The organism is Flavobacterium hydrophilum (genome assembly GCF_003202405.1).
GTDB classification, from domain to species: Bacteria; Bacteroidota; Bacteroidia; order Flavobacteriales; family Flavobacteriaceae; genus Flavobacterium; species Flavobacterium hydrophilum.
In genome coordinates, this window is sequence record NZ_QJHL01000002.1 from 1 (window position 1) to 230,686 (window position 230,686).

General features: G+C 33.9%; 198 protein-coding genes, 1 tRNA gene and 1 pseudogene (1 of these 200 cut by a window edge). 89 read left to right on the forward strand and 111 right to left on the reverse strand.

The window, feature by feature from the left end:
* The 6 genes from DMB68_RS09185 to DMB68_RS09210 all read right to left on the reverse strand — a co-directional run.
* The coding region (locus DMB68_RS09185; RefSeq protein ID WP_110346404.1) for a SprB repeat-containing protein at positions 1-11,537 on the reverse strand (11,537 nt) is incomplete at its 3' end.
* Between the two features lie 132 nt (positions 11,538-11,669).
* A complete protein-coding gene (locus tag DMB68_RS23735) occupies positions 11,670-15,476 on the reverse strand; it encodes a PorP/SprF family type IX secretion system membrane protein (protein WP_110346405.1) in 3,807 nt (1,268 codons plus the stop codon).
* A 1-nt stretch (position 15,477) separates the two neighbouring features.
* On the reverse strand, positions 15,478-16,944 hold the full coding sequence (gene sprC, locus DMB68_RS09195; protein WP_110346406.1) for a gliding motility protein SprC: 1,467 nt from the start codon (positions 16,942-16,944) through the stop codon (positions 15,478-15,480).
* Positions 16,941-17,360, reverse strand: a complete 420-nt coding sequence (locus DMB68_RS09200) for a hypothetical protein (RefSeq protein ID WP_110346407.1) — start codon at positions 17,358-17,360, stop codon at positions 16,941-16,943. The genes sprC and DMB68_RS09200 overlap by 4 nt, the downstream gene beginning before the upstream one ends.
* Positions 17,361-17,463: 103 nt before the next feature.
* Positions 17,464-18,756 carry a hypothetical protein gene (locus DMB68_RS09205; protein ID WP_110346408.1) on the reverse strand — a complete coding sequence of 431 codons (1,293 nt, stop codon included), beginning with the start codon at positions 18,754-18,756 and terminating at the stop codon, positions 17,464-17,466.
* A gap of 189 nt (positions 18,757-18,945) precedes the next feature.
* Complete coding sequence (locus tag DMB68_RS09210; RefSeq protein ID WP_110346409.1) at positions 18,946-19,398, reverse strand: hypothetical protein; 453 nt, start codon at positions 19,396-19,398, stop codon at positions 18,946-18,948.
* Positions 19,399-19,846: 448 nt separating this feature from the next.
* On the opposite strand from DMB68_RS09210, the gene DMB68_RS09215 reads away from it, so the two are divergent.
* The 4 genes from DMB68_RS09215 to recA all read left to right on the forward strand — a co-directional run bounded on the left by DMB68_RS09215 (position 19,847) and on the right by recA (position 23,105).
* Positions 19,847-20,995, forward strand: coding sequence for a DNA polymerase III subunit (locus DMB68_RS09215; protein ID WP_110346410.1), 1,149 nt, complete (start codon positions 19,847-19,849; stop codon positions 20,993-20,995).
* A 7-nt stretch (positions 20,996-21,002) separates the two neighbouring features.
* Positions 21,003-21,386, forward strand: a complete 384-nt coding sequence (locus DMB68_RS09220) for a DoxX family protein (RefSeq protein ID WP_110346411.1) — start codon at positions 21,003-21,005, stop codon at positions 21,384-21,386.
* A gap of 28 nt (positions 21,387-21,414) precedes the next feature.
* Positions 21,415-21,924, forward strand: coding sequence for an acyl-CoA thioesterase (locus tag DMB68_RS09225; RefSeq protein ID WP_110346412.1), 510 nt, complete (start codon positions 21,415-21,417; stop codon positions 21,922-21,924).
* 173 nt (positions 21,925-22,097) lie between these two features.
* Positions 22,098-23,105: a recombinase RecA gene (gene recA, locus DMB68_RS09230; protein WP_110347063.1), complete on the forward strand. Its 1,008-nt coding sequence runs from the start codon at positions 22,098-22,100 to the stop codon at positions 23,103-23,105.
* 533 nt (positions 23,106-23,638) lie between these two features.
* Here recA and DMB68_RS09235 read toward each other — a convergent pair.
* Entirely contained in the window at positions 23,639-24,400 is a 762-nt protein-coding gene (locus tag DMB68_RS09235) for a lysophospholipid acyltransferase family protein (protein ID WP_110346413.1), read from the reverse strand.
* A 205-nt stretch (positions 24,401-24,605) separates the two neighbouring features.
* Between DMB68_RS09235 and trpS the strand changes: the two genes are divergently transcribed.
* Entirely contained in the window at positions 24,606-25,580 is a 975-nt protein-coding gene (trpS, locus tag DMB68_RS09240; protein ID WP_110346414.1) for a tryptophan--tRNA ligase, read from the forward strand.
* Positions 25,581-25,624: 44 nt separating this feature from the next.
* Here the strand turns inward: trpS and dprA are convergent, their stop codons facing one another.
* Positions 25,625-26,725, reverse strand: a complete 1,101-nt coding sequence (gene dprA / locus DMB68_RS09245; RefSeq protein WP_110346415.1) for a DNA-processing protein DprA — start codon at positions 26,723-26,725, stop codon at positions 25,625-25,627.
* Between the two features lie 243 nt (positions 26,726-26,968).
* Between dprA and DMB68_RS09250 the strand changes: the two genes are divergently transcribed.
* Both DMB68_RS09250 and DMB68_RS09255 read left to right on the forward strand, forming a co-directional pair.
* Positions 26,969-27,931, forward strand: a complete 963-nt coding sequence (locus DMB68_RS09250; RefSeq protein WP_110346416.1) for an HU domain-containing protein — start codon at positions 26,969-26,971, stop codon at positions 27,929-27,931.
* A 61-nt stretch (positions 27,932-27,992) separates the two neighbouring features.
* On the forward strand, positions 27,993-28,394 hold the full coding sequence (locus DMB68_RS09255; protein WP_110346417.1) for a hypothetical protein: 402 nt from the start codon (positions 27,993-27,995) through the stop codon (positions 28,392-28,394).
* Between the two features lie 36 nt (positions 28,395-28,430).
* On the opposite strand, the gene DMB68_RS09260 is transcribed toward DMB68_RS09255, so the two are convergent.
* The 8 genes from DMB68_RS09260 to DMB68_RS09295 form a co-directional block, all read right to left on the reverse strand.
* A complete protein-coding gene (locus DMB68_RS09260; RefSeq protein WP_231131632.1) occupies positions 28,431-29,159 on the reverse strand; it encodes a hypothetical protein in 729 nt (242 codons plus the stop codon).
* Positions 29,160-29,248: 89 nt separating this feature from the next.
* Positions 29,249-31,528: a helix-turn-helix domain-containing protein gene (locus DMB68_RS09265; protein ID WP_110346419.1), complete on the reverse strand. Its 2,280-nt coding sequence runs from the start codon at positions 31,526-31,528 to the stop codon at positions 29,249-29,251.
* A gap of 100 nt (positions 31,529-31,628) precedes the next feature.
* On the reverse strand, positions 31,629-32,204 hold the full coding sequence (locus DMB68_RS09270) for an OmpH family outer membrane protein (protein WP_031453815.1): 576 nt from the start codon (positions 32,202-32,204) through the stop codon (positions 31,629-31,631).
* Positions 32,205-32,449: 245 nt separating this feature from the next.
* The gene (locus tag DMB68_RS09275; RefSeq protein ID WP_031453816.1) at positions 32,450-33,298 is read right to left on the reverse strand and encodes a class I SAM-dependent methyltransferase; all 849 of its coding nucleotides are present in this window, start codon (positions 33,296-33,298) and stop codon (positions 32,450-32,452) included.
* Positions 33,299-33,382: 84 nt separating this feature from the next.
* Positions 33,383-33,859 (reverse strand): hypothetical protein, encoded by a 477-nt coding sequence (locus DMB68_RS09280; RefSeq protein WP_031453817.1) that lies wholly within the window; start codon positions 33,857-33,859, stop codon positions 33,383-33,385.
* Between the two features lie 153 nt (positions 33,860-34,012).
* Positions 34,013-35,884, reverse strand: coding sequence for a tRNA uridine-5-carboxymethylaminomethyl(34) synthesis enzyme MnmG (gene mnmG, locus DMB68_RS09285; RefSeq protein WP_110346420.1), 1,872 nt, complete (start codon positions 35,882-35,884; stop codon positions 34,013-34,015).
* Between the two features lie 408 nt (positions 35,885-36,292).
* On the reverse strand, positions 36,293-36,712 hold the full coding sequence (gene ybeY / locus DMB68_RS09290) for an rRNA maturation RNase YbeY (RefSeq protein ID WP_110346421.1): 420 nt from the start codon (positions 36,710-36,712) through the stop codon (positions 36,293-36,295).
* The gene (locus tag DMB68_RS09295; protein WP_110347064.1) at positions 36,709-40,095 is read right to left on the reverse strand and encodes a DUF4175 family protein; all 3,387 of its coding nucleotides are present in this window, start codon (positions 40,093-40,095) and stop codon (positions 36,709-36,711) included. The genes ybeY and DMB68_RS09295 overlap by 4 nt, the downstream gene beginning before the upstream one ends.
* Positions 40,096-40,257: 162 nt before the next feature.
* Here DMB68_RS09295 and gltX point away from each other — a divergent pair, with 162 nt between their 5' ends.
* Positions 40,258-41,763: a glutamate--tRNA ligase gene (gene gltX, locus DMB68_RS09300; RefSeq protein WP_110346422.1), complete on the forward strand. Its 1,506-nt coding sequence runs from the start codon at positions 40,258-40,260 to the stop codon at positions 41,761-41,763.
* A gap of 124 nt (positions 41,764-41,887) precedes the next feature.
* Positions 41,888-42,868 carry an SPFH domain-containing protein gene (locus tag DMB68_RS09305; RefSeq protein WP_110346423.1) on the forward strand — a complete coding sequence of 327 codons (981 nt, stop codon included), beginning with the start codon at positions 41,888-41,890 and terminating at the stop codon, positions 42,866-42,868.
* Between the two features lie 21 nt (positions 42,869-42,889).
* Here DMB68_RS09305 and DMB68_RS09310 read toward each other — a convergent pair whose 3' ends face one another.
* From DMB68_RS09310 to DMB68_RS09325, 4 genes are all read right to left on the reverse strand, one after another.
* Positions 42,890-43,144, reverse strand: coding sequence for a DUF6327 family protein (locus DMB68_RS09310; RefSeq protein WP_110346424.1), 255 nt, complete (start codon positions 43,142-43,144; stop codon positions 42,890-42,892).
* Positions 43,145-43,147: 3 nt separating this feature from the next.
* The gene (locus DMB68_RS09315) at positions 43,148-43,498 is read right to left on the reverse strand and encodes a competence protein (RefSeq protein WP_110347065.1); all 351 of its coding nucleotides are present in this window, start codon (positions 43,496-43,498) and stop codon (positions 43,148-43,150) included.
* Positions 43,499-43,615: 117 nt separating this feature from the next.
* The gene (locus DMB68_RS09320; RefSeq protein ID WP_031453825.1) at positions 43,616-43,942 is read right to left on the reverse strand and encodes a YtxH domain-containing protein; all 327 of its coding nucleotides are present in this window, start codon (positions 43,940-43,942) and stop codon (positions 43,616-43,618) included.
* 651 nt (positions 43,943-44,593) lie between these two features.
* Positions 44,594-46,711 (reverse strand): glutamine--tRNA ligase/YqeY domain fusion protein, encoded by a 2,118-nt coding sequence (locus DMB68_RS09325; protein ID WP_110346425.1) that lies wholly within the window; start codon positions 46,709-46,711, stop codon positions 44,594-44,596.
* A gap of 106 nt (positions 46,712-46,817) precedes the next feature.
* Here DMB68_RS09325 and folB point away from each other — a divergent pair, with 106 nt between their 5' ends.
* A complete protein-coding gene (folB, locus tag DMB68_RS09330) occupies positions 46,818-47,177 on the forward strand; it encodes a dihydroneopterin aldolase (protein ID WP_110346426.1) in 360 nt (119 codons plus the stop codon).
* Positions 47,178-47,271: 94 nt separating this feature from the next.
* Positions 47,272-47,342: transfer RNA gene (locus DMB68_RS23360), tRNA-Cys, on the forward strand.
* Positions 47,343-47,579: 237 nt separating this feature from the next.
* On the opposite strand, the gene DMB68_RS09340 is transcribed toward DMB68_RS23360, so the two are convergent.
* Genes DMB68_RS09340 through rnr form a run of 3 tightly spaced genes read right to left on the reverse strand, consistent with a single transcriptional unit; the run spans position 47,580 to position 51,145 of the window.
* A complete protein-coding gene (locus DMB68_RS09340) occupies positions 47,580-48,257 on the reverse strand; it encodes a LysE family translocator (RefSeq protein WP_110346428.1) in 678 nt (225 codons plus the stop codon).
* Positions 48,258-48,271: 14 nt separating this feature from the next.
* The gene (locus DMB68_RS09345) at positions 48,272-48,940 is read right to left on the reverse strand and encodes a head GIN domain-containing protein (protein ID WP_110346429.1); all 669 of its coding nucleotides are present in this window, start codon (positions 48,938-48,940) and stop codon (positions 48,272-48,274) included.
* A 24-nt stretch (positions 48,941-48,964) separates the two neighbouring features.
* Positions 48,965-51,145 (reverse strand): ribonuclease R, encoded by a 2,181-nt coding sequence (gene rnr, locus DMB68_RS09350; RefSeq protein ID WP_110346430.1) that lies wholly within the window; start codon positions 51,143-51,145, stop codon positions 48,965-48,967.
* Between the two features lie 197 nt (positions 51,146-51,342).
* Here rnr and DMB68_RS09355 point away from each other — a divergent pair, with 197 nt between their 5' ends.
* Positions 51,343-51,576: a DUF2007 domain-containing protein gene (locus DMB68_RS09355; protein WP_110346431.1), complete on the forward strand. Its 234-nt coding sequence runs from the start codon at positions 51,343-51,345 to the stop codon at positions 51,574-51,576.
* Positions 51,577-52,351: 775 nt separating this feature from the next.
* Positions 52,352-52,783: a ribose 5-phosphate isomerase B gene (gene rpiB / locus DMB68_RS09360; RefSeq protein WP_110346432.1), complete on the forward strand. Its 432-nt coding sequence runs from the start codon at positions 52,352-52,354 to the stop codon at positions 52,781-52,783.
* 145 nt (positions 52,784-52,928) lie between these two features.
* Here rpiB and DMB68_RS09365 read toward each other — a convergent pair whose 3' ends face one another.
* Positions 52,929-53,198, reverse strand: coding sequence for a DUF1294 domain-containing protein (locus DMB68_RS09365; RefSeq protein ID WP_110346433.1), 270 nt, complete (start codon positions 53,196-53,198; stop codon positions 52,929-52,931).
* A gap of 136 nt (positions 53,199-53,334) precedes the next feature.
* Here DMB68_RS09365 and DMB68_RS09370 point away from each other — a divergent pair, with 136 nt between their 5' ends.
* The 3 genes from DMB68_RS09370 to DMB68_RS09380 are packed head-to-tail and all read left to right on the forward strand — an operon-like array spanning position 53,335 to position 59,266.
* A complete protein-coding gene (locus DMB68_RS09370) occupies positions 53,335-55,197 on the forward strand; it encodes a DUF3857 domain-containing protein (protein WP_110346434.1) in 1,863 nt (620 codons plus the stop codon).
* Entirely contained in the window at positions 55,197-57,101 is a 1,905-nt protein-coding gene (locus tag DMB68_RS09375; protein ID WP_110346435.1) for a hypothetical protein, read from the forward strand. Before DMB68_RS09370 ends, DMB68_RS09375 begins: the two co-directional genes overlap by 1 nt.
* A 41-nt stretch (positions 57,102-57,142) precedes the next feature.
* Positions 57,143-59,266, forward strand: a complete 2,124-nt coding sequence (locus tag DMB68_RS09380; protein ID WP_110346436.1) for a Tex family protein — start codon at positions 57,143-57,145, stop codon at positions 59,264-59,266.
* 93 nt (positions 59,267-59,359) lie between these two features.
* On the opposite strand, the gene DMB68_RS09385 is transcribed toward DMB68_RS09380, so the two are convergent.
* Positions 59,360-61,882: a T9SS type A sorting domain-containing protein gene (locus DMB68_RS09385; protein WP_110346437.1), complete on the reverse strand. Its 2,523-nt coding sequence runs from the start codon at positions 61,880-61,882 to the stop codon at positions 59,360-59,362.
* A gap of 150 nt (positions 61,883-62,032) precedes the next feature.
* Between DMB68_RS09385 and DMB68_RS09390 the strand changes: the two genes are divergently transcribed.
* On the forward strand, positions 62,033-62,680 hold the full coding sequence (locus DMB68_RS09390; RefSeq protein ID WP_110346438.1) for a hypothetical protein: 648 nt from the start codon (positions 62,033-62,035) through the stop codon (positions 62,678-62,680).
* Positions 62,681-62,743: 63 nt separating this feature from the next.
* On the opposite strand, the gene DMB68_RS09395 is transcribed toward DMB68_RS09390, so the two are convergent.
* From DMB68_RS09395 to tatA, 9 genes are all read right to left on the reverse strand, one after another.
* Positions 62,744-64,144 carry a glycosyl hydrolase family 8 gene (locus tag DMB68_RS09395; RefSeq protein WP_110346439.1) on the reverse strand — a complete coding sequence of 467 codons (1,401 nt, stop codon included), beginning with the start codon at positions 64,142-64,144 and terminating at the stop codon, positions 62,744-62,746.
* A 103-nt stretch (positions 64,145-64,247) separates the two neighbouring features.
* Positions 64,248-67,964 carry an Ig-like domain-containing protein gene (locus tag DMB68_RS09400; RefSeq protein ID WP_110346440.1) on the reverse strand — a complete coding sequence of 1,239 codons (3,717 nt, stop codon included), beginning with the start codon at positions 67,962-67,964 and terminating at the stop codon, positions 64,248-64,250.
* A gap of 28 nt (positions 67,965-67,992) precedes the next feature.
* Complete coding sequence (locus DMB68_RS09405) at positions 67,993-68,292, reverse strand: DUF6916 family protein (protein ID WP_110346441.1); 300 nt, start codon at positions 68,290-68,292, stop codon at positions 67,993-67,995.
* A 22-nt stretch (positions 68,293-68,314) separates the two neighbouring features.
* Positions 68,315-68,809: a GNAT family N-acetyltransferase gene (locus DMB68_RS09410; RefSeq protein WP_110346442.1), complete on the reverse strand. Its 495-nt coding sequence runs from the start codon at positions 68,807-68,809 to the stop codon at positions 68,315-68,317.
* 13 nt (positions 68,810-68,822) lie between these two features.
* Entirely contained in the window at positions 68,823-69,341 is a 519-nt protein-coding gene (locus tag DMB68_RS09415) for a phage tail protein (RefSeq protein ID WP_110346443.1), read from the reverse strand.
* A 33-nt stretch (positions 69,342-69,374) separates the two neighbouring features.
* Positions 69,375-69,896, reverse strand: a complete 522-nt coding sequence (locus tag DMB68_RS09420) for a phage tail protein (protein ID WP_110346444.1) — start codon at positions 69,894-69,896, stop codon at positions 69,375-69,377.
* Positions 69,897-69,918: 22 nt separating this feature from the next.
* A complete protein-coding gene (locus DMB68_RS09425; protein ID WP_110346445.1) occupies positions 69,919-70,431 on the reverse strand; it encodes a phage tail protein in 513 nt (170 codons plus the stop codon).
* Between the two features lie 36 nt (positions 70,432-70,467).
* A complete protein-coding gene (locus DMB68_RS09430) occupies positions 70,468-71,136 on the reverse strand; it encodes a hypothetical protein (RefSeq protein ID WP_110346446.1) in 669 nt (222 codons plus the stop codon).
* A 238-nt stretch (positions 71,137-71,374) separates the two neighbouring features.
* Positions 71,375-71,551 (reverse strand): twin-arginine translocase TatA/TatE family subunit, encoded by a 177-nt coding sequence (tatA, locus tag DMB68_RS09435; RefSeq protein ID WP_110308155.1) that lies wholly within the window; start codon positions 71,549-71,551, stop codon positions 71,375-71,377.
* 209 nt (positions 71,552-71,760) lie between these two features.
* Here tatA and DMB68_RS09440 point away from each other — a divergent pair, with 209 nt between their 5' ends.
* The 7 genes from DMB68_RS09440 (at position 71,761) to DMB68_RS09470 (ending at position 79,362) form a co-directional block, all read left to right on the forward strand.
* Positions 71,761-72,249, forward strand: coding sequence for a peptidase (locus tag DMB68_RS09440; protein ID WP_110346447.1), 489 nt, complete (start codon positions 71,761-71,763; stop codon positions 72,247-72,249).
* 11 nt (positions 72,250-72,260) lie between these two features.
* Complete coding sequence (locus DMB68_RS09445; protein ID WP_110346448.1) at positions 72,261-73,745, forward strand: GH3 auxin-responsive promoter family protein; 1,485 nt, start codon at positions 72,261-72,263, stop codon at positions 73,743-73,745.
* Between the two features lie 39 nt (positions 73,746-73,784).
* Entirely contained in the window at positions 73,785-74,390 is a 606-nt protein-coding gene (locus DMB68_RS09450; RefSeq protein WP_110346449.1) for a hypothetical protein, read from the forward strand.
* Positions 74,391-74,511: 121 nt separating this feature from the next.
* On the forward strand, positions 74,512-76,191 hold the full coding sequence (locus tag DMB68_RS09455) for a DUF6909 family protein (RefSeq protein WP_110346450.1): 1,680 nt from the start codon (positions 74,512-74,514) through the stop codon (positions 76,189-76,191).
* Positions 76,192-76,259: 68 nt separating this feature from the next.
* A complete protein-coding gene (locus tag DMB68_RS09460) occupies positions 76,260-77,243 on the forward strand; it encodes a UDP-glucuronic acid decarboxylase family protein (RefSeq protein ID WP_110346451.1) in 984 nt (327 codons plus the stop codon).
* Positions 77,243-78,595, forward strand: a complete 1,353-nt coding sequence (locus DMB68_RS09465) for an exopolysaccharide biosynthesis polyprenyl glycosylphosphotransferase (protein ID WP_110346452.1) — start codon at positions 77,243-77,245, stop codon at positions 78,593-78,595. Before DMB68_RS09460 ends, DMB68_RS09465 begins: the two co-directional genes overlap by 1 nt.
* Positions 78,595-79,362: a glycosyltransferase family 2 protein gene (locus DMB68_RS09470; protein ID WP_110346453.1), complete on the forward strand. Its 768-nt coding sequence runs from the start codon at positions 78,595-78,597 to the stop codon at positions 79,360-79,362. Before DMB68_RS09465 ends, DMB68_RS09470 begins: the two co-directional genes overlap by 1 nt.
* Positions 79,363-79,394: 32 nt before the next feature.
* Here the strand turns inward: DMB68_RS09470 and DMB68_RS23660 are convergent, their stop codons facing one another.
* Genes DMB68_RS23660 through DMB68_RS09480 form a run of 3 tightly spaced genes read right to left on the reverse strand, consistent with a single transcriptional unit; the run spans position 79,395 to position 81,267 of the window.
* Positions 79,395-79,577: a hypothetical protein gene (locus DMB68_RS23660; protein WP_231131633.1), complete on the reverse strand. Its 183-nt coding sequence runs from the start codon at positions 79,575-79,577 to the stop codon at positions 79,395-79,397.
* Positions 79,578-79,580: 3 nt separating this feature from the next.
* Entirely contained in the window at positions 79,581-79,916 is a 336-nt protein-coding gene (locus DMB68_RS23665) for an ORF6N domain-containing protein (RefSeq protein ID WP_231131634.1), read from the reverse strand.
* A gap of 40 nt (positions 79,917-79,956) precedes the next feature.
* Positions 79,957-81,267: a phenylacetate--CoA ligase family protein gene (locus DMB68_RS09480; RefSeq protein WP_110346454.1), complete on the reverse strand. Its 1,311-nt coding sequence runs from the start codon at positions 81,265-81,267 to the stop codon at positions 79,957-79,959.
* Between the two features lie 134 nt (positions 81,268-81,401).
* Between DMB68_RS09480 and purD the strand changes: the two genes are divergently transcribed.
* Positions 81,402-82,676: a phosphoribosylamine--glycine ligase gene (gene purD, locus DMB68_RS09485; protein WP_110346455.1), complete on the forward strand. Its 1,275-nt coding sequence runs from the start codon at positions 81,402-81,404 to the stop codon at positions 82,674-82,676.
* Between the two features lie 42 nt (positions 82,677-82,718).
* Here purD and DMB68_RS09490 read toward each other — a convergent pair whose 3' ends face one another.
* Positions 82,719-82,949 (reverse strand): DUF6341 family protein, encoded by a 231-nt coding sequence (locus DMB68_RS09490; RefSeq protein ID WP_025571310.1) that lies wholly within the window; start codon positions 82,947-82,949, stop codon positions 82,719-82,721.
* Between the two features lie 132 nt (positions 82,950-83,081).
* Here DMB68_RS09490 and DMB68_RS09495 point away from each other — a divergent pair, with 132 nt between their 5' ends.
* Positions 83,082-84,011, forward strand: a complete 930-nt coding sequence (locus tag DMB68_RS09495; RefSeq protein ID WP_110346456.1) for a DUF6427 family protein — start codon at positions 83,082-83,084, stop codon at positions 84,009-84,011.
* Here DMB68_RS09495 and upp read toward each other — a convergent pair.
* Positions 84,006-84,659: a uracil phosphoribosyltransferase gene (gene upp / locus DMB68_RS09500; RefSeq protein ID WP_110346457.1), complete on the reverse strand. Its 654-nt coding sequence runs from the start codon at positions 84,657-84,659 to the stop codon at positions 84,006-84,008. The two genes, DMB68_RS09495 and upp, sit on opposite strands and share 6 nt — an antisense overlap.
* Before the next feature lie 112 nt (positions 84,660-84,771).
* On the opposite strand from upp, the gene DMB68_RS09505 reads away from it, so the two are divergent.
* The 4 genes from DMB68_RS09505 to DMB68_RS09520 all read left to right on the forward strand — a co-directional run bounded on the left by DMB68_RS09505 (position 84,772) and on the right by DMB68_RS09520 (position 90,242).
* Entirely contained in the window at positions 84,772-85,377 is a 606-nt protein-coding gene (locus DMB68_RS09505) for a DUF4254 domain-containing protein (RefSeq protein ID WP_110346458.1), read from the forward strand.
* 40 nt (positions 85,378-85,417) lie between these two features.
* Positions 85,418-86,419 (forward strand): glycosyltransferase family 9 protein, encoded by a 1,002-nt coding sequence (locus DMB68_RS09510; RefSeq protein WP_110346459.1) that lies wholly within the window; start codon positions 85,418-85,420, stop codon positions 86,417-86,419.
* 186 nt (positions 86,420-86,605) lie between these two features.
* Positions 86,606-89,380: an outer membrane beta-barrel protein gene (locus DMB68_RS09515; RefSeq protein ID WP_110346460.1), complete on the forward strand. Its 2,775-nt coding sequence runs from the start codon at positions 86,606-86,608 to the stop codon at positions 89,378-89,380.
* 100 nt (positions 89,381-89,480) lie between these two features.
* Positions 89,481-90,242 (forward strand): GLPGLI family protein, encoded by a 762-nt coding sequence (locus DMB68_RS09520; RefSeq protein WP_110346461.1) that lies wholly within the window; start codon positions 89,481-89,483, stop codon positions 90,240-90,242.
* A 143-nt stretch (positions 90,243-90,385) separates the two neighbouring features.
* Here DMB68_RS09520 and DMB68_RS09525 read toward each other — a convergent pair whose 3' ends face one another.
* On the reverse strand, positions 90,386-91,438 hold the full coding sequence (locus DMB68_RS09525; protein WP_110346462.1) for a ferredoxin--NADP reductase: 1,053 nt from the start codon (positions 91,436-91,438) through the stop codon (positions 90,386-90,388).
* Between the two features lie 128 nt (positions 91,439-91,566).
* On the opposite strand from DMB68_RS09525, the gene DMB68_RS09530 reads away from it, so the two are divergent.
* The 18 genes and pseudogenes from DMB68_RS09530 to DMB68_RS09620 all read left to right on the forward strand — a co-directional run bounded on the left by DMB68_RS09530 (position 91,567) and on the right by DMB68_RS09620 (position 111,423).
* Positions 91,567-93,027, forward strand: a complete 1,461-nt coding sequence (locus DMB68_RS09530; RefSeq protein WP_110346463.1) for a DUF5687 family protein — start codon at positions 91,567-91,569, stop codon at positions 93,025-93,027.
* A gap of 83 nt (positions 93,028-93,110) precedes the next feature.
* Entirely contained in the window at positions 93,111-93,806 is a 696-nt protein-coding gene (locus DMB68_RS09535) for an ABC transporter ATP-binding protein (protein ID WP_110346464.1), read from the forward strand.
* 88 nt (positions 93,807-93,894) lie between these two features.
* Positions 93,895-96,519 carry a type IX secretion system periplasmic lipoprotein PorW/SprE gene (gene porW, locus DMB68_RS09540; protein ID WP_110346465.1) on the forward strand — a complete coding sequence of 875 codons (2,625 nt, stop codon included), beginning with the start codon at positions 93,895-93,897 and terminating at the stop codon, positions 96,517-96,519.
* 2 nt (positions 96,520-96,521) lie between these two features.
* Entirely contained in the window at positions 96,522-96,932 is a 411-nt protein-coding gene (locus DMB68_RS09545) for a bactofilin family protein (protein ID WP_110346466.1), read from the forward strand.
* Positions 96,898-97,125 carry an AtpZ/AtpI family protein gene (locus DMB68_RS09550; RefSeq protein WP_110346467.1) on the forward strand — a complete coding sequence of 76 codons (228 nt, stop codon included), beginning with the start codon at positions 96,898-96,900 and terminating at the stop codon, positions 97,123-97,125. The genes DMB68_RS09545 and DMB68_RS09550 overlap by 35 nt, the downstream gene beginning before the upstream one ends.
* 569 nt (positions 97,126-97,694) lie before the next feature.
* Positions 97,695-98,858: a F0F1 ATP synthase subunit A gene (atpB, locus tag DMB68_RS09560; RefSeq protein WP_110346469.1), complete on the forward strand. Its 1,164-nt coding sequence runs from the start codon at positions 97,695-97,697 to the stop codon at positions 98,856-98,858.
* A gap of 111 nt (positions 98,859-98,969) precedes the next feature.
* Complete coding sequence (atpE, locus tag DMB68_RS09565; RefSeq protein ID WP_163396160.1) at positions 98,970-99,161, forward strand: ATP synthase F0 subunit C; 192 nt, start codon at positions 98,970-98,972, stop codon at positions 99,159-99,161.
* 119 nt (positions 99,162-99,280) lie between these two features.
* The gene (locus DMB68_RS09570; protein WP_110346470.1) at positions 99,281-99,781 is read left to right on the forward strand and encodes a F0F1 ATP synthase subunit B; all 501 of its coding nucleotides are present in this window, start codon (positions 99,281-99,283) and stop codon (positions 99,779-99,781) included.
* A 4-nt stretch (positions 99,782-99,785) separates the two neighbouring features.
* A complete protein-coding gene (gene atpH, locus DMB68_RS09575) occupies positions 99,786-100,319 on the forward strand; it encodes an ATP synthase F1 subunit delta (protein WP_110346471.1) in 534 nt (177 codons plus the stop codon).
* Between the two features lie 38 nt (positions 100,320-100,357).
* Positions 100,358-101,935 (forward strand): F0F1 ATP synthase subunit alpha, encoded by a 1,578-nt coding sequence (atpA, locus tag DMB68_RS09580; protein ID WP_110346472.1) that lies wholly within the window; start codon positions 100,358-100,360, stop codon positions 101,933-101,935.
* Positions 101,936-102,027: 92 nt separating this feature from the next.
* Positions 102,028-102,888: an ATP synthase F1 subunit gamma gene (atpG, locus tag DMB68_RS09585; RefSeq protein ID WP_110346473.1), complete on the forward strand. Its 861-nt coding sequence runs from the start codon at positions 102,028-102,030 to the stop codon at positions 102,886-102,888.
* Between the two features lie 1,456 nt (positions 102,889-104,344).
* Positions 104,345-104,794: pseudogene (locus tag DMB68_RS09590) on the forward strand (GNAT family N-acetyltransferase).
* A gap of 89 nt (positions 104,795-104,883) precedes the next feature.
* Positions 104,884-106,344 (forward strand): lipopolysaccharide biosynthesis protein, encoded by a 1,461-nt coding sequence (locus DMB68_RS09595; protein WP_110346474.1) that lies wholly within the window; start codon positions 104,884-104,886, stop codon positions 106,342-106,344.
* Positions 106,345-106,369: 25 nt separating this feature from the next.
* The gene (dut, locus tag DMB68_RS09600) at positions 106,370-106,804 is read left to right on the forward strand and encodes a dUTP diphosphatase (protein WP_110346475.1); all 435 of its coding nucleotides are present in this window, start codon (positions 106,370-106,372) and stop codon (positions 106,802-106,804) included.
* A 142-nt stretch (positions 106,805-106,946) separates the two neighbouring features.
* Positions 106,947-107,963, forward strand: a complete 1,017-nt coding sequence (locus DMB68_RS09605; RefSeq protein WP_110346476.1) for a sugar phosphate nucleotidyltransferase — start codon at positions 106,947-106,949, stop codon at positions 107,961-107,963.
* A gap of 33 nt (positions 107,964-107,996) precedes the next feature.
* Complete coding sequence (locus DMB68_RS09610; protein ID WP_110346477.1) at positions 107,997-109,346, forward strand: tetratricopeptide repeat protein; 1,350 nt, start codon at positions 107,997-107,999, stop codon at positions 109,344-109,346.
* Between the two features lie 2 nt (positions 109,347-109,348).
* The gene (locus tag DMB68_RS09615; RefSeq protein WP_110346478.1) at positions 109,349-110,125 is read left to right on the forward strand and encodes a DUF4292 domain-containing protein; all 777 of its coding nucleotides are present in this window, start codon (positions 109,349-109,351) and stop codon (positions 110,123-110,125) included.
* Between the two features lie 23 nt (positions 110,126-110,148).
* Complete coding sequence (locus DMB68_RS09620; protein WP_110346479.1) at positions 110,149-111,423, forward strand: murein hydrolase activator EnvC family protein; 1,275 nt, start codon at positions 110,149-110,151, stop codon at positions 111,421-111,423.
* Between the two features lie 98 nt (positions 111,424-111,521).
* On the opposite strand, the gene DMB68_RS09625 is transcribed toward DMB68_RS09620, so the two are convergent.
* From DMB68_RS09625 to DMB68_RS09635, 3 genes are read right to left on the reverse strand one after another with little or no spacing between them, the layout of a single operon-like run.
* Complete coding sequence (locus tag DMB68_RS09625; protein WP_110346480.1) at positions 111,522-112,466, reverse strand: transglutaminase family protein; 945 nt, start codon at positions 112,464-112,466, stop codon at positions 111,522-111,524.
* A gap of 4 nt (positions 112,467-112,470) precedes the next feature.
* Positions 112,471-113,412 (reverse strand): alpha-E domain-containing protein, encoded by a 942-nt coding sequence (locus DMB68_RS09630; protein ID WP_110346481.1) that lies wholly within the window; start codon positions 113,410-113,412, stop codon positions 112,471-112,473.
* 26 nt (positions 113,413-113,438) lie between these two features.
* Positions 113,439-114,875 carry a circularly permuted type 2 ATP-grasp protein gene (locus DMB68_RS09635; protein ID WP_110346482.1) on the reverse strand — a complete coding sequence of 479 codons (1,437 nt, stop codon included), beginning with the start codon at positions 114,873-114,875 and terminating at the stop codon, positions 113,439-113,441.
* Between the two features lie 367 nt (positions 114,876-115,242).
* Between DMB68_RS09635 and rbfA the strand changes: the two genes are divergently transcribed.
* The 3 genes from rbfA (at position 115,243) to DMB68_RS09650 (ending at position 118,436) form a co-directional block, all read left to right on the forward strand.
* Positions 115,243-115,635: a 30S ribosome-binding factor RbfA gene (gene rbfA, locus DMB68_RS09640; protein ID WP_110346483.1), complete on the forward strand. Its 393-nt coding sequence runs from the start codon at positions 115,243-115,245 to the stop codon at positions 115,633-115,635.
* Between the two features lies 1 nt (position 115,636).
* Positions 115,637-116,836 carry an ABC transporter permease gene (locus tag DMB68_RS09645; protein ID WP_110346484.1) on the forward strand — a complete coding sequence of 400 codons (1,200 nt, stop codon included), beginning with the start codon at positions 115,637-115,639 and terminating at the stop codon, positions 116,834-116,836.
* Positions 116,837-117,008: 172 nt separating this feature from the next.
* Entirely contained in the window at positions 117,009-118,436 is a 1,428-nt protein-coding gene (locus DMB68_RS09650; protein ID WP_110346485.1) for an MATE family efflux transporter, read from the forward strand.
* A gap of 43 nt (positions 118,437-118,479) precedes the next feature.
* On the opposite strand, the gene dusB is transcribed toward DMB68_RS09650, so the two are convergent.
* The 35 genes from dusB to DMB68_RS09825 form a co-directional block, all read right to left on the reverse strand.
* The gene (gene dusB / locus DMB68_RS09655; protein ID WP_110346486.1) at positions 118,480-119,472 is read right to left on the reverse strand and encodes a tRNA dihydrouridine synthase DusB; all 993 of its coding nucleotides are present in this window, start codon (positions 119,470-119,472) and stop codon (positions 118,480-118,482) included.
* Positions 119,473-119,620: 148 nt separating this feature from the next.
* Positions 119,621-120,907 carry a phenylacetate--CoA ligase family protein gene (locus tag DMB68_RS09660; protein WP_110346487.1) on the reverse strand — a complete coding sequence of 429 codons (1,287 nt, stop codon included), beginning with the start codon at positions 120,905-120,907 and terminating at the stop codon, positions 119,621-119,623.
* Positions 120,904-122,571: a C45 family autoproteolytic acyltransferase/hydolase gene (locus tag DMB68_RS09665; RefSeq protein WP_110346488.1), complete on the reverse strand. Its 1,668-nt coding sequence runs from the start codon at positions 122,569-122,571 to the stop codon at positions 120,904-120,906. The genes DMB68_RS09660 and DMB68_RS09665 overlap by 4 nt, the downstream gene beginning before the upstream one ends.
* Positions 122,572-122,574: 3 nt before the next feature.
* The gene (locus DMB68_RS09670; RefSeq protein ID WP_110346489.1) at positions 122,575-124,092 is read right to left on the reverse strand and encodes a phytoene desaturase family protein; all 1,518 of its coding nucleotides are present in this window, start codon (positions 124,090-124,092) and stop codon (positions 122,575-122,577) included.
* Between the two features lies 1 nt (position 124,093).
* Complete coding sequence (locus tag DMB68_RS09675) at positions 124,094-127,768, reverse strand: 1-acyl-sn-glycerol-3-phosphate acyltransferase (RefSeq protein WP_110346490.1); 3,675 nt, start codon at positions 127,766-127,768, stop codon at positions 124,094-124,096.
* A gap of 51 nt (positions 127,769-127,819) precedes the next feature.
* Positions 127,820-128,989: a DUF2062 domain-containing protein gene (locus tag DMB68_RS09680; RefSeq protein WP_110346491.1), complete on the reverse strand. Its 1,170-nt coding sequence runs from the start codon at positions 128,987-128,989 to the stop codon at positions 127,820-127,822.
* Between the two features lie 18 nt (positions 128,990-129,007).
* The gene (locus DMB68_RS09685; protein WP_110346493.1) at positions 129,008-129,493 is read right to left on the reverse strand and encodes a hypothetical protein; all 486 of its coding nucleotides are present in this window, start codon (positions 129,491-129,493) and stop codon (positions 129,008-129,010) included.
* Positions 129,490-129,867, reverse strand: coding sequence for a 3-hydroxyacyl-ACP dehydratase (locus DMB68_RS09690; RefSeq protein WP_110346494.1), 378 nt, complete (start codon positions 129,865-129,867; stop codon positions 129,490-129,492). Before DMB68_RS09690 ends, DMB68_RS09685 begins: the two co-directional genes overlap by 4 nt.
* 5 nt (positions 129,868-129,872) lie before the next feature.
* The gene (locus tag DMB68_RS09695) at positions 129,873-130,475 is read right to left on the reverse strand and encodes an outer membrane beta-barrel protein (protein WP_110347066.1); all 603 of its coding nucleotides are present in this window, start codon (positions 130,473-130,475) and stop codon (positions 129,873-129,875) included.
* Positions 130,476-130,480: 5 nt separating this feature from the next.
* A complete protein-coding gene (locus DMB68_RS09700) occupies positions 130,481-131,068 on the reverse strand; it encodes a porin family protein (protein ID WP_110346495.1) in 588 nt (195 codons plus the stop codon).
* A gap of 27 nt (positions 131,069-131,095) precedes the next feature.
* Positions 131,096-131,731: a hypothetical protein gene (locus DMB68_RS09705; RefSeq protein WP_110346497.1), complete on the reverse strand. Its 636-nt coding sequence runs from the start codon at positions 131,729-131,731 to the stop codon at positions 131,096-131,098.
* Positions 131,697-132,332, reverse strand: coding sequence for an outer membrane lipoprotein carrier protein LolA (locus DMB68_RS09710; protein WP_110346498.1), 636 nt, complete (start codon positions 132,330-132,332; stop codon positions 131,697-131,699). Before DMB68_RS09710 ends, DMB68_RS09705 begins: the two co-directional genes overlap by 35 nt.
* Complete coding sequence (locus tag DMB68_RS09715) at positions 132,322-133,098, reverse strand: polysaccharide deacetylase family protein (RefSeq protein ID WP_110346499.1); 777 nt, start codon at positions 133,096-133,098, stop codon at positions 132,322-132,324. Before DMB68_RS09715 ends, DMB68_RS09710 begins: the two co-directional genes overlap by 11 nt.
* Positions 133,095-134,156 carry a beta-ketoacyl synthase N-terminal-like domain-containing protein gene (locus DMB68_RS09720; RefSeq protein ID WP_110346501.1) on the reverse strand — a complete coding sequence of 354 codons (1,062 nt, stop codon included), beginning with the start codon at positions 134,154-134,156 and terminating at the stop codon, positions 133,095-133,097. The genes DMB68_RS09715 and DMB68_RS09720 overlap by 4 nt, the downstream gene beginning before the upstream one ends.
* Complete coding sequence (locus tag DMB68_RS09725; protein WP_110346502.1) at positions 134,156-135,352, reverse strand: beta-ketoacyl-[acyl-carrier-protein] synthase family protein; 1,197 nt, start codon at positions 135,350-135,352, stop codon at positions 134,156-134,158. Before DMB68_RS09725 ends, DMB68_RS09720 begins: the two co-directional genes overlap by 1 nt.
* A 117-nt stretch (positions 135,353-135,469) precedes the next feature.
* The gene (locus DMB68_RS09730) at positions 135,470-135,727 is read right to left on the reverse strand and encodes a phosphopantetheine-binding protein (RefSeq protein WP_110346503.1); all 258 of its coding nucleotides are present in this window, start codon (positions 135,725-135,727) and stop codon (positions 135,470-135,472) included.
* Positions 135,728-135,729: 2 nt separating this feature from the next.
* Complete coding sequence (locus tag DMB68_RS09735) at positions 135,730-136,347, reverse strand: beta-ketoacyl-[acyl-carrier-protein] synthase family protein (RefSeq protein WP_110346504.1); 618 nt, start codon at positions 136,345-136,347, stop codon at positions 135,730-135,732.
* A 9-nt stretch (positions 136,348-136,356) separates the two neighbouring features.
* Positions 136,357-137,040, reverse strand: coding sequence for a hypothetical protein (locus tag DMB68_RS09740; protein WP_110346505.1), 684 nt, complete (start codon positions 137,038-137,040; stop codon positions 136,357-136,359).
* Between the two features lies 1 nt (position 137,041).
* On the reverse strand, positions 137,042-138,181 hold the full coding sequence (locus DMB68_RS09745; RefSeq protein WP_110346506.1) for a beta-ketoacyl synthase N-terminal-like domain-containing protein: 1,140 nt from the start codon (positions 138,179-138,181) through the stop codon (positions 137,042-137,044).
* 150 nt (positions 138,182-138,331) lie between these two features.
* Positions 138,332-138,781 carry an acyl-CoA thioesterase gene (locus DMB68_RS09750; protein WP_110346507.1) on the reverse strand — a complete coding sequence of 150 codons (450 nt, stop codon included), beginning with the start codon at positions 138,779-138,781 and terminating at the stop codon, positions 138,332-138,334.
* Complete coding sequence (locus tag DMB68_RS09755; protein ID WP_110347067.1) at positions 138,756-140,021, reverse strand: ABC transporter permease; 1,266 nt, start codon at positions 140,019-140,021, stop codon at positions 138,756-138,758. Before DMB68_RS09755 ends, DMB68_RS09750 begins: the two co-directional genes overlap by 26 nt.
* 7 nt (positions 140,022-140,028) lie before the next feature.
* A complete protein-coding gene (locus DMB68_RS09760; RefSeq protein ID WP_165830117.1) occupies positions 140,029-140,727 on the reverse strand; it encodes an ABC transporter ATP-binding protein in 699 nt (232 codons plus the stop codon).
* Between the two features lie 61 nt (positions 140,728-140,788).
* Positions 140,789-141,787 (reverse strand): BtrH N-terminal domain-containing protein, encoded by a 999-nt coding sequence (locus DMB68_RS09765; RefSeq protein ID WP_110346509.1) that lies wholly within the window; start codon positions 141,785-141,787, stop codon positions 140,789-140,791.
* The gene (locus tag DMB68_RS09770; protein ID WP_110346510.1) at positions 141,787-142,191 is read right to left on the reverse strand and encodes a hypothetical protein; all 405 of its coding nucleotides are present in this window, start codon (positions 142,189-142,191) and stop codon (positions 141,787-141,789) included. Before DMB68_RS09770 ends, DMB68_RS09765 begins: the two co-directional genes overlap by 1 nt.
* A gap of 25 nt (positions 142,192-142,216) precedes the next feature.
* Positions 142,217-142,681 carry an ABC transporter permease gene (locus DMB68_RS09775; protein WP_110346511.1) on the reverse strand — a complete coding sequence of 155 codons (465 nt, stop codon included), beginning with the start codon at positions 142,679-142,681 and terminating at the stop codon, positions 142,217-142,219.
* 6 nt (positions 142,682-142,687) lie between these two features.
* Positions 142,688-143,119, reverse strand: a complete 432-nt coding sequence (locus tag DMB68_RS09780; protein ID WP_110346512.1) for a hypothetical protein — start codon at positions 143,117-143,119, stop codon at positions 142,688-142,690.
* Positions 143,119-144,252 (reverse strand): beta-ketoacyl-ACP synthase III, encoded by a 1,134-nt coding sequence (locus DMB68_RS09785; RefSeq protein WP_110346513.1) that lies wholly within the window; start codon positions 144,250-144,252, stop codon positions 143,119-143,121. Before DMB68_RS09785 ends, DMB68_RS09780 begins: the two co-directional genes overlap by 1 nt.
* Positions 144,253-144,269: 17 nt before the next feature.
* Positions 144,270-145,172 carry an NADPH-dependent FMN reductase family protein gene (locus DMB68_RS09790; protein WP_110346514.1) on the reverse strand — a complete coding sequence of 301 codons (903 nt, stop codon included), beginning with the start codon at positions 145,170-145,172 and terminating at the stop codon, positions 144,270-144,272.
* Between the two features lie 53 nt (positions 145,173-145,225).
* Entirely contained in the window at positions 145,226-146,107 is an 882-nt protein-coding gene (locus tag DMB68_RS09795) for an LpxL/LpxP family acyltransferase (protein ID WP_110346515.1), read from the reverse strand.
* On the reverse strand, positions 146,107-146,361 hold the full coding sequence (locus DMB68_RS09800; protein ID WP_110346516.1) for an acyl carrier protein: 255 nt from the start codon (positions 146,359-146,361) through the stop codon (positions 146,107-146,109). Before DMB68_RS09800 ends, DMB68_RS09795 begins: the two co-directional genes overlap by 1 nt.
* Positions 146,354-147,589: a beta-ketoacyl-[acyl-carrier-protein] synthase family protein gene (locus tag DMB68_RS09805; protein ID WP_110346517.1), complete on the reverse strand. Its 1,236-nt coding sequence runs from the start codon at positions 147,587-147,589 to the stop codon at positions 146,354-146,356. Before DMB68_RS09805 ends, DMB68_RS09800 begins: the two co-directional genes overlap by 8 nt.
* Positions 147,590-147,608: 19 nt before the next feature.
* Positions 147,609-148,340 carry a 3-oxoacyl-ACP reductase FabG gene (gene fabG / locus DMB68_RS09810; protein WP_110347068.1) on the reverse strand — a complete coding sequence of 244 codons (732 nt, stop codon included), beginning with the start codon at positions 148,338-148,340 and terminating at the stop codon, positions 147,609-147,611.
* 13 nt (positions 148,341-148,353) lie between these two features.
* Positions 148,354-149,469 (reverse strand): WG repeat-containing protein, encoded by a 1,116-nt coding sequence (locus tag DMB68_RS09815; protein WP_110346518.1) that lies wholly within the window; start codon positions 149,467-149,469, stop codon positions 148,354-148,356.
* A 35-nt stretch (positions 149,470-149,504) separates the two neighbouring features.
* Positions 149,505-150,698: a WG repeat-containing protein gene (locus tag DMB68_RS09820; protein ID WP_110346519.1), complete on the reverse strand. Its 1,194-nt coding sequence runs from the start codon at positions 150,696-150,698 to the stop codon at positions 149,505-149,507.
* 89 nt (positions 150,699-150,787) lie between these two features.
* Positions 150,788-152,308, reverse strand: a complete 1,521-nt coding sequence (locus DMB68_RS09825; RefSeq protein WP_110346520.1) for an HAL/PAL/TAL family ammonia-lyase — start codon at positions 152,306-152,308, stop codon at positions 150,788-150,790.
* Positions 152,309-152,409: 101 nt separating this feature from the next.
* Here DMB68_RS09825 and DMB68_RS09830 point away from each other — a divergent pair, with 101 nt between their 5' ends.
* Together DMB68_RS09830 and DMB68_RS09835 are read left to right on the forward strand one after the other, a co-directional pair.
* Entirely contained in the window at positions 152,410-153,663 is a 1,254-nt protein-coding gene (locus tag DMB68_RS09830) for an NAD(P)/FAD-dependent oxidoreductase (protein ID WP_110346521.1), read from the forward strand.
* 10 nt (positions 153,664-153,673) lie between these two features.
* Positions 153,674-154,726 (forward strand): hypothetical protein, encoded by a 1,053-nt coding sequence (locus tag DMB68_RS09835; protein ID WP_110346522.1) that lies wholly within the window; start codon positions 153,674-153,676, stop codon positions 154,724-154,726.
* 24 nt (positions 154,727-154,750) lie between these two features.
* On the opposite strand, the gene DMB68_RS09840 is transcribed toward DMB68_RS09835, so the two are convergent.
* Positions 154,751-155,356, reverse strand: coding sequence for a hypothetical protein (locus tag DMB68_RS09840; RefSeq protein WP_110346523.1), 606 nt, complete (start codon positions 155,354-155,356; stop codon positions 154,751-154,753).
* A gap of 208 nt (positions 155,357-155,564) precedes the next feature.
* Here DMB68_RS09840 and DMB68_RS09845 point away from each other — a divergent pair, with 208 nt between their 5' ends.
* Complete coding sequence (locus DMB68_RS09845; RefSeq protein ID WP_110346524.1) at positions 155,565-156,839, forward strand: Y-family DNA polymerase; 1,275 nt, start codon at positions 155,565-155,567, stop codon at positions 156,837-156,839.
* On the forward strand, positions 156,830-157,270 hold the full coding sequence (locus DMB68_RS09850) for a LexA family protein (protein ID WP_110346525.1): 441 nt from the start codon (positions 156,830-156,832) through the stop codon (positions 157,268-157,270). The genes DMB68_RS09845 and DMB68_RS09850 overlap by 10 nt, the downstream gene beginning before the upstream one ends.
* Positions 157,271-157,998: 728 nt before the next feature.
* Here DMB68_RS09850 and DMB68_RS23240 read toward each other — a convergent pair.
* Positions 157,999-158,367, reverse strand: coding sequence for a hypothetical protein (locus DMB68_RS23240; RefSeq protein WP_124019412.1), 369 nt, complete (start codon positions 158,365-158,367; stop codon positions 157,999-158,001).
* A gap of 153 nt (positions 158,368-158,520) precedes the next feature.
* Between DMB68_RS23240 and DMB68_RS09860 the strand changes: the two genes are divergently transcribed.
* The 3 genes from DMB68_RS09860 to DMB68_RS09870 all read left to right on the forward strand — a co-directional run bounded on the left by DMB68_RS09860 (position 158,521) and on the right by DMB68_RS09870 (position 160,742).
* Complete coding sequence (locus DMB68_RS09860; RefSeq protein ID WP_124019413.1) at positions 158,521-158,757, forward strand: hypothetical protein; 237 nt, start codon at positions 158,521-158,523, stop codon at positions 158,755-158,757.
* Positions 158,758-158,928: 171 nt separating this feature from the next.
* On the forward strand, positions 158,929-159,252 hold the full coding sequence (locus DMB68_RS09865) for a hypothetical protein (protein WP_110346528.1): 324 nt from the start codon (positions 158,929-158,931) through the stop codon (positions 159,250-159,252).
* 482 nt (positions 159,253-159,734) lie between these two features.
* Positions 159,735-160,742, forward strand: coding sequence for an IS110 family RNA-guided transposase (locus tag DMB68_RS09870; RefSeq protein WP_110346529.1), 1,008 nt, complete (start codon positions 159,735-159,737; stop codon positions 160,740-160,742).
* A gap of 274 nt (positions 160,743-161,016) precedes the next feature.
* Here DMB68_RS09870 and DMB68_RS09875 read toward each other — a convergent pair whose 3' ends face one another.
* From DMB68_RS09875 to DMB68_RS09935, 13 genes are all read right to left on the reverse strand, one after another.
* Positions 161,017-161,265, reverse strand: a complete 249-nt coding sequence (locus DMB68_RS09875; RefSeq protein WP_110346530.1) for a hypothetical protein — start codon at positions 161,263-161,265, stop codon at positions 161,017-161,019.
* Entirely contained in the window at positions 161,252-161,656 is a 405-nt protein-coding gene (locus DMB68_RS09880) for a hypothetical protein (protein WP_110346531.1), read from the reverse strand. The genes DMB68_RS09875 and DMB68_RS09880 overlap by 14 nt, the downstream gene beginning before the upstream one ends.
* A gap of 209 nt (positions 161,657-161,865) precedes the next feature.
* A complete protein-coding gene (locus DMB68_RS09885) occupies positions 161,866-162,303 on the reverse strand; it encodes a hypothetical protein (RefSeq protein WP_110346532.1) in 438 nt (145 codons plus the stop codon).
* Positions 162,304-162,316: 13 nt separating this feature from the next.
* The gene (locus DMB68_RS09890; protein WP_110346533.1) at positions 162,317-163,597 is read right to left on the reverse strand and encodes a hypothetical protein; all 1,281 of its coding nucleotides are present in this window, start codon (positions 163,595-163,597) and stop codon (positions 162,317-162,319) included.
* Positions 163,598-163,602: 5 nt separating this feature from the next.
* The gene (locus DMB68_RS09895; protein ID WP_110346534.1) at positions 163,603-165,141 is read right to left on the reverse strand and encodes a T9SS type A sorting domain-containing protein; all 1,539 of its coding nucleotides are present in this window, start codon (positions 165,139-165,141) and stop codon (positions 163,603-163,605) included.
* Between the two features lie 69 nt (positions 165,142-165,210).
* Positions 165,211-166,485 (reverse strand): hypothetical protein, encoded by a 1,275-nt coding sequence (locus DMB68_RS09900; RefSeq protein WP_110346535.1) that lies wholly within the window; start codon positions 166,483-166,485, stop codon positions 165,211-165,213.
* 75 nt (positions 166,486-166,560) lie between these two features.
* Positions 166,561-168,126: a transglutaminase domain-containing protein gene (locus DMB68_RS09905; protein ID WP_110346536.1), complete on the reverse strand. Its 1,566-nt coding sequence runs from the start codon at positions 168,124-168,126 to the stop codon at positions 166,561-166,563.
* A gap of 47 nt (positions 168,127-168,173) precedes the next feature.
* Positions 168,174-169,679: an O-antigen ligase family protein gene (locus DMB68_RS09910; protein ID WP_165830118.1), complete on the reverse strand. Its 1,506-nt coding sequence runs from the start codon at positions 169,677-169,679 to the stop codon at positions 168,174-168,176.
* Positions 169,680-170,216: 537 nt separating this feature from the next.
* Positions 170,217-171,902, reverse strand: a complete 1,686-nt coding sequence (locus DMB68_RS09915) for a sodium/sugar symporter (protein ID WP_110346538.1) — start codon at positions 171,900-171,902, stop codon at positions 170,217-170,219.
* A 277-nt stretch (positions 171,903-172,179) separates the two neighbouring features.
* Positions 172,180-173,172: a UDP-glucose 4-epimerase GalE gene (gene galE, locus DMB68_RS09920; RefSeq protein ID WP_110346539.1), complete on the reverse strand. Its 993-nt coding sequence runs from the start codon at positions 173,170-173,172 to the stop codon at positions 172,180-172,182.
* A gap of 1 nt (position 173,173) precedes the next feature.
* On the reverse strand, positions 173,174-174,223 hold the full coding sequence (locus tag DMB68_RS09925) for a UDP-glucose--hexose-1-phosphate uridylyltransferase (RefSeq protein ID WP_110346540.1): 1,050 nt from the start codon (positions 174,221-174,223) through the stop codon (positions 173,174-173,176).
* Positions 174,224-174,225: 2 nt separating this feature from the next.
* Positions 174,226-175,395: a galactokinase gene (gene galK / locus DMB68_RS09930; RefSeq protein ID WP_110346541.1), complete on the reverse strand. Its 1,170-nt coding sequence runs from the start codon at positions 175,393-175,395 to the stop codon at positions 174,226-174,228.
* Between the two features lie 36 nt (positions 175,396-175,431).
* The gene (locus DMB68_RS09935) at positions 175,432-176,487 is read right to left on the reverse strand and encodes an aldose epimerase family protein (protein ID WP_110346542.1); all 1,056 of its coding nucleotides are present in this window, start codon (positions 176,485-176,487) and stop codon (positions 175,432-175,434) included.
* Positions 176,488-176,590: 103 nt separating this feature from the next.
* Between DMB68_RS09935 and DMB68_RS09940 the strand changes: the two genes are divergently transcribed.
* The 4 genes from DMB68_RS09940 to fsa all read left to right on the forward strand — a co-directional run bounded on the left by DMB68_RS09940 (position 176,591) and on the right by fsa (position 181,960).
* On the forward strand, positions 176,591-177,589 hold the full coding sequence (locus DMB68_RS09940) for a GntR family transcriptional regulator (RefSeq protein ID WP_110346543.1): 999 nt from the start codon (positions 176,591-176,593) through the stop codon (positions 177,587-177,589).
* 100 nt (positions 177,590-177,689) lie between these two features.
* Positions 177,690-178,832, forward strand: a complete 1,143-nt coding sequence (locus DMB68_RS09945; RefSeq protein WP_110346544.1) for a geranylgeranyl reductase family protein — start codon at positions 177,690-177,692, stop codon at positions 178,830-178,832.
* A 406-nt stretch (positions 178,833-179,238) separates the two neighbouring features.
* Entirely contained in the window at positions 179,239-181,281 is a 2,043-nt protein-coding gene (locus tag DMB68_RS09950; protein WP_110346545.1) for a transketolase family protein, read from the forward strand.
* 22 nt (positions 181,282-181,303) lie between these two features.
* The gene (gene fsa, locus DMB68_RS09955) at positions 181,304-181,960 is read left to right on the forward strand and encodes a fructose-6-phosphate aldolase (RefSeq protein WP_031453962.1); all 657 of its coding nucleotides are present in this window, start codon (positions 181,304-181,306) and stop codon (positions 181,958-181,960) included.
* A gap of 136 nt (positions 181,961-182,096) precedes the next feature.
* On the opposite strand, the gene DMB68_RS09960 is transcribed toward fsa, so the two are convergent.
* Positions 182,097-182,786 carry an NUDIX hydrolase gene (locus DMB68_RS09960; RefSeq protein WP_110346546.1) on the reverse strand — a complete coding sequence of 230 codons (690 nt, stop codon included), beginning with the start codon at positions 182,784-182,786 and terminating at the stop codon, positions 182,097-182,099.
* 542 nt (positions 182,787-183,328) lie between these two features.
* Here DMB68_RS09960 and DMB68_RS09965 point away from each other — a divergent pair.
* The 15 genes from DMB68_RS09965 to DMB68_RS10035 all read left to right on the forward strand — a co-directional run bounded on the left by DMB68_RS09965 (position 183,329) and on the right by DMB68_RS10035 (position 203,794).
* A complete protein-coding gene (locus DMB68_RS09965; protein ID WP_110346547.1) occupies positions 183,329-186,391 on the forward strand; it encodes a SusC/RagA family TonB-linked outer membrane protein in 3,063 nt (1,020 codons plus the stop codon).
* Between the two features lie 26 nt (positions 186,392-186,417).
* Positions 186,418-187,998, forward strand: a complete 1,581-nt coding sequence (locus DMB68_RS09970; RefSeq protein ID WP_110346548.1) for a RagB/SusD family nutrient uptake outer membrane protein — start codon at positions 186,418-186,420, stop codon at positions 187,996-187,998.
* A 129-nt stretch (positions 187,999-188,127) separates the two neighbouring features.
* Positions 188,128-189,129, forward strand: a complete 1,002-nt coding sequence (locus DMB68_RS09975) for an arabinan endo-1,5-alpha-L-arabinosidase (RefSeq protein WP_110346549.1) — start codon at positions 188,128-188,130, stop codon at positions 189,127-189,129.
* A 145-nt stretch (positions 189,130-189,274) separates the two neighbouring features.
* Positions 189,275-190,822 carry an alpha-N-arabinofuranosidase gene (locus tag DMB68_RS09980; RefSeq protein WP_110347069.1) on the forward strand — a complete coding sequence of 516 codons (1,548 nt, stop codon included), beginning with the start codon at positions 189,275-189,277 and terminating at the stop codon, positions 190,820-190,822.
* A gap of 12 nt (positions 190,823-190,834) precedes the next feature.
* Complete coding sequence (locus tag DMB68_RS09985) at positions 190,835-192,454, forward strand: arabinan endo-1,5-alpha-L-arabinosidase (protein ID WP_110346550.1); 1,620 nt, start codon at positions 190,835-190,837, stop codon at positions 192,452-192,454.
* 99 nt (positions 192,455-192,553) lie between these two features.
* Positions 192,554-193,492 carry a glycoside hydrolase family 43 protein gene (locus DMB68_RS09990; RefSeq protein ID WP_165830134.1) on the forward strand — a complete coding sequence of 313 codons (939 nt, stop codon included), beginning with the start codon at positions 192,554-192,556 and terminating at the stop codon, positions 193,490-193,492.
* 251 nt (positions 193,493-193,743) lie between these two features.
* On the forward strand, positions 193,744-194,721 hold the full coding sequence (locus DMB68_RS09995) for an arabinan endo-1,5-alpha-L-arabinosidase (RefSeq protein ID WP_110346552.1): 978 nt from the start codon (positions 193,744-193,746) through the stop codon (positions 194,719-194,721).
* A 62-nt stretch (positions 194,722-194,783) separates the two neighbouring features.
* Entirely contained in the window at positions 194,784-195,899 is a 1,116-nt protein-coding gene (locus DMB68_RS10000) for a glycoside hydrolase family 43 protein (RefSeq protein ID WP_110347070.1), read from the forward strand.
* A 310-nt stretch (positions 195,900-196,209) separates the two neighbouring features.
* Positions 196,210-197,901 carry a ribulokinase gene (locus tag DMB68_RS10005; protein WP_110346553.1) on the forward strand — a complete coding sequence of 564 codons (1,692 nt, stop codon included), beginning with the start codon at positions 196,210-196,212 and terminating at the stop codon, positions 197,899-197,901.
* Positions 197,885-198,586 carry an L-ribulose-5-phosphate 4-epimerase gene (locus DMB68_RS10010; RefSeq protein WP_007808585.1) on the forward strand — a complete coding sequence of 234 codons (702 nt, stop codon included), beginning with the start codon at positions 197,885-197,887 and terminating at the stop codon, positions 198,584-198,586. The genes DMB68_RS10005 and DMB68_RS10010 overlap by 17 nt, the downstream gene beginning before the upstream one ends.
* A gap of 160 nt (positions 198,587-198,746) precedes the next feature.
* Positions 198,747-200,255 carry an L-arabinose isomerase gene (araA, locus tag DMB68_RS10015; protein WP_110346554.1) on the forward strand — a complete coding sequence of 503 codons (1,509 nt, stop codon included), beginning with the start codon at positions 198,747-198,749 and terminating at the stop codon, positions 200,253-200,255.
* Between the two features lie 138 nt (positions 200,256-200,393).
* Complete coding sequence (locus tag DMB68_RS10020) at positions 200,394-201,575, forward strand: aldose epimerase family protein (protein WP_110346555.1); 1,182 nt, start codon at positions 200,394-200,396, stop codon at positions 201,573-201,575.
* Between the two features lie 533 nt (positions 201,576-202,108).
* Positions 202,109-202,684, forward strand: a complete 576-nt coding sequence (locus DMB68_RS10025; RefSeq protein WP_110346556.1) for a hypothetical protein — start codon at positions 202,109-202,111, stop codon at positions 202,682-202,684.
* A 178-nt stretch (positions 202,685-202,862) separates the two neighbouring features.
* Positions 202,863-203,321 (forward strand): GNAT family N-acetyltransferase, encoded by a 459-nt coding sequence (locus tag DMB68_RS10030; RefSeq protein WP_110346557.1) that lies wholly within the window; start codon positions 202,863-202,865, stop codon positions 203,319-203,321.
* A gap of 2 nt (positions 203,322-203,323) precedes the next feature.
* Positions 203,324-203,794 (forward strand): OsmC family protein, encoded by a 471-nt coding sequence (locus DMB68_RS10035; RefSeq protein WP_110346558.1) that lies wholly within the window; start codon positions 203,324-203,326, stop codon positions 203,792-203,794.
* An 85-nt stretch (positions 203,795-203,879) separates the two neighbouring features.
* On the opposite strand, the gene DMB68_RS10040 is transcribed toward DMB68_RS10035, so the two are convergent.
* The 4 genes from DMB68_RS10040 to DMB68_RS10055 all read right to left on the reverse strand — a co-directional run bounded on the left by DMB68_RS10040 (position 203,880) and on the right by DMB68_RS10055 (position 206,551).
* Complete coding sequence (locus DMB68_RS10040; RefSeq protein WP_110307718.1) at positions 203,880-204,536, reverse strand: aspartate kinase; 657 nt, start codon at positions 204,534-204,536, stop codon at positions 203,880-203,882.
* Between the two features lie 120 nt (positions 204,537-204,656).
* Positions 204,657-205,028: a YraN family protein gene (locus DMB68_RS10045; RefSeq protein ID WP_110346559.1), complete on the reverse strand. Its 372-nt coding sequence runs from the start codon at positions 205,026-205,028 to the stop codon at positions 204,657-204,659.
* 85 nt (positions 205,029-205,113) lie between these two features.
* Positions 205,114-205,476 carry a hypothetical protein gene (locus DMB68_RS10050; protein WP_124019414.1) on the reverse strand — a complete coding sequence of 121 codons (363 nt, stop codon included), beginning with the start codon at positions 205,474-205,476 and terminating at the stop codon, positions 205,114-205,116.
* Positions 205,477-205,654: 178 nt separating this feature from the next.
* A complete protein-coding gene (locus DMB68_RS10055; protein ID WP_110346561.1) occupies positions 205,655-206,551 on the reverse strand; it encodes a S66 peptidase family protein in 897 nt (298 codons plus the stop codon).
* 226 nt (positions 206,552-206,777) lie between these two features.
* Here DMB68_RS10055 and DMB68_RS10060 point away from each other — a divergent pair, with 226 nt between their 5' ends.
* A complete protein-coding gene (locus DMB68_RS10060) occupies positions 206,778-207,869 on the forward strand; it encodes an endonuclease/exonuclease/phosphatase family protein (RefSeq protein WP_110346562.1) in 1,092 nt (363 codons plus the stop codon).
* 73 nt (positions 207,870-207,942) lie between these two features.
* Positions 207,943-208,482, forward strand: a complete 540-nt coding sequence (locus DMB68_RS10065) for a 3-hydroxyanthranilate 3,4-dioxygenase (RefSeq protein WP_110346563.1) — start codon at positions 207,943-207,945, stop codon at positions 208,480-208,482.
* Positions 208,483-208,693: 211 nt separating this feature from the next.
* Here DMB68_RS10065 and DMB68_RS23365 read toward each other — a convergent pair whose 3' ends face one another.
* Entirely contained in the window at positions 208,694-208,870 is a 177-nt protein-coding gene (locus tag DMB68_RS23365) for a hypothetical protein (protein ID WP_165830119.1), read from the reverse strand.
* 4 nt (positions 208,871-208,874) lie between these two features.
* Positions 208,875-210,218 carry a serine hydrolase domain-containing protein gene (locus DMB68_RS10070; protein WP_110346564.1) on the reverse strand — a complete coding sequence of 448 codons (1,344 nt, stop codon included), beginning with the start codon at positions 210,216-210,218 and terminating at the stop codon, positions 208,875-208,877.
* A gap of 225 nt (positions 210,219-210,443) precedes the next feature.
* Here DMB68_RS10070 and DMB68_RS10075 point away from each other — a divergent pair, with 225 nt between their 5' ends.
* The 6 genes from DMB68_RS10075 to DMB68_RS10100 all read left to right on the forward strand — a co-directional run bounded on the left by DMB68_RS10075 (position 210,444) and on the right by DMB68_RS10100 (position 214,619).
* Complete coding sequence (locus DMB68_RS10075) at positions 210,444-211,658, forward strand: aminotransferase class V-fold PLP-dependent enzyme (protein ID WP_110346565.1); 1,215 nt, start codon at positions 210,444-210,446, stop codon at positions 211,656-211,658.
* Between the two features lie 10 nt (positions 211,659-211,668).
* Complete coding sequence (locus DMB68_RS10080) at positions 211,669-212,094, forward strand: putative periplasmic lipoprotein (protein WP_110346566.1); 426 nt, start codon at positions 211,669-211,671, stop codon at positions 212,092-212,094.
* 2 nt (positions 212,095-212,096) lie between these two features.
* On the forward strand, positions 212,097-212,522 hold the full coding sequence (locus DMB68_RS10085) for a SufE family protein (protein WP_110346567.1): 426 nt from the start codon (positions 212,097-212,099) through the stop codon (positions 212,520-212,522).
* A gap of 138 nt (positions 212,523-212,660) precedes the next feature.
* Positions 212,661-212,984, forward strand: a complete 324-nt coding sequence (locus DMB68_RS10090) for an SUF system Fe-S cluster assembly protein (protein WP_025570977.1) — start codon at positions 212,661-212,663, stop codon at positions 212,982-212,984.
* Between the two features lie 113 nt (positions 212,985-213,097).
* A complete protein-coding gene (locus DMB68_RS10095; RefSeq protein WP_110346568.1) occupies positions 213,098-213,607 on the forward strand; it encodes a DUF2480 family protein in 510 nt (169 codons plus the stop codon).
* A gap of 79 nt (positions 213,608-213,686) precedes the next feature.
* Positions 213,687-214,619, forward strand: a complete 933-nt coding sequence (locus DMB68_RS10100; protein WP_110346569.1) for a DUF3078 domain-containing protein — start codon at positions 213,687-213,689, stop codon at positions 214,617-214,619.
* A gap of 266 nt (positions 214,620-214,885) precedes the next feature.
* Here DMB68_RS10100 and DMB68_RS10105 read toward each other — a convergent pair whose 3' ends face one another.
* The 3 genes from DMB68_RS10105 to DMB68_RS10115 all read right to left on the reverse strand — a co-directional run bounded on the left by DMB68_RS10105 (position 214,886) and on the right by DMB68_RS10115 (position 218,103).
* Positions 214,886-215,215, reverse strand: coding sequence for a DUF4870 domain-containing protein (locus DMB68_RS10105; RefSeq protein ID WP_110346570.1), 330 nt, complete (start codon positions 215,213-215,215; stop codon positions 214,886-214,888).
* A gap of 121 nt (positions 215,216-215,336) precedes the next feature.
* On the reverse strand, positions 215,337-216,077 hold the full coding sequence (locus DMB68_RS10110) for a LytR/AlgR family response regulator transcription factor (protein ID WP_110346571.1): 741 nt from the start codon (positions 216,075-216,077) through the stop codon (positions 215,337-215,339).
* A 4-nt stretch (positions 216,078-216,081) separates the two neighbouring features.
* Positions 216,082-218,103: a sensor histidine kinase gene (locus tag DMB68_RS10115; protein WP_110346572.1), complete on the reverse strand. Its 2,022-nt coding sequence runs from the start codon at positions 218,101-218,103 to the stop codon at positions 216,082-216,084.
* Positions 218,104-218,338: 235 nt separating this feature from the next.
* Between DMB68_RS10115 and DMB68_RS10120 the strand changes: the two genes are divergently transcribed.
* Genes DMB68_RS10120 through DMB68_RS10135 form a run of 4 tightly spaced genes read left to right on the forward strand, consistent with a single transcriptional unit; the run spans position 218,339 to position 220,331 of the window.
* Positions 218,339-218,806 (forward strand): hypothetical protein, encoded by a 468-nt coding sequence (locus DMB68_RS10120; RefSeq protein WP_110346573.1) that lies wholly within the window; start codon positions 218,339-218,341, stop codon positions 218,804-218,806.
* 2 nt (positions 218,807-218,808) lie between these two features.
* Positions 218,809-219,276, forward strand: coding sequence for a hypothetical protein (locus DMB68_RS10125; protein ID WP_110346574.1), 468 nt, complete (start codon positions 218,809-218,811; stop codon positions 219,274-219,276).
* The gene (locus DMB68_RS10130) at positions 219,254-219,784 is read left to right on the forward strand and encodes a hypothetical protein (protein ID WP_110346575.1); all 531 of its coding nucleotides are present in this window, start codon (positions 219,254-219,256) and stop codon (positions 219,782-219,784) included. Before DMB68_RS10125 ends, DMB68_RS10130 begins: the two co-directional genes overlap by 23 nt.
* Before the next feature lie 4 nt (positions 219,785-219,788).
* Positions 219,789-220,331 (forward strand): hypothetical protein, encoded by a 543-nt coding sequence (locus DMB68_RS10135; RefSeq protein ID WP_110346576.1) that lies wholly within the window; start codon positions 219,789-219,791, stop codon positions 220,329-220,331.
* Between the two features lie 65 nt (positions 220,332-220,396).
* Here DMB68_RS10135 and hflX read toward each other — a convergent pair whose 3' ends face one another.
* The 8 genes from hflX to DMB68_RS10175 form a co-directional block, all read right to left on the reverse strand.
* Positions 220,397-221,626, reverse strand: coding sequence for a GTPase HflX (gene hflX / locus DMB68_RS10140; protein WP_110346577.1), 1,230 nt, complete (start codon positions 221,624-221,626; stop codon positions 220,397-220,399).
* Between the two features lie 158 nt (positions 221,627-221,784).
* Positions 221,785-222,648 (reverse strand): hypothetical protein, encoded by an 864-nt coding sequence (locus DMB68_RS10145; protein WP_196783697.1) that lies wholly within the window; start codon positions 222,646-222,648, stop codon positions 221,785-221,787.
* 137 nt (positions 222,649-222,785) lie between these two features.
* Entirely contained in the window at positions 222,786-224,135 is a 1,350-nt protein-coding gene (locus tag DMB68_RS10150; protein WP_110346578.1) for a DUF5689 domain-containing protein, read from the reverse strand.
* 12 nt (positions 224,136-224,147) lie between these two features.
* Positions 224,148-226,982, reverse strand: coding sequence for a peptidase associated domain and porin domain-containing protein (locus DMB68_RS10155; RefSeq protein WP_110346579.1), 2,835 nt, complete (start codon positions 226,980-226,982; stop codon positions 224,148-224,150).
* A gap of 317 nt (positions 226,983-227,299) precedes the next feature.
* Complete coding sequence (locus tag DMB68_RS10160) at positions 227,300-228,517, reverse strand: MFS transporter (protein ID WP_110346580.1); 1,218 nt, start codon at positions 228,515-228,517, stop codon at positions 227,300-227,302.
* A gap of 111 nt (positions 228,518-228,628) precedes the next feature.
* Positions 228,629-229,192: a DUF4256 domain-containing protein gene (locus tag DMB68_RS10165; protein WP_110346581.1), complete on the reverse strand. Its 564-nt coding sequence runs from the start codon at positions 229,190-229,192 to the stop codon at positions 228,629-228,631.
* 14 nt (positions 229,193-229,206) lie between these two features.
* Positions 229,207-230,250 (reverse strand): Gfo/Idh/MocA family protein, encoded by a 1,044-nt coding sequence (locus tag DMB68_RS10170; RefSeq protein ID WP_110346582.1) that lies wholly within the window; start codon positions 230,248-230,250, stop codon positions 229,207-229,209.
* A 43-nt stretch (positions 230,251-230,293) separates the two neighbouring features.
* On the reverse strand, positions 230,294-230,686 hold the 3' portion of the coding sequence (locus tag DMB68_RS10175; RefSeq protein WP_110346583.1) for an NADH:flavin oxidoreductase/NADH oxidase. It continues 681 nt past the right edge of the window; only the last 393 of its 1,074 coding nucleotides appear in the window; its start codon lies beyond the right edge, outside the window; its stop codon occupies positions 230,294-230,296.

Below are 230,686 nucleotides of genomic sequence, written 5' to 3' on the forward strand. Positions count from 1 at the left end.
GGTAAATATCTGTTTACTGTAGTGCTTCCGTTAACAATACAGCCATTGGCATCCTTAACAGAATAAGCAATAATCTGGTCTGTGCCGTTATCGCTTACAACTAAAGTGTTAACGCCGCTATAAGTAGTCGAGCCGTTAAAACTATAAGTATAAGGGAAGGTACCTGTACCGGATGTAGCTGTTACCGTAACAACTGCAGGCTGGGCAACATTGCCTGAGTTACAGCCAAATGGCGTAACTGAAGCTGTAGCTGCCAATAATACAGGCTCGGTGATCGTTACCGGTAATGAATTTAATGTACAATTTCTTGCGTTACGCACAGTTACAATATAAGCTGTACCAGCAGATAAACCAGTAAACGTATTCGTTGTTTGTTCAGTTACACCACCATCTAAACTATATTTATATGGACCTTCTCCAGCAGTAACATTTACTGTGATTGTACCATCGACACCTCCATTACAACTAACATTAGTAACTGTTGTTCCAAATACTGTGGTTGGAATTGGATCTAAATCGAAACTAGTTGTTGTTCGACACACCGTAGCATTATTAGCATCTGTAACTCTAAACACATAATTTCCGGCTGTAGTAGCAGAATATGGATTTGTAGCAGAAACAAAACCTCCGTTATTGAAATTTACTTCATAAGTATAATTAGACGCTGGTATTGTATTTCCACCAGTTGTATTTAAAGTAATTGTCGCAGCAGGTGAAGTTGTACAATCTAATTCTTTTGTTAATGATGCAGATAAATTTAATTTAGGATATACTTCATAATCAACGTTAGCAGTACAACCGTTTCCATCTTTAATAACTAAATTATAAGTCCCCGCTGCATTAAATGTAAAACTTGGTGAAGCCTGGAAAGCACTTCCATTTACACTATAAGTAGCACCGCCTACTATATCCGGATCTACTGTTCCTGAAAAAGTAATGGTAAAAGGTGTTCCATCATAACAAACTGAAGTTGCTGGCGGAGTAACTATAGGTGCATCATCTGCGTCTAACGTTACAGCTGCAGTTTTAATACAACCGTAAGCATCTTTTGCGTAAACAATATAATTTCCTGTTATACTTGTTGCAAAAGTTGTATTTCCAGTCCAACCTGCTGTACTTGCTGTTGGTGCTGTAGCTGATGCTAACAAATATTGATAGGTGTAAGGTGCTGTACCATCTTTCGCTAAAGCAGCAATCACACCATCTGCGTTACAATTTACATTTTTAATTTTTGAAGCTGTAACTGATAAATCAATAGCAGATTGTGTAATACTAAATGGAGCTGAAGATACACTACACCCTGCATTTGTTGCACCTGTATCTTCTGTAATTAAAACGAAATAATTACCAAATGGCAATGTACCAAAATTATTTACAGTTAATGATCCAGCAGCAGGAATAGTAGCACTTACTACACCTCCAATAGGCGTAACATTTTGAGAATTATAGATTTGATACTTAACTGGGGTATCTACACCATAAGTCTGATTCATTGTAAATGTTACATTACCATTTGCAGCACCTTTACAAGTAATGTTACTTTCCACTAAAGGATTAACCGTAATAGTAGAACTTGTTCCAATTGGAAACTCAGCTGTTTCATAATAGTAACATCCTGTACCTGTACCCCCATGGATAGGAGCAGCATCATATACCACAAATGTATAAGTAACTCCAGGTATTAAATTATTAAATGTCGTTTGTTTGCTTCCTGCCGGAGTTTCAGCCAGCCAAGTACCAGTTGGATAAGAAGGAGCACTGCCTGTATATAAGCTAAAATAAAATGGCCCAGTACCAATAGTACTTGTCGGAGAAGAACTTACTGCAACAAGGGCTGATCCTAGTCCAGAACAAACTCCCGGAGCAGCAGAAACCGTAATATCAAGATCATTCGGTGGTGAGGCTACTAATACATTTTGAACTAGTTTTGAACAACCATTTGCATCAACTACATTAATTTGATATAAACCAAAATCAACTACATTAAAACTAACCGAAGTCGTACCTGCATTATTTAATTCAGAATTATTATAACCGTTGACACCTGTAACAATATAATCATAAGGCCCTACACCTCCTGTTACACTATCAACGATTACAGATCCTTTTGAAATACCTGAACCATTACAAGTAATTGGTACGGCATGACTTGTAACAACAATATCAAAAGGCTGTGTTATAGTAATATCCTCAGTATCCGTACATCCTCTTGCGTCAGTTAATGTTACGGTATAAACTCCTGCAGCCAATCCTGACGTTTGAGTACCGTAATCAAATCCTGTTGTGTTATTTTTTATATTGAATACAAATGGAGCTAAGCCTTTTGTATTATCAATTGCAATTGCAATTGCCGCAGTATCGTCTCCATTACAATTAATAGATTGTATTTGAGTAACCCCAATGTTTCCTGGTAAAGTTGTATCATCAATTACAGGATTAACCGTTGGTGTAACAACGATTGCAGTTGTTGTAGATGCTGAACAAGTATTTGTATCAGTAACTGTAAAAGTATAGTTTCCTGGAGTACTTGTTGAAAATACATTTCCTGCGAAAGTTCCAGTATTTGGGGAACTTGTATAAATAAATGGTCCTGCACCACCAGTTGGTGTTAATGTAATTTGTGCAGCCGTTGGTGCCGGATTACAAGTAATATCTTTATTTAAAACTGCACTTAGAGTTAATTGTGGAGCTACTGTAACTGAGTTGCTATCTGCAGTACAGCCGTTAGCGTCTTTTACACGGATAGTGTATGTACCTACCGATGTTATTGTAAAAATATTAGATGACTGATAAGAACCACCATTAATACTGTAAGATAAAGTTCCCGTTCCTCCTGTTACCGATGTGCTAATGGTGTATCCTCCAGGAGTACCTAAACAACCAGATCCAGTAGCAACAACTGCTGTTGGCGCATTATCTGTTGAAACAGCAACATCTACTTTAACTGTACAGCCATTGGCATCTTTTACCCAAACATCCCAGTTGGCATTTGTTAACGGATTTAAATCAGCACTATTGCTGGCAACGTAATCTGCTGCCACAGGAGCAACTCCGTCTTGTTTATAAGCATAGGTATAGGTTGGCGTACCTCCTGAAGCAGTTATGGTAACCTTAGAGGTAGCAACATTACAATTCGCATTCACTGCTGTATAACCAGCCGATAAAACTGTTGGCTGTGTAATGGTGATAGAAGTAGATGCTGTACATCCTGTAGTCTCATCTGTGAAAACAACAGCATAAGTACCTACACCAAGGTTTGGCAGGGTAAACGAAGCCGCGCTCTGAGCCGTAACGGCAGGGTCTGTGTTTACTTTATAGCTGTAAGTAGAAGTAAACTGGCTCACATCGTATCTGATAGAACCTGTAGAACCTCCATTACAATATACATCGTTCAATTTAGTAGCTGTCGCTGCAATTGGATTAACCACCGGAACTGTATGAGATCCTATGGAATAACAGCCACTTGCATCGGTTACTTTGAAACTATAAGTAACTCCTCCGGCCAATCCACTGAAAATACCTGTAGTATTTGATGTAACAGAAGCTGCAGGTGCTGTAATTTCATAAGTAAACGTCGTACCAACTCCTGTACCTGCTGCTTTGGCAACAGTAACGGTACTGGTAGTACGAGAAGCTGGCGCACAGTAAATATCCGTATGGGTAATACCTGAAATTACTGGTGGATTTAATCTGTTGATAACAACTGAATCTGAATAAGTACAGCCATTATTGTCTTTTACGATATAATGTATCGTTTGGTCTGTTCCATTATCGGAAACCGTGAAAGTTCTCGTACCTGTAAAAGCACTTCCCTCAAAACTATACGTATAGGGAGCAGTTCCTGTAGTTGGCACTGCAACAGTAACAACTGCAGACTGTTTAACATTGGTAGTATTACAGCTAAAAGCAGTCGCTGATGCCGTAGTAGTCAAGGCTGTTGGCTGGGTAATGGTTACATTTACCAAACCTGTACAACCCTTGCTGTCCTTAACATAAAAAGTATAAGGACCTGCAGCCAATCCTGTAAAGGTAGCCGTTGCAGTAAAGCCGCTTGTAGCATTATTACTGTAAGTATAACCACCTGAACCCCCAGCCCCTGTTAAGGTAACTGAACCATTGGATGCTCCTCCGTTACAGCTCACATTTACCTGTGTAGCTGTTACTGTAGGATCTGAAATCGTATTTACTGTAGCTGTAGTGGTAACTCTACACCCTGGAGTATTAGAATCTGTAACTCTAAAAGTATAAGTACCTGCTGTAGCTGTCGTATAGACATTACTTGCCATTGCTGTGTAGGTAGAACCTCCATTGGCAGAAACTTCATAACTATAAGCCGTTCTGCCTCCTGAAACCGTAAGGGTAATCTGCGCCTCTGGTGTCGTTGGCGAACAGCTAAGCTCTCTGGTAACGGCTGATGTAGCAGTCAACTGTGGGTAAACCGTAACTGCTGCTGATGGAACAGTACAGCCGTTGGCATCCTTAATATGAACCGTATAAGTGCCTGCAGAAACCGTAAAGACAGGGCTGGACTGGAATGTGCCAGTAGCACCGCCAATACTATAGCTCAATGGAGCAAGACTTGTCGATGATGGCGTAGCGGTAATAGTAAAGCCACTGCCTGAACCTGTACACTGGTTGTCTACTGATACAGTTAATGATGGGGTGTTGTCGCTTATAATGTCAACTCTTCTTTTTGCAATACATCCATTAGCATCTTTTACATAAATATCCCAAGCCAGATTCGCTCCTGAGTTTGTATCAATCGTGAAAACTGAACCTGAGGCATAAGCTGATGTAGGAACTGCCGATGGGTTTATTGCATAAGCATAAGTATATGCCGGTGTACCTCCTGTAGCTGTTACTGTTATTTGTGAATTATCATTGTTGCAATTTACATTTGTACCAACCGCACTTGTAATAGATACTGCCGCTGAAGGCTGTGCAAGGGTTACGCTATAAGTAGCCGGACATTTTGTTTTTATATCGGTAACTGTAATGGTATAACTACCCGCAGATAAATTATTCAAATTAACAGTATTTGCCGTTTGATTAGTATTAGAATCAACTGTTACATTTGCTGAGTTTCTAACTACATAGTCGTAACCACTAGTACTAACTCCTGAAACTGTAAACTGAATATTTCCAGTCCCACCATAACATGAAATTGGGGCAGTAACAGAACCTCCGGCTGTAATAGCAGGAATTCCGCTAATAGTATGTGGTTTTGCAAACGTACAATTCGTTTGGGTATCCGTAGCCTGGAAAACATAACTTCCAGCAGCTAAACCTTGGAAAATTCCTGTAGAATTTGCCGTTGCATTATATCCTGAAGGACCTGATATAATTTGATAACTGAAAGGGTTTGCAACACCTGTTTTTACAGCCGTAACTGTTACTTGACCTCCTACTGGATTAGTTGAACAATCATAACCATTATCAACAATTGTTATATCTGTAATTGGTTCTAATACCCCAATAGTTACAGATAATGGTCCAAATTGACAACCATTTGCATCCTTAATATATGCAGTAACTGTTCCAGAAACTGAAGTAGAATAAGTATTAGCATTTGTAAAATTAGAAGTACCGTTAAAACTATATTGATAAGAACCTGAACCTCCTGTAGCTGTAATAGTTACTACTGCAGGAACAGTACCGGTAGCACTACATTTTAACTCTGTAGCCCCAATATTTCCCCCAACAGCCATTGGATTTATGATAGTAACATCACTCACTGCAGATTCACAGCCCTTACTGTCAATTACTTTAATATTATAAGTACCCGCTGCTAAACCGGTAAACTGGTTTGTTGACTGAGTTGTATAAGTAGCCGCAGAACTTAATTTAATTGCATAAGTATAAACAGTTGTAGCTCCATTTGAAGCCGTAACCGTAATAGTACCATCGTTAGCATTATAACAGGTAATATCAGTTTTATTAGATGTTAAAGTTGGTGTTGTTTTTGCAGAAACCACAACTGTGCTTGTTGCCGGGCAACTTTTACTGTCTGTAACTGTAAATACATAACTTCCAGACTGAGTTGCTGTATAAGGGAAAGATGTAACAGTAACAGCTGTTGCTCCATTACGGGAAACTGTATAAGTATATGGTCCGTAACCACCTGTTACAACTGCATTAATTGAAGCATCTGCCAGACATGTCAGGTCCTGAGCTAAACTTGCATTTAATTGCAATTGAGGTTCAATAATAATGTTTGAAATTGTTGCTGTACAATTATTGCTGTCTGTAACTAAAATAGTATGCGTCCCAGGGGCAACATTATTAAACGTATTAGTTGTAATTGGAGTATTATTATCTAATTTATAGGTATAAGGACCAACACCTCCAGATGCAGTAACAACCAAACTGGCAGGATTAGAAGGTGTGTAACACCAGTCTGTTGAAGCAGCCAAAGTTGCAGTTGGTGCAGTTGGATTTGTAATTGTTATTGGTGCAGATGGCTGAGACAAACAATCATTTGCATCTTTTACCTGAACCCTATAAGTTCCCTGAGCTACATTAGAGAAAGTTTTATTTGTTTGAAATGGAACGACAATTCCTGAAGAATTGCTCAATTGATACTGATAGCTTCCAGTTCCTCCTGTAACTGTCGTAGCCGTTATGGTTCCTCCTGTTGTACAAGTTGGATCTGTTTTATCTACCTGAAAAAGAATTCCCTGAGGAGACTTAATTTCTGAATCAAATTTGAACTCACATTTTCCTGCGGAATCTGCAGAATTATATTTTACTATTACATTATACATTCCTGCTCCTAACCCTGAAATTATTCTTGGTGAAGTTGTTGAAGTATTCCATGGACCATTATTAATCGAATAATAAAATCCTGTAGTCGTATTAAAATTGGTTGCAGTAATGGTAATACTTCCGTCATTTGAAGTGCTACATTTTGTGTCCTGAAAGATCGGTGTTGGTGCATTAAAAGCACTGTTACTATTAATAACTACTGGAACACTTTTTTCATTTCCACATGATTTTGGTAATTGACGAACCCAGATATCATCAATTATTAAGTCATTTCCTCCTCGTTCAGTACTTCCGGAACGAATTCTAAATGTTAGATTTGTATTGTTCTTAGGGTCTAACGAAATACTTATTGGTACCCATTTTGTTCTATTTGGGTCATTTGTTGCTTCAGCAATTTTTCCGGTATCTTGTGTAGCAACAACATTTCCGGAACCATCAACCAATTCAAATCGAACAATTGGAGCTGCTCCACCATAATTTATATTTAACAAATTGGCAACATATAAATCAACTATAATTGGCTGATTAGGAATAACATCTACAATTGGTTTACTGTATAAAATTCCATTAACACCAGCTGCCTCACCAATATTTACTAATAAATATCTTCCGTTTGGATCTACTCCATTAGTAGTATGATCTTTAAATGGATACCATGCTGTATCATTTCTCCAGAAGAAACTTGCAACAGAATATTGATTATCTTCAACAGAACGAGTTGGTGTACCATTTAAAGAACATGTATAAGGTGGATTTACTCTTTGGTCATTAAAACAATAAGCAGCTGCAATACCAGGAGAAGTAGTAGGTGCTCCTGAACCAAAATTTTCTTGCAATAAATTACTATAACTAGAAACTGTTTCTACCTTATACTTTACAATTACTGTATGATTTCCAGAAGGAACATTGTAAAAAGTACCACTTGTTATCGGCGTGTTTGCAACTGGAGTACCCGTTCCGGTTTGCAGATAATATTCATAACTATAAGTTGCACCGGATGAAGTTGGTGTATTTACAACCACAGTAGCTGTAGCCGTACCATCACAATTGTATACCGGATTAATATTACTATCAATTACCGGGTCTGCCGGTTTAGGATCCAGAATTACATCGTAAGGAATTTTATAAATACATCCTTTAGAATCTCTTACGCGCAAATCATAAGAAGCAGTTGATGCTACCACATATTTTTCAAATGAAGCCTGCCAATTAGCCCCTCCATCAAAACTATATTGATATGGAGCTGTACCTCCCTGAACATTGGTAATTCGTAACAAACCTGTTGGCTGTCCTCCTTGTAAAGGTCCACAACCCGCAAGTTCACCAACACCAGCCGAAGCAGTTAATGCTGAAGTTGGTCCTGTTATAATATATTGTTCAGCCGGGTTTTGACACTCTACACCACCTAAAGTATATTTTACAACCAAATTATAAGTTCCTGCTGCAAGGTTTGAGAAAACAGGACTTGATTGGAATGCTCCACCAATACTATAAGACATTGTATGTCCATTTGCAACGATATCGATTATTCTTATTTCTGCCTTATCCTCATAACAATTAATATCAGTTTTCGTAACATTATAAGTAGGTTTAGCATTATCCGGAACTACAATCGAAACTGTTTTTTCACAGTTATTTGTTCCTACAACTCTTATAGAATAAGTACCCGGAGTTGTAACATCTATTTCATTAGAAGTTTGAAAAGTAGCAGATCCATTAACAAAATAATAAAAAGCATTACTATTATTTCCCGACTGAGATGTTGTTATCAAAATCTTACCTGCACTACATGAAGTTAAAGGTGTCTTAATTGACGGTGTCGCTTTAATCTCCCCCGCAGGACTATTTATTCTAACAGTATTACTAGTATAAGTACATCCATCGTCTGTTCTTACTGTAAAAGAATAATTGCCTGCATCTAAATTATTAAAAAGTTGATCTGCATTGGCAACCGGACCTACTTTTTGAACTGAAGTACTTCCTCTGAAAAGTTCGTAGTAATACTGACCTCTTACTCCTGAAGTATTAACTTTTATACTTCCTTTTTCTCCAAAACATATTGGATGAGTTGGAATTGTTTCAACCACTAACTTTCTGTCTACTATACTAACAGAAACTTCAAAAATACAAGGGTTTGTTGTAACGTTTTTTTGCTTGATGTAAACTGTATAGTTTCCAGCCGTATTTATTGGAGAAAAAACATTACTGTCCTTATAAGTTCCGTTTTTCGTTAAACTATATTCATATCCGGCAGGAACTCCATTTACGGTAATTCTTCCTTTTGTATTACAATAAATATCGTTATAAGTTACGGTCGGATTTAGTTCGTTTTTATAAACATTGAAATAGAACTGATTGAAACAATCATTTTGATACCTAATAGTTAAGCGATATTGTCCTTTTGTATCTGCTTTATAATCAGGTCCTGTTGCTACTTGCTTCCATGTACAAAATTCGCCTTCATTGGCACATTTATCATTTGCTACAGCAGGGCATTGAGGCTCGCCTTCAACCAGCTTTTCCCAAACTATTGTAGTCCCCGTTGCAGATATACCTGTTTTAATGTCCCTAAAATCACTGGCACCACATAAAAACAAATTAGGCAAAAATTTACCACTATCCGGACATTGGGTAATATTCCCTGCATATGGAGCTCTCGCATATGGCAATACAGGATTTTCCAATAAATTATTTGGCAATGTAACTGTAAATTTTTCGGCTATAGACAAACAAGGTGCAGGAGCCGTGTTTTTTACATAATAGACTCCCTCTTTTACAACTGTAAGTGTTTGACTCGTTCCTATTACAGGTGTCCCTGTTGGGCTTGTTGACCAGGAATAGCTGCTGTATCCGTTAGCTGCTTTTATCTGAATACTGGTTCCACATAAAATTTCAGTTTTTTCAAACTTACAATCATCAACATCTACTAAAAAGTTAGTAGATTGCGGAATACCAATATTACAGCTTGTATAGGACGACAAACTGTCATCTCCAAATACTGACTTATTTTCCTCACCTGAATAACTTGATGTTGCTTTATTCGCAATAATATTAGAACAAACATCACTAATCTCATTACAAGATTCTACAACTTTAACTTTAAATCGGATAGTATATCTAGGATCATTTTTTTCAACAAACTGATTTGGAATAGTAAATGTAATAATACGGTTTGCTGCATCGTATGTATGAGTAACTTTGTATGTAACACCAGCAATAACAATATCGGGTGGCAAAGAAATTATATCAGCCGGATAATTGAATTTAGTGTTAATAGGTAACTTATCAACTATCGTAAAATTGACAGCATGATCATTACCCTGATTCTGAAACCCAATAACATAATTAAGTTCTTTCCCTAAAGTAACATCCTTACCTTCCATATTAGTTGGAGGACTGGTAGAATAATCAAAAACTTGTTTGGTTAATGTTATTTTTGGTTCAATAATGTCTACGGCAAAAGTCGCTAAGAAAGCCGCATAACCATCTCCTCCTGTAGTATTGGTAAACATTCGGAAAGTTCCATCTGTAGCACCATTGGGGATAACCGAGTTTGTTGGATTAGGAATTTCTAAATAATCAATATCAAAACCCAGATTATTTCGGTTAGTAGGATTACGATTGGTTACCTGAGCATTATCGACTGTAATCGTTGCGTTGAAAAAATTTGAATCTGTTTCAGGCGTAAGCGTAGTGGGATTAAGCGTATTGGTAATGGGTGTAAAAGCGCTATTGGCTGTAGAAGTAGGAACTAAGCCATTTTTAAATAATAAACCATCTCCATTTTTGCTGTAATCACCATCTAAGGCAGCTACTCCAATTTTTGCTTTTACAGAAAATGGGGCTGGTAAAGTCTTAAATCCACTTATTGGAATATCTACAGACAATAATTGATCTGTGCCTTGATCAACATTGGTCATTTGTGCTCCGTCAAAAACCGAGATATATTTACTTGAAACTGTTGGGCTTTCATAAATAACAACTAATGTCCACCCTCCGGCACTTCCTCCTCGTCTAATTCCTCTGGTTGCTCTTATATTTCCAACAGTGTATGTTCCGTCTGCATCGGTTAACGATTGCAATTTAGCCGTCACATCTTTAAAACAAACATAAACGCTATTATTAAAATCATTAGCATTCGAACCTTTAAAAATTACTTCTTTAGGATTTGCTTTATCTGCTGTTAATGTTTCGTAAGCTTTACCCGGCATTTTAAACTTTACCTCATTCCAATCACTTCTGGCATTTGTCCCACAATTAAAACAATTACCATCTGTGCTGGTTTCATTAGGATACATGGCGGACCAATACAAACCTGCAAATACAATTCTCTTACAACCATTGTTAATTAATAAATTGGCACTACTTGAACTTACTGTGCTGTTATCACCATCTATATCTACATAAACAGCATCCAGATCATTGTTGTTACCCGCATCATTAAAAGGTAACGCTTTATCTTTTGGAGTCAGAATTGTGTTCCCTATTAATTTAATATCTCCCTGAACTTTAAGATATTTATTATTATCCTTATCAACGAGTCTACCAGAGAATTTTGTTCCAACCTGCGCTTGTACGACATTAAAAGCAAAAAACAACAAAAACACAAGAATTGCTGTACTCTTGATTTTTATTGCTTTTAAATAATTTACTCCTTTTTTATGGAAAAAAAGATTGCTAAAATCATTAAATTGATTTTTTGCAAAGAAAACAAGATTTGTAATCATTGCTACAACCAAATCTGCAGGTTTAAAAGTAGTAGGGTTTTTCATGGTATTTACTTTTTTTGGGGCTTACTTTTTATCATCTAAGGGGCATTAGAAAATAAAGTCTGGGCGCTTTAAAAATATTTATTTTTCAGTCCTTCTTAATTTTTAAAAAGGACTGTATTTCTTATTCTATTATTAATTTTCAACTTTCACAATAACCATTCTGCTATTGTAAGGTTTGCTTCCTTTTGCTTCTAATGCTTTAGTTGCTCCGGATAAATCTTCATGTTTTTCATAATAAATGTAATATTTACTTGTCGTCACATTATAAAAGAAATTAACATCTGAGCGTCCTGCAGCAACAGCTTTGGTTAAAAATTCATCTCGTTTTTCAACACTGTTATGAACTGCAATAATTAGATAATAACCACTTTCAGAATTTTTAATGTTCTTAATAATTTGCATGTTCGACTGATCTTCACCAAAATCAAAGTCGCTTTCTGTCAATGGTGTACTGCTTAATTTTGTTGTTTCTTTTATACGTTTAAGAGCCGCAACATCCTGTGCATATCTTCCTTCATCATTTTCATAAGCTGCACGTTTAATTCTACGTTTTTTCTCGATTTCTGTTTCAGTCTTAATACGCTCTAAATTTGCAATTAAGGCTATATTGTCTTGTTCTGCCTTAATTTGAGCTGCTTTTAATTCATTGATTTTTTCTAAATAAGCCCTGTTTAAAGCGTCGTTTTTATTAGGAACTTTTTTAAGTCTTTCGTTATATAAATTTGTCAAATTAGCTATTGCATCCTTTTGGGCTCTATTCGCATCTGCTATTTGACTTTTTAGTGATTCTATCTGAGCATTCTCTGCACTAACACTCTTAAATGGTTTTGGCTCTTTATAAATTCCTTTTTCACTCAAATCATTTTCTTCCTTCATATCATTCAGGTCTTTTTGCTTATTAGCAACAGTAGTATTAAACTGAGCAATTAAGTCTGATTGTGCCTTACCTGAATTTTCAACTAATTGGGTTAGGTTATCAAGTTCTTTAGCGGTTTCATCTTTTTGAGCTGCAGCTGCTTCAGCATCGGCTTTTGCTTTTGCTTCTGCTGCAAGTTTTGCCTGAAGCGCTTCCGCATCAGCTTTTGCTTTTGCTTCTGCTGCAAGTTTTGCCTGAAGAGCTTCTGCATCGGCTTTCGCTTTTGCTTCCGCTGCTAGTTTTGCCTGAAGAGCTTCTGCATCGGCTTTTGCTTTTGCTTCTGCTGCAAGTTTTGCCTGAAGAGCTTCCGCATCGGCTTTCGCTTTTGCTTCTGCTGCTAATTTTGCCTGAAGAGCTTCCGCATCGGCTTTCGCTTTTGCTTCTGCTGCTAATTTTGCCTGAAGAGCTTCTGCATCGGCTTTCGCTTTTGCTTCTGCTGCTAATTTTGCCTGAAGAGCTTCTGCATCGGCTTTCGCTTTTGCATCTGCTGCAAGTTTTGCCTGAAGGGCTTCTGCATCGGCTTTCGCTTTTGCTTCTGCTGCCAGTTTTGCCTGAAGAGCTTCCGCATCGGCTTTCGCTTTAGCATCTGCTGCCAGTTTTGCCTGAAGGGCTTCTGCATCGGCTTTCGCTTTTGCATCTGCTGCAAGTTTTGCCTGAAGGGCTTCAGCATCGGCTTTCGCTTTTGCATCTGCTGCAAGTTTTGCCTGAAGGGCTTCAGCATCGGCTTTTGCTTTGGCTTCTGCTGCAAGTTTTGCCTGAAGGGCTTCTGCATCAGCTTTTGCTTTGGCTTCTGCTGCAAGTTTTGCCTGAAGGGCTTCTGCATCAGCTTTTGCTTTTGCTTCTGCTGCTAGTTTTGCCTGAAGAGCTTCTGCATCGGCTTTCGCTTTTGCTTCTGCTGCTAATTTTGTCTGAAGGGCTTCTGCATCGGCTTTTGCTTTGGCTTCTGCTGCAAGTTTTACCTGAAGGGCTTCTGCATCGGCTTTTGCTTTGGCTTCTGCTGCAAGTTTTACCTGAAGGGCTTCTGCATCAGCTTTTGCTTTAACATCGGCAGCTAATTTTATTTTAAGAGCTTCTGCATCGGCTTTCGCTTTAGCATCTGCGACTAATTTTGCCTGCAATGCTTCTGCATCGGCTTTTGCTTTCGCCTCAGCTGCAAGTTTTACCTGAAGGGCTTCTGCATCAGCTTTTGCTTTAGCATCGGCAGCTAATTTTATTTTAAGAGCTTCTGCATCGGCTTTCGCTTTAGCATCTGCGACTAATTTTGCCTGCAATGCTTCTGCATCGGCTTTTGCTTTCGCCTCAGCTGCAAGTTTTACCTGAACTGCTTCTGCATCAGCTTTTGCTTTGGCATCAGCAGCTAATTTTATTTTAAGAGCTTCTGCATCGGCTTTCGCTTTAGCATCTGCAACTAATTTTGCCTGAAGAGCTTCTGCATCGGCTTTTGCTTTAGCCTCTGCCGCAATTCTGGCTTGTCTTGCTTCTGCATCGGCTTTTACTTTCGCCTCAGCAGCCAATCTTTCTTTTTCTGCAGCTAATGCAGCTGTTCTGGCTTTAGCATCTGCTGCAGCTTTTGCTTTAATAGCAGCATCTCTTGCCGCTTTCGTTTTAGCTTCTGCGGCAGCTTTTGCTTTAGCTTCGGCAGCTAATCTCGCTTGTAAGGCATCTGAATCGGCTTTTGCTTTTGCATCGGCAGCTATAATAGACTGTAAATCGGCAGCCTCAGTTTTTGCTTTAGCTTCAGCTTTACGTTTGGCTTCTTCTGCATCAGCTTTTGCTTTAGCATCAGCTAATAGTTTTGTTTTTGTTGCCTCAGCATCCGCATTTACTTTTGCGTCTGCCGCTAATTTAATTTTTAATGCTTCGGCATCAGCTTTTGCTTTAGCATCAGCAGCTAATTTTTCTTTTGCGGCTTCTGCATCAGCCTTAACTTTTTCAGCTGCAGCTAATCTTGCCTGTAATGCTTCAGCATCAGCTTTTGCTTTGGCGTCAGCAGCTAATTTTGCTTTTGTTGCACCATCAACTCTGGTAATTGGAGTGGTTGATTTTTTTGCAATAACTGGTTTTGGCTTAGAAGTATCTACTAAAGAACCTTCATCATCATCACCATAATAATAATTTGTGTTTTTAAATTTATAAGCTAAAGTAAACTCATGCGAAGCTCCCAAATTGGTGAAATTTCCAAGACCTCTTTCATAACTATATTCTATCGCAATGTTCTGTGTTATATTAACTCCTAAACCTGCTGAAATTCCATATAAAGTATTATAACCTGCTTGTGCCCAAATACCTTGTGGTATAGTAAGCATAGCAAGTCCTGAAATTATTGTATTATCTTTTTCAATTTCTGTCTTAACAATTCCTGAAAATTTACTTTGATCAAAGAAACCGTAGCTATCAAGATATCCCGTATACATAGCATGTAGCTCAATTGCTTTTTTAGGATCGTCTTTTACTATTCCGGAACCAAAATTATACAGAAATAAATTGTTCATGGATATTCCAAAGTCAAGGAAAGCAGTTCCGTAATTGATTCCCGGATTTACTGTTAATAAAGTATTTGATGGGTAATCTCCCTCAATGGGATCATCAGAAATTATTTTTCCTTTGTCTAAACCACTTTGATATGCCCCGACATTTAATCCAAAAGTTAAATTACTGTCCTCTTGTAAAACAATATTGTGTGCGAAATTGAAAACTCCGCCAAAAACAGTCATTAAACCATAATTTTGCTGAAACAAACCTACAGCATATGCATCATTTTCTTTTAAACGACCTGAATAATTAAAGAGATAAGTATTTGGAGCGTCGTCAAATTGTATGTATTGTCTTTTATTATAAAAACTTATCATTGGGTTTTGCTCACGTACAAAACTAAATGTTGGGTTAATTAAATATCTATTAAACTTTAATGAATTTCGGATAGGTAATGAAAACGAAACAACTCCATTCTCATTTGTATCCTGAGAATAGAGTAATTGTGATGTACCGTAAAATAAAGTTAAGAATAGTAAAAATTTCTTCATATTATTTTAGCACCGTTATTGATCCTTTTTTTTCACCTGCATTGCCTTTAATGACATAGTAATATACCGGATTTACATTTTTAATATCTAATCCTGTCTGTGGCCAATCACCCTGATAATTGACAACATCCAGAACCTTTTCTCCATTTGAGCTTATAATTATAACACTCGTATTTTCATTTCTATACTCATCAGGAATATTCCAATATGGCGAGGTACTTAGTTTAATGATATTTGGAATTACTGTAGCGAGACCTGGAGGTCCATTAACTTTAAAATTAAATTCTTTTGTAGAAATACATCCACCTGCCTGAGAAATTTTTACCTTATAATTTCCTCTAAAAGAAACTAAATAAGTATCACTAGTAGCTCCTGCAATTACATTACCATTCAAAAACCACTCATAAGTTGGACTTGAAGCATCATCAGTTACTGTAACACTTAGAGTTTGACCTTCTTCAATAGTTGTTTCTTCAGCAACATCAATACTCGCATCAAAACTATTACTTACCAGATTTATATTTCCTGAAGCAGTACATCCTCCAAAATTAACATCAACAGTATAAACACCGCCTTCGCTAGTTGCATAAGTACGGGTTGTTACACCACTTATTACTACACCATCTTTTTTCCAAACATAGCTGTTTCCAGAAGTTGCGGTTAAAACTGTATTACCTCCGCTTGCGCAAAAAGGATTTCCTAAACTTGAAGATATTGTAGTTGTAGATCCTGATCCTGATATGCTTGTAACGGTGACACGGTTAGAGCTGAAGTTATTATCTGAACATGGACCATAATCAATTTTTGCATAGTAAAACCCAGGAGTATTTACAGCTAAACTGGCTGCAGTTTGCCCGGGAATAACAACATCATCTTTATACCAAATGTATTTTAAATTCGGGTAATTTATCGGAGAAGATTCTTTTATAGCAGGAGTAGGGTTGTCGATAGAAAGTGTTAGGCCACCTCCGCTACAAAAAGCAGCATTAGCCCCTTGATTATTGATAGAAAATGAATCTACATAATTTTCATAATAAACTGAAAAAGTGTCATTATTAAGGAAATTTTTAATTCTTTGACTATTAACATTTTTATTACTCCTAATTCTTATACTACAAGTATTTGAACCTTTCAAATCAACAGGGACAGCAAACTTTATTTTTTGTTGCGTGGAAGAGATATTTGTAACTTCTAACTTTGTTGCTAGAAGTGGTGTCGCTAAAAAAACTCCGTTTTCATCTGATATTTCTACGTCAAAAGTTACATCAGCAGTAAAATTGCTATATGTAAATGTTACATTATACTCATTAAAAGGTTGGCCATTTACTAAGGCTCCTGCACAAATATTAACAAAATCAAACTTACTGGCTGAGATTGTTGTCTGGGCATTAGACTGGTAAAAGGTAAAGAAAAATACTCCTAAAAAAAGTAATGATTTTATCAGAGAAAGAGTAGTTTTTTTCATCATATAGTACGAATTCTTGCTAAGTCTATATCTTCAAAAAACAAAATATCTATAAAGGTTTCAGAAAAATCATATTTATAATTTTCAATAATATCTTTTGCGAGTGCAGAATATGCAGCGATACTTCTTGACTGATTTTCAGAGTTGACAACTGTATTTCCTTCATCAGTTCCTACAGCTTCTACAGCAAAGCTATCCTTGGGGATGGATAGCTCTACTATAAACTGTTTAGAATACTCTAAATTAATTACAGGTGTAATTATTGCGGTTGTTTGGTTTGATTTTTTTAACACGTTAACCTTACCAATAGCAAAATTTGAATTTGTTTTTTCAATTTTACATTGGGAATATAAGCTTAATGTCAAAGGGGAAACCAAAAATATTGTATATATAAAATACTTTTTAATACTTGGGGCCATATTCTTTTTTGATCTTTATTTGGGTCCTGTATAAGACGTATACATAAATTGTCTGGGGACTTTATTAATAAAATTTACGCTTTGAAATAAAAATCTAAATCTATTATCTGTTACCGCTTGAAGCAGTAATTTTTCCTAATTGAAGTCTGAAGTCTGGTTTTTTTGGATTAAAAATATCTATAAAAGTTTCTTTATTGTCGCTTTGAGAGTATACGTTAAAGAATACACTATTACCATACCAGCTCTCTAAATCTTCGTTATTAGAATTGAATTCTGTAAAGATATTTCCTTTACATAAGTTGAAATACATTTCTTCAAACTTAATTTTTTTAAGATTCGCATCGTTAATTTCTGTTTTACTATCTAATAAAACTGCAGGATTAAAACCTGAAATTACGCTACGTTTTATTTCAAGAGAAGCATTTTCAGCAATATAAACAGCTTCTTTCACTAATCCGGACTGGATATCAGCATTAATGTTTTCACTGTCATTAAGCATCGTTATATTTGATGCTACAACTAAAGTTTGTTTTTTAGTAAAATCTGTTTCGCTTTTTTTCTCATATGAAGCAACCTCTAAACAACGAGATCCGTCTTTATTACTTGATAAATAAGAAGATCTTACAGCAAGAGAATTGTGCAAACGACATTGTACTCCCTGAGTAAATTTATAATCATCATTGATAGATTTATACGAAACTAATTTGGTTGCATTAAGGTCACCTCCAAAAAATCCAAATGAATCTCCTGCAGAATAACTAACCATAATGTTTTCTAGGATTGTCTTGTTTCCAACACCTGCAAGGGTTAGACCATTAAAAGAACCGGCACCTTTTACTTTTTTACCAGCAAATTCGATTCTCACAAATCTTAAAACTCCTGAACTTCCTGCAACATTATCCCCACCATAAGTAGTACGTGTAGGATCAAGATCTAAATTGTAAGAAGCTACATTTCCAAATTTATTAATCGGAGCATCACCAAGAATCACAATTCCTCCCCAGTCACCAGCTTTTTTCTGACTTCTGTTAGAAGTAAATACGATAGGATCTGTCTCTAAACCGTCTGCTACAATTGATGCACCTTTTGTGACTACCAACGTTCCTTTTGTTTCGAAATCACCAATAATTAATGTTCCCGGTTCAATTGTTAAAACAGCGTTATTAGTTACGTAAACATTTCCCTGTAAAACATAAACATTTCTCTTAAGCAATTTTGTGTTTGTTGAAATGTTACCAGCTAAAATTTGGTTGGCTTCACCATATTCAACTTTGTTAGGCTTAAATTCGGTCCAGTTATTCAACCAATTGTTGTAGCCCATAATTCCTTTTTCTTGCTGAGCACTCATACTGGCAACTGTCAAAAGAACGCAGATAATTTGAGTAAATTTTTTCATGATAAGGGGGTATTAGGGTTAATAATAAATTTGGGGATGCGTAAATAATAAAAACTCATCCCGCGTTTTCCAAAAAAAATCAGAATACATCGAAAACGAGTTGTTTTAAAACCCTTTTTAAAATGCCGGAATGAAATTTAATTCATATTTAGGTAAGCATTTTAAAAAAGGTATTAAAATATTCAAAAATTACATTTCGTTCAATTCGTTGAATTCATGTAAAGATTTCAATGTTCCTTCGTAAAATAAAATTGCTGCTATTAAATTTGCCTTGTCTGAATATGGCATCATTTTTCTTTGAAAATCTACAGTAGTATCTAAAAATGCACTAGTTCCTAAAGCTTGATTTTCTAAAGATTTTTTATGTTCATTGTCATCCGGAATACCTAAATCTGCCATGGTAACTCCAGGTTTAGTAACTAAAGCAATGTATGGGAGAGTTTTTACCAGCACCTTAATGCGTTCAATGTATAACTCTAATAATTCTCCTTTTTGCATTCCACTCAATTCTTTTTGATCGTGATATTTACGAATAAGAGCTGTAGTACTAATGATACTGCGAGGAGCATTTTTAGCTTGGGCTGATACAGCCCCTGTAGTCAATAAAAAAAATACACTTAAAAAAATAATTTTCCCTTTCATAGATTCTTATTAAAAGTTTGTTGTTGATGAAAACAAAAATATATAAATTAACTTAATTTGCAACTTTAATATTTTTTTTTTTAGAAAAAAGACTTAAAAAAAACTTAAAATCATTTTTATATGTCAGTAAAATATGGCGTTAACCACTGTTAAGATTAATTTGATCAAAGTATATTTCTGTAAGATTTTTATCTAAATTAAAATAAAAAACAGATTTTTGTGATGCAAAATAATAACCAAAAAAAACTCACTTTTGTCTAAGATTTCAAAAAACTATTAACAAAAAACTCTTAATATCTCTTCTAAATAATATCAATGTTAATAAAACTTAGCAGAATAAAAATTAACATTTAAGTTAAAAACTGAATATGAAATAAAAAATAAAATGACAATTTAAAGTTTAATTTATAATATTTTTGACTCTCTCATTTTCTTATATCTTTGCTCTATGCAATTTTCACAAATTTTAGGTCAGGACTATATTAAAAGTCACTTAATTAAAAGTGCTTCTTCCGGAAGAATTCCACATGCACAATTATTTATTGGGCCCGAAGGAAGCGGTACATTATCAACTGCTATTGCCTATGCACAATACATTTTATGCAATAATTCAGGCCATGAAAATTCAAACGGAAATGATTCCTGTAATCTAAAATTTCAGAATATTTCGCATCCGGATTTGCATTTTATTTATCCTACTGTAACTACAGAAGATGTAAAAACAAAACCTAAAAGTTTAGATTTTATTCAGGACTGGCGAACATTTATTCAGGAAATGCCTTATGGAGGTTTGTTTGACTGGTATAAAATTTTGGGTGTGCAGAACAAGCAGGGTGAAATTCGGGTCGAAGATGCTCAGGAAGTTTTAAAATCTCTTTCGTTAAAATCATACGAAGGCGGTTATAAAATTATGATTATCTGGATGGCCGATAAAATGAATATTGCTGCCTCAAATAAATTATTGAAGCTTTTAGAAGAGCCATCTGATAAAACCATTTTCATTCTGATTTCTGAAAATGAAGAAGATATCATTCAAACCATCCGATCCCGCTGTCAGGTAATTCATTTTAACGGACTTCCTGAAAAAATTATTGTTGAAGCTCTTATTTCACAAGAAAATATAGACCATAATCTGGCCAAGAAAATCGCTCATCAGGCACAGGGAAACTTTAGTAAAGCCCTTCATTTGTTAAAAGAAGACGATTCAGAATATCCTTTCGAACAATGGTTTGTCAATTGGGTTCGTGCCGCATTCAGAGCCAAAGGAAATGCTGCTGCTATTCAGGATTTAATTTCCTGGAGTGAAGAAATTGCAGCTCTTGGACGTGAAAGTCAGAAAAAATTTATCCAGTTTTGCATCGAAATGTTCAGGCAGGCGCTTTTGTTAAATTATCAGGCACCCGCTTTGGTTTACATTCAACCAAAAGTAGACAAATTTAAACTTGAAAATTTTGCGCCTTTTGTAAACGGGAATAATATTCATGAGATTTTTAAAGAACTTTCAGATGCCATGTATCATATTGAAAGAAATGGAAATGCAAAAATAATCCTAACCGATTTGTCTATAAAACTTACGCGTTTAATTCATAAAAAATAGTTTTCAAATGAATAATGTTGCCTCAATTTTACTGTTAGTTTTTTTAGCCTTGACCTTTTTACAATCTGGTTATGAAAAAATTTTTTACTGGAAAGAGAATGTCAACTGGCTAAAAGAACATTTTTCAAAAACCATTCTAAAAAATCAGGTTGGGCTTGCACTTCTGCATCTTTTGATTTTAGAACTAATCTCCGGAATTTTATGTGTAGTTGGTGCTATACAATTAGTAACAAAAAGTGGTCGTGAATTTGGTTTTTATGGTGCTGTTTTTTCTTGTATTTGTTTATTAATGATGCTTTTCGGACAACGATTAGCTAAAGATTATGATGGTGCAAGAACTATTGTTATCTATTTTATACCAGCTGTAATGGCTGTTTATTGGCTGAATTAAATCTGCACAATTATTTAAATTTTAAAAAATGAATCCTAAACATCCTTCAGAATCTCTGACTATATTAACTGATTTAGTTTTACCGAGTGAAACAAATCCTTTAAACAATCTTTTTGGTGGCGAATTATTAGCCAGAATGGATCGAGCCGCAAGTATAGCAGCCCGAAGACATTCTCGCCGGATTGTAGTTACAGCTTCAGTAAATCACGTAGCTTTTAACAGGGCCATTTCTCTTGGAAGTGTTGTTACTGTTGAAGCAAAAGTGTCCAGATCATTCAAAAGTTCGATGGAAGTTTTTATTGATGTTTGGGTTGAAGACCGAGAATCCGGAAACAGAACCAAAGCCAACGAAGCAATTTATACTTTTGTGGCTGTTGATGATACTGGCAGACCTGTAGAAGTTCCTCCAATAATTCCGGAAACTGAACTGGAAACACAAAGATTTGATGCTGCTTTACGCCGTAAACAATTGAGTTTATTGCTTGCAGGCAAGATAAAACCATCTGATGCTACAGAATTAAAAGCTTTATTTTTATAGTATAAATTGTCTCAATTTGTAACAATTGGAAACAATGAACTTCAAAAAAAAGAAGTATTTTTACAAAATTATAAGCCTGATACAAATCTAAATCATGAAATTGTAATTTCCTGATTTGTTTTGAGAATGAAAAAATTTTAATAATTTACATGAAAGAAAAAGAAAAAGAAAAGATGAGTTCAGATAAAGATGCCAAATTAAAAGCGTTACAGCTTACACTTGATAAACTAGATAAAACCTACGGAAAAGGAACCGTAATGAAAATGGGCGACAAAGCCATTGTAGAAGTTGAAACGATTTCTTCAGGTTCTCTGGGCGTTGATTTGGCATTAGGAGTAAACGGATATCCTAAAGGAAGAATTATCGAAATATACGGTCCGGAATCATCTGGTAAAACGACTTTAACTTTACACGCAATTGCAGAAGCTCAAAAAGCGGGAGGAATTGCTGCTTTTATTGATGCTGAACATGCATTTGATAGAAATTATGCTGAAAAATTAGGTGTTGATATTGAAAATCTGATCATCTCTCAGCCAGATAATGGTGAACAAGCTTTAGAAATCGCTGAAAATCTTATTCGTTCAGGAGCAATTGATATTGTGGTAATTGACTCTGTTGCAGCTTTAACGCCGAAAAGTGAAATTGAAGGTGAAATGGGAGATTCTAAAATGGGTCTGCATGCACGTTTGATGTCACAAGCTTTAAGAAAACTTACCGGGACTATCAGCAAGACAAATTGTACTGTTTTCTTTATCAATCAGTTGAGAGAGAAAATTGGAGTTATGTTTGGAAATCCTGAAACTACAACCGGTGGTAACGCTTTGAAATTTTATGCCTCTGTGCGTTTAGATATTCGCCGTTCTTCACAAATTAAAGATGGTGAAAACGTAATCGGTAACAGAACTAAGGTTAAGATTGTTAAAAATAAAGTAGCTCCACCATTTAAAACTGCCGAATTTGACATTATGTACGGTGAAGGAGTTTCTAAAACCGGAGAGATTTTAGATTTAGCTGTTGAATTTGATATCGTTAAAAAAGCAGGATCATGGTTTAGCTACGGAGACACAAAATTAGGACAAGGCCGTGATGCAGTAAAATCTTTAATTAAAGATAATCCTGAATTAGCTGATGAATTAGAAGTAAAAATTAAAGAATATATAAAAGAACTAGCTAACGCTTAAAACTTTAAAAACCTGTAACTTACAGACTTTCTAACCCCGACAATTAAAAAATTGTCGGGGTTTTTTCATTTAAAAATAAGACAATCACGCAACCTTTTCTAAATAATAACATCTTCTAAATAACATAAAATCTCGAATGGTGTTTGCCATAACACCTCGATACTTTTTAGAATAAATTTGGTTGGTTATTTTCAATAAAATCCGTTAGTTTTTAGTTTTGGTTACTAACGGGTTTTTATTAATTTCAGATTATTCTTGTTTTTTACGCAACCTTTTCGATTTTAAATTATCTATAATATTACAGTTAATGGAGTTCTAATTAAACTCTTCTTTATCAACCGTTAATATTTCAAATCATGAAAGAAAAAAAAGAAGTTCAGTTGAATAAAAACCGTAAAAAAAACAAATCAAAAATTAAAAAAATATTACAATTTATTTCAGATAAAATTATTCACAGATAAGTTTTTGAATATAAAAGGGGTTTTAATTCAAAACTAAAACCCGGCAAATTTTCATTTTTGCCGGGTTTAATTTTAAATATTATTTGTCTGATTCTTTTTCTTAAATTCAAGCAAACCTTTGTAAATCAATTGTCTTGTCTGATCCCGAAGATCTTTTCTATTCTCACTTGTTAATCCTTTAGTTTCAATAAAAGGGAAAATCTTCCCTCTCATTTTTCCGGGACTTCCACTTAAAAAAGTGTATGAAAACCTTTCTTTGTTATCAGCGAAAACAATTGGAACAATTGGAATTTGATGGTCTATTGCTAGTCTAAAAGCGCCATCTTTAAATTCATCCAGTAAAATTGTTTCATCATCAGGAACTCCACCTTCCGGAAAAATGCAAATACTCAGTCCTTGATTTAGTCTATCCTGAGCCCTTTTAAAAACTTCATTTTTGCTTTTAGAAGAATTTCTATCCACTAAAATACAGGTCCTTTTATAAAAAAAACCAAACAACGGAATCTTTACCAATTCTTTCTTTCCAACAAAAACAAATGGATTTCTGACTACTGCTAGCATGAGCATAATATCCGTCATTGAAGTATGATTCGCTACAATCATATAACTTTTTCCTTTTTCCAATTTTTGCAGACGTTCAATTTTATAATAAAAACCCATCCCGAAAAGGATAAATTTAGCCCAAATGCGGGCCATTTTAAAAAAATAAGGGTATCCGCTTTCAGTTATAATTGAAGCTACTAAAAATGGCAGCATAATCAATATTGGAATGGCCATTAGGATGTAAAACCAAATACGCCAAAAGATCCAAAAAATAATTTTAATTCCTTTCATAGCTTCAAATGTAAGAAAACAGAAGTGAATTTAGATTTTTACACCATTAGATTTTTAGAATATTTAAACTTTTAGAAAATAAAACTTGAAATCTAAGAGAACTTTTAGAAAAACTTTCTAATTTTTGCAGAAGAAAAAAATAAACCTTGCAAGCTTTGCGAAAAACTTTGCGAACTTTGCGGTTAAGAAATAAGAAAAAACTAGAATGGCAAAAATACTTACCGGCGTTCAGAGTACAGGAACGCCACATTTAGGCAATTTATTGGGAGCAATCATTCCGGCAATCGAATTATCAAACAATCCGGCAAACGAACCTTTTTTGTTTATTGCTGACTTACATTCGATTACACAAATAAAAGATGGCAAAACATTACGCGAAAATACGTATAGTACAGCAGCTGCATGGCTTGCTTGTGGTTTGAATCCTGATAAAGTTACATTTTACAGACAATCTGATGTAGCACAAACGGCTGAATTATCTTGGTATTTAAGTTGTTTTTTCCCGTTTCAGCGTTTGACTTTGGCACACTCTTTCAAGGATAAATCCGATCGTCTAGATGATGTCAATGCCGGGCTTTTCACTTATCCTATGTTAATGGCGGCTGATATTTTACTGTATGATGCCGAATTTGTACCGGTTGGAAAAGACCAATTGCAGCATTTGGAAATCACACGTGATGTGGCTTCTCGTTTCAATCATCAAATGGGAGAAACTTTTGTTCTTCCTGAAGCTAAAATTCATGAAGACAGCATGCTGATTCCAGGAACTAATGGCGGAAAAATGAGTAAATCAGCCAATAATATTATCAATATTTTTCTGGATGATAAAGTTTTGCGTAAACAGGTTATGAGTATTGAAACTGATAGTACACCGCTTGAAGATCCTAAAAACCCGGATACCTGTAACGCTTTTGCTATTTATTCTTTACTGGCAAATGAAACTCAAATAGCTGAAATGAGAGCCAATTATTTAGGCGGAAATTACGGTTACGGTCACGCCAAACAAGCTCTTTTTGAATTAATTACAGAAAAATTTAAAACAGAAAGAGAAAAATACAATTACTACATAAACAACCTTGAAGAAGTCGATGCCTTATTGAAAAAAGGTGCCTCAAAAGCTGGTGTTGTCGCTGATGGCGTTTTGAAAAGAGTTCGTGAAGTACTTGGATTTGGAAAGTAAATATTATAAACCCGACAGCTTGAAAATTTTGTCGGGTTTTAATTCTAAATCGCCTCAAATAACTTCCCTGGTAAAGGCCTAATCACTCCTTTTAGCTCCATATTTAAAAGAATTCCTGATATTTTATAAATTGGAAATTCGCATTCAAGTGCAATTATATCCAGCAGTTCTTTTCCGTTTTTAAGCAGGAAATCGTAAATTTTTTGCTCGTCTGATTCTAAATCTACAAACAATTGTTTTTGCACCGGTTTTGACTTGTTTTCGATATCCCAATTGAGCATATAAACCAAATCGGCAGCATTTGTGAGCACGTTTGCTTTTTGTGTTTTAATCAATTGATTACAACCCTGACTGTATTTATCTGTTACACGGCCGGGAACGGCAAAAACATCCCGATTATAATCATTGGCCAGATTGGCTGTAATAAGAGAACCTCCCCTGTCTGCAGATTCTATAACAATGGTTGCTTCACTCATGCCGGCAACAATTCTGTTTCGTCGAACAAAATTCTCTTTATCAGGATTGGTTGAGCTCCAGAACTCAGTTATAAAACCACCATTCTCCTCCATTTTTGACATATATTTTTTATGTACTTTGGGATAGATTTGATTTAATCCATGTGCTAAAACACCAATAGTCTGCAATTTGTTTTCTATCGCAAGTTGGTGCGCCACTATATCGACACCATATGCAAAACCACTAACAATTATGGGGTTTAAAGGAGCCAGATCTTCAATCAATGTTCTGCAAAATTCAATTCCGTATGAAGTAATTTGCCTTGTACCGACTATACTAATGATTCTTTTATTTTCTAAATTAATATTTCCGGCAGAAAAAATTAAAACCGGGCAATCAATACAATGTTTTAGACGTTCGGGGTAATCATGATCTCTAAAAAAAGATACTTTTATATTGTTTTTATTGATGAATTCAAGTTCCCTATTTGCTTTTTCAAAAACAGTTTTATCTTTTAGATTCTTCAATAGCACTGAACCAACTCCATCTGTAGCAGCAATTTGATTCGTTTTTGCACTGAAAATTTTTTCGGCACTACCAAAATTTGCTAATAATTTTTTAGCCATAATATCTCCCACACCCTCAACTCTGAGCAAGGCTAATAAATAAAATAAATCTTGTTCTGACATGGCTTATATACTTTTTTAAAGGATGAAATTCTTAAAAACAAGATCTGCTTTCATTATGGCAAATATAATAATTAGAAGTAAATTCTTTCAAAAAATAAATTTTTGAAAGACAAAAAGAACATATATTAAATTCATAAATCTTTTAACTTACTGAAAAATAAATAGCTGCAAAAATATATGGATTGTTAATAAAAATTGTGAATAAAATTTTGATAACTATATTGGATGCATAACTTTGTTACTATGAAAATCGAAACTTACATCTCGCAGTTATTATATCGTTATCAGTGCGTAACGGTTCCTGGATTTGGTGCATTCTTGACCGAAACTCAGTCTGCACAGCTTAATGAAAGCACAAATTCGTTTTCTCCGCCTAAGAAAATGATCTCTTTCAACAGTCAAATCAAAAATAATGATGGGCTACTGGCAAATCATATTGCTAATACAGAAAAAACATCTTACGGTTTTGCAGTTAGTGCCATTGCTTTTGAAATTTTAAATTGGCAAAAAGCATTAGAAGAAGATAGAATTTTACATTTAAAAAATATTGGTGAAATTCGTTTAAACAGTGATAATAAATTAGTTTTCAGTCCTATACAGCAAAATAATTATTTAACCACCTCGTTTGGACTTAGTCCTTTTGTTTCTCCTTTGGTAAAAAGAGAAAATTTTGAAAAGGAAATAGAAAGAATCGAAAAGAATGAACCAGTTCCATTATACACTGACCAGGAAAGAAAATCTTCAGGTTCTTATTTAAAATATGCTGCCATTTTTGTTTTGGGATTAGGAATAACAGGAAGTATTGGTTATCCTTTATATCAAAAACAAATTGCTGCAGAAACACTTATTGTTGAAGGTACAGTTCAGAAAAAAGTACAAAACAAAATTCAGGAAGCTACCTTTTTGATACAAAATCCTATGCCTGCTGTAACACTTTCTGTTGATACCTCAAAAACTGAGGCTATAGAAAAAACAATGCCTTATCATATTATTGCAGGAGCTTTCAGAAGTCAACAGAATGCAAAAAAAGCCTATAACCAATTAATTAAAGATGGTTATGAAGCAAGAATGTTGGGTGAAAATAAACATGGGTTATTTCCTGTTTTGTACGGAAGCTATGCTACAATGGCTGAAGCTGAAAAAGCACAAAAAGAAATTCAAAAAGGAGAAAATCCGGATGCCTGGATTTTAGTTGAAGCTTTATAATCAAATTTCGTTACTTTAAAACAACAACATTTAGTTTATTGATTTTTATATAAAAAAGATTATGAAATTTACTATTCGAGTATTTATTATTCTTAGCCTTCTTTTATCATCGCAGTCTTTTTTTGCACAAGAAGTATCTTCTCCATCAGAAAAATCAATTCAGGAAGCTAAAAAAGCGTCTGAACATCAAAAGAAAATAGACAAAGAGCAAAAAAGAATTGAAAAGCATCAGCGAGAGGTAAAAAGTGCTGAAAAATCTATTGAAAAAACAGAAAAGAAAATAGAAAAACAAAAAGCTGTAAATGAAAAAATAGCCAGCAAATTTACATCTAAATCAAATTCTGAAGAAGAAACTCAGAAACTAAAAATAAAATTAAGTGAGCAAGAGCTTAAAATTCATAAACTGGAACTCAAATTAATTGAACAGAAAAAAGAATTAGACAAGCTTAGAGCATCATTTTAACTTTTCAAAAACCTAATCTAAAAACGATTAGGTTTTTTATTTGGAAACTATTTTTGCATCTTGTGAAAGTATTTCCTTTTTATTTTGATAAATGATCAAACGAGCTGGAGCTGCTCCTTTTTCACGTAATGGAGCGATATAACATTCATAAACATATTGCCCCTTTTTAAATTCGAAACTATGATTGCCACCAGTTCCATCTGGTAACCATTTTCCATTAGTAATTACTAAATCAGGTTTTTCACTTATGCTCTTTTTAATTGACCAGGAAGCATATCGGTAATTTCCATTTCCTAAATCGTCAATTCTGATTCTGAATTTACTGGTTTCTAAAACACATTCAGGAGTTTTAAACTTTGCAATTGAGGGATGCAGCTTTGTTTTTTCACTCGCAATTATTTTGTTTTTAAAATCCTTTTCGAATTTGGATTGGTAGTTTATAGCTGTCAATTTTCCATCAGTATCCATCCAAATTGTACCCTGATTCAGCATAATTCCTCTCCAACCTACTTCAGACCAATCTTTTGCCGGATCTGATTTAATGATTTCACTTTTCAATATGGCATCAAAAATCTCATTATATCGTTTTATAAACTCCGCTTTATTTTTAATTGTCGGAATAGGATATTCCCTTTTAAACGGATAAGAAATCATAGCACCAATTGCTTCTTTTTTGTCATTTTTTACATTAGCTATAAATGCCTTTATAAACTTTTGATATTCTGGCTTTAAATCCTGTCCTGCAACTAAATTAATTGAATGCATTGTTAGAAACAGGCATATAATTTTTAATTTCTTCATAATCAAATTCAGTATTATCCATGTTTTACGTGGAACATTTGTCTTAAAGATACTTAATTAATACTTGCTTTAAACATTTTTAACTCATCCCATGTAAATTCATCTCCGTGTTTTTCCTTAAGTCCGTTTAAGGATTCCTCCTGATAAAATTCAAAAGCCTCACGCAAAGCTAAAATCTTGTCATAAGGCAGAACATCAGAAATCTCTATTTTTTTTGCCTGAATAAGCTTTATCAAATGCGTTTCGACAGTTTGAACTGTAAGAGTGCGTAAACGGGCTATATCCTGAACAGAACGCTTTTGAATCCATAAGTCGTAAGTTTCCTCCACCGTAGTTTTTTTGGCTGTTTTAGACTCGTTTTTATCCAGCTTTTTTGATGAGTAACGAATTACTGGCTCATCTGCCTTAAAAATGTCAGTATTGCTCATTTTATACTCTTCCCGGATCTTCTCAAGCTTATTTGATTTAAAGTTTTTTATAGCCGATGATGTTAGCTTTTCTTTACAGATGGTTTCGCCGGTAACAACAATTTCAATCAATAATTTAGCTTTCATCAAGCGTAAAACAGCTTTAGTCTGCAAATCGTCCAAAAAAGCTAGTTCTTCGTAATATTCTTTTACTTTTTTAAACTTTTGAATTTCAGCCATTTTTTGTAAAATATCAGTCACCAATTTGTCCATAGGCTTAAAGAAATAATCGTAAGCCGCCTCTACCCTTTCTTTAACAAAAAATAAATCTACCGTTTCTTTATTGAAAATTTTGTTAAGCTGATTAATGAATTTCTGCGAAGGATCTATAAGTTGATCAATCGTTTCTAATCGTTTGTGAGCCCAAATTGCATGTTTCGATTTTTCTGAAGCCACAGCATTTTCATTATAACTAAAACGATGATTACGCCATTCCTGGGCTAAATCTGTCCAATTAAAACTGTTTATCAAATAATTATGAATAAAATTTTTGGTTTCGAAATGCAATGATTTTTCTAAAATGTCTTCAGTTGCTTTATTCAAAGCATAATCCATTACATCCTGATCGTTAGAAATACCATTCATCTGCATCGGAGAAAGCAAAATAAGCCCGTTTAAGGAACGCAAACGAGATAATGCAACATAGGCTTGTCCGGGAAGAAAAACTTGTGATACGTCGAGCGCAGCTTTATCAAAAGTTAAGCCCTGACTTTTATGAACCGTAATTGCCCAGGCTAATTTTAGAGGATAATGTGCAAAAGTGCCTAAAACCTCCTCTTCAATCTCTTTTGTAAGTTCGTTTACTTTATAACGGATATTTTTCCATTCATATTTTTCAACTTCGATGGTTTTATTCTCTTCAGGAAAATGGACAAAGATTTCTTCCGGAGAAAGTGATTTGATGACACCCATTTTTCCATTGAAATAGCGCTTTTCAAACGATAAATCGTTTTTTACAAACATTACCTGTGCACCTACTTTCAGTTTCAGATTTTCTTCAACAGGAAATATTTTTTCAGGAAAATCACTAACAATAAATGGTAGATAAGAGTATTCATTTCCTGCTAAATCATTTATTGACTGTTCATTGATAGAATCTGCTTTTGCATTATGCGTTGTTAAAGTAATATAACCAGGATTATTTTTTAAATCAAAATCGGGCTTCACATATTGGTTTAAAAACTGAACATCCTGTGGAGAAATCTGATTATTCCGCAAATTATTCAAAACCGAGATAAAAGAGTCATCCGTTTGGCGGTAAATCTTAGATAATTCAATATAAAGCGGCGGGTTTTGCTGAATTACATGCGAATGAAAAAAGAATTTTCCTTTGTAATAATTGCGCAAAGTTCGCCATTCTTCATCCCTAATTACGGGAGGTAATTGTAATAAATCGCCAATAAAAAGCACCTGAACTCCACCAAAAGCGTGTGAATTTCTGCGAACAGTCTGCATCATAAAATCTATTGCATCCAGTAAATCAGCGCGTAACATACTGACTTCATCAATAATTAGCAACTCCATGTTTTTGATTACATTTCGCTTCACATTGTTCATTTTGAAATGCCTGCGTAAAGACTCTTTATTCTCAAATTTCACAGTATCAGTAAACTGCGGATTTGCTTCATAAGACGGAATAAAGGCCGAAAATGGCAGCTGAAACATAGAATGAATGGTAACACCACCGGCATTTAAGGCCGCAATTCCGGTTGGTGCCACAACTACAGTATTTTTGTGTGTCGTGGCTATTATTTCGCGCAAAAGCGTAGTCTTTCCTGTTCCGGCTTTACCCGTCAGGAATATCGATTTCTGCGTTTGATTGATGAATTGTAAAGTGTAAGCTGCTGCTTCTGAAACGTTTTGCATCTGGCGTATATTGAAAACTAAAAGTATCGCATTTTTATAAATAAAAAAACCTAAATCTGTTAATAGATTTAGGTTTTAAAATAGTTAGTTATTTTGGTTGTTATTTCTTAGCCTCTTCTTTAGTTGCAGCTTTGTCATCTGCTTTTGGCTCAGCCTTGTATTTATCGTTCAAAGCTTTGATAATTTCTTTTGTAATGTCATATTTATCTTCAGCATACAAAACAGTTGCAGCATCACCTGTACCGTAGATATAAGAATATCCGTTTTTCTTGCCATAATCTTTTATGAATTTTTTCACTCCGCTTACAAGAGAATCCATTTCAACTCCGCTTTCTTGTTGCAGTTGCTGAGCTAATTGCTGTTGAGCATAACCCAATTGTTGTTCTCTCTTTTGTAATTCAGCACCTCTTTGTTGTGCCCAGGCCTGACCGTTAGCCTGTGCCTGACTTTGAAAATTAGCAGCATCTTGTTTGAAACGATTTATCTCAGCTTGCAGTTGTCTTCCTTTTTCTTCTGATTGTGCTTTGTATTTTGCTTCAAGGTCTTTTGCTTCAGTGTACTCTTTCATCAAAACCGAAGTATCTACGTAAGCTGTTTTTACTTCCTTTACTTCAGCTGTTTTATTACATGAAACAACTAAAACCGAAAGCGCGATAATTACTAATGCTTTTTTCATTTTCTGAATTTTCTATTTTTTATGTATGAAAGACAAAAATATAAAAAAATAAATAGCATAGACATAAAGTTCAAAAAATGCTATAATTTTATGATATTAGTTTTATTTATGGACTAAAAATCAACAATAAGATATCACTATTGAAAGCGGCTTTCATATCTTTTCTTAGAGCAGTTTTCTCAAAAAAGACAACACAAACCCTCACATTGTTTAAGAAAACGCTTTAAATAAGCTTATTTTACGTTTTAGCTGTTTTTTAAGACATAAATGTGAGATGAATACTCTTTTGTTGAAGACGCTTTTAAATTTGATCGTAAACCGATAAAAAATGCGCTAATGAAATTCATTTTTCCTGTTTTATACTTTTCTGACAAAAGACTCACATAAAAAGAATCAAATTTCATCGGAAGTACTTTTTCCAATTTCATGTCTACTTTTTCGAACAGCGATTTTATTGCTTTTTTCGAGAAATGCCAAAAATGAATCGGTACATCAAAAGCTGCCCAAAATTCTCCATAATGTTTTGCATCGTAGGATTTGAAATTTGGAACCGCAACAATTAATGTTCCAGTTGGCTTTAATAAACGCTTCAATTCCTGGATTTGCAATTCTAAATTTGGAACGTGTTCCAAAACATGCCACATCGTAATTACGTCAAAAGAATTATTTTCAAGTTCGCTGATTTCTTCTACAAATGAAATTCCTTTTCCTCTTGCAATTTCTTTTGCTCTTACGCTTGGTTCTACTCCAACCGTTTCCCAGCCATCATTTTTTGCAGTTAATAAAAAATCTCCGGTTCCGGCGCCAATATCTAAAATTTTTCCTTTTTGAGATTGTTCTGAATTAATCAGATTCAGTTTATTTTTTAGCGCTATGTTTTTTACAAAATGATACGCTTTTTCAAAAACAGAACGTTTGTTATCTGTGTGCGAAATATAATCTTCGCTTTCGTAATATCTTCCAAGATTTTCCAAATCCGGCTGCGGAGATGTAATCAGCATATCCAGATTTTCATCATAATACAAATCGAAAATTTCTTTTGAAACTGAATGGTCTTTTACAGTCAGAAAATGTTTTTTGTTTAAAACGTCCATTTTTAAATTATAGGTATTTTGGTTTAATTTCATAGTAAACCCTAAAAGTAAAATTTCACTTTTAGGGTTTCTCTTTCTTAATATTTATATTTTCTTTTCAGCTTTCCAATTAATTTTTACAGCTGATAATTTTTCATTTTCAATTCGTATTTCCGGAATAATTGTAAAACCATTTTTGAAATAAAACTGCATCGGAGATTTATAAAATAATCCATTTTGTTTTACGTCATTTTCTCCATCGCTTACCCATCCATTCAAGCTATTGTTTTTGCTTTTAATTAAATTAATCAAAAGAGAACCGTTTCCTTTCCCCTGAAATTTATGATTCAAAATTAATCCAAACCAATCTTCATTTTCTCTTAAAAAAGTATAAGCCCAACCATTAATTTTATTTTCATCATCAAGCAGCAAATAATGTTTTGTATTTAAAAGACCGTTTAAGTACAATTCAAAATCCTGCATCGTTTTGCAATTTAATCGTGCCGGATATTCCTCGTTCCAGAGTTCTCTCAAAACTTTTTTTTCTTCTTCAGATAAAATCTCTTTACTAATGATTTTCATTAAAATTAAATTCAGTGTTTCACGTGGAACAAATTTAAAGTTGTTTCAGGTTTTCTTTGTTTCAGGTTTCAAGTTTCACATGGAACGAGAAACAAATAAAAACAAGTTTCAGATTCCAACAAAACTTGAAACCTGAAACTTGAAACATTTATTTTATCTTCCCATATAAATCAAAAGCACTGAAATATCACTCGGAGAAACTCCGCTGATTCTTGATGCCTGAGAAATTGTAATCGGACGAATTTTACTTAATTTTTGTTTCGCTTCGATTGACATAGATTTAATTTTATTATAGTCGAAATTTTCAGGTATTTTCACTTCTTCTAAACGAGTAAGTTTGTCTGCATTATTTCTTTCCTTTTCGATATAACCAGAATATTTAACCTGGATTTCGGCCTGCTCTAAAATTTCCTGATCAAGTTCATTTTCTTCAGCATAAGCTTTCACTTTTTCAAATTTCATCATATCCTCCAAATCTAATTGCGGACGTGAAAAAACTTTAAACATTTTATCACCCTGAGAAATTGGTGCACTATCTTTCGCTTCTAAAATCGGATTCGTTTCTGCTACCGAAACACTTGTTTCTTTAAAGAACTGAACCATCTTTTCAGACTCATTTAATTTACGTTCCATTCTGCGCAAACGAGCTTCAGAAGCTAAACCAATTTCATGCGACATTGGTGTCAATCTGAAATCGGCATTATCTTGTCGCAACAATGTTCTATATTCTGCTCTTGATGTAAACATACGATAAGGTTCTTCTGTTCCTTTCGTAATTAAGTCATCAATCAAAACTCCGATATAGGCTTCATCACGTTTTAAAATTAACGGCGCTTTTTCATGCACTTTTAAATGCGCATTTATTCCGGCCATCAAACCTTGCGAAGCTGCTTCTTCATATCCTGTTGTTCCATTTATTTGTCCGGCAAAATATAATCCTTCAACTAACTTCGTTTCCAAAGTATGTTTCAATTGTGTTGGCGGAAAATAATCATATTCGATTGCATAACCCGGACGAAGAAATTTTACATTCTCAAAACCGGCAACCGAACGCAATGCTTTAAATTGAATATCTTCGGGAAGCGAAGTTGAAAATCCATTAACGTAAACCTCACAAGTTTTCCATCCTTCCGGTTCAACAAATAATTGATGTCTTTCTTTATCTGCAAAACGATTTATCTTATCCTCAATCGAAGGACAATATCTCGGACCGATACTTTTTATTCTTCCGTTGAACATTGGAGAACGATCAAATCCTGATCTCAAAATATCATGAACATCCAATGACGTGTATGTCATGTGACAAGATCTTTGTTCGGTCAATGGAACGGTCAAATCAGAATACGAAAACTTATCCGGTTTCGTATCTCCTTTTTCTTCGTTCATTTTAGAATAATCCAAAGAACGTCCATCGACTCTCGGCGGCGTTCCTGTTTTCATTCTTCCAGATTCAAAACCTACAGCAACCAAATCTTCGGTAATTCCGAAAGCGGCACTTTCGCCCGCTCTTCCTCCACCGAATTGTTTGTCTCCAATATGAATCAATCCGTTCAAAAAAGTTCCGTTTGTCAGGACAACAGATTTCGAACGAATCTCAACTCCTAGCGAAGTTCTGATTCCTTTTATCTTTCCATTCTCGATAATCAGACCTTTTACCATCTCTTGGTAAAAATCTAAATTTGGAGTTCCCTCCAACATCATTCTCCATTCTTCAGCAAAACGCATTCGATCACTTTGAACTCTCGGCGACCACATTGCTGGACCTTTCGATTTATTCAACATCTTAAACTGAATTGCCGTTCTGTCTGAAACAATTCCGGAGTAACCTCCAAGCGCATCAATCTCACGAACGATCTGTCCTTTTGCAATTCCTCCCATCGCTGGGTTACAAGACATCTGTGCAATGTTCTGCAAACTCATTGTAACCAATAAAGTTTTTGATCCCAAATTTGCAGCCGCAGCTGCAGCTTCAGATCCTGCATGGCCGGCACCGACCACAATAACATCGTATTCTTCTAAAAACATTTTATTTTATTATTCTCTGGAAACCGGTTAAGTCAGTTCACAGAATTAACATTCTTTATCTTGTTTCAGGTTTCAAATTTATCCCTGAACTATGTTCCACGTGAAACATATATTTTATCTCCATTATTTATATTTCATCTTTTCGGTAAACCTGAGACATGTTCCACGTGAAACATTTTTATCACTTTCTGATTTACTAACTACGAATTAAAACTGTTTCACGTGGAACAACGAACTAATTAAGCATTAAATTTGAAACAAAGATTTACATGTTCCACGTGGAACGAATTCAATAAAAACCTAAAACTTAAAAAACGTTCCACGTGGAACGTTTAATTGTTTATGTAAAATTTAGAACAATGTTTCACGTGGAACATAAATTCTAAACTTTAAAAAGAGCTGTTTAAGTTAACGTTTCACGTGGAACATTATTATTTTTTCATCTTCTTTGGAACGCATTAACTCTGCATCCTTGTCTGTTTTATCTTTATATCCGCAGTAATGTAATATACCGTGAGCAAGAACACGTTTCAATTCTTCATCAAAAGAAACATTGAAATCCTTTGCATTGTCTTCTACTCTTTCAATAGAAACAAAAATATCACCGTTTAATTCGTTTCCAACTGTATAATCAAAACTAATGATATCCGTTAATGTATCGTGATTCAGATATTCAACATTGATCTTATGAAGATATTCATCATCACAAAAAATGTAATTTATTTCTCCTTCGTTTTTCTTTTCAGAAACAATTACAGCGCTCAACCAATCAGTAAAGGCTTCTTCGTTTTCTAAATTAAAATCTGTTTCGTAATTAAAATTGATCATTTGGTATTAAAATATTCTTGAACCTTTTGGTTAAAATTTGAGCGCAAAGGTAGCGATTGTCTATTTAAAATCTCTACACTATTTAAATAATCCAATAATGAGCTTGGCAACGCATTACTTCTATTAGTGAATTCAGCCTTGTTTGTTTCAGATTGACGCTTCGTATCCTGACCTTGTTGCTGAACTGCATTATTTAATTTTAATAATTCTTGTTGGATATTTAAGATTCTTTGCAGGTTCTCATTCTTAAATCCTTTATTCAAAAGTTGCTTTTCAGATTGTTTCATTTGTTCAATAACAGATCTTCCCTGAGAATCTAATCCTTTTTTAGCTAACTCTTTTTGCAACTCTTCACGAAGTTTAACTTGCTCTTTGTAAATCTCCATTATCTTTTCAGCGTCCCCTTCTCCATCTTCTCCTTCATTATTATTCTTTTCTCCTTTCCCATTTTCCCCATCTTTCCCAGATTGTCCATCTTTGCCTTGTCCATTTTGAGATTGGCCCGATTTTCCACCTTGTCCTTGTCCTGGTTTTTCTCCCGGTTTATCACCTGGTTTTTCTCCCGGTTTTTCTCCTTGCTTCATTCCTTCTTTCATTTTATCAGCTAAACCTTTTTGCTTTTGAATAATATCCGGCAACTGCATTCCTTGTCCGTCTCCTGGTTTTGGTTTTCCTGCGCCCGGTTTAGACATAGACATCTGCATGTTATTTAATAAATCACTCAAAAAATCAGCTAATTTATTAGCAGATGAAACAGCATATTGTTGGTGCGAAACTCCTTTTGGAACCTGAACGTCTGTCAAAGATTCAATTGCCTTGTCTACATTATATTGTACATTTCCAATTTCCTTAGTTACATCTTCTGCTACTTTTGGGTTACGTAAAGACAAAGCAAACAAACTATCATCTACATGTTTGAACTGTTGTTTTAAATTCTGTTGTAGTTTAATGTTCTTCGTATATATAGAAGAACCAAGTTTCATGGATTTAAATTGTTTCATTACATTTTCCTGAGATAATGAATAAGCCAGAAGATTATCCAGAATCTGACGAAGCATTGCTACATCTTCTTCCAATTTTTCTTGTTCTCCACTTTCCATACTGGAGTCCATTTGTTGAGCTATACTCTTCATTTTCTTAGAAGCGCTTTTCTGTTTTTGCTTAGCCGAAGAAGTGTTTTTTTTATTCAATTCATCAGATGCTTTTTGTAAATCATCTTTCAAATCTTTTTCTTTAGAAGCATCAGAAGGAATATCCAAAGGAGATTTTAACGTTTTGTTTTCCTCTTTTAAGTCTTTTAAATCTTCCTGAATTTTATCAAAAGCTTTATTAATTTCTTCCTGCTTGTCCTGAGTGTTTTCTTTTTCTTTATTAGAAAGCTGTTCCTGTTTTTCTGCCAGTTTATTTAATTTCTCAGCAACCTGCCCTGCTTTCTTTTCTACATAAAAACGTTTGGTCAATTCAACTAATTGTTCTAAATTTCTGGATTGATTTTTACTGATTTGTTTGAATTTTTCCATTTTATCAAACAACTCTTCGCTGTTTAATTTATCATTTAAGTTCTTTAGTTCGTCTAATAATTTTTGATTTTTCTCTAAATCCTTATCAGCATTCTCTAAACGCTTTTGTAAATCTTCTGCTGTTTTATCCTTTTTATCATCTTTGAATTTATCCAGATTCTTATTCATTTTCTCAGCAAACTGTTTCATCATTTCGTCTTGTTGTTTCTGACGTTTAATAAAATCATTAATCTTTTGCTGGTCTTTAAATTCCAGATTATCTTTTTCTTTTCCTGTATTCTGGATTTTATCCATTTCAGAAATTTGCTTGGTTTGATTTTTTAATGATTTAGATAAACCATTTATGTTTTGATTTTGCTGTTCCAATTCCAAATCATGAACTTCATCAGTGGTAGAAACTCTGTCTGAAAAAACAGAAGACTTAGTACGCTTAAAACCATGTGGTGCATCGTTATCAAAAACTTCAAAATAGTATTCATAAGATACTCCTTCTTCTACAGGTAAATTACTTGGGAAAGAAAAAACGAACTGATCGAACACAGCTTGCTTTACCGGAATAGTTCCACGCTTTGCCGTTTGTGGTTTGTTGCGCTCGTAGAAAACTACTTGCAATTTTGATAATCCGTAGTCATCTCCTAATCTTCCTAAGACATAATTTTTATCTAATTTCAAACTGTCCGGAGCTGGTGCAACTGTAATTGTTGGATGCTGATCTTTGATAACAGACAGCTGATAATCCAGTTTTTCATAGTTTTTAACCTTCTTATTAGAAGTAAGAATTTGATATTCTGTATTTTGAGCGATATTTTTACTCAATTTAAACTCATTTTCAGCTTTATTAAACTTCAAAGTTGCGTTTTCATCCTTCCAAACAATCTCCTGAGTCGACTGTGTATTCATTTTCCAGGTTACCAAAGTACCTTCAGGAACGATTGCATTTCCGGTTCCCTGAATAGTTTCTGATTTCTTTTTTAAGTAAGAAGGAAAATTCAAAACCATTTCGAAGTTGGCAATTGATGGAACCGTGATAACTTTTAATTCATATTCCTGAGAGGAAACTGAATTTCCTTCAAAAGAAAATGAAACATTATCAACTGGTTTTTCAATTTTGAATTCGAACTTTCCTGGTTGAGAAGATTCCATAAAATAACTTTCATCACCAATGTGAATCATGACATTTTCGGGAACGATGTTTCCAACAGATTCCATTTTTACAACAAAATCTTTGTTCTGTTCTGTTTGTAAATTTTGATTTAGAACTACAAATTTGAAAGGCGCCGGAGGTAAAAATGTAGCATTAAAATGCACTACTCTATTTAAACTTTGAGAAATAATATTGCTATTTCCTGAAATATAAAACACTACAAAAAGTAAAATTGGAATAATTGCTAATGGCAAATACTTTCTGTTTGAATTAAAATTGATGGCATTGCTGAACGGAATTGGCTGCAATGAATTTGCTTTTTGCTCTATAGAAGCCAACATCAACTCTGAACTTTCTGCTGAATTCTCAGAAGCCGAAAGCTGTAAAAAGTTCGTTAGTTTATCACTTACTTCTGTAAAATGATTTCCAATAATAGCCGAAGCCTGATTATAATCAATTCCTTTTTGAAGTTTGAACAACTTAAATATTGGAAACAGAATAAATCGAAACAAAAGAAAAACTTCTACTCCTATAAAAACCCAAAATAAAAGTGTTCTTCCGAAAGGTTTTAACCAAAGGAAATACTCAATAAAAAGCGTAAATAAAAAATACAAAAGTCCAAAACCGGTAAAAAGAAGTATTCCTTTTATCAATTCATTCGTATAATATTTTTTAATAAAAGCTTCCAGCTTTTGATATATGGCAGACGTTGTTTTCAAAATGAATCTGTTTGATTTATAACCTATAAAAGTAGTAATTTTAATTAGAAAATGACCAATTAGAAAATTAGTCAATTAAGCTACAAACAAGACATTATCTCATTATACACATTTTCTAATTTTCTAATTCAGAGTTGTATCTTTGCATCAAAATTTAAACAAATGTCAAAGCAAGTTCGTGTGCGTTTTGCACCAAGTCCAACAGGACCTTTACATATTGGCGGCGTTCGTACTGCCTTATTTAATTATTTATTTGCCAAAAAAAACAATGGTGTTTTTTATCTAAGAATTGAAGATACAGATCAAACGCGTTTTGTTCCGGGAGCTGAAGCTTATATTATGGAAGCTTTGGAATGGTTAGGAATTGCTCCTGAAGAAACCGTTGGGAAAAATGAAAAATTTGGTCCGTATAGACAAAGTGATCGTGCAGCATTATACCAACAATATGCAGATCAGCTGATCAATTCTGGTTGGGCGTATTATGCTTTTGATACTCCGGAAGAGCTTGATGCTTTAAGAAAAGAACAAGAAGCAGAAGGAAAAACATTTATTTACAATCATACAAACCGTGAAAAATTGCAAACCTCTTTGGTAATTTCTGCTGATGAAGTTTCAAAGAGAATTGCAAATGGAGAACATTATGTGATCCGTTTTAAAACTCCGGTGGATGAAACTTTACATTTAAAAGATATCATCCGTGGTGATGTTAAGTTCGAAACGAATCTACTTGATGATAAAGTTTTGTTTAAAAGTGACGGAATGCCAACGTACCATTTGGCCAATATTGTTGATGATCATTTGATGGAAACTTCACATGTAATTCGTGGTGAAGAATGGTTACCCTCTATGCCACTTCACATTTTATTGTACAGAGCTTTTGGCTGGGATGCTCCGGAATTTGCACATTTGCCTTTGATTTTAAAACCGGTAGGAAATGGCAAATTATCTAAAAGAGATGGTGATAAATTAGGATTTCCAGTGTTTCCATTAGAATGGAAAACGGAAGAAGGCATTTCATCTGGTTACAGAGAGAATGGTTTTTTCCCAGAAGCAGTTATAAACTTCCTTGCATTATTAGGCTGGAACGATGGAACAGACAAAGAATTATATTCTTTAGAAGAATTAGTAGAAGCTTTTGACTTAAACCGAGTGCATAAAGCGGGAGCAAAATTTGATCCTGAGAAAAACAAATGGTTCAATCACCAATATTTAATTAAACAAAATGATGCCGATTTAGCGAAAAGCTTCACTCCTATTTTAGTAGAAAAAGGTGTTGACGTTTCTAAATATGACGCTACAAGAATTGTTTCGTTGATTAAAGAAAGAGCTAATTTCGTTTCTGATTTTTGGGATTTAACAGATTTCTTTTTCCATGCACCAACATCATACGATGAAAAAGCAAGCAAAAACTGGAAAGAAGAAACACCGGCTTTAATGCAGGAATTGATTTCAACGCTAGAATATATTGATGGTTTTGATTCAGCAAATATTGAAGCAATTGTAAAAGACTGGTTAACTAAAAACGAAATCGGAATGGGCAAAGTGATGCAGCCTTTCCGTTTGAGTTTGGTTGGAGCTTTAAAAGGTCCTCACCTATTTGACATTGTAGAAATCATCGGGAAAGAAGAAACTATATCTAGGATTCAGAAGGCAATAAGTTCTTTGTAAAAAAATATACTTTCAAAATGCAAACGCTAAGTAACATTAATAAAATGTTCTTAGCGTTTTTTTATATTCAAACCCGAAGAAATTTCGTAATTTACCAAACCTAAAAACTTAAATCAATATCACTATGAGTATCCCATTCATTATCATTTTTGTAATTGCATTCTTTATTTTCCTATCGTCATTCTTTACAGTAAAACAACAATCCTCTGTAATTATCGAAAGATTTGGAAAATTTCAGAGTGTTAGAAATTCAGGTTTGCAACTTAAAATTCCGGTTGTTGACAGAATTGCAGGACGTGTAAATCTTAAGATTCAACAATTAGATGTTATCATTGAAACCAAAACCAAAGACAACGTTTTTATCAAAATGAAAGTTTCTGTTCAATTTAAAGTGATTCAGGAAAGCGTTTATGAAGCTTTTTATAAACTTGAATATCCGCATGATCAAATAACTTCTTATGTATTTGATGTGGTTCGTGCCGAAGTTCCGAAACTAAAATTAGATGATGTTTTTGAAAGAAAAGATGATATCGCAGTTGCTGTAAAACGTGAATTAAACGAAGCAATGTCTACTTATGGATATGATATTATCAATACTTTGGTTACTGATATTGATCCTGATATCCAGGTAAAAAATGCCATGAACAGAATCAACGCTGCCGACAGAGAAAAAACGGCTGCTGAATTTGAAGCTGAAAGCTCAAGAATCAGAATCGTTGCAAAAGCAAAAGCCGAAGCAGAAAGTAAACGTTTACAAGGTCAGGGTATTGCAGATCAGCGTCGTGAAATTGCCAGAGGATTAGTAGAAAGTGTTGAAGTTTTAAACAATGTCGGAATCAATTCTCAGGAAGCTTCTGCCTTAATTGTTGTTACGCAACATTATGATACTTTACAAGCAATTGGAGCTGATGCTAATTCTAATTTAATTTTGTTACCTAATTCTCCACAAGCCGGAAGTGACATGTTGAATAACATGGTTGCTTCATTCTCAGCATCTAACCAGGTTGGTGAAATGATGAAAAAACACAATAAAAAAGTCGAAAAACCAAAACCAATTCTGCCACAATCTGGTTACGAAGATGATATTCAACCAGAAATTAAATAATACAAAAAATGAAAAAGAGGCTTAATTGCCTCTTTTTTTATTTAAAAACCAATTGATTATAAAAGGTAAAATTGATGGCAAAATGCTTCCGTAAGAATTTGAAATGTAATCTTTGAATGAAGAAAAAATTCCACCAAGTACATTTTCTGGAGTAATGCTTTCCTTCGTTTTCTGAAAACTCAAAACTAATTTCTGATAATTGATCTCTTTTTGGAGTTTCAAAATTTCAAGATCCTTCTCTATTTCAGCATACGATGAGTATTTTTTTACTTCCATAAATTAATCGTTAAAAAAGATTTCTGAAAATTTCTCTAAAATCGGACCTTCAACAAACTTGTCTTTTATAAAAAAAAGTAAAATTGTAAACACAAAATAGATCCCTCCTACTGCTAAAAATCCGAGTGCATTACTTTTAAATAAAGAACCAAAAGCATACGCTGCGGCAAAAGATCCAAAAATAAGAACCATACTAAAACACAATAAAATCAAAGTAAATTTAAAAATTAAAGTTGTTGATTTCATCGCGACCTTAAATCCCCAGAGTTTATAATACGCTAAATTACTGTCAATATAAGCTTTGGTAGTTTCCTGAATATTCTCTGTATTTTCTTTTAATTCTTCAAAAGCCATAATTTTAAATTTCATTAAAAAAGAAACACAAAACAAACTGATTACAAATTGAATATCAAATATTATAAAAAAATTGTATCAACTATAAATCAGGTATGCTTTGTGTTGCCTGGATTATTACTTTTGATATTTAGCGTTTTGCGTCTTCAAATCAGCTAGTTTAGATTCTAAAAAAGAAATAACTTCTTCTGTTTTATGGCTTACATTTGAAAGTAATTCATCAAAAGTTCCATCAAGATTCTCTGTAGCACTTGCAAATTTTTCACGCAAAACTTCTGAACTTGCTTCTAAGGAGTCTTTTAAATTGTTGGCAGTATCTCCCAGATTTTCTTTAATTTTTGCTCTTGTGTTTGAGCCTTTATCAGGAGCTAACAAAATTCCTATCGCTGCACCTACAGCTGCACCGGCTAAAATCGCTGCAATCGTATTTGAATTGTTTGACATAATATTAAAATTTAAAGTGATTAATAAAGATACTCTTTTCTGAATTATAAAATTTCATATTTGACCTTTAGATAAAAATACTGACTTTATAAACAATTGAATGTTAACAACCCGTTAAACTGGCAAATTTGAGGTTAAAAATTAAAATTAGGTCATTAAATCAATAATAATTCAAAAGATGATTAATATGATAAAAGAAATTAAAAGTGGTCTTAAAATTAATTTATGGAGGTTAATTTCAATTAAAATAAACTATATATTTTTAAAATTTGATAGTTTTTATAAATAATAATTAAAATATTAAAATTTAAATTAATTGATAAATAAAATTGATATATATAAAAATAGATTTTTGAAGTTTTATATTCTGAATTAAATGAAAATAAAATCTCGTTTTAAACTTTATCAACAATTCAATGTTGATAAGCGTTAAAAGAGCATAAAATGGAAGTGAAAATTAAAATAAAGCTTTCTATTTAACTATTTTTAGAAAGATGATAAATGAATCGGAAGTAATTAAAAAATGTCTTAAAATCAGTTTATGAAGGTTATTTTTAATCTATTAAAATTATAATTTTTAACTTTATAATAGAAAAAATAAATAATAAAAAAAAGCGCTAATAAAAGCGCTTTTAATAAATAATATTGATATTACTTCTTCGTCATTTCAGCGAGAATTTCAATTTCTCTTTCCGAAGCATTTTTTGGTGGATTTGAATATGATTTCAAAATATCTTCTTCAAATTGATTTCTTAAATCTGAATTTTCAATATCTCTTAAATTCAAAAGTGCTTTCGATCTCACATAAGTCGATTCACTTCTGAGAGACATGGTATATAATTTTTTAATATCCTCATCTTCAAAATCCGAAGATTTCCAGTTTGAATATTTCAATAAAAATTGAGAAAACAACAATGAAGCTTTATTATTATTGATATTCTTCTTTAAAGAATTTTGCAATAATGAAAAACTAGAAACATTTTTTATGCTCTCCCCTATTGCATTTTCAATTGCAATTCTTTCCTGTTTCGTCTCAACTTTGAAATATTTGTTAATATCTTTCAAAGAATTATTAATGCTATTTTCTTCTTTTTTACCTTTTTCTTCCCAGGCATCTTTCAATCCAACAGTTTTATTAAATACTAATTTTGAAGGAGTTGAGTCTTTATCAACAGTAAAATAACCCAAACGCTGAAACTGAAATTTATCTTCATTTTGAGCTGTTGCTAAACTTGGTTCTACAAATCCCGTAACAATTTCTAACGAATTTGGATTTACAAAATCAAGGAAATTTTTATCCTTATAACTATCCGGAGCTTCATCAGTAAACAAACGATCGTACAAACGAACTTCTGCTTCTACAGCATGCTGAATTGAGACCCAATGCAATGTTCCGGATACTTTTCTCTGGCTTGCTTCAGTTCCGCTTCCGCTTAAAGAATCGGTATCATACGTAACGTGAATTTCTGTAATATTTCCTGCTGCATCTTTTACAACATTTTCTCCTTTAATAATATACGCATTTTTAAGACGTACTTCTTTTCCTAAAGTCAAACGGAAATATTTAGCCGGAGCATCTTCTAAAAAATCTTCTCTTTCAATGTATAATTCACGGGAAAAAGGTACTTTTCTGAAACCTGCATTTTCATCTTCCTGGTTGTTTTCAGCTTCAAGCCACTCTTGTTTTCCTTCCGGATAATTTGTAATTACTAGCTTAACAGGATCTAAAACAGCCATTACACGAGGTGCAATTTTGTTCAAATCTTCACGAATACAGAATTCTAAAACCGATACATTAATCAAATTATCACGTTTTGCAATACCAATTGTGTTAGCAAAATTACGCAATGAAGCTGCAGTATAACCACGTCTTCTTAATCCGGAAATAGTTGACATTCTAGGATCATCCCAACCTTTAACATGCTTTTCCTTAACTAATTGCTGTAATTTTCTTTTACTAACAACCGTATGAGATAAGTTGCGTCTTGCAAATTCTCTTTGCTTTGGACGAATCAGATTTTCATCAATAATCTGGTCTAAAAACCAATCGTATAATTCACGATGAGGCAAAAATTCCAGTGTGCAAAATGAATGCGAAATGGCTTCTAAATAATCGCTTTGACCGTGTGCCCAATCATACATTGGGTAAATTTTCCAGGTATCCCCTGTTCTATGATGATGTTTGTGCAAAATCCTGTACATGATGGGATCACGCATTAACATGTTAGTAGATTTCATGTCAATTTTAGCACGAAGAATATGAGTTCCAGCCTCAAATTCGCCGCTTTTCATTCTTTCAAACAAGTCTAGATTTTCTTCTACAGAACGATTTCTAAACGGGCTGTCAACACCTTCAGTCGATGGAGTTCCTTTTTGAATTGCCATATCTTCAGAAGATTGACTGTCAACATACGCTTTATCTTTTTTGATTAGTAAAACTGCCCAGTCATATAGCTGCTGAAAATAATCTGAAGCATAACGTTCTTCTGTCCAGTTATAACCCAGCCATTCTACATCTCTTTTTATAGCATCAACAAATTCCTGTTCTTCTTTTTCCGGATTCGTATCGTCAAAACGTAAATTTACAGGTGACTGATAATCAATTCCTAAACCAAAATTTAATGCAATAGAACTGGCGTGCCCAATATGCAAATAACCATTTGGTTCCGGTGGAAAACGAAAACGAAGTTTGGTGTTTGAAAGACCTGATTTCAGATCTTCTTCTATGATTTGTTCAATAAAATTGAGTGATTTATCTTCTGATGCCATTATTTATAGTAATTTTAGCAAAGATAAAAAAAAGGTTTCAGGTTTCAGGTTTAAAGTTATTTAAGTGGCGCAAAACCTGAAACTTTAAACCTGAAACAAAAAGAAAATGGGAATTATAAAATTAAAAAACATCCGAACTTTTTCCTACCACGGATGTATGATTGAAGAGGGAAAAATTGGTTCAGACTACACTGTTGATTTAAAAATTAAAACCAATTTACAGCATTCAGCAAAAACTGATCATTTAGCCGATACTGTGGATTATGTACTTTTGAACAAAATTGTTACCGAAGAAATGGCAATTCGTTCACATTTATTAGAGCATGTAGCTAAAAGAATCAATAATCGTATACTTAATGAGATAGAAACTGTAGAAAAAACGACAGTTTCAGTTTCTAAGATTAATCCTCCTATTGGTGGTGATGTTGAATCAGTTACTATAAAAATGACGGAAATCAGAGCATAATTTTATAAAGCTAAAAGCTAAATTTTTAAAATAGTTGTATTTAAACTTTTGAATTTTAAAGATTTTGGTTACTTTTGCCATCCGTTCAAGCAATGGCGTCGTGGCCGAGCGGCTAGGCTGGGCTCTGCAAAAGCTCCTACTCCGGTTCGAATCCGGACGATGCCTCTAAAACCTCTAAAGCAATTTAGAGGTTTTTTTATGTCTAATTTTTATGAAAAATTAATTAAAGATATAGGTTCGAATCCGGACGATGCCTCAAGAAGAGATACAGAAATGTGTCTCTTTTTTTTGTCTAATTTTTAGAAAAACCTTTAAGATTTTATATGCCTTTTATTAAATCTAAACTATAAAAAAACCTCTGAAATTCAGAGGTTTAAATTTATATTTATCAGTTATCAAAAACTACTTCTCAATCTTCTCAAAAGCATTTTTCATCATTTCTTTTTCTTTAGGAAACCAACCCTGAATCATTAAAACAAATCCAAAAATCATCAAAACAATACTGATTCCTTTTTTTATTTTTAAAATATTAATTGGTGTCATTTTAGATTTTAATTGTTTGGCTAATAAAATTTTAAGGCAATCAACCAATAAATAAGTAATGATTACTGAGGTAAAAAAAGTAATCATTCTTGAGTTTTGCATTTCTAATTTTGGTCCGACAGAAATAATTACAGCTAACCAAAAACCTAATACGCCAATGTTAATCACATTTAGTAAAAAGCCTTTAATAAATAAACTTCCATAATTTCTTTTGATAATATCACGATCTATTTCTTCATCATTAATTTTTTCTTCCTTCTTTAATTTTACAAAGGAAATTATACCATACGCCAGCATAATAATACCTCCAAAAATAAAAAGAGCGGGCTTATCTTTCAAACTCGAAATGAGCCTGTAACTACCTAAATACGCAATTGCTATAAAAAAAATATCACCTAATACTACACCAAAATCAAACACTATTGCAGCTCTGAATCCTTTTGTAATACTGGTTTCTAATAGTATAAAAAATACCGGACCTACCATAAAGCTTAGGAAAAGACCCCATGGCAGCCCAGCTAAAATATCATTTATCATTCAAATAGAATTTCTTATTTTACTTCTTCGATTTTACCTCCAAAAACCGTTTTCTGATTAATTTGTTTAGGTTTTCCATAAATGTAAATAGAGCCTCCTGCGCTTACTTTTGCATCCACAAGTGTAGAAGCATTCACATCTGCTTTTCCTCCCGCAGAAACGCTAACAGTGGTTTGAGAGGTTATTAATTTACTTGCTAATAAATAACCACCTGCTCCTAAACTTGCAACCTGATTAGAAGCTTTTCCGGTTAAAGTAATTTCTCCTCCAGAAACTGAACTTACTTTAAGTTTATCAACATCCAAATCTACATTAATTTTTCCACCCTCCTGAGCACTTACCTTAAAACTCGTTGCTTTTATAACTTCAGAACTTGTAACATTTGCACCTTCATTAACATCAATAAGTTCAATATGTTTATAATACAGGGTAACTTCTAAATCGTTACCAGACAAAAGTTTTGGAAATGGCATTCTTATTTTTAAAATACCATTTTTATTAACGGCTTCTAATTCTGCTTCCCTTGTTCCTTTTATAACCAATTTATTTTCAGATGACTGAACTAATTTTACATTTAATTTATCGTAAACTTTTACGGTATCAAAATCGCCTAATGCTTTGGTAACCTGCCCAAAAGACATTTGCACAAACAAAATGACAACACCTATGATTAACTTTTTCATTTCTTTAATTTTAAATTTAACAACTTATTCTGCTCTTCGTAAAAAATGAAAATCCAGTTGTTTTTTAACTAAATCTGCATTTTTTACTTTAACGTAAATTTCATCTCCCAATTGTAATATACTGTCTGAAGTAGCTCCAACCAGTGCATATTGTTTTTCATCGAAAGTATAATAATCATCTTTGATTTCTCTGATTCTCACCATTCCTTCGCATTTATTAGAAACGATTTCCACATAAATTCCCCATTCAGTAACACCGGAAATAACACCAAGAAATTCTTCATCCTGGTGATCCTGCATGTATTTAACCTGCATATATTTGATACTGTCACGTTCTGCATTTGTTGCTAAACTTTCCATGTTTGAACAATGAAGACTTTTTGTTTCGTATGTTTCTTCGTCTACAGAAGCTCCTCCATCAAGATAATACTGCAGTAAACGGTGTACCATTACGTCCGGATAACGACGAATTGGCGATGTAAAATGGCTGTAATAATCAAAAGCTAAACCGTAATGACCAATGTTATCTGTCGAATATTTGGCTTTACTCATACTTCTAATGGCAAGAGTATCAATTAAGTTTTGTTCTTTTTTACCGTTTACTTCTTCCATCAATGCATTCAAAGACTTCGAAATATCACCTTTGTTACGGAAATCAATTTTGTAACCAAACTTTGCAATTACTTGTTGCATTGCAATCAATTTATCTTCGTTTGGTTCGTCGTGAATCCTGTAAATGAACGTTTTCTTTTGTTTTCCAATGTATTCAGCAACCTTTCTATTTGCTAAAAGCATGAATTCTTCAATCAAATGATTGGCATCTTTAGAAACTTTAAAATAAACACCTTCAGGTTCTCCTTCGGCATCCAAATTGAATTTTACTTCTACTTTGTCAAAAGAAATTGCGCCATTCTGCATTCTTTTCTTTCTTAAAATCTTAGCTAATTCATCTAATTTTAAAGTTGCTTCAACAATTTCATCCGGAACAACATACGATTCTCCTGTAATCGAAATATCAATTGGAATCGTCTTGTCTTTGTTTTCAATGATATATTGTGCTTCTTCGTAAGCAAAACGCTGATCGGAGTAAATTACAGTTCTGCCAAACCATTGGTTAATAACCTGAGCTGTTGGAGAAACTTCGAATACTGCAGAAAATGTATATTTTTCTTCATGCGGACGAAGTGAACATGCAAAATTCGATAAAACTTCCGGAAGCATTGGCACCACTCTATCGACCAAATAAACCGAAGTTGCTCTTTGATAGGCTTCATCATCCAGTATAGTTCCTTCTTCAAGGTAATAGGAAACATCGGCAATATGAACACCAATTTCGTAATTTCCGTTTTCTAACTTTTTGAAAGACAAGGCATCATCAAAATCTTTTGCATCTTTTGGATCTATCGTATACGTAAGTGTATCACGCATATCACGACGTTTTGCAATCTCAGCTTCCTGAATCGAAGTGTCTATTTTTTGTGCATACACCTCTACTTCTACCGGAAAATCTGATGGTAAACCGTATTCTGCTAAAATTGCATGAATCTCTGTATTGTGTTCCCCAGGTTTTCCTAAAACTTTAATTACAGAACCAAACGGACTATCAGCTCTCTTTGGCCAGTCTTCAATCGTTACTAAAACAACATCTCCGTTTTCTGCTTCTCCAATTTTGTCTTTTGGAATAAAAATATCCGTGTACATTTTTGGGTTTGCAGTAGAAACAAAAGCAAAATTTGGCTGCATGTCAATAACTCCAACAAACTCTGTTTTATTTCTTTCTACAACTTCAATTACTTCACCTTCGGGTCTTTTTCCTTTTCTTCGGTTATAAACATAAACTTTTACTTTGTCTTTGTCTAAAGCCCGGTTCAAGTTATTGGTCGGAATAAAAACATCTTCTGCAAAATCTTCACAAATAAAATAAGCTGTTTTACGGCTCGTCATATCAATAGTTCCTTCGTAGTAATCCTGACTTTCAGCTTTTACTAAATATTTTCCAGGTTCCGATTCAATAATTTTTTTTGAACCAGCCATTATTTTTAAATCTTTTATGATCTGGTTTCTGCTTTTTGTATCATCAAGTTCAAGCTTTGCAGCTATTTGTTTGTAATTAAATGCTTTATTAGGGCTTTTCGATAAAATCTTCAGTATTTTTCCTGAGAAATCTTTCTCATTTTTTATCGGTTTTCTAATTTTCTTACTCATATATCTTTTCTTATAAAGTTTAAAATTACAAATAAGATACCAGATTATAGATTTTAACAAATAGAATTATTAAAATTATAACTTTCAAACTAATATTTTATTAATCTTTTAAAGGTCATTTGTATTTAGCTTTTTTTTAATCATTGCATTTACCAACTTAAATACTCCCCATTTCGTATCTTTATAAAAAGACCTTTATGGAAAGCTTTAAAACAATCGCCATATTCAATTATGACCACGAAACGGTTATACTCAAACACTTATTAGATCAGGAAGAGATTCCTTATTTTTTTGAAAACGAAATAACACTCTCTGTCGTTCCTTTATACACAACGGCACTGGGCGGAATCAAACTGAAAGTTCATCCCAACGACTTCGAACAAGTTCAGGCTATTCTTGACAATCTTAATAATCCTCTCAAAATCGTATAAAACAAAACTAAAATCAGATAAAATTCAATTCAAAAAAAAATTTTTTCCTTTTCAACTTTTTTAGTTTTCAACATATATTAAATACAACAAAAAAGATTTTTAAAAATTTAATAAAATTTGATGGTTATTATAGTGTGTTAATATGTCGAATAAATTTATTTTTAAAAGTATTGAAATGAAGTTTCTCTTAGTTATATAGAGTTATCAACATACTTATATTTTGTTAAATGATTAATTTATAAGACTTTTTGTATTTTAATTAACAACGGTTGACAACCAAAATTGAATTCATTTTGTAGATAAGTTCATATGTTGATAGTTGTTGAAAATGGCATTTTTGATATTGATAACTTTTCCAAAAATTCCTGAAACTTTTCTTGCATTTTTAATTCTAATTTTGGATTAGGCTTTTTTTCGACACAACCAAAAAAAACTTCTAATTTTCTATCTGAACTTATTAACATTTTCTGTTAATTTAAAGTTAACTGAATATCAACGAATTAAGAACTCCTATTAACATTATAAAAATTTAACAAAAAAAATAATCTTTATTTATTGAATATCAATATTTTATATATTTATTAAAAATGTTGATAACTGATAAAGTTTTGAAATTTAGATGATTGCAATTATCATTTTGTATTACATTTTAACGAGCATATTTGAACAACAATTTTCTGTTAATAAACAAAAAATAAGTGAAAATTACTGTAATTTATGGAGAACATTTAATTATTGAGTAAATTTGCACAAACACAACTTAATAGTATTTAAAATGAAAATTTCGATAGGTAACGATCACGCAGGACCGGAGTATAAAAAAGCAATTGTAGCAATGCTTAAATCAAAAGGATATGAAGTAACTAATTACGGAACAGATTCTGAAGATTCTGTTGATTACCCTGATTTTGGTCATCCGGTTGCAAATGATGTATCTGAAGGAAAAGCTGATTTTGGAATCGTAATCTGCGGAAGCGGAAACGGAATCGCCATGACAGTTAACAAACATCCAAAAGTAAGAGCTGGTTTATGCTGGACAAAAGAAATTGCGGTTTTAATACGTTTACATAATGATGCTAACATTATCAGTATTCCGGCACGTTTTACTTCAATTCCACAGGCAGTAGAAATGGTGGAAACTTTTCTTAGTACTGAATTTGAAGGAGGAAGACATCAAAACAGAGTGAATAAAATAGCTTGTTCGTAAACAAGTCAAAAAAATTCGGTGCTTCGCACCATATAACAAAAGCAAACCGGGCGGATTTTTTTAAATCTTTCCGGTTTTTTATTTTAAAGCATTGTAAATCAAATTATTATATTGCGTAATATGTAGTTATTAACAATGGTGATATCTATATTTTATGATTGATTGTCAAATAAATAATCACAATCTGAATCAAAATAATTCCAATAAATTTTACAATAAAAGAAGTTTTAGCCGTTTTATGGCTAAAGATTAACATTGCTGTTAATAACCCAATCGAACCACCAATAAAAGCGAGAAAAAACAAAGTGTTTTCCGGAATTCTGCGTTTTTGTTTACGAGCCAAAAATTTGTCGTAGCCAGTAATTATAAACTCAAGAACATTTACAAATAAAAAATACAGTAATAAAACTTCCATGGGTTAAAAAATAGAAACAAAGATATTATTTTAGCTGTCCGAAATTATCTCCAAAATAGATTTAATTGTTTACAAAATTTCTAGTAACGGTGATAAATACAATAAGTAAGAATACCTTTTAGACCAAATCAAATTAATGAAAAAGTATATTGTATTGTTTTTATTTTCTTTTCAATCGTATTCTCAGGAAAAGTCAAAAATAGTTTATAGCAACGAAACCGTAGTAATAAATTCTGGTAATGCCTTAGAAGTTGAAACTTTTGTAAACGAAAGCAGAGCAATTTCAAAAAGCAAAAATACTCATGAATATACTATTAGAATTCCTTTTGATAGTTTCAGTGAAATTTCAAATATAAAGGGGTCGACTTATATTACAAAAACAAATAAAAGGATAGATTTAAGTTCTTATTCTATTGCTACAATCGATGCAGAGAATGAAAACATTTATAAAAGCGACAATAAATACAAATATTTTGTGATGCCTAAAGTGGAAGATAATTCCTTAATTGAATTCTCTTATAAAACAAAGCTCAAACAACCTCGGTTTTTATCCAGTTTCCGATTTCAAAATCCGATAAAAACACAAACTGCAAAACTTCAGATTCGATGTAATTCTTCTACTGAAATTGGATATAAACTTTTTGGAAATTATCAGGAAAAAATAGCTTTCAGTAAAACTAAAGAAGGAAATTTTGATATTTATACCTGGGAAGCCAATGATATTCCTGAATTTGAAGGAGAAGAGGATATGCCAAGTCCTTTATATTTCATGCCACATATTATTTTTTATATCAAAAGTTATGAAATACAAGGTAAAAAAGAAGAGTTATTAGGTACACCTGAAAAATTATATCAATGGTATTATTCAATCACAAAAGATATTAATAAAACGGATCAAACGGCTTTGAAGAACAAAACATTAGAGCTGGTAAAAGATAAAAACTCTGATTTAGAAAAGGCAAAAGCAATCTATCAATGGGTTCAGCAAAATGTACATTATGTTGCCTTTGAAGACGGAATGGGCGGTTTTATTCCCAGGGAAGCTTCAGATATTTTTCAAAAGTTATATGGAGACTGTAAAGATATGGCGAATCTTTTGAATGAAATGTTTAGATATGCGCAATTGAATTCTAATCTTACCTGGATTGGAACACGCCACAAGCCATACACATATGAGGATGTTCCAACGCCACAGGTTGACAATCATATGATTACAAATGTAGTTATTGACGGTAAAAGTTATTTTATGGATGCCACTGATAAATTTTGCCCTTTTCCGTTTCCTTCCACTTTTATTCAGGGCAAAGAAGCTTTGATAGGAAAAACAGAAAAGGATTTTAAAACAGAAAAAATTCCGGAAGTTGAATCCGGCAGGAATAAAACCACAATTCTAATGAAATTAAATCTGGAAAATTCCAGTATTGTGGGAGACGCAAGCGTCACTGTATCAGGTTTTAAAAAGAGTTATTTATTAAACCATCTTTCTGCTTATAATCAAAAAGAAAGTGAAATTTGGAAAGACATCATTACTGAAAATAACCAGAAAATACTTTTGGATATTCAGGAATTGCAAAAAAACGACTATCAGGAGTTGCCATCAAAAGCAAATTTTAAATTAAAATTAGAAAATGGTATTAAAGATGTCAATGGTAAATTATTATTAAAACCGGTATTGCTTTTTCCATTAAAAGAAAGTCTTATTGATATTGAAAAAAGAAAACTTTCTATAGAAAATGACTTTGCTTATGTTTATGAAATCCAGTATGAGTATCAATTACCATTGGATTATAAAGTAGAATTTATGCCTGAAAATGCAAAAACTGAAAACGATTTGGGAAGCTTTGATATGCAATACAAGCTTCTGAAAAATAATATTATAGTAACTCAAAAGATAGCATCAAAAAAATTACTATTGGATAACAAGGATTTTATACTTTGGAATTCATTTATAAAAACACTAATCAAACACTACAATCAATCCATAATTCTTTCTAAATAATGAAAAAAATAACTCTAATTTTTGTCTTGTTATTCTTCTTTCAAAGTTTTTCTCAGGAAATAAAAAGCTATACTTGGGACGAAAAACCAATCTTTAATGAAATTCCGGCTGAACACAAAGACCAGCCTGCAGTAGTCTTGTTTGACAAACGCTGGATACATACACGAGTTGGAGCTTACGCTTATGCAACTTTTGGAATGAATCATTTTGCAATAAAAATCAATAAAGCCGGGGAAATTAACAAATACAATAAGATTAAAGCCCAAGATAACGGATACATTCGTGATGTTCGTGATTTTCATGCGCGTATCATAAAACCTAACGGAGAAATAAAAATAATACCTCAGGATAAAATTATCGAAACAGAGATAGACAAAGTAAAATCAATCGTTTTTGAAGGTGTAGAAGCAGGAGATATTTTGGAATATTATTTCATTATAAAAGAAAACCCATCCGCTTATGGAGTTGAAGTTTTCCAGAAAGATATTCCGGTTTTGTTTGCCGAATTCACACATACTCAGGATGGCGTAAAATTTGAAACCTATGCTTCTTCAGAGTTTAAAAAAACGGGCAGCAGTAGCAAAACTATATTAACAGCTACTAATATTCCGGTTATTAAAGAAGAATCGAATGCACGAAACATAAAGAATCTGGTAAAGTTAATCTATATGGTTTCGACTCCATCAATGGACATTTATAATTGGAATTATTTTTTACCACAATATGTTTCTAAGCCGTCTTTTCAATATTTTAAGAAAGCCCAGGCCAGAGAATTTATTGAAAAATTAAATATTGGTAGTGAATCAACCGAAGAAAAATTAATTAAAATTGATGAGTATATAAAAACCAATTTTGATTTTATAAGTAGAGGAGAAACAGCTCAAAAAATCACGAATTTAAACAATGGAAAACAAAAATTAACCGGCGGTGATATTTTTGACCTATATGGATTTACACTCAAAGAATTAAAAATTCCATATAAAGTGGCAGTTGGCATGTCTCGATTTAATGGAGAGGTTGATACCGAAAAATTTGTTGTACCTCTATCTCATGAATTCATGTATTATATTCCTGAAACTAAAAAATTCCTGTCTCCGTATGAGAAATATTTGTCTTATGGTTATCCATCTTATGAACTTCAAGGTTCAGAAGGCAGAACATATTATCCTGCTCTTAAAGAGAATTATGTAGTAAGTTTTCCAATTGCTCCTGCTGAATTTACCGTAAACGAATCACAAAGTACTGTTTCATTTTCAGACGACCTGACAATGGCAACTATAGAAAAAACACTTTCTTATACTGGGTATGATGGACAGTTGAATAGGAATTGGGTGAAATACATTAAAGAAAATGAAGATGAAAAAAAACTTGAGGAGTATATCAAGGAAAGAATATTTGGTGATGATTTCGATATAAAAATGACCAATTATAGTTTTGAAAACCAAGAGTTCAAATACAATTACACCAATACACCTTACAATGTAAAAGTCAAGGCTGAGGCTTCGGAATCATTAACTGAAAATGCCGGCAATCTGGTTTTGGTAAACCTTGGTAAAATGATTGGTAAGCAAGCTAATTTATATCAGGAAACAGAAAGGAAATGGGATGTGGACTTAAAGTATGCTAAAACGTTCAAACACAAAATAATTTTCAATATTCCGAATGGATATCAGGTCGAAAGTTTTAAGGATTTGGAAATTGATAAGAAAACAGGTGGAGATGAAACCAAAAATTGTTCTTTCAAATCAACCGTAAAAGTGGAAGGAAATCAATTAGTTGTTGAGGTTTTTGAGATTTACAAATCTATAAATTACCCAAAAGAAATCTATCAGGAATACAGAAATGTAATCAACGCATCTTCCGATTTTACAAAAGCATCAGTAGTATTGAGGCCAAAAAAATAAAAAGGTTTTAAAATTAAATATTCATTATTAGAATAATAAAAATGACTAACATACAATTTATCGCTAAATCCGTTAACACGGCTCCAGTAAACATTCAAAACACGGTAAAACTTTTAGAAGAAGATTGTACCATTCCGTTTATCTCGCGTTATCGAAAAGATTCGACCGGAAATCTTGACGAAGTTGTAATTGAGCAGATTGCAAAACTTCAGAAAGAATACGATACCCTTATAAAACGCAAAGAAGCGATTTTAAAATCTATCGAAGAGCAAAAAGCACTTACACCGGATTTGAAGAAAAAAATTGAAGAAAGTTTTGATTTACAGGAAATTGAAGACTTCTATCTTCCATACAAAAAGAAAAAGAAAACCAAAGCCGACGTAGCCCGCGAATTCGGATTGGAGCCTTTGGCAAAATTAATGATGTCTGAAAGTGATTCTGATTTCGATTTTATTTCGACACAATATTTAAATGAAAATGTGATTAATGAAGAAGCAGCTATTCAGGGCGCAAGAGATATTGTGGCCGAATGGATCAACGAAAATATTTATGTTCGTAAACAGCTTCGTAGATTGTTTCAGCGAAAAGCAACCATCGGAACGAAGGTTGTAAAAAAGAAAGCGGAAGAAGAGGGAGCGCAGAAATTCAGTCAGTATTTTGATTGGGAAGAGCCTTTAACAAAAGCTCCGGCTCACCGTTTATTAGCAATGCTTCGTGCAGAAAATGAAGGTTTTATAAAATTGAAAATAGATGTAGACATTGACGAAGCTTACGATGTTATTGATGAAATTATCATTAAAAAACAAAACAATTCGACAGCACATTTACAGCTGGCAATTGAAGACAGTTATAAACGTTTATTGAATCCGGCAATTGGAAATGAAACCTTGCAGGAAGCCAAAGCCAAAGCCGATGCCAATTCGATTCAGGTTTTTGCCAACAATTTAGGACAGCTTTTATTGGCTCCTCCTTTGGGAGAAAAAAGAATTTTGGCAATTGATCCGGGTTTTAGAAGCGGATGTAAAGTCGTTTGTCTGGATGAAAAGGGCGATTTATTATACAATGAAACGATTTATCCGCATGCACCTCAAAACGAGGAAACAATGGCGATCAAAAAAATTCGTTCGATGGTCAATGCGTATCAGATTGATGCAATTTCTATCGGAAACGGAACTGCTTCAAGAGAAACGGAATTTTTTATCAAAAAAATCGCATTTGACAAACCGCTGCAGGTTTTTATAGTTTCAGAAGCTGGGGCTTCGGTTTACTCAGCATCAAAAATTGCGAGAGAAGAATTTCCTAATTATGATGTAACCGTTCGTGGTTCGGTTTCAATCGGAAGACGACTTTCAGATCCTTTGGCCGAATTGGTAAAAATTGATCCGAAAGCGATTGGAGTAGGGCAGTACCAGCATGATGTGGACCAGACAAAACTAAAAGAAGAACTGGATAATACCGTAATTCGCTGCGTGAACTCGGTTGGGATTAACATCAACACGGCCAGTAAACATTTGCTAAGTTATGTGAGTGGGATAGGAGAGAAGCTGGCAGAAAATATTGTACAATACCGTTCTGAAAACGGACCTTTTGAAGACAGAAAACAGCTGAAAAAAGTGCCTCGATTGGGCGATAAAGCGTATCAGCAGGGAGCGGCGTTTATCAGGATTTCGAATGCTAAAAATCCGCTGGATAATTCGGCTGTGCATCCGGAAGCGTATCCGGTTGTTGAGAAAATGGCAAAAGACTTGAAACTTTCGGTAAACGACTTAATTGCAAACAAAGAGAAAACAGCACTTATTAAGGCCGAAAACTATATTACACCTGAAATTGGTTTATTAACGCTAAAAGATATCATAAAAGAGCTAGAAAAGCCCGGATTGGACCCAAGAAAGTCAGCTAAGGTATTTGAGTTTGATGCAAATGTAAAATCAATCAAAGATTTGAAAACTGGAATGATTCTTCCCGGAATTGTGAACAACATTACCAATTTTGGCTGTTTTGTTGATATTGGAATCAAAGAAAGCGGACTGGTTCATATTTCGCAGTTAAAAGCCGGTTTTGTGAGCGATGTGAATGAAGTGGTGAAACTGCATCAGCATGTTGATGTGAAGGTTACTGAAGTTGATGAGGATAGAAAGAGAATTCAGTTGACGATGATATTGTAAAAAATTCCAGATTCCAAATGCTTGGAATCTTTACATAAAAAAACTCCCAAACTACATTGTAATTTGGGAGTTTTGTTTTTATAAATCAAACAGTTATATTTTTATGAACTTTTGAGAAGTTTCTCCGCTTTCGGCTTTTACTTTTATTAAATATAGACCAGAATTAAAGGAGCTTACATCTATTGATGAATTTGCATTTTCTTTGGTATAAATTAACCTTCCCAATAAATCATAAATTTTTACAGAATAATTGGTTTCGTTTAAAGAATTGATATTTAGCGTATTTTTTACTGGATTTGGCCATAAAGAAAAAGATTTGTTTTCTTTGTTGAAATCTTCGTTTGATAAAACTACTTCATTTCCTTTAAGTTTAATCAGGTAAGCGGATCTATTATCGCCTTGATAACTCAAAAATAATCCTCCTACATAGATTTTTCCATCAGGTTCTAAAACTACAGAACGGACATTAGGAGCAGTTGTTTGAAATGATGGTCCAACATAAAAACTTTGATCTTTAGTTCCATCAGAATTATAACGAGCTAAATTATATAAAAAATAACCTCCAACAATTATTTTTTTATCTTTTTGTATAACTATAGAATTTATTCTATTCCCTAATTTAATTACATTACCAAAAGAACTGTCTCTGCTTCCATCTTCATTTATTCGAAATAAACTACCAGAAGAACCGCCTGGAGAACTAAAAGCAACCACTATTTTTCCGTCTTCTTGTACAGTTAAAGTTTGTACAGCAGACATAACAAATTCAGTTGTTAATTGAAAAGAGTCATCAACACTTCCATCAGTATTTAAGCGTACTAAATATTTTGCATCTTTGCCTTGATATTTAGTAAAATCTCCCGCTACTAATATTTTTCCATCTGGTAATAAAACTATGTCAGAAACTCTAGCATCAAACCCTGTTCCAACTTTAAAAGTTTTATCTATAGATCCGTTAGAATTTAAACGTATTAAATTGCTACAGAGCGTACTTTGATATCTAGAAAAATAACCTCCTACAATTACCTTACCATCAGGTTGAACTTTTATGTTATAAACAGTTAAGTAGTTAGGAAATCTATCTCCTGCATACAGTCCAGAACCAGTGTTAAAAGTCGTATCTGGAGTTCCGTTGGCATTCAATCTAATTAAAGCAGGATATTCTTTACCTTGATAAGTTCCAAAAGTACCTCCAATAAGCAATTTCCCGTCAGATTGCTCGGTTACAGTTAAAACCCTGCAATTACTGCCAGAAGTTGCTGAGGTTGTGAATCCTTTTCCAATATCAAAATTTTTGTCCTTAGTTCCATCAGTATTAAATCGAATTAATTTTTTTTGAGAACTTTCCTCGTAACTGGTAAAATCTCCTCCAACAACAATTTTTCCATCAGATTGACGCAAAATACATTCTACTTCTTCATCAAGACCATAACCTAATTTAAGCGAAAGGTCTTTAGTTCCATCCACGTTTAAACGAATTAATCCTTTTTGAGGATTACCTTCAAATTTAATAAATCCTCCACCTGCAATAATTTGTCCATCATTTTGTACAGCAATTGTTTTAACATCAGAAAAATCAAATTTATCCTCAATTTTGAAAGTTTTATCATTGGAACCATTAGAATTTATACGTACCAAATGACTTTGAGAAGATCCTTGATATGAATTAAATTCTCCTCCAACAAGAATTTTTTCGTCACTTTGAAGTTTAATAGTTGTTATGTTGCAAGTGTAAGGATACATATCGTAGGAGAAACTCACTTGCGATGAAAAAAGATTATCTTTTGTTCCATTACTTCTTAAACGTGCTAAATAACCGCCAAAAGTTCCTCCAACAAGTATTTGATCATCCTTTAGAACATTGATAATATTAACAGTATTATTGAATGTATTTCCAACACTAAAAGTTTCATCTTTACTTCCATCTATATTAAGTCGAATTAAACGGTCTTGCTGCTGGGTTTTGTTCTTAAGATATTGTCCACCAATAATTAATTTTCCGTCAGATTGTAAACCAATTGTATTAACAACTATATTCGGGTTTTGGACAATAAAAGAAGTATCTTTACTTCCATCACTGTTTAAGCGGATTAAAAAATCCTGACTTTTGTCCTGATAATAGTTAAATCCACCGCCTAAAACTATTTTCCCATCAGGTTGTACAATCATTGATTTAATACAATTGTCTTCAAAATAATTTTTAAGAAAACCAGTTCCTATATTTAATGAAGTATCTTTACTTCCATCAGGATTTAAACGAATTAGACCACGCTGAAGTTTGCCTTGAAAAACATTAAAATCACCAGCGACTAATATTTTCCCATCATTTTGAAGTAAAATAGATGATACTGAATTATCAAATCCTGTCCCAATGTCAAAGGAATCATCTTTACTTCCGTCAGAATTTAAACGAATCAGACAATTTTGAGACCCATTTTTAAATTTAAAGAAATTGCCTCCAACAAGTATTTTTCCATCGGGCTGTATAACAATGGTTTTAACGCTTCCGCCAAAACCTGTGAGACTACCAAAAACTTGGGAAATATCGGTTGGATTTTGGCTGAATAATGCAAAGAATTGTAAGAAGAAAATTAAAAAGAGTAGAGTTTTTTTCATAAAAATAATTTCGTCAAATATATAAAGATTTCCTTCACAATATTCTAAAGTAAATTATTATAAAATATCAAATTACAATTTGAATGTGTTTCTTTCAAATATATTCTTCCCAATACTATATATTTGTAAGAAATCATTAAACCCCAAATCATGAAAAAAACAATTTTAATTACAGTTGCATTTCTATTTTCAATGCTTGGCCATGCTAAATTTAATAAAGCGATTTTATACATGGAAGACGGAACCAAAAAAAACGGTTTAGCCGAAATGGTAGAAAATGGTGACTCTAAAGTAGTTTTCAAAACAGATGAAAAAGCAAAAAAAGAAAAAATTGCCAGCGATTTGATTAAAAAAATAGAATTTACAGATGATGAAAAAAATGAGTTCATTGCCGAAAGATTGTATTTGACTTCTGCTAATGCTTTTTCAGGAAAATTTTCTAAATCAAAGGAGAAAAAATGGTTTTACATTCTGTATGACAGAGATATTAAAATTGGCTGTGTCGATTTTGCCGGAACAATGAAATACAATCCTTCAAAAGGTAAAACTTCAGGAGAGTTTGGAGATACAAGCTATTATTTTGGAAAGAAAAAAGGAGATGAATTATATTTTGGTTTTTTAAAATCCAATGCCGGGATTGCTGTTCATACTCAGACAGGATCCAACATTAAAAAAATGTCCAAAGAAGCTTTTGCAGGATGTCCGAAACTGATTGCTGCAATTGAAAAAGAAGATTTTAAAACAAAAACAGCATTAGAGCAGCTGATTGGTATTTTTGAAAGAAACAAGTGCAAGTAAGAATATCTACAATACAAAAACTCCCAAATTACAATTTGTAGTTTGGGGGTTTTAGTTTAAGAGTTATTTTAAAATCACTTTTTTGGCGACAGTTTTAGTGCCGTTTGAAATTTTTATCAGATACAAACCAGAGGATTGATTAGCCAGATTAATTTCGGTATTTTCAGCAGATGCTTTTTGCTCTGAAATAAGGTTTCCTTGCGGAGAGAAAACCGTAATTAATGAATTTTCAGGAGCCAGAACAGTAAATTTATCTGCACTCGGATTTGGGTAAAGTGAGACTGTAGATTCTTCAATATCAAAATCATCATTGGATAAAGTTGCGCTCGGTGGCAAATAAAAATTACCTGTTAATAAAAACGAATATAATGTTTTTAATGTGTGATTAAAGTAATTACCTGGCTCGTCTGTACTTTTTAAATCATTATAAGAAGCATCTAAGTGATTCTGATTTTCTCCAGCCATTGCAGCACACGCAAAAGCACCCACAAAAGGAGCGTTGTGCCATTGTCCAATTAACGTTCCATTTTGATTGTAACCATCTTTGATATTTGTCGTTCCTCCAAGAGTCATTCTAACAAAATCTGAGGATTTTTTTGAATACGTTTTTGCTTCCGGAGTTCCATACCATAGATAATCAACTGCAATTCTCCAAGGCGTTCTGCATGCGTCATAGTTATAGGTTTTACCGGCATTTACATATCCTCTGGGCTGCGCTTCTGCTGAATAATTTCCGGAACCATCACACCAGTCAGATACTAGTCCGCCGGCAGCGTTATTTAGAGTTAAATTATTATTGATTATCGTATAAGCTTTGGAAGCAACAGCATTCCAAAAAGCGGTATCATTCGTAAAAGCACCAAAAGCTCTGTAATAAGCAGGAGAAAAATAGGAAGGATTGGTAATTGAGCTTCCTCCAAAAGCATCTCCCGGTTTTAGTACAAAAGTGTTGGCTTCAATTTCATGCGTTTTGATGGCAGTGATTAAAGTTTTACCATCACTTTTATAATTGATGCTTCCGGTACTTCCCCATTGATAATCGGCAACGATTAATGCAAATGCAGCGTCTAATTCGGCATCTGTAGCTCCGTTGGCACCATTGATTACTGAACACCCATTGATCCTCCAGTTCATTACACCATTGGCATTAACATTATCTTTATAGTACAGCCATAGACCATCAAAAAGATCTTTATCGCCTTTGTAAACACTAAGCAGCATTCCATAGGCAATTCCTTCAGAAACGGTTTCCGTGGAATTAAATTTTACCCTGTATCTTCCATTTGTACAGGATTCTGTAAAGTTGGATTTCCAGGTATCATAATTGTTTGAGGCATCCTGACTATCTTTTGTCGTTGCCATTAAGCCATTATTAAAAGTGATATTGGCAGGAAAAGGTTTTGTTGCTTGTGAATAATTTTCGATACAAAGAAAAAAACTCACCAATAAAAATAGGTTTTTCATGTTTATATAAATTTAGGGACGATAAAAGTAAGATTTTTTATATAAATAAAAAAAACCCGAAATCATAATTATAATTTCGGGTTCCTGAAAAACTAAATTTATTCTATTTCTGTATGATTAATTTTTGAGTTTTTATGTTACTGTCACTAATATTTTTAATAAAATAAGTGCCGTCTGATACGTTTTCTAAATTTAAAGTATTGAGTATATTTTCATGTAAATCAAATGATTTAATAGTTTTTCCTAAGCCATCTACTATAATATAATTCCCTTCGTACGGTGTAATAATATTTACGACTCCTTTGCTTGGATTAGGATAAATCTTAAATTCATTGCGTTCAAAATCATCAACAGCCAGACTACTTATAGTAACACAATTGGAAGTTACTGTACAATCTGCTAAAGTAATATCAACTTTATAATCTCCAATTGCCAATGCAGTATAAGACTGATTTGTTTCACCTGAAAGTAAAGTATTTGGACATTGGTACCATTGATAAGTTGCTCCTGACTGAGTAGCAGTCAATATATCTGAATTTTTGGTAACTGCAGTATTAATTGCTGAGGAGTAATTTATAGTTAAATTCAAAGTTTTGGTATCGCAACCAACAGTATTCGTATAAGTTCCTGATGTTGTATAAGTTGTACTATTTTCTGACCAGAAATAATTATCGCAGGCAGATACTGTTTGAGAAGATGATGTTGAAGGAGTTCCGGTAACTGTTTTTACCAACAATATGTCACTTGCACAATAAGCGGCTTCACAAGCTACACAATAAGTGGTATTATTTGCTGTAGGAGTAGCAGTTACAGATGCACCTGTTGCAAAACTGGTTCCACCTGTTATGGAAGTATACCAGGTAGGAGTAGTTCCTAATGGACAGGTAGCATTTAGACTTACAGTTGCTGTTCCCAAACAAGGAATATTTTCTGTGGTGTTTGTAAAAGTGGCATTCGCCGGTTTAATTGATGTAGTTGTAACATTAGAATTTACGGTTGTAAAATTCGTTCCGCTTACAGATGCCTGATTGGTTACAGCACATGTATTTACCGGTAGCGAATTGGCAGCATTTACGGTTGCACTAAAAGTGATTATAGTACTTTTTCCTGCAGGTAAAGTAAATGGACCTACAGTAATAGTTTCTCCGGATGTTATTTTTGCCGTATTATTATTTTTTGCAGTTGAAGTGTCTTCAGCTTTATTTTGAATTTCCGTTATTGAAGCTGATTCTTCTATTACAGGAGTTGGTGCAAATTTTGCGGCTGATGGATTGTCTGGTATTAAAGCTGTTCCTGATACTATTGTTCCTCCGCCTTGTTCGTCTATAGCTGTTCTTGATTCGGAATTATTAGAATTCCAAAAATTGGTAAGCGCTGTAGTTCTGTCGCCCGGCCCATTTGACAAAGCTGTTGTGCCTTGTAAAATTATCTGACTGTTTGCGCCTAACGAAAGAACATCAAAGGCTCCGGCAGCTAAACCAGTTACAGGGCTGTTGGTTGTATTGCCGCCTATGTTAGCCGCACTTATCAAAGTACTTGAAGCAATGTTTCCAATAGCAATTACCCCAACGTGAGCGTAAGCATTGGTTACCAGACTAATATTATTGTTTTTTATAGTAGCGTCTATACGGGCATTTCCTAATAAGCCATTATCATTCGATTCAGAAATAATACCATAGTTGCTGATGTTGGTAATGGTATTATTTAATATTTCTGTAATATGTTTAGCATTTCCATAAGCAGCAACAGAAATACCATTAGATACAGATGCTGTTCCACCGCCTTCAATCGTATTGTTATTGATTCGGCCTTTCATTGTTCCTGTACCCTGATTGCCAATGTTGCAGGTAAAGCTGCCATTAAAACTTGATTTTATGGTATTGTTGATTACATTATAGCTTACAGTTGATGTTCCGGTTGATTGTAACTCCAAACCATTACTGCCAGGGCTTGAAACGGCTGCATTTATTGTATTTCCATCAGCTAAAAGATTTCCCCCTACCTGAATATTATTTACAGAACTACCACCGAAATTTAATGATAAGCCATATGTTTTGGCGTTTGAAAAATCGTTTCCTTTTAAGGTTATCGTATTATTTGATGTTCCATAACCCTGAAAAATGAAATTACTTGCACCATTTGCCTTATTAAATGAATTTTTGAACTGACATCCGGTAACTGTTAAATTTAGTGTTGGGTTTGTAGATAATATACCATTGTAGCCATAAAAACCGCGACCCCATGAATCATTAACATTGGTATTTGTTATGGAACTGGTTCCACCAAGATTTAAAGCGTAAATACCACCAACTTCTGAACCTGCAGTATTGCTTCCGCAACCCGTCAGCGTACTGTTGGCAAGTGAAAAAGTAGTTACATTATTAATATTAATACCTGTTGCATTGTTAGTACCAGTAATGGAGATATTATCTAATGTAACTCCTGTAACTGTTTTTAAATGAATTGCTCCATTGCAATTGGAATTATCAACGGCTGGAGTGCTACAGGCACCGCCAGTATTTGCGTTTAAAAAGTTAATGTTTTTAAGTGTAACGTTTGTACAAGAAATAAATTCAGCTCCTCTGTTGATTATATTTTGAATAGTACCTCCAGATCCTGCAGTTGTCCCTATACCCGTAACCTGAAAACTTCCTGTTGAATTTGCTACAGATATTCCTTTTGAAGCTCCGTTTGCAGAGATACTTTTAAAAATACAATCTAAAACTCCTCCGGCAGCAATATTTACAGGTATAGCTGTTCCTCCTGTAATGGTTACATCTCTTACTTTTAAAGTTCCAACACTTGTACCAGCCATAGTTGCGTTAGTTCCGGTAAGGGTGATTCCTTCTACATCATTGTTTAATTTAAGATTTAAAACCGAAAAATTTGGACTTGTACCGCCAGTTGATGGTAAAGGATTACTGTAAGCCGGTACTGAAATTCCCAATATTGAAGTTAAACTTGCCGTTGCTCCCTGACCAATTAATTTTTGATTGTTTGATAAAGTTAATGCTGTACCGCTGCTTCCAGTACCTGTATAAACAAAAATAGAGGCTGTTGCTGAAACAGGGACTTCCTGTACCGTTTTAAAAGGGCTTGATAAAGTACCATTGCCACTTGTAGCAACAGAGCTGTTTACAAAAAAGATAGGTGCAGACACTGTAATGTTTACGGTTGCGATACTTGTTTTTCCGTTACTGTTAGTTAAAGTATAGGTAAAGCTGTCTGTACCTGAATAGCCTGAAGTAGAATTGTAAGTAAAAGAACCATTCGGATTTAAAACTGCTGTACCATTAGTCGGATTGGCCAAAATTGCTACCGTTAATGCTGTTACGTCAGGGCTAATATCATTTGCCAGAACTCCTGCTGCTGCATTAACAGTAATTCCAACATTTCCAATAGAGTTATAGTTATCATTTACTGCAATAGGAGTTACTTTTAATGAGCCTGGAACGTAGGTTAGATTAGCATCCAGAATATTCTGGAACGTTGTTCCTAATGCATCATCAGTACCACTATTTGTAAGTGTTAAAGTGAAATCAAGCTGTGAACCGGGTACGGCATTTCCGCCACCGTTTACGACTACAGCATTAGTTACACTAATACTTGCTGCAACCGCTGCATCAGCATTTGTTTTTTGCTTTGTTAGAAACGGTTTATCTATAATTTCAGCTGTCTTATTTACAGATTCTTTTTTAGGTTCTGTTAACTGTTTTGCTAATGGAGCAACAAAGTTTTCATTAATAAAACCGCTATATTTCATTCCAAAAGTTAAGAATCCAAGCAGTATTATAATAACTAAGAGTTTGTTTTTTTTCATTTTTTTTCAATTTAATGAGTTAGCATTATTAAGAAAAGACAGCTTCATATTTCATCCCCATATCATCAAAACCAAGCGGACTGAGGAATAATTGTAAATCACCTTTTTCAGGATGTACAATGGTAAAAATACCCTGTTCGTAATATTCATTTTTTTGATCTGTACGAAAAACAATAGAAAAGGGATTTCTTTCTAACGGCGAATAATTATTCAGTTTTGTTACTTCTATTAATTCCGCATCAAGCTGAACTTCATCTGAAATACTAATTGTAAATGCAGTATTAAGCAATGTATCAAAATCGTTTAAAGTAAGTAAAGCTATATCCATTCATTCTATTTATTATTTATCTTTATTCAGGACTCCATTCCATTAAATGGTAGACACCGTTTGTTTCACTTATTTTTATAAATCCTAATCTTTTATATAAATTCATGGCAGGATTAAAACTTTCTACATGAATACTTACTTTCATGTTTTCTTCAGAGGCTTTTTTAATAATTTCATTTAAAATTAAACTTCCGATATTTTTTTTTCGCCACTCCGGTAATAAAGTGATGTCTATAATTCTGAACCCTTTTTTTTCAAAAAAGAAATCAATATATAATCTTCCAATTACAATATTTTCTTTTTCAATTATATAAAATTTTGCACCGGTATAATTATTTTGATAATATTCATGCTGGGCAAAAAACTGCTGTTCAATAAAAAATTGTTTTTGTTCCTGGTTCCAATTGGTTCCTTGATCTAATTCTTCTGTTCTTGTACTTCCGTAAATTTTGCACAAAACAGGTAAATCATTATTTTGTATTTCACGAAGGTTTACATTTTTTATATTTAAATCCAATACAGATGATTTATTAACCTCTTGGAGGAAAAACCCCCTGAAGTGCTATACAAAAATTCATTGTTAAATAAGGCATCATATTGTTGTGTGGCAAACTGCCTCCTGTAGGTGAAATTGAATTCGCCCCCATTGTCACTGCTGCACCTACGGACGCATAAACTTTAACAGGATTACCACGTCCTAAGCTATTGTTTGCAGGAGTTGTAGACTGAGAATTTAAACTTGTAACAGATAGTTTATGACTATGTGCAGGTATTTCTGATTCTAGTAAAGTTACGGTTTCACTGCCTCCAGTTTCTCCTAAATCATGCAGTGATAATCCCGGACCCTGACCAGGATGCATAGGTGATCTGCCCTGCAGATCCGGCAATGCAAAATTAGATTGTCCGTTCCCTCCATACGTGGTACCTAATAATGAAAAAAGAGCTGTATTTTGAGAAAGTGGTAAAATTTGTCCGTTACAAAAAGCCCAGCCTCTTGGTGCAAAATTAAATCCGAAAATGCGTATTTCACTTACAAATGGATCTGCCATATCGAGATTATTTTATATGTTATTTTAATTAAATTAGGTTTGACTTGGAAAAATTCCAAACAATGAAATGATAAAATCAATACATAAATAAGGTTGAAAATTAGTATGAGGCTGACTACCGCCAATTGAACTAATCTCTGAAGGATCTAATGCTACTGTAGGACTTGCGGTCGAATATATTTTGTTTCCCGTAGCAGTGGTACTCAAATAAGCATCTGCAGGACTGGTACTATTTGCTAAATCTGTCGTAGCCAGTACAGCATGATTATGAGAAGGTATTTGCTGTGCAGTAAGCGTTATTTCTTCAGCACCTCCTGATTCGCCTAAATTATATGTAGTACCAGAACTTCCGGTACCAGTATGAATAGGAAGACGGCCCCGTAAATCTGGTAATTTAAAAGTTTCTTGTCCGTCACCACCGTAAGTGGTTCCAATTAATTGAAATAAGGTTTCGTTTTCTGAAATTGGCAATAATTGTCCTTCACAAAACATCCATCCTGCAGGAGCAAAATTACCAGCAAACATTCTGATTTCACCAACGTAAGGTTGTGCCATAATAGTTACTTTTTAAATGTTATTAATTAGGAGAAGGAAATATTCCTTGCAGAGCGATACAAAAAGTAAGCGCAAGAAAAGGCTGCATATTCAAATGCGGCTGATTACCACCGATATTAGAAATTAAAGCAGGGTTCATAGCAGTCAGATTTTGTCCAGAAGCATTGTAAACCTGATTTGGAGCTGTATTTCCTAATTTACTGGTGTCTAAAACAGGAATATTAGTACTCACTGCTTCATTGGTGTTAAACAAAGTATGTTTATGTGTTGGCAATTCATTTATTGTGAGGGTATGGGCTTCTTCTCCGCCTGTTTGGCCAAGTGTAAAATTATTTCCAAAATGAATTGGGGTTTTTCCTCGTAAATTAGGTAATGCAAAAGTGGTTTGTCCGTTGCCGCCAAAAGTGGTTCCTAATAAAGAAAACAGAGCCTGATTTTGATTTATAGGTAAAAATTGTCCATTGCATTGTGCCCATCCTTTTGGAGCAAAATTGAATGACATAATTCTGGTTTCAGCTAAAAATGGTTCTGCCATGTTGAGATATTTTAGATGTTTTTATTGAATATTTTGTTATACCAAAACTGAACTTTCAGTAAAGCTATGCAGCGATATTATTTCTTTTTGAAACACAATATGAGATCCTTCCTTAACAATAATTTCTGTTGAAGTCTGATCATAACAGAGCTGCGTTTTTAGAAACACACTCCCTCTTTTAGTTTCAAAACCATACGGATTTAACTGATTTACAGGAGCTGGAAATAAATAGTTCGTTAAATCAACACTAGTGTTTTTTGCCTTTAATTCTTTCATAGCTACTGTTATGGCTTCCAGATCAAATCCCGACAATGGCTTGAGCGAATTCCACTCTCCATTTGAATTTTTTCCAAAACACAACAAAACATCATCTAGTTTTCCTGTTCCGTTAACATGAAGATGCATTGGAAACATTTTTAACTGATTATCTGCAGAGCTGTAACAAAAATTTCCGGAAGGTCTGTATCCTGTTTTTTCCCAACTTAGACTTGCTTTTTTATAACAGTCTAAAAGTGCAGCATCTGCTAAAAAGACATCAGAAGAATTTGATTTTGAAAAATGAGATAAAACATTTTCCTCTTCTTTATTAGAATCCGAAAACGTATTAAAAGTATTTTGAGCTAGAAGCGAGCTTCCACAAATAAGAGTAGTAGCACCTACAAATCCAACATTTTTGATAAAATTTCTACGTGTTAAATCAATCATAATAAATGTTTTTATAAGTATAAATTTAAGATAAAATTATTAAAAACATTTATTAAAAACTAAAATAATGTTAAATATTAATTAAATAGTACAATAATCGATGATTTATTCCGTTGCTTGAAAGTTCATTCAAAGAAAAAACATATTGATTTTGCGGGTATTTTAATAAATTGACACAAAAAAACCCAACTAAAACATCTACTGTTTAGTTGGGTATAAATATTTCTTTAGAAGATTCTTATTTAACTTCTTCTTCTTCTTTTTTAGCAGCAGGCTGATCGTCTTTGGCTGCGTTTTTAAATTCTTTAATTCCGCTTCCTAGTCCTTTCATTAATTCCGGAATTTTTTTACCTCCAAAAAGTAATAAAACAACTGCCAATATAATTAGGATTTCTGTAACGCCAAATCTTCCCATAATAATAAAATTAATGCCGAAGCAATTTATATAAATTTTTGTTGCAAATGTATATAGAATATACGAACAACAAGAGTTTTTGGATTAAAATGTTTGTTTATGACAGCGTTAAATATTTTATAAAATAAAAAAATTAAGTATATTATATGAAATCTGACCCACACTAACAAATGTATTAATTGTTATATTTGCGACTATAAGTAACCGAAATGACAGGGAAAAAACATAATTTCAGAAAAAAATTATTTACCAAAAACCGATTGGTTATTTTGAATGAAGATACATTTGAAGAAATATTTTCGTTTAAACTTAATTTAATGAATGTGTTTGTTGTTCTTTCCTTAGGCGGAATTTTCTTAATTCTGATTACCACATTTATAATTGCTTTTACGCCTTTGCGCGAATTTATTCCAGGATACTCGTCTTCACAATTAAAAAAGAATGCTTTGGAATTAGCTATAAAATCGGATTCATTAACCACTTCACTCAGAAAAAATGAGGCCTACATTAAATCGATTCAAAAGGTACTGAACGGTGAATTAGAATATGCCAAATTTAATAAAGACTCAATTTTGGCCGAGTCTGAAGAAATTCAGGAAACCAATATGAATGCCTCTGAAGAAGAGATTAAGCTTAGGGATGAAGTGGCTAAAATAGAAAAAGAGTCGGGCGAAAACAAAGCAAATAAAAAGAAATAATACCACAGAAAATGTCAATTAAATCGATAGCAGCAAAAATATTTGCCCGAAAAATATACAAACAAACACTTTCCTGGTCTGAGAAGCCGGTTGAAACTCAGTTAAGGGTTTTTAAGAATCTGATCGAAAGTGCCAAAGCAACTGAATTTGGAAAAGACCATCATTTTGATGTGATAACAAAAATTGAAGACTTTCAAAAGAATGTTCCAATCCGGGATTATGAAGATCTAAAAACCTATATCGAAAAAGTAAAAACAGGTCAGGAAAATATTCTCTGGAAAGGTAAACCCATTTATTTTGCCAAGACTTCCGGAACAACATCCGGAGCCAAATATATTCCGCTTACAAAAGAATCAATGCCTTCGCATATCAATGCTGCGCGTAATGCGATTCTGCATTATATCAACGAAACCGGAAACGCTGATTTTGTCGACGGAAAGATGATTTTTTTACAGGGAAGCCCAATTTTGACTGAAAAACACGGAATAAATTTTGGCCGACTTTCCGGGATTGTGGCACACTTTGTTCCGAAATATTTGCAGAGAAACAGAATGCCGTCCTGGGAAACGAATTGCATTGAAGACTGGGAAACTAAAGTAAATGCCATTGTAGACGAAACCATTAAAGAAGATATGGCTGTAATTTCAGGAATTCCATCCTGGGTTCAGATGTATTTTGAAAAATTGCAGGAAAAAAGTGGAGGGAAAAAAATCAGTGAGATATTCAAAAACTTCAATCTGTTTATTTACGGCGGCGTTAATTATGAACCTTACCGTGCAAAATTTGAGCAGATGATTGGTAAAAAAGTAGACAGCATCGAATTGTTTCCGGCTTCAGAAGGTTTTTTTGCTTATCAGGATTCACAAAAAGAAAAAGGAATGCTTTTATTACTGAATTCGGGAATTTTTTATGAATTCATAAAAGCCGATGAATTTTTTACCGAGAATCCAAAACGATACACAATTGGGGAAGTTGAGGTAGGTATAAATTATGCTTTAATAGTTTCTACAAATGCCGGACTTTGGGGTTATAATATTGGCGATACGGTTCAGTTTACATCTCTGAAACCATATCGTGTCATAGTTTCAGGACGTATCAAACATTATATTTCGGCTTTTGGAGAACACGTTATTGCCAATGAAGTTGAAAACGCCATGAAAGAAGCTACAGTTGGAACCAATATTGTAATAAACGAATTTACCGTTGCTCCACAAATCACGCCTGCCAGCGGACTACCGTATCACGAATGGCTGATAGAATTTGAAAATGAACCAGAAAATATGCAGGCTTTCGCCGAAGCAATTGACGATTCAATGCGAAAACAAAACATTTACTACGATGATTTAATCACCGGAAATGTTTTGCAGAAAGTGGTTGTAACCAAAGTTTCAAAAAATGGTTTTCAGGAATACATGAAATCACAGGGAAAATTAGGTGGACAAAATAAAATCCCCAGGTTGTCGAACGACAGAAAGATTGCGGATAATTTGAAGTAAGGAATGACATTTTAGACGTATAGTTTGAATTAAAATCGAATGAATTTAAAAACAAAAGCAAAATATTTATTTCTTTATTTAGTACTTACTGCAATAGGTGTTTTGTTGGCCTTTAGATATTGGTGGACAGATCCATTAATTCTCTCAGGTTTAAATAAATTCACTATTGTTTTATTGTTTTCTGTCGGAATATGCTGGTTGGGTATATTATTTCTCAGTATAATGATAATTCGACTTTTAATTGTGAAGATTGACAACCATAAGTTCATTTCTCCATTAGATTTAACAAACAACAAATATTACGCTTCAGAAATAGGTTTAAAAAAAGCTAAAATATTCGGGAATGCAATTGCTTTTATTGGATTTCCAATGTTATTTTTGACAATTTTTTTGTTTAGGTTTTTAATAGGAATTTACGAAACTCATGAACTGGCAACAAATGGAGTTATTGAAAATATTGTTATAAAAAAATTAAACAAAGACATCAAAAAAAATAGTTATGCTTTTATTGAATATGGAAAAGGAAAGCATTCAGTAAATATTCAATCGGACTATTTAAGATTGAATGATACTATTAAAATTATTTATTCGAATAGAAATCCAAATATTGTAAAATTTTTTAATGAATATAAAGAAAACGAGTAACTTAAGTTTTCTAACAATTTGTTAAATGCTGCTTTACTAAAGTCTTATTTAAAATTCATACTTTAGTCTATTGGAAACTCTTTTCATCTTCAATGTTTGAAGATTTTTAAAATAAAACCACATGAAAGAAACTAAACATATATCAAGATCAAGAGCACAGGAATCATCAGCTGCAATTGAGAAAATGTACATAACGATGCGCCATTTATTCAACCGTGGTTTTTACAAACCAATGGGAGTTTCTGGTGATAGCTTACGCGAATCTTTATTGGCATTGCGTCCTGAAATTTACGGAAATATTGCTGAGGAAAAAGTAGAATTAAATGGACTTTTATACGTTATTGAGCGACTTCCGATAGGGATTGAACAATGCCGGTTCATCAATTTAACTTCAGATGAGGGGTATTCTAAATCGCATTTCCAACCGATTGTTCCTCCAAAAAGAAGAAGAAACTGCTACCGAATTGACGAAGAACAAATGAATGTCGAAATCACACGTGGTCGATCAGACATTTATGATATCCTGACGCATTTGACATTTATCTTTATCGAATCACATAAAATCAAAAACAGAATTTTAATTGATGATGGTGGAGAAGTTTCACGTGACTGGCTGAAGTTAGAACAAGCGATTTTGCAAACCAAAAAATTATCACAAGTAGAAAAAGAAAAAGCAATTTCACATGTTGCCAATATCTTAGCGCGAACGTTTGAAGAAGTTCTGGATATCTACGATGCTTTTGGTTCTGAAAATGCTCCTGATCGTTTTCTCCATGTTATTTACTGGCTTGGAAAATTAGCCATTGAAGAAATGATCGATAACAATAAAAGAACTATAACTTTCAGTCCTGTTTTAAGAGAACGATTAGGACATCATATTCACGGAGAAATCTGGGCAACAAATATCAAAGAAGTTTTAAAAGCAAATAATCTTTTAAAGAGACCAATTCATATCATTAGTGCCAACATGCACAGCGTAATGAATTCTATTTTTGCAACGCCGTTGTTGAAAACTAAATTCAAAGACAAATCGGATTTCTTTATTTACGAAGAGTTAAGCAAATCAGCAGCTAAGGAAACCAGAAACATTGTGGAAGAATTGGCTATAAAAAACGGAATGATTTCTTTGCCTGACACATCCGGAACGAATATCGATGTTCAGATTTTTGATACGGCTAAAATTGACTGGTCAAAAACAGCATTTTCGTATGCAAATGTAGGGGAAGAAAAACCAGTTATAATTGTAATGGATTATGCTTTTGGGGAACAGGCCTATGAAACCATAGATGAACTTTTGAAACCGTATAAAAAAGATACTTTATTGAATGTAAAATCAGTTTCAATAATGGGCAAGGCGGGGATTCTGGAAGGTGGAAAAGGAGATATCATGATTCCGTCAGCGCATATAAACGAAGGAACTGCCGATAATTATTTCTTCGAAAACGAACTGACAGGCGCCATGTTTGAAGGAAACGACATTGCTGTTTTTGAAGGTGCTATGGTGACGGTTTTAGGAACCTCTTTGCAAAACAGGGAATTACTGAAATTTTTCCATGAATCAACCTGGGGTGTAATTGGCCTTGAAATGGAAGGCTCTTACTACCAGAAAGCAATACAATCTGCCTCAAAAATCAGAAAAAGTGTTCCTCATGATATTAAAGTGCGATACGCATATTATGCTTCAGATAATCCTTTAGAAACCGGAAGCACACTAGCTTCAGGAGGTTTAGGAACAACAGGTGTAAAGCCAACTTATTTAATTACGATTAAGATATTGGAGCAAATTTTAAATCTTAAATAATCAATTCATAACAAATAGTCATTTTATAGAATTGAAAAAAGTAAATTTGCTTCCGGAAACAAATTAATATGAAAAGAATACTTATTACAGGTGCCGCAGGATTTTTAGGATCACATTTGTGCGATAGATTTATCAAGGAGGGTTATTATGTTATCGGAATGGATAATCTGATTACCGGAGATCTTAAAAATATTGAACATTTGTTCAAATTAGAGCATTTTGAGTTTTACCATCATGACATTACAAAATTTGTTCATATTCCGGGAGAATTAGATTATATTTTGCACTTTGCTTCGCCTGCAAGCCCAATAGATTATTTAAAAATTCCAATCCAAACCTTAAAAGTTGGATCTTTAGGAACCCACAATTTATTAGGATTGGCTCGTGTCAAAAAAGCAAGGATTTTGATTGCTTCAACTTCTGAAGTATATGGAGATCCTTTAGTTCACCCACAAACAGAAGAATACTACGGAAATGTAAACACAATTGGGCCACGAGGAGTTTACGATGAGGCCAAACGTTTTCAGGAATCAATCACAATGGCGTATCATACTTTTCATGGGGTCGAAACCAGAATAGTTCGTATTTTTAATACCTACGGTCCAAGAATGCGTCTTAATGACGGCCGTGTAATTCCGGCTTTTATAGGGCAGGCACTTCGTGGAGAAGATTTAACCATTTTTGGAGACGGAATGCAAACCCGCTCATTTTGTTATGTAGATGATCAGGTCGAGGGAATCTTCAGATTATTGCATTCAGATTATGTATATCCGGTAAATATTGGAAATCCGGACGAGATTACAATCAAAGATTTTGCTGAGGAAATTATAAAACTTACGGGGACTAATCAAAAAGTAGTGTACCATCCATTACCAATAAATGATCCTTTACAGCGTCAGCCGGATACATCCAAAGCAAAAGAATTATTGGGCTGGGAAGCTAAGGTAAACAGAGCTGAGGGAATGAAAATTACCTATGATTATTTTAAATCGCTGTCAAAAGAAGAGCTTTCAAAAGAGGAGCATAAAGATTTTTCAAATTATATAAAATAATGCGGACAAAAACAGGAAAATATTCAGGCTATATCCGTCCGTTCTCCTATTTGATTGATTTGCTTATTATCAATTTTTTTGCGGTTTATATTGCACGTTTTCCTGTCGATAATATTTTATTTTTATTTGTATTAAATTTAGGCTGGATTGGGATTGCTTCAGATTTAGGTTTTTACGAAGTATATCGTTATACTAAAGTTATAACGATTTTAAATTGTGCCTTAAAACAAGCCTGTTTATTTGGATTTGTTGTTTTTGCACTGGCATTCTTTTATGCTGATGAAACCAGTTTTAGAACTTTATTGTTTTATTTATGGTTTATTTTTATTCTGATTTTATTCATAAAATTTTCAATCTATTATTTTCTTCAGACATATAGAGTTGTTTATGGAGGAAACCATCGAAGAGTTGTTTTGTTTGGTAACAAAACAAGTACTGCTCCGTTAAAACATTTTTTTACAGAAAATCCTGATTATGGATATGAATTGATCCATGTTTTTGAATTCGAAGAAGTAAAACCAGAACATATAGTACAAATGCTTGAATTCGTTCTGAATAGAGGAATGGATGAAATGTATTGTTCAACGATTGGTTTGTCTCAGGATCAGATGAATGAAATTATTGATTTTGCGGATAGTAATTTAAAGACATTGAAATTCATACCGGAAGGAAATCAAATATTTTTTAGAAATTTTATCTTAGAATATTATGATTACATTCCTGTAATTGCACTTAGAAGTATTCGATTAGATGAAAATTTGTATAAAATAATGAAACGAACTTTTGACATTATTTTTTCAATAGTAATCATTTTAGGAGTACTTTCATGGGTACTTCCAATTCTGGGAATTTTAATAAAACTGGAATCAAAAGGACCTGCTTTATTAAAGCAGAAACGTAATGGACTTAATAACAAGGAATTCAATTGTTATAAATTTCGATCAATGGAAATGAATGATGAAATCTATACAAATCAGGTCTCTAAAAATGACCCGAGAGTTACTAAAATTGGAAAGTTTATCAGAAAAACCAGTATTGATGAACTGCCTCAGTTTTTAAATGTTTTGATTGGAGATATGTCAGTAGTTGGCCCCCGGCCGCATATGGTAATTTATAATCAGGAATATGTACTTAAAGTAGATAAATTTATGGTACGTCATTTTATAAAACCAGGCATTACCGGTTTAGCGCAGACAAAAGGTTTCAGAGGAGAAATCGAAACGGATTATGATATTATAAACCGTGTAAAATATGATATTTTTTATATCGAAAACTGGTCAATTTTATTAGACTTGAAAATTATTATAATTACGATTTACCATATTATTAAAGGTGATGAAAAAGCATATTGATGAGTGAGTTAGTTTCTATCATAACACCTACATATAATGCCGAAAAATACATTCGGGAAACGCTGCAATCTGTAGTGAATCAAAGTTATCAAAACTGGGAAATGATTTTGGCTGATGATGCTTCAACAGATAATACAGTTGCAATAATTGAAAAATTTGCTCAAAAAGACAGTCGAATAAAATTGTTTAAATTACCAGAAAATCGAGGAAACGGTTTTGCCAGAAACGCCGCATTAGAAAAAGCAAGTGGAAAATATATTGCCTACTTAGATGCCGATGATTTATGGTTTCCCGAGAAGTTAGAAAAACAAATACAATTTTTAAAAACGAATCATCAGCATTTTACTTTTAGTTTTTACGATTCAATTGATGAAGAAGGAAATAATTTAAACAGAAGAGTTGAATCACCAAATCCGTTAACCTATAAACAATTGTTTTTTTGTAACTATGTAGGCAATTTGACAGCAATTTATGATGCAGATTATTTTGGAAAAATTATTCTGGAAACGTCACAAAAAAGACAAGACTGGAGAATATGGCTTACAATTTTAAAACAAATTAAAATTGCAAAACCATTCCCGGAATCTTTGGCATTTTACAGAATAAGGGAAAACTCCGTTTCATCCTCAAAATTCAAACTGATCAAACACAATTTTGGTGTTTATCGAGAATTTCATGAATTTAATTTTGTGTTTTCTGTTTTGTTGATGGCTCGATTTTTATTCACACAGTTAATTATAAAGCCTCGATATATAAAGAATATTTAGGAATCTTGGAAGTCGCAATTTGTGACCTCCAATTATTTTTTATATCCAATTTTTACTCTTTCGTTTTCTTTTTTCTCAGTCAATTCATCCAAATAGGAGAAAACCAATTCTATATTTTTATCATGATTCTCCAATTTCTTTTGAATCTGTAGAATATCAACTTTAATTTCAGTTGTATCCAAAAGCATTTGTCTCACTTTGGTGAAAATACGCATAATTTAAATATTGGTTTGAATTGCTTTGTCGCTTTTTAAAATGCTTGAAAGCATTAATATACCATGTTCGGTAAAAGCCATCGGAGCATAACGTAAACCCATCTTGTCAGAATTGGAGGTCACAATTTGTGACCTCCAATTTTCAAACTCTGATTTAGTAAGTTCAAACATAAAATCTTCAGGAAATCTGGAAATATTTCTTTTAACAGATTGTTTTAAAACTTTAGTCTCTATTCCATAAAGTAAGGCAAGATCACGATCAAGCATCACTTTTTGACCACGAATAAAATATATTTTATCAGAAATTGTTTCTTCAGAAAGTAAAGGTTGATCGTCCATAAGTTTTTAATTGAAAAACAAATGTAAGATTTTATTTATTTTAAATATAAGATTTAAACTGTTTTAGTTTCCCACGATTGGTTCTTTCTAAAACTAATTTTCGGGTAAATGTAAAATTCAAATTGGGTTCGAGATACAAATAGATGGCTTCTCTTATACTTTGAATTTGTTTTGAAGTTAAACCTTTTTCAGCAACATATTCAATTTCAAAAGTATCTAATTTGGTTTGTTTGATGATAAATTCTTTCACGTTTCCATCGTCTTCAATAATACTTTTGGTTACATAATAGAACGTCAAACCTGGGGATTTTTTCCCGCTTGGAAGAATTGCAACATCATTAGTTCTTCCAATTAATTTTTTCAGAATTGGTTTTTGCGGTGTGCTTTTTTCATCCAAAATTCCAATATCTCCAATTTCATATCGAATAAAAGGGTTTGCTTTGTTGAATAAGGATGTAATCACAATTTTTCCTTCTGTTCCATGTGGAACAGGATTATTGTTTTCATCTAAAATCTCCACAAAAAGCGTTTCTGCATTAATCTGCCATTCGCCTTGTGGATTTTCAAAAGCAATCAAATCCAATTCAGATGCACCGTATTCACTAATGATTGGAATTCCGAATTGTTTTTCAAGCAGTTTTTTATCTGTTTCAAAAAGCATTTCCGAAGTAACAAAACAAGCTTTTAGAGTGGGACAAATTTGATTTAAAAAAATATTTTTCTGTTCTAAATATTTAGCAAATAAAACAATAGAACTGGTGTATCCGTTGAGGTAATCAAATTTTTTGGTTTTGAATTTCTGCAGAAAATTTTCCAGAATTTCATCAGATAAATCAAAAACCGGAAAACGATAACGATGCGTTAAAAAATCCTTGAAACGTTCTTTTTGATATCCAATAAAATCCATTGGAATTCCATAAAATCGTGCCTGATACGAATGATTAAAATCAATTCCGAACCATCCAAAACGCATAATATTTGATGCCCATGTTAAGGCGTGCGAATATTTATCTTTAGCAAAAACAAAAGGCGTTCCGCTTGATCCGGACGTTTTGTTGAGGTAAATATTTTTTTTGGAATACCCTTTTGAAAGTCTTTCTTCAAGTGGTTTTTGTAAATTTTGTTTGTTTAAAACCGGAAGATTTTCCCAACTTTGAGCTGTTGTATTTCCTGCTAATTCGCTGTAAAATGAATTGTTTTTGAGATGAAAATCAACAATCTCTGCTTTTTTGTTTTCAAGAAATGAAGCAAATTCTTCTTTAGAAAAATGAACAATTTTATCCAATTCAGCTTTGGCTTTCTTTATCGGAAAACCATTTAATTGAAGCGAAATATCAAAAAGGCGAATCATTTTCAGCATAATTTTCGTCAAAAATAATGTTTAGGAATTACTAATAGGGCAGTACCAGCAACTTTTTAAAGATTTAATTATTTTTTACGTACAAAAGCAAGTATTTTTGCACCACAACTAAATACAACTACACCATGACAATTTTACTATTGGGATCAGGCGGAAGGGAGCATGCATTTGCATGGAAAATGACTCAGAGTCCGCTTTGCGAAAAACTTTTTGTAGTACCTGGAAATGCAGGAACTGCTGCAATTGCCGAAAATGTTGCAATTTCTCCAACAGATTTTGAAGCCATAAAAGCATTAGTACTTAAAGAAAATATAAGTTTAGTAGTCGTAGGACCTGAAGATCCATTGGTAAAAGGTATTTACGATTATTTTAAAAATGACGAAAGTTTAAAATACATCCCGGTTATTGGACCATCAAAATTGGGTGCACAATTAGAAGGAAGTAAAGAATTTGCAAAAGAATTCCTGATGAAACATAACATTCCAACTGCTGCTTATGACAGTTTTACTGCCGAAACAGTGGAGAAAGGATGCGAGTTTTTGGAAACTTTAGAGCCACCATACGTTTTAAAAGCAGACGGATTAGCAGCAGGAAAAGGAGTTTTGATTATTCACGATCTTGAAGAAGCAAAAACAGAATTACGCAATATGCTTGTTCATGCTAAATTTGGAGCAGCAAGTTCAAAAGTTGTTATTGAAGAATTTTTGGACGGAATCGAATTGAGCTGTTTCGTTTTAACTGATGGGAAAAATTATAAAATTCTTCCAACAGCAAAAGATTACAAAAGAATTGGAGAAGGAGATACAGGTTTAAATACAGGAGGAATGGGAGCCGTTTCTCCGGTTCCTTACGTAGATGCTGTTTTGATGGAAAAAATTGAAACCCGTATTGTAAAACCAACAATCGAAGGTTTCCAAAAAGACGGAATTGAATACAAAGGTTTTGTATTTATTGGTTTGATCAATGTGAAAAATGAGCCAATCGTTATTGAGTACAATGTGAGAATGGGAGACCCGGAAACTGAAGTTGTGGTTCCAAGATTAAAATCAGATTTAGTGGAATTATTTTTGTCTGTTGCAGATCAGAAATTAGGCGATTTTAATTTAGAGGTTGACCCTAGAAGTGCTACAACCGTAATGTTAGTTTCTGGTGGATATCCTGAAGATTTCGAAAAAGGAAAAGTGATTACAGGTTTAGAAAATATTACAGATTCGATAGTTTTTCACGCAGGAACAAAATTAGATGGCGAAAATGTCGTTACTAATGGAGGGCGTGTAATTGCAGTAACATCATACGGAGATAATTTCCAGGAGGCCATAAAAAAATCTTACCAAAACATAGATAAACTAAGCTTTGATAAGATGTATTTTAGAAAAGATATCGGCTTCGATTTAATTTAAAAATAAATTTCACCAGCCCTTTTTAATTAAAGGGTTTGGTTTTTATTTTAAAAATGAATGAGCTGTTGTATCCTGGTTTTCTGTTCCGGCATCATCAAAAATGCGTAATTGTTTAATCCAATATACGATTGCTGCAGAACAGATAATCATGAAAATCCAGTTGATAGTGTTTGCACCAAACCATGTAATCAATTCCAAACGACGTAAAAAGTCAAGTGGAGCAAACAAAATGTTAACAAATAAGTATTGAATTCCTTCGAAAAAAGCTGTCATAATTTATAAAATTATATGTTATTATTGTTTTTAACGCATTGAATCAAATTCGAAAGAATCTTTTTCAACTTGTTGGTTTTCCTTTTTTAAACAAGTATTATATTTACAGTCACAAAAGTATAAAATATCCTTATGATAACAAGTGTTTTTAAAAAATCTACACCATTAAATTATTCTTTGGTTGTAATTTTAATACTGGTTTTCTTTTTTCTGTTTCAAATTCAGGAACCATCATGGATGAGTTCTTATTTTTCAGCGTTTGAAAAAATAAGTTTATTATGCTTTGTACTTGCTTCTTTTTTCCTGATAAATTTCATCGTTAAAAAGAATGGGCTTAACAAGGACAATGGATACGCGATATTTTTCTATTTATTGCTTCTATTGTTTTTCCCGACCATATTCACTAATCCAAACGTCATATACGCTAACTTTTTTCTGTTATTGGCACTTCGCAGGCTGATTTCATTACAGTCATTAAAAGCTTCTAAAGAAAAAATATTTGATGCTTCATTTTGGATTTTAGTGGCTTCGTTATTTCAATTTTGGTGTATTCTTTTCTTAATTTTGGTTTTCATATCCATTATTTTTCACGTTTCAAGAGATTATAGAAATTGGGTTTTGCCTTTTATTGCCCTTTTGGGAGTTGCCTTATTATTTGTAACGACATCCTTAATGTTCAATTTTGACGCTATAAAATTTATTCAGGATAGGGCAGTAATTGATTTAAGGATTGATTATTTTAAAAATAATTACGAAAACGGAGCGTTTTCTATTTATGTTGCAGTAGTTTTATTTTTTCTGGTTTCAATGTTAACAACCTTATCAAACAGACCACAAATTGTACATACTTCATACAAAAAAGTAATAGCTTGTTTTTTTATAGCCGTTTTTGTTTTTATTCTTTCACCAAATAAAAGTAATGATTTATTATTGTTCAGTATTACGCCTTTGACTATTATGGCTTCGAGTCATATTGAGTATATGCAGCAAAAACTAAATAAAGAAATTGTATTTTACGTACTTATCTGTTGTAGTTTATTTACTTTTTTTTCCCAGTTATAATTTGTTTCCGTAAGCAAGATCGCCGGCATCGCCAAGTCCTGGAACAATATAATTTTTACCGTTTAATTTTTCGTCCAGGGCAGCAACCCACAAATGACAGTTCTCTGGCAGATTTTTTTCAAGATAGGCAACTCCTTCAGGTGCAGCAATAACAACTGCAATATGAATTTCCTTTGGAACAGCATTCTGAACTAATTTTTCATGAACTGCAACAATAGACTGACCGGTTGCCAGCATCGGATCAAGGAGTAAAACCGTTTTATTGTTTAGGTTAGAAAGCGCCTGATACTCTACTAAAATTTCGAAAGCATCATCATTATTAGGATGGTGTCTACAGGCTGAAACAAAACTATTTTCGGCAGAATCAAAATAATTTAAAAAACCATTATGAAGCGGTAATCCGGCTCGTAAAATAGAACACAAAACCAGATCACTTTCAATTTCGGTTGTTTTTTTAATACCAAGGGGTGTTTGGATTTCTACGTTTTTATACGAAAGATTTTTGCTTAATTCATAAGCCATAATTTCGCCAATTCGTTCAATATTTCTTCGAAACCGCATACTGTCGTTCTGAATATTTACGCTTCTGATTTGTCCTAAAAAATGATTTAGAACGCTGTTATTTTCAGAGATATAATGAATTTTCATATTGAATTTTTAGAATTATCAAATGCTTATTATAGGGGAAATGAAAAATTAAACGTTTTTTAGACACTATAAAAGTATAAAAAGTATCTTTGTAACTCTAAAAAATAAAAACATGTTTTCAAAATTAGCATATTCTGTTTTCGAACAAAGCATCAAAGATTATCACCAGTTTGATAGCGTTGATCAACCAATAAGCAATCCGTTTCCGAAAGATAAATTCGAACATTTATTGTATTTAAAAAATTGGATTGATACGGTTCAATGGCATTATGAAGACATAATCCGTGATCCGCAAATTGATCCTGTAGCTGCTTTAACCTTAAAAAGAAAAATCGATGCCTCTAATCAGGAACGTACTGATATGGTGGAATATATTGATAGTTATTTTTTACAAAAATACAGTCATGTAAAAGCAAAAGACGGAGCAAAAATCAATTCTGAAAGTCCGGCATGGGCATTTGACAGATTATCTATTCTGGCTTTAAAAATTTACCACATGCATGAAGAAGCTACACGGGAAGAGGCTTCACAGGAGCATAGAGATAAATGTCAGGAAAAACTAAATATCCTTTTAGAACAAAGAACAGATTTATCTACAGCAATTGAAGAATTATTGTCAGATATCGAAACTGGAGAAAAATTCATGAAAGTGTACAAACAAATGAAAATGTACAATGATGATGAACTGAACCCGGTTTTATATCAAAATAAAAAATAATTTGGCAGACTTGTCCACCAAAATTAAACATATAGCCGTCATGAGACTATCCGCAATGGGAGATGTCGCCATGACGGTTCCTGTTTTACGCGCTTTCGTAAAACAATATCCAACAGTAAAACTGACGGTCATTTCGCGTCTATTTTTTAAACCTTTTTTTGATGGAATTCCGAATCTGGAATTTTTTGCATTTGATGAAAAAGAAAGACATAAAGGATTTCCGGGACTATTGAGATTATTCAGAGATTTAAAAAAGCTTAACATTGATGCTTTCGCAGATCTTCATAATGTGTTGCGATCTAAAATTGTGAGTTTGCTTTTCGCTTTAAGCGGAAAAAAAAGAGCAACCGTTGATAAAGGTAGAGATGGGAAAAAAGAATTAACCCGTCCCGAAAACAAAATTTTCAAACAACTGCCAACCATGTTTGAAAGACATATTAAAGTGTTTGAAACATTAGGTTTTCCCTTAGATTTATCAAATCCTGAGTTCCCTGAAAAAGCTGTTTTAAATACAGAAATTACAGATTTAATTGGAGAAAATTATCAAAAATTAATCGGAATTGCACCTTTTGCACAATACGATTCTAAGGTTTATCCTTTGGATTTAATGCAGGAAATAATTGTGAAATTAGCCGAAAATAAAGAGTATACTATTTTACTTTTTGGCGGGGGCAAAAAAGAAGTCGAAGTTTTGGATTCACTTTCTCAACCGTTTGAAAATGTAATAAACACGGCCGGAAAAATTAAATTTCAGCAAGAATTACAATTAATCAGTAATCTGGATGTTATGCTTTCTATGGATTCCGGAAATGCACATATTGCTGCAATGCTGGGTATAAAAGTGGTAACGCTTTGGGGAGCCACACATCCATATGCCGGATTTTTACCTTTCAATCAGAGCATGGAAAATGCTTTAACTTCTGACCGAAATCAATATCCGAAACTGCCGACTTCAGTTTATGGAAATAAAATTGTAGAAGGTTATCAGGATGCGATGAGAACTATAGCTGTAGAATCTATCTTAAAAATGTTAAAAAATTAAAACGAAACAAGATAATTAACTTAAAAATTGTCTTTGTTGTAACGTATCATTTTTGGAGGAATAATTTTATCAATTATTTAACAAATAGCTTTAACGAGATGATGTTAAAATATATTTACTTTGGCCGCTGTGAGTTAGGTCTTACAAAAGCTGAAAATATATTTAATATTACAATCGAAACTATTTATGCCAAAAATTCTAGTAACAATTGCAATTTTGTTCTTATTCTCTTTTTCATCATTCTCTCAAAAAACAAATCTTTCAGGTGTTTTAACCAATGAAAGCGAAAAGACTCCCATTTATAATTCAGTTGTTGCCTTATTAACTCCCAAAGACTCTATTTTATACAAGTTTACCAGATCTGACAAAGAGGGGAAATTTAGTATGAAGAATATAAAAGCAGGAAACTACATCCTGATGACAACTCACAGCCAATATGCCGATTATCTGGACTCAATAATTCTTGAAGAGGGTGAAAAAAACCTTGGAACAATTCCTTTAATAAGCAAAATGAAACTGCTGAAAGAGATAATAATAAAAACAGGTTCCATTAGGGTTAAAGGAGATACCACGAGTTACAGGGCAAGTGATTTTAAAGTGGATGCCAATGCAAACGTTGAAGAATTGCTAAAGAAGCTGCCCGGTATACAAGTTGATAAAAACGGTACCATAAAGGCCATGGGCGAAACAGTAGAAAAGGTATTAGTAGATGGCGAAGAATTTTTTGGAGATGATCCGGGTATGGCGGTTAAAAACTTAAGGGCAGATGCTGTAAAAGAAGTACAGGTTTTTAATAAAAAAAGTGATCAGGCTGAGTTTACAGGAATAGATGATGGCGAAACAAAAAAGACAATTAACCTGAAATTAAAGGAAGATAAAAAGAAAGGTTATTTTGGCAAAATTGATGCTGCAAATCAGCCTTTTTCTGATGCCGATTCGCGGTACAACATCAATTCCATGGTTAGCAGTTTTAAGGGCAAAAGAAAATTATCCGCTTTTTTATTAAACGGAAACACGGGTCAGGATGGGCTTAGCTGGCAGGATAATGATAAGTTTGGAGGTCGCGATGATATAAGTATGAATATGGACGACGATGGAAATGTAAGTTATGAATGGACTGGTGGTAATAATGATGAAGAACCTTATGTTGACACTCAAAACGGATTTATCAAAAACACGAATGCAGGATTGCAGTACAGTAACAAGTGGAATGACAAGCAAACACTGAATCTATCACCAAAATATAATAAGCAAATTTACACTAACAATAATATTAGGAATACCCAAACGCAAGTAGGTGAAACTCAGTTAAACGAAAATACATCGACAGTAAGCAATGTAAACAGAGGAAACTTTAAGTTAAATGCTACTTATGATGTAAAATTAGATTCTTTAAATTCTATAAAATTTACTGCCAAAACTAATTTTTACGATACAAAAAGTGATGAATTCAGTAATGGAACCACTACAGGAAATGGAGTATTAAAAAACAAGCAGCAAAAAACGTTTATTACAAATTCAGACAAGCAATCTTTGTTAGCCAATATTTTATTTAGACATAAATTTAAAAAGCCACGCCGTACATTTTCTATAAATGGCAGTTGGAATATGTTGGATACAAATTCAGATAATTTTTTAAAATCTTTTAATGACAGCTATATTGAAGGAGAATTTTCTTCAAAAGATGAGATCAAACAAAACAAGATAGGAGAAAAAACAAATCAAAACTTAGGATTAAATATTACTTATACAGAGCCACTTAATAAAAATTTCGCATTGCAATTTGGTTATCAGATTACGCATAATACAGGTAAAAGCAATTATTTGACCTATAATTATTCTGATGTTACAGGTGAGTATGATTTGATTGATAACTCGTTATCAAATCAGTTCAGGCAAACAATAACAACACACAGACCTAACCTAAAATTGAGCTATAATGCTAAAAAAATAAATTATAGTTTTGGAAGCGGTTTTGGTTTCACGTCATTTGATTTGCAGGATCAAACGTTGAATAAGCAATACGAACGCCATTACACTAACTTTTTTCCAACGGCAAACTTTTCTTATAAGTACAAAAGCAATAGTAATTTACGTTTTAATTATGAAGGTGCCACAAGACAGCCTACTATAGATCAACTTCAGCCTCTAAGAAACAATCAGGATTTCTTTAATCAATTTTTAGGTAATCCGGATTTAAAGCAATCCTTTACAAACAGAATATCCATATTTCACAACACCTATAGTATTTTGACAGAATCGCAATTTTATCAAAATATTACTTTTACTACGACTTCCAATTTAATTTCTTACAACAAAGACATTGATCCGGAAAGTGCAAAAACAATTACCACACCTATTAATACGAACGGAAATTTTTCAGGTAATTTTTACTTTGGATATGGATTTAAGGTTAAAAAATTAGATTTATACGTAAATCTAAATCCAAGTCTAAACTATAACAAATCTGTACTTAGTATTAACAACAAAATCAACGATACAAAAAATTTAAATTCTGGATTTAGAGTTTATTTGAGCAAATTTAAAGAAAAGAAATACGAGTTTAGTTTAAGTAATAATTTTTCAAATAATAGAAATACTACCTCGCAAAATGATGAAGTAAAATCATTTAATACCAACGAACTAAATTTGGATATTGGAGTTTATTTCTGGGAAAAATGGAAACTTTCTACAGACTACAGTTTATATACCCGCCAAAAGACAGTTGATTTTCAAACCAATCTGACCAATCAATTATGGAATGCCAGGTTGCAGCGTACCTTCAAGAATGATGAATTTACGGCTTATATTATGGTGCGTGATATTTTAAATCAAAATATAGGAATCAGAAGATATGTTTACGAAAATGTGATAGGCGAGGAACAAAATGACAGGCTGAAAAGATATGCGATGGTAGGCTTTACCTGGAATTTTAAAAACAACGACGGAGCAAAAAAATAATGATGAAACTGTTCGAAATTTATGAACAGCATAAAATATTAAAAAATCATTTTATCGATATTTAACTACAAATGACTGATAAAACAATAAATCACAGATTATGAAATCACTACTTTTTTTTATTGCAGCGCTAATCTTTACAATTACGTCAAAAGCACAACAATTTGTAGATAAAGCTGTAATTGAATATGAGGTAAATACCAATCTCAAAAAAACAATGAGTAATGACAGTTGGGACGAGATGATGAAAGAGAACCTGTCGGACTTAAAAATATCCTATTTCACTTTTACTTTTGCAGACAACAAAAGCATTTATAAATTTAACAGATGGAGTCCGAAAACAAGAATACCAAAACATCAAAAAGAGGCAGATGAAGAAAACATCTGGTATCATGATTTTGTATCAGGAAAAATGAACATGCAAAAACAAATAGTAGGAACTAATTTTATAATAACAGACAGTATACAAAAAATAGAATGGCAAATCACAAATGAACATAGAGAAATAGCGGGTTATAATTGTCGGAAAGCTATAGGAAAAAGAACTGATGGCGTATATGTATTTGCTTTTTACACTGATGATATAACCATTTCCGGCGGTCCATGTTCGATAAATGGTTTGCCAGGTATGATTTTGGGACTCACAATACCAAGATTGTATACCTCATTTATGGCCGTGAAAATAGATTTAGAAATTAATAACGTATCTGACATAAAGCCTACTTCAGCCAAAAAAAGCTATGGATTAATTGAACTAAAATCATTGATAGAAGAAAAAACAAAGGATTGGTTCAGCTTTGGTGAGGATAAAGAAGAAAATAAAAAACAAAAGGATATGTTTTTTTGGAATGCCTTCTTATAGTAAAATATAATTTTTTTATTTACTGAAAAAGCTTATTTTGAGATTGAATTAAGAAAAAATAAGTCTAAAAAAGAGAACAAAAAAAATTCCAAATCTCAATTTTAAAGTTGGAATTTGGAATTTTATAGTTTGAGATTCAACGATTATACATCATCAAAATCAACATAAATAGTATCTGAAGTTGGATGCGCCTGACAACTAAGTACCAAACCTTCAGCAATTTCTTTATCAGTTAAGATTGAATTTTTTGTCATTTCGGCACTACCTTGAGTTATACGGCAAAGACAGCTGCTGCAAATTCCGCCTTGGCAAGAGTAGGGAGCATCAATTCCTTGTTTTAGGGCTGCATCCAGAATGGTTTGTTTTTGAGACATTTCAAAAGTAACTTCGTCGTCATCAACCAAAACAGTGATTTTTGTGTGTCCTTCTAATGAAGTTTTTATTTCATGCTCCTGAGATGAAGAAGTAAAAAGTTCAAATTTAATAGCTGATTCTTTTACATTTTTTTCTTTTAAAATTCCGGAAACCGTATTAATCATTTCTTCCGGACCACACAAATAAAACTTATCAAAAGAAATCTCTTTGTGTTTGTTGTTCAGTACAAAATTTACGGCCGATTTGTCGATTCTTCCAAATAAAGCATTTTCGGCTTTAGCCTGACTAAATACATAATGGATAAAAAAACGTCCTACATATTTCAATTGCAAATCGTGAAGCTCCTGATGAAAGATAGTTTCTTCGGGAGTCTTGTTTCCGTAAACCAGTACAAAAGTGCTTTTTGGTTCGCTTTTTAAAACCGATTTTATAATCGAAAGTACAGGCGTAATTCCGCTTCCGGCAACAAAAGCCGCGTAGTTTTTTTGTCTTTCGGCATCCGGTTCAAAAGTAAATTTTCCTTCCGGATGACCTACTTCAAGAACATCTCCGGCTTTTAATCTGGTATTGGCAAATTGCGAAAACAAACCATTTTTAACTGCTTTTACTGCAATTCGTAATTCACCGCTTTCAGGTCCTGAGCAAATGGAATATGCCCGACGAATTTCCTGATTGTCAAGGGTTAATTTTAAATTTATATATTGTCCTGCAATAAATTTATAGTCAGGTTTTAGTTCTTCGGGAACATTAAAAAGGATGGAAACAGCATCTGTAGTTTCACGTTTTACCTCTTTGATTATGAGTTTTAAGAATGAAGGCATGGTATGATATTTTATGCAAAAGTAGCAAACGGCAACTAATTGAAAAGCACTATAGTATTTTTTTTAACTTTTTTTGTAACGTTTCGTTAAATTTGATCTCTTACTACAAAACTGAAAACCAAACAACCATGATTAAAAAGTTTATTTATCTTGAATGGAAAGCCTTTACCAGATCGGCATCGTTTGGTGCCAATCTGGCAATGAAAATTTTGATAGGTTTTTTGATGGTCTATTTTTCCCTCATTTTTATTGCAATGGGAGTAGGAGCGTTTTATGTCCTAAAGAAAATGAATCTTGAACCGCTAATAACCGTCAATAAGTTTTTGATTTATTATTTTTTATCAGATTTAGTGGTTCGTTTGCTGATGCAGGCCATTCCGGTATTGAATATAAAACCGTTACTGGTTCTGCCTTTCAAAAAACCTACTATTGTCCATTTTTCTCTTGGCAAAACCGCGATATCATTTTTTAACTGGACACACGCTCTTTTTTTTGTTCCTTTTTCGATAGTATTGATTATTGAAGGTTATGATGTTGTGGGAATTCTTTTTTGGCTGATAGCTGCTTTTTCGATAGTATATATCAATAATTTTTTGAATATTATTTTGAACAATATTGATAAATTATTCGTCATTTTCCTGGGAATTGCGTTGGCTTTAGGAGCTGCACAATATTATAAATTATTTGATATTACGACTTTCACAGGGCCTGTTTTTCAAGGGTTTTATGAAACAAAAGGGTTGTTTTTAATTCCGATTTTGGTTTTAATCGGTTTGTATGCTTTTACATTTAAATATTTTAAGAATAATTTATTTCTGGATGCGGGACTTTCTAAAAAAGAAGATATTGCTACAACTGAAAATCTTACCTGGTTAAATCAATTTGGAACTTTAGGAACATTTCTTAAAAATGATATTAAGCTTATTAAAAGAAACAAAAGATCGAAAACAACTATTTTCATGAGTATTCTCTTTTTGTTTTACGGATTGATCTTTTTTGGTAATAAGGACCAGCCTGAAATTATGCACATTTTTGCCGGAATATTTGTTTCGGGCGGATTTTTATTTGTTTTCGGCCAGTTTGTACCAAGTTGGGACAGTTCCTATTATCAATTGATGATGACACAAAATATTCCGTATCGAGGATACATCACTTCAAAATGGTGGCTGATTGTTATTGCAACTTTTATCTCTACAATCTTAGCATCATTCTATCTTTTTTACGGAATAGAAATTTATCTGACAATTGTTGCCGGTGCCATTTACAATATTGGAGTCAACTCACATTTGGTACTTCTTGGTGGCGCATTCACGAAAACACCAATCGATTTAAGTAATGCCAGTGGTGCTTTTGGAGATAAAAAAGCATTTAATATAAGCTCCATGCTTTTGACGCTTCCAAAATTATTGCTTCCATTGTTATTGTATTGGATCGGACTTCATTTCGGAAATAAAACATTAGGACTTACTTTGGTTGGCGGGGCAGGAGTTTTAGGCTTTGTATTTAGGAATACTGTTTTTTCTATTATTGAAAAAAGATATAAAATAGAAAAATACAGTACGATCAGTGCTTACAAACAGAAGAACTAATTAGTCAATTTGAAAATGTGTCAATTAGATAATTAGCCTTAATTGACCAATCTAAAATCTTAATTCAAAAATCTAAAATTGCCATGATACAAGTAAATCAACTTTCAAAAAAATATAACGAAACAACAGTCCTGAATATTAATAACCTGGAAATTCCAAAAGGACAAAGCTTTGGACTTGTGGGAAATAACGGAGCAGGAAAAACTACTTTTTTCAGTTTGTTATTAGACCTGATTCAGCCATCAACAGGATACATTACAAGTAATAATATTCAGGTAAATACAAATGAAAACTGGAAATCTTTTACAGGCTCATTTTTAGATGAAAGTTTCCTGATCGGTTATTTAACACCCGAAGAATATTTTTATTTTATCGGAGATTTACGTCATCAGAATAAAGCGGATGTTGATGCTTTATTAGCACAGCATGAAGAATTTTTTAATGGTGAAATTTTAAAGAACAAAAAATACCTGCGTGATTTATCAAAAGGAAACCAGAAGAAAGTTGGAATCATTGCCACACTTATTGGCAATCCTGAAGTAATTATTCTCGATGAGCCTTTCGCCAATTTAGATCCGACCACAGTTAGCCGATTAAAAAAAATTATTAAAGAATTAGCCGAAAATCCAAATGTAACTGTTCTTGTTTCCAGTCATGATTTGCAACATACGGTTGAGGTTTGTGACAGAATTGTAGCTTTGAATAAAGGAGAAGTTGTAAAAGATATTCAAACCTCAAAAGAGACCTTACAGGAGCTGGAATCGTTTTTTTCTGTTTAAATTTCTATATTTCAAAAAGAAGCGTATTTTTACCAGTCATTATACTAAAAATCCTTTTTATAAGTTAATTGATTTAAACTCTTTTCTATTGAAAAAGAATACGCTGAAATACGGTTTTCCATTTGTTTTTTTATTTTTTTTGATAGCTTGTTCTACCAAAAGGGACACATTTTTGGCTAGAAATTCACATGCGCTAAGTACAAAGTATAACATTTTGTACAATGGCGGAATTGCTTTAGATAAAGGTCTGGCTACGATAAAAGGTAATGATCAGGATAATTTTTGGGAAATGCTGCCAATTGAAAAAATGCAGATTGACGAAAGTGTTTCTGACAAAGAGAAAACCAAAAACCCTGATTTTGAATTAGCAGAAACCAAAGCAACAAAAGCGATTCAGAAGCATTCAATGAATATTGGCGGAAGAGAGAAAAACACCCAGGTTGACGAAGCTTATTTAATGCTTGGAAAAGCAAGATATTATGACCAGCGTTTCATTCCGGCATTAGAGGCATTCAATTATATTTTATACAAGTATCCTAACAGCAGCAATATTTATACCGCTAAAATTTGGCGTGAAAAAACCAATATGCGTTTAGGAAACGACGCAATTGTAATAAAAAACATTAAGCTTTTATTAAAAAACACCGATTTAAAAAAGCAAACATTTTCAGATGCAAATGCCTTATTAGCAGAAGCATTTTTAAATTTGGAAGAAAAGGACAGTGCTGTTACAAGACTGAAAATTGCTGAAAAATTTTCCAAAATAAACGAAGACAAAGCGCGGTATCGTTTCATTTTAGGACAAATGTATCAGGAAGCAGGTAAAAAAGACAGTGCGGCTTATTTTTATGATGCCGTAATCGACATGAATCGTAAAGCCGATCGAAAATATATGATGCAGGCGTATGCTAAAAAAGCACAAATGTATGATTATGAAAATGGTAATGATACCCTGTTTTTAAAGACTTATAATAAGTTAGTTAATGATCGTGAGAACAGACCTTATTATGATATTCTTTTTTTTGAAATGGGAGTTTTCTTCGATAAATACAAAGAACAGGAAAATGCACTTGAATTTTACAATAAATCCTTAGCAAGAAAATCTAAAGATTCCTATTTGGTAGCTTCGACTTACAGAAACATAGGCAACATGTATTTTAAGAATACAGATTATACAATGGCTGCAAAATATTATGACAGTACATTAATAAAACTAAATCCTAAAACCAGAGAATTTGCTTTTATAGAAAAAAATCGAAAAAATCTGGATAATGTTATCAAATATGAAGGAATTGCAAAACGCAACGACAGTATTATTAAAGTCAAATCTTTACCTGAAACTGAAAGAAAAACCTATTTCGAAAATTATATTGCAGAATTAAAAAAGAAGGACGAAGCGAAACGAATCTTAGAAGAAAAAGAGAAAGAACGATTAGCGAATATCGAACAAAATACCAATTCAAATAGTGCACCAGAGGTCGTAAATCCTCAGTCAACAGGAAATAATCCACCTCTTGGCATGCCGGGAGGATTCAATCCACCTGCCGGAAATGATGCTGCAAGCGTTTTCTATTTCTACAACCCGTCAACAGTTGCTTACGGTAAAGTACAGTTCAAAAAAATGTGGGGCAACAGAGCATTATCGGGCAACTGGAGATTATCTGCTTCAAAGTCAAATGCTAATGCAGCTTTGACGGATGAATTAAATATGAAACAGGATTCAATAGATGCTTTGAAAGAGGAAATTGTTATCGAAAAGTATACAACAGAATTTTACGAAAAACAACTTCCAACAACTCAGATCGCAATGGATAGTATTGGTAAAGAACGCAATTTTGCTTACTACCAGTTAGGGTTGATTTACAAGGAGAAGTTTAAGGAATATGATTTGGCAAGTGGTAAATTTGAACAATTGCTTCTGAATAATCCGGAAGAGAAATGGATTCTGCCATCGATGTATAATTTGTATAAAATGTATCAAATTACTAATCCTGCAAGAGCCGAAAGAATAAAATCGGACATTACTGCTAATTACCCAAATTCGAGATATGCTCAAATTTTAAACAACACAAATCCTGAAAACGGATCAAATTTATCACCTGAAAAAGAATATGAAAAATGGTATAAATTATTTCAGGAAGAACAGTTTGATGTTGTACTGGATAATATAGACAACCTGATAAATCAATATTCAGGAGATGAGATTGTTTCAAAATTTGAGTTGTTAAAAGCCAATACGTTAGGAAAAGTCAATGGTTTGACAGCCTATAAAAAAAGTATGGAAGAAGTTGCAGATAATTATCCAAATAGTGAAGAAGGTAAAACTGCACGTGAACTTTTAGAAAAGCAAATCCCAACTCTTGAAAAACTTGATTTTAATACAGTTGATGCGAAAAGCTGGAAAATTTTATATTTAGTTGGTAAAAACGATACTAAAACAGCAAAAAAAATTGAAGAAGCTATAAAGGTTTTTTTACTAATTGAGAATTTTGAAAGATTAACCACTTCTTTTGATAAATATAATAGAACTGAAAGCTTTTTTGCAATTCACGGTATCAAATCTGAAGCTTATGCGAGAGATGTTGCAGGAGTTTTAAGAGATGATGAAAAATATAAAATCTCACATCCTTTTATTATTATTTCAAGTGAAAATTATAAAATAGTTCAGATGAAGAAAAACCTTCAAACTTATTTAGCGCCAAAAACTCCATAATCATGTTTGAAAAAGCAAAAAAAAGCGGGACAGAACTTTTAGGAAAAACCAACAGAATTGTTGAAGGAACTTCTATTATAGGTGATATAGTTTCTAAAGCTGATTTTAGACTGGATGGGGAGCTGATCGGAAATTTTACTTCACAGGGAAAATTAGTCATTGGTCCATCAGGTGTTATAAAAGGAGAAATTATTTGCCACAATGCAGATATTGAAGGAGAATTTCAGGGAAAACTAAAAGTTTTAGAAGTCCTTAATATAAAAGCCACTGCACATATACATGGAGAAGTGGCTGTTGGAAAACTTTCTATAGAACCTGGAGCTGAGTTTACAGCAACTTGTACAATGCTTACAAACACCAAAGAAGTAACTCTAAAAGATGGAAAAAGAGCCAAACAAGAACCAGCGGAATAAGTGGATTGCCCTTATTAATATTTCCATTCAGATGGGCGTTATTATTTTCTTGTTTTCTTATTTAGGAACCTGGTTAGATGAAAATCATCCAAGCCCAAAAGTTTACTATAATAAGGTATTAGTGATGGTTGGTGTTGGTCTTGCATTATATAATGTTATTCGCCAGGTAAACGAAATCAATAAAACAAAGTAAATTTACTTTTAAAAGGACTTTAAATAAATGTTGCATCTTTGCATAAAATTATTTCAAAATGCTTTTAAAAAATTACAAGCCCATTTTACACTTATTCTTTTTTGCTTTAGCATCATATATTCTGCACAAAGCTGTTTTTATATTTTTTGATATCCCAAATCAAAATTTTCATTATAGTTTAGAATCTTTGTATTTGATTTTTTTTTCATTTAGTTCAGTATTTTTTATTGTGCTATTAAAGTTTACCATCAAAAATTTTGACAGTATTGGAATGATGTTCATGATGGGCACTTTGATTCAAATGTTTTTTTGTTATTTAGTTTTGAGGCCGATTTTAAATGATAAGATTCATAACATGTCTGTTGAAAAAACTAATTTTTTTATAACATTTATTTTGTTTTTGTTATTTGAGACGCTTATAACTGTCCGATTATTAAATGAAAAGCCTTAAAATAGGGATTCTGTAAAAATAGGTTCAAAAATAATTTTTCATATCCTTTTGAATATTAATAAAAAATGTACCTTTGCACCAAATTTTAGAAACGTAAATAATAAGATTTTCAACAGATATGGTGATTTCAAACAAACCACTCAGATTTATTCTTGTAGCTTTAGTAGCGTGTCTTCCGGCAATGAGTTTTGCAAATTCAGAAAAAGACGCTGCACATGTTCAAACTGAAGTAGCTCACAAAGCTGTTTCGGAAGGTCATCATGAAGGTGGTCATGCAGAACCAACAGATGTAAAATCTAAAATTAAGGCTTTTATTGGTCACCACGTTTTAGATTCTCATGATTTTACTTTGACTCAGGATGATGAAACTGGAAAGTATTATGGTTTTCCATTACCTGTTATTATATGGGATAATGGATTGCATATTTTTTCTTCTTCAAAATTCAATCATGGTCATGCTGTGGCAGAATCAAATGGAAATTTCTACGCGATTAATCATCATGATGGTAAAATATACAGAACAGATGCTACCGGAGAAATTACTGAAGATGAAAAATCAGGTCACCCAACAAATGTTCGTCCTTTAGACTTTTCTATTACTAAAACTGTAGTTTCTATTTTTGCAGCGGCATTATTAATGTTCTGGTTATTTTCAAGCTTAGCAAAATCATATGCTAAAAATGGAGGAATTGCTTCAGGGGCAGGAAGAATTTTCGAACCTTTAGTAGTTTACATTCGTGATGAAGTTGCTATTCCAAATATTGGAGAGAAACACTATAAAAAATATATGAGCTATTTATTGACAATCTTTTTCTTCGTATTGTTTTTAAATATTTTTGGATTAACTCCACTAGGGATTAATGCTACTGGTAACTTAACAATTACATTTTCTTTAGCAATCCTTACTTTCTTAATTACAAATCTTACTGCAAATAAAAATTACTGGGGTCACATTTTCTGGATGCCGGGTGTGCCAAAACCAATGAGAATTATTTTAGCTCCAATTGAATTGTTGGGAGTTTTTATCAAACCGTTTTCATTAATGATTCGTTTGTATGCGAATATCTTTGCAGGTCACATAGTTTTAATGAGTATCATCGGATTAATGTTTATCTTTAAAAGCTGGATTGGAAGCAGTTTATCTTTTGGATTATCATTTGTACTTTCTATACTTGAAATTCTGGTAGCATTTTTACAAGCCTATATTTTTACCATGCTGTCTGCACTTTATTTCGGTTCAGCAGTAGAAGAGCACCATCACGAAGAAGGAGCTCACCATTAAGTCGAAAGTCAATATGAAAAGTCTGAAAGTTTAATATTGTTACTTTAGAACTTTAAGACTTTGAAACTTTAGACTATTTAAGAAGAATGTTTAATTTTTAATTTATATATTATGGAAATTCCAAATATCGTTGGAGCAGGATTAATCGTAATCGGAGCAGCATTAGGAATTGGTAGAATCGGTGGTTCGGCAATGGACGCTATCGCTCGTCAGCCAGAAGCTTCTGGAAAAATCCAAACAGCTATGCTTATCGCTGCTGCACTTATTGAAGGTATTGGTTTCGCTGCATTATTCGCTGCTTAATTAAAATACAAAAAAACAATAGTTGCAACGGTTGGTTGTAACTATTGTTTTAAAATTTAAACATTGAAATTGCTTAGTGCAATTAAAAAGACATAATTTAAAATTTATAATCATATATAATGGATAAGTTAATATATCAGTTTGAGTTCGGTTTATTCTTCTGGCAAATACTAATATTTGTTGGATTAATTCTTTTGTTGAAAAAATTCGCATGGAAACCAATTCTTGATGCAGTAAATGACAGAGAACAAGGGATTAAAGATGCATTGCTTTCTGCTGAAAACGCAAGACAGGAAATGCAAAATTTGCAGGCTGACAATCAAAGAATTTTGAACGAAGCTCGTGCAGAACGTGACGCGATGTTGAAAGAAGCTCGTGAAATGAAAGAGCAAATGATTGCTGATTCTAAAAACGAAGCACAAGCACAAGGTCAAAAAATGATTGAGCAGGCAAAAGCGGCTATCGAAAGTGAAAAAAATGCTGCTATGGCTGAATTGAAATCTCAGGTTTCAACTTTATCATTAAGCATCGCTGAAAAATTATTGAAAGAAGAATTATCTAACAAAGAATCTCAAACTAAATTAGTAGAGAAAATGTTAGGTGACGTAAAGCTAAACTAAGATCATGGCAAGTACAAGAGCAGCAATTCGTTATGCAAAAGCAATTCTGGACTTAGCAAACTCTAAAGGTGTTGCCGAAGTTGTTAATAACGATATGAAATTAATCGCTTCTACGATTGATACAAATTCAGAATTGAGTGACTTTATTCAAAACCCAACTACAAGGGTAGAAGTTAAAGAAAGTGCTCTTTTAGAAGTTTTTGCAAATGTAAATGGTGTAACTAAAGGTTTGTTTCATTTATTATTCGAAAACAAAAGATTTGAAATTTTAGAAGCAATTGCAGTAGAATACAGCAAAGTATTTGATGAAGGCAACGGAATAGAAGTAGCAAAAGTTACGACAGCAATCCCAATGGACGCTGCTTTAGAAGCTAAAGTTTTAGCTAAAATTGCAACTTTGTCAGATAAAAAAATAACAATTGAGAATATAGTAGATCCATCGATTATTGGAGGATTTATTTTAAGAATAGGTGATCAGCAATACAACGCTTCAGTTGCAAACAGGTTACAAGTATTAAAGAGAGAGTTAAGTAATTAGTTTTTATAACACAAAAAGTGTCTAAATTATAAATTAAGATGGCGGAAATCAAACCTGCTGAAATTTCAGCAATATTAAGAAAGCAAGTAGAAGGTTTTGAATCTGGTGCTACGCTAGAGGAAGTAGGAACAGTACTTCAGGTTGGAGATGGTATTGCTCGTATTTACGGGTTATCAAATGTACAATATGGTGAGTTAGTTGAATTTGATAACGGACTTGAAGCTATTGTATTGAACCTTGAAGAAGATAATGTAGGTGTGGTACTTTTAGGACCATCAACTGGTATAAAAGAAGGATCAACAGCAAAAAGAACTCAACGTATTGCTTCTCTTAAAGTAGGTGAGCAAATGGTAGGACGTGTAGTAAACACTCTTGGTTTTCCAATTGATGGAAAAGGACCAATCGGTGGAGACTTATACGAAATGCCTTTAGAAAGAAAAGCTCCTGGAGTTATCTTCCGTCAGCCAGTTACTGAACCATTACAAACAGGAGTAAAAGCAGTAGATGCTATGATCCCGGTTGGTCGTGGACAACGTGAGCTTGTAATTGGTGACCGTCAGACAGGTAAATCAACTGTTTGTTTGGATACTATCTTAAATCAAAAAGAATTTTACGATGCAGGAAAACCTGTATTTTGTATATATGTTGCAATTGGGCAAAAAGCTTCAACTGTAGCAGGAATCGCTAAAATGTTAGAAGAAAAAGGGGCAATGGCTTATACAGTTATTGTTGCAGCTAATGCTTCTGACCCGGCTCCAATGCAAGTTTATGCTCCTTTCGCAGGTGCTGCAATTGGAGAATACTTTAGAGATTCAGGTCGTCCAGCTTTAATTGTCTATGATGATTTGTCTAAACAAGCTGTTGCTTACCGTGAGGTTTCGCTTTTATTAAGAAGACCACCGGGACGTGAGGCATATCCTGGAGACGTTTTCTACTTACACTCTCGTTTATTAGAGCGTGCTTGTAAAGTAATTGCTGATGACGGAATTGCTAAAAACATGAACGATTTACCAGATTCTATCAAGTCTATCGTAAAAGGTGGCGGTTCATTAACTGCATTGCCAATTATCGAAACTCAGGCTGGTGACGTTTCTGCATATATCCCAACAAACGTAATTTCGATTACAGATGGTCAGATTTTCCTTGATGGAGATTTGTTTAACTCTGGAGTTCGCCCTGCTATCAACGTAGGTATCTCTGTATCTCGTGTTGGAGGTAATGCTCAAATTAAATCAATGAAAAAAGTTTCTGGAACTTTAAAATTAGACCAGGCTCAATTCCGTGAATTAGAAGCTTTCGCTAAATTTGGTTCTGATTTGGATTCTGTTACTTTAAACGTAATTGAAAAAGGAAAAAGAAACGTTGAAATCTTAAAACAAGGTTTAAATGATCCTTATACGGTAGAAAACCAAGTAGCTATTATCTACGCAGGTTCTAAAAACTTATTAAGAAACGTTCCTGTAAATAAAGTAAAAGAATTTGAAGCTGATTTCTTAGCTTACTTAAACAGCAAACATAAAGATACGCTTAACGCATTGAAAGCTGGTAAGTTAGATGATAACATTACAGATGTTATTGAAAAAGCAGCAAAAGAAATTTCAGCGAAATATAACTAATAAGACAATTAGATAATTAGATAATTAGAGATGTCCAGGGACATTTTCTAATTATCTAATTGACTAATTATCAAATTTTCTAATTAGAAAAAATGGCAAATTTAAAGGAAATCCGTAATAGAATTACTTCCGTTTCATCGACGATGCAGATTACATCGGCAATGAAAATGGTTTCTGCTGCAAAGCTTAAGAAAGCACAAGATGCAATCACTGCAATGCGCCCTTATGCCGAGAAATTAACAGAGTTGCTTCAAAATCTTTCTGCTACATTAGAGGGCGAAGTTGGAGGAGATTATACAACTCAACGTGAAGTAAAAAAAGTATTGCTTGTAGCGATAACTTCAAACAGAGGTTTATGTGGTGCATTTAATACGAATGTAATTAAAGAAATAAAAAATCGTACTGAATTTTACGCCGGTAAACAAGTTGATGTTTTTCCTATTGGGAAAAAAGGAAATGATGTTTTAGCAAAAACGCATAAAGTTCACGGTCATCATAATGGAATTTTTGATCATTTGACTTTCGATAATGTTGCTAATATTGCAGATAATTTAACTGAAAAATTCGTATCCGGAGAATACGACAGAATCGAATTGGTTTACAATCAGTTTAAAAATGCTGCAACTCAAATTGTTCAGGTTGAGCAGTTTTTGCCTTTAGCTCCAATTAAATCTGACAAATCAGTTTCTGCTGGAGATTACATTTTCGAACCTTCAAAAGAAGAAATTGTATTGACTTTGATTCCTAAATCATTGAAAACACAATTGTATAAAGGTATTCGTGATTCATTTGCTTCAGAGCACGGAGCACGTATGACAGCAATGCATAAAGCAACTGACAACGCAACAGAATTAAGAAACCAATTAAAATTGACTTATAATAAAGCACGTCAGGCAGCTATTACGAACGAGATCTTAGAGATTGTTGGTGGTGCTGAAGCCTTGAATGGATAGTTTTAAAATAAATGCAAAAAAAAAGAGCCTGTATAATAGGCTCTTTTTTTTTATTTTAAGAATTCCCCATAATTCTTAAAATAAGATTTTAAAATGGTGATTCCTGAGAATTCTTTTCCCAAGAATCAGTTCCATTTTAAAGATTTTAGTGGAATTATCCACTTTGCTTTGTCTTTTATGGGAACAAACTAGCTTTATCAATCCCAGTGCTCTGTTTTTCTAAGGGTTACATATCAGCTGTATCAATCCCTTGCTTTGTTTTTGTGTGGGAACAAACTAGCTTTATAAATCCCATGCTTTGTTTTTTTAAAGGGTTACACATCAGCTGTATCAATCCCATGCTCTGTTTTTTAAAGGGTTACATATTAGCTATATCAATCCCTATGCTTTGTTTTTATGGGAACAAATTAGCTTTATTATCCCAATGCTCTGTTTTTTAAAGGGTTACATATTTAGCTATATCAATCCCTTGCTTTGTTTCTATGGTACAAATAGCTAAATCTTCCTGGCTCTGTTTTTTTAAATAGGTTACATATCAGCTGTATCAATCCTATTGTGCTTTGTTTTTTATGGGAACAAAAGTAGCTTTATCAACCCTTGCTTTGTTTTTTTTGAAGGGTTACATATCAGCTGTATCAATCCCTTATTTTACAATTTTTTTCTAAAAATATTTACTTTTTTAGTATTACAAATATTTAATTATATTATTAAAACCACAATACCCACATTTAGTGATTTTTTAATTTTGTTTGTTACACTTTGTTACATAAATTTAAAACATTGAATTTCTTTAGGTTATGTAGTGTTTGTCTCTTTGTTACATAATTATTACACGGAATAATGTGTAAATTCTTATTAAGAGTTGTTATAAATAGTTGTGATTTTAAAATTTAAAAAATTAATTCTCAGTTGAGAAATTAAAAAATAATTAGAAATTTTATTAAAATGAATAAAAACACTGTTTAGGTTTTTAATCCAATATTAATAAACAAAGCGTCAACAATAATAATTAGTTGGCTCTTTAATAAATACTATAATTGTTTGATTTTTTCAGGACTTATAAAATGGTGATCCTCAACTTCCCCAAAAAATTGAGAATCAATACCATTTTATAAAATAATAACAGATTGAGATCTGTAGTGCTTTGTCTTTTATGGGAACAAACTAGCTTTATTAGTCCCAGTGCTCTGTTTTTTTAAGGGTTACATTTCAGCAGAATCAATCCCTGTGCTTTGTCTTTCATGGGAACAAACAAGCTTTATTAGTCCCAGTGCTTCCTTTTTTATAAGGGTTGTATTTAGCTTTCTCAATCCCTGTGAAGCAAATTTAAGAAGCTTGTAAGAAAAAAATCTTACATAATTTTCTGCAAATATTTACATATTTCACATGTTTGCTTTTGAATTATATAAAATGCAACAAAAAAAATTAAGTATTTTTGTGTTTATTTTATATTGCGATGGAACTAAAAAGAGTACAAGAATTAACGCAAATCCCTGAGATGCTGACTCAAATCGAGACTATGAGATTTCTTTATCCCAATCTTTCGGTTGAAAAATATGAAACTTATCTTTCTCAAATGGTGCCTCACAATTATATACAAATTGCGGTTTTTGAAAATGAAATTTGTTTGGGAATTACCGGGTGTTGGTCTGCAACAAAATTATGGACAGGGAAATATCTCGAAATAGATAATTTTGTTGTAAATCCTAAACACAGATCAAAAGGCATAGGGAAATTGTTGACAGATTACATTGAGCAAAAAGCTTTGGCTTTAGATTGCAGTACTATTGTTTTGGATGTCTTTACATGAAATTTTGCCGCACACCGTTTTTACTACAATCAGGGTTATGGTCCAAAAGGATTTCATTTTGTTAAAATATTAGATGAAAATAAACTGACATTATAATTTTATAATGCGTTTTTATTGAATTAAGAAAACAATATTAACCAAAGAAATGGTTATTTTTGTTTTATAAACTTATTACAAAAAATATTTTGGGATTATATAAAAATCTATTTAAACAAACCGCTATTTACGGATTAGCAACCGTTTTACCCCGAATGCTAAGCTTTTTATTAGTGCGACTTTATACAGGCATTTTACCTACTGCTGAATATGGTGAAGTTTCAATCGTTTTATCATGGATGGTTTTCTTTAATGTTATACTTTCTTATGGAATGGAAACCGCTTTTTTTAGATTCTACAGCGCTGAAGATGATAAAAAAAATGTAATTGCCACAGCAACGATATCCGTATTTTGGACTTCAATAGGATTTTTATTCGCTGCTTTAATTTTTAGAAACACTTTGGCTAACTGGGCTGAAGTTGATACGCAATATGTTACATATTCTGTATGGATATTGGTTTTGGATGCTTTGGTGTTAGTACCATTTTCTAAATTAAGGGCTAATCAGAGACCAATGGTTTATGCTGCCATAAAAATTGGAAATGTAATTATAAATCTTTTGTTGAACATCTTTTTCTTATTGTATTTACCAAAACTCGCAGCTGAAAATCCAAACTCTGTCTGGGATAATTTATATATCGAAAATTTCCAGATTGCTTATATTTTCATTGCAAATCTTTTGGCGAGTTTAGCTACATTTATTGTATTATCGCCAAATTATCTTTCACTTGGAAGAAGATTTGATCCTGTACTTTGGAAAAAAATGATGAAATATGGTTTGCCAATTCTTGTTGCCGGAATTGCATTTGCCGTTAATGAACATTTTGATAAAATTTTATTGGGTTATTTATTACCTGAAAACTTAGCGAAGTCAGAAGTTGGGGCATATTCTGCCTGTTATAAGTTGGGCCTGTTTATGGTTTTGTTTGCAACAGCTTTCAGACTTGGGATAGAGCCTTTCTTTTTCAGTCACGCCAAAAATGAAAATGCGCCACAAACCTATGCCGTTATCACTAAATATTTTGTGATTTTAGGATCACTAATTTTATTAGGAGTTATTGTTTTTGCAGATATTTTAAAACTCCTTTTACTTGATAATAAATCCTATTGGGAAGCTATGAAAGTAGTTCCATTAATTATTCTGGCCAATTTTTTCTTAGGCATTTATAATAATTTATCAGTTTGGTACAAGTTGACAGACAAAACAAGAATCGGAGCCTACATCTCTATTGTTGGGGCTATTGTAACATTACTTTTAAATTATTTATTGATTCCGAAATATAGTTATTACGGTTCAGCAATTGCAACAATTTCTGCTTACGGAAGCATGATGCTGATTTCTTATATTTTAGGAAACAAATATTACCCTATCCCTTATGATATGAATAAAATTGGAGCTTATTTGGGAATTTCAATTGTATTTTCGGCTATCTCATTTTATATGTTTAGAGAAAATTATTTTGTTGGAATACCGTTATTTTTAGCATTCATTTATTTTGTTTATCATAACGAAAAAGACACTATCAAAGGAATTATGAATAGAAAGTAATGCCTTTTAACCTTTAAAATTGAAAATGAAAATACAAATTATCAATAGATCACAGCACGATTTACCAAATTACGAAACAATTGCTTCGGCAGGTATGGATTTACGTGCCAATTTAACTGAAGCTATCACTTTAAAGCCATTAGGAAGAACCATTGTAAAAACAGGCCTTTTTATTGAGTTGCCAATTGGTTACGAAGCACAGGTTAGACCAAGAAGCGGTCTGGCAGCTAAAAAAGGCGTAACAGTTTTAAATTCTCCGGGAACGGTTGATGCTGATTACAGAGGTGAAATAGGTGTGATTTTAGTAAATTTATCAAACGAAGATTTTGTAATAGAAAACGGAGAGCGAATTGCACAATTAATTATTGCCAAACACGAAAGAGCCGAATGGATTGAAGTTGAAGAATTATCAGAAACTTCAAGGGGCGAAGGCGGATTTGGAAGCACAGGCGTGAAATAATTTTCAGTTATCTGTTTTAGTTTATGCTAAATAAGTAGATAAAGCTTAGTTTGCATATTGAAAAACCTTTAACTTTTGCCTTTAAAATTTGAACCAAACCAAGGAGATTTTTCAAGTCTTCCCATAAAAAATAAATACAAAAATGAAAATAATCGTTCCAATGGCAGGTCGCGGATCGAGACTAAGACCTCATACTTTAACAGTTCCAAAACCATTAATTCCTGTTGCAGGAAAATCTATAGTACATCGTCTGGTTGAAGATATCGCCAAAATATTAAAAGAACCAATTGAAGAAGTTGCCTTTATTTTAGGTGATGAGGCTTTTTTCGGAGATGATGTTGTAGCAAGTTTACAGGATTTAGCTCAGGGTTTAGGAGCAAAAGCATCCATTTATCGTCAGGATTTACCATTAGGAACAGGTCATGCAATTATGTGCGCCAAGGATTCTTTATCCGGACCGGCCGTAATCGCTTATGCAGATACTTTAATCAGAGCCGATTTTGAACTCGATCCAGCAGCAGATTCCGTAATTTGGGTAAAACAAGTAGATCATCCGGAAGCATTTGGAGTAGTAAAATTAAACGGTAATAATGAAATTATAGAATTGGTAGAAAAACCAAAAGAGTTCGTAAGTGATTTAGCCGTTATCGGAATTTACTATTTTAAAGAAGTTGGTGAGTTGAAAAAAGAACTTCAGGGCGTTTTGGATAATAATATTCAAAATGGAGGAGAGTATCAAATCAACGACGGAATTAAGGCAATGATGGCTAATGGAAAAGTTTTCAAAACCGGAAGCGTTGACGAATGGATGGACTGCGGCAATAAAGATGTAACGGTTGAAACAAATTCAAGAATGTTAGGTTTTTTACATAATGATGGAGAACATTTAGTGGATTATAATGTGACTTTAGAAAATTCAACCATTATTCCGCCTTGTTATATTGGTGAAAATGTAGTGTTGAAAAATACAACTGTTGGTCCAAATGTTTCTTTAGGAAAAGGAACACGTGTTGAAAACAGTACTATTAAAAACAGCTTGGTTCAGACCAGTTCACATATAAAAAATGCTGATCTGGATAATGCAATGATTGGAAATCATGTGAGTTATGATGGGAAATTCAAAAGCATCAGTATTGGTGATTATTCTGTTTTTGAATAAAAAATGGTAATTTGAAATGAAATTATGTAAATGATGAAAAAGAAGGTTTTAGTAATTTTATTCTTCGTTTTGCTTGGCAATTCAGTTTCGGTTATGGCACAAACAGAACCCGAAGATATTGCTGTAGCTACTGATGAATATCAGGACTCTTTTTATGAATCATTAAAACAGAAAGGAATTGAAAATTATGACAAAGCAATTGTTTCTCTTGAAAAATGTATCAAATTAAAATCCAATGATGCCGTTGCTTATTTTGAATTAGGGAAAAATTATTTAAAGTTAAAGGAGTATCAAAATGCTCAGAATGCATTTGAAAAAGCGATTCAGATAGATTCCAAAAATAAATGGTACTGGCTGGGAGTTTACGATGTAAGTTTTGAAACCAAAAATTATCCGCTCGCAATTGAAACGATCCAGAAAATTATTCAATTTGACGAAGAATATAAAGACGATTTGATTTCATTATATATGATTACCAATCAGTTTGAAAAAGCACTTCTGGCAATTAATGAGATGAATGATAAGTTCGGAAAATCGGATGATCGTGAAAGATACAAGCAGCAGATTTTATCTCAGGGAAAATTTCAAAATACCGAAATAGACAATTTAATCAGTCAGATTAAATTAAACCCTAAAGAAGAATCCAATTATGTTAACCTGATTTTGTTATATTCAAAAACAGCAGAAACAGATAAAGCTTTGGATATTGCAAAACAATTGGCAAAGGAAATCCCAACCTCAGAATGGGCGCAGCTAAGTTTGTTTAAAGCATATTTAGATCAAAATCAGGCGGACAAAGCGATAAAATCAATGAATTTTATTTTATCCAATCCAAAAATTGATTCTAAAATTAAGCACAGAACACTGAATGAATTTTTGATTTACGTGAATAAAAATCCGCAATACGGACCGGATCTGGAAAAAGCGATTGGTTATTTTGATAACGATCCAAACGTAGATGTTGCCAAAGAAATTGGAAAATTTTATCATAGTAAAAACCAATTTGAGAATGCGATTAAATATTATGAAAAAGATTTAAGCGCCAATTCAGATACAGATCGTGAAACCAATTTGCTTTTGCTTGAAGCGTATTCACAAGCAAAACAATTTGTGCCTATGACTAAAAGAGCGATGACTATGATTGAAGTTTATCCAAGTCAGCCGCAATTTTATTATTATGCAGGATTAGGAAATAATCAACTGCAGCAATTTAAGAATGCAAAAACCGTTTTAGAAATGGGACTTGATTATGTTGTGGATGATAAAAAGATGGAAGCAAATTTTAATATTCAGTTAGGAGAGGCGTACAATGGATTGGGTGATGCTAAGAAAAAAGAGGAATACTTTTTGAAAGCAAATGAGTTATTAAAACAAAAAAAGTAAACATGAAAAAATATATAGCAATACTATTAGTAACAATTTTAATGATTTCGTGTAAATCAAAAGCTGTTGCGGTTCAAAATAGTAATACAGAAACGGCAGCCAAAATTGACAATAAAACGGTAGAAAAGCATTACGAAAACAAATTGGATTTTTCTACCTTATATATTAAAGCAAGTGCAAAGTATGAAGATGAAAAGCAAAGTCAAAATGTAACGGCTGAAATTAAAATTGAAAAAGACAAGCAAATTTTAGTAAGTATTCGTTTTCTTGGAATCACAATGGCAAAGGCGTTAATTACGACAACTACCGTAAGTTACTACGAAAAAATTAAAGGCAGTTATTATGAAGGTGATTTTACAAGTTTAAGCAAATGGCTTGGAACCGAACTGGATTATAATAAAGTACAAAATTTATTAGTGGGAGAAGCTTTGGACGATTTAAGAAAAGGAAAGTATACACAAACTATTGTAGAAAACCTGATTCGTTTAGAAGATGAAAAAGAAACCAATCTTAAAAAAACGTTTTTTTTAGAACCTGAAAAATATCTGCTTCAAAAAGAACAAATTTCACAGGCTGCAGAAAACATACAGTTAGAAATTAAATATTCTGATAATAAAGTTTTTAATCAGGGAACGCTTCCGACCAGTATTGAAATTAATGCGATTCAGCCGAAAGGGAAAACAGATATTAATTTGAATTACAATACAATTTCGTTTAATGAAGAACTTTCTTTTCCATATAGTGTCCCAAGTGGCTATAAAAAAATTATAATTAAGTAAATTTGCAAAAAGATAACAGAAAAATGCCAAAATTTCTCCTAAGCCTAATTTTTATTTGCGCCACAACTTTTGTGTGGGCACAGGACTCGCAACAAGAAAAACTGGAAGAGCGAAAAGCCCAGATTCAGCAGGAAATCCGAGACAACGAAAAAATGCTTCAGTCAGTTCGAAAAAAGGAGAAGTCTGCGGTAAATGAGTATTTAATCCAAGCCAATAAAATCAGACTAAAAGAGAAGCTGATCAATACTACGGCTAAGCAGGATAGGCTTTTAAGCAATGATATGTATATTAATCAGTTGAAAGTAAATAAGCTTAAAAGAGAATTAAAAGTACTAAAGGAAGATTATTCTAAAATGATCCTTAAATCATACAAAAGCCGTTCTGAACAAAGCAGGGCTATGTTTATTTTATCTTCAGAAAGTTTTTTGCAAGCTTACAAAAGAGCACAATATTTAAAGCAATATACCAATTTCAGAAAAAACCAAGGGTTGGAAATTCAGTCTAAAACTGCGGAGTTAGTTGATTTTAATGCTAAATTAAATGGGCAGCGACAGGTAAAGAAAAAGATCATTGCTGAAAATCAGAAAGAAAAACAAAGCTTAGAAGTTGAAAAGAAAGAACAACAAAAGCTGGTTAATTCGATTAAAAAAGACAAGAATAAAATTATTGCTGATACGAAAGCGAAGCAGAAGGAATCAAAAGCAATTGATGCAAAAATTAAGCAATTGATACGTGCTGCTATTGCTGAAGCAAATAGAAAAGCGGAAGAAGAAAGACGAAAACGAATAGCAGAAGGTAAAAGCACTGAAAGTAGTGAACCAGCTCCGGCTAAAAGTTATTCATCAGATAAAATCGCATTAACACCGGAAAACAAAATTTTAGCAGCTGATTTTAAGGCAAACAGAGGAAAATTACCATGGCCAGTAGAAAAAGGATTTATATCTCTTGGTTACGGAGATCAGCCACATCCGGTATATCCGTCACTGACCGTTCATAATTCAGGAGTAGAGATTACTACTGAACAGGGAGCAACAGCCCGTGCTGTGTTTGAAGGAGTAGTTTCAAAAGTTATAGCATTGTCTCCTGTAAACAGAGCTGTATTTATTCAGCATGGAGATTATTTCACCGTTTATCAAAACCTGAGTTCGGTATCTGTGGAGCAAGGGGATAAAGTTAAAGTAAAACAAAGTATTGGAAAAGTAAGAACTAGTGGTGATACAGGCAAAACAGTAATTAAGTTTTTGATTCTTCAAAACACATCAAATAATAATCCGGAAGGATGGTTACAAAACAGATAAAAAAAGGAGCTCAATGAAGCTCCTTTTTTTATGATTTGGTTTTAAATTTTTGTTATTAAAATTTGCCAGTTGAAATTTGCCATTGCCATTGAAATTTATCATTGTTGCTGCTGCAGTTGATCCATATAATTTAATTGGTCTTGTACATTCGAGGACACTTCCTGAAGTTTCACATCGTTTATTTCTTCAAATTGTCTGCCATCTTCGTATCCAATAGAAACACAAACAGAAAGTGTTTGTCTGGCAAGTCCTTTAAAAGTTCCTTTTATTGGAGTACAGTCACTAAAATTTCTTCCTACCGAAAGACGTACATGATTGTCCATTGTCCAGATATTATTGGTTGGATCTAAACCTAGCCAGCCCTGGGTTTTGGTATAAATTTCTACCCAGGCATGAGTAGCGCCTTCACCCCGAAGTCCGCTTTCGTTGGGACAAATATAACCGCTTACATATCTGGAAGGAATACCGGCTGTTCGCAAAAGATGCAGTAAAACATGTGCAAAATCCTGACAAACCCCTTTTTTGAGCATTAAAATTTCATCAACTGTTGTTTCAATATTGGTGATTCCTTTGGTATACTTAAAATTTTCAAAAACATAGGTATTGCACTGTTGGGCAATTTCAATTATGGATTTATCTTCTATGCCTATTTTTTCTAATATGCTTTCAATTTCTACTTGTTTTTCGATTTTATCAATGTAGCAGAGGCGTAATAATAAAATACTTTTTTCTTTTTCGGTCTGGATATCTTTCACGGAAGTGGAATCCATTTTGGGAATTTTGAGCGAATGATTTACCCTAACCAGCATTCGGGATTCAATAGTCATTTCGGTATGAGTGTCTAAGACATTAAAATTGCCAACACGGTTTCCATAATAATCCTGAGAGATATCAACGTTAGGTGCATGAGTAATTAAAAGCTGATATTGCAATACTTCCTGGTTTTCAAAATGATGAGGAAACAAACGGATTTCATTAATGCTTTCTTTTATGGGATAATTATATTGGTATTTTGTGAGGTGAACTATTTTAAAAAGCGCCATATTGTTAGGTGTAAGAAAAGAATAATTTGGAAAAATCTGTCGAAAACTGAATTAGCTGGTTTTTTGTATTTCGCAAAACATCCTCTAATTCCTGATTGGTGAGGTGTTGATAATCTGTAAATTCAATGTAACTTTTCAATCGTCCAAATTGATTCATTAATGTTCGGGCTTCGCTTAAATCAGTGTTTTTAAACAAGCAGTCCAAATAGGTATTAATAAAATCCAGCGTGTAGATTACAGAGTGTGCAAAATCCATATTAAAAATTACCTGATGGACGACTTTTCGATTATGAGAGATATTGCTATAACTTTTCAGATATAATTCGTATCCCGAAAGTGACAACAATAATCTTCGCCAATAGATCAAATCTTCTTCGCCCTCAAGATTGTAATTGATAGGAGCAAAGTAAGCCTGAGTCATCGATATGGTCTGAAGACATCTTTCAATATGCTTTCCAATGCTCGAAAAACACCAGCCTAAACCGCGTGGCATAGTAACTTGCAGGATTCCATTGTAGAGCAATAAATCCTTATTGAGTTTTGTGATTACGCTTAAAGCATCAGAAGTTTCGAGTTTTTTTGGTAAATCAGGCGAGTTCATAAAATGATACATAGAATTTATATGCTCCCACAATTCTTTGGTAATTTTATCCTGAGAACCTCTGGCATTTTCGCGAGCTTTTACCACTAGGTTTTTTACTGAATTGTCATTTTGGTTATCACAAATTATATATTTCAATACATGAGGTGTGTCATATTGTATAGAATGAATTTTGGCCTTAGACAAATTAGTGTAATATTCTAAGAGCGGTTTGTAGCCCTGAGAATCATTAATTTCTTTATCGAAAGATAAAATATAGGAAGTGTTTAAGGTAAGTAACATTCCGTCTGTTCTTTCCATATATCGGTTAAGCCAAAACATTCCATCAGCAACTCTACTAAGCATATCTTTTATTTTTGAATGTTTATAATTTATTTAATTATCCAGGTATCTTTACTTCCGCCACCCTGAGATGAGTTTACAACCAGAGAACCTTCTGTGAGCGCCACTCGGGTTAAACCGCCCGGAACAATCTGAACTCCTTTCGGTCCGCATAAAGCATAAGGCCTTAAATCGACGTGGCGCAATTTAAGTTGTCCATCAATTAGACACGGAACCGTGCTGAGTTGAATGATGGGCTGTGCAATAAAATTTCGGGGATTGTTGGTGATCGCAATTTTTGCTTCGTCCATTTCTTCCTGAGTTGCTTTGTTCCCCATTATCATTCCGTACCCGCCACTTTGGTTGGTTTCTTTGATAACCATATTTTCCATGTTGGCAAAAACATGCTCACGTTCGTCTAAATTTTCCATTCGATAAGTAGGAACATTTTTCAGAATTGGTTCTTCGTTCATGTAATATTTAATCATATCGGGTACATACGCGTAAACGGCTTTGTCATCTGCGACTCCATTTCCTACGGCATTAACCAATGCCACATTTCCCTGGCGATAAGCACTGATCAAACCAGGAACACCAAGCGCGCTGTCCGGTTTAAAAACCAAAGGATCCAGATATTCATCATCCAGACGTCTGTAAATCACATCAACCTGTTGTAATCCTGAAGTCGTTTTCATGTACACTTTACTATTGTTAACCACCAAATCCCGACCTTCAACAAGCGGAATTCCCATTTGGCGCGCCAGATAACTATGCTCATAATAAGCAGAGTTATAAACACCGGGAGTCAGCAAAACAACATTTGGATTCGAAACATTCCGGGGTGAAAGTGAAACAAGAATACTGTGAAAAATCATAGGATAATTGCTTACCATACTCACATGATTTGACGAAAGCATATCCGGAAAAATTCGTTTGGTGATTTCACGGTTTTCCAGCATATAACTCACACCGCTCGGACATCGCAAATTGTCTTCCAAAACATAGAATTCTCCTTTTGCTCCTCTGATCAAATCGATTCCTGCAATATGCACATGAATGTTGTGGGGCACTTTTATGCCCTGAACTTCCTGAATATAATGCGGACAGGAAGCAATTAATCCGGCTGGAATAATTCCGTCTTTTATAATGTTTTGCTCATTATAAATATCTTCCAAAAATAAATTTAATGCCAGTAAACGCTGTTTGATTCCTGATTCTATTTCTAACCAGTCTTCTTGTGTGATGATTCTCGGAATAATATCAAACGGAAATATTCGCTCAATCCCATTTTCATCATCACTGTAAACCGTAAAAGTAATTCCCTGATTCATGAATAAATCAGAAGCTTGTTTTTGTTTACTGGTCAGCGTTTTATGATTCAAACTTTGCAGAGTTTGAAAAACCTGACGGTAAGAATCCCGAACACCTTTGTTAGAAAACATTTCGTCCCAACCTTTATAATTTAAACTGGGTGCTAATTTCGCCATAATTCAATTATTAAATAAATATCATTTTAAGTGTTTTGATGAAAATTATTCATTTTTTTAATCCAAAATACAACTTTTAATGCTTACTAATTTTATTTTTAATGTGAATTTTATAATTTATACCAGATTCGTTTTTTGAGGTTTTAATTTTGAAAATTTTCTTTTTTAAGGCTGTGTTTTTTTGAGATTTGATATCACTAAAAAACATTTCGGATGATTTGAATGTTTTTTTAAACAGAAATAAAAGAATTGAATTTTAGAATCAAATAGTAGAAATTTGATCAAAGCAGCATTAATCGTATAAAAATCATTTGATTGTTGAATATGAAATTGCAACGATTGAATTTAAAAATAGTATTTTTGCACTATGGAAACAAACAGACAGAAAAAAATAGGCGGTGTCATCCAAAAAGATTTGGTTGATATTTTGCAAGGTGAAGTGAGAAAAAACGGAATTAATAATTTAGTAATTTCGGTATCCAAAGTTAGTGTTACTACAGATTTATCTGTGGCGACCGTGTATTTAAGTATTTTTCCACAAGAAAAAGCAAAAGAAACTTTAGAAGGAATAAAATCGAATTCAACTTTAATAAAACACGATTTATCTCAGCGTGTACGTTTGCAATTGCGTCGTGTACCAAACCTGGTGTTTTTTATCGATGACTCTTTAGATTATATCGAGAAAATTGACAACGCTTTGTCAAACAGAGAAAACCCGATTGAAAACCGTGATCTTTTAGAAAAAAGAAGAAAATCATAAATTGAATTTTCCCCTTTACATAGCCAAACGTTATATTTTTAGCAGAAGTAAAAACAATGCTATAACTATTATCAACCGAATTGCCAGCATGGGAATCATTGTTGGCACCATGGCTTTGTTTGTGGTTTTATCCGTTTTTAGCGGATTGAAAGTTTTTAGTCTTTCATTCACCAACGAAATTGACCCTGATTTAAAAATGACCAGCACCTATGGAAAGTCATTTTTGGTTACACCTGATCAGGAAATTCAAATTAAGAAAATAGAAGGAGTTGCTTCATACACCAAAATTATAGAAGAACGTGTTTTGTTTTTGTTTAAAGACAAACAGCAGGTTACTTATTTAAAAGGCGTTGACAGCCTTTATCCTGTTGTAAACGATATCAAAAAAAAGCTTTTTAATGGGCAATGGTTAAAACCGGATAGCTATCAGGTTGTAATTGGATACGGAATTGCGCAGGATTTTTCGATGGGAATTCTGGATTTTGAAAATCCGTTGCAGGTCTTTGCTCCAAAACCGGGAAAAGGAGCAATCGAAAATCCTGCAGAAGCTTTTAACAAAACAGATGTATTGCCTGTTGGAATTTATTCTATCAGCGAAGAACTGGATTCGAAATATGTATTTGCTGATTTAGGTTTGGTACAGGAATTATTAATGTATAAAACCAATCAGATTTCGGGTATCGAATTAAAATTCAAGCCGAATGCTGATGAAGAATCCATCAAATCTGAACTGAAAAAGATTTTCAAAAATAAAGTTACCTTAAAAAACAGAGCCGAACTTAATGAGTCATTATATAAAATGCTCAATACTGAAAACATAGTGGTTTATCTGATTTTTACACTCGTAATAATTGTGGCACTGTTTAATTTGGTCGGCGCTTTGATTATGATGATTTTAGAAAAGAAAGGAAACTTAAAAACCCTTTTTAATTTAGGAACTGAAATTAATCATCTTCGAAAAATATTTTTGCTTCAGGGAACTTTACTCAGTGTTTTTGGAGGTATAATTGGTCTTGTTTTGGGTATGATTTTAGTATTGCTGCAACAGCAATACGAACTGATTATGATTACGCCAACTTTGGCCTATCCAGTTGTTTTTTCTTTAGAAAATGTACTTATTGTGATGACAACTATTGTTAGTCTTGGTTTTGTGGCTTCCTTAATTGCCAGCAGCCGTGTAAGTAAAAAGTTGTTGGATTAATATTTCTTTCCAAAAAATACTTATATTTACCGCCTGAAAATTCTACAGCATATGATAGTTTCTGCCTAATCCTATTTTATTTTTTGAATAATTAGGATACTTACACTTACTTCTTTTCAAGGTCAGATTAAATATAATCCGGACCTATTTTATTATTTATCCTAAACATATCATGACAGAAACAGTTATAAAGAAAAGTCTATTTTCTAAAATTTTTACCACATTAAAACAAGCGCTGAAAGGGGACGAATCATTTGATTACACATCCGGAAGCATCAAAAAAGCAGTAATCCTGTTAGCCATTCCAATGGTTTTGGAAATGATGATGGAATCGGTTTTCGCTTTGGTCGATTTGTATTTCGTAGGACATTTGGAAGAAAGCAGTTTTGCAATCCAAACCGTGGGCTTAACAGAATCCGTTCTAACCATTATATATTCACTGGCTATCGGAATGAGTATGGCGGCAACAGCAGTTGTGGCAAGGCGAATTGGAGAAAAAGATCCTGTCGCTGCTGCAAAAGCAGGAATGCAGGCCATTATTATTGCTTTTGCAGTTAATAGCGTCCTGAGCATTTTCGGAATTGTTTATGCTAAAGATATTTTGATTTTAATGGGATCATCTGTAGAATCGGCCGAACACGGTTTCAGATTTACCCAAATCATGATTGGCTCCAGTTTGTGTATTATGCTTTTGTTCCTGATAAACGGAATTTTTCGTGGTGCCGGAAATGCAGCAATCGCCATGAAAAGTCTTTGGATTGCGAATATCTGCAACATTATTTTATGCCCGATTTTAATTAACGGTTTAGGACCAATTCCTGCTTTTGGATTGGTTGGAGCCGCATTAGCCACAACATGCGGAAGAAGTATTGGGGTTTTATATCAGATCTATCATTTATTTTCAGGGAACGGAATTTTAAAAATCAAAATCTCGTATTTTGCTCCGGATTTTACACAAATAAAGGCTTTAGTAAAAATTGCAGCTCCGGGAATTTTACAATTTGTAATTGCTTCCTGCAGCTGGATTTTCTTAGCACAGTTGGTTGCCACTACCGGAGGAGATCATGGCTCAGCAGGTTATCAGACGGCACTTAGAATTATGATGTTTTTCATTCTTCCTGCGTGGGGCTTGAGTAATGCTGCTGCAACTTTGGTCGGGCAAAATTTAGGAGCCAAACAAATCGAACGTGCAGAAAAATCAGTTTTAACGACTGCAAAGTACAATGTCATTTTTATGGCGACGATTATGATTATTACATTAGTTTTTGGAAACTATATTATCTCTTTTTTCACGAATGATGAAATGGTTAAAACGGTTGCTGCTGAAGCATTGCGCACGATGAGCATCGGATTTATTTTCTACGGAATCGGAATGGTTTTGATCAATACTTTCAATGGGGCAGGAGATACCTGGACACCAACCGGAATTAATTTTTTCGGGTTTTGGTTGTTTCAAATTCCGCTTGCTTATGTATTGGCAAAACATTTTAATATGGGACCAACCGGAGTTTTTATAGCGATTCCGGTTGCTGAAACTGCCATAACTTTGACCGGGATCTTTTTCTATAAAAGAGGGAAGTGGAAACGAGTACAAGTTTAATGAAACAAAAAGACCTTCAGTTACGAAGGTCTTTTTTTATGCTTTAAACAAATTCATATCCGGCATAAACCTGTTCAATTTCTTTCATAATGGCGAATAAATTTTCAGGTTCATCAGTAGTAACTAGTTTTTGTTTGAATTCTTTAAATGAATGGATTCCTTTGAAATAGTTGGTGTAATGACGGCGCATTTCTACAATTCCAAGGCGCTCGCCTTTCCAGTCCATTGACCATTGCAAATGATTTCTGGCAGCTTCAACACGATCAATAACCGTTGGAGCAGGCAAATGTTCTCCGGTTTTAAAAAAATGTTTGATTTCATTAAAAATCCATGGATAACCAATCGCCGCACGGCCAATCATGATACCATCAATTCCGTATTCATTTTTATATTGTAAAGCTTTTTCCGGACTGTCGATATCGCCGTTTCCGAAAATAGGCATTGTAATTCTTGGGTTGTTTTTTACACGCGCAATATGCGACCAGTCAGCGTGACCTTTATACATTTGAGCACGGGTTCTGGCGTGAATTGTCAAAGCCTGCACACCAATATCCTGAAGTCTTTCGGCCACTTCATCAATATTAATGGAGTTATCATCCCAGCCCAAACGTGTTTTTACCGTAACAGGCAAATCAGTACTTCTGATAACCGCTTTGGTTAAACGAACCATCAAATCGACATCTTTCAAAACTCCGGCTCCGGCACCTTTACAAACTACCTTTTTAACGGGACATCCAAAATTGATATCCACCAAATCAGGTTTTACCGTAGTAACAATTTTAGACGAAAGCGCCATTGCTTCTTCGTCCCCACCAAAAATCTGAATTCCGACAGGGCGTTCGTAATCAAAAATATCCAGTTTCATGCGGCTTTTTATAGCATCACGAATCAATCCTTCCGATGAAATAAATTCAGAATACATCATGTCCGCACCATGTGTCTTGCATAATCTGCGAAACGGCGGATCACTAACATCTTCCATCGGTGCGAGTAATAAAGGAAATTCGGGTAATTCTATGTTGCCAATCTTGACCATCTTCAATATTTTTTGCAAAATTACAACATTTAGTTCAATTTGTGCCAAATTGAGGTTAAAGGTTCAGAGTTACAAAGGTTCAAAGGTTTTACATTCAGAATCTAAACCTTTGTTCCTCTGAGCCTTTGTTAGCTTTGTACCTATAAAACTATCGGTAATCAAAAAAGCGAATGGGTTTTCGGCTCATCGGATTAAAAACCAAAGGATTTAAAGTTTCTTTTGAAGCAAATTCAATCTTAGGAGTTACTCTCAATTTAGCTCTGAAGTGATCTTTTATTTCCTGTAGAAATTCCGGGGTTTGGTTTTTTACCGCAATTTTTATGAGGATTTCATCAGTACCTAAGTCATTGGTAGAGATTTCAATTAAATGATTTTCAATATTATCAAAACTGCTCAAAACGTCGTTCATCGCAGGTGGGTAAAGTGTAGTGCCTTTGTATTTAATCATTTGTTTTTTACGGCCGACAACCGGGCCAACGCGCAATGTATGTCGTCCACAGGAACATGGTTCGTTATGAAGCTGTACAATGTCTCCGGTTTTAAAACGTAACAAAGGCATTGCTTCAATTCCTAAAGTGGTAAAAGTAAGCTCGCCGGTTTCACCATTTTTTACAGGAATATTATTTTCGTCCAGAACTTCAACAATGATTAATTCCGGATGATGATGCCCGCCCTGACCGTGTTCACATTCTGTAAAAGCCGTACTCATTTCGGTAGAAGCATAAGTCGAATACAACTTGATGTTCCATTTATCCGTGATTTTTTTCGATAGAATATTCATTGAAAAATCCTGTTCTCTTAAAGATTCTCCGATGCAGATAGCTCCTTTTATACTTGAATTATTATAATCGATTCCGTGAATTTCCGCGTATTCGATTAATTTTAAAAGGAAAGAAGGAACGGTAATTAAATAACTCGGATTGTATTTTAAAATCGAATCCCACTGCATTTCCGGAATTCCGGCTCCAACGCGAATCACGCCGACTTTCAATTTGCGCAGACCCAAAAAATAAGCCAGACCTGCCATAAATTTTCTGTCAATTGTTGTCATTAACTGAACTACATCGCCTTCAGCAATTCCGGCACAGGCAAATGAAATAGCTTCGTTGTAAGCCAGCCGGTCCAAGTCAGAATCGGTTAAACCAAAAGTTACCGGATCACCTAAAGTCCCTGAAGTCGAAGCGTAATCGATAATTTTATGCTGTGGAACACACACAAAATCATCATTATATTGTTGTAAATCTTCTTTGGTAGTAACAGGCAAAAATTGTAAATCTTCAAGTGTTTTCACTTTCGAAATATTAATATTTTGTCCGGCAAATAGTCGTTTATAAAATGGAGAATTCTCGCTGATATAAGCTAAAAGTTCAGCTAATTTTTGTTCCTGAAAATTTTTAATTTCCTCTAAAGATTTTTTTTCTATTGCCGGAATCATTGTAATTTTCTTTTGAGTTTTTTTAAATATTTTTCAATTTCTGCTTTTTCAGGAGCGGTAGTAATTTCTTTGGTCAGTGCTTTTTCAAAATGAATCTGAGCTTTTAGAAATTCTTTTGTTTGGTAAAAGTACAATCCTGTTTTATAATACACAACCCAATAATCCGGGTTTAAGGATTGATAATTCTGAATGAATTCTGCTGAAATTATTTCCTTTTTTTTCAGATGTAAATCAAATTGGTGATCTTCAATTTTGAATTTTTTATAGTTTTGAAAACCTTCTGTTTTTATAAAAGGATCTTTGGCGATATTTAAATTTTCCTGTTCGAATGAAATTTCTCTATTCGGTTTTCTGCCATTAAAAACAGAATCCAGATTGTAACAGACAAATTCGCCCAATTGATAAGGATTTGCTGAAACCCAAACCAGTTTTTCTTTTGGCTTAAAAATAATTCCGTGATGCGCCATTAATTGATTCAAGGCTTTTTCGTTGCCGTAACCCAAAGGAATATTTTCTAAGCCATTTTTATCACGAAGTATTTCAGAAGCAATCTGCGGATTTATTTTTTTGTTTTCGTTAAAAAGTTCCTGTATTCTTTCAAAACGATATTGGGAATGACTATTTTCAATTTGTCCTAAATTGCGTTTATCATTCCTGAATGCTTCACTTTGGAAATGATTCGAACAAAGTAACTGATTGCTGTTAGGAACTTCATAAACATCCATTTTTTTTGGAGAAACTTCAATCAAAACCGCTTTATTATCCTGAGCACTTCCTACCATAATGGATTCTGAAACAAACACTTTTCTTTTTTTTGCAATCGCAATGGCTTCGTTAATATTTTGAGCGTGTTGTAAAATTTCGCGTGTCAGAATCGAAATAGGTGTTTTGGCAATCAGCGGAATTTTAGATTTTGAAGCATTGATGGTAACAGTCAAACCCTGCTGATTCATTCCGGAAACGGTGCCAATCATTCCGGGCCAGGTTACCATCATAAAGTTATGTCCTCGCTTTGGTTTTACAAATGCAATGATTTTATTTTCTGCGAAGGCGTCATTCACATAAAAGTCAAAATTACGTCCGAGAATTAAATTTCCATCCTCAGATTTTTCGTTCCAGGCTGCAAAAGAGGAACAGCCAACCAATGCCAAGTCCTGTAAAGCATGCCCAATGTCGTGCGCTGCATGCAGATATAAACTGCGTTGATATTGTGGTGCAATATTGTCAAATTCATGTGAAGTATATTGCGAAACACCATAAATTTCTGTTTGATATGCTTCGGGAACGTTCAGATATAATTTTCGATTGAACCAGCTCAAAAAATGGCGCAGCATTTTCTGCTGAAATTTGGAAGGGATAATATCCGTTATTTTAGAGAAAAAAATTTGCTGCTGTTTTTGCAAAAGCGAATCAGTTAGTGCTCCCGTTGTAAGTCCAATCTCCAGCGGATCGCCTTCAACATACAATTCCCAAATACCTTGCTTGTTTTTAAAAAGTGAATTATTCCCTGAAATAAATGCAGTATCAGAAAGTTTTGTTACAACTGGTTTTGCTGCATTGTAATTCGAAATGTCAGGCAGATGTTTTTTTGATTTTGATGTGCCACATGAAACCATTATTCCTAAAAAGCCAACGAACAAAAGATATGTAATTCGCTTTTTCATCAATTATGTGGTTGCCTGATTAATTTTGGTAATCAAATATTCTTTTCCAACAATTTCAGAGCAGGTTACAACAGCACCAATGGTTACGCCTAAAACGCCATGCATATTGATACTTTGACCTGTGAGATATAAATTTTCTAATTTGGTTTTTGACGGAATCAACGTTTTCATTGGATTGCTGGAATCTTTGACATAGCCGTACATATTTCCGTTATCACCACCAATATAATCGCGGTATGAAAGCGGGGTTGACGTATGAACAGACTTAATGCAATTCCTTATTCCGGGAAATTTTATTTCAATTTCATCTAAAAATTTAGCTGCTTTTCTGGCTTTGAATTCTTCGTAACTTTCTCCTCTATCATTTTTTTCGACCGTTGTATTAAACGTTTCCGTCCAGGGCAAAACATCATGGAATTTCATGTAGGTTATAAAAGTCATTCCATCAGCCCAGATTTCATTTTCTTGTGAAGCATTCATTGAAGCCATATACATTTTTGGCCACGAATTTTCATCGTACTCATGTGCAGTCCAGACTTCACCACTATTCTTAAAATGATAATAATTATGGTTGATGTATTTGAAGGTCCCGGGCTTAAAAACCAGGTACAAACTAAATGCAGAAAGCACACCTTCCAAACTTTGTATTCTGTTAAAAAATGGCTTTCTGAAGTTTTCTTCTCCCGCCATTTTCAAAGTTGTTTTGGGTTCAATATTTGAAATAAAAAGCTTTCCGGAAACCTGTGTTCCGTCTTTCATTTTAACCGAATTCACTTTGTGATTTTCAACTTCAAAATGGGTAACTTCTTTGTGTTTGTAAAATTCGCCGCCATATTTTTTAAGCTGTTTCAAAAGCTGTTTGGTAATCTGGCTTCCGCCGTTAATACAGCGCCATGAACTTTCTATATACGAATTTACAATGAGCGCATGAACATAAAATGGTGATTTATCGGAGACTCCGGCATACAGAAAATTCGAACCCGCTAATACGGCTTTTAGTTTTTCATTTTGTGTGAAGGAGTCGATGGTTTCTTTTGCGTTGAGCGTCAAAATATCGTTATCATATTTTCCTTCCCATTCTAAATTATAAAGAGGAAAAGAATCACAAATTGCTTTTAATTTTTCGCAGTAATTTTCAATATTTTCCTTTTCGTCGGGGAAGTATTTTTCTAGCTGATGAATAAAATTTTCGTAACCCTGAGCATGTGGATATTCGGTATTGTCATCTTCAAAAGAAATAATGTCAAAAGCATTTTCGTCTAATTTCTTCAGATTTAAATGATCGATAATTCCCAGATATTTGAAATATTGATGCAGGTTCTGACCTTCGCCTAAACCTCCTATATAATGAATTCCGGTATCAAAAATCGTTTTATCACGAACAAAAGTCTGAAGATTTCCGCCGTACTGATTGTTTTTTTCGAGCACACAAACGCTGTAGCCTTCTTTAGCCAGAATAATAGCCGAGACTAATCCGCCTAAACCACTGCCTACAATTACTACGTCGTATTGCTCTTTCATCTTAATTTTTCTTTAAAATGATGATGTTATTTTCTTCTAAAACACAATCAAAACCAAAATCAGTTATTGTGTTTTTTAGACAGGAAGAACCCACTAAAATTATAGAGGAAGCTTTAATGATTTCCGGAAAAATATTTAAGTTTTCATCCGAAATTAATACAACATCATATTCACTTTCAACAGCTGATTCTAATTGGTCAGGATACGATATTTTTCTCTTTTTAGCGATGTAATTAGTTTTGGCAATCTCTCTTTTTTCTTCATCAGAAATGTACGAATGAATTTTTCGCTGTGGTTCCTGTAAAGTCAGTAAAACGTCTAATTGCCCGTAATCATTAGCTAAATGTAATATTTTGGCTTTCGCCGAAATGTACCGGTTTAAATGATAATAGGTTTCGAGCTGCGTTTTCAGATTTTGTTTTATACTTTTTACAACTTCAATTTCTTTGTAATCATAACTATGAATCAGCATTTTTTTGAAATAATCGGGTCCTTCAATTTCCTGGCGGATTTTGCTGAATTCAGTTTTGAAGAAGCCGCTGATTTGCTTGGTTCTTTCGGTATAATTTTTTCCAAAGGAATTATTTTGAGGAGTTATTCTTTCTAAAACAGAAACCGTAATACTGCCGTCGTAAATTATAAAATCGCCTTTTGGCAAGACTTCCGAAACACCATGAATTAAAATTGGAAGAATGTCTAAATTCAATTCTTCCGCAAGATAGAAAGCACCTTTGTGAAAACGCTTAATCTGATTGCTTTCAGAACGCGTTCCTTCAGGAAAAATGATTATCGAATACCCTTCTTTTGCTTTTTGGCGCAAATGCTCAACGCCGTTTTCAAGCCCTTTTGAAACAGGATAAAAACCAGCTTTTTTAACAATTGGGCCAAAAAACAGAGAGTTGTATACCCAGTCATTTACTAAATAAATGACTTTTGGAGTCAGCATTCCTATTGTCAGTGTATCTAAAAATGATGTATGATTGGCAATAATTATGGCTGGTTTTTCGAAATTTTCATTAAAAGAATTAATCACTTTTTTATCCACAAACGGATTTGAATACAAAACGGATTTCATAAATTTTGAAATCACAAATCTAAATCCGCTCATTTTGGATTTTTCCTTTATTGAAAGAATCGGGACAATAAGCAAACAGTAAAGCGACATTAAAATCCCGCAGAATCCGTAGTAAAAAAAGGAGATGACACCGTTTAAAAAACTTCGTAATTGGAAAGGCGCATTTCCGTTTTTTGATCGGTTTGATATAAACAGTTTGAAAAGAATCGGGTAGAAGATAAATGTAATAATCAGGGCAGCAAAAACCCCAATTAATGAAACCGAAGATATAGAAGTCAGTGCAGGATGTTTGGCAAAAATCATCGCACCGATTCCTAAGATAGTTGTAATTACGGCCAGGATTATAGACGTTCTGTAAATCGCAATTTCATTTTTTCCGGTGGTGTATTCTTTTTGAAGTGCGCTGGTCATGAAAATACTGAAATCAACACCGTGACCAAAAATCAAAGTGCAGACAATCATACTGAAAATATTCATCTGAATGCCAAAAATGCCCATAATTCCTGCTGTTACGATTCCGGTCAGTGCAATCGGAATACAGCTGACAATTACCAATTCGATTCTTCTGAAAAAGAAAAACAGAATTAAAATGACGGCGACAAATGAATAATTAACAAGCGAATTAAAATCGGTTTTCAAAGTGCTGAAAAAAGTTTCATTCATTTGCTGACGATCAATTGCAATCAGGTTTTCTTTGGCGGAAGCCAATTTTACAAAAGCATCGCGCTGTTCCGGTGAAACTTTTACCAAAGTCGAAATTGTGTAAAAACCATTTTTTTCGGTTACAAATTCTTTTAATTGAAGTGCCTGAATTTTCAAATATTCATTTGATGAAATAGGTTTGAAATCAAAATTTAAATGATCAAAAAAGATACTGTATGTGGTTGGCTTGAACCCAAGTTTGGAACCTTCGGCAATTAATTGAGATTGTAAAAACTGTTTTTTATTCGCATCCCAAAACGAATTCCACTTTTCAATTTTTTGAAGCTGTTCATTCTGCGAAAGCATAATTCCGCCCACAGAACTGAAATTCAATATTTTCTTTTGCTGTTTTTCTTTTGCTAAATCGGTAAAAAGCTGGCTGTTGTGCTGTAAAACTTCTTCCATACTTTTTCCGTACGAAGCGACATAAATGGTTTTTGAAGTCAGGCTCGTGCTTTCTTCCAGTTGTTTTTCGGCAGCTTTAATTTCCTTTGGAACAAAATTTAACTGCGACAAATCGTTATTAAAACCAACATCATTATAAGTAAAAAAGCAGACAATCGTAATTAAAACACAAAATCCAATCAAAAATTTATTGTTGTGAAAGGAAAAATGGGCCAGTTTATCGATCACATTTTTCTTGTGTTCAAAATTGTTTTCCTTCGGTTTGTATAAATGCGGAACAATCAAAAGCGAGAAAAATGCGGAGGCCATTACAATGACGGCAGCGAAAATCCCAAGATCATTCAATGCATCTGATTTTACGAAAAGCAGACACAAAAAAGCAACGGCTGTAGTCGAACTGCTCATAATGACTGGCATAGTAATGTCTTTGTACAGTGTTTTAATATCGCTGTTATGTTTGTAATGTGTGAGAATGTGAAGCGAGTAGTCAATTGTGATTCCTAATAAAATAGAACCTATTCCAAGTGAAATGGCTGAAATCTGTTCTTTTACGAAATATAAAAATGCAACAGCAAATAATCCTCCAAATACTGTCGGGATAAAAATGATCAGCGGAATTAATATTTTCCTGTAAAATAAAATCAGGATTAACATTAGCGTAATCATCGCAATTGTTGTCGTCAGGACTATATCGCTTTTGATTTGTGTGGCATTTGCAACGGCAATCAACGCCGATCCAAAATAACTGACAGAAGTTTTTCCTTTAAATTTCTGATTTAAATTCTCCTGAATCGATTTTAGTTTTTCGACAAAAAGAGTGTTTTTTTCAGTTTCGCTCGATGAAATATCTGAGGTAATAAAGAGCAATAATTTCTTTTTGTCTTTGGTCATCACAAAACCATTGTCGAGCGTAAAATCATCACCAATATTTAATTGCTGTAATTTTTTCAAGGCGATAAACGAAATCCCGAGCGGATCCTGCAGAATGAAATCTTTTGTTACAAATCCGGATGGGGAAATAATTGATTTATAATTTCCCTGAACGGTCGCTGCAATACTGTCTTTCTCAAGTTTATTCTGAATCGTTTTATAATCTTTGTCGTCTAGAAAAAGTGGTAGATTATTGTAAACAAAATCAATCGTTTCCTGAATATTTTCTTCGTCAATTTTTCCCTGAATTCCGGTAATGTACGGTTTGCAGGTTTGAGAAACAATATCCGAAAAAGCGGTGGCCATTTCTTTTAAATCCTCTTCAGAACCGTTTTTTTCGAGTTTGAAAATGACAGTAGTTTTGTCTGCGAAATTTAATTGTTTTAAGACTTTTGCCGTAACATCGGCTTTGTCATTGGTTGGAATAAGCTTGGTTATGTCTTCTTCAAATTTGATTTGAGAAGCAAAAAATCCGAAAACTAGAAGCATCAGCACAGCCAAAAAAACCGAGAGCGATTTTCTTCGGTTTACAAATAAATGAATGGCGTAGAAATATTGATGCATGATGGATTAAATTTTTTCAGCCACGAATTCATGGCGAATTGAAATAGAATTTTATTCTGTACGTTTTCTGGAGAAAGCAGTCAAAAGCAAATAACTTATCAGACCAACAGTCAGCGCAGAAACGGATGCTAAAATAAGACTTCCTACGATATATTGAGCGGCATTTTTTTGAATATCGTCAAACGTCATGGAACTGTCCAAAATTAGTGGAGCATCAGACGACACAAAAACACTTCCTATTTTTAGAGAACCGTAGATAATAAGAGGAATGAAAGGAGGAAAACTAATATTGGAAGTTAAAAAAGCAATGACTTTGTTAAGCCTGAATAAAGCTGCGAATGTGAAAAGTAAAATGGTCTGAAATCCCCAAAAAGGAGAAAGACCAATAAAAATTCCTAAAGCAATTGCAGCCGCTTTTTTAAAATTTGAATCTTTGCTTTCTAAGATATCTTCAAGAAAGAATTTTTTAAAACCTTTTTTTTTTGCTCTTCTGAAAAAATCCCGTGGCTTAATATAAAGCAGCGCATTTGTTACCAAAACGGTATTTAAAATACTGATTCGCGTAAAATCACGAAACGGCCGAAAATGCGAAACACGTTCTGCCGGATCGTACAAAACCTGAATCGGAATGTTTTTTACTGTAATTCCTTTCCACGCAGCGCGTACAATGACTTCAATTTCAAACTCAAATTTGTTTGTGTAAAATTGCTTCGGGATTAGATTTAAAGGATATAATCGAAAACCGGATTGTGTGTCCTCAAGCTTGATTCCCGTTTCAAACTTAAACCAGAAATTCGAAAATTTGTTACCAAAACTGCTTTTTTTAGGCACATTTTCCTGTGTCATATTCCGGCTTCCAATCAGTAATGAATTGGGGTCATTTTGAATTTCGGCAATAAAATTTGGAATGTCAGATGCAAAATGCTGTCCGTCAGAATCGATTGTAATCGCGTATTCGAATTTTTGCTCAATTGCTTTTCTAAATCCGTTTCTGAGCGCTCTCCCCTTTCCAAGATTTTCAGGATGATGAATTTGTGTAAGCTGAGAATATTGTTTTAAAATGGCGAAAGTTTCATCAGTCGAACCGTCATTAATCACAATAATGTTTGAAGTGAAATCTAAAACAGAATCCAGTACTTTTTTTAGTGTTTTACGGTTATTGTATGTTGGAACAATAACACAAAAGTTAGTCGAATTAAGTAATTCCTGCTGTGATTTCATGTGCTGTTTTTTGAGCTTTTATTTTACAAATTGCTTCTCTTTTTCAGAGAAACTTTTAGATTGCAAAACAAAGTCTTTAAGATAATCTTTCAAAGCCGCACCCTGCGAAGCATAATACGTTGTTATGAATTTTTTATCTTCTTTAATATTTTTCTTGTATCCCGTAATGCCCGGAACATCTTCCTGAACGCTCAGCCTGATCATTCTCATTTCTATATTACTGGGATCACTTTTTATTGTGGCTTCAAGCAATTTTGCGCCTTCTTTAAAACGTTCAATTTTTTCGCCTAATTTTTTTTCAAATTTTGATTCCAGTAAGATGGAAGCTGCTTTGTAAGCCACTAAAATTTTATCATCATTATTTGAAATGCCTGAAAGTTTTGCTACAAACTCTTTGGCATTACTTTCAGATTTTGTAACGTCAGCATACATTTTTCGAATAGCAGCCAAATCCGGATTGCCTGAAAAATTTATCCATAAAAGTAATGTGAAAAGCAATTTCATATCTCCAGTTTTTTATAAGCGTTGCTCAATTTCAGGGCAACAGTGTCATTAAAATAAGTTGTGTTTTTTACTTTAACCAAATTGTCTTCGGTTGTTGTTATGTCAAGTTCTAAACGCAATTCCGTATTAATTTCCGGATTGATAAGTGCCATAAACTTCACATTTGCCAGTGTCTGAATTACTAAAGTTTTCTGAGTAATTTTCTCTGTAAGTTCTTTAATAATCTGGATCATGCAAACGCCAGGCATAATCGGGTTTCCCGGAAAATGACCTTTGAAAACTTCATGTTTTTCATTGACCAGAATCGTAATAGTATATTTAGAATCTGATATTTTTTCTTCCGAAAGTATTTTGTAAAAGTCTTTTAAAACCATATTTTTTATTTTCCAAATAAATAGGAAACCCCTAATTGAAAATTGATATTTGTATTGTAATCCCCAAAAAGATAATTATTATTAGAATCGTTGTAATAATAATCACTATCCAATATGTCGTAGAAACCTTTTTTAAATCGGGCTTCAAACATTAAACCTGATGGCAGACGATACCCAATTCCGGTAACAAAAGCCAAATCATTAGTATCTTTTCTTTTGACTAAATTATGATTTACAAGAAAATCTGCCGACGGACCAAATTGTATCTGAATACCGGAACCAAAAATAAATTTATTTAGTAACGTAAAAGATAAATAATCAAGTTTTAAATTTTCATTCTTAAATTTTTCCATACCGGAATTGGCATCATTATAATTTCGGACCACATTGTCAGAACCTTGTCTGCTGTATGTTATCTCAGGCTGAAGAGCATAATATTTGCCCAGCTTAATTTCGCCAAAACCACCTATATAAAAATCCTTTTTATAAGTGGAATGCGTTTCTGAAATCGTCGAAAAACCCAATCCTGTTCTTAGGCCTGGCTTGAAACTAACTTGTGCCTGTAATTGTATTACGAAAAATACAGCAATGATACTTTTATAATTCAATTTCACTACATTTTAAAAGTGTAACTGATCCCAAGCTGGAAAACCTGATTCAAAATTATTTCGTCATAATAATAGTCATCATCAACTCCTTCATATCCGTAAATATCTAATAATCCTTGTTTAACCCTGGCTTCAAACGTCAGACCATTTGGCAATGTATAACCTACCCCTCCAACAATAGCCAGATCAAAATTTTCAGGATCAGAGTTGATGTAATTGTCATCAACTTTAAAGTCTAGAGAAGGCCCTCCTAATATGTGAAATCCGCTACCGCCAAAGTTAAATTTAGCAACGGCTCCAAGTGTTATATAATTCAGTTCATATTTTTCAGAATAAGTACGGCCGTCTTCAAAGTATCTTCCTTCATCACCTTGTCTTGAATACGTTATTTCAGGCTGTAAGGAAAAATATTTATTAAATTTAATATTTACCAATCCACCAAGATAGAAATCGGTTTTAGAACTATTGTCCTCAACATTACTCAATGTTGAAAAGTTTAATCCGCCTCGAATTCCCGGGCTAACTTTTACTTGTGCTTGTGATGTGATAAGGCCTATAAATAATACGAATGCAATTAAGGTTATTTTTTTCATGTGTATCTGATTTAAGTTAATTGATTTTTATTCTGATTTAAAATAGTTTAGCTCAATTTTCAATTTTATGTTTTGATGTAAAATCACTACTTTTTTAGCAAAAATATCGTTTTCTAAAGTAAAAGTAATTGTTATTTTATCTTTTGTTTTAGAAGAACGGGCTACTTTTTCTAATTTTTGATCTTTTTTAGAGAAGAAAAGATAATTGTCACGTTTTCCATCTGATGATTTATAGATGTTGTTTTCCTCGTTTTCGAATTGTTCCTGAATCAAATATTTATTTTTAAGAAGCAGTCGAAAATCTTCTTCTAAAGTATTAATCAGAATTTTTCGGTCCAGTTCAGAAACAATCGAATTGACTTTAAAATTGTTTTCCGAAATTTCAAAATCCATTAATTTGTTTCCAAATTCAGTTGTAAAAACAACACGGTGCGTGGTATCATTTATTTTTTTTGCGATGAAAATTCCGGACATTTCGTGACCGTAAACCGTAATGTTGGTTTTATACACATAATCGGTTTTTGAATCAGAAAAATAAGGAACTTCAATAGTTGTTTTGTCTAGTTTTTTGGGCGTATAATTTTTGGTGACCGAGCCACAGGAAACCAAAACAATCGCCAGGAAGCAATTAATTAGTAAAAACTGAATCGTCGATTTTTGCATTGATCACTTTATTTTTAAGTACAATTCGGGTATAATCGTCAGATGATTCTAATAATTTTACCTGAACCACAGTTGCTTCTTCTTTGTCGAAAGTCAGTTCGATTTGTTTGATGTATTTTTTCAGCGTAGCATCTTTCGGAATGAACTTCGCGAGGTTTTGCCCTTTTAATTTAAAATACGAAATTATAAATTCTTTGTCGTCAAACATATTTCCGCTTACGCTTCCCACAATCAGCTTATTGATTCGGCCAAAAATTTTGCTGTTTCCTATATCAACGGCACTTTTCTTTCCTTCGTCGTTAATCAGGATTTTCCCGTTTTTGAAAATAATGCTGTAATTGTATGGCTTTTTGTATTGCCAGGACAATAGCGCAGGTTCTTTAAAAAACATTTTTCCTGAAGTTTCAATGTCTTTTGATAAAAAGTCTAAATGTTTGTATTGTATAAAATCAGTGCTTAGAGATTTGATTTTTTTTGCTACTATATTTACGTCTTCCTTGAATTGAGCAATTTCTGCAGCAGTCATTTTTTGTTCCTGGGCAAAGATTGAAAAATTGCCAATGTTCAGTAAAAAAAGAAATATATATAATTTAGTTTTCATAAGCTTTAAGATTCAGAAGTTCTTCTATCGAAACCACTTCGTAATTGTTTTGCTGTAAAAATTGCAAAAACTGTTCCAATACCAAAACAGAGTGTGGCGCCGTGTCGTGCAAAAGTACAATTCCGCCGGGAGAAACCCGTTTTTTAATTCGATTCAAAATCAATTCCTGGTTTTTTGTTCCGCCATCAAGCGAACGAATATTCCAGCCAATCACTTTGTGTTCGGTGATTTTTAAAGCTCTTCGAATCGAAGGTGTCGTGACTCCATAAGGCGGACGAAAGAATTTTATTTTTTTTGAAGTAAATTTTTCCAGCAATTTATCTGTTTTACTAAGTTCCTCCGTTATTTTATCTTCATTATAAAAATCGAAAAATTTAGAATGAGAATACGAATGATTTCCAACGAAATGACCTTCGTCAATAACTTTTTGAATAATTTCAGGATGCGTTTCAATATTTTTTCCAATGCAGAAAAAAGTCGCTTTAGCATTGTATTTTTTCAGTAATTCTAAAACTTCCAAAGTATAAACGCTCGGCCCGTCATCAAACGTTAAGGCAATTTTTTTCTCTGTTTCTAATGGATTATTGCAGAAAGCTTTTACGTGATAATTAGAAGAAATTCTGGCAGAACCAAAAGCATTTATTCCCATCCAGATTAAAATAAACAAAACAAACCACCAAAAATGAATTGCAACATAAAGATTCAGAAGAAACAATACAAGCAATAAAAAGATAAAAAACAGCGATATGTTTTTATGCGTTATCATTTTGAAAGTAACGTAAAACTATGGTTTTTCCCGTTTAATTGATTGTACAATAAAATGGTGTTATAAGTTGGTTTTGCAACCGAATTCACCTTTATAATTTCAGGAATTTCCTGTGTTTTCAAAATTTTGGCAGCCATCCAAAAAGCAAAAGCCGAAGCTGTATCATATTCGCCGCTCAAATGTTTGTAATACAGCTGAGGTGTTTTTGCGAAAGCATTTCCAGCAAGATTTTTATAATAATTTTCGAAATCGACATTTCCGTCAAAACCTAAAACCAAAGCGTCGATATCTGAAATTTCTAGATTATTGGATTGTAGAAAAGATTGAATCGTCGTTTCAACTTCGTTTTCTTCCAAAGTATTTACGATGGAAACATCCAGAAGTTCAGCGTAAGTAGTATCTTTTCTTTCGTTTTGTAAAACAAAAAAACTGGCACCTTCTCCATAAACAGCACCACTTGTATTAGAAGTTAAAACATCGTAAGGAGCTGAATTGTCTTTTTTGATACGTCCGTTTAATTTGAAAAGGGCAGTGGTATATTCGCCATTTTCATCAACGCCGCCCACTAAAATTGAATTGGCTTCATCTTCTTCAATCTGCATTTTCGCATCGATCAAAGCCGATTCAAAAGAAACAGCACCATTTACATACGTAAAATTATAACCTTTACATTGTTGTAAAAGTGCAATCTGTGCACCAACAGTATTATGAGTAGATTGAATAAAAGAAGTTGGTGTTAAAAATTCTTCTTTATTATCTAAAATGCTTTTCAGGAATTTTTCAGAATCTTCGATACAGCCCAAACCCGTTCCGGTAATAATCGCATCGACGTTTTCAACATTCGCATCTTTCATTGCTAAAGCAGAAGCTACGATTCCGTTTTTTACGCCTTTTGCCATTCTTCGGCTGGCAGCAGGTGAAATATATTCTTTGTAAGCCGGCGCAACAATTGCCAGTACGTTTTCTTCATGATTTACAACAGCTTCTTCCAAAAAAACAGTATCAAATGTTTTTTGAGTCGAAATACAGCCTACTCCATTTATATATGTTTTTTTCATTAGCTTTTTGAAAATATAAGAGTAGAACAGTTTCCTCCAAAACCAAAAGAGTTGGATAAAACGTGTTCGATAGTTTTATTTTTTAATGAAGTCTGCGGTTTTAAATCAAATTCTTCCATCGGAACTTCAAAATTCAAATTCGGATACACTACATTATTCTGAATGGCCAAAACACTGTAAACGGCTTCAATTGCCGCTGCAGCTGCCAAAGTGTGTCCCGTAAAAGGTTTTGTAGAACTGAAATCCGGAACTTTTTCATCTTTGTAAATTCGGCGTAAAGCTCTTCCTTCAGATAAATCGTTGTTTGGCGTTGCCGTTCCGTGTACGTTAATGTAGTCAATTTGAGAAGGTTTCAAACCCGAAACTTCAAACGCTTTTTTCATGGCCAGATAGGCGCCGTCTCCATTTTCGGAAGAAGCAGTCTGGTGAAAAGCGTCATTTGCATTTCCGTAACCGGAAACCCTTGCGAGTACTTTTTTGTTTTGTTTGGCTACAATTTCATCCGATTCTAAAATTAAAAATGCGGCAGCTTCTCCAAGATTTAATCCTTTTCGGGTATTGTCGAAAGGTTTGTTGTAATCGTCAGATAAAATCATCAAAGTCTTAAATCCGTTGATGGTAAATTTTGCCAAAGCGTCCGCTCCGCCCACAATTACGCGGTCTAATTTTCCGGTTTTGATTAATCTCGCACCCAGCATAATTGAATTTGCCGCAGAAGAACACGCCGTACTAATTGTCGTGACCATTCCTTTTAAACCTAACTCTTCGGCAATTTTTTCAGCAACATCGCCGCCGTCATGGCAGGTGATATATTTTACCAATTCCGGTTTTTCAAAATAATCGTAATAATGTTTTTCGGTCATATCCATTCCGCCCACGCTTGTGGCAGAAATTAATCCGGTTCTGAATTCATTGATTGATGTAATTCCGGCATTTTCAACAGCTTGTCTGGCTGCCAGAGTGCCAATCATAGCGGTTCTCGAAAAATTATTATTTTCAGAAAGCTGCAATTCGGCAACCAGTTCTTCATTGGTTTTTTTGATTTCACCAACTTTGATCACATCGGCATGAACCGTCGGAATATTTTGGATACTCGAAATGCCAATTTTATTTTCGATCAAAGAAATATAATTTTCCACGACTGAATTCCCAATCGAAGAGATAATTCCCATTCCCGTAATTGCGACACCTTTCATTTTAGACTTGCTTAGATTATTAGATTTTTAGACTTCTTAGATTTTCCTTTCAGACTTAGTTAGATTTTAGATAGTATTGTCTAAGTAGTCTAAAAATCTAAGCCAGTCTAAGCTGTCTTATTTCGTTCTGTTAGCGCTGATATAAGCCGCCATCGTTTCGATTGACTGAAAAATAGATTTTCCTTCTTTCGGATCCACTAATTTAATTCCGTAATCTTTATCTAAAATCACGATTAGCTCCAATGCATCAATCGAGTCCAGACCTAAACCGTCTCCAAACAGAGGATCGTTATCTGCAATGTCTTCCACTGCAATATCTTCTAAGTTTAAAGTTGTGATGATTTTATTTTTTAATTCTGCTTTTAATGCTTCCATGATTATTTATGGTATAATGTATTGATATTTTCGTTTTTATAATTTTCGTTTTCTGCGGCACTTATGATGCAAAGAAACGCTTTGTAATTGTCATTAAAAAATTCTGTCCAGCCACAAAGCACTAAATCTGCTTTATTTGTATTCAGTAAAATGTTAGAATAATTCGATAAAAATTCGCCGTTAAAGGCATCAAATATAAAGAAAGAATTCTCACTTTTCAGCTGGTGGCGGATACTTATTTCGCCCAGACAAATATTGGGCAGCGTATAAACAAAGACTGCAGGACTCGGAAAATAGTTTTCTTTGTCTGAAATCGATTCCTGATATTTTACATCAGTATCCAAACTGGATGATTTATTGGCCAGAACCAAAGCGATATTGTTTTCCTTTTCAGCAGAAACTATCGGACTCAAAAGCAGTTCTGAACCTAAAAAAGCCAGTTTGCTCAAAGCGTCCATTTTGAAAAACTTTGGATACTGCATTTCAAAATTACGATACGCTTGTTTGGCAAAATCGGCAAAATCAGTTGGTTCAGTTTTGAATACAGAAGTTCCGTTCAAAACAATTTCGTTGTTTTCGATTTTGATGTAGGATTGTATGTTGGTTTTATTTGAAATCATTTTATTAATTTAAGAAACCCAAGTATGAATAACTTTTTTAACGTTCCATTTTCCTGCTTTGTTTTCGATTATAATTAGAAAACCTCTTCCGCATTTTCCACCGCCGCATGAAGCTCCAGCCGTTAAAATTCCTTTTGTTTTTGTTTTATCAAATTGAATTCTGGATATAAAAACAGTTCCAACAGGTATAAAGGAATTACTTATGTCATTTAAGTTCCAATCTTTTTCATGAGGATATTCAGAAGCTTTTTCAAAATGAAACTTTTTATTGTTTTTAAATGGTTTTAGGTTAAATGTATATTCTTCAGCTTCTTTTAGAGTATCATATTTATAACCTGAAAGATCAATTTCTTTTTGAATCATTTCTGTTTCCAGAGGGCTTATTTTTGTTATTGTATCATAAACTCCAATCAATATTCTCGTTCTATCATTTTTAATACTATCTTGATAGTGCCAATATTCTTTTAATTCTTTATGATGACCAGTTGTGTCGACTTTATTTGTTTTTTCATTAAATCTTGGCGGTGGTGGTGGAGTAATAATTCGTCTATCCATATAAATAGAATCTACAATTTCGATAAAGACACTATTCAAGACATCTTTTTCAAAATTAGATTCAGGTACTTCTTTCTTTTTACATTCAAAAGATGAAAGAAGAATTAGAGTTATAAATATGAATTTTGATAATTTCATTTTATTTCACTTTTTCAAAAACAACAGCCGTATTACAACCTCCAAATCCAGAAGCCGTCTTCAAAAAATACTCAATACTTGCCTCTTCATTTTTCTCAATAACATTTACAGCTTCGCTTACCCCAATTTCATCAAAACCTTTTGATTCAAAAAGCATACTTCGATTAGCTGATTCAATCGCAATTACTGTTTCCAATAATCCTGAAGAGCCAAGTGTATGACCATAAAAACCTTTTAAACTATTTACGGGAACATTTTGTAAACCTAAACGATTTAAAGCAATCGCTTCCATTTCGTCATTAAACGGAGTTGCGGTTCCATGCGCGGAAATATAATCTAATTTGTTTGCATCAATTTGAGCTTCTTTCAAAGCATTCTGAATACTTCTGAATAAACCTTCGCCAGTTCTTGATGGACCCGAAATATGATTTGCATCGTTTATTGAACTGTCGCCAATTACTTTTATTTTAGCGTTTTTGGCTTCCGCCGAAACTAAAACGGCTGCAGTTGCTTCGCCTAAACTTACTCCGGTTCTGTTTTTAGAATAGGGTTTGCAAGGCAGATCACTCATTGCCTGAAAAGCATTAAATCCGGACAAAACAAATTCTGAAACTTCATCGCCAGCTACTACAAAAATGTTATCATAAAGCTCTGACTGAATCATTCTTTTGGCAATTGAAACTGCTAAAATTCCGGAAACGCAGGCATTTGAAACTACAATTGGCTGTGTTTGAAACCCGAAGAAATTCGCAATAGTTGCAGCCAAAACATCTAAATGTGCGTTATTAAAACTTTCTTCAGATTGATTTTGTAAAGCCGTTATATTTCCTTTTGTGGTCGAAAGTATAAAAGCGGTTTTTGAATTTAATTGAACTCCTGAGTTTTTGATAATCGGCTCTAAAGCCAAAATCATCATTTTTTCTAAACGGGAATATTTGGGTTCAGTACTGATTTTTGCAAAAGCACTGTTTATTTTTTCATCACTGATAATCGAAGCATAAAATGAATTGGGCATCAAAGAAATATCGCTATGAAGCTGAATACCGGAATCACCGCGCAAAATCGCTTCGATGTTAGATTCGACATCAAAACCTAATGGCGTGATACAATTTGTTTCTGTGATGTATATTTCTTTTGACATTTATTTCTCAATTTCTCCTGCAAGGTTTTCAAAACCTTGTAGGTATTTTATTTAGATTACTTTAAAAAGTTTCACGCAGATTTATAAAGATTTCAGCAGATTTAAAAGATTTTTATTTTTTAATTTGTAAAAATTCATGCCATCCGTGTTTTATTTTAACAACCCAACTTTCCTTTTCCATTCTTCATAAAAAGGCGGATTAGTAAGCATTAAATTTCCTTCGTTATCTAAAAAAACCTGAACCGTTTCGCCGGTGCAGGCGACTTCGCCTTTGGCATCAATAATTTTAAAACGGTAAATTATTTTTGCAGCTGGTGTTTCTACAACTGTTGTTTCAATCGTTACAACGTCTCCGTAGCGCAAGGACAATTTATGTTCGCAGGATGATTTTACAATTGGCGTTGTGTAACCAGTTGCCGCAATATCCAGATATGTAAGTCCGTGCTGGCGTCCAAAGGCTTCGCGACCATCTTCGAAATACGTAATATAATGGCCATGCCAAACGATTCCAAGGGGATCAGTTTCGTTAAAACGAATTCTGATTTCGTGAGAAACGGTCAGGTTGGTGGCTTCGTTATACTGTTCTTTTCTTTTTGTCATAAAATAAGGCGATGGAGGTTGTAATAATGAAAAACAAAAATAACAAACTTATTTTTGGAATGATTTCGACGAAAGAACTATTACGAAGCAATACATCATAAAAAGCTTCTAATCCCCAGTTCATCGGAGAAGATTTTGCGATATATTGCATGATTTTTGGCATAGCAAAAACAGGAACCCAAACACCTCCAATTGCTGCTAAAATAATCACACTTGTAGCGCCAAAAGGAGCAGACTGCTCTTGCGTACTTGCCACAGTTCCTAATAAAATTCCGAAGCCAATGGCTGCAAAACCTGAAAATAATGCAACAACACTTGTCAATAAAAAATGACCTTCGATATTTAAAGAAGGTAATCCGATTGAGGGGAACAAAAATACCGCAACCGCAACCATCATATAAAACTGAATCATACAAATGACAGAGTAGGTAATGGTTTTGCCAATAATCACAACTAAATTAGAAACAGGATTGGTTCTTAATCGAACAAAAGTTCCCTGTGATTTTTCTTTTACAATATTGATAGAAAGCGGAATCACAATAAAAAAGATCGCAAAAAGTGTCCACGCCGGAACATTGTGCTGAACCGAATTCGGCAGTACTTCTTTGTTATTAATTCTCGGTATTATTTCTTTGAAAGTAATAAAGTTTTTTTGCTCAAAATTGATGGTTTCTTCTCCTAATTGTTTTTGAAAAGTCGAATAAATTGATTTGGTTTCAATCTGCGAAATCATTTTATCGATTGAACTCATGACTGCATTTTTGAAACTCATCTGAACCGCCGGATCAAAATACAGTTTTACTTCTTTTTCTTTAATGGTGCGTTGAGGTTCGGCAGTTGCAGTGCTGTCTGTCAAACCTAAATTGCTGACAATTTTTTCTACATTCTGCTCAACTTTAGTCTGTAAATCAGAACTTAAATTTTCCGGAATTACAATCGCCAGTTGAAATTTTCCTCTGTACACATTTTCTCTGGCAGTTTCTTCGGTAATCAGCTTATTGTCAATTTGTGTTACAACAGTAAAATACTTGCTTTTTTCTAAATTTTCAAAAACGGTTTTCGAAACGGATCCTTTGTCTTTATCTACCAAAAGAATCTGAATTTTAGAATTGGTTACCGCCTTAAAAGTACTGTCCTGAATTATGGTTACGGCAATTACCAAAACCAAAGGCATGACAAATAAAATAATCAGTCCGCCTAAATCTCTTTTCAGCAAAAGAAATTCTTTAACTATTGACATCCAGATTTTATATACCATCTCTCAACGCTTTACCGGTTAATGAAATAAAAACATCTTCGAGATTTCGGGCATCTTTTGTAGCTTCAATTAATGCAGAAGGAGTGTCTTGCGCATAAATTTGTCCCTGATCTAAAATGGCAATCTGAGTACAGAAATCTTCGGCTTCAGCCAAATGATGTGAGGTATAAATAATTGTCGTTCCGTTTTGATTCAGCACCTTTAAATACTCTATAATGGCATTTTTAGACTGAACATCAACACCCACCGTTGGTTCATCTAAAAATAGAACTTTAGGATTGTGGAGAATTCCGGCGATCAAATTTACTCTTCGTTTCATTCCGCCCGAGAAAGTCTGAACCTGTTTGTCGGCAAATTTCAATAACCCCAAAAGATCCAGAGTTTCGATTACTTTATCTTTTAAATCAGCACCTTTCAAACCGTACATACTTCCAAAATAATGCAGATTTTCCCTGGCAGTTAATGTCGGGTACAAAGCATATTCCTGAGGAACAACGCCAATAATTTTTTTGATTTTTGAAGCATGATGCTGGTAGTCTAAATTATCAATTGCAAAATGTCCTGAAGTTGGTTTAATCAATCCGCAGAGCATGGAAATCAAGGTTGTTTTTCCGGCGCCGTTTGGACCAAGCAAACCAAAAATCTGTCCTTCACTGATCTCCAGCGAAACATCGTTCAAAGAAAACATTTCTGCGTCTTTGTACTTTTTCGAAAGGGATTCTATTTTTATAATGGGCTGCAAAATATAATTAGCTGATTGCTTTTTTTAATTTTTTGAAAAAGATTTCTTCACGATTGGCAATGTCTAAAAGTTCATCGGCTATAGCATTGTAGGCATCTTCCTTAGCACTTCTGTTTTTGTAAATTCGGGAAGCTTCAACGGCAAAATCACGCCATGAATCACCAATTTTTGTCATTTCTTTTGAAAGCGTTTTCAATTCTTCATTATTTAAAATAACAGACGCTTCCTGCAAAAATGCGGCATAAATAAAGCGGAAACCTCCGCCTCCGGTACCAATTTCTTCCTGCATGCGAACCATCTGAGCCAGATAATGATTAGCTTTTCTAACACCATGTTTTGCCGGCCATTTTCTGATTCTTCTTGAAACTAATCTAATTCCGCGTACGCCTACAATTGGCATTGGCGCCAGCATATCGCGACAGGTATTTTTAATTCCTTTAATGATAGCACTTTTGAAATCAACAGTAGTCGGAATCTGAATTGGATAATACATCTGGCCTCTTGGCGCAAATGCCCCTTTTGCAAAACGAACTTTGTCGAGTTCATCATGAGTTAAAGTCGTAACCGTTTCCATCACCGGATCGCTGATCAGATAATCAGTTTCGGTTTTTCCGTAAACGACTAAATTGTGTGCGTTGAAATGAAAACGATATTCATCAGGAAAATAACTCAAATGATATACACCAACTTGCAATCCGGTCGGAATATTGTTTTTTAGATTTTCTTCTAAAGCTTTATTTGCACTAGCAACAGAAGAAAATTTTTGTCTTTTTATTTTTAGATTTAAGCGATTTGCGACTTTATTAAAAATCTGTCCAGGCAAGGTTCTGTAACTGATTGCCGGAGCATGATTGACTTTTAAAAAAGGGAGATACACGAACAAAAGCCCGGAACCTATTCCGAAAATCATCGGCTCGCTGATATTGAGTCCGCTGTTTTTTAAGAGGTTTGAAGCTACTCCGTTTTCACAATGAGCAGATTGGTGATGTGTAAAAGTAACTTCCATTATTTTGTGATACTGTTTTTGAGTTCGGCAATTGAAATATCAAAAGCGTCTGCATATTTTTGTAAAGTCTTGTTGTTTAATTTGGCAAAAACAGACGGTTTAAAATGTCTTTTTACACGCCATTTCCACATGTCAACATAACCGGCCAGAATTGAAAGATCCATTTTATTGAGTTCCATAAAATAACAAATCGGACTTAATTCGCCATTTTGAACTTTTATTCTGGCTTCTTCGGCACGTTCTTTTATATCATCAATCGCATTAGAAAGGGCAATTGCTTTTGGTTCCCAGCCAGTGCTCAGAGCTGTTGTATAATTGCCGTTTTCATCAGTCGCATAAACAAGTTCTTTGAGGTTTTTTTTGCTTAAATTTCCATCGTGCTGCGGTACATTTTCTTTTTCCATGACGGTCTTAATTTTTCAATTACAATTATGTTGTCTCCGAAATCGTCTTTTGGATAAACAAATTAATTTCGCATTCTAAAAGTATTTTGTCTTCGAGTAAACTTTGACAGTTCATTGTACATAAAGTAAAATCGTCGCCAACGAATTTCGAAACTAAAGTTGCTTTTGTCGTTACTATATTGCCTGTTTTTGGCAGCGTATGTATTTTCAGATTCTTAATAGCGCTTATGAAACCTATGACATTTACGTTTTCATTTTCTGTTCCGTCTTCATCAAAAAAATATTTTTTGCCAACAATAGACGAACAGGTCTGAGCCGTATTTTCAATTAATCCGGCTTCTGTAAAAATGCCATTATCAACAAAAATATTGTCTTCCTTAATTAAAAATTCGGTTTCAACAAAATTGGCGTCAATATCCAAAATCAAATCAACCATCAGCATTGGAGCCCGATGAGGTAAGTAATTTTGAATGTCAACTCCTACTTTCATATCTTTTTATTTGGCTAAAACGGTTTTCATTTGTCCGCTTGCAATTTCTTCATTATTTAAAAAAGTTACAATATCAACTAAAGTTACTCCCGCAAATTCCTGCAAAATGTTAACATTCGACTGAATAATATCGTTGATTTGAGGCAGTTTTTTAATTTGAATATCTTTTATAGAACCAATATATCCGGTTGGTGCCGTTTCATTTTTCAAAAAAAACTGATACCCGGTATGCAAAGCCACAGATTGTGCCATATGTTCAATTAAGCCTGCTTCTAAAAAAATGTTCTCTTCTAAAAAAATGTTGCTGTCCTGAATTTTCAAACCGGAAACTAATCCTGTTTCTGAATACGAAAACATACGATCTACCATTACAAAAGGAAACTTTTGCGGAATCAGGTTTTCAACTGCTTCTTTTTCTAAAAGTACAGCGGATTCCATTAGTAAACTGTTAAATACGCATACGCAAATGAAAAACGTCCGCTTTCCGGAACCGACAGTAAAATTTTGTCTCCTTTTTTTAATTTTCCGGAATTCATTAATTCTTCAACTGCGATATAAATCGAGGCAGAACCTACATTTCCAACTCTCAGAAGATTCATGAACCATTTTTCATCTGTCAGCACAATACCTTTTTCATCCAGTCCTTTTTTTAGTCCTTCAACAAAAAAGTAAGATGAAACGTGCGGTAAAAAATAATCAACATCTTCAGCTTTAATATTGTGTTTTGCCATGGCATCACTCATACTTTCGACACCTTTTGGCAAAATAAATTCGTCCAGTATTTTTACATCCTGTTTGACAGCAAATACTGATTCGTTCAGCCATTGTTCCGGGGTAAATTCACTCCACGGTTTTATATCCCCGTTTTCTAATTTGTCACCGCCGGCATACATACAGGCTTCTAATTCGAATGCATACGAATAAGCTTCCATCCATTCGATTTTTAATGAAATTTCACTGGCAGGTTTATTTTGCAGTAAAAAAGCACCCGCTCCGTCAGACAACATCCAGCGTAAAAAATCTTTTTTGAAAGCAATAATGGGCTGTGCTTCCAGATTTTTTAAGTTGATAACTTCATTGTTGTATTTTTGGGCAGAAAGCCAGGTCGAAACTTTTTCAGATCCTGTACAAATTGCATTTTTAGAGTTTCCGGCTTTTATAGAAAGAAAGCCATATTTAAGGGCATTCATTCCGGAACAGCAAATTCCCATTGAAGAATTTAATTCCACAGATTTGTTTTTTAATAATCCGTGAACCATTGCTGCATGTGATGGAGCAATTATATCCGGCGAAGAAGTCCCGCAGGATAGTACTTCTAAATCCTGATCTGTAAAATTTTCATCAAACAACTGCACGATAGCATTTTTTGCCAGTTCTGCATTGGTATGTGTACTTTCACCGTTTTTGTCAACGGCGTAATATCGGCTGGTAATTTTATTATTGCGCAAAATAATACGTCTTGCCTTTGAGGCGGTATCATTTATCAATCCTAAATAGGTCTCCATTTCGTCATTTGAAACGGCTTCATTTGGCAAATACTTTGCGGCTTTTGTAATATATACGTCAAACATAATATAGTTTTCCTCTTCTAAACTCCTTGATAATACTGAGTTTCTTTTTTTATGGTTTTTAGCTTAAAAGGATAGGTAATAAGGTGCAAGATATACACTATTGGCGAGATTAACCATATAGCTAAGAATAAATAAATATAAAATATTTTGAGAAGCTGTTTTCTCTTTTTAGCATTCTTATAAATGAAATTCGACCACTTGTTAAAAATTTTATTTGCTGTTTTATCAACGGTAACCAGATAAGGACTAATCCGTACAGCATCAGCGGCTACTAACTTGGGTTGTAAATCATTGAATGTATTCTGATTGAACTGCGAAAGAATGATATCTCCAAATTTCGTAGATTCCTGAATGTCCTTTTCAGAAACTCCGGGCAGAGGAAAAAAGCCCAAATACTTCTTTTTTACCCCGGAAAACATCCATTCGACAATAGTTAAGACACTAATTAAGTTGCCAACACGATCTACTAAAGCGATATTCCCAACCAATTGAGCGTTGGCTTCTTTTAGCAGAACTTTAATTTTTTCCTGGGCCATAAACCACATATTGCGTGAACCGTTGATGGTAACTACAGGTGTATTGCTTAGGATTTTTTTTCCTTCTTCACTTTTTAAAAAAGAATTGATTGGAATGGATGGCGATAAATACCAAACCTGATAGTGAAACAAAACTAAATCAAATTTTGTATTCAGGATTTCTTCTGAAACTGGTTTTAAGTCAGTTGGAATTTGTAGAAAAGATTCGGGGAAAGCATCAAAAAATGATGTTTTGTTCCATGGAAAAGGGAAAGGTTTTTCTAATTGAATTTCGTGAAAAGTTACTTTTATTTCATCTGAGTTTAAGAAAGGTTTTGCAATATTTTGCGCAATCGATTTTAATTGTCCGGACTGAGAATAAAAAATAACGAGAACATTTTTCATTTTTGGTTTACTTAGGTTGCAAACAAAAATAAGTAAATTTTATTTAACGGATTTTATGCTTTTAGATCATTCCAAAAATCGAAATAATTGAACCATTGCAATGGATATTTTTGCACAATAGTTTCTACACTTTGTACATATTCTTTCAATAATCCTTTTTCGTCACGGTGTTTTACGGTGGCCTCTCTTGCATATAAATGATAATGAAGATTTGGCTCTTTCATTACATAAACAAAAACAACCGGAACTTTTAATCGGGAAGCAATTAAAAATGGACCAGCCGGAAAATTGGCTTCTTTACCCAGAATGTTTTCAGCAAGTGATTTGGTGCCTTCAAAATAACGATCACCTGTAAAACAAACCAATTCATTATTGGCCAAAGCGGCATTAATCTCAAAAATATGAGACAAATCGTCTTTGATGATAATAAATTTTATGGTTGGTTTTTGGGTAACGCTTTCAAGATAATTCTTAATTGCTGAATGCTCTAAATCAGTCGTAACTAAATTGATTTGAAAATCAAGATCGATGTCTCCAAAGAAATGTTCTGCAATTTCAAAGTTTCCAATATGTGCGCTTATTAAGACACCACCTTTTTTTTCGGCCAAAAGATTTTTAAGGATTTCGATTCCGTCAAATTCGTAAGTGAATTTATTTCGCAGGCCGGCCGAAATAGAAACTTTGTCAATAATAGTTTGTCCAAAAGTATAGTAACTTTTGAAAACCATTTTTTTTGACTGTAAATTCGAATAGTTTAGTCTTTCCTTAAAATAGTAAAAGATAGCCTTATTGCTTTTCTTTAGAAACAAAAAGTAATAAGAAGCAACAAAATAAAGTAAGGCATAAGCAGCTTTTACACCCGCTTTTCGGATTAAAAAAACGAATATTCTATAGCCTAAAACTGTTCCTTTTGATTTGCCATCCCATTGACTCATTAAGCAGTTTTAGCTTTTAGTTTGGTTTCGATAAGGTCATAAAAGTTTTGAAAAGTAGCGATTCCGACAAAATCTGCTTCAACCAGTTTTACACCAAAATTAGATTCGATAGACACAACTAAATCAACATAGTCCAGACTATCAAGCCCAAGTGTATCTTTTAAATTAGCATCTGGTTCAATTTCGTCATTGTCAACTTCAAATTCATCAACCAAAAAACCATTAATTCGTGCTATAATCTCTTCTTTATTCATTTTCTAATTTAAACTTTTTAACCACCAACGCAGAGTTGGTTCCTCCGAACCCGAAAGAATTGGACAAAAATATATCAAATTTTTTGTTTAACGTAGTTTTAACTAAATTTAATTTCATTGCATCTTCATCCGGATTTTCCAAATTGATGTTCGGAGCAATGAAATCGTGCTGCATCATCAGAATAGAGTAGATTATTTCGCTGGCTCCCGCCATCCAGCATTCATGACCGGTCATTGATTTCGTAGAACTTACGTAAGGATTTTTCTCACCAAAAACTTCAAAAATCGCCTTGGCTTCGTTTGCATCACCAACCGGAGTTGAGGTTGCATGTGCATTTATGTATTCAATATCTGATGCTCTTAAGTTTGCCTCTTCAAGTGCTCTTTTCATTGCTGTAGCCGGTCCTTCGACATTTGGAGTTGAAATATGGCCTCCGTTTGATGAGAATCCATAACCGGAAACTTCGGCAATAATTGTGGCGCCTCTTGCAATGGCCGATTCGTAACTTTCTAATATTAAAGTTGCACCACCGCCACTCGGAATTAATCCGTCACGGCCTGAATCAAAAGGTCTTGAGGCTTTTTCAGGATCGTTTTCCCTATTCGAAAAAACGCCTAAACCGTCAAAACTGCTCATCGCATATTTGTTGATTTCCTGTGCGCCTCCCGTAATAATGATATCCTGGAAACCGCTTTTGATTAAAAAATAAGCCAGTCCAATAGAATGCGAACCACTTGCGCAGGCTGCACTTACGGTTAAGTTGATTCCTCTCAGTTTAAATATTGTAGATAAATTCATCGTAACCGTTGAATTCATCGATTTAAAAATCGCTCCCGAACCAATTAGCGCCGTATCTTTTTTCTCGCGGACAATATCTGTAGCATCAATAATGGCTTTGGAAACACTGTCGTTTCCGTACATGATTCCGACTTCCCGATTCTCAAAAAAAGCATCATCAATATTAGCGTTTTTCAAGGCTTCGATAGTAGCCATATAAGCATATTCGGTTTCTTCACCAATGCTCATGCGCTGTCTTCGGTTTAGTAAATTTTTCAGATCAGTTTTTGGAACCATTCCGGTCAAGGCCGATTGAAAACCAAATTCTTTTCGTTCCGGATCAAACTGAATACCTGATTTTCCGTTATATAAAGAATCCTTTACTTCCTCTAATGAAGTACCAATGCAGGAATAAATTCCCATTCCAGTAATTACAACTCTCCTGTTCATCTTCTTTTAAAGTAATTTTTTAAGAATATATCCCTCCGTTTATATTGATAATTTCGCCGGTAATATAACTTGATTTTTTTGAAATCAAAAAGCTTACCAAATCTGCGACTTCTTCGGCTTCGCCAAAACGATTTACCGGAATTAGTTTTAATAATTCTTTTTCGTCGAGCTGGCTTGTCATATCCGTTCTGATAAAACCGGGCGCAACGGCATTTACCGTAATATTGCGTTTGGCAACTTCCTGAGCCAGGGCTTTTGTCGCCGCAACAATAGCTCCTTTTGCTGCTGAATAATTCGTTTGTCCGGCCGTTCCTTTTACCCCTGAAACCGAAACTATGTTTACGATTCGGCCATATTTATTGCGTAACATTTTCTGAATGAGAAACTGCGTCACATTAAAAAATCCGTTTAAACTTGTATTCACTACACCGTTCCAGTCTTCGGGAGTCATCCACATAAAAAGGCCGTCTTTTGTAATTCCGGCATTATTTACAATGGCTTCAACTAAGGCTTCAGGATTTGCTTCCTGCCATTTTGTTAAAGTGGTTTGTACGTCGTTAAAATTAGAAACATCAAAGCCTAAAATTTCTCCAGTTGCTCCTAGTTTTTGTACTTCCTGAAGTGTTTCTTCGGCCGCAGTTTTATTCGAATGATAATTAATCAGAATATGATAACCGGATTCAACGGCTAATTTTTTACAAATTGCACTTCCAATTCCTCTTGAACCGCCTGTTACTAATACACATTTCATTTTAAAAGATAATTTATTGTTTTTGAAAAAGTTCGGCATTTTGATACCATTCACTCAAAAGACCGCCATCAGGTTTAAGAAATCCCCATTTGCCGCTAAGTTTTACTCTTGCCAATCCGTCGATAAATCCTTTTTCCTGATGCATAAACATTCCAAAAAGCGCTATCGAAATTTCATATTTTGTTGGAATAATTAATTCTCCGGTTTCATTAATAAATCCCCAATTGTAATCTTTCACAGCAGCAAGTCCGTTTTCGCTAAAAGATTCTGCATCAGTATAAGCAGGATTTATTATAAAAACACCTTTTGGATTAATATAGCCCCATTTTTCGTTTATTAAAACAGGAGCCAGATTTTTAGAAAAAGGTTTTGTTTTGCTAAATCGGGGCTGAATAACCCATTGGCCTTCTAAATTTACAAATCCAAATTTTCCGTTTTTTTTGGCAGCAACTAAATTCTGTGTTCCAATGTCTCCCATTTCGGTAGCTCCTTCAACAGCAATAAATTGGCTGTTATGAACTATTCCATACGTTTTTTTCTTTTTTGCCCAGGTAGTGTTATTTACGTAATTTCCAACTTCATCATAACTAACTTCAACGACCTCTTTTCCGGCAGTATCAATAATTCCCCATAAATCATCTTTTGCAGCTCTTGCAAAACCGTTTTGAAAAGCTCTTATCACATCATATTTTGGAGCAAGAACAATTTCAAATTTATTATTGATGAGTCCAACTTTTCCGGCCTGTCTAAAAAATGCAACTCCATTATTAAAATCAAATAACTTATCTGATTGTGGAGCTCCTTTTACTATTTCTCCTTTTTTATTGATGTAAAACCAGTCAGTGTTTTTTTGGATGATACAAATACCACTGTCAAAATATTTTGCATTATCAAATGAAGGAGAAATTACAATAGCTCCTGTAGTATCTATGAAACCCCATTTTCCATTTTCTTCTATGGCAGCTAGTCCATCAGAAAAATTTTTGGCACCATCAAATTTTGGTTCTATAGCAAAAGTTCCCTCTTTTGTGATGAAACCAAATTTCCCCTTTTTTTTAACTAATGCGAGTTCCTGGCTATTAACAAATGGAATAACGAGTAATAATAAAAAAATAAATGGGTTTTTCATGGTTTATGGATAATTATTATAATTTGAAATAAAGGTTATTTCTTTTTTTTGGCAGTTGGTTTTGTCTCTGATTTTGGTTTTTCAGCGACAGCTTCAGTGATATTTCTTCCGCCAGATTTAGAAAACAGTTCGGCATTTTCAAACCATTGGTTTCCTAATACAGTTCCGTCAGGTCTTAGAAATCCCCATTTTCCTTCATTTTTTACTCTTGCAATGCCATCAATGAATCCTTTGTCCTGCTGAACAAACATGGCAATCATTCCGTTTGCAGTAATTCCGTATTGCGTTGGGATTACTATTTTTCCTGATTCATTGATAAACCCCCAATTGCTTTCTTTTACAGGTGCTAAACCGTTTGAACCAAAAACTTCGGCATCACTGTAGGTTGGCGGTATTACAAAATCGGCTTTTGGATTAATATAGCCCCATTTTGAGCCTACCAAAACCGGTGCCAGATTTTTTGAGAATGCTTTTGCTTTATCATATATAGGTAGTATTACCCAATTTCCCTTAAGGTCAATGAATCCGATTTTTCCATTTTTTTTGGCAAATGTCAAATCCTGAATTTCAAAATCCCAAATTTTTTCGGCACCATCAACCGGAATAAATTTTCCGGCGCTTATGATTCCAAAAGTTTTGTCTTTTCTTGCCCAGGTTGTGTTTTTAAAATAATTCCCAATTTCAGCATAAGCAGGTTCTACTAATTCTTTTCCGGCGGTATTTATAATTCCCCAGTTTTTGTTTAGTTCAACTCTGGCAAAACCATTTTCAAAAGGTTTGATCTGATCGTATTTTGGTTCTAAAACAACCGCCATTTTTGAATTGATTAACCCAATTTTGTTTCCTTGTTTTATGAAAGCTACTCCATTATTAAAATCATATAATTTTTCGGAAGCAGGAGCTTTTTGGATTTCTCCTTTTTTATCAATATAAACCCATTCCTTATCTTTTTTTACAATTGCTATTCCACTGTTAAAATCTTTAGCATCAACAAAAGTTGCCGGAATTACCCAAGCTCCTTTTGCATCAATAAAACCCCATTTTCCAGCATTTTCTGCAGCAGCAAGTCCTTCAGAAAAACTTTTGGCAGCTTTGTATTGAGGCTCAATTTTAAAAGACCCATCTTTAGCGAGATATCCAATTTTTGAATTCTTTTTAACTAATGCCAGTTCCTGACTATGAACAAATTGAATACCTGCCAGTAACAAAAAAATAAATGTTTTTTTCATGATTTTTAAAATTCAATGTTTAATGATATAAATGTTAAAACTCGTTGGGGCATAAAATTTATAACACATAGTGATCTATGTGAGCAATATTAACTGTTGATCAGATAATCTTTTACGTTTTGAACAAAAGGATACATGACCTGATCTTCCTTGAATGTTGGAATTATTTTTCGAACATCATCATAACATTTTCTGGAAACGGATGAAATTTTATCTTTTTGATCTAAATAATCAATCGCCTGAACAATTGTAATTAATTCGATGGCTAAAACTTCAAAAGCGTTTTCGATCACTTTTGAGGTAATTACAGCCGAGTTGGTTCCCATGCTTACAATATCCTGATTGTCGTTATTGTTAGGGATGCTGTGAACATACATTGGGTTGGATAACATCTGGCTTTCTGCAGTGGTTGAGGTGGCAGTAAACTGAACGCCCTGCATTCCGAAATTAAATCCTAGTGTTCCTAAATTTACAAAAGGAGGGAGTAATTCGTTGATTTTTGAATTCAGTAAATAATTCAGCTGACGTTCTGCAAGCATCGTTAATTTGGTAATTACAATTTTCAGTTTATCCATTTCAAGCGAAATATAATCTCCATGGAAATTTCCTCCGTGATAAACGTGCTGGTTTTTTACATCTATAATAGGATTGTCGTTTGCCGAGTTAAATTCGTCTTCTAAAATGGAAGCTACATTATTAATAGTTTCTAAAACCGGTCCCAAAATCTGAGGCACACATCTTAAAGAATAATATTCCTGAACTTTCTCTTTGAAGATTTCTTCGGTGTTTTCACCAGAATATAAATGGTCTTCTCTTTTACGGATTAAAGTGCTGTCAGAGAGATTTTGTCTCATTTTTAAAGCCACTTCCTGTTGTCCTTTATGACGTTTGGTCTGGTTTAATTCTTCAGAAAAATGATCGTCATAAGCCTGAACCAATTCGTTTATGGCACAAGAGGCTTTTAAGGACCAGTCTAATAATTTATTGGCATGATGCACATTTACAACGCCAATTCCTGTCATAACAGAAGTTCCGTTGATTAATGCAAGACCTTCTCGAATTTCAACCTGAATTGGTTGTAGACCTTCGATTTCAAAAACTTCCGGAGTTGGTCTTCTTTCGCCTTTATAAAAAACTTCACCTTCACCAATTAAGACTAAAGCTAAATGTGATAATTGTACTAAGTCTCCGCTGGCTCCAACACCGCCGTGTTCGAAGATAAGAGGTGTAATATCTCTATTGATTAGTTCAGCCATTAAATGGATAACGGAAGGATGAACACCTGAATTCCCTAATGATAATGAGTTCAAACGTGCTAAAATTGCTGCTTTTGCACAAACCGGGCTCAAAGGTTTTCCTGTTCCTGAGGAGTGGCTTCGGATTAAATTATATTGTAATTGTATTTGGTCAGACTCTTTAATTCGATATTGGGCCATTGGTCCAAAGCCTGTATTTACACCATATATTACTTTGTTTCCTGAAAATTCTTTTAAGAAATTAAAGCTTTCACTAATGCGGTTTAGAACTAAATCGCTAATGATAACTTTCTGGTTTCCAAATATAATAGCCTCAAATTCGGCTAAGCTTAAATATTCATTAATTGTGTTCATTAAACAAGTTTTGATTGTGCTAATTTAATTTTATTTATCAAAATAAATGTAGTTATTTTGATGAGGGCAAATGTAAGTTAATAAATCAGAACATTACTATTATGATAAAGGAGTTTGTAGACGTTTTAATCATTGGAGCAGGACCATCAGGATGTGTTTCGGCATCGTATCTTCATATGAATGGTGTTAAGATAAAAGTGGTTGAGAAAACAAAGTTTCCAAGGCTGGTTGTGGGTGAGAGCCTTATTCCGCGTGTGATGGACCATTTTGCGGAGGCAGAACTTTTTGAAAGTTTAGATGCCATGAATTTTGAAAAAAAATTAGGTGCACGTTTTATAAGAGGAGAAGAAATTTGTGTTTTTGATTTCAGTATAAAATTTGGAGAAGGCTGGGACTGGACCTGGCAGGTACCGAGAGCTGATTTTGACAATACAATGGCTCAGGAAGTAATCCGAAAAGGAATTGATCTGGAATTTGAAACCGAAGTTTTAGAAGTTTCTTTTGAAGGAAAAAATTCGAAAACTATCGTAAAAGACAAAGACGGAAATCTAAAAGAAATCCACGCTAAATTTATTATTGATTCCAGCGGTTACGGTCGTGTTTTGCCAAGACTTTTAGATTTGGATACACCCTCAAAATTAGATCCGCATTCCTCCATATTTGCGCATGTAAAAGACATCAACAGACCCGAAGGCGAGGAGGGAACCATGATTTCGTTTGATATTTTGGAAACAGAGGTTTGGCTTTGGGTAATTCCGTTTTCAAATGGAAATACCAGTTTAGGTGTTGTAGGGCCAACCCATTTTATCAATTCGCTTTCAGAAAATAAAGATAATGCTGAGGCTTTGCGAAATGCCATTCAGAAATCCGATTATTATATTAAAAGATTTAAAGGAACCGAATTTTTATTTGAACCGGTAAAACTGGAGAATTATTCAAGGGCGGTAAAAAGAATGTACGGAGATGGTTTTGCCTTAACGGGAAACAGTTCGGAATTTTTGGATCCTGTGTTTTCTTCAGGAGTGGCTTTTGCTACAGAATCCGGAATGCTGGCAGCAAAACTTTACCTGAAAGAATCAAAAGGTATCGAAGTCGACTGGGAAGTTGAGTTTACCCAATATATGAAACGCGGTATCGCTGTTTTTACTACTTATGTGCAGGAATGGTACACCGGAAACCTTCAAACCTTATTTTTTCACCAGCCGGAAAACCCTGATGTGAAAGAGAAAATCTGTTCGGTATTGGCTGGTTATGTCTGGAATGAAGACAATCCGTTTGTGAAGAAACACGATCATGTGATTCAAAATATGGCGTATCTGCTGAATATGCAAAAAGAAAATCCGGAAAAGCAATAATTGTTTTATTTTGAAAAAAATATATGAGAGAAAAGAGCTGAAATCCAAAAAGAAACTAACTTATAAAGTAATTTATATTGTTGGAATATTGGGTTCTTTACTTTTGTCAAAACAGCTGTATTCAAAATATAATCCTAAAGATTATTCAGAAATTCTGAATCTTTATGTATCCATCTTGTTTTTAATTTTTGCCTTGCTTTGTCTATACAGTTTTCTATCTATAAAAAGCTATTACCTGTATAAAGACAAATTCGTGCAGAAATCATTTTTAGGACAAAAAGTAAAAAGTTTCAGCTTTGATGAAATTGACTTCTGGATCAAAGAACAGAAGGAGGACAAATACAATCAGTGGGAAGTTTTAACCCTTTATACCTTAAAAGGGGAAAAGATAAAAATTTCGGGTTATTTCTATGAAAATTATCATGAAATAAAAAATGAGCTAACCAGAAACGTAAGCCGAAATACAAAACTCGAAGAATCCCGACTTCAGGAAAAAGATTTACGATATACTATTGGGTTCGTCATTTTTGGACTGATACTTTTATTTTGTGCCTATAAATTTATAATGATTAAGGAATTACAATCATCAGATATAATTGTATTTGGCAATAAAATTTCAAAAGATATTGAAGTAATTCGGGGAAGGAAAAACTCAAAATCAATTTTGATTAAGTTAGAGAAATATCCCGAATTTGATTTCAAAATAAACGGACTAGCTTTTAAAGCCATCGATTCTGAAGATTTGATTGAAAAGGTAAAACAAGGCGACTCTGTTTTTATAGGAATCAAAAAAACAGATTTTAATAGAAAACTTATAAAGAAAGACTCCTTAACTTTTACAGACAAATATTTTCATTTCAAAACCATAGCTGTTGAAAGTATTACTGCTAAAAAGAAAGAATACCTAACATTGGCGGAAAGTAACAAACTCAGAATTAGCAATAGATATTGGGGCTTTGGCTTTTTTGGAATATTTGGTTCGGTGCTATTTTTTTCTGGTCTTTTTATGCTTATTCAAAAAAGGCTTTTAAGTGTTAAATCTAAAGAAAAAACGAGACCTTAATTATAGTCTCGTTTTAAAATATTTTTATTTATAAGCTTTTTTAGCTATAAGTTTTGATAATGATTTTGCTGTTTTAGCGTAACCTTCCCCAATTCGGGATTCATTACTGAAATTGTTTCCCCATTGATCTCCGGGTGCTTCCTCACTTGTAATTTCTAATAAGACATTTGATTTATTTGCTGTTTCAACAAATTTTAAATTTGTAGTAACTTTTGCAGGCTGTTTCATAATTCCGGCGTCCCATCCAGGGTAAATCCATACTGTCTTTACTATTAAAGTGTAAGGAGTATTTAATCTTTCCTGAAAATTTAAATCTTTATGCTCCTTAGTTAATACGATATTGGCAATTTCTAAAAACTTTGGAGTCCATATTTGTTCTCTTGCAGCAATCCATTTTTTCTCCCAGATGTTTCCGTTTCCTTTTGCTTTTTTATCCAGATCAGCCTTATGCTCTTGAATATATTGAGCTTCCGGTTTGTTTTCTTTCATCATAGTAAAATTACTATAATCAAATTCTACATTAACTTCTTTCTGGTTTTTTAAAAAATCGAAATTTCCATTTACAACATTCATATCCTGAGCAAATGTAAATCCTGAAACAAATAACAATGCAAATACTATTTTTCTCATAATTAAAGGGTTAGTTAGATTTCAAATTTAGTTATTTTTTTAAAAGAACAATCAGTTTTAAAAATTTATGTGAGTTTTTTCTTCAGTATTATTTTCCAATTCATATATTACGGAAGATGAAATTTATTCTTAGCTCTTAGAGATAAACACATAAAAAATTAACTTTCCTTATTTAAATGTGTAACCCACTATTGCGTAATTTTGCAGGATGTATGCTTTAGTTGATTGTAATAATTTTTATGCTTCCTGCGAACGTGTTTTCCAGCCGGAATTCAATGGAAAACCTGTTGCGATTTTATCCAACAACGACGGCTGCGTGATTTCAAGAAGCAATGAAGCGAAAGCTGTTGGAGTTCCTATGGGTGCGCCTGCATTCAAGATTAGAGAATTGGTAAAAGAAAAAAACGTCAAATTGTTCTCTTCGAATTATCCGTTGTATGGAGATTTGAGTGATCGGGTGATGAAAATTCTGGAGCAGTTTACTCCCCATGTAGAAATTTACAGTATAGACGAAGCGTTCCTGAATTTTGATGGTGTTGGTGTTTTGGATTATCAGGATTATGGTCTTCAAATGAAATCACGAATTCATAAATGGGTTGGGCTTCCGGTTTGTATTGGCTTTGCCGAAACGAAGGCCTTGTCAAAATTAGCCAACAAAATTGCCAAGGAATTTCAAGACAGAACTAAAGGTGTTTATGTTATTGATACCGATGAAAAACGAATCAAAGCTTTAAAATGGACGAAAATTGAAGATGTCTGGGGAATTGGTTACCGCACGAAAAAGAAAGCCAAACTTCAAAACATACATACAGCTCTTGATTTTATTGATCCTAAGCACGAAATGTGGATTAAGAAAGAAATGGGTGTTATTGGTCTTCGCCTGAAATATGAACTCGAAGGAAAATCGGTTTTGGATTTGGAACCTCTGCCAGACCAAAAAAAGAGCATTGCAACGACCAGAAGTTTTCCTAAACAAATTTCAGATTTTGATTTACTGCGTGAGCGTATTGTGACTTTTGCCTCTGTCTGTGCCGAAAAACTGCGTAAACAAAATTCCTGCTGCCATACCATTATTGTCATGTTGGTAGTCGATAAACATTCGGTTAAATCATCCAAATATTATTTTAATATGGCCATAACGTTGCCGTATGCGAGTAATTCGACTTTAACAATTTCGAATACCGCTATCGAAATGCTGAAGAAATTACACAAAGGAAACGAAGGTATCCGGTTTAAAAAAGCCGGGGTAATAGTAACAGAATTAATTGATGAAGATAAAAAGCAGTTTCAGTTGTTTGAAGAAGAAAATCCGAAACATCTGGCTTTGATGAAAGTGATGGATCAACTGAATGGTAAAATTGGAAACAGAAAAGTCAAACTTGCTTCACAAAATCTTGAACTTACCTGGAACATGAAACAGGATCATTTGTCGCCTAAATATACTACTGATTTCCAAAAATTATTAGAAGTAAAATGTCTGTAAAAAAAGAACAAAAACTGACCTTTTTCAAGGCTGATTTCGAAAGCGAAATCAGGATTCCGTATAGTAATGAAGGTGTTTCGGCCGGTTTTCCATCGCCGGCAGCTGATTTTATGGAGAATAGTATTGATCTTAATAAGGAGTTAAGCGAAAATCCGCTGGCTACTTTTTATGTCAGGGTCAAAGGCAATTCGATGATTGATGCGGGTATTAATGACCAGGATGTTTTGGTTGTTGACCGAAGTCTGGAACCGCAAAATAATAAAATTGCGATTTGTTTTATCGATGGAGAGTTTACTGTAAAACGCATTCAGGTCGAAAAAGACTGTCTGTATCTTATGCCTGAAAATGCAGATTACAGTCCTATAAAAGTTACTGAAGAAAATCAGCTTATTATTTGGGGAATGGTGACTTATGTGATTAAAAAGGTGTGAAAATAAGATGCACATTGAAAAATATCTTCAAACTTAATTCTTTTGTAAGGAAGACAAGTATGCTTGTTGAGATACTTGTGTTAACCGCGTTGCAAACGCTACGTTTTGTCTTCTAATTTCAGTCGGGTTAATAGAACTTAACCAAACCGCCACGAAAGGATTCGTGTGGGAGGGGATATTATCTATAAATAATGGAGTGTACTGCAATAAAAATTAAAAATATCCCAAAGAAAAACAAAATTATCGCATAATGTTTAAAGAATTTGTATCCTAAAAATAAATTTATTTTCATATTAGGTCTTCTTTTCTCAGTATAATATAAAAGCGAACTTATAATTAGCAAGGTAATGCCAAAAAGTAAAGTTATTGTTTTACCATTTAATATTGTCATACATATTAAATTTTGAAGTTATCATTTTACTACAATTTAATTTTATTCGCCATTTTTGGGAGATTGCTTTAACTTAGAAAAAATGAAAATATAGATTTAATAATTTAAATTTTTCTTTGAATTATTAATGTAATCCAAATTACAGTTGCGAAAATAATTGAGTGCACAAAATCACTTGTGGTAAAATTATTAGTTTTAAGATGTATCGAATTCCTATAGAAATGATACAGCCTATTAAAAGTTTTAGAAGTCTGTTTGTAATACCTTTATTCTTCTGGTATTTGTGGATTTTTTCTTTTATCATTAGAATAATTAAACAGTGAAAGAATATTTATAATCACTTTTTTTTCTTATCCTCTAATTTCTTTTCGATAATAGCGACAATTTTATCTGTAGTAGCTTCTTTGTCAAAGTATTTTAAAAAGGCTACATATCCGGGATCTGAATTATGATAAACTGAATTTGGATCACGCAAAATGTTATTTTCTGTAATTTCGATATCACCCATGCCGGTTAAAACCCAGTTTATGTTTAAATTAGGATAAACCTGCATAATTTTTTTCAAAATATTCATTCCCAATGACCTCGAATTAGTTAAAATTGGATGTAATGAAGTGTATAATATATCATTTTCTATACAAAACTGCCTAAGGTTAACTTCCTTGCTTTCAATGTAGTAGCGTAATCTCTCGCCTTCCGTTTGCATTTTTTTTAAATTTTTGTATTAAAAATGATACAATATATCAATAAATGATATATATTTGAAGTAGTTACATCGTAGTAAATACGTAGTAAAAATACAATAATTATATGATTCAAATAAAACTTATCTATGATTACAGCCGGACAAAGAAAAAAAATGAAGAAAGTCTTTAAAACAGGGTACTCTAAAGATGTTCAAAAGCTATTAGAAGAGAAGGTGATATGGAATAAAAAAGGACTTCCGTTCAGTAATTCTTACATTACTCATGTTTTTAATGGCAGAAATACAAACAACGATATTGAAGAAGCAATCATTGAATTGTATCAAAAAAGATTATATGAAGAAACTACGATTACATTGCGCAGAAAAGAAATTTTCAGCAAAAAAATATAACAGCAGCTACAAACGTAAATGCAAAATCTAAATTATGCAGCTACAAATTACGGCATTAATTAAACAAGTAAAAATATCAAATAGCGCCGCAGCATATATTAAAAAAAAGTAAGCACAAAATCTAAATCAGAATTAATTATCAAAGTTACAAATCAAAAAGCATCAGTAATTATGGCAATAATAAAAAATGAAAGTTTAGGAAATATAGGTTACTTATCAGACAAACATGGTTTATTAACGAATTTTATTTTTGAAATTTTGTCGGTAGAATACAGTGATAATTTGTATGGCTATTTCAGAATAAAGTTAACAAACGATAATTCGAAATTTGTAGTGATCAATAATCTCAGCATTTGCGGCAAATTTTCGGATAATTTTCCTGATCGGGTATTAGAAGAAGGGCTTTATCTATGCCATCCGGATTTAAGTCATGAACTTGTACTTGATATCTTCAGTTATGAATTTGATTTGTATAAAAGTAAATTAGTTAATTAAAAAGAAGAAAATCAGGAGCTTTAATATATTGCCGTTTATTAGTTGTTGTGATTGATTTTAATATTTTACCTGCTTACAGAAACCTTTTTCACAGTTGTAGTAACTCTTAAGGACCAAAATCTTTTTATCAAATATTATATTGATTTCAAAAATATTATAAATAAAAAACAGAAGTGTACTCTTAAATACACTTCTGTTTTTAGTTAATCGCATTGCAAACGCTACCTTTCTTCTATTAATTTAAGTAGGTACTCGTCGCAGACGAGCCTTTACTTTGTGTTAGAGCAAAAAACATTAAATTTATTCAAAGGAAAGCAGAGGTGAACTTTCAAACGAGCTTGTATTAGAGAACAATCTGGTGCATTAGTCCTCTGCCTTCTCCTTGAATCCCGTTGAATTGCTTCAAATAGAATGATAGACGTAGTGGTCTAATAAAGGCTCTAAAGAAGTTCAACATTTTTGTTTATCTTAAATTCAAAGTTATGAAAAAGTATTTATTTTACGTAGGTATCGACATTTCTAAACTTAAATTAGATGTTGTTTTAATTGATCATGTATTTTCAAATCCCTCAGAGCATTTTATTGTTGAAAACACTCAAAAAGGAGTGAAAGAGATTTTTGATTATTTATTAAAAAAGAAAATTGATTTAAGTCTGACTCTGTTTTGTTTTGAAAACACAGGGATATATACTTACCCGTTAAGTTATTATTTTTCTCAAAAAGGCTTAGATTATTGGATTGTTCCTGCAATTGAGATTAAACGTTCCAAAGGTATTTCCAGAGGGAAGAATGATAAAACTGATGCAAAGGACATAGCGATGTATAGCCTAAGAAATATTGATAAACTTAAACTTTCTTCTTTAGCCGAAAAAGAAATTCAACAACTGAAATTACTTTTTACTGAAAGAGAAAAAGTGATGAAGTCTATTCATCTATTTGAAACTTCTAGAGAAAATATTGATTTCACATCAAAAGAGGTTTATAGAATGGTGAATACTATAAATTCTAAAACAATAAAATATTTAAAAAAAACAGTAAAAATGTTAGAGTTAAAAATGAAAGACATCATTAAAAAACATACTGTTTTGAATCAAAACTTTAAGTTAATTCAGAGTGTACCGGGAGTTGGTCAACAAACGGCAATATATTTTTTAATTACCACTAAAGGGTTTAATGCTTTTGATTCAGCCCGGAAATATTCCTGCTACGCTGGAGTTGCTCCTTTTGAATACAGCTCAGGTTCAAGTATTAAAGGAAAAACAAAAGTGAATCATCTGGCAGATAAAAAAATCAAGTCATTATTACAAATGTGTGCCTTGTCGGCTATAAAATGTGATCCTCAACTTAGAGAGTATTATAACAAAAAGAAAGAAGAGGGTAAAGATAAAATGTTAGTTTTAAATAATATTCGATGTAAAATTATTGGTCGAGTTTTCGCAGTAATTAACAGACAAACTCCGTATATAAACACTCATAAATTTGCCTGTTAATTTTTAAATTTTACTTGGTTTTCATCATAGAATGCACCAGTTGGGATTGCAAAACCTCGTTATCGTTGCGAAGGCATATCCGAGCCATAGGGTTTTTTACAATTTACTTTTCACCAACTACCTTGAGTAGCCTTGTCCAACATTGTTGTTTTTTATCATTAGGTAAAAAATAAGACAACATAATTACACTATGATCAAATATGTTCTATTTTATATTCTAAGTTATCCCACACTAAAGTTGAGTCATTTTTTAGATACCATTTTTTAGGGCCAATTATAATATCATCGTATGACCTTCTTGCAAAATATAGCCTTTTTTAAAACTAAAATTATATCGATGTGAATATCCGTCTTTTTCAAATTTGAAATTAATTTCGCCACACCCAACATTATATTGTTTAGTATTACTCCATTGCCAATAATGATCTTTAGGAGTTATAAAAATTTCCTCTATTTTATTTTTTTTAGTACACGAAATTAAGAGAGTGAAAAATACTAGATATAATAATTTATTCTTTTTCATAGGTATATTTTACAAGTTGTGGTAAATAGCCATTTATTTCAAAACTCAAAGATAAATTCCCGAGACTATATTGTCCAAATTCAGGTGCTATAATTTTGATTTTGCCTTGGTGTTCTAAATTGAATTCATTAATTTTTGAAATAACTATATTATGGTTATAATTTAGATTTTCTCTTTTCTTTTGCTGATCTATATTTAACAAATAGTTACAAAATGAATAAACAACACTACTTTTATAATCAACATTTGAATCTTTAAAAGAGTCATCTTTCATTTGTTTTAAATATACATTTGCATGAGTTTCATAGGTGTCTTCCACCTTATTTATATTATCAATCACATGTAGTATTTCGTGTTTTAAAGTGCTTTTAAAACTATTTACATTATCCAGATCTTACTAAAGCCACCATTTGAGTTTAAATAAATAAGAGTTCCGGGTGGTGTACGTGTGTAGGAAAACAGAAGTGAACTTCTAGAAGACACTTCTGTTTTTAGTTAATGGCGTTGTAAACGCTGCCTTTTTTCTATAAATTTAAGTAGGTACTCGTTGTAAACTATCACCAGTTGAGTTACTTTTTTGTAAGATGACCACATAATTATCTACTTAACATTATCAAGTGAATCTACTGGTTTGGGGCCTTGTGGTGTTTGTATCCATTTTGATAACCTTACAAAGCATTTTATACCCTTTGACTCGTAATGGTAATAAGACAATAAAATTTGCTTTTTTGTAATTTTTTCGATTTTAAACACTCCTTTGTCCCAAACAAATGTAGAGTCATTTTTGATAGACCAGGTACCTGGATCATTTATTAAATCACCATCATTGTTAGCTAGCCTAAAAGCTGTAGGTGTTACCAAGAACCTGTCGTAACTTCCATTTTCATTAAAGTGGAAACAGTTGCCTCCAGTATTGTAGCAATAATCATGGTGTACCCAGTATTCGTCTTTCTCAGCTATAAATATAGATTCAGTTTCTTTTTTCTTGCTGCATGATATGCACAATATCATTAACAGTATTACAATTGTTTTATTCATTAATTAAAATGTTTTAGTTATCGAGTAAAGTCATTTCTATTAAATCAGTTGTTTCTCCTTTACTTCCCCATCCTATTACTAGTTTTAGACCACCTCTTTGTTGATAAAGATCATAAATTTTAACTTTAACATCTGTATCATTTTTATTAAATTCGTCTATTTTTTTTGCAATTAAATCCCTTGTATAACCAGGCACTACGCTTTTATCCATATTTAATAAATAATTGGCAAAAGAACCGGCATTTTCAATTCTAAAACCAAGACTTGTATCTTTGTATGAAGGATCTTTTGCTGCTTTTATATATACATCGGCATGAGTTTCTAAAAAGTGTTTAGGTACGAAATTTGGATGTTCTTTTTTATAATTATTATCATCCACATGAAATATTTCATGTTTTAAAATACTTTTAAAGTCATTCACATTATCCAGATATTTGTTAAAACCACCGTTTGAGTTTAAATATATGTGAGTTCCGGGTGGTGTACGTGTGTAGGCAGCAGTTTCTGATGCTAGCTCAGTGTATTTGGCAGTGGTAATTTTAATGGCTTTGTTTGCACCATCTAATTTTCTTGCTAAGTATACAGCAAACTTGGAAAGGTTAGCCCTGTCCTTGTCGTCTTGTGGATTTAATTTTGAAGGTGATTTGTACGTACCGTCCCTTGCTAATATTGTAACATTGCCATCCGAATCTATCTTTCCGTATGGTTTATTTTCATATGTTAATAGATCTACACCTGAAGGTGAATTTATTTCTATAGTATTATCATAAGGATTATATGAGTTCAAATCTACTTCAGATGTAGTCCAGTCCTCGGGATAAGGTCCGGCAATATAAGGTGTAGGAACAAAATTCCATCTTACTATATTACCAGAACTATCAATTGAATAATAATAATTGTCGTTACTAGCTACATCATTATTACCGTCATTGTCTCCTGTTGATGATCCCCCAGATGTGCCCCCGCCCCAACCAGAAAATGATCCACCTGAACCGTTATTTGTATCACTTCCGGAAGAGCCTGTTTCAGTTGAGTCTGAGCCTTCGTAATAAATCACTTCATCACGATCCAGAATACCGTCTTCATTTATGTCTGCATAAATTCGACCATCTGAATCCTGAGCCCAAAGTCTGCCATTTTCATCCTCCCAAGTTTCTCCAGAGCCATTATAATACCCATCTTCACCTAGTCCGGAATTATTATCATGATCCCCGTCAGTGATTTGTGCAAAACTATTTTGCCCTATTAATAAGGATAAGAACGTAAATGCTAAAATATAATATTTCTTTCTCATCGCTGTTATTTTTTAATTAAAATAGTCGTTTTTACTTCTGTGCCATAAGTCAGTCTCAATACGTAATATCCCGCAGGAGCATTTAACGAAAGAGTTCTGGTTTGTGTTCCTTGCTCCAGGTTTTTCCATTGCTGGGTGTAGAGTTCCCTGCCTGTAATGTAATAGATGCTCACTCCTACGTCTGCAGGTTTTGCTAAATCGAAACTAAGGCTAAAGTCTGTTACTACAGGATTAGGGTATATGGCTACAGAAGAAATGACTTGCTGAACTTCGCTTGTTCTGGTTTGTTTTTTCTCTAAAATCAGATACATGGGTTTTTCATTCTCACGTTCTTTGATGTTATAGAATTGCAGGTTGCCTACAATAAACAGCGATTCATCGGTTTGCAGTAATTGCAGTGTGGCATTTTTAAATTCATACCTATTAAGATTGCCTTTGTAAAAATGCTCGGTGCGGTCTATTTTAGAATCCTTAAATACAATGGCATCCTCCTGGATGTGGGCCTTAAAAGTAACAGTATCGCCATCAATTTCTTTCCATTCGCCATTTAATGCTTTACCATCCTGATTTAAATCTATCTGCAATAAAGTTTTACTTAAGATATTTTGTCCACTAAAGTCATAGCGTAATGCATAACCGGTGTAATTGCCGGAAATATCAGTTGTAATAGGAACCTGTTTGACCTTTTTGAATGTTTCAGGAGCTTCAGTTTCGTTAATGGTTATGACTTCACCAATAGGAGCCGAAATGGTTTTGGTCTGATTTGGACTATGGTTTTCAGCCTCCGGATCATCAAGTTCCATTTGAGATGGTTTTACACCCATTGCAGCTGATCTGCTGAGGTAGTTTTTTGCTTTCTCCAAATTGATATCTACTCCATAACCATTGCGGTAACACAGTCCCAACATGTACATTGCCCAAGGATTGTTTTTTTGTATGGCAATTTCAAAATGCTGTATGGCAATGCTATAGTCTTGTGTGCAGCCAAAGCCTTTATAGTACAAATAGCCTTGTAAATAACTACAATGTGAATTTCCTTTTTCAGCACCTTGTTTAAAAATACTCATCGCAAGAGGATAATCCTGAGGAACTCCGTTTCCTTTCATTAGCATTCGCCCCCATGCAGTATAAGCAGAACCATACCCTGCTGTGGCAGCTTTTTCAAAATACTGTATTGTCTTTAAGGGATTTGCCGGGACACTTATACCTTCCTGGTATACTATTCCGAGATTGTACCAGGCTTTAGCATAACCTGCCTGCGCTGCTTTTTCAAGCCATTTTATTCCTTCTTGTTCATTTACAGATATTCCAGTGCCTTTGGTGTAGATAAGCCCCAGTGCATTCATGGCCACTGGATTGCCTTGGGATGCAAGTTCAGTGTAACTGGCTATTGCTTTTTCCGGATTATAGTCTTTGCTTCCTTTTACGAGCTGAAGCCTCGCCTTTATTAATGATTTGCTAGTATCCGGGGATTCCTGAGAGTTTCCGAGCATACTACTTAGGAGCAACAATAAATATACTCCTTTTTGGGTAATTTTCTTCATTTGATTATATATTGAGGTTAAATAATTATGCGTTCCAACGAGAATTTATGCTTTATAGGTTCGCAAACTTTACCACGCTAAAGCATTTTTGGCATTTTCACTTTTTGCTTTGCTTCGTTTTATGGCATCCAATTGCACTAATATTTCAGGTTTTTTTTGTTCAACATCACGAACCAGAAAACGGGTTTCAGAAGTTTTCCAGTTTTTGTTTTTTTCCAATGCAATCAATAATTTCAGGTGGTAAGTAGCCAGTTCAGGCATTAGTTTTTGTTTGTCTGCATTTTTAGTCAGCCCTTCTGATTCTAATGCAGACCAGCTTTGATTTGCTTTTTTTATTGCTTCATTTTTATTTTTCAAAGTGAGCCACTTAGTGAATTGTTCAGGGGTTATAATTTTGGTTATATTGTCAAATTCTGAGGGTAATGGTTTGGGAGGGGTTAAGCTTCCCTTTAAATCGTTTTCTTTATTTTCAATTATGATTTTTTCAAATGCAACATATTTAGCTAGCAGTGTGTCAATTTGATTTTTTGTCAGGTCGAGTTCTTTTTCAAATTTAACTACCGAAGCATATTTATTATTAGCGTGTTTTTGGTCTGAAAGGATTTTAGCTCTAATCAATATAGGTGGCTCCATAAGTGTTGCTTTCAGGCTCAGGAAATCCTGTTTCTTTTTTTCAAATCGTTCTGCTTTTTTGTCCAGATAACCATTTTTATTAAAATGATAGTCTTTTATTTGCTGGTATTCTTCCTGTTCCTTTCCAGGAATATTTATTTTTAGTTTTTCAATCCTTGCCCAATCGCTTTTAGTTTCCGCAATAGATTCGTCTTTATACGAAAAATTGATTATTTGCGAATATTGATTTTGATTTAGGATTGTAGATAGTTTTCGATTTTGAAACTGGAGAATTACTTTAGTTGATTTTTTAGGGCTATTCTCCAAGGAATCATTTAATTGGCGTATTTTATTGATTTGTGTAGATTCGAGTTTTAATTCGAGTGTGAATTTTAAGGCTATCAAAAATCGATTGTCTTTATCCATTTCATAAGCATATTGCTCCATCTCTTCAATAGACAATATGTTTTTTAGAAACGTTTTATCAATAGTGTAATCATTTTTTAATTGATCTGCAGAGGTGCCAGCAGCTAACCCAGCATTTACGATACTATCTGTTTTGATGAATTTCTTAGCAATCCTAATTTGCTGGTCTTCACTCAAATTTACTTTTGAGGTTACTTCGTCTATTTTATATATAATATGTGCCGGATATCGCTTGCTGACATTAGGACTTACCTGCGCTATATTTAAAATAGGCAGTAATAGCAAAATTTGGAATAGTGTTTTCATTTTTTTGTTATTTTGAATAGTATAAATTGATCTAAGATTTTGCAGTTTTTTTATCTGTATAATGTGCTAACGCTGTTAGAACCAAAATCGTTCGCCATTGTCCTCTATGATAAAAGGACGTTCCAAACCTTTGGAGTCTCCCGCTAAAAATAGGAACAAGGCATTTTTAGGGACTTTTTCAAACTTCATTTCTGTTATAGGGCTTGTTACTGTTTGTTTTCCCAATATTTTCCATTTGTTATCCCAGTACAAAAGCTGGTAGGTGATGCCGAGTTTAAATTTCAGGTATTTTTCTTTTTCTGCTATAACAACCTCGCTGGTTTGTGCAAAGTCAGGTTGCAGTACCTTTGTGGTAGTATTGCCAACAACAACCGGAGCACCTGCAGGTGTTAATTTGCCGTTGTTATAGTATTGAGGGATAATGACTGTTTGTTTACACAGTTTTGTAAAAACAGTTTCGTTATTAGCTGTTTTCCCCCACCAGAAAGGTCTCCATGCCAATCCGTTAAAAGTGGTTGCATATACAATTTCAGGATGGTTTTCTGTTGGATATAATGGACATCTAACATCTGTAGTTTCCCAGAAATCATTGGTTACATCAATGTAATTTTGCTGTTGCAGGAAGCCTTTCGGTATATTGCTTATATCTTCGAAACTGGCTAATGTTTCAGGATTTTTAGAATACGTAAGACGTATTACTTTGGCAGGTTCCCTTGCCAGGTTCTGGCGAAAATCCTTTGTCCCGTAATCGCAATTAAGCATTTGTCTATTTTCATCAAAAAATGTATTGGTATAGTGACCTTCTGTTGCAGTTGCCCAAAACGGAATGATATTGACTGCTGCTGCGATACCTTGCGAACGCATGGTAAATACATTCATGCTGGCAATATCTGAGCAGGGTCCCTGTTTGCGGAAAAGCAATTGAAGGCTGCCTAATCTTGGCAAAGGTTCGCTGCGTTTTTCTTTCCAGTTGTTAACAAACCAGATGTCTTGATCATCTTTGACATAAGGTAAGGTGGATTGAAAACCCCTGTCAGTAATTTTATCGTTTATCCATTTAAATTTATCAGCATAAGTACTGCGCCAGTCCTGCACTGGTTCTACGCTTACTCTATATGGTAAAATATATTCGCAAAAATCATCAAATGAAGTTGTTGTTATTGCAGATGATCTCCATGCTTTAAAAGCATTTTCTAAATTTTCAATTAAAAATTCACTCTTGATGTTTTCGATATCTTTGTAAATAACAGGTTTGGGTTTGATGTCGGTATTTTTTTCTTTGATTGCTGCAAAAGCAGTTTGTGCCTGGAGAAAATCAGGGTAATCTAACTCGTTATAACCGATTTTGTTTCCTTTAGTATCTTCCCAATAATAATCAGATGAAGAATGAATATCCATATTGGCAATCAAAAACTGCATTGCTTTTATTTTTTGGTTGTCACCGGTTTTATCAGCATATTGTAAGGCTTTTTCAAGTTCGGGTCTATTAGCTCCGGCTTTTTTCAGATTTGTTTCAACAGAAGCAGGATATTGTGCCTGAGTTAAAAAAGGAATTAGGAAGAATGCGATTTTCAGGATTCCCGAAATTCGAAGAACAGAATATTGGGATATATTTATTTTGGTAGTTTTTTTATCATACATATTATTTATTTTAATTTTTATACTTTAATTCATTATCGATCTTTGGTTTATTGCTTTTGTGTGAATTTTGTCCTCTCTAAATTTTTTAACAAAATCTGACACCTTTTTTTATACTGATTCACTTTTTCGGATGGTATTTTTGGTTGAAGCTGAATAATTTCCTCTGCCAGAGCGGCTGCTTTAGAAGTTTCTTGGTTTTTTAGGTACCCTTTTAGAAGTCTCATTCGATAAGAAAATTTTATCGGATATAAAGCACTAAGTATTTCGTATTGCTTAACCGCCTGCGGATATTGTTTTAGTCTTTCATAACAAATCCCGGTTCCTAAATAAATATCCGGTAACGAGCTTAATGCTCTTGCTTTTTGAAAACAGTCTAAAGACTTTTGGTATAATTGTTTTTCAAAATAAATGGCACCATAGTTTTTCCAATAGTTAGGATCTTCCTGTAAGGAAATCTCTAAAGGAGATATGATTTGTAAGGCTTGTTCATAATGCCCTGCTTCTTTTGACAGTTTCGCTTTTTTGTTTTGTAAGTCAGCTGAAGCCATTCCAAAAATCAGATAAGATGCATACAAACTGACTGAAGCCACTACAATTTTAGTAAGGATAGGAAATGCCCTGTTTTTTTCAATGAAAATAAGATATAGAGAAAACTGTGAATTTTTTAAAGTGCTGCAAATAATGGAGGCATAGATTATTCCCATGCACATTACAGGTACAATTTGCATGGTAGAATTCACCATTGACATTGTTATAAAAGCTACTACTCCAGCATAGGCTAAATTGAAAAAACTGTTGGTCTGTAAATCATTATCAGGATTGATATCATCTTGATTTATTCTGTTTCTTTGTTTTAAGCTAAAAAGTAAAGAACCAAAAAACAGAGAAATTAACAGAAGACCGATGCTCCCACCTTCAACCGCATTCTGTAGTATTTCATTATGAGGCATGATCACAGGTCCGGCATTGACTAATTCTTCGGTAGTTGCTTTTCCTTTTTGAATATAGTTTGCCTGATATAAATTGTATTCTTTCTCAAAATAACCGTAGCCATAACCCGTTAACGGTTTTTTGGTAGCCATTTGTGTAGATACTTTCCATATAAATTTCCGTCCATCGGCAGAATCTTTTTTTGCATTATATAAACTTGAACTTAAAGCAAAACCGATCATTATTGCTAAGATAAATACCGCTTTGACGGTAATGCTGTTTTTCTTGTTTTTTAACCAATCTGCTAACTTATACTCTAAGCTATAGAAGACAAGTATTGATAAAATGGTTCCAATAAAGGCTGTTCGACATTTAAGCAGTAGCATTGCAATTGGCAAAAACAAAAAGCCTGTTAAGAATAATTTCCTGTATCGGGTCTGAAATAGGTATAGAAAAATTGGTACCGTAAGTGCTAAAAAGATAGCTGCGACATTGGGATTATTCCAGCTGCCTGTAACTTCGAAAAATTTGTTTTCACTTTTGAATATGCCTAAAAATTGGAGAAGACAATACAAAGATTCCATTATAGCAATTCCTGCAACTCCCATTAAAAATTGCCTCAATTTGAAGTCAGTTTTGCTAAAAATACGAGTTGCGCTAATAAATAGAAAATAGAGAGCAATACTATAAATGGTAAAAACTAGTGTGGCTTTATTTGTCATATAATTGCATAAGACATACATACTCAATATTCCGAATAAAACAACAGGTGTTTTAAATTTAAAATCTTTTTGGGCAGGAGAAAAAAAAGAGATAATTGTAAAGAGAAAAACAGTGATACAAAATCCGTAATAAGCAACAGCTGTTGAGGTGTAAAAACATTCGGTATTAACGAGTGTTACAATAATAACAGTAAATAACAACAGAATATTTAATGTATTAGTAAAATAATAAATGAATTTCAATTTTTTTAACTTTAAAAATAATAAGGGCGTAAAAATAGAGTTAAAAAAAACAATGGGTAATACCTGAATTTAGTGATATTTGTGAAATTTACACTTATAAAAAAATTATGTTAGAATAATTAGTGGTTAAGCAAAAAAAAAGGTCTGAAACTAAATTTTAGTTTCAGACCTTTTCATTAATTGAAAATATATTTTTTACCAGAACTTAGCGTACAATGCAGCTATAATCAATAATGTGATTACAATTAGTACAGTAGTTTGTGGTTTTAATCTGAACATTGTTTTATCCAATTCGAATGCTTTTGGATTTACTTTTGGTCCTGCAAAACTTATGGCAATCATAAGAAGCATAGTAAACACAAATGATAATCCCATACAGATATGGAAAGGGATTTCAAATCCACCTTTTCCGTTTGGCCAGGCCGTGTATAATAAAGTTTCATTTCCGAATAATGCAGGAGCAAATTCATTGAATAAAACAGATAATAAGAAACCTGCAATTACACCTACAATAGCAGCTGTACCTGTAGTTCTTTTCCAGAACATACCAAGGAAGAACATCGCGAATACACCAGGGCTAATGAATCCTGTATATTTTTGGATATACGTAAATCCACCAACACCACCAATTCCAAGAACGTCATTCCATGTAAATAAAACTGCTAAAAGCATCGCTGCGAAAACTGCGTATCTACCAATGTTTACCTGATGTCTGTCGCTGGCACTTTTTTGGATGTATTTTTTGTGAACGTCTAATGTATAAATAGTAGAAATACTGTTTACTTTACCTGCTAATGATGCTACGATAGCTGCAGTTAAAGCGGCTACTGATAATCCTTTTAAACCTGTTGGAAGGAAAGTTAACATTGCTGAATAAGCTCCGTCTTTTCCACCAATCAATTGTGGTAAACCACCATTTTGATATAAAACATAAGCTGCAATACCTGGCAACATTACGATAAGCGGCATTAATAATTTTAAGAATCCTGCGAATAAAATACCATTACGGGCAGTTTGCAAGTCAGCACCCAAAGCTCTTTGTGTGATGTATTGGTTACAACCCCAATAGTTAAGATTGATAATCCAGATACCAGCCAAATATGACATTAATCCCGGGAAAGTTAAATATTTATCAATTTCAAGTTGAGAAGAACTCGCAGTAGGTCTGTCAATGATCATTTTGAAATGCTCCGGTGCTTTTTCCATTAATAAACTGAAACCGGCAAGGGCATCTTTTCCAAAACCAAAATGTTCTGCTACAACAGTCAAGGCAATATAGGTAGTAACCAAACCTCCAATGATTAAAACCGCTACCTGAATTACGTCAGTATACGCCACAACTTTCATTCCTCCTAAAGAGATGATTAAAGCAAAAACTGCCAAACCAATCATGATAGCATGAAGATATTCTCCTCCTGCTAATCCATTGATAGCAACTGCTCCTAAATATAAAATAGAAGTAAGGTTTACAAAAACATACAAAAACAACCAGAAAACCGCCATGATTAAGGCTGTAGACTCGTTGTAACGTGTTTTTAAGAATTGTGGCATGGTGTAAATCTTATTTTTAAGATATACAGGAATAAACCAAACTGCTACAATAATTAAGGCAACAGCAGCAAGCCATTCGTAGGCCGCAACAGCAATTCCAAGGAAGAATCCCTCTCCACTCATTCCGATAAATTGTTCTGCTGAAATGTTTGAAGCAATTAATGAAGCTCCAATCGCCCACCATGTAAGAGTTCCCTCTGCAAGGAAATACGCCTTAGCATCGTGTTCGTTTTTTTCGCGTTTGCGATAAATCGTGTATCCGTAAATCGATACCACGAGAAAATAAATAATAAATACTGCATAATCTGCAAAAGCAAGGTTCTGGCTCATTTGTTAGTAATATTTGAAATTAATATAAGTGATTTTTGATAGTTTTAAATTTATTTTGATGTCAATGTGAAAAATAACTTAGAATGGTTACGAAACTAATTAATTTATTCTTTTAATTCGAAAAAAATACGATATGTATTTTAATTTCGCCGTTTTTTTAGCAAATTGAAAATCAAAAGTAAAGTAAAAATAGTTACGGACAATACAAATAAATGTATTTTTTACATTTGTAACAAAAAGATACAATTTCTATATTTTATTGTCTGATCTTTTGTTCCTATTTCCAGGCACTTGAGATTGCATCATCAAGTGATAACTGTGTTTTCCACCCCAGAACATTATTAGCTTTGTCTGTATTTGCATAAGCTTCTGTAACATCACCTTCTCTTCGGTCTACGATTTTATAAGGTAGTTTTTGACCACTTGCTTTTTCGAATGCGGTGATTACTTCAAGCACAGTACTTCCTTTTCCGGTCCCTAAATTGAAAATCTCCAATTTGTCTGTATTGGTTTTGTTTACCAGTCTTTGCATCGCAATAACATGTGCTTTTGCCAGATCTACTACGTGGATATAATCCCGCACACAAGTTCCGTCCGGAGTAGGATAGTCATTTCCGTAAACGGATAATTCTTTTCGTAATCCAACACCGGTCTGTGTAATAAAAGGAACTAAATTTTGCGGAACTCCAAGCGGCAATTCACCAATTTCGTTTGATTCATGTGCTCCAACCGGATTAAAATAACGAAGTAAAATAGCATTAAGATTGCTTACTTTAGTGACATCAGTAATGATTTCCTCGCCAATTTGTTTGGTATTTCCGTAAGGCGACATTGCCGGCTGGATAGGGGTTGATTCTGCAATAGGCATCTTTTCTGCCTGACCGTAAACCGTACAGGAAGAACTGAATATAAAGTTTGCTTCCGGTTTTTTGTTTAATTCCTGAAGAATGTAAACCAATGAGCTTATATTGTTTTCATAATATAACAAAGGATTCTGAACGCTTTCACCCACAGCTTTTGAAGCCGCAAAATGAATCACCCCTGAAACATCATCATATTTTTTGAAGAAATTCTGAACGGCTGTTTTATCTCTTAAATCAATTTGTTCAAAAAGTGGTTTTTTACCTGTAATTCTTTCAATACCATCTAAAACTTCAATTGAAGAATTGGAAAGATTGTCTATTACAATTACTTCGAAATTTTCGTTTTGTAATTCTACAACGGTGTGTGAGCCAATAAAACCTAACCCGCCAGTAACGACTATTTTCATCTTATTTGTTTTTATAATGTATATCCGATTGCTCTCTTAAAACGGCAGCACTTTTTTCAGGTGTAATATCACGCTGTGATTCACCCAGCATTTCATATCCAACCATGAATTTTTTTACTGTAGCAGAACGCAACAATGGTGGGTAAAAGTGCATATGAAACTGCCATTCTTCATGCTTTCCACCATCCGTAGGAGCCTGATGGATTCCTGATGAATAAGGGAATGAAGTGTTGAAAAGATTGTCGTACTTCGTCGTCAGCTGTTTCAGGATAGTGGCATAAGAGGTCACTTCTTCTGCTGTAAACTCGGTAATTCTGGTGATATGTCTTTTACTGATGATCATCGTTTCGTAAGGCCAGATTGCCCAGAATGGCACCAATGCTGCAAAATGATCATTTTCGATTACAATACGCTCTTCTTTTATTAATTCGGCCTTAAGATAATCCTGTAAAAGATTGCGGTTGTTTTTAATAAAATAATCTTTTAGGCTTTTTTGTGTTTTTTCAACCTGTGTCGGCAAAGAAGACTGAGCCCAGATTTGCCCGTGCGGATGCGGATTGCTGCATCCCATAACACTTCCTTTATTTTCAAAAATCTGAACGTGGTTGATATAGTCAATATTGCCTAAATCGGTATATTCTTTTTGCCAGGTACGGATAATATTTTCAATGCCTTCAACTTCCATTTCCGGTAAAGTAAGATCGTGTCTTGGCGAAAAACAAACTACTCTGGAAATCCCTCTTTCCGGCTGTGCCTTAAAAAAAGTTTGTTTGATGTCGTCTTCGAACATGATTTCATCCTGCTTCATAGCGGCAAAATCATTTTCAAAAACAAATGAACTTTCGTAATTTGGGTTATTTACACCATTGGCACGAACATTTCCCGGACATAAATAACAGGTTGGATCGTATTCCGGTAATTTTTCTGTAGAAATAGTTTCATTCTGACCTTGCCATGGTCTTTTTGCACGATGAGGAGAAACTAAAACCCATTCGTTTAATAATGGATTGTAACGTCTGTGCGGATCTTCATTAATATCAAAATTTCTCATTCTTAATTTGTGGTATAAAGTGATGTTCCGTTTGAGACCTTCACATCATAAATTTTTAAATCAATTCCAAATGTATCAAAATAAAGGCTGGTAAATGCTTCTTTGACCCTGTTTTCGTTTCCTTTTTTAATTAAAGTAATCGCACAGCCTCCAAAACCGCCGCCCATTAATCGGGAACCAACAACAGCTTCTTCTTTTTTAGCCTGCTCTACAATAAAATCTAATTCCGGGCAGCTAACTTCATAATCTTTAGATAATCCGTCGTGGGTATCAAAAAGCAATTGGCCTAAAAGTTCAATATTTCCATTGTCTAAAGCCTCACAAGCCTGAGTAACGCGTAGAATTTCTTTTACGACAAAATGTACTCTTCTGAAAACAACCTCAGACATTTTATCCTTAAGACTTAAAACCTGTTCTTCAGTACAATCCCTGAACGTTTTGATTTCCGGATAATGATTTTTGATGATTGAAAGTCCTTCTTCACACTCTAATCTTCTGTTGTTGTATTCTGAGGTAAAAAGCGAGTGTTTTACATTACTGTCAAACAAAACCAGTGAATAATCTTTGAAATCAGCATTGTGATATTCAAATTCCAATGTGTTACAGTCTAATTTTATTACTTTGTTTTCAAGTCCGTGAACGCTTGAAAACTGATCCATAATACCGCAATTAATACCTACCCAGTGTTCTGCTTTTTGTCCTAATAATGCAATATCTACTTTTTCAATTTTCAAATCGAATAATTCTTTGATTCCGAAAATCATTCCGCATTCTAAAGCTGCAGATGACGATAATCCTGAACCAACCGGAATATTACTGCTGAAAACACAATTGAAACCATCGAAAGAAAATCCATTATCCTGCAATTGTTTGATAACGCCAAGGATATAATTGGTCCAGACAACATCACTTAATTCAATTTTTTGAGTCAGGTCAATTTCAAATTCTTCATTTAAATCGATGGCGATAATTTTTGAAGTTTTAGAATTGCTTTTCTCAAAGGCAAAACAAATAACTTTATCAATTGCTGCCGGTAAAACATAACCGTCATTATAATCGACATGCTCGCCTATAATATTGATTCTCCCCGGAGAAAGTACAATTTTTTGAGGGGCTTTCCCGAATGATTTTTCAAAAAAAGCAGTGGTATTTTGTATTAAAATCTCGTTCATTATTTCTATTAATCTTGTGTAGTTGTTTACTAATATTTAGTTTATATTTTCAAATTTATAAACTGTTTTTTGATGGTATTCTTCGCCTTTTTTCAAAACTGAATTTGGAAAATGTTTCTTATTAGGTGCATCAGGAAAATTTTGAGTCTCAAAGCAAATTCCGCTTGACGGATGATAGGTGGCCTCTTCTTTTCCTTTTAAGATATCAAAACAATTTCCGCCTACATATATATGTACACTTGGCTGATCTGTGTAAACGCTCATTTGCAGATTGTTTTTCGAACTGAATAATTGAGCCACAATAGTATCTTTTGGTTCAAGAACGAATGAAGTATCAATAGTTGCAGGGCATTTTTTAGGTTTTCTGAAATCAAAATCATGGTTGGAAAGATCAGTAAAATTTCCGGTTGGAATATTATCTGAACCTGCTTCCACAATTTTTTCAGCATCTATAAACATACTTTGATTTAAAACAGTCGAATCATGGCCATCCAGATTAAAATAACTGTGATGGGTCAGGTTAATTACCGTGTCTTCAGTAGTTGTTGCTTTATACTCCAGTTTTAATTCATTGTCTTCCGTCAAAGTATAGGTTAAAAATACATGCAACTCTCCCGGATAATTTTCTTCTGAATCTTCACTCAGAAGACTTAAAGTTATAGACGGGTTTTCGCCTGAAGTTAAATCAGCAACCTGCCACACTTTTCTTCCAAAACCAATATTTCCGCCATGTAGTGCGTTTCCGTTATTATTGGTATTCAGCTGAAATGTTTTGTCATTTAATGAAAAAGCACCTTTACTGATCCTTCCGGCATAACGACCAACTGTTGTTCCAAAATAAGGAGCGCTTGGCAGATCATATGATTTTAGATAAGACTCTAATGAATCAAAGCCTAACACCACATCAACAAGTTTTCCTGTTGAAAGCGGTACCTGCAATGAAGTTACAGTTGCACCATAATTAATAATCTGAACTTTCATGCCGTTTTTATTGGATAATTCAAAAGAAAGAATTTCTTCGTTATCAGGCATTAAACCAAATAATTTTGATGAAGATTTGTCCTGAAAATGTGATATGTGTTTTAAATCCATATAATTTTTACAAAAAATGAAATCCAAAAGTAGAAATATTCTGCAGAGTTGTATACCAGTACCTACCAGTTTTTGTATATTGCACAAAAAAAACCTTTTTCTGATGAATCTTATTTCTATTCAAAACAATTTAGGTCTGCCAAAGTATAGGCAGATAATTCTCTCAATAGAAAAGGCTATCGACGATGAAAAACTAAAAAAAGGAGATCGTCTGCCTTCTGTAAATAAGGTGTGCCTGAGCTTTTCTTTGTCCCGGGATACGGTTTTGCAAGCCTATGACGAACTTAAAAAGAGAGGGATAATTTATGCCATTCCAGGCAAAGGATATTACGTTAAAAGCGTTGAAACCAGTATCAGACAGAAGATTTTTTTACTTTTTGACGAGTTAAATATTTTCAAAGAAGACATTTATAATTCATTTTTAAAAAATATTGGAAAAGATGTTCAGGTCGATATTTTTTTTCATCATTTCAATGTTCCGGTTTTTAAAAAGCTGATTAATGATAGTAATGGGAATTATACCAAATATATCATTATGCCTACCAATTTAACGGATATAATCGATTCGATAAAAACCCTACCAGTAAACGAAGTGATTGTTTTAGATCAGATAAACGATGAATTAAAATCGTATCCGGCCATTTATCAAAATCATCAAAAAGATATTTTTGAAGGACTATATAAAGGAAAATCAAGGATAAATAAGTACAAAAAACTGATTTTAATTTTTCCCGGATTCAGAGAGCCATTAGGTATGAAAACCGGATTTGAGAATTTTTGTACAGAACATCATTTTGATTACGAAATTATTACTCAGTTTACCGACCATGAAATTGCAATTGGAGATTTATATGTGATTCCAAATGATCGGGATTTGGTAGGAGTAATTGAAGAAGCCAGAAATCAAAATCTGAAATTAGGAACCGATTTTGGTATTATTTCCTATAATGAAACCCCTCTGAAAAAAGTGGTGGCAAACGGAATCACTACCATTTCAACCCATTTTGAAGCCATGGGAAAAATTCTGGCAGAGATGGTTCTTAAAGGAAAAAATGAGCAGATAGAAAACAAGTGTTCCTTAATTATGCGAAATTCACTTTAAGCTTTAATTGATTTAGCCATTGCATAACTTTTTAAAATTATTATCGGACAGTCAAAATTTTGTTTTTTAGAATGATTCCTTTAGTTTTGAAAAAAAAACAATGAAAGTATTTGATGTGGCCATCATTGGAAGTGGTCCGGCCGGAGCTTCTGCCGCTTTTGAATTATCGAAAAGCGGAATTACGACGGTCATAATTGAAAAAGAAATTCTGCCAAGATATAAAACGTGTGGTGGTGGTTTGGTTCACAGAGGAAGAAAAAATATTCCTTTTGATGTATCATCCGTCGTTGAAAAAGAATTCTATGAAGTGGATACTTATTTTTCAAACACAACCATCAAGCTTACGACAAAAAGAGATAAACCCATAATTACTATGATTATGCGTGATGCTTTTGATAATCTGATTGTAGAAAAAGCAAAAGAAAATGGTGTTACCCTTTTGCAGAACCATAAAGTTACCAATATTACTTTCGGAGAAATTCAAACGATCCATACTTCTGAGGGAGATGTACAGGCAAAATTTATTATTGCCGGAGATGGCGCATTAAGTCCGATAGCTAAAATGGCAGGATGGGAAGAAACCCGAACTGTTATTCCGGCTTTAGAATACGAGATAGAAGTTCCTTTGGCTGATTTTGAAAGATTATCAAAAAACGTCCGTTTTGATGTAGATGCCATTCCAAATGGTTATGGCTGGTGTTTTCCTAAAAAAAATCATTTATCTGTAGGAGTTTGTATTTTAACTAAAGCGAACCAGAAGCTTGATTTGAAAAAATATTACACAGCCTATTTAAAAACGTTAGGAATTACAGAAATTGTAAACGAAGACGCTCACGGATTTGTAATTCCGGTTTCTCCAAGAACAGATACTTTTGTTCGAAAAAATGTTTTTTTAATTGGAGATTCAGCAGGATTTGCCGACCCTGTTCTTGCCGAAGGTATTTCAAACGCCATATTAAGCGGTGTCCTGGCAGCGGAGTCTATTATAGAAGGTAAACTTGATCCCGCAAGATCTTCAGAATTGTATCATGAAAAATTAGAAAACGGCATTTTACCCGAGATAAAATCCGGGGTTACTTTAGCCAAAATTTTCTACAGCAAAAGAGTGTTGCGTAATTTTGTTGCCAAAAACTACGGTCCTGTTTTATCCAATGCGATGACAGATATTTTTATGGGAACCAGAACTTATCCTAAAGATTACAAAAAGACGATACGCGAAAAAATTAAAGGGGCTATTTTTTAATTTAAAATAGTTGATTTGTATAAAAAGGGTCCAATTCTATAAGGTTAGAATTGGACCTTTTTTAGTTAAGATAGATTCTTAAAAACATTATATGGTGGTTTTTTTCAACATTTTTCAGAAAAATATAAAATTTAAATTTAATCCGTTTCCCTTGTGTTGTTGCTTAAATGACATCTTATTTTGTGTCTGTTTGATAAATCATTAAAGATTTAGTAAAAAAAATATATAAAATATTTTTTGTTTTTGTGAAATTATTTTACATACATTTGTAAATGTAAATTTTACACTTATTATTTGATTTGTTTCTGCCTAATCATTTTTGAAATTATTTTGATTTCAAATCCGGTATTTACAAGTCGAAAAATCTATTGAAAAAAACCACAAAAACTTTACAAAATAACCAAGAATGAACAACAAAATAGACCAGTTATCGGCAGATAATATACGTGCTTTAGCGATCTCAATGGTAGAAAAAGCAAATTCAGGCCATCCCGGAGGAGCTATGGGAGGTGCAGATTTTCTTCACATTTTATATACCGAATATTTAAAATACGATCCAACCGATATGCAATGGATTTTCAGGGATCGTTTTTTTATGGATGCAGGGCATCTTTCGGCTTTGATGTATGCACAATATCATTTGCTGGGGAATTATGAAAAAACCGATTTAGAGAATTTCAGACAATGGGGTTCTGTTACGCCGGGACATCCTGAAATTGATGTAAAACGTGGTATCGAAAACACCTCAGGGCCATTAGGGCAAGGACATGTAATGGGTATTGGGGCAGCCATTGCAGCCAAATTTTTATCAGCACGATTTGATAATTTATTTGATCATAAAATTTACGGATTTATAACCGATGGAGGTGTTCAGGAAGAAATTTCGCAGGGAGCCGGTCGTATAGCAGGACATTTGGGACTGAACAATTTTATTATGTTCTATGATTCTAATGATGTACAGCTTTCGTCAATGACAGATGAGGTTACCACAGAAGATACAGCCCTAAAATACGAATCATGGGGATGGAAAGTAACGACCATTGACGGTCACGACCACGAACAAATTCGTAAAGCATTAACCGAAGCCAATAATGAAACAGAAAAACCAACTCTGATTATAGGAAGAACCATTATGGGGAAAGGTTGTGTGACAGCAGACGGATCAATGTATGAAGGACAATGCGAACTGCACGGAAAACCTATTGGCGCAACCAAAGCTGATTTTAATAAAACACTGCAAAACTTAGGTGCAAATACTGAAGATTCATTTGCAGTTTATGAAGAAGTTGCAGCACATTACGGAGCAATTTTAAACAAAAAGACAGCAGAATCAGCCGATAGAAAATCAAAAATTGCAGCCTGGGAAAATCAAAATCCTGCATTGGCTCAAAAAATCCAGCAGTTTTTCTCAGGAGATTTGCCTGAATTGGATTTTGGCAGTATTGCACAAAAAACGAATGCTGCAACACGTGATGCTTCTGCAGCAGTTTTAGGCTATTTAGCAGAAAACGTTGAAAATATGATTGTGTCTTCTGCAGATTTATCTAATAGTGACAAGACAGATGGTTTCTTAAAAAAATCATCGGTTTTGAAGAAAAATAATTTTAACGGAGGCTTTTTACAGGCGGGTGTTGCGGAATTAACGATGGCTGCAATTGCCAACGGAATCGCACTTCACGGAGGAGTAATTCCGGTTGTAGCTACTTTTTTTGTGTTTTCAGATTATATGAAACCGGCCATTCGTCTGGCAGCGATTCAGGAATTACCGGTAAAATACGTCTGGACGCACGATTCTTTCCGCGTAGGCGAAGATGGACCCACACACCAGCCAATTGAGCAGGAAGCACAAATTCGATTATTGGAAAAAATTAAAAACCACTCTGGAGAACAAAGTTTACTGGCTTTACGTCCGGCAGACGCTGTTGAAACTTCTGTAGCCTGGCAAATGGCGCTTGAAAACAAAAAAACACCAACTGGTTTAATTCTTTCCAGACAAGATATTAAAGATCTTCCAGTCAATGGAAATTCAAGATTTGAAGAGGCAGGTCAGGCAAAAAAAGGAGGATATCTGGTAAAATCGGTTCAAAATCCTGATATCACTTTAATTGCCAACGGATCAGAAGTAGCAACATTGATCGATGCTGCAAGCGAACTTGAAAACACATTTAATATAAAAATAAATGTAGCATCGATAATTTCAGAGGGACTTTTCAGGTCACAGCCAAAAGAATATCAGGAAAGCGTTATCCCAACAAACGGATTGGTTTTCGGACTTACAGCAGGTCTTCCGGTTAATCTGGAAAATTTGGTTGGAAATAACGGAAGAGTATTTGGTCTGGATCATTTTGGGTATTCCGCTCCGGCTTCAGTTCTAGATCAGAAATTCGGATTTACCAGTAAAAACGCCGCTGAGGAAATCAGCAAATATTTAAAACAAAACAATTTTTAATTCATCAAAATAAAAAGAAGACATGAAATTTTTTATAGATACAGCAAACCTAAAAGATATTAAAGAAGCCAATGACCTTGGGGTTTTAGATGGTGTTACCACAAATCCGTCATTAATGGCAAAAGAAGGAATTACCGGAGCACAGAATATTCTTGATCATTACATAAAAATCTGCGAACTGGTTGACGGAGATGTAAGTGCCGAAGTAATTTCAACAGATTTTGAGGGAATGATCGCTGAGGGAGAAAAACTTGCAGCCCTTCACCCGCAAATCGTGGTAAAAATCCCGATGATAAAAGACGGAGTAAAAGCCATTAAATATTTTTCGAATAAAGGAATCAGAACCAATTGTACTTTGGTGTTTTCATCAGGACAGGCATTGCTGGCGGCAAAGGCCGGGGCGACGTATGTTTCTCCGTTCATAGGAAGACTGGATGATGTGTCAACAGACGGAATGAATTTAATTGAAGAAATCAGACTGATTTATGACAATTTTGGTTTTGAAACTCAGATATTGGCGGCTTCTGTTCGAAATGTAATGCACATTATTAATTGTGCAAAAATTGGTTCAGATGTTATTACAGGCCCATTGAGTGCAATCGAAGGTTTACTGAAGCATCCTTTGACAGATATTGGTCTGGCTACTTTCCTGGCAGATTACCAAAAAGGAAATAGTTAAATACAATATAATAATTAGTTTAGTTTTTTAATAGTAGTTTTATTTAATGCAAAAACCCTGAAAATTTGTGGCTTTCAGGGTTTTGCTTTTTATAGGGTCACAAAATAAAACGTGATTTTTCTAATTGTAGTTGGATTTATAAATTCAGTACGAAATCGTTAAGTAATTTTTCCTCATATTTTTCTTTATTGAACGTATATAAGTAGGATCCTTTTCTGGAAGACTGCATGTCTTTTTCATCCAGTTTATTTAAAATTTCCAAAGAATTGATCTTACTGATAAAGTTACGTTTGTCCAGTTCCTTACTTAAAATTGCTTCATACAATTCTAACAATTGGCGCATGGTGAATTTTTCAGGAAGTAATTCAAATCCAATTGGTTTTATCGAAGTTCTGTAGCGCAATCTTCTAATGGCATGCTGAACCATTTCGTTGTGGTCAAAAATAAGATTTGGTGCATCCGCTATGCTAAACCATTCTGCATGATAGTTTTTGATCAGTTCTTCATTATGGTTTTCAATATTAATTAAGGCATAATACGAAACAGAAATAGTTCGGTCGACAGGGTCACGATCTATTTCACTGTATGCATGCAGCTGCTCCATATAGATATCGTGTAACCCGGTGTAGGTATTCAAAATTCGGATGGCAGCATCGTCTAATATTTCATCACGTTTTAAAAAGCCACCCATTAATGACCATTTTCCTCTCTCAGGTTCAAAGTCCCTTTTAATCAAAAGTATTTTTAGCCCCTGATGGTCAAATCCAAAAATGATACAATCTACTGCTAATAAAACCTTATCCGCAGAGCTATAACTGTTTAGCATATTTTATATTTTATTGGTAAATATATAAACTTCCTAATAGGTTTCATAATTTTATTAATGTTGATTTTACACTTACTAAAATAGTAGAGAAATCTATGTTTCAATTCTGTTTAAAAACGTGTAAAAGTACAATTAAATCTTTTTTATACTAAAATGAGGTTATTTTATTCTTGAAAAAATAGATTTTAAGTAAAAATTAACTTTTTTAGTTGCGTATTTTATTACAGGAATGCTCTCTCTTCCTCTTTTTTCAGACAAAAAACCGATTCTTTATAACTTTTTCTTAACAACTGTTTTTTTGATTAAAAAGTTGGTTTTTAATCAAAAGTGTAGTTTTTACACAAATAAAATCATTAAAACACCTTTTTTTTGAAAAAAACACCAAATTTTAAATGTGTATTTAACACTTAAATTACGATATATATTTTTTTTATTCATTTTTTTTATGAGATTAATTTGTTTTTGCGCTTTTTTTTTACTTAAATTTACAAATGTAAAATTAACACTTATAATAATACACTAACTAACTTAAAAAAACCAGTATGATAACAAACCAAAAATTATTTCTTTATTGGAATTTCGTGTTACCAAAAAAAGAATGGCTTATAGCATTATTTATGCTAGTGTTTTCTGTTAATCTTATGTCGGCTCAGGGCAAAGAGATTAGCGGAATTGTTACTTCGACACAGGACAAGTTGCCTTTGCCGGGAGTAAATGTTACGATAAAAGGAACCAAAACCGGAACCACAACCGGATTTGACGGACAGTATTCGATTAAAGCATCACCAAATGATGTATTAGTTTTTTCATTTATAGGATATCAAAATAAAGAAGTACCAGTAGGAAATCAATCAAAGGTTGATATTGCTTTAGGAGAAGACAGCAATAAATTGAATGAAGTGGTTGTAATTGGATATGGAACACAAAAGAAAGGGGATCTTACCGGTTCTATAAGTGTTGTAAACATGGAAGATGCTAAAAAAACAATTACTTATGATCCTGCAAAAATGTTACAAGGTCAGGTAGCCGGGGTAACAGTTCAGTCATCTGGTGAGCCGGGAGGTTTTGTTAATATTAAGATCAGAGGAATCAATTCATTTACAAATAACAATCCTCTTTTTGTAATTGATGGAATGATCGTTGATTCTCCTTATGATTTTGCTCCTGGAGATATTGAGTCTATGCAGGTTTTAAAAGATGCATCTTCGGCAGCTATTTATGGAGTTCGTGGAGCTAACGGAGTTATCATTATTACAACTAAAAAAGGAAAATTAGGAAAGCTTGATATTAAATACAAATCACTTGTCGGGTTTCAAAATGTAGCCAAAGAATGGTCATTAACAGACAGAGTGGGTTATCAGACAATCACTAATGAAGCAGAAAGAAATAGGGATATTAGACAGGGAGTTCCAATCAATATTGCTCCGGGTAATAACCCGACAAGTCCTTATTACATAAATAATGTGGATACCAACTGGCAGGACGAAGCCTTTCAAACAGGTCTAATTCAAAACCATTCCTTAACTTTTAATGGTGGAGCTGAAAGCTTAGGATACAATATGAATGTGGATTATTTTCAAAATACCAGTTATTTAAATTCACCACAGGATTATGAAAGATTATCTATGAACCTGAATTTATATGGTAAAAAAGGAAAATTTAAATACGGTTCTAAATTAGGGTACACTCAGTCTGATAAAGAAAATTTTAATAGCTGGTCAGGAGCTTCAGCAATTGCAGATTTATTAGGAGCTATTCCAACAATGCCGGTTTATGATGCTAACAGGCTTGGAGGTTATGGAGGTACAGATGTTTTAACTCAAAAAGCAATTTCGATGAACGTAATTGGATTTAATAATTTAATTACCAATAACGGAAAAAGAAACCGTTTTATAGGAGATATATGGGGAGAATTGGAAATTGTTAAAGGCTTAAAATATAAACTGGATGCGAGTTTTGATCGTGTAGACTGGCAAAATAGAAAATATGTTCCGGAAAGTGATTTAGGATGGTATTATACAACTAAGGCAGATAAGGCAACACTAGATGTTTCTACAGGTCATGAATCAAGAACTTTTTTGAATAATTTATTGACTTACGAAATTGCGATTGGAAAGCACAAAATTGATGCTTTAGCAGGTTGGATTCAGGAAAGAACAGATCATTATAATCATTTTTCGCAAGGAGTAGGATATAAGTATGGAAGTATTAGTCAGTTAGAATATGCTACAGTAGGTGTAAGTACAAAAGAGTATAATAGAACAATTACAGGTATTTCTTATTTAAGCCGATTGAATTATTCTTTTGATGATCGCTATTTTGTTACCGGAAACTTTAGACAAGATAAAACATCTCTTTTTGCCGCGGAAAATAATACTGGAAATTTTTACTCATTTTCAGGTGCTTGGAAAATTAGCAGTGAAAAATTTATAAAATTACCAGAATGGTTTAATACAATAAAATTACGAGGTGGTTATGGGGAGTTAGGAAATAACACAATAGCGCCATACGCTTACACCACAACAATTAATAAATTTGCCGGATATGATTTTAATAATGAATTAGCTCCGGGAACAACTGTAGTAAGTGCAGTAGACCCAAATGTAAGCTGGGAAAACACAAGTACAACCAATGTTGCTCTTGAATTAGGATTTTTTAACAATGATCTGCAATTTACAGGAGAATATTATGAAAAGAAATCTACTGGTTTATTAATTGGAGTACCATTACCTTATTCTACCGGAGCATTTCCAGCGAGTGTTGTGACCAATGCCGGAGCGGTAAAAAATACTGGTTTAGAATTTACAACTACGTATAACAATCGTCATCATGAATTTAAATACAATATCTCGGCCAATTTAGGAACTTTGAAAAATGAAGTTACCCAGATAGGAATTAACGGAAATCCAATCTATGGTGCCGCTTCTAAAACAGAAGTGGGCAGGTCAATAGGTGAAATTTTTGCATGGGAAACAAACGGTATTTTTCAGGATGCAGCTGATTTAGCATCTTCACCAACACAGAGTAACGCAGGAATTGGTGATCAGAAATTTAAAGATGTGAATGGTGATGGTGCCATTACAGATGCTGACAGAACGTATCAGGGAGTTACAATTCCAAAATACAGTTATGGTTTCAATTTCAGTGCTGAATATAAAAACTTTGATTTTTCAATGTTTTGGCAAGGTGCAGGGGGACATAAAGTTTTCAACGCAATGTACCGCAATTTAATGATTGGAGATTTTGGTAATCATCATACAGACATGTTAAATTACTGGAGCCCTACCAACACAGATACAAACGTACCGCGTCCGATAATCGGAGATCCTAATGGGAATGCAAGGGATTCCAATAGATTTATAGAAGATGGTGATTACTTAAAATTACAAACGATGCAAATTGGATATACTATTCCATTAAAAGAAAATAAATTTATTCAAAAAGCTAATGTATATGTGAATGGTCAGAATTTGTTAATTCTTAGCAAATATAAAGGTTATGACCCTGATTTCAACAGTAACGATGGATTAATATCAAGAGGATATGATGCTGGATCTTTCCCAAATCCAAGAACTATCTCTTTAGGGGTAGAAATACAGTTTTAAGCTAAAACATTTAAAAAAGAATCAAAATGAAATATAAAATATATAATTATATCACAATTTCCCTTTTACTTTCTGTAGTAATGACAAGCTGTGTAAATGATGAGGATTTAGTACAAGCGGATCCTAATGTGGAAACTGCAGCATCCTATTGGAAAAATGATGAAGATGCTTTAAAAGGTGTAAATGCAGCTTATGGAAGTTTATTGACAGATGGTACTTATATGAGAAGTACCCCCCTTTTATTAGACTTAAAAGGAGATGATACCCGTAGTAACAGCCCATGGGGAGCGATGGCTAACGTTGGACGTTTTAACTCCAATGTTACAGATGCCGCTATTTATGGCTGGGCATATGAAACTTATTATCAGGGAATTTATCGCTCTAATCAGGTTTTGACAAATGTTCCTAATATTAATTTTACGGATGCAGCATTAAAAAACAGAATTTTAGGACAGGCTTATTTTTTAAGAGGATTGTACTTGTTTCATGCCGTAAATATGTTCAAAAAAGTTCCAGTACCTACAACATTGGCAACATTTTATCCTCAAAAATCAGAAGCTGAAGGCTGGGCTCAGGTAATTGCTGACTTTAAATCTGCGTCAGAATTACTGCCAATTACGTATCAGGGAATAAATGGAATTGACACGAAGGATTCTAATGGAGATGCGATAAAAGGGCGTGCAACTAAAGGAGCTGCATTAGGATATTTAGGAAAAGCTTATTTGTTTACTAAAGATTTTCCTAACGCCAGAACAACCTTTAAACAGGTAATAGATTTAGGGGTTTACTCTTTGGTTGCTAACTATCGTGATAACTTTACAGATACAAATGAAAACAATTCAGAATCTCTTTTTGAAGTACAATTTAGCAGAGAAGCAGCTGGTGTTGCACTAGGTTGGGGAGGTATTCCTGCTTCTGAATGGGGAAAAACTTCTGCACGAGCGATTACCTACGGTCCAAGAGGATTTGGATTTACAGATGTACAGCCTACGTTTGCATTATTTAATGAATTTCAATTAGAGAAAACAGTTTCGAATCAGGTTGACCCTCGTTTAGATGCTACGATGTTTTACAATAAACCGGGAGGAATGCAATTGTACGGAAAAGATTTTGCAACACAATATGCAGCAAATCCGGGAGATCTTAATGATTTGTTTTGTAGAAAATATCAAAATTCTGATGGAAATTTTGCAGATGAATTTGACTGGCGTTCAGGAATCAATGAGCGTTTGTTAAGATATGCTGACATCCTTTTAATGTATGCAGAATGTTTAAACGAAACTGGCGATACTCCAGGTGCCTACACTTATATTCAAATGGTAAGAGACAGAGTTAATTTGCCAAATTTAGCAACAGCAAAACCAAACATGTCTCAAATACAAATGAGAGAACAAATTGGTCATGAAAGATTTTTAGAATTTGCTCTCGAAGGTCACCGTTTTGATGATATCCGTCGTTGGGGATGGCTACAGGATGAGGCTAAATTAGCCTGGTTAAAGTCAAGAGATGTAGAGTTTAATTCGTACGTACCAGGAAGAGAGTTTTTCCCAATTCCTCAATTAGAAAAAGATAATAATCCGGGAACGGAACAAAATGACAGTTATTAATATTTATTGAATTAGTTAGATTGCATAATATCATATGGCGGCTTAAAATTGCTATGTGATATTATGTTTTTTAAAAAGAATAGCATACAGAGAAGTTAAATTTATACAGTAACTAAAATTAGCATAACAATGAAAACAATAACAAGTTTGGTTTTATTAGCAATATTATTAGTGGGTTGTCAAAATGAAGACGTTGTTTCTCCAAATGAAGAAGCAAATGCTGTGACTCAGAATTCTCAAAATACAAATTTAACTGCAAAAACTGTGGTAGGAAATGTTCCTTCACATGATCCGAGCACAATTGTAAAAAGCGGTGTTAACTATTATGTTTTTACTACAGGCGATAATATTCCAATGACATACACCAGAGATTTGGCAAACTGGACATGGGGTACCTCAGTATTTACTTCCACTCCGAGCTGGATAACAGGCTATGTTCCTGGGTTTACCAAAACATATTGGGCACCTGATGTTGCCTGGTTCAATAACAGATGGAATATGTATTATTCCTGTTCTACTTTCGGATCGGCTACTTCTGCTATTGGATTGGTAACGGCTCCGTCAATTTCTCAAAGTGCAGGGACAACCTGGACAGACAGAGGTGTAGTTGTCTCTTCTAACTCAGCTTCAGATGTAAATGCAATTGACGCTTCAATTTTAGTTGACGGAAGTAACGTTTACATGGCTTACGGTTCCTGGCATGCCGGAATTGGAGTTGTTCAGATTAATCCTTCCACAGGAAAACCAATCGGCACAAGAACCGTTGTAGCTGGCGGAAACAGTGCTTCATGGGAAGCGCCATGCTTAATTAAAGAAGGCAGTTATTACTATATGTTTGTAAACCGCGGAACTTGCTGCAACGGTGTAAACAGTACCTATTATATCGTAGTGGGCCGTTCCACAAGTCCGTTTGGAACATTTGTGGACAAAAACGGTGTATCCCTAAAAAGCGGAGGTGGAACAACCGTTTTAGCTTCTCAGGGTGACTATATCGGGCCAGGTCATTTATCCAGAATTACCGGAACCCAAAAAGGAGCTGTTCATTATTATAACAAAGCAGACAATGGAAATCCAAAAATGGAAATTGTATACTTTACATGGTCAGGAGGCTGGCCAACACTTAAATACTAAAATTAATATCAAGAGGAAAGTTTTATGACTTTCCTCTTAATAACTTTATCTACAAATCATGAAATGAGCAGAACCAAAATTGGCAAAATACCAATGAAGATATGCGAATTACATAATGACCGATAAAATCAATAAAAATCAACATATGAAAAAGACGTTTTTAATTCTATTTGTTTTTACACTTTGTAATCAAATTACTTTCGCTCAAAAAGAAACTACAGTTGTCACATTAAAAAATGATGACAAAGCTCCTGTTATCAACAAAAATATCTACGGACATTTTGCTGAACATTTAGGGCGCTGTATTTACGGAGGTTTTTTTGTGGGTGATACTTCAAAAATACCAAATACTAAAGGCGTTAGAAATGATATTATTGCGGCTTTAAAAGATTTAAAAATTCCAAACCTAAGATGGCCTGGAGGTTGTTTTGCGGATACGTATCATTGGAAAGACGGAATCGGACCTCAGGAAGAAAGACCAACTATCGTAAATAAATGGTGGGGTGGAGTAACAGAAGATAATAGTTTTGGAACACATGATTTTTTGAATATGTGTGAACTTCTTGAAACTGAGCCTTATTTATCAGGAAATGTTGGAAGCGGAACCGTTCAGGAATTGGCTGACTGGGTTCAGTACACCAACTTTAGCGGTAAAAGTCCGATGAGTGATTTACGTAAAAAGAATGGAAGAACAGAACCGTGGAAAGTTAAATTCTGGGGAATAGGAAACGAAGCCTGGGGCTGCGGAGGAAATATGACTGCTGAATATTATGCTGGAGAATACAGAAAATTTGCCACTTTCATGTCGGATTGGGAAAATACTGGCGGAATTACCCGTATTGCATCAGGATCAAACAGTGCCGATTATAACTGGACAGAAGTTTTAATGAAAAACATTCCGCTTAATATGTTAGGTGGACTTGGTGTACATCATTATGCGGTAATCAACTGGAATAAAAAAGGAGACGGAGTTGATTTTACAGAAGAGCAATATTTTAAAACAATGCAATCTGCTTTAAAAATGGAAGAACTTGTTACGAAACACGGTGCTATAATGGATAAATACGATCCTGAGAAAAAAGTAGCCATGCTGGTTGACGAATGGGGTGGCTGGTATGAAGTAGAAAAAGGAACAAATCCCGGATTTTTATACCAACAGAATACCATGAGAGATGCAGTTTTAGCCGGAGCAACCCTTAATATTTTCAACAACCATGCTGACAGGGTTCGTATGGCAAATTTAGCACAATGTGTTAACGTTTTACAGGCAGTTATCTTAACTGATAAAGCAAAAATGATTACTACACCAACTTATCATGTTATGAAACTGTATGCCGTTCATCAGGATGCAAAATTATTACCTGTAAGTTTTCAGTCGCCTTTGTATACAGTTAATGGAGAATCACTTCCTGCAGTATCGGCTTCGGCTTCAAAAGATAAAAACGGAGCAATTCATATTTCTTTGGTAAATGTTGATGCAAAAAATAAAAACAAAATAGAGATTGATGTAAAAGATCTTGGCGTAAAAAACTTCACAGGAACAATATTAACATCAGCGAAATTACAAGATTACAATTCATTCGATACACCAAATAAAATTGTTCCAACAGTTTTTAAAGGTTTCGAAAACAAAAAAGGAAAACTTGAAATCACTATTCCTCCTTACTCAGTAGTTGTTTTAGAAGGAAAATAAAATATTAAAAAGATGAAAAAATCAAATTCCATTTTAAAAATTACTTCATACGTGGGGTTCTTTTTATTTGCTCTTGCGATAGTAAGCTGTTCAAGCGATGATCCTGCAAATAAAGAAACAGATCCGCCGGTAGTAGTACCACCGGTAGTTACGCCTCCTGCATTTCCGGGACCAACGTATGCTGATAATTATATTTCAATATCTTCATGGAACAGCAGGGCACAATGGAATTTGGCTAACGTTCATGATCCAACAGTTGAAAAATCAGGTGAGTACTATTATATGTATCAAACGGATGCTTCCTATGGAAACGCTCACGACGGTCACGGACATTTTCCTTACAGACGTTCGAAAGACCTTGTTACCTGGGAATATATGGGATCGGCTATGGCTACAGTTCCTGCCTGGGTAAAAGATTCATTAAATAATAAAAGAGCCAGAATGGTGCCAGCTTTACCGGCAATTGAAAATCCAAGGTATGGTTATTGGGCTCCTTACATCAAAAAAGTGGGTAATAAATATCGATTGTATTACAGCATTGTAGTAGATGAACCCATTACAGGAACCAGCTTTGAAACGTCATGGTCAGAAAGGGCTTTTATCGGATTGGCAGAATCAGATGATTTGTCAACGAATGTCTGGGTAGATAAAGGAATGGTAGTATGCTCTGAACCTGATGGAGCAAAACCCTATTCTTTTACAGGAGCCAGAAATTGGGAAAATGCTTATTTCAAATTCAATGCAATCGATCCAACTTTTATACAGACTCCTGAAGGCGACCAATATCTGATTTACGGTTCCTGGCATTCCGGAATTGCATCATTAAAACTGGATCCGTCTACAGGAAAACCATATCAGCTAAAAACTCTAAGCGACTATGGGACACGAATAGCTTCCCGAAGTGCAACAAGCCGTTGGCAGGGCTCTGAAGGTCCTGAAATTATTTACAATCCGGAAACTCAGTACTATTATTTGTTCCTTGCTTATGACGGTCTTGATGTTCCTTATAATACAAGGGTTTGTCGTTCTAAAAGTATTACAGGCCCCTTTTTAGGAATCAATGGTGCTAATGTAACTAATGGTGCTGATTGCTGGCCAATGCTTACACATCCTTATGGATTTAATAATCATACCGGATGGGTTGGATTTGCACATTGCTCTGTTTTTCAAAATCCGGATACTAAACAATGGTTTTATGCATCACAAGCTCGTTTGCCTAAAGATGTACCAAATGTTAATGCTTCTAATGCACTTATGATGGGGCATGTTCGTGCCATAAAATGGACCGAAGACGGCTGGCCGGTAGTAGATCCTGAAAGATATGCAGCTGTACCGGAAACGACAATTACAGAGGCTTCTTTTATTGGAACCTGGGAACAAATTACCATGAATTACCAATATGCTACTATTCAAAAATCGGTTACGATTTATTTAACCGCTGACAAAAAAGTGAGTGGAGGCGCTACTGGTACATGGTCGTATGACAGCACTGCTAAAACATTAACTGTAAATGGTGTAAAATGCAAAGTTAGTGATGCCTGGGATTGGGAATCAGCTACGAGAAAAGTAACGATCAGTTATTCCGGATTAACAACAGCCGGTGTACCGGTTTGGGGTAAAAAAATTAATTAAAAGTCCAATTGCCCTTTCATAACCGGAAGGGCTTTTGCAAATAATATTGCCAATTAAACCATAATGAAAAATCTAATTACATGCGTGTCATTTTTAGTTATGATTGCGTCATGCACAACAGCGGTCGCACAATCTTCTGTAAGCCAAATTGATCCTGCAAAATATAATAATCCAATTATAAAAGATCAATATACAGGTGATCCTGCAGCATTGGTTTACAAAGACAAAGTGTATTTGTATGCAGGTCATGATGAAGCACCAAATGATTTTAACTTTTATAAAATGAACGAATGGGTAGTCTATTCTTCTTCAGATATGAAAAAGTGGGAATCACATCCGGTACCTTTAAAAGTAACCGATTTTGCATGGGCAAGAGGAGATGCCTGGGCTTCGCAGGTTATCGAAAGAAACGGAAAGTTCTACTGGTATGTAACGGTTTCTCATGGAAAAATTGACGGAAAATCAATTGGAGTTGCTGTTTCAGACAGTCCAACCGGACCTTTCAAGGATGCTTTAGGAAAAGCCTTGATTACAAATGATATGACAACTCACACTAAAATAAGCTGGGATGATATTGATCCGACGGTTTATATCGACAATGATGGTCAGGCGTATTTATTCTGGGGGAACACGGTTTGTCATTATGCCAAATTAAAAGAAAACATGACCGAATTAGACGGCCCAATCCAAACAATTGATTTACCAAATTTCACCGAAGCACCGTGGATTCACAAACATAAAAACTGGTATTATTTATCGTATGCGTATCAGTTTCCTGAAAAAATCGCCTATGCCATGAGTAAGTCCATCACTGGTCCTTGGGAATTTAAGGGAATTTTGAATGAATTGGCAGGAAACAGCAATACTAACCATCAGTCGATAATTGACTTTAAAGGGCAATCGTATTTTATTTATCACAATGGAGCCTCACAACCACATGGCGGAAGTTTCAGAAGATCGGTTTGCATGGATAAATTATTTTATAACAAAGACGGAACAATGAAAAGAGTGATTATGACTTCTGAAGGAATTCAATAGGAACAAATTTTAAATTTTCACAATATAAGTGATATAAGTTCATGTAAAATTGGACTTGGAAATTTACTGCTCTTATAACTTACTGATTTAAAAATTTTTCAGCTTAAACAAGCTAAACTTAAATTTACTTACATCACTTATATGGTGAAAAAAGTTTAGTTATAGTTTCAGCTTATATGATTTAAAAACGTTCCAATTCAAAACTAAATTAAATGACCTTATATTACTTATATGGTTAAAAAACATAACGTATGAAGTTTTACATAAAACATATATTTTTTGTTCTAATGATGCTAATAGCTTCAGCTTCATTTGCACAGGAAATTGTAGTACACGATCCGGTTGTCATCAAACAAAAAGACACTTATTATTTGTATTGCACTGGTAAAGGAATCAGTGTTTTTAGCTCGAAAGATTTAAAAAAATGGAATCCCGAACCTCAGGTTTTTGCAGAAAAACCAGTTTGGGCAGATGGCGTTGCGGCAGATTTTAAAAACCATATCTGGGCACCGGATATCTCCTTTCACAATAACATTTATTATCTGTATTATTCGGTTTCGGCTTTCGCCAAAAATACTTCGGCAATTGGTGTTGCGACCAATACAACATTAGATCCAAAAGATAAAAATTACAAATGGGTCGATCACGGAATTGTGATTCAGTCACAGCCTAACCGTGACATGTGGAATGCCATTGATCCGAATTTAGTTTTTGATGAAAATAATACAGCCTGGCTCTCTTTTGGTTCGTTTTGGGAAGGATTAAAACTGGTAAAATTAAATCCGGATTTAAAATCGATTGCACAGCCTCAGGAATGGCACACGATTTCGAAACGTAAAAGAAGCTTTGAATTAGCAGATGCTGATCCCGGCGACGGCGCACTTGAAGCTCCTTTTATTTTTAAGAAAAATGGTTATTACTACCAATTCCTTTCCTGGGATTTATGCTGTCGCGGGGAAAAAAGCACTTATAAAGTAGTCGTAGGAAGATCTAAAAATGTCACAGGACCTTATGTTGATAAAGAGGGAAAACCTTTAAACCAGGGTGGAGGAAGTCTAATGGTTCAGGGCGACGAAAACTACTTTGGCGCAGGCCATAACAGCGCATACACTTTTGATGGAAAAGATTATATTTTTTACCATGCATACGAAAAGAAAACGAACGGAACGCCAAGATTAGTAGTCAAAGAAATGCAATGGGATAGTGACTTATGGCCTGTTTTAAAATAAGAATAAAATATTGAATGTCTGAGTTCCTTACAAATAAATTAATTCAAACAAAAAAGTATAACATGCAAACAAACATATTAAAAAATCTGGCACTTTCAGCCGTTGTTTTGTTAAGTATCACTTCCTGTACAGATAAAAAAGCAGAAAAAGAGCTGTCTAAAGAACAAGTGACTACTACAAAAACAACCTTAACGAACAAACCTATTGTATTGCAAAGAGCAGATCCTTTTATCTACAAGCATACAGATGGATATTACTATTTTACAGGATCGGTACCAACCTACGACGCTATAGAGTTAAGACGAGCAAAGTCTATTGATGAACTTCAAAAAGCTGAAACTTTCAGAGTATGGGAAAAACATAAAAGCGGCCCCATGAGCCGTCATGTCTGGGCTCCGGAACTTCATTATTTAGATGGAAAATGGTACGTATATTTTGCAGCAAGCCAAGAAGACGATATTTGGAAATTAAGACCTTATGTTTTGGAGTGTACAGGTCAGGATCCTTTACATGACAAGTGGATTGAACTTGGGCAAATGCAGGCAGCTGACGCAGATCCAAAAAGCTTTACCGATTTTTCTCTGGACGGAACTGTATTTGAGCATAAAAATAAACGCTATTTCTGTTGGGCAGAAAAAACCGGCGGGCAGTTCGCAGCTTCTAATTTGTATTTAGCCGAAATGGAATCACCCGTAAAACTAAAAACAGTTCAATTCATGTTAACGACTCCGGATTATGATTGGGAACGCATAGGTTTTTGGGTAAATGAAGGTCCTGCAGTTATTAAAAACAAAGGGAAAATTTACATTACTTTTTCGGCAAGTGCTACTGGTGCCTGTTACAGTATGGGAATGATGGAAGCAGATGAAAATGCTGATTTACTAGATAGAAATTCCTGGAAAAAATCCAGATATCCGGTATTAAAAACCAATGAAGCAAAACATGTTTATGGGCCAGGTCATAACTCCTTCACAGTAGATGAAAACGGAGAACCATTAGTAATTTATCATGCAAGGGATTACGAAAAAGCTGTTGGTGATCCAAAAGTTGTGCCTGCGACAGATAAAAGACCGTTGAAAGAAATTATTGCAGATCCGTTATATGATCCTAATCGTCATGCGAGAATGATGAAATTAAAATTTGATAAAAATGGTACACCAATATTCGAATTTAACTAAAAACTCCGAATAGGAATGTTGAGGAATCTTTGGCAGCGCCAACCAAAAGTAGCCCTAAAGAAAGTGAGTTTAAGCTGAAAGGAAACCAAATTCAATACAATTTCCGGCATACTCAGCTACTGTTCTTAAAATAAAGATGAAATAATCGCAACAGAATAAATGTATAATTAACGTTTGTTTTTTGTTTTTAGCTTAAATCATTGTTTTGATGCATTATCTGTAAAAAACAATAAGCTTATTTTTATTAAGTGTTTTTTGTACACTTATAAATTAATTATATTATATTTGTCTCATTAAAATGATTTCGAAGATGAAAAATTACGTTATAGGATTAGATTACGGAACAGATTCTGTTCGTGCGGTGCTGATAGATACTGAAAATGGGCAGGAATTGGCATCTAATGTTTCTCATTACAAAAGATGGAAGATTAAGCAATATTGTGATGCATCGATCAATCAGTTTCGCCAGCATCCTCTGGATCATATTGAAGGACTGGAAATTACGATTCAGACAGTTGTAAAAGAAAGCGGTGTCGATTCATCTTTGATAAAAGGAATCTGTATTGATACTACAGGATCTTCTCCGGTGCCGGTTACAAAAGACGGAACTCCATTGGCTTTGACAAAAGGTTTTGAAGAAAACCCAAATGCAATGATGGTGTTGTGGAAAGATCATACGGCTATCAGTGAAGCAAACGAAATCAACGAACTGGCCGTAAGTTGGGGAGGAGAAGACGTAACAAAATATGTAGGCGGAATTTATTCATCAGAATGGTTTTGGGCAAAAATCCTGCATATTGCAAGAGAAGATGAAGCCGTTCGAAATGCAGCGCACACCTGGATGGAACACTGCGATTTAATGACGTATTTGTTAATTGAAGACAAAGATTTAAAAACTTTCAAAAGAAGCCGTTGTGCAGCTGGTCACAAAGCCATGTGGCACGAAGACTGGAACGGATTGCCGCCAGCTGAATTCTTAGAAAAATTACATCCGTATTTAGCACAGCTTCGCGGAAATTTATACGATGAAACCTATACATCTGATTTAGTTGCCGGAAAATTAAGCAAAGAATGGGCAGACCGCTTAGGACTTTCTACAGATACCGTTGTAGCTGTTGGAACTTTCGACGCACACTCAGGAGCGGTAGGAGCTAAAATTGGCGAAAATACTTTGGTTCGCGTAATGGGAACTTCAACCTGTGATATTTTGGTTGGTTCTTATGAAGAAGTAGGGACTAAAACCGTTCGCGGAATCTGCGGACAGGTTGACGGATCTGTGATTCCAGGATTTGTTGGTCTTGAAGCAGGACAATCTGCTTTTGGAGATTTACTGGCCTGGTACAAAGAATTACTGATGTGGCCAACAGAACAATTATTAGGTGCTTCAACTCTTTTAAATGACGCTCAAAAAGAACAGTTAAGAGAAGAATTCAGCGATAAATTAATCGTAGAATTGACGAAAGAAGCTGAAAAGATTCCGTTGTCTGAAAGTGTACCAACCGCTTTAGACTGGATCAACGGACGCAGAACTCCGGATGCTAATCAGGAAGTAAAAAGCGCCATTTCAAACTTATCTTTAGGATCAAAAGCGCCTCATATTTTTAAAGCTTTAGTAAACGCAATCTGTTTTGGATCTAAAAAGATTGTGGATCGTTTTGAAGAAGAAGGTGTAAAAATTGACAGCGTTATCGGTATTGGTGGTGTTGCCAGAAAATCGCCTTTTATCATGCAGACTTTGGCAAACGTTTTAAACAAGCCAATTAAAGTAGCCTTGTCAGATCAGGCTCCGGCTTTGGGAGCTGCAATTTATGCCGCAGTAGCTTCCGGAATTTATCCAAATGTAATCGAAGCCAGTCAAAAAATGGGAAGTCCTTTTGAAAGCGAATACACGCCACAACTTGACAAAGTTGCTGCTTACAACAAATTACTTTTAGCATACGACCAATTAAGCAGTTATGCCGATCCATCTATTAAAATTACAGAAAATGAGCTCTCTTTATAAAGATTTAAAACAAGAATGTTACGAAGCCAACATGCAGTTAAATGCATTGAATCTGGTGGTTTACACTTTTGGAAATGTAAGTGCTGTGGACAGAAAAAATGGTGTTTTTGCCATTAAGCCAAGTGGTGTGCCTTACGAAGATTTAAAACCGGAAGATATCGTGATTGTTGATTTTGACAATAACATTATTGAAGGAACCATGCGTCCGTCATCAGACACCAAAACGCATGCGTATTTATACAAAAACTGGCCAAATATTGGAGGGGTGGCTCATACACATGCTACATATTCAGTTGCCTGGGCACAATCGCAGCAGGATATTCCAATTTTCGGGACAACACACGCAGATCACTTAACTGCTGATATTCCGTGCGCGCCGCCAATGGCAGATTCTTTAATTGAAGGAAACTATGAACACAATACCGGAATTCAGATTTTGGATTGTTTCAAAGAAAAAAATCTTTCATATGAAGAAGTAGAAATGGTCTTAATCGGAAATCACGGTCCGTTTGCCTGGGGAAAAAATGCAGCAAAAGCGGTTTACAATAGTAAAGTTTTGGAAGTAGTAGCCGAAATGGCCTACCTGACTTTACAAATAAACCCGAATGCACCACGATTAAAAGATTCATTGATAAAGAAACATTACAACCGTAAACACGGAAAAGATTCGTATTACGGACAGTAAAAAAATTTAGTTTCAGGTTTCATGTTTTTTTAGTTTCAAGTTTTTGGAACGTAACTTGAAACCTGAAACAGACAGAACAAAAATAATAAACATAACAATTCAAGTTTTAAGGCTAAGCAAACGTGAAACCTGAAACGTGAAACAAAATTAAACAAAAACAATGATTGATATCTCTCAAAAAGAAGTATGGTTTGTAGTAGGAAGCCAGGAATTATATGGTGAAGAAACACTAAGAAAAGTAGCAGAACATTCTCAGATAATTGCAAAAGGGTTAGGAGAATCGTCTCAAATTCCTGTAAAAGTAGTTTATAAGGATGTGGTAAAATCTCCGGCTCAGATTTTAGATGTATGTTTGGCAGCAAACACTACTAAAAACTGTATCGGACTTATCACCTGGATGCATACTTTCTCACCTGCAAAAATGTGGATTGGCGGATTAAGCATCTTGAAAAAACCATTATGCCACTTGCATACCCAATACAATGCTGAAATTCCGTGGGGATCTATCGACATGGATTTCATGAATCTTAATCAATCAGCTCACGGAGATCGTGAATTTGGTTTCATCATGTCCAGAATGCGTAAAAAACGCAAAGTGGTTGTAGGACACTGGGAAGACGAAAGAGTTCAGAAAAAATTAGGTATTTGGACAAGAGTAGCTTTAGGATGGGATGAACTTCAAAACCTTAAAGTAGCCCGTATTGGAGACAATATGCGTGAAGTTGCCGTTACTGAAGGTGATAAAGTTGAAGCTCAAATTCGTTTCGGAATGTCGGTTAACGGTTTTGATTCTTCAGATGTTACGAAACATATCGAGAAAGTTACAGATGCACAATTAAAAGATTTGTTGGCAGTTTATGCCTCTTCTTATAACTTAACGGATTCTTTAAAAGAAGGCGGAGCGCAAAGAAGTTCATTAGTAGAAGCAGCAAAAATCGAATTAGGTTTAAGAGCTTTCCTTGAAGAAGGAGGATTTGGAGCTTTTACAGATACATTTGAAAATTTGGGAGCATGGAAACAATTACCAGGAATTGCAACTCAAAGATTAATGGCTGATGGTTATGGTTTTGGTGGAGAAGGTGACTGGAAAACGGCTGCAATGGTAAGAGCATTAAAAGTAATGAACGTTGGTCTTGAAGGCGGAACTTCTTTCATGGAAGATTACACCTACCATTTCACACCACAAAAATCATACGTTTTAGGATCGCACATGTTGGAAATCTGTCCATCTATTGCTGACGGAAAAGCTTCTTGTGAAGTACATCCTTTAGGAATTGGAGGAAAAGAAGATCCGGCCCGTTTAGTATTTAATTCACCTGCAGGAGAAGCAATCAACGTTTCATTAGTAGATATGGGGAACCGTTTCCGTTTAATTGTAAACGAAGTAGTAGCTGTAAAACCAATGGCTGAATTACCAAAATTACCGGTTGCAAGAGTTTTATGGGATTGTAAACCAAACCTTGATATTGCTGCTACAGCGTGGATTTTGGCAGGCGGAGCACACCACACTGTGTACAGCCAGTCGGTAACAACGGAATTCATGGAAGATTTTGCAGATATCGCCGGAATCGAATTATTAGTGATTGATGAAAAAACTACAATTAGAGATTTCAAAGATAAATTGAATGCCAACGAAGCGTATTACCATACGTTTCAACACGGATTGTAATATATAAGTCAAAAGTCTAATGTCGTAAAGTCTAAAAGTACCAATGTTAATGAATGAAACCTTGGTAAATTTTGTAACTTTCGACATTAGATTTTTGACTTTAAGACTTAGACTTTACAACTTTAAACCAAAAAAATTATGAATGTATTAAAACGTTGTGCTTTCGGAATTGGGATAATCGGTTTGGCAACACTTTCTGTTCAATGTAAAAGCGATAAAAAAATGGATGCAACCACTACTCAAGAAGCAAAAGATTCTGTAACAATTGTAAAATCGGATTACGGAACAACTCCAAAAGGAGAAAAAATTGAAAGCTACAAGCTGAAAAACCAAAACGGAATGGAAGTAGATATCATCACTTTTGGTGGTATTATCACGGATTTAAAAGTGCCAAACAAAGACGGTGTTTCTGAAAATGTAGTTACCGGATTTACTTCTCTGGAACAATACATGAAACCAAACCCGTTTTTCGGAGCTTTGATCGGACGTTTCGGAAACCGAATTGCAAAAGGTAAATTTACATTAGACGGTAAAGAATATACATTAGCAATCAATAATGCTCCAAATGCTTTGCACGGAGGGCCTGAAGGTTTTTTTAGAGTAGTCTGGAAAGCAGAAGAAGCTAAATCAGGAGAAGCAGCAGTTTTGAAATTATCTTATTTAAGCAAAGATATGGAAGAAGGCTATCCTGGAAACTTAAAAGTTTTAGTGACGTACACGTTAACTAAAAACAACGAATTGGAAGTGCTTTACGAAGCAACTACAGATAAAAAGACCGTTGTAAACTTAACACAACACACGTATTTCAACCTATCAGGTGATTTCTCTAAAACGATTTTAGATCATGAACTTACTTTGAATGCGGATAAAATTGTTCCGGTAGATGCTACTTTAATCCCGACTGGTGAATTGCAGGATGTTGCCAACACGCCATTCGATTTCAGAAAGCCAAAATTAATTGGAAAAGATATCGATGCTAAAGATGAACAATTAATAAGAGGAAAAGGGTATGACCACTGCTGGGTACTGAACAATCCTGAAAAAGGAAAAACAGTTATCGCAACAGCTTACCACCCTGCAAGCGGAAGAGTTTTAGAAGTTACCACAGATGAACCTGGAATTCAGTTTTACTCCGGAAACTTCCTTGACGGAACTTTACCAATGCGTAACGGCGGAACCTATGCGCACAGAACAGGTTTCTGTTTAGAAACACAACACTACCCGGATTCTCCAAACCAGAAAAACTTCCCAACGACAGTTTTAAATCCGGGCGAAAATTATAAAACGAAAACAACCTTTAAGTTTTCTGTAAAAAAATAAGTTTAATCAGTTTTGTTAGTTCAATTCAAAAACCTCGAAAGTTGTGATTTCGAGGTTTTTTTGTTATTTTATTAACTTAGATGCTAAAATAAATTATTTTTAGAATTTCTCAAAGGGGCAAAGGTGTAGAAAATGAAAAACTTTGCAACTTGTACAAATTTTATTGTATAATGACTGGGACATAATAGTTATAAATTCCAAAAAGTTATATTATTAAAATTGGACAAAAGATGTGTTAATTTATATGTTTGATAGTGATTTTTTAAAGAAAACGTATTACATTTGCACCAACAAGTTATTCACAATCAAAACGATTTATTCACATTTACATTCAGAAAGATGAAAATTATTTCAAAATTCTCGAAAAAAACTAAAGTTCAATCAAGTGCAAGTAGCGCAGGTAAAGATATCAAGAGTATTGATTTTACATGCAATGTTGTTCATGTTGGACATGTTTTGACTATAAGTGATATTAATAAAAATAGATCAAGTAAGTATAACTATCTTTCTTTTTAATATCATTTATATTTTAGATGGCATTAAAAGGCTACCATTATACCTCTAAAGGTAGTGATTTTGATTCAAATAATACTCAACTAGAACGTTATACATTTAAGTCTGATATAGTAAATCAACAGTATATTGTTGAAATACTTATTCTTGAGCATGATATATATGTGGCTCAATTTTATTTAAAAAATCATAGACTATCAGGTAAAAGATTTAACCTTCTTTTGGATAATCCAATAGAAAAAAATAATCGACATGTTTTATATGTTCTAAATACGATTACTAATATTTGTTTAGATATATATGCTAAAAATCCTAATGCATCTTTTGGATTTATGGGCGCTCCTACATCAAAAGAGTCAAATCCAAAGAAGAATAAAGCAAATATAAATCCCGATAGGACAATTAAAAATACAAAAAGACATAGGGTCTATTCTCTATACGTTAAGCGATATTTTTCTCCTGAAAAATTTACACATATTGTTTTTAATGACTCAAGTTGTTATTTATTGAAGAATAATTCAAATTTGAAATTAGACGTATCACTTTCAAATGATTATCACAATGAGTTGATTAAGACTAAAATGTCTATTAATTAAAGAAGAATAGATAGTTGTTTTTTTGCAAACCAGAGGACTCGGATATACTAAAAACTTGTTAGTAAAACAGTGCGGATTTATAATCCTTGCCCGCAAAGTTGGTAGTGAAATAGTTTTTGTAAAATGAATTGAAAGTATTGAAAAAGCAGAATCATTCTATAAGAAGCGAAACCAAATCATGCAAATCAATATCCTGAAAGCACAAAAAAATGATTTAGTCACAATTCTTCAATTACAAAAAGATTGCTACCTCTCTGAAGCCGAAATTTATAATGATTATGAAATTCAGCCCTTAACACAAGATTTAGAATCATTAGAAAAGGAATTCGAAAATTCAATAATTTTGAAGAGTGTAATCAATGGAGAAATTGCAGGTTCAATTCGGGGTTATGAAGCAGAAGGAACCGCTTACATTGGTAAGCTGATTGTCAGAAGTGATCACCAAAACAAAGGAATCGGCAGAAAGCTCATGGTTGCAATAGAAACGAGTTTTAAAGACTGTAACCGATTTGAATTGTTTACCGGATTTAAGAGTGAAAAGAATCTTTATCTCTATAACAAAATTGGTTATAGTGAATTTAAACGAAAAATTATAGATGATAACTTGACACTTGTTTACTTAGAAAAGATAAAATAAAAATGACCTTCAAACACATTTTCAAAGCAGCAATAAACTGGAATTCCAAACAAAATCAAGAACAATCAGAAAGAAAATTCTACAGCAAAAGCCATAAAATTTTAATCGAAGGAAAACCCGTTTTAAACGTTTCTGCTGCCAAAGCTTTTAAAGGTGATCCCGAATTATACAATCCGGAGGATCTGCTTTTAAGCAGTCTGGTTTCCTGTCACATGATGTCGTATTTATATGTATGTTCCCAAAACGGAATAGAAGTTCTGGAATATTCAGATCATGCAGAAGCCATACTGGAAGTTGCTTCCGATGGCAGCGGACGTTTTACAGAAGTTCGTCTGCATCCAAATGTAGTAATTGCAAACGCTGACAAAGTTCAGGAAGCTTTAGATTTACATACAAAAGCAAACCAATTGTGTTTTATTGCCAACTCCTGTAATTTTCCGGTTTTGCATCAGGCAAATTGCAAAGCGTTGTGAAATAAAAAAAGAGACTGGTGGCCCAGTCTCTTTCATATATTGTCTTTTTTTATTTTTTTTTGATCGGGGTTTTTATCAAAAGAAATTAATTTTTCAAATCTTTGATTACTTTAAAAGCAACGTCAACTTGTTCTTCTCCTACTAAGATTGTGAATTCATTAGAAGTCGAAATTACCTCATTGATAATAATTCCTTCCCAGGCTAAACGCTGAAAAATGAAATAATAAATTCCAGGAACTACAATATTTTCTTTTGGTAATTTTACAGTAATAGAAGCCAGATTATCCAATTTCTGAATCAGTTTTTCGCGGATAAAATGTTTTTCAACTAAATGATTGATACTGCTGCTTACTACGATATTCGTTTCGTTTACGCCACGTGATGAGGTATAAAAAATATCAGACAGCACATTAATATCAGAAATCAAATCAGCTTGTTTGTTTAAAACAGAGTCTGAAGCTGCAAAAGTGTAATCTGTCAATTCAGAACGAACCGTAATTTCACCAATGTTTTTAATGACCTTATTGATTTTGTGGTTCAGTTTAAAATCTAATTCTTCTGTTAGTCTTTTTAGGGACATTACTACAGCGCCTTGTTTTACTTCTTTACCGAATTCGCTTTCCAGTTCGGTCATGATGTTACGGGACAAAGATGTCAGGTTGATAATTCCCAAGGAAAGTGCATTCAGTAAAAATGGCTTGGTTTTGATGTAATTTTCTACAATCGAAGAAACGGTTTTCATAATCTTTTAATTGTTTTTGGGTAACGTAATTGTGTTAGTTTGGTTGTTTGTGATGTTATAAATCTCTGCAAAGATAAATTAAAAAACAATTTGTTACAAATATAACAATAAAAAAATATGTTAAAAATGATAAAAAGCGTCAGTAAGATGCTCAATAGCAAATGATTCCTGACTTTTATGGATAGCAATGATGTCAAAACGAATTTCTAAATCGTCTTCAAAATCTTTTTCCCTATCGTTTATGTAGGCATTTACTGCTTTTATGAGAAGCTGAATCTTTTTGGGTTTCACAAAATCCTGCGGCAAACCGAAATCTAAACTTGATCTGGTCTTTACTTCAATCACCGCCAGAAAATTATCTTTTTTGGCGAGAATATCAATTTCGGCTTTTTGAAAAACCCAGTTTCTTTCTAGAATTTTATAGTCGTTTTGAAGCAGATATTCTACGGCTAAATCTTCACCTTTTTTTCCTAGTTCGTTGTGTTCAGCCATTTTTTGGGTTAGATTTTTAGAGTTGAAGAAATTTCACTTTTGAAAAATAGTATGCAAAAAGTAATTCTACTAACTCAAACAGCCATTAGAATTTATGGTAATTTGTTTTTAAGATTTGATGTCCAAAAACAGGACTGTCATATTCAATTCTGTCTTGAAACTCTTGAACTTCCCATGGAGGATCAATAGGAATATTATCAATTTTATCACCGTTGAGTTTACATGATTCTGCATATAATTCATCCTCAACTAAAATAAAATTTTGTTTATGTTCAATAAATGGAAAATTAAAAGCATCTTCATGTCTTTTCAAAGTTTTGGTTTCTATCTCAATTGCTCCCCATTGATGAACTGATCTAAAAAAAATCATTTTTGTTTCTGGAATAAACACAAAGTTTATTTCATTTAAATTTTCAGCTTTTTCTTTCCATTCAAATTTGACTTTCAATTGACTTTTAAAAGTTTTAAAGTACACAATTGAACAAGCTATAATATTTTCTGAATTGCCTTTTTTTTCAGTGCAGGTAATATCACAGTCATCAACAATTATATTGTTTTTAAAATTCTGGATAGAAATCTCCATATATAATTAATTGTTAGTGCTAAAGTCCTATATGTATAATTTTTTACTTAAAAATAACAGTACTCCCGGAAGCATTCACTTCAATAGAGATCGTACTTCCCATAACAAGCGCACGATTATCCTGAATATGTCCGGCCGGAAAATTAAAAATCACCGGAATATTGTATTTTTTGGTCACGTCATCTACAATTTCCAGCGCATTTTTCCCCCACGGAACTTCATTGTCTTTCATTTTGGTCATACCGCCAATAATGATTCCTTTCAGGTTTTCGATACAACCATTTCGACGTAAATTCATCATCATACGATCAATATGATACAGGTATTCATCTAAATCTTCTATAAATAAAATTTTGTCTTTGCAGTCAATTGCTGACGGAGATCCTAATAAACTGTATAAGATAGAAAGATTTCCACCCACCAATTCACCTGTTCCCTGACCAAAACGGTTCATGTTATGTGGAGCAATAGAATACGAAATAGCCTCACCAAATATTGCCGATTTCATAGAACTGATGGCTGCCGGAGTAGCACGCGGAATCGTAACCGGCATAACCCCATGAATAGATTTGTAACCCATGGTATTGAGGTGATTGTGCAAAACCGTAACGTCACTAAAACCAATAACCCATTTTGGATGTTGCTTGAATTTCGTAAAATCCAGTAAATCCAGCATTCTCACAGTTCCGTAACCCCCTCGTACGCACCAGATCGCTTTTATATTCGGATTATCGAGTTGCTTTTGAAAATCGGCAGCGCGTTGTTCGTCTGTTCCGGCCAATTGATGGTAATCGAGTCCGATTGAATTTCCGATTACGGCTTCTAAACCCCAGCTTTTCAGTAAATCTATAGTAGGTTTTAAATTATCATCGATGTTTTTTCTGGCTGTTGCCAAAAGAGCTACGGTATCTCCTTTTTGTAAATAAGGTGGTGTTATCATGTTTTGTTGGGATTGACAGGTAAAGGATTGGAAAGCAAAAATAAGAAATACGAATCTGTAAAAAGCAAAAGGGCTGTTTATAGTAAGGAATCTGCTTGTATTCATTTTCTTTTTGGCTTTTTGATTTATTAATAACAAAGATAGAGATTTAAAAAAATAAATTTAATTGAAATTTCTTACAAATGTAAAATTTCATTAATTTCAGCGATTTAAAAAATCAATTTTTATGCGAATAATTACACTTAGAATTTGTTTTATTTCTTTGTTTTCGATTGCGGCTTATGGCCAGGCCAAAAAATATAGTATCCATACGGCAGCTTTTTACAATTTCGAAAATCTTTTTGACACTATTGATGATATTTACACGAACGATGATGAATGGACGCCAAACGGAGTTCAAAACTGGACAACAGAAAAATACCATCAAAAATTACAAAATCTTTCCGGAGTTTTGTCTGAAATCGGAACGCCTGAAAATCGGAATGCACCAACTTTAATCGGAGGTTCCGAAATTGAAAACAGAGGTGTTCTGGAAGATTTGATTAAGCAACCTAAGCTGCTTTCTTTCGATTACGGAATCATTCATTTTGATTCGCCCGACAAAAGAGGTATCGATGTGGCATTATTGTATCAGAAGAAATTTTTTAAACCGACTACTTTTTCAAATATACCTTTATATATATTGAAAAATAAAAATGTACAAGAAGAGAAAAAAGAAGAATCAACTGATGAAGAAATAACGACGGCAATTCAAAACAATCGGGTTTTTACCCGTGACCAGCTTTTGATAACCGGTTTTTTAGAAGGAGAAGAAATTAATATCATTGTCAATCACTGGCCTTCGCGTTCCGGAGGAGAGAAAGCAACAAGCGAATATCGTGAAGCAGCAGGAAAATTAAACCGAAAAATAATCGATTCGCTGCAGCAAATTAATCCAGATGCAAAAGTCATTACAATGGGCGATTTAAACGACGGTCCGTATAATAAAAGTATAAAAACTGCCTTGGGGGCAAAAGCCAAAAAAGCAGAAGTTCCGGAATTTGGCACTTATAATCCTTTTGAAGAAATGGCGAAACGCGGCATGGGAACTACAGCTTTTCGGGATTCCTGGGATATTTTCGACCAGATCATTATTACGCAATCACTTATAAAACCTGATTTTTCATCGTTTAAATTCTGGAAAGCCGGGATTTTCAACAAGCCCTATCTCATTCAGAATTCAGGACAATACAAAGGATATCCGTTGCGGCACAGTTCGAACGAAGTTGGTTTCAGCGACCATTTTCCTGTTTATATTTATCTGATAAAAGAAATGTAAACTCACGACTACTGCTGTGCCTCTCTACAAATTTTCCTTAACTTAGCCTCTCATAAATTTAGAATCTCAAAAAATGGCTATAGCAAAACCTTTCAACCTGACTAAATGGATAGACGAAAACCGTCATTTACTAAAACCGCCTGTTGGAAATAAAAATTTATATGTTGATTCAGGCGATTATATTGTTATGATCGTGGCAGGACCAAATGCCCGAAAAGATTATCATTATAACGAAACCGAAGAACTTTTTTACCAGCTGGAAGGAAATATAAAAGTGGTAATTCAGGAGGATGGCGAACGCAGGGAAATGATTCTGAATGCAGGCGATATGTATCTCAATCCTGCAAAAGTGCCACATTCTCCGGTTCGTTCCGAGGGGTCTATTGGTTTGGTGATTGAGCGAAAACGTGCCGGATTAGGCTACACAGACGGTTTGCTTTGGCATTGCGACAACTGCAACCATAAATTATATGAAGTATTTTTCGAACTGCACAATATCGAAAAAGATTTCCTGCCGCATTTCGAACATTTCTACAATTCAGAAGAGCTGAGAACCTGCGATAATTGCGGAACCGTTATGGAATCTGATCCGAGGTTTGTGGCTAAGAAATAATTTTAGACAAATTTATAAATACAAAAACCGATAGATTTTTTAAATTTATCGGTTTTTTTAGGAGCTATTTCCCGCTATCCGTTTCAAACTAAGTTCACTGAACTCGAATGAAAATAAATGCTAAGTGAAGTAATCTTTTTTTCGATAAACAATCTCAAAAAAGGGTTTTCACTACTCGGGGCTATGCTGTTTTCAAATGATCTTTTAAAATTTAATCTCTTAATCGGACAATAAAGAGTATAAATCCGAAAAAAAGTAAACCTAATCCCAGGCAAAGACAAATTGTGCTTATAAAAGGGCCACCAATATTTTCAGACCAGGCTATTCCATTTAAAATAAAACCAACAGGTATCATTACAAGCGGTAATAATATTTTTTTATTTTTCATTTGACTATTTTTTCACACTCCCAATAATCCCTTTCAAAAACCCATTAAAATCAAAAGCAGGATCTTCCTTCAATCCCATTCTCACAATCACCATATCTTTTGATGGAATAATCGCAACCATTTGACCCTGATAACCGTTGCAGTAAAACATGTCGCGTGGAGCGTCCGGGAATTTTCCGCCGGCATTCAGCCAGAATTGTGCTCCATATTTTCCTTCCGAAGTATTGGTTGGTGTTGCGGTGTATTTTACCCAGCTTTCATCCAGAATTTGCTCACCGTTCCAGTTACCTTTATTTAAATACAGTAATCCAAATTTAGACCAGTCGCGTGCAGTCGCCCATGCGTATGAGGAACCTACAAAAGTTCCGCTCATATCCTGTTCTGTAATCATCGAATTCATTCCGATTTTATCAATCACGGCGCTGTACCAAAAATCAAGATATTCCTGTTGGGTTTTAAATTGTCTTTTTAAAATTAGTGATAATAAATTGGTCGTTCCCGAAGAGTAATTCCAATGCGTGTTGGGTTTAAACTGAGCCGGTTTGTCCAGCTGTACTTTGCCCATATCTTCTGCCTGAAAAAGCATTTTGGTAGCATCGCAAATCGTGTTGTAATTCTCTTCCCACTCCAAACCCGAATTCATGTGCAGCAGATCATTGATAGTGATGTTTTTGCGTTCGTCATTTTGCCATTCTGCGACAGGAGCTGGTTTGAAAATATCTATTTTTCCTTGCTTAGCAAGCACGCCAAAAGCCGAACTGGTAATACTTTTTGTCATCGACCATCCCAGAATTCTGCTGTCTTTCGTAAAACCGGTATCGTATTTTTCGGCAATCAGTCTGTTTTTGTATAAAACTACTATGGCACGTGTTCTTTTTAATTTTCCACCGGATTTATCGAAAGCATTGTCAATCGCTTTTTTTAGTTTTGAGTAATCAATATTGGTAAAAACCGTGTCTTTTGGCTCGATGTTTCCGTAAGGGAAAGGCAAAGTTTTAGATTTAGCTCTTTTGGGAAGCAAATAAGGTTTTGAAACATCAAAATCATCATTTATTAAAGTTGCTCCCAAACCTTCACGGTAAATGGCTTTTCGTTCCTTTAATCCGTAGACATTGGAAGTAGCAAATTTTCCGGCATCATCAATTGTGTTTGTTGCCAGGTCGATGAGGTTAATATCATTGTCGGTTTTTTCGATTAACTCTTTCGAACGGTTATCCAAAAAATGTCCCGAAGCAATACTTTTGGCTGAAAAGCCTGAAATCAGATCCAGTTTTGGGTAAGTGGTAAAACCAAAATAAAGAATTATTAAAAGAAGAAGAATGCCAAGTAAACGAAAGACTTTTTTCATAATTTTTTGCAGTTGTTTTGAATGCAATATAAATAATTTATAGACAGGATTTTATCAGGCTGGTTTTTAAATTATTGGAAAGAAACTCTGAAAAAAAGAATTAATTTTTGAGGAATCTGCATTACAATTTTGAATTTGATAGTACTATAAAAGGAAATGATAGAATTGGCAGATAAAACAATTTAGATTTAGTACTTTTGTAAATAGAATTTTTCTAAATAAATTATGCTGGATATTCAAAAAATAAGAGCTGATTTTCCGATACTTTCTGAAAAAGTAAATGGAAAACCATTAATATATTTCGACAATGGGGCAACCTCGCAAAAACCGCAGGTTGTTATTGATGCCGAAGCGAAATATTATCAGGAAATAAACGCCAATATTCACCGTGGAGTCCATACATTAAGCCAGTTAGCGACTGATGCGTATGAAATTTCGCGTGTAAAATTGCAACATCATATCAATGCCAAATTTTCTCACGAGGTTTTATTTACTTCCGGAACAACACACGGAATCAATTTAGTAGCGAATGGTTTTGCTTCTATTTTAAAACCGGGGGATGAAGTTTTAGTTTCTTCTCTGGAACATCACAGCAATATAGTGCCGTGGCAAATGTTGTGTGAAAAAACGGGAGCTGTCTTAAAAGTGATTCCGATCAATGAAGAAGGAGAACTGATCATCAGCGAATACGAATCTTTATTATCTGATAAAACCAAAATCGTTACCGTAAACCATATTTCGAATGCATTGGGCGTAATCAATCCTGTGAAGGAAATGATTGCTAAAGCACATGCCGTTGGAGCTGCTGTTTTAATTGACGGAGCACAGGCTGTTCCGCATTTAAAGCCTGATGTTCAGGATTTGGATTGTGACTTTTACGCTTTTTCAGGGCATAAAATGTGCGGGCCAACCGGAACCGGAATTTTATTCGGAAAAGAAGAATGGCTAAACAAACTGCCTCCATATCAAGGTGGTGGTGAAATGATCAAAGAAGTTACTTTCGAAAAAACAACGTACGCTGATCTGCCTCATAAATTTGAAGCCGGTACTCCAAATATCGCGGGCGGAATTGTTTTAGGGACTGCGGTTGATTATTTGAACAATATTGGTTTTGGAAACATTCAGCTTCAGGAAAACAAACTTTTGGAACACGCCACAAAACGTCTGCTTGAAATTGAAGGTTTGAGAATTTACGGAAACGGAAAAAATAAAGCTTCGGTAGTTTCGTTTAATATAGACGGGATTCATCCTTATGATATTGGCTCCATAATTGATAAATTAGGAATTGCAGTTCGTACCGGACATCACTGTGCGCAGCCGATCATGAATTTCTTCTGTATTCCGGGAACCATTCGCGCTTCGTTTTCTTTTTACAACACGAAAGAAGAAATTGATGTAATGGTTGAGGCCATTAAAAAAGCAAAAACAATGTTAAGTTAAAAAACTTTTTATGAAAATACTATCTTTAATACTCTTGACGATTTTTATCGGAGCTGGCTGTTCAAGTCAAAAAAAGGCAGATATGACGTCAACGGTGATTGAATATTCGGCCATGTCCAGAGGTTATTATAAAAAGATAGTGGTTCAAAACCAAACGGTTTCAGTTACCAATGGAAGAGATGCACAAACGGTAGAAAATAAAATTGAAAAAGCAAATTGGGACAAAATTATAGCCGAATTTGAAAAGATAGATGTAGAAAAAATTTCAACCTTGAAAGCACCAACCGAAAAACGTTTTTATGATGGTGCCGCAATTGGAAATTTAAAAATAACCCAAAATCAGAAAACCTACGAAACACAGGGTTTTGACAATGGTTTTCCTCCAAAGGAAATTGAAAAACTAGTCAATTTGCTGACTGATTTTGTTAAAGAATAATTATGACAATTAAAGAAATACAGAACGAAATTATAGATGAATTTTCGATGTTTGATGACTGGATGCAGCGTTATGAATATATCATTGAATTAGGAAAAAGTCTTCCGTTAATCAAAGAAGAATATAAAACAGAGGAAAATTTAATCAAAGGCTGCCAGTCGAAAGTGTGGCTTCAGGGAGAACAAAATGATGATAAAATTGTTTTCACAGCAGACAGTGATGCGATTTTAACCAAAGGAATTATTGCAATTCTGATTCGTGCTTTCTCCAATCAAAAAGCAGAAGATATTATAAAGGCAGATACGGAATTTATAGATGAAATTGGTTTAAAGGAACATCTATCTGCAACACGTGCAAACGGTTTAGTTTCAATGATAAAAAACATCAAAATGTACGCATTGGCTTTTGAGGCAAAAAATAAAAACTAAATATTTTTAAACCATATAAGTTATATAAGGAAATTTAAGTTCGCTTCTTAAATGCACTTTTATTATCCGACACAAATAGGTTTCACTAATTAAATGAACTTATATCACTTATATGGTGAAAAAGAAAAAACAAATAAAATGGAACAAGAAATAGACACAAACGAATTAGGAGAATCAATCGTAAGAATTTTAAAAGGCATTTACGATCCTGAGATTCCTGTAGATATTTACGAATTAGGATTGATTTATGATGTAATGGTGAATACGGATTACGAAGTGAAAATCCTTATGACTTTAACATCTCCAAACTGCCCGGTTGCAGAAAGCTTACCAAGAGAGGTAGAGGAAAAAGTAAAAACAATCGAACACATAAAAGATGTTGAGGTAGAAATTACTTTTGATCCGCCATGGAGTAAAGATTTAATGAGTGAAGAAGCAAAATTAGAATTAGGAATGCTTTAATATTTGTTTCAGGTTTAAAAGTTTCAAGTTTCAGGTTGCGTAAACTTGACTCGAGAACTTTGTTCGAACAGGCGAAGCAAACTTGAAACCTAAAACTTGAAACTATTTTTTATATGGAAGAAATTATCAATAAAGTTGCCAATAGTGCTTTAGAAGTTTTTGATTTAGAGGATTATTATCCAAAAGGTATGCGTGTGCAGATTGACATTTCGCAGTGGCTTTTGGAAGGTTTTTTATTGAAAGAAAAAGACTTTAGGGAACATCTTAAAAATCACGACTGGTCGCAATATCAGGATCAATATGTTGCTGTACATTGTGGTACAGATGCTATAATTCCTGCCTGGGCATTGATTTTGGTAAGTGTGCATTTAGCGCCTTTTGCAAAAAAAGTAGTCAACGGAACCATCGAAGATCTGGATGCCAGTTTATACGAAGAAATTTTAAGTAAAATTGATTATTCTGTTTACAAAAGTAAACCGGTAATTGTAAAAGGCTGTTCGAAAAAACCGGTACCTATGCGCGCTTATATTTTGGCAACGACCTATTTGCAGCCTTTTGCAAGAAGCATTATGTACGGTGAAGCCTGTTCTGCGGTACCTTTATACAAAGAATCTAAGAAATAACTTTCTTTATAACTCAATAAACTCTCAGGCTTTAGCGTTTTTAGTATTATATTTGTTAATATACTTAAACTAAACAACTATGAGAAAGATAGCTTTATTACTCTTCGTTTTAGCGAACTTTACATTTGTTCAGGCACAAAATACCGAAAAGGAATTAATTCAGAATACAGAAAAAGCGGTAAAAAAAATAAACGACACTATTGAAGGCGAAGGCTGGAAAACAAAAGGAACCGTATCGCTTTTGTTAAACCAATCGAGTTTCAATAACTGGATTGCAGGAGGTGAAGACAGTTTCTCAGGAACATTAGGGATCAACTATGATTTCAATTATAAAAAAGACGATATAACGTGGGATAACAAAATCCTGGCTTCGTATGGGCTTCTACAAACCAAAACGGCAGATTTCGCAAAAAAGACAGATGACCGACTTGAATTCAATTCAATCGTAGGAAAAAGAGCTTTTGGCGATTGGTACTATTCTTATTTTGTAAATTTTAGAACCCAATTTACTACCGGCTATATTTACGGCCAAGATGAAAACGGAAAAGAAATCAGAACCGAAAGTACCAAATTTATGTCTCCGGGTTATTTTACAACCGGTCCGGGTATTTACTGGACAAAAGATGCTAATCTAAAAATCAACTTTGAACCTTTAACCTCCAAATTTACTTTTGTTGATAATACCTATACTTCAGGAATTGGTTATGTAGATGGTGATTATTTTGGTGTCGATCAGGGCAAAAGCATGCGTTATGAATTAGGTTTTTACGCTTCGGTGTATTACAAACTGGCGATCATGACCAATGTAACTGCCGAAAATACGTTGAATCTTTACTCCAATTATTTAGAAGATCCTCAAAATGTCGATATGGATTACTCGCTGAATATCATCATGAAAGTAAACAAATACTTGTCGGCAAACTTTTCATTCCAGGCAATTTATGACGATAATGCTTTCCAGGGATTTCAAACCAGACAAGTTTTTGGTTTAGGAGTTAACTTTGGATTCTAATCAAAGTCCGGAGCAGCACAATTGGCATTTATAAGAGCATGATTTCCCGCCATCCGCTATATCTTTACTTGCCATAAAGAAGGCAAGCAAAGGATACCGCTGCTGTCGGGGCTAATTAAAAACAATAGGCTTTTAAATATTTAAATCGGTTTTGAAAAATTTTGAAAATGATTTTTTTGCTCTAAACAGAAAGATTCCCAACCGCTCTTAGCCTTAAAACCAAGATTGTTGAAATAAAAACGTCAGCTAAAAAAGATAATCTGATATTAGTCTATAAAACCAAATTTATCTTCAAAAATTTTTCCAATTACCGGAATAGGTTTCTTCTGTTCGTTGGCAGCGTTAATGATACCGAAAATCCATAAGATAAAAATGGCATAACCAATATAACTTAGGAAATAGAGCGAGGTAACGGTTGTAATAACCACAGAAAGAATAATGTTTAAGGCAAGAGAAACTAAAAAGATTCCGAATCCTTGTTTCAGATGGTAGGTTACCAAATCGCTTTTTGGGGTTAAATCTTTGCTTTTTACAAAAGCTATAATCCAACCAATGATAGTGATGTAGCTTAAGATAGACAGGGTTTTTTTGTTCATCGTTATAGTTATTTACTGGATCAAAAATAGCTAGAACTGTTTTAAGTCAAAACCGTGACTTTGTCTTCTGTTGTTTCTGATTGGTATTTAGGTTCTTTAAATAGATATTATGTATTGAGTATTAAATCTCATCTTTCATCAGTTTAAAAAAAGCTTCCTTTTTTGCTCTTGAAATGGGTACAAAAGATTTATCATTCATCTGCACCATTCCTTCACGGGAATAACTCACAATACAATTCACATTTATCAAATGCGACTGATGAATACGGAAAAATGCCGGAGGTTCCAGCAAATCCTCATAATTTTTGAGCGGTTTTGAAACCATTATTTTCCTGCCATCTGAGAGAAAAAAAGTGGTGTAGGAACCGGAAGTTTCACATCTTATAATTTGTTCCAGTTTCACAACATACATTGCTTCCTGTGTGGGCAGAATAATTCGGTCAGGAGTTTTAGAAAGGTTAATCTGCAATTCATTTAACTGTTGTTTTTCTAAAACCCTTTCCTGTAAAAGTGAAATACGGTCTATAGCCATTTTCAGTTCCTCCGGATCTATGGGTTTTAAAAGATAATCGATAGCGCTGTACTTAAAAGCGTTAACGGCATGTTGTTCATAAGCAGTTGTAAAAATCAGATGAAAGGAATTAAAAGCGATTTGCTTTAATACATCAAATCCGGTTCCGTCTTTCAGCATGATGTCCATAAATACTAAATCCGGTTTCAGGCGGTCAATCAATTTTACGGCCTCTTCAACACTTTCGGCGTAAGCCACCACCTGAATTTCATCAGGAGCAGTCATTTCGAGCATTATCGACAAGGCTTCCCTGAGGCGCTGTTCATCTTCAATAATAATAGTTTTGTACATTGTATTATAGTGTTGGAATGTTTAAAATAACGACACAACCCTGTCCATCATCCGGATTGCGTTCCAGAACTTCAAATCCTGCATACGGATTTTCTTTCTGCATTTTACTTAACCTTTCGTCTGTAATTTTAGTAGACAAAGATTCGTGATTGTCGTTCCGATTTAATTTTGCGGAAGCTGCCAAACCGATTCCATTATCTTTAATTGTGCAAATGAGGTTTCGTTCGTCAATATGTTGTGTGAAGTAAATTTCTATTAAACCTTTAATTTCTTTAATTTGTGGTTTCAGTCCATGTTCGACAGCATTTTCAATAAAAGGCTGAATCAATAATGGTGGAATAAGAACATCGGTTTCAACGGTTTCATCGCATTCAATCACATATTCAAAATCATTATTAAGCCGCAGCTGCTGGAGTTCGATATAATTTTTTAAAGTATTGATTTCTTCGCCAAGCGAAATGGTTTCTTTTCGGGATTGTTCCAAAACCTGACGGGTGAGTTTGGCAAATTTATTCAGATAAGAAACAGCAGGAAGCGTATCTTTTTGCAGAATCATGCTCTGGATATTCCCTAAAGCATTAAAAATAAAATGTGGATCCATTTGCGATCTCAGCAGTCTTCTTTCCAGTGAAAGTGTCGCGGCCAGGTTTTCTATCGTTTCTTTTTCCATCAACTGTACTTTAAGTTCAGTATTGGCCTGTTCCTGTTTCAGGAAATCTTCACGGTTTTGATAATAGCGCTGGCGATAATAATAGGAACGGAACATAAATACCAGTCCAATCAGTAAAACACCTGCAATTCCGTAACCTAATAATTTGTTTTTTTGAACCAGTTCGTTTTCAAGCTCCAATTGTTTAATACGTTCGAGCTTTTTAGAAGATTCATATCGTACATCAGCATTTTGCAATACTTTTTGAGTCGATTCATCATATTTCAACTGATTGTATTTAACGTATTCGGCATCATAATTATAATAGGCTTCAAAATCTTTTCGTTTTGCCGCAACATCTTTCAGGCAGTCGTAAAAAGTAGCTAAAAGGTAATTATCCGTATAGGGAAGGCTTTTTTGGTATTTTATTCCTTCAGTAAATAATAGTTCAGCTTTGGCATAATCGCCTTTTTCTGTAAAATAGAATCCCTGAAGCCCAATGGCACTTCGGTAAATGATTCTGATATTGTATTGTTTCGCAATAGCGGTTGCTTTCTCCAGGTTTTTCAAAAACGATTTTTCATCAATGGGTTTCGGTCCTTTCGAATAAAGATCGGCTAGATTGATATACGCAATTCCAATATTGCTTTTGCTTACTATTGAGCTGGCATGTTTTTCAGCATGACCAACCGTTTGCTTAAAAAAAGTTACTGCTTCATACCATTCTGTAGTGTTTGCAGTTTCCAGCTTATCGGTTAAGTAACTTCCAAAAGCAAGGCGGGCATGCAGAATACTTTCAGGATCACCGGCTTTAGCGGCATGGAATAAAGCTTCACGGGCATATTTTTCAACTTTGGTAGGTGAAGCCGGAGAAAAAAGATACGAGATGTCTGAAGCAATTTTAGAACACTGATCGTGTGCTGCTGCTTTTGCAAAAAGCTTATAGGAAGCCAGAAGGTATTTTATAGCCTCAGGCTTTTCGTCAATATATGATTTCAGTGTTCCCATGGCAAGGAATGCATACGCTTTTGGTCTTATTTTATTGGTTTTGCCGGACAAATAATAAGCGCTGTCGGCGTAATGTGAAAATTCTTTTAAATGCAGTAATCTTCTTTGGGTTAAAGCTAAATATGAATAGCAAATAATCTTATCCTCTGTACTATTTTTCTTTTTTGCCTGATCTAATGCAAGCTGCTGCATTTTTTTGCAGGAAGCAGTATCAGAAAAACGTTTGGAATATCCATAAGCGGCCAAATTCTCTGTAGCAGAAGCTTTTTGTGCATGGACTGAAATTCCCAAAAACATAAAAAGCAATAGAAAAGAAATCCTTTTTAAATTGTTCTTTTTTAATGGAAAAAGTATAGGAATGAAGTGCATAAAATCGATATTATTGAGGGAAAGTACAAATTGTCTGATTATTGACCAAACATTTTCAGGTAGAAAAACCGATTTGCAAATAGCGTTCTAAATAGATCATAAACCTTTATTTTACTGATAACCTGCCACTCTCACCAAATAAAAATCTAACGCTACCATATACAAATTCTGAATTGTTCTGAAATTTAGTAAATGGTAATCTTGCTTTAAATATTTTTTAAAACAAACTTAAATTATGAATAAGAAAAAGTTTACATTAATGCTAATTGTCTTTTGTTTTTTGACGACACTGAGTTACGGACAACAGGAAGACAAACGTGTTAAAATAGAAATCACGATAAAAGATGGTAACAAAACGATTGTGGCACCAGTTCGGTCTGCGACATTCTCTTTTACAACTTCAACAAACAATGTTACAACGACTGATGGAACTGAAAAAAAAGAGCAGACAAAGAATTATTATTTTTCTATAGATTTTGAGAAGCAGAATGTAGCGTTATTGAAAGCTTTTATGACCAATAAGAATGGACTTGATGGATACATCACAATGGTAGATTCTTACGGTAAAATGCCTTCCAGAAAATTAGAATTTACAAAAGCAAACATAGATTCCTTGAGCGATCAATTGACTGCAGATTATACCAGCTCCTATATGTCAATAGTAGCCGCTACACTGATTATTGATGGAGTAAAAATCGAATAACTATGGAAACATTACAAAAATTCACAAAAAACGGAAACCAATATGTCATGAAGAGACAATATGGCTTTGGCTTGTTTGTAGTTTTAGGAATGGCAGCATTTGCCTTTGCCGGCGTATTGACCAAGAATACAACTATGATCTGGATTTTTGGAATTCTTACCGTTGTATGTCTGATTTCTATTTTTATAAACCATGTTGTGATCGATATGTACCAAAAAGAAATCCTTATCAAAAATGCCTTGATTATTCCGCCGGTCAGGATCCCGTTGGGTGATTTTGTCAATTTTGAAGTCGTACGAACCACTCAGTATTTCGTTACGATCAATGTTTCGCTGAATCTTTATTATATGAAAAACGGCAAAGAGCTGTGTAGTGGTGTCGCTCAGGGATTAACAGCCAGATCGATGCAAAATTTACTTAACGAAATTCAGGAAATTATAAATAAAGATGAACATTCAGGAAAAATATAATATTGAAGAAACTGTGAATACGTTTTCTTTATGCCCTAAAAAGCCATCGCTTGCCATGTCGTGGTGGTTTTTAGCTGGTATTATTGCAGGCATTTTGATTTTATCGTTTTTTGATTATCGCCTTGATGAAGCAATGCGATGGGCAATTTATATCTTGATGGGTTATTTTGTATTGCATAGTTTATATGATATACAAATAGGAAGCAAAATACGCTATACTTTTGATGCAAAAGAAAATGCAGTTTTCAAGAGTAGTCCATTGCAGGCAAAAAGAAAAATTATGAAACTGGACGAAATTGTCATTTTTGTACACTCTGAGATGGGAAGCTGGTATTATGCATTAGGTGCGCAAAAGAGACAGTTTATAAAAAGTTATATTATCAGTGAAAGTTTTAGTTCAGGCAAAAAAAGCGAAACAAAACAGGAAGCTTATGAAAATTTTGTTTTGACGAAAATTGATAAATTACAGGCTTCGGTGATAAAAAAGACTGAAACTCAAAACCAATAATAACATGAAACTTAAAATCATTTTTATTCTTTTTTTATCGACTATTGTTTTGTCGTGCAACCTGCTAAATGATAGCCCGGATCAGGTGTTTCAGGTAATTGGCCTTAATGCGAATAAAATTCCTAAAAGTTTCGAGCAGGTCTTCAAAGAACTGCGCCAGCATAAAGCAAATGGCAGTTTGCAGGTTCCAACAGCTGATAATAAATCGATGCGTCCGGGTACCTGTGTGGAGTCAGTAAAGTATTGGTATGGTAATACATTTAAAGAAGATATCAAAAAAATCAAAAAACTAAAGGTTGAGGAAGAAGCCAAACCTATTGTCACAACTGCATTAGATTTGTTTCAATATGCCGATGAAATTCAAAAAACGGATTTTCTTATAATTGCAAAAATGATTGATGAAGGAAAAAGCGAAGAGGAAATAGATAATGCCAGCAGAAAACTCGATGATACTAAAGGGATATTGCTCGATAAAAAATATGAAAACGTCATGAAATTATTGTTGCCTTATGCCGATAAAAACGGTGTTGAATACAAGACATTTTAATTCTAGATTTGTAAACAAAAAAATCCCTTTTGATTTTTCAAAAGGGATTGTGTTTTAAGAAATTTTTATTCTTCTTCTTTCTCAATGGCATCCTTATAATCGGGATACAAAAATTTATTATATGGGAATCTCGTAATATGAATCTGTCTTACCGCTTCATAAACCCTTTCTCTGAATTCTTCAAAATTCTCTTTATGGGTAGCCGAAATAAACAGTGCATTGTCTTCGCCTAAACGATGCATCCAGGTTGCTTTCCACTCATCAAGTGTATAATGTCTTGGTGTTTTTTCAGTCATTAAATCATCTTCGTCTATCGTCAGATGTTTGTAGGCATCAATTTTATTGAAAACCATAATAACCGGTTTTTCGTGTGCTTTGATATCCTGCAAAGTCTGATTTACAGAGGCAATATGATCTTCAAATTCCGGATGCGAAATATCTACAATATGCAATAATAAATCAGCTTCGCGAACTTCATCCAGTGTACTTTTAAAAGAATCTACCAATTGCGTTGGCAGTTTTCTAATAAATCCTACTGTGTCTGAAAGTAAAAAAGGCAGGTTTTTAATTACTACTTTTCGAACAGTAGTATCCAGGGTTGCGAATAATTTATTCTCAACAAAAACATCACTTTTACCAACAGCATTCATCAAAGTCGATTTTCCAACATTGGTATAACCTACAAGGGCAACACGTACCATCGCACCCCGATTGCTGCGCTGAACACCCATTTGTTTATCGATCGTTTTGATTTTATCTTTCAATAACGAAATACGGTCACGAACGATACGTCTGTCAGTTTCAATCTCGGTTTCACCCGGACCACGCATACCAATACCCCCTTTTTGACGCTCAAGGTGTGTCCATAAACCGGAAAGCCTTGGCAATAAATATTGACATTGTGCTAGTTCAACCTGTGTTCTTGCATAAGATGTTTCGGCTCTTTGGGCAAAAATATCCAGAATCAGATTGGTTCTGTCCAGGATTTTACAATCGATAATTTTAGAAATGTTTTTTTGCTGTGACGGCGTTAATTCATCATCAAAAATTAAAGTCGATATACTGTTTTCTTTTACAAAAAGATTGATTTCATCTATTTTTCCGGTACCCACAAAAGTCTTCGGGTTCGGACGTTCCATTTTTTGAGAAAAACGTTTAATAACTTCACCTCCTGCGGTAAATGTTAAAAACTCTAATTCATCCAGATATTCGTTAAGTTTTTCCTCACTTTGATTTTGAGTCACAATACCAACAATGGCCGTTTTCTCAAAATTTATAACTTCTTTTTCTAACATAGCTTTGAATAAGTTGCAAATTTAATGATTTGTGAACTACCAGCATTATAGAATTATGTTTTTAAGTTCTATTTAATAAATTGTGGAGTCCTGAATAAAAAACAAAACCATTTAGAAAGCAATTTCTAAATGGTTTAAGGAGACTGAATAAACAGTTTTTATTCGTAAATAAACGTTTTTTCCGTTTTTACAATTCCGTTTTCTTCAATTTGAGAACAGGAAATCGGAAAATTCAGTTTATTGTATTTATATTTTCTGCTTACAGCAACCAAAGCTGTCGAGGTAGGGCTGAAATTTACTTCGTTATTATAAGATATGGCTTCAAAGCTAAATTCACTTTCGTGGTAGGAAATCATCGGTACAATTATTTTATAATTATCACCAAATAAGTTTTGAACGATTAACTGATCTACTGATTTTTTATCATCAAAAGTATAGGTTTTAGATATTTTATCTCCAACCAGACCTTTGTGTTTGGATACATTATCATTTACATAAACATATTCGATTTTAGCAATAATAGCTTTGTTTCTGTCACGTGAAGTACGTCTTACAAGAATACCGTTTTCTACAATATATTCGATGTCTTCCAATACATTCTGATGGTTTGTACTTTTCTTTGTTATAGCTTTTATTCTCGCTCCGTCATAATTAAAAGTCACAGTTTTGGTGATATAATCATTACCTTCATGATACTTATTTACAAATTTTGTAATGTTGTTATCTGCATCATACGTATAATTGACAACTTCTTTCCAGTCACTTCCAATTTTATCTTTAACGGTCATATCCAGTAATCCGTTTTTGTTATAAAAGAATTTCTGAATAACATCTGAAGTCGTGATAGTTTCAATTTTTCCGTCCTTAAAAACAACAGTTTTGTTTACAATTTCACCGTCTTTAGAGTTTTGGTAATTTGTTTTTATAATATTAATTTGTTTTAATCGAACTGGAGCGTCCTGACTGTGTAACAAACCGGTAGAAACCATTGCAAGAATGGCAAACAAGTAGATTTTTTTCATAAGAATTTAATTGATTTGGGATGACCAAAATACAAAATTCTATGAAATTTTGACAATCAAAGAACTGAAAAACACAATATTTAGATTTTTAATACATTTTGTAGCTGTAAATCATTGTATTATGCTGTTTTTGAAACTTATTTTTCCCCAAACATTTTCACATCATCTACCATGAAGGCACCGTTAAGCGTTTTGTCTTTTCCTGACCCTATATATTTAAATGCAATATTGATATTTCCTGAATAAGCAGATAAATCGATTCCTCCCGAACTGATAAATTCACGTGTTGGGGTAGAAAGCGAAGGAACTTTAGCATCTAATTTTATCCATGTAGCTTTGGTTACATTTGATCCGTCAAAATTAGTTGAAATATAAACTTCTAATTTATTTAAAGGTGAATCGACTTTTAAATCATGTTGCGCACTTCTAAAAGAAAAGACGGTATTTTTATAACCGGTTAAATTAATTTTAGGAGAAATCAGCCAGGCAATATTTTCAGCAGCCGTTGTACTTGTGGTATTAAATTCTGCATAACCGTTTCCGGCAGAAACCATAGTTCTCCATAATTTTGAAGCCTTTTCTACAATATTGCTCCAGCCCGGCAATGCAAAATTGACATTGTTTGAAACAGTTTGAAAATCTTCTGTAAAAAAAGGAACACTGCTTTTTCCATCCATTACAACATCTTTTTCAGAACGAACCATTAACTGATAATCAGAACCGTATTTGGTTAAGATTCCACGTACTTTTCCACTTCCTTCGGGAACTAAATGTGTTGAAAAATCGGCAAAACTGCTGGTCCTGAAAATGATCTGATTTCCGGATTTATCCCTTAAATGCCAATTTGTGGAGCCTCCTACGTTATTTGCTTCTTCAAAATAATGGCGGCCATTTGTAGCTTCTGTAAATTGAACGTTTGATAATTCAATTAAAGTATTGAGTTTATTGTCATCCAAAGATTCTTCTATAGAAATTGAATTCACTAATTTATCTTCATCAAGAAGCGTACAAGAAGCGTTTAATACACTTTTGTAATCGTTTTGAGAAATCCGGCCTACCGAAGCTGCTCCTGAATTACCTTCATACAGGCTTCCAATTCGCATTCCGCCATAAAATAAATCGGTAAACTGATCTTTTAATTTGATATAAACTTTATTTCCGATACGGTAATCTATATAAGTATTTGTTGCATCTACAGAAATGCTAAATCCAATGGCGGGTTTGTTTTCTGTTGCCAAAGTCTGAAGATACAAGGTTTTAAAAAAGTTCCCGCTTTCATCGCTTGACACTACGTAAGCTTCAATTACATCATCGTAAACATATTTAGTTGCGGTAATGGTGGCTGTTTTTAAAACATCTTCAACAGTTCTGTTTACTTTTAAATCAGGTTGTGTGCATTCTAATTTTGGAATAGCCACATCTTCATTACAATTACAAAAAAGTAATAGAAACAATATCGAGATCAGGTTTTTATATTTATTTTTCATTTCAAAAAAGTTTTATAGGTTGAAAGTCATGTTTACAAAATACGTTCTTCCGTATCCATAGAAATATTTGGGGGCAAAAGATGGTGTTCCGCTGGAAACATCCTGATTCATTTCCCTGAAATTGGAGTTTCTTGCCTGTTCAAAACCACCGGTTTTATATTTGAAATCAAGAACATTATTGATGCTGGCAAATAGTCCGATTGTTTTATTATAAATACGCCAGGATTTTCCGCCGGTTATATTTAACAGAGAAACAGGATTTAGTTTTTCTTGTTTAAGGAGCTCTTTTGCACGCTCTTCTGTAGCTTCAGGAAAATTAAACCCACTGGCAGGATTAGTATAAAACCTGGAAGTTCTCGAAATAGGGAAAACATCTACATAACTGTCTGTTATATAATTGATGTTGCCGGAAATCCACCAGAATTTAGGATCACGATATTCCATTCCAATTGAAAAAGCCTGTTGCGGCATTCCGGGTTGCTTGTAGTTTTTAAGCAATGATTTCCCAAAATCAAATGTATTTTCGGTATCAGCAACGGCTGCATTGGCATCATTGGTAATCAAAACATTTGGATTACTGCTATAAGTGTAATTTCCATAAGCTGCAGAAAAAAAGCTTTTAAGTGTAGAAGTAACGGGATATTCCAGACTGAATTCGATACCGATATTTTTCTTATCTAAGTTGGTCAAAGTTTGACTTACAAAGGCATCGGTATTGTCATAACCAGCTCCATCATCAAAAATTCCTTCGGCATAAAAAAAGGATGTTTTGGTGGTGTTTTTGATCAGGGCATAATAGCCGGTAATTCGCATTTTAAGTTTGGGAGAATGGTAAACATAATTGAGATCAGCAGCACTTATGTTTTCATTTTCGATTCCGCTTACAATCGAATTGTTGAGTCTGGAATTTGAAAAAGTGTTTCGAAGAGAAGGCGCTTTGGTAAGATGCATTCCGCTAAAAAAGAGCCATTGCTTCCCTGAAATTTTATAAGTCAATCCGCCTTTGAAACCAAAATTTTCAAAATTTACTTTTTGGCTTTTGCCGAATGAATTTGTGGGATAAATTCCGTTTTTATACAAACCTTCTCTTTGATATTTTGAAGTAGAAAATGAATTACCCAGATAAAAGTCAACCTTTCTGTAGGAGAATCTAAACTGGGTGAAAGCATCTGTTGTTGTGGCATAATAATTAAAATTATAACCATAAGTATCGCCCACTTTTACCTGACGATCCGGATTTTTCAAATCTGATTGAGATTGGTCACCCTTATAAAATGAATCGATATCCTCAAAGTATGTGCCTCCCAATAAATCCAGAAGGTTTTGAAAATTATGCGATTTTAAGTTTTTAAAAAGTATTCCTCCGCTAAAAAATATATTTTCGGTAAGTTGCGTATTCAGGTTTGAATTAAAGGCTAAAGTTTTATCATCAGTTCTGTCTTCATATAAGACATAATTGCTTTTTGCAGGTTCATATCCTGTAATAATTCCATCCGTATTAACAATCGCTTTTTGATTGGCTTTATACATCGCCTCCCAATTGATTTGGGAATTTTCTAAAAATAGCGTTTTGTTTTTTTCAGCATTTTCGTAATCCGGAGTAAACGTGCCTGAAAATTCTCCATCGTCAGCTGCATAAAGTGAACTAAAGTAACTCGGCAGTTTCCTGTAATAAGTCGGATCAGGGCTATCTGCATTTTGATAATCAATGTTGCTGTTGCCTGTTTTTCCGAATTGATACATAATTGCTGAGGTCAAATTGGTGTGGTGATTAATTTTAAAATAATGGTTGAGCATCAACAAGGGTTCTTCTACATTTTTTATTCTTGCGTTTCGCTTTTCCCCATTTTGAAATCCCCAGTAAGAGTTGTATTTCTCGGATTTCAGTTCAGTAACTTCATTGGTATTTGGAGAATTTTTCCCTCGGGAATTTGGGGTGTAAAAACCGGTAAAGTTTAAGGAATGTTTTGAACTTAATTTTTTTTCAACACTAACAAAAAAGGAGTTTGCATCATAGTTTGTTCCTTCAAAATAACCTTCGTCTGCCCAGCGTTTACCAACTGAAAAAGCATAAGCCCAACCGGTAGATTTCATTCCGGAAGCATACGTAACCATTGTTCTCCAGTTGTAATTGGTATTGGTTCCCGAGAAAGAAATACGGGTTCCTTTTCGATAAGCAGATGCCTTTGTGAAAATTTGTTGAGTGCCTAAAATCCCTCCAAAAGTATAGTTGGAAGGGGCAGCGCCAATTGAAAACTCCTGATTTCGGAGTACGTCATTTAGTCCTCCCCAGTTATTCCATTGTGGTCTGCCGTCAAAAGTTTTATTCATTTTCATGCCATTGAGCATCATTGTGGCATTTTCGCTGTCTAATCCCCGGACACTGAATCTGGCCTGACCCCAATTGAATGCCACAGCCTGCAAAAATGCATCTTTTGAAGATTGCAAAAGACTCGAAGTACTTTCTGATGAACTGTTGTCTTCGTTAAGATCACTTTCTAAAAGTGAGATAATAGTCGTCTGGAAATTTTCTATCTGGTCTTCTTCTAATAATAAGATTCCGAGATTTATTTTTTGTCCAACTTTAGAATAAACTTTTAAGAGTAAATCTTTATAACCCTGACTGTGTATTAAAATCAATTGCTCACCATTAATGTTCGAATGTAATTCGAAAGTCCCATCTTTTTTTGTGAGTTGCATTAAAGCTGAATTTTGAATACTGGCGACTACATTCTCTAAGGGAATTTGAGTTTTAGAATCGATAACCAGTCCTGAAAAAGTAGTTTCTTTTTGGGCAGAAGCAATTTTGAAAGTTAAAAGGAGTATAAGAACGAATTTTCTGTGCATGTAAACCGAATTTATTTAAAAAACCCTCTTCTTTTTACAAGAAAAGGGTGTAAATAGTTTTTTGACTGAAACTTTTGAATTTCAGAAATTTCAGTCAAAAAAATCAAATTGAGTTTGGAAATGTAAATGTTTGAAAAGAAAGATAATTAGTGGTATTAGAATATATTCAAACAAATGATGCTTTTAGATAGTGTGAATTATATTACAAAGATACTATAAAAATCTTTTTATTTCTTTTTTCTTGTTAAAAAACATTTTCCTGCACAAGGTACTTTTAAAAATTACACTAAATAAACTGGGGAGTGTTTGAAAGTCAGCTATTCTGCTATCTTTATTTTGGAAACCATAAAAGCGATCAAAACCCCAAATATTCCGATAAAGGCAAAAGAAAACTGAAGCCCGAAAGTTTGGGCAATGTATCCAATGATTGGTGGTCCCATAAGAAATCCAAGGAAACTAACGCTGGAAACTATGGTTAATGCTTCACCTGCTGAAACAGTTGGATTTTTTCCTGCAACACTATAAACAGTAGGAACAATAGTAGAAACTCCCAATCCAACAATCATAAAAGCAAATGTACAAGGGATGAGATATGGAAAAATAACAGCAGTAAAAAGTCCGATTGAAATCATACAGCCACTAATTTGCATGACACGGACACGGCCAAATTTATTATTCATTGCATCTCCAATGAATCTTCCCCCTGCCATCATAATCATAAACGACGTATAACCAAGAATAACCAGGGCACCCGGAGCTTTTACAATATCTTTAAAATAAATACCGCTCCAGTCAAACATTACACCTTCGCTTGCCATACTGCAAAAACCTATTATTCCTAGCCAGATTAAGGAACTGTCCGGTTTGGTAAATAATTTTTTTCCTTCTTTTTGGGGTTTAATTTTTTCTTTTGCTTTAACTAAAAATTTAAAATTGAAAGCAATCATTAAAAAGACAATTAAGGCTACTATTAGAAAATGATGATAAGGTGATAAATGCAAAGCCAGCATTCCTAATCCTACCAAAGCACCTGTAAATCCTGCAAAACTCCACATACCATGAAAAGAAGACATGATGTTTTTCTTAAAAAGAACTTCAGTATAAACACCTTGAGTATTCACTGCGATGTTCGCTAAATTTCCAAATATGCCAAAAGTAAATAAGCCTAACGAAAGCTGTAAGGCACTTGCGGCCAGACCTAAATTAGTAAGGCTAAAAACATACATTATTAAAGAGAAAATCAAAATGCGGTGACTTCCAAATTTGGTTACCATTTTGCCCGAAAAAGGTATGATGATTAATTGACCCACAGGCAAAGCAAAAAGTACAGAACCTAATTCTCCTTCGCTTAAATGTAATGCCGTTTTGATATCCGGAATTCTGCTTGCCCAGGAAGCAAAACTTAGACCCATTCCAAAATAAAACATTCCAACAGCAACACGAATTCTGTTTAAATAGGAAGCTTTTGCCTCACGATAGACTTTTTTAATCTTCCCTTTGGTTTGAAACAGCGCTAAAGGATTGAAATTTATCACAGAAATACTTTTAAAATTTGTATATACAAAGGTACTGAATTCCTATTTTAAACATTAAAAACAACAAATTGTTTATTAAATATACAACGTTATTGTTTATAAATTATGAATTTAAACCCTTAAAGCTCCCCGAAAACCTCTTGCGGCATAATAAGATTCTGCCCCGTTGTGATACACGAAAATGGTTTCATAGCGATAATCGCAAAAAAGTGCACCGCCAAGTTTTCTAATTTCAGGAGGCGTTTTTATCCAGCTGGATGTTTTTTGGTCAAATTTTCCAAGTTGTTGTAATTCCCTGTACTGTTGCTCGGATAAAAGTTCAATGCCAATAGCAACTGCCATGTCAATAACATTGTTTTTAGGTTTGAATTCTTTTCTTGATTCTTGTGCTTCAATGTCATAGCAAGTGCTTCTTCTTCCCTTTGGACTTTCTGCAGAACAGTCGTAAAAAATGTATTCGTTTGTTTTTTCATCAAAACGTACAACATCCGGTTCGCCTCCGGTTTTCTCCATTTCATTGAGAGACCATAGTTTATCAGGATTAGATTCCAGTTTTATCCGGACTTTTTCCCAATCAAGATCTTTATGGCGGTTACTATTTTTCTCAAAACGGGCTTTTAGAATTTTAAGCAGTTCTGTACTTTCTTCCGGGAGTAATTCTTTTTGATCTTTCATGACAGGATGTTTGGTTATGCTAAATCAATAATCTTTTTGTTCAGATTACTTGCGATAGCCGCTTCAATAATCTGCATTACTTTTACGCCGTCCTGAGCCGTAACGGGTTCTGGTTTGTTATTTGCAATAGCTTCATAAACGCCATTAAAATATTCAAAATAATTCCCCTGAAGCGTTTTGATTTTTTCACGAACCGGTTTTCCATCAATTTCTGTGTGCAAAAGTCCTTCAAAACCGTCTAATTCTGTTCCCCAGGAGTCAAGGTTAGGCTTTTTGCCAATTTTCAGTTCATCTTCCTGAATATCGCCGCGTTGTTTTAGGAAGGAACCTTTTTTACCATGAATTGTATAAGCAGGATTTGCTTCTCTGACAAAGAAACTGGCTTTCAAACGAACCCTGAAATCCTCATAAATCAATACTAAATCGATCCAGTCATCAACCAATGAATTTTCTCTGGTATAACGAATATCGCCAAAAACCGACTTTGGAGAACCAAACAGACAAACAGCCTGATCAATTAAATGCGGCCCTAAATCTTTCAGGATTCCGGCGCCATCGTTCGCAGTTTCTTTATGTACTTTGGGACTTAATATTGGATTGTATCTGTCAAAATGAAATTCCGCTTCGACTAAATCTCCCAAAAGGCCGTCGTTAATTACTTTCTGAATCGTTTTAAAATCACTATCCCATCTTCTGTTTTGAAAAACAGCCAGTTTCAAACCTTTTTCTTTTGCTATTGAAGCTAGTTCTTCGGCTTCGGCAACAGTTGTAGTAAACGCTTTTTCGACAACTGCGTGCTTCCCGGCAAGCAGTACTTTTTTTGCATATTCGTAATGCGTTCCGACAGGTGTATTTACGATGATCAAATCGACATCATCTGCTAATAATTCATCAATTGACGGATAGCTTTTTACTGTTGGATAATCTTCCTGAATGAGTTTTTTAGTTCTTTCCCATGAACCCAATAATTCAAAACCGGGATGAAGATCTAAAAAGGGAGCATGAAAAACTTTTCCCGACATTCCGTATGATAATAGTGCTGTTTTTATTTTTTGCATTTTGTAATATGTTTAATTTTTTAAAACTATGTGTTTAAGAAAATTATCGTGTTTTTGCTCGTTCGTATTGTTTAGGCCATTGAATATCGTCGTTTAATTCTCTTGCAAAATCCAAAGCCAGATTTGGATTTCTTAGTGATTCTCTGGCAAACAAAATTAAATCGGCCTGATTGTTATTTAAAATTTCTTCGGCTTGTTGTGCTTCAGTAATTAAACCTACAGCTCCGGTTAAAATAGTGGCTTCCTTTTTAACTTTTTCTGAGAATGAAACCTGATAGCCCGGTCCAATTTCAATTTTTTGATGTGAAACCAATCCGCCTGACGAAACATCGATTAAATCTACTCCTTTTTCTTTTAATAGTTGGGAAAGCTGTACAGATTCTTCCGGATTCCAGCCTCCTTCCGCCCAGTCTGTAGCTGAAATTCTGACAAACAA

Bases quoted from the DNA above. Each gene is read 5' to 3' on its own strand.
- DMB68_RS23735 (WP_110346405.1), bottom strand. From the start codon at position 15,476: ATGAAGAAATTTTTACTATTCTTAACTTTATTTTACGGTACATCACAA.
- sprC (WP_110346406.1), bottom strand. From the start codon at position 16,944: ATGATGAAAAAAACTACTCTTTCTCTGATAAAATCATTACTTTTTTTA.
- DMB68_RS09200 (WP_110346407.1), bottom strand. From the start codon at position 17,360: ATGGCCCCAAGTATTAAAAAGTATTTTATATATACAATATTTTTGGTT.
- DMB68_RS09205 (WP_110346408.1), bottom strand. From the start codon at position 18,756: ATGAAAAAATTTACTCAAATTATCTGCGTTCTTTTGACAGTTGCCAGT.
- DMB68_RS09210 (WP_110346409.1), bottom strand. From the start codon at position 19,398: ATGAAAGGGAAAATTATTTTTTTAAGTGTATTTTTTTTATTGACTACA.
- DMB68_RS09215 (WP_110346410.1), top strand. From the start codon at position 19,847: ATGCAATTTTCACAAATTTTAGGTCAGGACTATATTAAAAGTCACTTA.
- DMB68_RS09220 (WP_110346411.1), top strand. From the start codon at position 21,003: ATGAATAATGTTGCCTCAATTTTACTGTTAGTTTTTTTAGCCTTGACC.
- DMB68_RS09225 (WP_110346412.1), top strand. From the start codon at position 21,415: ATGAATCCTAAACATCCTTCAGAATCTCTGACTATATTAACTGATTTA.
- recA (WP_110347063.1), top strand. From the start codon at position 22,098: ATGAGTTCAGATAAAGATGCCAAATTAAAAGCGTTACAGCTTACACTT.
- DMB68_RS09235 (WP_110346413.1), bottom strand. From the start codon at position 24,400: ATGAAAGGAATTAAAATTATTTTTTGGATCTTTTGGCGTATTTGGTTT.
- trpS (WP_110346414.1), top strand. From the start codon at position 24,606: ATGGCAAAAATACTTACCGGCGTTCAGAGTACAGGAACGCCACATTTA.
- dprA (WP_110346415.1), bottom strand. From the start codon at position 26,725: ATGTCAGAACAAGATTTATTTTATTTATTAGCCTTGCTCAGAGTTGAG.
- DMB68_RS09250 (WP_110346416.1), top strand. From the start codon at position 26,969: ATGAAAATCGAAACTTACATCTCGCAGTTATTATATCGTTATCAGTGC.
- DMB68_RS09255 (WP_110346417.1), top strand. From the start codon at position 27,993: ATGAAATTTACTATTCGAGTATTTATTATTCTTAGCCTTCTTTTATCA.
- DMB68_RS09260 (WP_231131632.1), bottom strand. From the start codon at position 29,159: ATGCATTCAATTAATTTAGTTGCAGGACAGGATTTAAAGCCAGAATAT.
- DMB68_RS09265 (WP_110346419.1), bottom strand. From the start codon at position 31,528: ATGCAAAACGTTTCAGAAGCAGCAGCTTACACTTTACAATTCATCAAT.
- DMB68_RS09270 (WP_031453815.1), bottom strand. From the start codon at position 32,204: ATGAAAAAAGCATTAGTAATTATCGCGCTTTCGGTTTTAGTTGTTTCA.
- DMB68_RS09275 (WP_031453816.1), bottom strand. From the start codon at position 33,298: ATGGACGTTTTAAACAAAAAACATTTTCTGACTGTAAAAGACCATTCA.
- DMB68_RS09280 (WP_031453817.1), bottom strand. From the start codon at position 33,859: ATGAAAATCATTAGTAAAGAGATTTTATCTGAAGAAGAAAAAAAAGTT.
- mnmG (WP_110346420.1), bottom strand. From the start codon at position 35,884: ATGTTTTTAGAAGAATACGATGTTATTGTGGTCGGTGCCGGCCATGCA.
- ybeY (WP_110346421.1), bottom strand. From the start codon at position 36,712: ATGATCAATTTTAATTACGAAACAGATTTTAATTTAGAAAACGAAGAA.
- gltX (WP_110346422.1), top strand. From the start codon at position 40,258: ATGTCAAAGCAAGTTCGTGTGCGTTTTGCACCAAGTCCAACAGGACCT.
- DMB68_RS09305 (WP_110346423.1), top strand. From the start codon at position 41,888: ATGAGTATCCCATTCATTATCATTTTTGTAATTGCATTCTTTATTTTC.
- DMB68_RS09310 (WP_110346424.1), bottom strand. From the start codon at position 43,144: ATGGAAGTAAAAAAATACTCATCGTATGCTGAAATAGAGAAGGATCTT.
- DMB68_RS09315 (WP_110347065.1), bottom strand. From the start codon at position 43,498: ATGGCTTTTGAAGAATTAAAAGAAAATACAGAGAATATTCAGGAAACT.
- DMB68_RS09320 (WP_031453825.1), bottom strand. From the start codon at position 43,942: ATGTCAAACAATTCAAATACGATTGCAGCGATTTTAGCCGGTGCAGCT.
- DMB68_RS09325 (WP_110346425.1), bottom strand. From the start codon at position 46,711: ATGGCATCAGAAGATAAATCACTCAATTTTATTGAACAAATCATAGAA.
- folB (WP_110346426.1), top strand. From the start codon at position 46,818: ATGGGAATTATAAAATTAAAAAACATCCGAACTTTTTCCTACCACGGA.
- DMB68_RS09340 (WP_110346428.1), bottom strand. From the start codon at position 48,257: ATGATAAATGATATTTTAGCTGGGCTGCCATGGGGTCTTTTCCTAAGC.
- DMB68_RS09345 (WP_110346429.1), bottom strand. From the start codon at position 48,940: ATGAAAAAGTTAATCATAGGTGTTGTCATTTTGTTTGTGCAAATGTCT.
- rnr (WP_110346430.1), bottom strand. From the start codon at position 51,145: ATGAGTAAGAAAATTAGAAAACCGATAAAAAATGAGAAAGATTTCTCA.
- DMB68_RS09355 (WP_110346431.1), top strand. From the start codon at position 51,343: ATGGAAAGCTTTAAAACAATCGCCATATTCAATTATGACCACGAAACG.
- rpiB (WP_110346432.1), top strand. From the start codon at position 52,352: ATGAAAATTTCGATAGGTAACGATCACGCAGGACCGGAGTATAAAAAA.
- DMB68_RS09365 (WP_110346433.1), bottom strand. From the start codon at position 53,198: ATGGAAGTTTTATTACTGTATTTTTTATTTGTAAATGTTCTTGAGTTT.
- DMB68_RS09370 (WP_110346434.1), top strand. From the start codon at position 53,335: ATGAAAAAGTATATTGTATTGTTTTTATTTTCTTTTCAATCGTATTCT.
- DMB68_RS09375 (WP_110346435.1), top strand. From the start codon at position 55,197: ATGAAAAAAATAACTCTAATTTTTGTCTTGTTATTCTTCTTTCAAAGT.
- DMB68_RS09380 (WP_110346436.1), top strand. From the start codon at position 57,143: ATGACTAACATACAATTTATCGCTAAATCCGTTAACACGGCTCCAGTA.
- DMB68_RS09385 (WP_110346437.1), bottom strand. From the start codon at position 61,882: ATGAAAAAAACTCTACTCTTTTTAATTTTCTTCTTACAATTCTTTGCA.
- DMB68_RS09390 (WP_110346438.1), top strand. From the start codon at position 62,033: ATGAAAAAAACAATTTTAATTACAGTTGCATTTCTATTTTCAATGCTT.
- DMB68_RS09395 (WP_110346439.1), bottom strand. From the start codon at position 64,144: ATGAAAAACCTATTTTTATTGGTGAGTTTTTTTCTTTGTATCGAAAAT.
- DMB68_RS09400 (WP_110346440.1), bottom strand. From the start codon at position 67,964: ATGAAAAAAAACAAACTCTTAGTTATTATAATACTGCTTGGATTCTTA.
- DMB68_RS09405 (WP_110346441.1), bottom strand. From the start codon at position 68,292: ATGGATATAGCTTTACTTACTTTAAACGATTTTGATACATTGCTTAAT.
- DMB68_RS09415 (WP_110346443.1), bottom strand. From the start codon at position 69,341: ATGGCAGATCCATTTGTAAGTGAAATACGCATTTTCGGATTTAATTTT.
- DMB68_RS09420 (WP_110346444.1), bottom strand. From the start codon at position 69,896: ATGGCACAACCTTACGTTGGTGAAATCAGAATGTTTGCTGGTAATTTT.
- DMB68_RS09425 (WP_110346445.1), bottom strand. From the start codon at position 70,431: ATGGCAGAACCATTTTTAGCTGAAACCAGAATTATGTCATTCAATTTT.
- DMB68_RS09430 (WP_110346446.1), bottom strand. From the start codon at position 71,136: ATGATTGATTTAACACGTAGAAATTTTATCAAAAATGTTGGATTTGTA.
- tatA (WP_110308155.1), bottom strand. From the start codon at position 71,551: ATGGGAAGATTTGGCGTTACAGAAATCCTAATTATATTGGCAGTTGTT.
- DMB68_RS09440 (WP_110346447.1), top strand. From the start codon at position 71,761: ATGACAGGGAAAAAACATAATTTCAGAAAAAAATTATTTACCAAAAAC.
- DMB68_RS09445 (WP_110346448.1), top strand. From the start codon at position 72,261: ATGTCAATTAAATCGATAGCAGCAAAAATATTTGCCCGAAAAATATAC.
- DMB68_RS09450 (WP_110346449.1), top strand. From the start codon at position 73,785: ATGAATTTAAAAACAAAAGCAAAATATTTATTTCTTTATTTAGTACTT.
- DMB68_RS09455 (WP_110346450.1), top strand. From the start codon at position 74,512: ATGAAAGAAACTAAACATATATCAAGATCAAGAGCACAGGAATCATCA.
- DMB68_RS09460 (WP_110346451.1), top strand. From the start codon at position 76,260: ATGAAAAGAATACTTATTACAGGTGCCGCAGGATTTTTAGGATCACAT.
- DMB68_RS09465 (WP_110346452.1), top strand. From the start codon at position 77,243: ATGCGGACAAAAACAGGAAAATATTCAGGCTATATCCGTCCGTTCTCC.
- DMB68_RS09470 (WP_110346453.1), top strand. From the start codon at position 78,595: ATGAGTGAGTTAGTTTCTATCATAACACCTACATATAATGCCGAAAAA.
- DMB68_RS23660 (WP_231131633.1), bottom strand. From the start codon at position 79,577: ATGCGTATTTTCACCAAAGTGAGACAAATGCTTTTGGATACAACTGAA.
- DMB68_RS23665 (WP_231131634.1), bottom strand. From the start codon at position 79,916: ATGGACGATCAACCTTTACTTTCTGAAGAAACAATTTCTGATAAAATA.
- DMB68_RS09480 (WP_110346454.1), bottom strand. From the start codon at position 81,267: ATGATTCGCCTTTTTGATATTTCGCTTCAATTAAATGGTTTTCCGATA.
- purD (WP_110346455.1), top strand. From the start codon at position 81,402: ATGACAATTTTACTATTGGGATCAGGCGGAAGGGAGCATGCATTTGCA.
- DMB68_RS09490 (WP_025571310.1), bottom strand. From the start codon at position 82,949: ATGACAGCTTTTTTCGAAGGAATTCAATACTTATTTGTTAACATTTTG.
- DMB68_RS09495 (WP_110346456.1), top strand. From the start codon at position 83,082: ATGATAACAAGTGTTTTTAAAAAATCTACACCATTAAATTATTCTTTG.
- upp (WP_110346457.1), bottom strand. From the start codon at position 84,659: ATGAAAATTCATTATATCTCTGAAAATAACAGCGTTCTAAATCATTTT.
- DMB68_RS09505 (WP_110346458.1), top strand. From the start codon at position 84,772: ATGTTTTCAAAATTAGCATATTCTGTTTTCGAACAAAGCATCAAAGAT.
- DMB68_RS09510 (WP_110346459.1), top strand. From the start codon at position 85,418: ATGAGACTATCCGCAATGGGAGATGTCGCCATGACGGTTCCTGTTTTA.
- DMB68_RS09515 (WP_110346460.1), top strand. From the start codon at position 86,606: ATGCCAAAAATTCTAGTAACAATTGCAATTTTGTTCTTATTCTCTTTT.
- DMB68_RS09520 (WP_110346461.1), top strand. From the start codon at position 89,481: ATGAAATCACTACTTTTTTTTATTGCAGCGCTAATCTTTACAATTACG.
- DMB68_RS09525 (WP_110346462.1), bottom strand. From the start codon at position 91,438: ATGCCTTCATTCTTAAAACTCATAATCAAAGAGGTAAAACGTGAAACT.
- DMB68_RS09530 (WP_110346463.1), top strand. From the start codon at position 91,567: ATGATTAAAAAGTTTATTTATCTTGAATGGAAAGCCTTTACCAGATCG.
- DMB68_RS09535 (WP_110346464.1), top strand. From the start codon at position 93,111: ATGATACAAGTAAATCAACTTTCAAAAAAATATAACGAAACAACAGTC.
- DMB68_RS09545 (WP_110346466.1), top strand. From the start codon at position 96,522: ATGTTTGAAAAAGCAAAAAAAAGCGGGACAGAACTTTTAGGAAAAACC.
- DMB68_RS09550 (WP_110346467.1), top strand. From the start codon at position 96,898: ATGGAAAAAGAGCCAAACAAGAACCAGCGGAATAAGTGGATTGCCCTT.
- atpB (WP_110346469.1), top strand. From the start codon at position 97,695: ATGGTGATTTCAAACAAACCACTCAGATTTATTCTTGTAGCTTTAGTA.
- atpE (WP_163396160.1), top strand. From the start codon at position 98,970: ATGGAAATTCCAAATATCGTTGGAGCAGGATTAATCGTAATCGGAGCA.
- DMB68_RS09570 (WP_110346470.1), top strand. From the start codon at position 99,281: ATGGATAAGTTAATATATCAGTTTGAGTTCGGTTTATTCTTCTGGCAA.
- atpH (WP_110346471.1), top strand. From the start codon at position 99,786: ATGGCAAGTACAAGAGCAGCAATTCGTTATGCAAAAGCAATTCTGGAC.
- atpA (WP_110346472.1), top strand. From the start codon at position 100,358: ATGGCGGAAATCAAACCTGCTGAAATTTCAGCAATATTAAGAAAGCAA.
- atpG (WP_110346473.1), top strand. From the start codon at position 102,028: ATGGCAAATTTAAAGGAAATCCGTAATAGAATTACTTCCGTTTCATCG.
- dut (WP_110346475.1), top strand. From the start codon at position 106,370: ATGAAAATACAAATTATCAATAGATCACAGCACGATTTACCAAATTAC.
- DMB68_RS09605 (WP_110346476.1), top strand. From the start codon at position 106,947: ATGAAAATAATCGTTCCAATGGCAGGTCGCGGATCGAGACTAAGACCT.
- DMB68_RS09610 (WP_110346477.1), top strand. From the start codon at position 107,997: ATGAAAAAGAAGGTTTTAGTAATTTTATTCTTCGTTTTGCTTGGCAAT.
- DMB68_RS09615 (WP_110346478.1), top strand. From the start codon at position 109,349: ATGAAAAAATATATAGCAATACTATTAGTAACAATTTTAATGATTTCG.
- DMB68_RS09620 (WP_110346479.1), top strand. From the start codon at position 110,149: ATGCCAAAATTTCTCCTAAGCCTAATTTTTATTTGCGCCACAACTTTT.
- DMB68_RS09625 (WP_110346480.1), bottom strand. From the start codon at position 112,466: ATGGCGCTTTTTAAAATAGTTCACCTCACAAAATACCAATATAATTAT.
- DMB68_RS09630 (WP_110346481.1), bottom strand. From the start codon at position 113,412: ATGCTTAGTAGAGTTGCTGATGGAATGTTTTGGCTTAACCGATATATG.
- DMB68_RS09635 (WP_110346482.1), bottom strand. From the start codon at position 114,875: ATGGCGAAATTAGCACCCAGTTTAAATTATAAAGGTTGGGACGAAATG.
- rbfA (WP_110346483.1), top strand. From the start codon at position 115,243: ATGGAAACAAACAGACAGAAAAAAATAGGCGGTGTCATCCAAAAAGAT.
- DMB68_RS09650 (WP_110346485.1), top strand. From the start codon at position 117,009: ATGACAGAAACAGTTATAAAGAAAAGTCTATTTTCTAAAATTTTTACC.
- dusB (WP_110346486.1), bottom strand. From the start codon at position 119,472: ATGGTCAAGATTGGCAACATAGAATTACCCGAATTTCCTTTATTACTC.
- DMB68_RS09660 (WP_110346487.1), bottom strand. From the start codon at position 120,907: ATGATTCCGGCAATAGAAAAAAAATCTTTAGAGGAAATTAAAAATTTT.
- DMB68_RS09665 (WP_110346488.1), bottom strand. From the start codon at position 122,571: ATGAAAAAGCGAATTACATATCTTTTGTTCGTTGGCTTTTTAGGAATA.
- DMB68_RS09670 (WP_110346489.1), bottom strand. From the start codon at position 124,092: ATGAAAGAGCAATACGACGTAGTAATTGTAGGCAGTGGTTTAGGCGGA.
- DMB68_RS09675 (WP_110346490.1), bottom strand. From the start codon at position 127,768: ATGCATCAATATTTCTACGCCATTCATTTATTTGTAAACCGAAGAAAA.
- DMB68_RS09680 (WP_110346491.1), bottom strand. From the start codon at position 128,989: ATGAAATCACAGCAGGAATTACTTAATTCGACTAACTTTTGTGTTATT.
- DMB68_RS09685 (WP_110346493.1), bottom strand. From the start codon at position 129,493: ATGAAATTGCTTTTCACATTACTTTTATGGATAAATTTTTCAGGCAAT.
- DMB68_RS09690 (WP_110346494.1), bottom strand. From the start codon at position 129,867: ATGGTTTTAAAAGACTTTTACAAAATACTTTCGGAAGAAAAAATATCA.
- DMB68_RS09700 (WP_110346495.1), bottom strand. From the start codon at position 131,068: ATGAAAAAAATAACCTTAATTGCATTCGTATTATTTATAGGCCTTATC.
- DMB68_RS09705 (WP_110346497.1), bottom strand. From the start codon at position 131,731: ATGCAAAAATCGACGATTCAGTTTTTACTAATTAATTGCTTCCTGGCG.
- DMB68_RS09710 (WP_110346498.1), bottom strand. From the start codon at position 132,332: ATGAAAACTAAATTATATATATTTCTTTTTTTACTGAACATTGGCAAT.
- DMB68_RS09715 (WP_110346499.1), bottom strand. From the start codon at position 133,098: ATGATAACGCATAAAAACATATCGCTGTTTTTTATCTTTTTATTGCTT.
- DMB68_RS09720 (WP_110346501.1), bottom strand. From the start codon at position 134,156: ATGAAAAAAACATATATAAATGGAGTAGGCTGTATTTCGACTCAAAAA.
- DMB68_RS09725 (WP_110346502.1), bottom strand. From the start codon at position 135,352: ATGAAAGGTGTCGCAATTACGGGAATGGGAATTATCTCTTCGATTGGG.
- DMB68_RS09730 (WP_110346503.1), bottom strand. From the start codon at position 135,727: ATGGAAGCATTAAAAGCAGAATTAAAAAATAAAATCATCACAACTTTA.
- DMB68_RS09735 (WP_110346504.1), bottom strand. From the start codon at position 136,347: ATGATTTCAAATAAAACCAACATACAATCCTACATCAAAATCGAAAAC.
- DMB68_RS09740 (WP_110346505.1), bottom strand. From the start codon at position 137,040: ATGAAATTATCAAAATTCATATTTATAACTCTAATTCTTCTTTCATCT.
- DMB68_RS09745 (WP_110346506.1), bottom strand. From the start codon at position 138,181: ATGTCAAAAGAAATATACATCACAGAAACAAATTGTATCACGCCATTA.
- DMB68_RS09750 (WP_110346507.1), bottom strand. From the start codon at position 138,781: ATGACAAAAAGAAAAGAACAGTATAACGAAGCCACCAACCTGACCGTT.
- DMB68_RS09755 (WP_110347067.1), bottom strand. From the start codon at position 140,021: ATGTCAATAGTTAAAGAATTTCTTTTGCTGAAAAGAGATTTAGGCGGA.
- DMB68_RS09760 (WP_165830117.1), bottom strand. From the start codon at position 140,727: ATGTTTTCTTTGAACGATGTTTCGCTGGAGATCAGTGAAGGACAGATT.
- DMB68_RS09765 (WP_110346509.1), bottom strand. From the start codon at position 141,787: ATGGAAGTTACTTTTACACATCACCAATCTGCTCATTGTGAAAACGGA.
- DMB68_RS09770 (WP_110346510.1), bottom strand. From the start codon at position 142,191: ATGGAAAAAGAAAATGTACCGCAGCACGATGGAAATTTAAGCAAAAAA.
- DMB68_RS09775 (WP_110346511.1), bottom strand. From the start codon at position 142,681: ATGAAAGTAGGAGTTGACATTCAAAATTACTTACCTCATCGGGCTCCA.
- DMB68_RS09780 (WP_110346512.1), bottom strand. From the start codon at position 143,119: ATGGAATCCGCTGTACTTTTAGAAAAAGAAGCAGTTGAAAACCTGATT.
- DMB68_RS09785 (WP_110346513.1), bottom strand. From the start codon at position 144,252: ATGTTTGACGTATATATTACAAAAGCCGCAAAGTATTTGCCAAATGAA.
- DMB68_RS09790 (WP_110346514.1), bottom strand. From the start codon at position 145,172: ATGAAAAATGTTCTCGTTATTTTTTATTCTCAGTCCGGACAATTAAAA.
- DMB68_RS09795 (WP_110346515.1), bottom strand. From the start codon at position 146,107: ATGAGTCAATGGGATGGCAAATCAAAAGGAACAGTTTTAGGCTATAGA.
- DMB68_RS09800 (WP_110346516.1), bottom strand. From the start codon at position 146,361: ATGAATAAAGAAGAGATTATAGCACGAATTAATGGTTTTTTGGTTGAT.
- DMB68_RS09805 (WP_110346517.1), bottom strand. From the start codon at position 147,589: ATGAACAGGAGAGTTGTAATTACTGGAATGGGAATTTATTCCTGCATT.
- fabG (WP_110347068.1), bottom strand. From the start codon at position 148,340: ATGAAATGTGTATTAGTAACAGGCGGTTCAAGAGGAATTGGAAGTGCA.
- DMB68_RS09815 (WP_110346518.1), bottom strand. From the start codon at position 149,469: ATGAAAAACCCATTTATTTTTTTATTATTACTCGTTATTCCATTTGTT.
- DMB68_RS09820 (WP_110346519.1), bottom strand. From the start codon at position 150,698: ATGAAAAAAACATTTATTTTTTTGTTACTGGCAGGTATTCAATTTGTT.
- DMB68_RS09825 (WP_110346520.1), bottom strand. From the start codon at position 152,308: ATGAACACAATTAATGAATATTTAAGCTTAGCCGAATTTGAGGCTATT.
- DMB68_RS09830 (WP_110346521.1), top strand. From the start codon at position 152,410: ATGATAAAGGAGTTTGTAGACGTTTTAATCATTGGAGCAGGACCATCA.
- DMB68_RS09840 (WP_110346523.1), bottom strand. From the start codon at position 155,356: ATGAGAAAAATAGTATTTGCATTGTTATTTGTTTCAGGATTTACATTT.
- DMB68_RS09845 (WP_110346524.1), top strand. From the start codon at position 155,565: ATGTATGCTTTAGTTGATTGTAATAATTTTTATGCTTCCTGCGAACGT.
- DMB68_RS09850 (WP_110346525.1), top strand. From the start codon at position 156,830: ATGTCTGTAAAAAAAGAACAAAAACTGACCTTTTTCAAGGCTGATTTC.
- DMB68_RS23240 (WP_124019412.1), bottom strand. From the start codon at position 158,367: ATGCAAACGGAAGGCGAGAGATTACGCTACTACATTGAAAGCAAGGAA.
- DMB68_RS09860 (WP_124019413.1), top strand. From the start codon at position 158,521: ATGAAGAAAGTCTTTAAAACAGGGTACTCTAAAGATGTTCAAAAGCTA.
- DMB68_RS09865 (WP_110346528.1), top strand. From the start codon at position 158,929: ATGGCAATAATAAAAAATGAAAGTTTAGGAAATATAGGTTACTTATCA.
- DMB68_RS09870 (WP_110346529.1), top strand. From the start codon at position 159,735: ATGAAAAAGTATTTATTTTACGTAGGTATCGACATTTCTAAACTTAAA.
- DMB68_RS09875 (WP_110346530.1), bottom strand. From the start codon at position 161,265: ATGAAAAAGAATAAATTATTATATCTAGTATTTTTCACTCTCTTAATT.
- DMB68_RS09885 (WP_110346532.1), bottom strand. From the start codon at position 162,303: ATGAATAAAACAATTGTAATACTGTTAATGATATTGTGCATATCATGC.
- DMB68_RS09890 (WP_110346533.1), bottom strand. From the start codon at position 163,597: ATGAGAAAGAAATATTATATTTTAGCATTTACGTTCTTATCCTTATTA.
- DMB68_RS09895 (WP_110346534.1), bottom strand. From the start codon at position 165,141: ATGAAGAAAATTACCCAAAAAGGAGTATATTTATTGTTGCTCCTAAGT.
- DMB68_RS09900 (WP_110346535.1), bottom strand. From the start codon at position 166,485: ATGAAAACACTATTCCAAATTTTGCTATTACTGCCTATTTTAAATATA.
- DMB68_RS09905 (WP_110346536.1), bottom strand. From the start codon at position 168,126: ATGTATGATAAAAAAACTACCAAAATAAATATATCCCAATATTCTGTT.
- DMB68_RS09915 (WP_110346538.1), bottom strand. From the start codon at position 171,902: ATGAGCCAGAACCTTGCTTTTGCAGATTATGCAGTATTTATTATTTAT.
- galE (WP_110346539.1), bottom strand. From the start codon at position 173,172: ATGAAAATAGTCGTTACTGGCGGGTTAGGTTTTATTGGCTCACACACC.
- DMB68_RS09925 (WP_110346540.1), bottom strand. From the start codon at position 174,223: ATGAGAAATTTTGATATTAATGAAGATCCGCACAGACGTTACAATCCA.
- galK (WP_110346541.1), bottom strand. From the start codon at position 175,395: ATGAACGAGATTTTAATACAAAATACCACTGCTTTTTTTGAAAAATCA.
- DMB68_RS09935 (WP_110346542.1), bottom strand. From the start codon at position 176,487: ATGGATTTAAAACACATATCACATTTTCAGGACAAATCTTCATCAAAA.
- DMB68_RS09940 (WP_110346543.1), top strand. From the start codon at position 176,591: ATGAATCTTATTTCTATTCAAAACAATTTAGGTCTGCCAAAGTATAGG.
- DMB68_RS09945 (WP_110346544.1), top strand. From the start codon at position 177,690: ATGAAAGTATTTGATGTGGCCATCATTGGAAGTGGTCCGGCCGGAGCT.
- DMB68_RS09950 (WP_110346545.1), top strand. From the start codon at position 179,239: ATGAACAACAAAATAGACCAGTTATCGGCAGATAATATACGTGCTTTA.
- fsa (WP_031453962.1), top strand. From the start codon at position 181,304: ATGAAATTTTTTATAGATACAGCAAACCTAAAAGATATTAAAGAAGCC.
- DMB68_RS09960 (WP_110346546.1), bottom strand. From the start codon at position 182,786: ATGCTAAACAGTTATAGCTCTGCGGATAAGGTTTTATTAGCAGTAGAT.
- DMB68_RS09965 (WP_110346547.1), top strand. From the start codon at position 183,329: ATGATAACAAACCAAAAATTATTTCTTTATTGGAATTTCGTGTTACCA.
- DMB68_RS09970 (WP_110346548.1), top strand. From the start codon at position 186,418: ATGAAATATAAAATATATAATTATATCACAATTTCCCTTTTACTTTCT.
- DMB68_RS09975 (WP_110346549.1), top strand. From the start codon at position 188,128: ATGAAAACAATAACAAGTTTGGTTTTATTAGCAATATTATTAGTGGGT.
- DMB68_RS09980 (WP_110347069.1), top strand. From the start codon at position 189,275: ATGAAAAAGACGTTTTTAATTCTATTTGTTTTTACACTTTGTAATCAA.
- DMB68_RS09985 (WP_110346550.1), top strand. From the start codon at position 190,835: ATGAAAAAATCAAATTCCATTTTAAAAATTACTTCATACGTGGGGTTC.
- DMB68_RS09990 (WP_165830134.1), top strand. From the start codon at position 192,554: ATGATTGCGTCATGCACAACAGCGGTCGCACAATCTTCTGTAAGCCAA.
- DMB68_RS09995 (WP_110346552.1), top strand. From the start codon at position 193,744: ATGAAGTTTTACATAAAACATATATTTTTTGTTCTAATGATGCTAATA.
- DMB68_RS10000 (WP_110347070.1), top strand. From the start codon at position 194,784: ATGCAAACAAACATATTAAAAAATCTGGCACTTTCAGCCGTTGTTTTG.
- DMB68_RS10005 (WP_110346553.1), top strand. From the start codon at position 196,210: ATGAAAAATTACGTTATAGGATTAGATTACGGAACAGATTCTGTTCGT.
- DMB68_RS10010 (WP_007808585.1), top strand. From the start codon at position 197,885: ATGAGCTCTCTTTATAAAGATTTAAAACAAGAATGTTACGAAGCCAAC.
- araA (WP_110346554.1), top strand. From the start codon at position 198,747: ATGATTGATATCTCTCAAAAAGAAGTATGGTTTGTAGTAGGAAGCCAG.
- DMB68_RS10020 (WP_110346555.1), top strand. From the start codon at position 200,394: ATGAATGTATTAAAACGTTGTGCTTTCGGAATTGGGATAATCGGTTTG.
- DMB68_RS10025 (WP_110346556.1), top strand. From the start codon at position 202,109: ATGGCATTAAAAGGCTACCATTATACCTCTAAAGGTAGTGATTTTGAT.
- DMB68_RS10030 (WP_110346557.1), top strand. From the start codon at position 202,863: ATGCAAATCAATATCCTGAAAGCACAAAAAAATGATTTAGTCACAATT.
- DMB68_RS10035 (WP_110346558.1), top strand. From the start codon at position 203,324: ATGACCTTCAAACACATTTTCAAAGCAGCAATAAACTGGAATTCCAAA.
- DMB68_RS10040 (WP_110307718.1), bottom strand. From the start codon at position 204,536: ATGAAAACCGTTTCTTCGATTGTAGAAAATTACATCAAAACCAAGCCA.
- DMB68_RS10045 (WP_110346559.1), bottom strand. From the start codon at position 205,028: ATGGCTGAACACAACGAACTAGGAAAAAAAGGTGAAGATTTAGCCGTA.
- DMB68_RS10055 (WP_110346561.1), bottom strand. From the start codon at position 206,551: ATGATAACACCACCTTATTTACAAAAAGGAGATACCGTAGCTCTTTTG.
- DMB68_RS10060 (WP_110346562.1), top strand. From the start codon at position 206,778: ATGCGAATAATTACACTTAGAATTTGTTTTATTTCTTTGTTTTCGATT.
- DMB68_RS10065 (WP_110346563.1), top strand. From the start codon at position 207,943: ATGGCTATAGCAAAACCTTTCAACCTGACTAAATGGATAGACGAAAAC.
- DMB68_RS23365 (WP_165830119.1), bottom strand. From the start codon at position 208,870: ATGAAAAATAAAAAAATATTATTACCGCTTGTAATGATACCTGTTGGT.
- DMB68_RS10070 (WP_110346564.1), bottom strand. From the start codon at position 210,218: ATGAAAAAAGTCTTTCGTTTACTTGGCATTCTTCTTCTTTTAATAATT.
- DMB68_RS10075 (WP_110346565.1), top strand. From the start codon at position 210,444: ATGCTGGATATTCAAAAAATAAGAGCTGATTTTCCGATACTTTCTGAA.
- DMB68_RS10080 (WP_110346566.1), top strand. From the start codon at position 211,669: ATGAAAATACTATCTTTAATACTCTTGACGATTTTTATCGGAGCTGGC.
- DMB68_RS10085 (WP_110346567.1), top strand. From the start codon at position 212,097: ATGACAATTAAAGAAATACAGAACGAAATTATAGATGAATTTTCGATG.
- DMB68_RS10090 (WP_025570977.1), top strand. From the start codon at position 212,661: ATGGAACAAGAAATAGACACAAACGAATTAGGAGAATCAATCGTAAGA.
- DMB68_RS10095 (WP_110346568.1), top strand. From the start codon at position 213,098: ATGGAAGAAATTATCAATAAAGTTGCCAATAGTGCTTTAGAAGTTTTT.
- DMB68_RS10100 (WP_110346569.1), top strand. From the start codon at position 213,687: ATGAGAAAGATAGCTTTATTACTCTTCGTTTTAGCGAACTTTACATTT.
- DMB68_RS10105 (WP_110346570.1), bottom strand. From the start codon at position 215,215: ATGAACAAAAAAACCCTGTCTATCTTAAGCTACATCACTATCATTGGT.
- DMB68_RS10110 (WP_110346571.1), bottom strand. From the start codon at position 216,077: ATGTACAAAACTATTATTATTGAAGATGAACAGCGCCTCAGGGAAGCC.
- DMB68_RS10115 (WP_110346572.1), bottom strand. From the start codon at position 218,103: ATGCACTTCATTCCTATACTTTTTCCATTAAAAAAGAACAATTTAAAA.
- DMB68_RS10120 (WP_110346573.1), top strand. From the start codon at position 218,339: ATGAATAAGAAAAAGTTTACATTAATGCTAATTGTCTTTTGTTTTTTG.
- DMB68_RS10125 (WP_110346574.1), top strand. From the start codon at position 218,809: ATGGAAACATTACAAAAATTCACAAAAAACGGAAACCAATATGTCATG.
- DMB68_RS10130 (WP_110346575.1), top strand. From the start codon at position 219,254: ATGAACATTCAGGAAAAATATAATATTGAAGAAACTGTGAATACGTTT.
- DMB68_RS10135 (WP_110346576.1), top strand. From the start codon at position 219,789: ATGAAACTTAAAATCATTTTTATTCTTTTTTTATCGACTATTGTTTTG.
- hflX (WP_110346577.1), bottom strand. From the start codon at position 221,626: ATGTTAGAAAAAGAAGTTATAAATTTTGAGAAAACGGCCATTGTTGGT.
- DMB68_RS10145 (WP_196783697.1), bottom strand. From the start codon at position 222,648: ATGAAAAAAATCTACTTGTTTGCCATTCTTGCAATGGTTTCTACCGGT.
- DMB68_RS10150 (WP_110346578.1), bottom strand. From the start codon at position 224,135: ATGAAAAATAAATATAAAAACCTGATCTCGATATTGTTTCTATTACTT.
- DMB68_RS10155 (WP_110346579.1), bottom strand. From the start codon at position 226,982: ATGCACAGAAAATTCGTTCTTATACTCCTTTTAACTTTCAAAATTGCT.
- DMB68_RS10165 (WP_110346581.1), bottom strand. From the start codon at position 229,192: ATGAAAGATCAAAAAGAATTACTCCCGGAAGAAAGTACAGAACTGCTT.
- DMB68_RS10170 (WP_110346582.1), bottom strand. From the start codon at position 230,250: ATGCAAAAAATAAAAACAGCACTATTATCATACGGAATGTCGGGAAAA.